Annotated in this window: 165 protein-coding genes and 8 pseudogenes (1 of these 173 running past the window's edge); 80 read left to right on the top strand and 93 right to left on the bottom strand. The window is 72.6% G+C overall.

Features of this window, described 5'->3' with window-relative positions:
* Nucleotides 1-331, bottom strand: a pseudogene (locus AB0L59_RS15855) (hypothetical protein); the annotation flags it as partial.
* Entirely contained in the window at nt 328-2,016 is a 1,689-nt protein-coding gene (locus AB0L59_RS15850) for an FUSC family protein (protein ID WP_365583289.1), read from the bottom strand. The pseudogene AB0L59_RS15855 and the gene AB0L59_RS15850, both read right to left, overlap by 4 nt.
* Nucleotides 2,017-2,191: 175 nt before the next feature.
* Between AB0L59_RS15850 and AB0L59_RS15845 the strand changes: the two genes are divergently transcribed.
* The 4 genes from AB0L59_RS15845 (at nt 2,192) to AB0L59_RS15830 (ending at nt 5,238) form a co-directional block, all read left to right on the top strand.
* Nucleotides 2,192-2,740: a DUF5134 domain-containing protein gene (locus tag AB0L59_RS15845; protein WP_365583286.1), complete on the top strand. Its 549-nt coding sequence runs from the start codon at nt 2,192-2,194 to the stop codon at nt 2,738-2,740.
* Between the two features lie 85 nt (nt 2,741-2,825).
* Entirely contained in the window at nt 2,826-3,761 is a 936-nt protein-coding gene (locus AB0L59_RS15840; RefSeq protein WP_365583283.1) for a M56 family metallopeptidase, read from the top strand.
* Between the two features lie 72 nt (nt 3,762-3,833).
* A complete protein-coding gene (locus AB0L59_RS15835) occupies nt 3,834-4,538 on the top strand; it encodes a phosphatase PAP2 family protein (protein WP_365583280.1) in 705 nt (234 codons plus the stop codon).
* 10 nt (nt 4,539-4,548) lie between these two features.
* Nucleotides 4,549-5,238, top strand: a complete 690-nt coding sequence (locus AB0L59_RS15830) for an HAD-IA family hydrolase (RefSeq protein WP_365583277.1) — start codon at nt 4,549-4,551, stop codon at nt 5,236-5,238.
* A 27-nt stretch (nt 5,239-5,265) separates the two neighbouring features.
* Here the strand turns inward: AB0L59_RS15830 and AB0L59_RS15825 are convergent, their stop codons facing one another.
* On the bottom strand, nt 5,266-5,514 hold the full coding sequence (locus tag AB0L59_RS15825; protein WP_365583274.1) for a DUF2630 family protein: 249 nt from the start codon (nt 5,512-5,514) through the stop codon (nt 5,266-5,268).
* A 262-nt stretch (nt 5,515-5,776) separates the two neighbouring features.
* On the opposite strand from AB0L59_RS15825, the gene AB0L59_RS15820 reads away from it, so the two are divergent.
* Nucleotides 5,777-6,445 (top strand): helix-turn-helix domain-containing protein, encoded by a 669-nt coding sequence (locus AB0L59_RS15820; RefSeq protein ID WP_365583271.1) that lies wholly within the window; start codon nt 5,777-5,779, stop codon nt 6,443-6,445.
* A 59-nt stretch (nt 6,446-6,504) separates the two neighbouring features.
* On the opposite strand, the gene AB0L59_RS15815 is transcribed toward AB0L59_RS15820, so the two are convergent.
* On the bottom strand, nt 6,505-7,173 hold the full coding sequence (locus AB0L59_RS15815; protein ID WP_365583574.1) for a DUF6214 family protein: 669 nt from the start codon (nt 7,171-7,173) through the stop codon (nt 6,505-6,507).
* Nucleotides 7,174-7,384: 211 nt separating this feature from the next.
* On the opposite strand from AB0L59_RS15815, the gene AB0L59_RS15810 reads away from it, so the two are divergent.
* A complete protein-coding gene (locus AB0L59_RS15810) occupies nt 7,385-8,719 on the top strand; it encodes an FAD-dependent oxidoreductase (RefSeq protein ID WP_365583267.1) in 1,335 nt (444 codons plus the stop codon).
* A gap of 143 nt (nt 8,720-8,862) precedes the next feature.
* Nucleotides 8,863-10,239: a nucleobase:cation symporter-2 family protein gene (locus tag AB0L59_RS15805; protein WP_365583264.1), complete on the top strand. Its 1,377-nt coding sequence runs from the start codon at nt 8,863-8,865 to the stop codon at nt 10,237-10,239.
* Nucleotides 10,240-10,359: 120 nt separating this feature from the next.
* Here the strand turns inward: AB0L59_RS15805 and AB0L59_RS15800 are convergent, their stop codons facing one another.
* Nucleotides 10,360-10,716: a helix-turn-helix domain-containing protein gene (locus tag AB0L59_RS15800; protein ID WP_365583261.1), complete on the bottom strand. Its 357-nt coding sequence runs from the start codon at nt 10,714-10,716 to the stop codon at nt 10,360-10,362.
* Nucleotides 10,717-10,847: 131 nt separating this feature from the next.
* On the opposite strand from AB0L59_RS15800, the gene AB0L59_RS15795 reads away from it, so the two are divergent.
* Nucleotides 10,848-11,927, top strand: coding sequence for an NADH:flavin oxidoreductase/NADH oxidase (locus AB0L59_RS15795; protein WP_365583259.1), 1,080 nt, complete (start codon nt 10,848-10,850; stop codon nt 11,925-11,927).
* Nucleotides 11,928-11,944: 17 nt separating this feature from the next.
* Here AB0L59_RS15795 and AB0L59_RS15790 read toward each other — a convergent pair whose 3' ends face one another.
* Both AB0L59_RS15790 and AB0L59_RS15785 read right to left on the bottom strand, forming a co-directional pair.
* Nucleotides 11,945-16,261 (bottom strand): cation-translocating P-type ATPase, encoded by a 4,317-nt coding sequence (locus AB0L59_RS15790; RefSeq protein WP_365583257.1) that lies wholly within the window; start codon nt 16,259-16,261, stop codon nt 11,945-11,947.
* Between the two features lie 8 nt (nt 16,262-16,269).
* Entirely contained in the window at nt 16,270-16,953 is a 684-nt protein-coding gene (locus AB0L59_RS15785; RefSeq protein WP_365583254.1) for a hypothetical protein, read from the bottom strand.
* Between the two features lie 803 nt (nt 16,954-17,756).
* Between AB0L59_RS15785 and AB0L59_RS15780 the strand changes: the two genes are divergently transcribed.
* On the top strand, nt 17,757-20,096 hold the full coding sequence (locus AB0L59_RS15780) for an SNF2-related protein (protein ID WP_365583251.1): 2,340 nt from the start codon (nt 17,757-17,759) through the stop codon (nt 20,094-20,096).
* Between the two features lie 210 nt (nt 20,097-20,306).
* Here the strand turns inward: AB0L59_RS15780 and AB0L59_RS15775 are convergent, their stop codons facing one another.
* Both AB0L59_RS15775 and AB0L59_RS15770 read right to left on the bottom strand, forming a co-directional pair.
* Nucleotides 20,307-20,717, bottom strand: a complete 411-nt coding sequence (locus AB0L59_RS15775) for a DUF6221 family protein (RefSeq protein ID WP_365583248.1) — start codon at nt 20,715-20,717, stop codon at nt 20,307-20,309.
* Nucleotides 20,714-21,472, bottom strand: coding sequence for a PaaX family transcriptional regulator C-terminal domain-containing protein (locus AB0L59_RS15770; RefSeq protein ID WP_365583245.1), 759 nt, complete (start codon nt 21,470-21,472; stop codon nt 20,714-20,716). The genes AB0L59_RS15775 and AB0L59_RS15770 overlap by 4 nt, the downstream gene beginning before the upstream one ends.
* Before the next feature lie 72 nt (nt 21,473-21,544).
* Between AB0L59_RS15770 and AB0L59_RS15765 the strand changes: the two genes are divergently transcribed.
* Together AB0L59_RS15765 and AB0L59_RS15760 are read left to right on the top strand one after the other, a co-directional pair.
* Nucleotides 21,545-23,218: a DNA alkylation response protein gene (locus AB0L59_RS15765; protein WP_365583242.1), complete on the top strand. Its 1,674-nt coding sequence runs from the start codon at nt 21,545-21,547 to the stop codon at nt 23,216-23,218.
* A 177-nt stretch (nt 23,219-23,395) separates the two neighbouring features.
* Nucleotides 23,396-25,378 carry a HEAT repeat domain-containing protein gene (locus tag AB0L59_RS15760; RefSeq protein WP_365583239.1) on the top strand — a complete coding sequence of 661 codons (1,983 nt, stop codon included), beginning with the start codon at nt 23,396-23,398 and terminating at the stop codon, nt 25,376-25,378.
* Nucleotides 25,379-25,641: 263 nt separating this feature from the next.
* On the opposite strand, the gene AB0L59_RS15755 is transcribed toward AB0L59_RS15760, so the two are convergent.
* Nucleotides 25,642-26,232 carry a hypothetical protein gene (locus tag AB0L59_RS15755; RefSeq protein WP_365583236.1) on the bottom strand — a complete coding sequence of 197 codons (591 nt, stop codon included), beginning with the start codon at nt 26,230-26,232 and terminating at the stop codon, nt 25,642-25,644.
* Between the two features lie 288 nt (nt 26,233-26,520).
* Between AB0L59_RS15755 and AB0L59_RS15750 the strand changes: the two genes are divergently transcribed.
* The 4 genes from AB0L59_RS15750 (at nt 26,521) to AB0L59_RS15735 (ending at nt 30,447) form a co-directional block, all read left to right on the top strand.
* On the top strand, nt 26,521-27,609 hold the full coding sequence (locus AB0L59_RS15750; protein WP_365583233.1) for a sialidase family protein: 1,089 nt from the start codon (nt 26,521-26,523) through the stop codon (nt 27,607-27,609).
* Between the two features lie 86 nt (nt 27,610-27,695).
* Nucleotides 27,696-28,373 (top strand): uracil-DNA glycosylase, encoded by a 678-nt coding sequence (locus AB0L59_RS15745; RefSeq protein WP_365583230.1) that lies wholly within the window; start codon nt 27,696-27,698, stop codon nt 28,371-28,373.
* Nucleotides 28,370-29,344 carry a BadF/BadG/BcrA/BcrD ATPase family protein gene (locus tag AB0L59_RS15740; RefSeq protein ID WP_365583227.1) on the top strand — a complete coding sequence of 325 codons (975 nt, stop codon included), beginning with the start codon at nt 28,370-28,372 and terminating at the stop codon, nt 29,342-29,344. Before AB0L59_RS15745 ends, AB0L59_RS15740 begins: the two co-directional genes overlap by 4 nt.
* Before the next feature lie 176 nt (nt 29,345-29,520).
* The gene (locus tag AB0L59_RS15735; RefSeq protein WP_365583224.1) at nt 29,521-30,447 is read left to right on the top strand and encodes a hypothetical protein; all 927 of its coding nucleotides are present in this window, start codon (nt 29,521-29,523) and stop codon (nt 30,445-30,447) included.
* A gap of 119 nt (nt 30,448-30,566) precedes the next feature.
* Here the strand turns inward: AB0L59_RS15735 and AB0L59_RS15730 are convergent, their stop codons facing one another.
* Entirely contained in the window at nt 30,567-31,601 is a 1,035-nt protein-coding gene (locus AB0L59_RS15730) for a lactonase family protein (RefSeq protein WP_365583222.1), read from the bottom strand.
* Between the two features lie 416 nt (nt 31,602-32,017).
* Nucleotides 32,018-33,508 carry an FUSC family protein gene (locus AB0L59_RS15725; RefSeq protein ID WP_365583220.1) on the bottom strand — a complete coding sequence of 497 codons (1,491 nt, stop codon included), beginning with the start codon at nt 33,506-33,508 and terminating at the stop codon, nt 32,018-32,020.
* Nucleotides 33,509-33,738: 230 nt separating this feature from the next.
* Here AB0L59_RS15725 and AB0L59_RS15720 point away from each other — a divergent pair, with 230 nt between their 5' ends.
* From AB0L59_RS15720 to AB0L59_RS15705, 4 genes are all read left to right on the top strand, one after another.
* Nucleotides 33,739-34,215, top strand: coding sequence for an Lrp/AsnC family transcriptional regulator (locus AB0L59_RS15720; protein ID WP_365583217.1), 477 nt, complete (start codon nt 33,739-33,741; stop codon nt 34,213-34,215).
* Between the two features lie 19 nt (nt 34,216-34,234).
* The gene (locus AB0L59_RS15715) at nt 34,235-34,930 is read left to right on the top strand and encodes an HAD family phosphatase (RefSeq protein WP_365583214.1); all 696 of its coding nucleotides are present in this window, start codon (nt 34,235-34,237) and stop codon (nt 34,928-34,930) included.
* A 536-nt stretch (nt 34,931-35,466) separates the two neighbouring features.
* On the top strand, nt 35,467-35,724 hold the full coding sequence (locus AB0L59_RS15710; RefSeq protein WP_365583213.1) for a hypothetical protein: 258 nt from the start codon (nt 35,467-35,469) through the stop codon (nt 35,722-35,724).
* Between the two features lie 70 nt (nt 35,725-35,794).
* Nucleotides 35,795-37,258 carry an MFS transporter gene (locus AB0L59_RS15705; protein ID WP_365583210.1) on the top strand — a complete coding sequence of 488 codons (1,464 nt, stop codon included), beginning with the start codon at nt 35,795-35,797 and terminating at the stop codon, nt 37,256-37,258.
* Nucleotides 37,259-37,414: 156 nt separating this feature from the next.
* Here AB0L59_RS15705 and AB0L59_RS15700 read toward each other — a convergent pair whose 3' ends face one another.
* Nucleotides 37,415-38,176 (bottom strand): LysR family substrate-binding domain-containing protein, encoded by a 762-nt coding sequence (locus AB0L59_RS15700; protein ID WP_365583209.1) that lies wholly within the window; start codon nt 38,174-38,176, stop codon nt 37,415-37,417.
* An 82-nt stretch (nt 38,177-38,258) separates the two neighbouring features.
* Between AB0L59_RS15700 and AB0L59_RS15695 the strand changes: the two genes are divergently transcribed.
* From AB0L59_RS15695 to AB0L59_RS15680, 4 genes are all read left to right on the top strand, one after another.
* Nucleotides 38,259-38,675, top strand: a complete 417-nt coding sequence (locus AB0L59_RS15695; protein WP_365583206.1) for a DUF5997 family protein — start codon at nt 38,259-38,261, stop codon at nt 38,673-38,675.
* Nucleotides 38,676-39,139: 464 nt separating this feature from the next.
* A complete protein-coding gene (locus tag AB0L59_RS15690) occupies nt 39,140-39,952 on the top strand; it encodes a LuxR C-terminal-related transcriptional regulator (RefSeq protein ID WP_365583205.1) in 813 nt (270 codons plus the stop codon).
* A 568-nt stretch (nt 39,953-40,520) separates the two neighbouring features.
* Nucleotides 40,521-40,721, top strand: coding sequence for an RHS repeat domain-containing protein (locus tag AB0L59_RS15685; protein ID WP_365583202.1), 201 nt, complete (start codon nt 40,521-40,523; stop codon nt 40,719-40,721).
* 81 nt (nt 40,722-40,802) lie between these two features.
* Complete coding sequence (locus AB0L59_RS15680) at nt 40,803-41,456, top strand: TetR/AcrR family transcriptional regulator (RefSeq protein ID WP_365583200.1); 654 nt, start codon at nt 40,803-40,805, stop codon at nt 41,454-41,456.
* 8 nt (nt 41,457-41,464) lie between these two features.
* On the opposite strand, the gene AB0L59_RS15675 is transcribed toward AB0L59_RS15680, so the two are convergent.
* The 6 genes from AB0L59_RS15675 to AB0L59_RS15650 all read right to left on the bottom strand — a co-directional run bounded on the left by AB0L59_RS15675 (nt 41,465) and on the right by AB0L59_RS15650 (nt 47,282).
* Nucleotides 41,465-42,952, bottom strand: a complete 1,488-nt coding sequence (locus AB0L59_RS15675; RefSeq protein ID WP_365583198.1) for an MFS transporter — start codon at nt 42,950-42,952, stop codon at nt 41,465-41,467.
* A 98-nt stretch (nt 42,953-43,050) separates the two neighbouring features.
* Nucleotides 43,051-43,872, bottom strand: coding sequence for an alpha/beta hydrolase (locus AB0L59_RS15670; protein ID WP_365583195.1), 822 nt, complete (start codon nt 43,870-43,872; stop codon nt 43,051-43,053).
* 564 nt (nt 43,873-44,436) lie between these two features.
* Nucleotides 44,437-44,658 carry a hypothetical protein gene (locus tag AB0L59_RS15665; protein ID WP_365583193.1) on the bottom strand — a complete coding sequence of 74 codons (222 nt, stop codon included), beginning with the start codon at nt 44,656-44,658 and terminating at the stop codon, nt 44,437-44,439.
* A 30-nt stretch (nt 44,659-44,688) separates the two neighbouring features.
* Entirely contained in the window at nt 44,689-45,492 is an 804-nt protein-coding gene (locus tag AB0L59_RS15660) for an alpha/beta hydrolase (RefSeq protein WP_365583190.1), read from the bottom strand.
* A gap of 103 nt (nt 45,493-45,595) precedes the next feature.
* Nucleotides 45,596-46,054: a cupin domain-containing protein gene (locus AB0L59_RS15655; protein WP_365583187.1), complete on the bottom strand. Its 459-nt coding sequence runs from the start codon at nt 46,052-46,054 to the stop codon at nt 45,596-45,598.
* 442 nt (nt 46,055-46,496) lie between these two features.
* Nucleotides 46,497-47,282: an SDR family oxidoreductase gene (locus tag AB0L59_RS15650; RefSeq protein WP_365583186.1), complete on the bottom strand. Its 786-nt coding sequence runs from the start codon at nt 47,280-47,282 to the stop codon at nt 46,497-46,499.
* A gap of 362 nt (nt 47,283-47,644) precedes the next feature.
* Between AB0L59_RS15650 and AB0L59_RS15645 the strand changes: the two genes are divergently transcribed.
* Complete coding sequence (locus AB0L59_RS15645; protein ID WP_365583183.1) at nt 47,645-48,430, top strand: helix-turn-helix domain-containing protein; 786 nt, start codon at nt 47,645-47,647, stop codon at nt 48,428-48,430.
* A gap of 661 nt (nt 48,431-49,091) precedes the next feature.
* Here the strand turns inward: AB0L59_RS15645 and AB0L59_RS15640 are convergent.
* Nucleotides 49,092-50,765 (bottom strand): hypothetical protein, encoded by a 1,674-nt coding sequence (locus tag AB0L59_RS15640; protein ID WP_365583182.1) that lies wholly within the window; start codon nt 50,763-50,765, stop codon nt 49,092-49,094.
* Between the two features lie 294 nt (nt 50,766-51,059).
* Here AB0L59_RS15640 and AB0L59_RS15635 point away from each other — a divergent pair, with 294 nt between their 5' ends.
* The 3 genes and pseudogenes from AB0L59_RS15635 to AB0L59_RS15625 all read left to right on the top strand — a co-directional run bounded on the left by AB0L59_RS15635 (nt 51,060) and on the right by AB0L59_RS15625 (nt 52,571).
* On the top strand, nt 51,060-51,197 hold the full coding sequence (locus tag AB0L59_RS15635; RefSeq protein ID WP_365583179.1) for a hypothetical protein: 138 nt from the start codon (nt 51,060-51,062) through the stop codon (nt 51,195-51,197).
* Nucleotides 51,198-51,734: 537 nt separating this feature from the next.
* Nucleotides 51,735-51,893, top strand: a pseudogene (locus AB0L59_RS15630) (RHS repeat domain-containing protein); the annotation flags it as partial.
* Nucleotides 51,894-51,911: 18 nt separating this feature from the next.
* Nucleotides 51,912-52,571, top strand: coding sequence for an RHS repeat-associated core domain-containing protein (locus AB0L59_RS15625; protein WP_365583571.1), 660 nt, complete (start codon nt 51,912-51,914; stop codon nt 52,569-52,571).
* Here AB0L59_RS15625 and AB0L59_RS15620 read toward each other — a convergent pair.
* Nucleotides 52,525-53,211, bottom strand: coding sequence for a DUF2848 domain-containing protein (locus AB0L59_RS15620; RefSeq protein ID WP_365583177.1), 687 nt, complete (start codon nt 53,209-53,211; stop codon nt 52,525-52,527). The two genes, AB0L59_RS15625 and AB0L59_RS15620, sit on opposite strands and share 47 nt — an antisense overlap.
* 136 nt (nt 53,212-53,347) lie before the next feature.
* Here AB0L59_RS15620 and AB0L59_RS15615 point away from each other — a divergent pair, with 136 nt between their 5' ends.
* Genes AB0L59_RS15615 through AB0L59_RS15605 form a run of 3 tightly spaced genes read left to right on the top strand, consistent with a single transcriptional unit; the run spans nt 53,348 to nt 55,895 of the window.
* A complete protein-coding gene (locus tag AB0L59_RS15615) occupies nt 53,348-54,712 on the top strand; it encodes an MFS transporter (protein ID WP_365583174.1) in 1,365 nt (454 codons plus the stop codon).
* 41 nt (nt 54,713-54,753) lie between these two features.
* A complete protein-coding gene (locus AB0L59_RS15610) occupies nt 54,754-55,545 on the top strand; it encodes a carbon-nitrogen hydrolase family protein (RefSeq protein ID WP_365583172.1) in 792 nt (263 codons plus the stop codon).
* A complete protein-coding gene (locus AB0L59_RS15605; RefSeq protein WP_365583169.1) occupies nt 55,542-55,895 on the top strand; it encodes a cupin domain-containing protein in 354 nt (117 codons plus the stop codon). The genes AB0L59_RS15610 and AB0L59_RS15605 overlap by 4 nt, the downstream gene beginning before the upstream one ends.
* A 403-nt stretch (nt 55,896-56,298) precedes the next feature.
* Here the strand turns inward: AB0L59_RS15605 and AB0L59_RS15600 are convergent, their stop codons facing one another.
* The 3 genes from AB0L59_RS15600 to AB0L59_RS15590 form a co-directional block, all read right to left on the bottom strand.
* On the bottom strand, nt 56,299-56,925 hold the full coding sequence (locus AB0L59_RS15600) for a GntR family transcriptional regulator (protein ID WP_365583167.1): 627 nt from the start codon (nt 56,923-56,925) through the stop codon (nt 56,299-56,301).
* A complete protein-coding gene (locus tag AB0L59_RS15595; protein ID WP_365583165.1) occupies nt 56,874-57,617 on the bottom strand; it encodes an EamA family transporter in 744 nt (247 codons plus the stop codon). Before AB0L59_RS15595 ends, AB0L59_RS15600 begins: the two co-directional genes overlap by 52 nt.
* 421 nt (nt 57,618-58,038) lie before the next feature.
* Nucleotides 58,039-58,461, bottom strand: a complete 423-nt coding sequence (locus AB0L59_RS15590; protein WP_365583161.1) for a YjbQ family protein — start codon at nt 58,459-58,461, stop codon at nt 58,039-58,041.
* A 1,009-nt stretch (nt 58,462-59,470) separates the two neighbouring features.
* Here AB0L59_RS15590 and AB0L59_RS15585 point away from each other — a divergent pair.
* The 3 genes from AB0L59_RS15585 to AB0L59_RS15575 all read left to right on the top strand — a co-directional run bounded on the left by AB0L59_RS15585 (nt 59,471) and on the right by AB0L59_RS15575 (nt 63,882).
* Entirely contained in the window at nt 59,471-61,801 is a 2,331-nt protein-coding gene (locus tag AB0L59_RS15585) for a molybdopterin cofactor-binding domain-containing protein (RefSeq protein WP_365583159.1), read from the top strand.
* Nucleotides 61,802-61,809: 8 nt separating this feature from the next.
* Entirely contained in the window at nt 61,810-62,286 is a 477-nt protein-coding gene (locus tag AB0L59_RS15580; RefSeq protein WP_365583157.1) for a (2Fe-2S)-binding protein, read from the top strand.
* Nucleotides 62,287-62,802: 516 nt separating this feature from the next.
* Nucleotides 62,803-63,882, top strand: a complete 1,080-nt coding sequence (locus AB0L59_RS15575; RefSeq protein ID WP_365583154.1) for an NAD(P)-binding domain-containing protein — start codon at nt 62,803-62,805, stop codon at nt 63,880-63,882.
* A gap of 12 nt (nt 63,883-63,894) precedes the next feature.
* Here the strand turns inward: AB0L59_RS15575 and mltG are convergent, their stop codons facing one another.
* Together mltG and AB0L59_RS15565 are read right to left on the bottom strand one after the other, a co-directional pair.
* Nucleotides 63,895-64,788 (bottom strand): endolytic transglycosylase MltG, encoded by an 894-nt coding sequence (gene mltG, locus AB0L59_RS15570; RefSeq protein WP_365583151.1) that lies wholly within the window; start codon nt 64,786-64,788, stop codon nt 63,895-63,897.
* Between the two features lie 63 nt (nt 64,789-64,851).
* Nucleotides 64,852-66,660: an ABC transporter ATP-binding protein gene (locus AB0L59_RS15565; RefSeq protein WP_365583149.1), complete on the bottom strand. Its 1,809-nt coding sequence runs from the start codon at nt 66,658-66,660 to the stop codon at nt 64,852-64,854.
* A 113-nt stretch (nt 66,661-66,773) separates the two neighbouring features.
* Between AB0L59_RS15565 and AB0L59_RS15560 the strand changes: the two genes are divergently transcribed.
* Entirely contained in the window at nt 66,774-67,223 is a 450-nt protein-coding gene (locus tag AB0L59_RS15560) for a MarR family transcriptional regulator (protein WP_365583146.1), read from the top strand.
* A 469-nt stretch (nt 67,224-67,692) separates the two neighbouring features.
* Here AB0L59_RS15560 and AB0L59_RS15555 read toward each other — a convergent pair.
* Together AB0L59_RS15555 and AB0L59_RS15550 are read right to left on the bottom strand one after the other, a co-directional pair.
* Nucleotides 67,693-69,303, bottom strand: a pseudogene (locus AB0L59_RS15555) (peptide-N4-asparagine amidase).
* Between the two features lie 253 nt (nt 69,304-69,556).
* Nucleotides 69,557-70,291, bottom strand: coding sequence for a L,D-transpeptidase family protein (locus tag AB0L59_RS15550; RefSeq protein WP_365583144.1), 735 nt, complete (start codon nt 70,289-70,291; stop codon nt 69,557-69,559).
* 311 nt (nt 70,292-70,602) lie between these two features.
* On the opposite strand from AB0L59_RS15550, the gene AB0L59_RS15545 reads away from it, so the two are divergent.
* The 4 genes from AB0L59_RS15545 (at nt 70,603) to AB0L59_RS15530 (ending at nt 75,569) form a co-directional block, all read left to right on the top strand.
* Nucleotides 70,603-72,408: an ABC transporter ATP-binding protein gene (locus AB0L59_RS15545; RefSeq protein WP_365583142.1), complete on the top strand. Its 1,806-nt coding sequence runs from the start codon at nt 70,603-70,605 to the stop codon at nt 72,406-72,408.
* Entirely contained in the window at nt 72,405-74,186 is a 1,782-nt protein-coding gene (locus tag AB0L59_RS15540; RefSeq protein ID WP_365583140.1) for an ABC transporter ATP-binding protein, read from the top strand. Before AB0L59_RS15545 ends, AB0L59_RS15540 begins: the two co-directional genes overlap by 4 nt.
* Nucleotides 74,187-74,792: 606 nt before the next feature.
* Entirely contained in the window at nt 74,793-75,263 is a 471-nt protein-coding gene (locus tag AB0L59_RS15535; protein WP_365583137.1) for a DUF5709 domain-containing protein, read from the top strand.
* 42 nt (nt 75,264-75,305) lie between these two features.
* Nucleotides 75,306-75,569 (top strand): type B 50S ribosomal protein L31, encoded by a 264-nt coding sequence (locus AB0L59_RS15530; protein ID WP_365583135.1) that lies wholly within the window; start codon nt 75,306-75,308, stop codon nt 75,567-75,569.
* A gap of 53 nt (nt 75,570-75,622) precedes the next feature.
* Here AB0L59_RS15530 and AB0L59_RS15525 read toward each other — a convergent pair whose 3' ends face one another.
* Nucleotides 75,623-76,417 (bottom strand): metal-dependent hydrolase, encoded by a 795-nt coding sequence (locus AB0L59_RS15525; RefSeq protein WP_365583132.1) that lies wholly within the window; start codon nt 76,415-76,417, stop codon nt 75,623-75,625.
* A 145-nt stretch (nt 76,418-76,562) separates the two neighbouring features.
* On the opposite strand from AB0L59_RS15525, the gene AB0L59_RS15520 reads away from it, so the two are divergent.
* Nucleotides 76,563-79,076 carry a DUF3516 domain-containing protein gene (locus AB0L59_RS15520; protein WP_365583130.1) on the top strand — a complete coding sequence of 838 codons (2,514 nt, stop codon included), beginning with the start codon at nt 76,563-76,565 and terminating at the stop codon, nt 79,074-79,076.
* A 61-nt stretch (nt 79,077-79,137) separates the two neighbouring features.
* On the top strand, nt 79,138-80,004 hold the full coding sequence (locus AB0L59_RS15515; RefSeq protein WP_365583127.1) for an acyl-CoA thioesterase II: 867 nt from the start codon (nt 79,138-79,140) through the stop codon (nt 80,002-80,004).
* 33 nt (nt 80,005-80,037) lie between these two features.
* Here the strand turns inward: AB0L59_RS15515 and AB0L59_RS15510 are convergent, their stop codons facing one another.
* Both AB0L59_RS15510 and AB0L59_RS15505 read right to left on the bottom strand, forming a co-directional pair.
* Nucleotides 80,038-81,231, bottom strand: a complete 1,194-nt coding sequence (locus tag AB0L59_RS15510; protein WP_365583124.1) for a DUF6397 family protein — start codon at nt 81,229-81,231, stop codon at nt 80,038-80,040.
* 126 nt (nt 81,232-81,357) lie between these two features.
* Nucleotides 81,358-81,771 carry a roadblock/LC7 domain-containing protein gene (locus tag AB0L59_RS15505; RefSeq protein WP_365583121.1) on the bottom strand — a complete coding sequence of 138 codons (414 nt, stop codon included), beginning with the start codon at nt 81,769-81,771 and terminating at the stop codon, nt 81,358-81,360.
* A gap of 91 nt (nt 81,772-81,862) precedes the next feature.
* On the opposite strand from AB0L59_RS15505, the gene AB0L59_RS15500 reads away from it, so the two are divergent.
* Nucleotides 81,863-82,291, top strand: a complete 429-nt coding sequence (locus tag AB0L59_RS15500; protein ID WP_365583118.1) for a PPOX class F420-dependent oxidoreductase — start codon at nt 81,863-81,865, stop codon at nt 82,289-82,291.
* A gap of 9 nt (nt 82,292-82,300) precedes the next feature.
* On the opposite strand, the gene AB0L59_RS15495 is transcribed toward AB0L59_RS15500, so the two are convergent.
* From AB0L59_RS15495 to AB0L59_RS15475, 5 genes are all read right to left on the bottom strand, one after another.
* Nucleotides 82,301-82,903, bottom strand: coding sequence for an ATP/GTP-binding protein (locus AB0L59_RS15495; RefSeq protein ID WP_365583115.1), 603 nt, complete (start codon nt 82,901-82,903; stop codon nt 82,301-82,303).
* 260 nt (nt 82,904-83,163) lie between these two features.
* A complete protein-coding gene (locus tag AB0L59_RS15490; protein ID WP_365583113.1) occupies nt 83,164-83,574 on the bottom strand; it encodes a DUF742 domain-containing protein in 411 nt (136 codons plus the stop codon).
* A 19-nt stretch (nt 83,575-83,593) separates the two neighbouring features.
* A complete protein-coding gene (locus AB0L59_RS15485) occupies nt 83,594-84,031 on the bottom strand; it encodes a roadblock/LC7 domain-containing protein (RefSeq protein ID WP_365583110.1) in 438 nt (145 codons plus the stop codon).
* On the bottom strand, nt 84,028-86,568 hold the full coding sequence (locus AB0L59_RS15480) for a nitrate- and nitrite sensing domain-containing protein (RefSeq protein WP_365583107.1): 2,541 nt from the start codon (nt 86,566-86,568) through the stop codon (nt 84,028-84,030). Before AB0L59_RS15480 ends, AB0L59_RS15485 begins: the two co-directional genes overlap by 4 nt.
* Before the next feature lie 47 nt (nt 86,569-86,615).
* A complete protein-coding gene (locus AB0L59_RS15475) occupies nt 86,616-87,389 on the bottom strand; it encodes an MHYT domain-containing protein (RefSeq protein WP_365583105.1) in 774 nt (257 codons plus the stop codon).
* Between the two features lie 151 nt (nt 87,390-87,540).
* On the opposite strand from AB0L59_RS15475, the gene AB0L59_RS15470 reads away from it, so the two are divergent.
* Nucleotides 87,541-88,140 carry a methyltransferase domain-containing protein gene (locus tag AB0L59_RS15470; protein ID WP_365583102.1) on the top strand — a complete coding sequence of 200 codons (600 nt, stop codon included), beginning with the start codon at nt 87,541-87,543 and terminating at the stop codon, nt 88,138-88,140.
* A 26-nt stretch (nt 88,141-88,166) separates the two neighbouring features.
* On the opposite strand, the gene AB0L59_RS15465 is transcribed toward AB0L59_RS15470, so the two are convergent.
* The gene (locus tag AB0L59_RS15465; RefSeq protein ID WP_365583099.1) at nt 88,167-88,922 is read right to left on the bottom strand and encodes an alpha/beta hydrolase; all 756 of its coding nucleotides are present in this window, start codon (nt 88,920-88,922) and stop codon (nt 88,167-88,169) included.
* A 111-nt stretch (nt 88,923-89,033) separates the two neighbouring features.
* Here AB0L59_RS15465 and AB0L59_RS15460 point away from each other — a divergent pair, with 111 nt between their 5' ends.
* From AB0L59_RS15460 to AB0L59_RS15450, 3 genes are all read left to right on the top strand, one after another.
* Nucleotides 89,034-89,567, top strand: a complete 534-nt coding sequence (locus tag AB0L59_RS15460) for a PadR family transcriptional regulator (protein ID WP_365583097.1) — start codon at nt 89,034-89,036, stop codon at nt 89,565-89,567.
* Between the two features lie 152 nt (nt 89,568-89,719).
* Nucleotides 89,720-90,025, top strand: a complete 306-nt coding sequence (locus AB0L59_RS15455) for a hypothetical protein (protein ID WP_365583094.1) — start codon at nt 89,720-89,722, stop codon at nt 90,023-90,025.
* Nucleotides 90,026-90,165: 140 nt separating this feature from the next.
* Nucleotides 90,166-91,026, top strand: coding sequence for a hypothetical protein (locus AB0L59_RS15450; protein WP_365583091.1), 861 nt, complete (start codon nt 90,166-90,168; stop codon nt 91,024-91,026).
* A 198-nt stretch (nt 91,027-91,224) separates the two neighbouring features.
* Here the strand turns inward: AB0L59_RS15450 and AB0L59_RS15445 are convergent, their stop codons facing one another.
* Both AB0L59_RS15445 and xylA read right to left on the bottom strand, forming a co-directional pair.
* Complete coding sequence (locus tag AB0L59_RS15445; RefSeq protein WP_351020031.1) at nt 91,225-91,407, bottom strand: hypothetical protein; 183 nt, start codon at nt 91,405-91,407, stop codon at nt 91,225-91,227.
* A gap of 411 nt (nt 91,408-91,818) precedes the next feature.
* Nucleotides 91,819-92,985, bottom strand: a complete 1,167-nt coding sequence (gene xylA, locus AB0L59_RS15440) for a xylose isomerase (protein WP_365583087.1) — start codon at nt 92,983-92,985, stop codon at nt 91,819-91,821.
* A 133-nt stretch (nt 92,986-93,118) separates the two neighbouring features.
* Between xylA and xylB the strand changes: the two genes are divergently transcribed.
* The 8 genes and pseudogenes from xylB (at nt 93,119) to adh (ending at nt 102,913) form a co-directional block, all read left to right on the top strand.
* Nucleotides 93,119-94,573, top strand: coding sequence for a xylulokinase (gene xylB, locus AB0L59_RS15435; protein WP_365583084.1), 1,455 nt, complete (start codon nt 93,119-93,121; stop codon nt 94,571-94,573).
* A 34-nt stretch (nt 94,574-94,607) separates the two neighbouring features.
* On the top strand, nt 94,608-95,816 hold the full coding sequence (locus tag AB0L59_RS15430; RefSeq protein ID WP_365583082.1) for an ROK family transcriptional regulator: 1,209 nt from the start codon (nt 94,608-94,610) through the stop codon (nt 95,814-95,816).
* A gap of 187 nt (nt 95,817-96,003) precedes the next feature.
* Nucleotides 96,004-96,342 (top strand): NUDIX hydrolase, encoded by a 339-nt coding sequence (locus AB0L59_RS15425; protein WP_365583079.1) that lies wholly within the window; start codon nt 96,004-96,006, stop codon nt 96,340-96,342.
* Between the two features lie 238 nt (nt 96,343-96,580).
* Entirely contained in the window at nt 96,581-98,065 is a 1,485-nt protein-coding gene (locus tag AB0L59_RS15420) for an APC family permease (protein ID WP_365583076.1), read from the top strand.
* A 142-nt stretch (nt 98,066-98,207) separates the two neighbouring features.
* Entirely contained in the window at nt 98,208-99,221 is a 1,014-nt protein-coding gene (locus AB0L59_RS15415; protein ID WP_365583074.1) for an acetamidase/formamidase family protein, read from the top strand.
* Nucleotides 99,222-99,402: 181 nt separating this feature from the next.
* Nucleotides 99,403-99,965 (top strand): annotated as a pseudogene (locus tag AB0L59_RS15410) (N-acetylmuramoyl-L-alanine amidase); the annotation flags it as partial.
* Nucleotides 99,966-100,025: 60 nt separating this feature from the next.
* Nucleotides 100,026-101,333: a GAF domain-containing protein gene (locus tag AB0L59_RS15405; protein WP_365583569.1), complete on the top strand. Its 1,308-nt coding sequence runs from the start codon at nt 100,026-100,028 to the stop codon at nt 101,331-101,333.
* Nucleotides 101,334-101,389: 56 nt separating this feature from the next.
* Nucleotides 101,390-102,913 (top strand): aldehyde dehydrogenase, encoded by a 1,524-nt coding sequence (adh, locus tag AB0L59_RS15400; RefSeq protein ID WP_365583071.1) that lies wholly within the window; start codon nt 101,390-101,392, stop codon nt 102,911-102,913.
* Nucleotides 102,914-102,996: 83 nt separating this feature from the next.
* On the opposite strand, the gene AB0L59_RS15395 is transcribed toward adh, so the two are convergent.
* Complete coding sequence (locus AB0L59_RS15395; RefSeq protein WP_365583068.1) at nt 102,997-103,860, bottom strand: LysR family transcriptional regulator; 864 nt, start codon at nt 103,858-103,860, stop codon at nt 102,997-102,999.
* A 107-nt stretch (nt 103,861-103,967) separates the two neighbouring features.
* Here AB0L59_RS15395 and AB0L59_RS15390 point away from each other — a divergent pair, with 107 nt between their 5' ends.
* On the top strand, nt 103,968-104,966 hold the full coding sequence (locus AB0L59_RS15390) for a 4,5-dihydroxyphthalate decarboxylase (protein WP_365583066.1): 999 nt from the start codon (nt 103,968-103,970) through the stop codon (nt 104,964-104,966).
* 244 nt (nt 104,967-105,210) lie between these two features.
* Here AB0L59_RS15390 and AB0L59_RS15385 read toward each other — a convergent pair whose 3' ends face one another.
* Nucleotides 105,211-105,690 carry a zinc-binding dehydrogenase gene (locus AB0L59_RS15385; protein WP_365583064.1) on the bottom strand — a complete coding sequence of 160 codons (480 nt, stop codon included), beginning with the start codon at nt 105,688-105,690 and terminating at the stop codon, nt 105,211-105,213.
* Nucleotides 105,687-106,580, bottom strand: a complete 894-nt coding sequence (locus tag AB0L59_RS15380) for a LysR family transcriptional regulator (protein ID WP_365583061.1) — start codon at nt 106,578-106,580, stop codon at nt 105,687-105,689. Before AB0L59_RS15380 ends, AB0L59_RS15385 begins: the two co-directional genes overlap by 4 nt.
* 91 nt (nt 106,581-106,671) lie before the next feature.
* Between AB0L59_RS15380 and AB0L59_RS15375 the strand changes: the two genes are divergently transcribed.
* On the top strand, nt 106,672-107,760 hold the full coding sequence (locus AB0L59_RS15375; RefSeq protein WP_365583058.1) for an alcohol dehydrogenase catalytic domain-containing protein: 1,089 nt from the start codon (nt 106,672-106,674) through the stop codon (nt 107,758-107,760).
* A 202-nt stretch (nt 107,761-107,962) separates the two neighbouring features.
* Here AB0L59_RS15375 and AB0L59_RS15370 read toward each other — a convergent pair whose 3' ends face one another.
* From AB0L59_RS15370 to AB0L59_RS15360, 3 genes are read right to left on the bottom strand one after another with little or no spacing between them, the layout of a single operon-like run.
* Nucleotides 107,963-109,540, bottom strand: a complete 1,578-nt coding sequence (locus AB0L59_RS15370) for an NAD(P)/FAD-dependent oxidoreductase (protein WP_365583055.1) — start codon at nt 109,538-109,540, stop codon at nt 107,963-107,965.
* Nucleotides 109,537-110,265 carry a methyltransferase domain-containing protein gene (locus AB0L59_RS15365; RefSeq protein ID WP_365583054.1) on the bottom strand — a complete coding sequence of 243 codons (729 nt, stop codon included), beginning with the start codon at nt 110,263-110,265 and terminating at the stop codon, nt 109,537-109,539. The genes AB0L59_RS15370 and AB0L59_RS15365 overlap by 4 nt, the downstream gene beginning before the upstream one ends.
* On the bottom strand, nt 110,262-111,545 hold the full coding sequence (locus tag AB0L59_RS15360) for a lycopene cyclase family protein (protein ID WP_365583052.1): 1,284 nt from the start codon (nt 111,543-111,545) through the stop codon (nt 110,262-110,264). Before AB0L59_RS15360 ends, AB0L59_RS15365 begins: the two co-directional genes overlap by 4 nt.
* Nucleotides 111,546-111,967: 422 nt before the next feature.
* On the opposite strand from AB0L59_RS15360, the gene AB0L59_RS15355 reads away from it, so the two are divergent.
* The 6 genes from AB0L59_RS15355 to AB0L59_RS15330 all read left to right on the top strand — a co-directional run bounded on the left by AB0L59_RS15355 (nt 111,968) and on the right by AB0L59_RS15330 (nt 120,142).
* Nucleotides 111,968-113,215 (top strand): polyprenyl synthetase family protein, encoded by a 1,248-nt coding sequence (locus AB0L59_RS15355; RefSeq protein ID WP_365583049.1) that lies wholly within the window; start codon nt 111,968-111,970, stop codon nt 113,213-113,215.
* Nucleotides 113,212-114,981 carry a phytoene desaturase family protein gene (crtI, locus tag AB0L59_RS15350; RefSeq protein ID WP_365583046.1) on the top strand — a complete coding sequence of 590 codons (1,770 nt, stop codon included), beginning with the start codon at nt 113,212-113,214 and terminating at the stop codon, nt 114,979-114,981. Before AB0L59_RS15355 ends, crtI begins: the two co-directional genes overlap by 4 nt.
* Nucleotides 114,978-116,009, top strand: coding sequence for a phytoene/squalene synthase family protein (locus tag AB0L59_RS15345; RefSeq protein WP_365583044.1), 1,032 nt, complete (start codon nt 114,978-114,980; stop codon nt 116,007-116,009). The genes crtI and AB0L59_RS15345 overlap by 4 nt, the downstream gene beginning before the upstream one ends.
* A gap of 20 nt (nt 116,010-116,029) precedes the next feature.
* Nucleotides 116,030-117,010 carry a DUF5914 domain-containing protein gene (locus AB0L59_RS15340; RefSeq protein ID WP_365583567.1) on the top strand — a complete coding sequence of 327 codons (981 nt, stop codon included), beginning with the start codon at nt 116,030-116,032 and terminating at the stop codon, nt 117,008-117,010.
* Nucleotides 117,011-117,160: 150 nt separating this feature from the next.
* Entirely contained in the window at nt 117,161-118,534 is a 1,374-nt protein-coding gene (locus AB0L59_RS15335; RefSeq protein ID WP_365583041.1) for a deoxyribodipyrimidine photo-lyase, read from the top strand.
* A 99-nt stretch (nt 118,535-118,633) separates the two neighbouring features.
* Nucleotides 118,634-120,142 carry a cryptochrome/photolyase family protein gene (locus tag AB0L59_RS15330; protein ID WP_365583038.1) on the top strand — a complete coding sequence of 503 codons (1,509 nt, stop codon included), beginning with the start codon at nt 118,634-118,636 and terminating at the stop codon, nt 120,140-120,142.
* A 129-nt stretch (nt 120,143-120,271) separates the two neighbouring features.
* On the opposite strand, the gene AB0L59_RS15325 is transcribed toward AB0L59_RS15330, so the two are convergent.
* From AB0L59_RS15325 to AB0L59_RS15315, 3 genes are all read right to left on the bottom strand, one after another.
* A complete protein-coding gene (locus AB0L59_RS15325; protein ID WP_365583035.1) occupies nt 120,272-121,279 on the bottom strand; it encodes a MerR family transcriptional regulator in 1,008 nt (335 codons plus the stop codon).
* A 5-nt stretch (nt 121,280-121,284) separates the two neighbouring features.
* Nucleotides 121,285-121,566 (bottom strand): helix-turn-helix domain-containing protein, encoded by a 282-nt coding sequence (locus tag AB0L59_RS15320; protein WP_365583033.1) that lies wholly within the window; start codon nt 121,564-121,566, stop codon nt 121,285-121,287.
* A 95-nt stretch (nt 121,567-121,661) separates the two neighbouring features.
* Nucleotides 121,662-122,252: a sigma-70 family RNA polymerase sigma factor gene (locus AB0L59_RS15315; protein WP_365583030.1), complete on the bottom strand. Its 591-nt coding sequence runs from the start codon at nt 122,250-122,252 to the stop codon at nt 121,662-121,664.
* 82 nt (nt 122,253-122,334) lie between these two features.
* On the opposite strand from AB0L59_RS15315, the pseudogene AB0L59_RS15310 reads away from it, so the two are divergent.
* Nucleotides 122,335-123,048: pseudogene (locus AB0L59_RS15310) on the top strand (NAD(P)H-binding protein); the annotation flags it as partial.
* A 677-nt stretch (nt 123,049-123,725) separates the two neighbouring features.
* Here the strand turns inward: AB0L59_RS15310 and AB0L59_RS15305 are convergent.
* From AB0L59_RS15305 to AB0L59_RS15280, 6 genes and pseudogenes are all read right to left on the bottom strand, one after another.
* A complete protein-coding gene (locus AB0L59_RS15305; RefSeq protein ID WP_365583027.1) occupies nt 123,726-124,655 on the bottom strand; it encodes an NAD(P)H-binding protein in 930 nt (309 codons plus the stop codon).
* A gap of 562 nt (nt 124,656-125,217) precedes the next feature.
* Nucleotides 125,218-126,711 carry a carboxylesterase/lipase family protein gene (locus tag AB0L59_RS15300; RefSeq protein ID WP_365583564.1) on the bottom strand — a complete coding sequence of 498 codons (1,494 nt, stop codon included), beginning with the start codon at nt 126,709-126,711 and terminating at the stop codon, nt 125,218-125,220.
* Nucleotides 126,712-126,779: 68 nt separating this feature from the next.
* Nucleotides 126,780-126,902: pseudogene (locus tag AB0L59_RS15295) on the bottom strand (hypothetical protein); the annotation flags it as partial.
* A 25-nt stretch (nt 126,903-126,927) separates the two neighbouring features.
* Nucleotides 126,928-127,167, bottom strand: a pseudogene (locus tag AB0L59_RS15290) (hypothetical protein); the annotation flags it as partial.
* A 269-nt stretch (nt 127,168-127,436) separates the two neighbouring features.
* Nucleotides 127,437-128,072 carry a TetR/AcrR family transcriptional regulator gene (locus AB0L59_RS15285; protein WP_365583024.1) on the bottom strand — a complete coding sequence of 212 codons (636 nt, stop codon included), beginning with the start codon at nt 128,070-128,072 and terminating at the stop codon, nt 127,437-127,439.
* Nucleotides 128,073-128,187: 115 nt separating this feature from the next.
* On the bottom strand, nt 128,188-132,294 hold the full coding sequence (locus tag AB0L59_RS15280; RefSeq protein WP_365583021.1) for an acyltransferase domain-containing protein: 4,107 nt from the start codon (nt 132,292-132,294) through the stop codon (nt 128,188-128,190).
* A gap of 542 nt (nt 132,295-132,836) precedes the next feature.
* Between AB0L59_RS15280 and AB0L59_RS15275 the strand changes: the two genes are divergently transcribed.
* Nucleotides 132,837-133,451, top strand: coding sequence for a helix-turn-helix transcriptional regulator (locus AB0L59_RS15275; RefSeq protein ID WP_365583019.1), 615 nt, complete (start codon nt 132,837-132,839; stop codon nt 133,449-133,451).
* Nucleotides 133,452-134,031: 580 nt separating this feature from the next.
* Here the strand turns inward: AB0L59_RS15275 and AB0L59_RS15270 are convergent.
* The 3 genes from AB0L59_RS15270 to AB0L59_RS15260 form a co-directional block, all read right to left on the bottom strand.
* Nucleotides 134,032-135,228 (bottom strand): MFS transporter, encoded by a 1,197-nt coding sequence (locus tag AB0L59_RS15270; protein ID WP_365583016.1) that lies wholly within the window; start codon nt 135,226-135,228, stop codon nt 134,032-134,034.
* A gap of 121 nt (nt 135,229-135,349) precedes the next feature.
* Nucleotides 135,350-135,937: a TetR/AcrR family transcriptional regulator gene (locus AB0L59_RS15265; protein ID WP_365583013.1), complete on the bottom strand. Its 588-nt coding sequence runs from the start codon at nt 135,935-135,937 to the stop codon at nt 135,350-135,352.
* A gap of 78 nt (nt 135,938-136,015) precedes the next feature.
* Nucleotides 136,016-136,987: a PDR/VanB family oxidoreductase gene (locus tag AB0L59_RS15260; protein WP_365583010.1), complete on the bottom strand. Its 972-nt coding sequence runs from the start codon at nt 136,985-136,987 to the stop codon at nt 136,016-136,018.
* Between the two features lie 175 nt (nt 136,988-137,162).
* On the opposite strand from AB0L59_RS15260, the gene AB0L59_RS15255 reads away from it, so the two are divergent.
* Nucleotides 137,163-138,407 carry an NAD(P)/FAD-dependent oxidoreductase gene (locus tag AB0L59_RS15255; RefSeq protein ID WP_365583007.1) on the top strand — a complete coding sequence of 415 codons (1,245 nt, stop codon included), beginning with the start codon at nt 137,163-137,165 and terminating at the stop codon, nt 138,405-138,407.
* A 203-nt stretch (nt 138,408-138,610) separates the two neighbouring features.
* On the opposite strand, the gene AB0L59_RS15250 is transcribed toward AB0L59_RS15255, so the two are convergent.
* From AB0L59_RS15250 to AB0L59_RS15165, 18 genes are all read right to left on the bottom strand, one after another.
* Nucleotides 138,611-138,865, bottom strand: coding sequence for an acyl-CoA carboxylase epsilon subunit (locus AB0L59_RS15250; protein WP_365583004.1), 255 nt, complete (start codon nt 138,863-138,865; stop codon nt 138,611-138,613).
* Nucleotides 138,865-140,376, bottom strand: a complete 1,512-nt coding sequence (locus AB0L59_RS15245) for an acyl-CoA carboxylase subunit beta (RefSeq protein ID WP_365583562.1) — start codon at nt 140,374-140,376, stop codon at nt 138,865-138,867. The genes AB0L59_RS15250 and AB0L59_RS15245 overlap by 1 nt, the downstream gene beginning before the upstream one ends.
* Before the next feature lie 95 nt (nt 140,377-140,471).
* On the bottom strand, nt 140,472-141,176 hold the full coding sequence (locus AB0L59_RS15240) for a DsbA family protein (RefSeq protein WP_365583001.1): 705 nt from the start codon (nt 141,174-141,176) through the stop codon (nt 140,472-140,474).
* A 37-nt stretch (nt 141,177-141,213) separates the two neighbouring features.
* A complete protein-coding gene (fabG, locus tag AB0L59_RS15235; protein WP_365582999.1) occupies nt 141,214-141,960 on the bottom strand; it encodes a 3-oxoacyl-[acyl-carrier-protein] reductase in 747 nt (248 codons plus the stop codon).
* A 41-nt stretch (nt 141,961-142,001) separates the two neighbouring features.
* On the bottom strand, nt 142,002-142,490 hold the full coding sequence (locus AB0L59_RS15230) for a beta-hydroxyacyl-ACP dehydratase (protein ID WP_365582996.1): 489 nt from the start codon (nt 142,488-142,490) through the stop codon (nt 142,002-142,004).
* Complete coding sequence (locus tag AB0L59_RS15225) at nt 142,487-142,879, bottom strand: hypothetical protein (protein WP_365582993.1); 393 nt, start codon at nt 142,877-142,879, stop codon at nt 142,487-142,489. The genes AB0L59_RS15230 and AB0L59_RS15225 overlap by 4 nt, the downstream gene beginning before the upstream one ends.
* Complete coding sequence (locus AB0L59_RS15220; protein WP_365582991.1) at nt 142,876-143,967, bottom strand: beta-ketoacyl synthase N-terminal-like domain-containing protein; 1,092 nt, start codon at nt 143,965-143,967, stop codon at nt 142,876-142,878. Before AB0L59_RS15220 ends, AB0L59_RS15225 begins: the two co-directional genes overlap by 4 nt.
* Nucleotides 143,964-144,350 carry a DsrE family protein gene (locus tag AB0L59_RS15215; protein ID WP_365582988.1) on the bottom strand — a complete coding sequence of 129 codons (387 nt, stop codon included), beginning with the start codon at nt 144,348-144,350 and terminating at the stop codon, nt 143,964-143,966. Before AB0L59_RS15215 ends, AB0L59_RS15220 begins: the two co-directional genes overlap by 4 nt.
* Nucleotides 144,350-144,769, bottom strand: a complete 420-nt coding sequence (locus AB0L59_RS15210; protein WP_365582986.1) for a hypothetical protein — start codon at nt 144,767-144,769, stop codon at nt 144,350-144,352. Before AB0L59_RS15210 ends, AB0L59_RS15215 begins: the two co-directional genes overlap by 1 nt.
* On the bottom strand, nt 144,769-145,110 hold the full coding sequence (locus AB0L59_RS15205) for a hypothetical protein (protein ID WP_365582983.1): 342 nt from the start codon (nt 145,108-145,110) through the stop codon (nt 144,769-144,771). The genes AB0L59_RS15210 and AB0L59_RS15205 overlap by 1 nt, the downstream gene beginning before the upstream one ends.
* 57 nt (nt 145,111-145,167) lie before the next feature.
* Entirely contained in the window at nt 145,168-146,148 is a 981-nt protein-coding gene (locus AB0L59_RS15200; RefSeq protein WP_365582980.1) for a hypothetical protein, read from the bottom strand.
* Entirely contained in the window at nt 146,145-146,969 is an 825-nt protein-coding gene (locus AB0L59_RS15195) for an alpha/beta hydrolase (protein ID WP_365582978.1), read from the bottom strand. The genes AB0L59_RS15200 and AB0L59_RS15195 overlap by 4 nt, the downstream gene beginning before the upstream one ends.
* Nucleotides 146,966-147,895, bottom strand: coding sequence for a beta-ketoacyl synthase N-terminal-like domain-containing protein (locus tag AB0L59_RS15190; protein ID WP_365582976.1), 930 nt, complete (start codon nt 147,893-147,895; stop codon nt 146,966-146,968). The genes AB0L59_RS15195 and AB0L59_RS15190 overlap by 4 nt, the downstream gene beginning before the upstream one ends.
* A 1-nt stretch (nt 147,896) precedes the next feature.
* The gene (locus tag AB0L59_RS15185; RefSeq protein ID WP_365582974.1) at nt 147,897-149,069 is read right to left on the bottom strand and encodes a beta-ketoacyl synthase N-terminal-like domain-containing protein; all 1,173 of its coding nucleotides are present in this window, start codon (nt 149,067-149,069) and stop codon (nt 147,897-147,899) included.
* A complete protein-coding gene (locus tag AB0L59_RS15180) occupies nt 149,050-150,309 on the bottom strand; it encodes a beta-ketoacyl-[acyl-carrier-protein] synthase family protein (RefSeq protein ID WP_365582972.1) in 1,260 nt (419 codons plus the stop codon). The genes AB0L59_RS15185 and AB0L59_RS15180 overlap by 20 nt, the downstream gene beginning before the upstream one ends.
* A gap of 45 nt (nt 150,310-150,354) precedes the next feature.
* A complete protein-coding gene (locus AB0L59_RS15175; protein WP_362131189.1) occupies nt 150,355-150,609 on the bottom strand; it encodes an acyl carrier protein in 255 nt (84 codons plus the stop codon).
* Nucleotides 150,610-150,788: 179 nt separating this feature from the next.
* Nucleotides 150,789-150,980, bottom strand: coding sequence for a ferredoxin (locus AB0L59_RS15170; RefSeq protein WP_365583559.1), 192 nt, complete (start codon nt 150,978-150,980; stop codon nt 150,789-150,791).
* 26 nt (nt 150,981-151,006) lie between these two features.
* On the bottom strand, nt 151,007-152,254 hold the full coding sequence (locus AB0L59_RS15165) for a cytochrome P450 (RefSeq protein ID WP_365582970.1): 1,248 nt from the start codon (nt 152,252-152,254) through the stop codon (nt 151,007-151,009).
* A 215-nt stretch (nt 152,255-152,469) separates the two neighbouring features.
* Between AB0L59_RS15165 and AB0L59_RS15160 the strand changes: the two genes are divergently transcribed.
* From AB0L59_RS15160 to AB0L59_RS15150, 3 genes are read left to right on the top strand one after another with little or no spacing between them, the layout of a single operon-like run.
* Complete coding sequence (locus AB0L59_RS15160; protein ID WP_365582968.1) at nt 152,470-153,240, top strand: SDR family oxidoreductase; 771 nt, start codon at nt 152,470-152,472, stop codon at nt 153,238-153,240.
* On the top strand, nt 153,237-154,211 hold the full coding sequence (locus tag AB0L59_RS15155) for an ACP S-malonyltransferase (RefSeq protein ID WP_365582966.1): 975 nt from the start codon (nt 153,237-153,239) through the stop codon (nt 154,209-154,211). The genes AB0L59_RS15160 and AB0L59_RS15155 overlap by 4 nt, the downstream gene beginning before the upstream one ends.
* Before the next feature lie 22 nt (nt 154,212-154,233).
* Nucleotides 154,234-154,491, top strand: a complete 258-nt coding sequence (locus AB0L59_RS15150) for an acyl carrier protein (RefSeq protein WP_365582964.1) — start codon at nt 154,234-154,236, stop codon at nt 154,489-154,491.
* A gap of 60 nt (nt 154,492-154,551) precedes the next feature.
* On the opposite strand, the gene AB0L59_RS15145 is transcribed toward AB0L59_RS15150, so the two are convergent.
* From AB0L59_RS15145 to AB0L59_RS15105, 9 genes are all read right to left on the bottom strand, one after another.
* The gene (locus tag AB0L59_RS15145; RefSeq protein ID WP_365582961.1) at nt 154,552-155,964 is read right to left on the bottom strand and encodes an MFS transporter; all 1,413 of its coding nucleotides are present in this window, start codon (nt 155,962-155,964) and stop codon (nt 154,552-154,554) included.
* Nucleotides 155,961-156,539: a TetR/AcrR family transcriptional regulator gene (locus AB0L59_RS15140; protein ID WP_365582958.1), complete on the bottom strand. Its 579-nt coding sequence runs from the start codon at nt 156,537-156,539 to the stop codon at nt 155,961-155,963. The genes AB0L59_RS15145 and AB0L59_RS15140 overlap by 4 nt, the downstream gene beginning before the upstream one ends.
* A gap of 69 nt (nt 156,540-156,608) precedes the next feature.
* Nucleotides 156,609-157,808: a serine hydrolase domain-containing protein gene (locus tag AB0L59_RS15135; RefSeq protein WP_365582955.1), complete on the bottom strand. Its 1,200-nt coding sequence runs from the start codon at nt 157,806-157,808 to the stop codon at nt 156,609-156,611.
* Nucleotides 157,809-157,873: 65 nt separating this feature from the next.
* Complete coding sequence (locus AB0L59_RS15130) at nt 157,874-159,088, bottom strand: cytochrome P450 (protein WP_365582952.1); 1,215 nt, start codon at nt 159,086-159,088, stop codon at nt 157,874-157,876.
* A 29-nt stretch (nt 159,089-159,117) separates the two neighbouring features.
* The gene (locus AB0L59_RS15125; RefSeq protein WP_365582950.1) at nt 159,118-160,398 is read right to left on the bottom strand and encodes a cytochrome P450; all 1,281 of its coding nucleotides are present in this window, start codon (nt 160,396-160,398) and stop codon (nt 159,118-159,120) included.
* Nucleotides 160,399-160,466: 68 nt separating this feature from the next.
* Nucleotides 160,467-162,071, bottom strand: a complete 1,605-nt coding sequence (locus AB0L59_RS15120) for an NAD(P)/FAD-dependent oxidoreductase (protein ID WP_365582947.1) — start codon at nt 162,069-162,071, stop codon at nt 160,467-160,469.
* Between the two features lies 1 nt (nt 162,072).
* Nucleotides 162,073-162,783 carry a hypothetical protein gene (locus tag AB0L59_RS15115; protein WP_365582944.1) on the bottom strand — a complete coding sequence of 237 codons (711 nt, stop codon included), beginning with the start codon at nt 162,781-162,783 and terminating at the stop codon, nt 162,073-162,075.
* A 100-nt stretch (nt 162,784-162,883) separates the two neighbouring features.
* Nucleotides 162,884-169,222: a type I polyketide synthase gene (locus AB0L59_RS15110; protein ID WP_365582941.1), complete on the bottom strand. Its 6,339-nt coding sequence runs from the start codon at nt 169,220-169,222 to the stop codon at nt 162,884-162,886.
* Nucleotides 169,215-170,639 carry a cytochrome P450 gene (locus tag AB0L59_RS15105; RefSeq protein ID WP_365582938.1) on the bottom strand — a complete coding sequence of 475 codons (1,425 nt, stop codon included), beginning with the start codon at nt 170,637-170,639 and terminating at the stop codon, nt 169,215-169,217. The genes AB0L59_RS15110 and AB0L59_RS15105 overlap by 8 nt, the downstream gene beginning before the upstream one ends.
* 458 nt (nt 170,640-171,097) lie before the next feature.
* Between AB0L59_RS15105 and AB0L59_RS15100 the strand changes: the two genes are divergently transcribed.
* The 5 genes from AB0L59_RS15100 (at nt 171,098) to AB0L59_RS15080 (ending at nt 175,519) form a co-directional block, all read left to right on the top strand.
* Nucleotides 171,098-172,045 (top strand): alpha/beta hydrolase, encoded by a 948-nt coding sequence (locus AB0L59_RS15100; RefSeq protein WP_365583558.1) that lies wholly within the window; start codon nt 171,098-171,100, stop codon nt 172,043-172,045.
* Between the two features lie 126 nt (nt 172,046-172,171).
* Complete coding sequence (locus AB0L59_RS15095; protein ID WP_365582936.1) at nt 172,172-172,642, top strand: MarR family transcriptional regulator; 471 nt, start codon at nt 172,172-172,174, stop codon at nt 172,640-172,642.
* The gene (locus tag AB0L59_RS15090; RefSeq protein WP_365582933.1) at nt 172,639-174,135 is read left to right on the top strand and encodes an MFS transporter; all 1,497 of its coding nucleotides are present in this window, start codon (nt 172,639-172,641) and stop codon (nt 174,133-174,135) included. Before AB0L59_RS15095 ends, AB0L59_RS15090 begins: the two co-directional genes overlap by 4 nt.
* Complete coding sequence (locus AB0L59_RS15085) at nt 174,132-174,728, top strand: cysteine hydrolase (RefSeq protein ID WP_365582930.1); 597 nt, start codon at nt 174,132-174,134, stop codon at nt 174,726-174,728. Before AB0L59_RS15090 ends, AB0L59_RS15085 begins: the two co-directional genes overlap by 4 nt.
* Nucleotides 174,729-174,895: 167 nt before the next feature.
* On the top strand, nt 174,896-175,519 hold the full coding sequence (locus AB0L59_RS15080) for a DedA family protein (RefSeq protein ID WP_365583556.1): 624 nt from the start codon (nt 174,896-174,898) through the stop codon (nt 175,517-175,519).
* A 193-nt stretch (nt 175,520-175,712) separates the two neighbouring features.
* Here the strand turns inward: AB0L59_RS15080 and AB0L59_RS15075 are convergent, their stop codons facing one another.
* On the bottom strand, nt 175,713-177,332 hold the full coding sequence (locus AB0L59_RS15075) for an amidohydrolase (protein WP_365582927.1): 1,620 nt from the start codon (nt 177,330-177,332) through the stop codon (nt 175,713-175,715).
* A 38-nt stretch (nt 177,333-177,370) separates the two neighbouring features.
* Nucleotides 177,371-178,003, bottom strand: coding sequence for a TetR family transcriptional regulator C-terminal domain-containing protein (locus AB0L59_RS15070; RefSeq protein WP_365582924.1), 633 nt, complete (start codon nt 178,001-178,003; stop codon nt 177,371-177,373).
* A gap of 91 nt (nt 178,004-178,094) precedes the next feature.
* Here AB0L59_RS15070 and AB0L59_RS15065 point away from each other — a divergent pair, with 91 nt between their 5' ends.
* Nucleotides 178,095-179,546: a cytosine permease gene (locus AB0L59_RS15065; protein WP_365582921.1), complete on the top strand. Its 1,452-nt coding sequence runs from the start codon at nt 178,095-178,097 to the stop codon at nt 179,544-179,546.
* A 365-nt stretch (nt 179,547-179,911) separates the two neighbouring features.
* Here the strand turns inward: AB0L59_RS15065 and AB0L59_RS15060 are convergent, their stop codons facing one another.
* A complete protein-coding gene (locus AB0L59_RS15060; RefSeq protein ID WP_365582918.1) occupies nt 179,912-180,409 on the bottom strand; it encodes a hypothetical protein in 498 nt (165 codons plus the stop codon).
* 78 nt (nt 180,410-180,487) lie between these two features.
* Here AB0L59_RS15060 and AB0L59_RS15055 point away from each other — a divergent pair, with 78 nt between their 5' ends.
* The 3 genes from AB0L59_RS15055 to AB0L59_RS15045 all read left to right on the top strand — a co-directional run bounded on the left by AB0L59_RS15055 (nt 180,488) and on the right by AB0L59_RS15045 (nt 182,636).
* A complete protein-coding gene (locus AB0L59_RS15055; protein ID WP_365582915.1) occupies nt 180,488-180,835 on the top strand; it encodes a VOC family protein in 348 nt (115 codons plus the stop codon).
* A 107-nt stretch (nt 180,836-180,942) separates the two neighbouring features.
* Complete coding sequence (locus AB0L59_RS15050) at nt 180,943-181,302, top strand: DUF779 domain-containing protein (protein ID WP_365582912.1); 360 nt, start codon at nt 180,943-180,945, stop codon at nt 181,300-181,302.
* A gap of 143 nt (nt 181,303-181,445) precedes the next feature.
* Nucleotides 181,446-182,636: a phosphodiester glycosidase family protein gene (locus AB0L59_RS15045; protein ID WP_365582909.1), complete on the top strand. Its 1,191-nt coding sequence runs from the start codon at nt 181,446-181,448 to the stop codon at nt 182,634-182,636.
* 2 nt (nt 182,637-182,638) lie between these two features.
* Here AB0L59_RS15045 and AB0L59_RS15040 read toward each other — a convergent pair whose 3' ends face one another.
* The 6 genes and pseudogenes from AB0L59_RS15040 to AB0L59_RS15015 form a co-directional block, all read right to left on the bottom strand.
* Nucleotides 182,639-182,833, bottom strand: a complete 195-nt coding sequence (locus tag AB0L59_RS15040; protein ID WP_365582906.1) for a hypothetical protein — start codon at nt 182,831-182,833, stop codon at nt 182,639-182,641.
* A gap of 104 nt (nt 182,834-182,937) precedes the next feature.
* A pseudogene (locus tag AB0L59_RS15035) lies at nt 182,938-183,540 on the bottom strand (hypothetical protein); the annotation flags it as partial.
* Between the two features lie 217 nt (nt 183,541-183,757).
* The gene (locus tag AB0L59_RS15030; RefSeq protein ID WP_365582903.1) at nt 183,758-184,840 is read right to left on the bottom strand and encodes an acyl-CoA dehydrogenase family protein; all 1,083 of its coding nucleotides are present in this window, start codon (nt 184,838-184,840) and stop codon (nt 183,758-183,760) included.
* Complete coding sequence (locus AB0L59_RS15025) at nt 184,837-186,018, bottom strand: acyl-CoA dehydrogenase family protein (RefSeq protein WP_365582900.1); 1,182 nt, start codon at nt 186,016-186,018, stop codon at nt 184,837-184,839. The genes AB0L59_RS15030 and AB0L59_RS15025 overlap by 4 nt, the downstream gene beginning before the upstream one ends.
* Nucleotides 186,015-186,980 carry an NADPH:quinone oxidoreductase family protein gene (locus AB0L59_RS15020; RefSeq protein WP_365582897.1) on the bottom strand — a complete coding sequence of 322 codons (966 nt, stop codon included), beginning with the start codon at nt 186,978-186,980 and terminating at the stop codon, nt 186,015-186,017. The genes AB0L59_RS15025 and AB0L59_RS15020 overlap by 4 nt, the downstream gene beginning before the upstream one ends.
* 86 nt (nt 186,981-187,066) lie before the next feature.
* Complete coding sequence (locus AB0L59_RS15015; RefSeq protein WP_365582894.1) at nt 187,067-187,639, bottom strand: XRE family transcriptional regulator; 573 nt, start codon at nt 187,637-187,639, stop codon at nt 187,067-187,069.
* Nucleotides 187,640-187,703: 64 nt separating this feature from the next.
* Here AB0L59_RS15015 and AB0L59_RS15010 point away from each other — a divergent pair, with 64 nt between their 5' ends.
* From AB0L59_RS15010 to AB0L59_RS14995, 4 genes are all read left to right on the top strand, one after another.
* A complete protein-coding gene (locus AB0L59_RS15010) occupies nt 187,704-188,660 on the top strand; it encodes an NAD(P)/FAD-dependent oxidoreductase (protein WP_365582892.1) in 957 nt (318 codons plus the stop codon).
* Between the two features lie 29 nt (nt 188,661-188,689).
* Nucleotides 188,690-190,228, top strand: coding sequence for an ATP-dependent DNA ligase (locus AB0L59_RS15005; RefSeq protein ID WP_365582889.1), 1,539 nt, complete (start codon nt 188,690-188,692; stop codon nt 190,226-190,228).
* Entirely contained in the window at nt 190,225-190,698 is a 474-nt protein-coding gene (locus AB0L59_RS15000; protein ID WP_365582886.1) for an NUDIX domain-containing protein, read from the top strand. Before AB0L59_RS15005 ends, AB0L59_RS15000 begins: the two co-directional genes overlap by 4 nt.
* Nucleotides 190,699-190,773: 75 nt before the next feature.
* Nucleotides 190,774-192,094, top strand: the 5' portion of a protein-coding gene (locus AB0L59_RS14995; protein WP_365582883.1) for an NADP-dependent succinic semialdehyde dehydrogenase. Its footprint extends 65 nt past the window's final position; the window shows 1,321 of its 1,386 coding nt (coding positions 1-1,321); its start codon is at nt 190,774-190,776; its stop codon lies beyond the right edge, outside the window.

Here is a 192,094-nt window from a genome sequence, read left to right as displayed (position 1 = left end):
GCCCGCTCGGGGATGGACCGTCGGGGAGCGACTCCGTGCCGGCCGTGGCCCCGGCGTCCACCGGCCGTGCACCGTGCGCGGGCGTCTCGCCGGTCGGGCGCGCATCGGGGTGGGGCCCGCTCGGGGATGGACCGTCGGGGAGCGACTCCGTGCCGGCCGTGGCCCCGGCGTCCACCGGCCGTGCACCGTGCGCGGGCGTCTCGCCGGTCGGCCGCGCACCGACGTGACCGCGGCCCTCCGCCGGTTCCGCGCCGGCGGGCCCGCGGTCGGCCGGCAGGCCCGCGCCGGCCGCGTCGTCCACCGACCCCGGTCCGTCGTTCGTCGCCGTCATGGCCGCCTGTCCTCCGTCGTCCTGCCCGGGCCCTGGCCCAGCTGCTGGTTCCGGCTCTGGTGCCGCGGCACGAATCCCTGCCGTCGTACCACCGCCGCGAGCGTACGGTGTCCGGACTGCTCGGCCCGCACGACCCGCTCCTCGGGCAGGGCGCGCTGCCACCACTCGCCGGCGGCGGCGTCGGCCGTGGCGCGCAGGTCGGCGAGGGCGGCGGCGAGGGCCCGGCGGGCCGACTCCAGGGCGTGGGGTGCCGGGTGCGGCTCGGCGAGCAGCCGGGCGGTGTTCTCGCGGGCGCGTTCCGCCGTGGTCAGCGCGTTTTCGAGGCGGTCGCCCGCACGCCGGTTGGTGACGGCGACGGCCGCGACGAAGCCGGCCAGCGCACCGACGAAGGTGTCCGTGACCCGCTCCGTGATCAGCTCCGCCGGGTTCTGGGCGCGGGCGAACTCGGTGATGAGCAGGGCCATCGGGGTCACACAGACGCTGCCGAGCCAGTAGTTGCGGCCGATCAGCGCCTCGGCGCCGAAGTTGAGGGCGAGGCAGCACAGCACCAGGGCGGCCGGGTGGAGGTGGGCGAGCGGGGCGACGGCGGCGAAGACCAGCACGCCCGCGAGGTTGCCGACGACGCGCTGGATGCCGCGGCTCCAGGTGAGGGTGACGTTGGCCTGGTAGAGGGAGGCCGCGGTGACCAGGGCCCAGTAGGGGCGGCCGACTCCGAGCGCGAGGGAGGCATAGCCGGCGAGGGCGCAGCCGATCGCGGTGCGGGCGGTGATCGGTGCGAGGGCGGTGAGGCGGCGCCGCAACGAGGGCCCCGGGTGGGCGAGTTCGGTGTCCACGCCGAGGAGTTCGTCGGCGGTTTCGCCGGGCTGCTCGACCCGCGGGATCCGGCCGGTGCCCCGCAGCTCGCGGGCCCAGGTGCGCAGCCGTACGGGGTCGGTGTCGGCGGGGGCGGCGAGCGCGACCTCGGAGCGGACGAGGAGCCGTTCCAGGGCGCGCCGGGTGCGGTCGGGACGGGCACCGACGGCGAGCAGCGACTGCCAGGCGGCGTGGATCGCGGCGGCGGCCGCGGCCCGGGCCCGGGCGTGACCGTCGGCGGTGCCGCGCGTCTCGGCGTACCCGGCGGCGGCGTTCAGCGCCTGGGCGGTGGCGCGGCGCTCGGGGCCGTGCGGGCGGAGCAGTCCCGGTGCCATGCCGACCAGCCAGGCCCAGACCCCGGCCGCCACGGCCAGCGCGACGTGGCCCGGCACCTGGCCGAGGGTCTGCGGCGCGAACAGCGAGGCGGAGCTGATGAAGGTCAGGACCACGTTCGCGGGCGGTCCGAGCCGGGTGGCGTCGCTCACGGTCTTCTGGACGGCCGCCATGAGGGCACCCACGGTGACGAGGACGACGGCGTCGCCCGTGAGCGACGCGGCGAGCAGGGAGACGGCGAGGCCGCCGACCATGCCGAGGACCACCCAGGCCAGAAGACGGGCCCGGGCGGCGTAGGGCCGGTTGTGGCCGTAGAGCGCGCACAGCGACCCGGCCATCGTGTACATCGCGAGGTCGAGGCGGCCGAGTCCCAGCAGGATCAGGTTGGGCGGGGCGACCGCGGCGACCACGCTCAGGGCGGGCTTGAACCAGATGTCGGAGGGCCGCCCGAGGCGGAGCACTCCAGCGAAGGGAAGTCGATGCCGGGTCGCACTGCTCATGGCATCAATTTAACATGTGTTTTACCCATAAAATTTCTGCTGGACGGCCGCATCGGCCCCGCGCTCACCTGCTGTGCTCCGCCGAGTGCTCCCCGTGTACACCCTTGCGCTCGCGTGCGCTCCGCAGGCCGCGGGCATCGCATCCCTGGACCGACCGTCTGACGGGGAGGTGCGCGTGCACGGACCGGTGTCGGCAGCGTGGCTGCTGGTCGCCCTGTGTGCGGCGACCGGGGCCTACTGCCTGCTGCGGATGCGCAGCGGCGTGAAGGAGCAGCGCAGGGCCGCGGGCGGCGAGGCGCTGATGGGCTTCGGCATGGCCGTGATGGCCGTACCGGCGGCGGTGTTCGCGCCGCCGAGGTGGGCGTGGCCGGTGTACGCGGCCGTGTTCGGCGCGGCGGCGCTGCATGCCCTGTGGGCCGCGCGCGCCACGCCGCATCATCTGCACCACCTGGTGGGCGCGTGCGCGATGGTCTACATGGCGGTGGCGATGGCCGCGGTACCGCCGGGCGCGCACCACGCGCACGGCGGCGCCGGGGTGCCGTTGCTGACCGGCGTGCTGCTCGTGTACTTCGCCGGTTACGTGCTGCTCGCCGGCGCCCGCCTGGTGCCGGCGGCCGTCACGGTGGCCGGGGCCTCCGCCGGCTGGGGCGACCGGCCGGAGCTGGCGCGGGCCTGCCGGCTGTCGATGGGCATCGGCATGGTCGCCATGCTGCTGGCCCTGTGAGCGGGCACCGAGAGGGCGTTGTCTGCGTCACTTCGGTGGCGCGGCCCGTACCGGTGAGCGGCCTGGCGCTCATAGGGTGCTGACCATGATGGTCCCCGTGGCCCTGCTGCTGCTCGGCGCCCTGACCGCCGTCGTCGCCCCGCGGCTGCTCGCCCGCGCCGACTGGCCGGACCGGGAACCGGTCCTCGCCCTCTGGGTGTGGCAGTGCGCCGTGGCGGCCGTCCTGCTGTGCTGCCTGCTGTCGATGACGCTCAGCGCGTCGGCGGCCTGGCTTGCGGTGCGCGGGCATGTGTTCGCGCAGGCCCCGCGCGCGGTCGTGGAGGCCTATGCCCTCGGCACGGCCGGCCCATGGGCGGCCCCCACCGCCGTGCTGCTCGCCTCCTGCGGCCTGTGGAGCCTGGCGATGCTGGTGCGCGAGATCGTGCGGGCGCGCACCCGGCGACGCACACGGCGGGCCGAACTCCTCGTGCGTGCACCGTTGTTGCCGGGCGAGGAGCCGACGGCCGGGCGGCTGGTGGTGCTGGAGGGCGAGCGTCCCGACGCCTGGTGGCTGGCCGGTACGGCACCCCGGCTGGTCGTCACGACGGCCGCGCTCCGCCGCCTGAAAGGGCGCCGGCTGGACGCCTTGCTCGCCCATGAGCAGGGCCACGCGCAGGCCCGGCACGACTGGCTGCTGCACTGCTCGGCTGCGCTGGCGGCGGGGTTCCCGCAGGTGCCGGTGTTCGCCGCGTTCCGCGATGAGATGCACCGGCTGGTCGAGTTGGCCGCCGACGACATGGCCTCGCGGCGCTTCGGCCGGCTGACGACCGCTCTGGCGCTCGTCGAACTCAACGAGGATCGGGGCCTGTTCGGCCCCTGCCCCACCCCGCAGGCCCATGTGCCGCAGCGGGTGCACCGGTTGCTGGCTCCCCCGGACCGGCTTCCCGCACTGCGCCGGCTGCGCCTGACGGCGGTGGCGGCGCTGGTGCCGGTGATCCCGGTGCTGGTGGCCCTGGTTCCGGGCCTGCGCGCGCTCGGCTGACGCGACACGGCACACGGCACACGGGCCGGTCGGGTGGTGGCCGGGAACCGCCCGGTCGACAAAGATCGCGGCATGCACCGCAGCCCCACCGCACCCCCGCCCCGCTCACGGACCTCGCGCACCGCGGCCCTCCTCGCAGCCGTCGTCGGCGTGTGCTGCGCGCTGCTCACGGCCCTCGTGGTGATCCGCTGGCATCCCCTGCTCACCGTGGACGGCGACGTCTCCCGCACCGCCCACCTCCGGGCGGTCCGGGATCGCACGCTCACCCATGTCCTCCGGGTGCTGACGGACTGGGTCTGGGACCCGCTGACCATGCGCCTGGTGTGTGCGGCCGCCGTGCTGTGGCTGCTGTGGCGGCACGCCGCGTGGCGGACGGCGCTGTGGCTGGCGGTCACCGTGGCCGTGGCGGCGGTCGTGCAGCAGTCGGTGAAGAGCGCCGTCGACCGACCCCGACCGGTGTGGCCGGACCCCGTCGACTCCGCCCGTTACGCGGCCTTCCCCTCCGGTCACGCCATGACGGCCACCGTGGTGTGCGGCCTGCTGCTGTGGCTGCTGCACCGCTTCGGCGTGGGCCGCGTCCGGTGGCGTGCGACCGTTGTGGCGGCCGTGGTCTCGGTGGTGGGCGTGGGCGTGACCCGGGTGTGGCTGGGCGTGCACTGGCCCTCGGACGTGCTGGGCGGCTGGCTGTTCGGGGCGCTGCTGGTCCTGCTGGCCGTGGCGGCTTACGAGTGGCCGCGGCACCGTGAGGGCGCCCCGCCGCCGGACCGGCCCCGATAGGGTCGGGCGCATGACTGCCGTGTTGTTCGACTTCTCCGGGACGCTGTTCCGTGTCGAGTCCACCGAGTCCTGGCTGCGTGCGGTACTGGCCGAGACGGGGAACGTCCTGCCCGAGCCCGAACTGAGCGCGGCCGCAAGGGCGTTGGAGACGGCGGGAGCGCTGCCGGGTGGAGCGAACCCGGTGGAGATGCCGGCGGACCTGGCCGGGGTCTGGGCGGTGCGGGACGAGAGCGCGGAGCTGCACCGGGCCGCCTACACGGGCCTGTCGCGGCGGGTGCCGCTCCCCCATCCGGGGCTGTACGACGCGCTGTACGAGCGGCACAAGACCCCGGCCGCCTGGGCCCCGTACCCGGACGCCGCCGAGGTGCTGCGCGCGCTGCGTGAGCGCGGGATCGGCGTGGGCGTGGTGAGCAACATCGGCTGGGATCTGCGCCCGGTGTTCCGCGCCCACGGACTCGACCGGTATGTGGACGCGTATGTGCTGTCGTACGAGCACGGCGTGCAGAAGCCGGACCCTCGGCTGTTCTCGGTCGCGTGTGCGGCGCTGGGTGCCGATCCGCGGCAGGTGGTGATGGTGGGCGACAGCGAGGAGGCGGACGGTGGCGCGGCCGTCCTCGGCTGCCGTGTGCACCTCGTCGACCATTTGCCGGTGACGGACCGGCCCGACGCGCTGCTGCCGGTGCTGGACCTGGTGGGCTGAGGGCCGGGGGCGCCGACCGCGTACCCGTCAGCCCTGGTAGCCCTCGACCTCGGTGGCGGGCCGGACCCGCGCCTCGTCGGGGTTCTCGCCGAACTCGGCCTTGGCGCGGCGCTGCCGCAACAGGTCCCAGCACTGGTCGAGTTCGCGCTCCAGCTCGCCCAGCCGCTGCTGCTCGGTGGAGGTGTCGATCTGCCCCGAGGCCACCGCCGCGCGCAGCCGGCGCTCGTCCTCGACCATCTCCGTGATTCTGTTCAGGATCCGCTGGTCCCGTTCCATGACCGCCCGCCTCCTCGCCTCGGCACCCGTGCCCACTCTAGGAAGTCGGCGGTCGGTGTGCGACACCGACGGCAGTCCGGCACCACGCCGCGGGGCGCCCTTGAAGCACCCCGTGGAAAAGGGCTCGCCGCCGCGCCGTCCGTCTGAGACGATCCCCCGCGTCGCCCCAGACGGACGGCAGCCCTGGGCTGGGCCCGCGCATGGCGGTGCCCCCTGCGTTGAGTATAGTTGGCTGGCAGCCAGTCAACGCAGGAGTATCAGGATGTCCCCGCGCAGCGCCTCGGTCAATGAAGAGTTGCGGCGGCGTTCCCGGGAGCGGCTGTTGCAGGCCGCGGTGGAACTGGTCGACGAGCACGGTTTCGAGGCCACCACGTTGGGGGACATCGCGGATCGGGCCGGTTCGGCGCGCGGACTGGTGTCGTACTACTTCCCCGGCAAGCGCCAGCTGGTGCAGTCCGCCGTACATCGGCTGATGCACCGCACGCTGGAGGAGGCGCTGGAGCGGGAGCCGCACACCGAGGACGGACGGGAGCGGCTGGCCCGGGCCATCGACGCGATCCTGGGCCTGGCCCGCGACCGGCCGGTGCTGATGCGGCAGCACATGGCGGGGCTGCTCCAGGCGGAGGGCTTCGTGCAGTGCCCGGAGCAGCGCAGGTTGTCGGAGCTGCTCAGCGACACCGTCACCCGGTACGGCTCCCAGGACGTCGCCGCCGACTATCCGCGGCTGCGGGCCCTGCTGATGGGGGCGGTGTACGCGGCGCTGATCCCGGGGGTTCCGATGCCCGCTCCGGCACTGCGGGCCGAGCTGTTCTCGCGGTACGGGCTCGACTGGGAGTCGGGTGTGCCACCGGAGAGCGAGACCCGCCCGGAGGCCCGGGAGAAGGACCTGTCCCGGTTCTTCGCGACGGAGGAGCGCCCGAGCACCACCTGAGCGCCGGGCGCCGCGCCGCGACTCGCCCCTGGGCGCGGCGCGCACCACCGCCATTCGCCTCAGCCCCGGCGGACATGGCGGGGTGTCAGGAATCCCGCGTCCCGCGCCTGGGCGATCAGTCGGAGCGAGCGGCGGCGGCTGCGCCCGGTCGCGGTCATCACGGCGAGCACCGGGTCGACGCCTTCCTGCTGTGCGGCGCGGTACCGCTGCGCGACAAGCCGACAGCCCTCGATGCCGCGCGGCCACCCCGGACGCCCGCGCCGGGGACCTCCGTGGAGCAGGTCGTTCCGCTCCTCGCCGCCGGCGTCCAGCCCGTGCGGGTCCACCGGGCGCTCGCCGCCGTCGGACTCGCAGGACCCACCGCCGCCGTCGGACTCGCACGGAAGGTCGCCGCCGTCGGCCTCGCACGGAAGGTCGCCGCCGCCTCCGTACAGCTCCTCACCGTCACCCTCGTACGGCTCGCCCCCGGCGGCCTCGCACGGACCGCCGGCGCCCTCGTGCGGCCTCTCCACCCCGCACGAGGCGAACAGCGGGCCCTCGATCCAGCGCGAGAGCGCCGTGAGATCGGCGAGCGACAGGGCCGGCTCGGCGCTGACGTCCTCGATGGACACGCGTCGCTCGTGTACGACGGCCAGGGCGTCGACCCGGGCGCCGTCGGGGAAGGCCAGCCTCACGTGGAACCAGGACGTGGTGTCGTCGCGCTCCCGCACCTTCCACGCGGGCCACACGGACACCACGCCGTCCTCCGCGTGCCGATCGGAAAGATGAAGAAAGGATGCTTCTGGCACACACGCAACGTAACCCCATGATCACATCCGATCACATCCCCTGGGAACGGACACGCGCCGGGATCACCCCGGCGGCCCCTGCCGTCGCGCGCCCGGGGGTGCCATGCTGGAGCTGTCCGCACACCATCTCCCTCGGCCGAGGAGCATCGCCGTGCTGCGTGTCGCCGTCGTCGGTTCGGGGCCGAGCGGGTGTTACACCGCCCAGACCCTGGTTCAGCTGGATCCCGGGGTGCAGGTGGACGTCCTGGACCGGCTGCCGTGCCCGTACGGCCTGGTCCGCTACGGCGTCGCCCCGGACCACGAGAAGATCAAGTCCCTGCAGGGCAGTCTCAGATCGGTGCTGGAGCACGAGCGGGTGCGGTTCCTCGGCGGTGTCCGGGTGGGCGGCCCCGATGGCGTGCCCGTGGAGCGGCTGCGCGAGCTGTACCACGCGGTGGTGTACTGCGTGGGCGCCGCCACCGACCGCCGGCTGGGGCTGCCGGGCGAGGAACTGCCGGGCAGCTGGTCGGCGACCGACTTCGTGGCCTGGTACAGCGCCCATCCGGACGCGGCCGACGCGGGCTTCCTGCGCGGAGTGCGCTCCGCGGTCGTCATCGGCGTGGGCAACGTGGCGGTGGACGTCGCGCGCATGCTGGTCCGGGGTGCCGCGGAGCTGCGCCCGACGGACATTCCGCAGGCGGCGCTGGACACGCTGACGGCGAGCGGGATCACCGACGTGCACATGGTGGGCCGTCGCGGCCCCGCCCAGGCCCGCTTCACCACCAAGGAGCTGCGCGAGCTGGGCGGGCTGCCCGGCACCCAAGTCACCGTCGACCCGGCCGACCTGACACTGGATCCGGTCGACCCCGCGACCCTGCCCGCCGTGCAGCGCCGCAATCTGGAGGTGCTCCGCGGCTGGGCCACCGGTCCCCGGGCCCACACGGCCCGGCACATCCGCCTGCGGTTCTTCCTGCGCCCCGTGGAACTGCTCGCAGAGGCGGGCCGGGTGGGTGCCGTGCGCTTCGAGCGGACGGTGCCGGACGGGCACGGCGGGGTGACGGGCACCGGCCGCTACGAGGTGGTTCCCGCCCAGTTGGTGCTGCGCTCGGTGGGCTATCGCGGAGTGCCGCTGGACGGGCTGCCGTTCGACGCGGCGAGCGGCACCGTGCCGCACGCGGCCGGGCGAGTCGTGCGCGACGGTGCCCCCTCCCCCGGCGAATATGTCGCCGGGTGGATCAAGCGCGGCCCGACGGGCGTCATCGGCACCAACCGGCCCTGCGCCAAGGAGACGGCGTCCTCCCTGCTCGCGGACGCTCCCGCGCTGCTGCGCAGGCAGGTGCCCGAGGATCCGGCGGCCGCGCTGCGGGCGGCCGGTGTCGAACCCGTCTCGTGGGCGGGGTGGCTGGCGATCGAGCGGGCCGAGGCCGAGCTGGGCGCGCGGCTCGGGCGGAGCGTGGTCAAGCTGGCCGACTGGGACGCGCTGCTCACGGCGGCCCGGTCGGCGTAGCGGCCCCGTGGCCGGGGGTTCCCCGGCGGCCGGGTGGGTCTGACACGCGCCGGCAACCCAGCGGAAATCAACAAACCGTTCAAGAAGCCTACGGTCTCCTCCTGTTCGGTTGTCCCTCCCCACCCGGCACCGAGGGAGTTCCCATGTCCACCACGGCAGACGTCCACCCCGTCGACGAGGTACCACCGGTACGGCAACTGGCCGCCCTCGGGCTGCAGCACGTGCTCGCGATGTACGCGGGTGCCGTCGCCGTGCCGCTGATCGTGGGCGGCGCGATGAGGCTGACACCCGCCGCTCTGGCGTATCTGATCACCGCCGACCTGCTGGTGTGCGGGGTCGCCACGCTGATCCAGTGCGTCGGCTTCTGGCGGTTCGGCGTCCGGCTGCCGATCATGCAGGGCTGTACGTTCGCGGCCGTGTCGCCGATGGTGCTCATCGGGACGACGGGCGGCGGACTGCCGGCGATCTACGGCTCGGTGATCGTGGCGGGTCTGGCGATCATGCTGCTCGCGCCGGTGTTCGGCGGGCTGTTGCGGTTCTTCCCGCCACTGGTGACCGGCACGGTGATCCTGATCATCGGGGTCTCGCTGCTGCCGGTCGCGGGGAACTGGGCGGGGGGCGGCGCCGGGGCGAAGGACTTCGGGGAGCCGAAGAACCTGGCGCTGGCGGCCTTCGTGCTGGTGGTGGTGCTGGCCGTGCAGCGGTTCGCGCCCGCCGCCCTCGGCCGGATCGCCGTCCTGATCGGCATCGTGGTGGGTGTGGCGGTGGCGGTGCCGTTCGGGTTCACGGACTTCAGCGGGGTGGCGGACGCCGACTGGGTGGGCATCAGCACGCCGTTCCACTTCGGCGCGCCGGCGTTCCGCGTCTCCGCGATCGTGTCCATGCTGGTGGTGGCGCTGGTGACGATGACCGAGACGACCGGGGACCTGATCGCCGTCGGCGAGCTGACCGGGCGGAAGGCGGAGCCGCGCCCGCTCGCCGACGGGTTGCGCGCGGACGGTCTGTCGACCGTGCTGGGCGGAGTGTTCAACACTTTCCCGTACACGGCGTACGCGCAGAACGTGGGCCTGGTCGGCATGACCCGGGTGCGCAGTCGCTGGGTGGTCGCGGCGGCCGGCGGGATCCTGGTGCTGCTCGGTCTGTTGCCCAAGCTGGGCGCGGTCGTGGCGGCGGTCCCGGCGCCGGTGCTGGGCGGCGCCGGTCTGGTCATGTTCGGCGCGGTCGCGGCCAGCGGGCTGCGGACGCTGGCCCGGGTCGACTTCAAGGGCAACAACAACCTGACGGTGGTGGCCGTCTCGGTGGCGGTCGGCATGCTGCCGGTGGGGGTGCCGACGGTCTACGAGAAGTTCCCGGACTGGTTCCGGACGGTGATGAACAGCGGCATCAGCGCGGGCTGCCTGTCCGCGATCGCGCTCAACCTGCTCTTCAACCACCTTCCGACGAGGGCGGGTTCCGAGGCCGCCACGGAGACGGGCGGACTGCCCTTCACCGACGGCGGAGAGGATGTCCGGCGACCTTGATCCCCGCGCTGCACAGCGCGGCGCACGGGAAGGCGTCCCCGGGACCTGTCCCGGATCGGACCGCGCGCGGGGCCGGACCCGCGCGACGGCCGCCGCCCCGGCTGTGCCGGGCGAGTGGCGTCAGCGGCCGTCGCCGAGGCGCAGGTGCTGCCGGTCGGCGGCGGCCAGCAGGCTGTCGAGGAGGCCCGGGAAGAGACCGTCCAGATCGTCCCGGCGCAGGCCGTTCATCTTGGCCGTGCCCCGGTAGACCTGCCGGATGACCCCACTCTCGCGCAGCACCCGGAAGTGGTGCGTGGTGGTGGACTTGGTCACCGGTAGCTCGAACTGCGAGCAGGTCAACTCGGCTTCCTCGGCGGCCAGTTCGCGCACGATCTGCAGTCGCATCGGGTCGGAGAGCGCGTGCAGCACGGCCTCCAGCCGGATCTCCCCGCGCTCCGGGTGCGGCAGGGCGCGGCCGGCGGTGGCGGTGTCGTTCATGGCGGCTGCCCTTCGGTGCGGGACTCCTCGATCGCAAGGATAGTACGAGATGCATCGTAGTTTGACATCTCTCGTAGTACGAGGGCTATCGTACGAGTCGACCAGCGGTCCCGTGACGAATGGAGTACGGCGTGAGCGCGCTCTTCGAGCCCATCACCCTGCGCGAAGTGACCATCCCGAACCGCGTGTGGATGCCCCCGATGTGCCAGTACTCGGCCGAGCCCGAGGGGCCGCTCGCCGGCACCCCGAACGACTGGCACTTCGCGCACTACGGGGCGCGCGCCACGGGCGGCACCGGCCTGATCATCGTGGAGGCCACCGCGGTCTCGCCCGAGGGCCGGATCTCCCCCTACGACCTCGGCCTGTGGAACGACACACAGGTGGAGGCCTTCCGCCGGATCACCCGCTTCCTCACCGGCCAGGGCGTGGTGCCCGGGATCCAGCTGGCGCACGGCGGACGCAAGGCCTCGACCGACCAGCCCTGGAAGGGCGGAGCCCCGGTCGACGCTCAGGCGCACGGGTGGCAGCCGGTCGCCCCGAGCGCGGTGCCCTTCGACGAACGCCACCCGGTGCCCACCGAGCTGTCGCAGGATCAGATCCTGGACGTGGTCGGCCAGTTCGCCGCCGCCGCCCGCCGGGCGCTGGCCGCCGGCTTCGAGGTCGCCGAGATCCACGGCGCCCACGGCTACCTGATCAACGAGTTCCTCTCCCCGCACTCCAATCACCGCACCGACGCCTACGGCGGCTCGTACGAGAACCGCACCCGGTTCGCCCTCGAGGTCGTGGACGCCGTACGCGAGGTGTGGCCCGAGGACAAGCCGGTGTTCTTCCGCATCTCCGCCACCGACTGGCTCCAGGACGGCGGCTGGACCACCGAGGACACCGTCCGCTTCGCCCGCGAGCTGCACGCCCACGGCGTCGACCTCCTCGACGTCTCCACCGGCGGCAACGCCTCCGGCGTGACCATTCCGACCGGGCCCGGCTACCAGGTGCCCTTCGCTGCCCGGGTGAAGGCCGAGACCCCGCTGCCCGTCGCCGCCGTGGGCCTGATCACCGAGGCCGGGCAGGCCGAGAAGATCGTGACGAACGGCGAGGCCGACGCCGTCCTGCTGGGCCGCGAGCTGCTGCGCAACCCGTCCTGGGCCCGGCACGCCGCCCGTGACCTGGGCGGCGCGGTCCGGGTGCCGGACCAGTACCACCGGTCGGTCTGAGCGCCCCGGGCCACGGCTCAGTCCGGCAGCAGCCGGCCGACCGTCTCCTCCAGGCGGGGCAGCACCCGCTGTCCCGCCAGTGCCAGGGCGATCGCCGCCAGGACCCCGGCCCAGGCGACCGGGCCGAGCGGGGTGCAGCCGACGGCGTGGCTGACGCCGGGGATCTGCACCGCCGCGACCAGCGCCGCGGCGGAACCCAGGCAGGTGACCTGCACCAGGCGGCTCTGGCGCCGGTCCAGCCACGTCTGCGCGAGCTGTGTGCCCACCACCCCGCACAGCGCCATCGTGCTGGAGCGGCGCGCGGTGCCGGGTGTGAACCGGCCGATCAGCCAGGCCGTCACCGCGCCCAGGCAGGTGGTCAGCGCCCGGTGCCTTATCTGCCGCAGCAGCGGCGCGCCGAGGACGGCGGAGGCGTCCTCCGGCGATCCGCCGCGGGCGCGCGCGGCGGGATCTTCGTCTGAGGACGGTCCGCCGCGTGGCCGCACCGTGCCGGGCTCGCCCTCCTCCTCGGTCACCGCCACCGCCATCGACGGGAACAGGTCGGTGAAGAGGTTCACCATGAGCATCTGCCGGGTGGACAGCGGTGCCCGGCCGGACAGCAGCGTGCCGAGGATGCCGAACCCGACCTCGCCCGCGTTGCCGCCGATCAGGATGGCGATGGCGTCGGCCACGCTGTGCCACAGCGCCCGGCCCTCGCCGACCGCGTCGATCAGCACCGTGAGGTCGTCGTCCGTGAGCACGATGTCGGCGGCGTTGCGCGCGGCCGCCGAGCCGCGGGCGCTGATGCCGACGCCGATGTCGGCGGCGCGAATGGCCGCGGCGTCGTTGGCGCCGTCGCCGACCATGCCGACGACCCGGCCCGCGTCCCGCAGCGCCTCCACGACCTGGAGTTTCTGCTCGGGCGCCACCCGCGCCACCACGCCCGCGTCCCGCAGCATCCGGGCCCGGGCCGCGCGGTCCGCCGCCGCCAGCTCGTCCCCGGTGACCACGACGGTGTCCTCGGGCCAGCCCAGTTCGGCGGCGATGGCCCGGGCGGTCTGCGGATGGTCCCCGGTGAGCATGACCGGCCGTACGCCCGTCCCGTTCAGCCCCTCCACGAGCGCGGTGGACGTCTCGCGCGGTACGTCGGACAGGGCGAGCAGACCGGTGAACTCCAGCTCCTGCAGCGGCTGTTCGAGGACCTCCTCCGGCTGCTCGGACGCGTCGAGCCGCCGTTCGGCCACCGCCAGCACCCTGAGGCCGTCCCCGGCCAGCGTGTGCGCCGCCTCGGTGGCCTGCGCTGGCAGCCCGGAGCACGCGGGCAGCACGGTCTCGGGGGCGCCCTTGACCACGAGCACCAGCGGACCGTCCCCGCTCCGGCCGACGGCGGCCGCGTATCCGCGAGCCGCCTCGAACGGCAGGTCCGCCGCCTCCGTCCAGTCCGGGTCGGGGCCGGCCGCCGCCAGCACCGCCTCGTCGGTGGCGTGCACCGGCCGCTCGGCACCGTCTCCGTCGGGCGGGCAGGCGTGGGCGGCGGCCCGGACCGTGCCCGCGGAGCCGGGGTCGCCCACCGCGCGTACCGTGCCGTCGGCGTCGGAGGTGCGCACCAGTCGCAGCCGGTTCTCGGTCAGGGTGCCGGTCTTGTCGAAGCAGAAGGTGTCCATGCGGCCCAGCGCCTCCAGGGTGCGCGGGGTGCGCACCAGGACACCGCCGCGGCTCAGCCGCCGGGCGGCCGCGAGCTGCGCGACCGTGGCCACCAACGGCAGCCCCTCCGGTACGGCCGCCACGGCCACCGCCACACCGCCGCTGACGGCGTCCCTGATGGGGGTGCCGCGCAGCAGTGACAGCCCGGTGACCGCGGCACCGCCCGCCAGGGTCAACGGCAGTGCCTTGCGGGTGATCTCCTGCAACTGGGCCTGTACGCCGCCGGCCGGGGGCGTACGGGCGGCGAGGTGGACGGCGCGGGCGGCCTCGGTGCGCTCGCCGGTGTCGACCACGACGGCCCGGGCCTGGCCCGCCACCACGGTCGTCCCCTCGAAGACCATGCAGCGCCGGTCGGCGACCGCGGCGTGCGGGGTCGGGTCCGTCTGCTTCTCCACCGGCAACGACTCACCGGTCAGGGCCGACTCGTCGACCTCCAGGCCGTCCTGCCACAACAGCCGGGCGTCGGCGGGCACCACGTCGTCCCCCTTGAGCTGGATCACGTCGCCCGGATGCAGCGTCCCCGCCTCCACGGTGCGGGTGCCGCCCGTCGGCGCCTCGGCCCTGGGCGGCACGAGCCGCGCCTTCTGCTGCTGGTCAGCGAGCAGTCCGGACAGCGCCCGCTCGGCGCGCAGCCGCTGGACGCCGCCGACCAGGGCGTTCAGATCCAGCGCGCCGACGACGAGCAGGGCGTCCACGACCGAGCCGAGGATCGCCGACGCCGCTGAGCCCACCGCGAGGACGGGGGTGAGCGGGTCCTGCAGTTCCCCGCGTACGGCGCGGCCGAGCCGGTAGGTCAGGCGCGCGGGCGCGGCGAGGGGATGCCCGACGACGCCGGCGGCGGCCTCCCGCACACGGCCGGTCAGCCGTCCGGACGCGGTGCTCTCGACGGCCGGTTCGTGCTCCAGCCGCTCCCGGGTCTGCTCGGGGTCCAGTTCGTGCCAGTGCACGCGCGGACGGGGGTGCGGGGGCCGGGCCACCGCCACGCCGAACGCGGCCCGGCCCCCGGAGAGCAGGGCCGACACGGCGGCGGCGTCCACCGGGGCGTGCCGCAGTCCCGGCAGGGCGGCGAGGCGTCCGCGGCCCCCGCCGGACTCGCCGACGGCCACGAGCAGCCCGGAGAGCGCGGCGCCGGAGCGGGCCAGTGTCTGGGCGTGCCGGCCTACCGTGCGGGCCGCCGGTATCGCGGTCAGCACCCGCCACACGTCGGGCAGCCCGTGCAGGGCCAGGATGTCCGCGCCCCAGACCACGGCGCCCTCGTGGTCGGTGAGGGCGAGGGCGATGTCGGCGGCCCGCAGCCCGGCCAGGACCTCGTGTTCGTCACCCCCTCGTACCCGGGCGACCGCGAGCACCGCGCCCGTGTCACCGCGCGCCTGGTACACCACGTCGTCCAGCGGCCGGCGCGCGTCCACGACCTGGTCGGCGAGACCCGTGAAGTCCTCCAGGGCAGGGTCGTCCACGAGCACCACCCTCAGCCCCGCCCGGCGGGCCGCGTCCAGCACCGGCTCGGCCCACGGATCGGCCTCTCCCTCGTCGGTGCGCAGCACACTGGGGTGCAGGACGACGGTGCCGGTCAGCTCCAGCCGACGCAGCCGGTCAGGGCCGCGGACCAGGACGCCGGTGCGGGCGAGCGCGGCGCTCAGCAGCGCGTGGAAGGCGGCGGGTCCGTAGCGGGCGGCCTTGGGCGAGCCGGCGAGGACCGCCTCGGCCGCCTCGGCGCCGTCGTGCTTGACCAGCAGGGTGGCCGCGGCGCCCAGCACACTGCCCGCGGAGGCGTGCTCGGCGTACTCCTCGGCCGGGGACTCCCGTAGCGGGGGGCGAGCAGCGCCGTCGTCCGGGATGCTGACGCGGCCGGGCGCGCACAGCTGGTCGTGCACCGCGTCGAAGGCGGCGGCACGGGCGACCGTCTCGGCCACCTGGCAGGCGCGCAGCGCACCGTCGAGCACGAGGGACGTGGGGGTCTGCCCGGCGCCGTGGGCGGCGGCGTTCGCACAGGCCAGGAGCAGGTCCATGCGGGAGTTGCCGATCCTGTCCCGCAGCCAGGCCCGAAACGGCGGATTCTCCCGCAGCAGCGTCACCACCGCGGTCACCAGGCGGGGCGAGGGCGGCAGCCGCAGCGCGTACGCGGTGACCGCGACGCCGATGCCGACGGTGTCGGCGGCGAGCGTGGCCACCGCAGCGCGCACGCCGGCCGGGTCCGCCGGATGCGTGGTCTCCTCGACGTCCCCGCAGGACAGCGTCAGTCCGTGCCGCTCGGCCAGGTCGGCGGCCTGTTCCACGATCTTGTCGGTGGCCGCCTCCTCCGTGGCGGTCACCACCAGGCGCGTGAGTCCTTCGTCCCAGTACGCGACGAGCACGTCCGGCCGCTCGGCCAGCGTCTTGGCCACCCGGCGGGCCAGCTGCGCCGTACCGCCCGCGCGCCGCACCCTCTCCCCGTCGACCGGCCGCAGCGCCAGATGGGCGCGCGCGCCGGCCCGCCAGTGGTCACCGGCGCCGGGCAGCGCGTTGCGCGCGACCCGCGCCACCCGTACGGCGGCGTCCGCGCCGCGCACTCCGGCGCGCATCGTTCCCGCGGCCGCGCCGGCGGCCGCCCCGACCGCCGGCGCCAGCAGCCGGCCCGCCGCCGAGGGCGCCGTCAGCAGTCCGAGCACCATGGCCCTCCTCAGAGCGTGGTGCGGTCAGGCCGCGCCGTGGGACCGAGCGGACCGCTCGACGGCTTGGCCGCCGAGCCCTCTTCGGCACGGGCGGTCCGGGCGCTGCCGGCGGTCTTCGGGGTTCCGGTCGAGCCGGTGCCGCCCGTTGTCCGGCTGGTCCGGGATGCACTGCCCGGCGACCCGTTCCCGCCGGCTGCCCGCCCGCTTCCGCGAGTCCTGGGGCCGCCGGACGCCCGGCTCTCTCCGGAAGCCTCGGCGGCGCCGGCGGCCTCGACTCCGGCCTCCGCGGCGCCCGCGTCCCAGGGCCCGCCGGTGGCCTCGGCCTCTGCCGCGGCGTCCGCCCCGCCCGTCCGGGTCCCGCCGTGGCCGGAGCCGAGGGCGGCGGTGCCCAGGTCATGTGCGGGACTCTGTCCGGCTCCGCCGTCCGCCGGTTGCGCGGGCCGGGGCTGGGTCAGCCACGCCACGGCCGCGCCGGTGAGGGCGACGGGCCACTCCACCAGGCCCGCGGCGCCGAGCACGCCGGCCCCGGCGTAGACCGCGATGCGCCGGCCGCGGGGCGAGACCGCGCCGACCTTGTCCAGGGTCTCCGTCGCGGCCCTGCTCACCGTTCCGGCGCCGGGCACCCTGCGCAGCACCGAGGCCGCGCCGCGCAGCGGCGCCGTGAGGGCCGACGACGACTTCTGCTCAGCCATGACTCTCCTCGGGTGAGTTCACCTTGCGTGCCCGCCGAGTGCCCGCCCTCGTGCAGCTCATCCCCGTTTCTCCCGCTGGCTCCTCTCCTCCGCGGTCTGCCACCGACTGCCTTCCTTCCAGGGAACGCCCCGCTCCACTCCCGCGCCACCGGCACCGCGCGAGCACCCCGCCCCGCGCCCGTCCCGACGGCCGCCGCGGAACAGCGCCTCGGGCTCCGCCAGGGCGGGGAGTCCGGCAGCCGCCGAGGGAGCATCCGGTGCCGAGGGGGCGCGTGCCGCCCGGCCCGAATCGATCACCGCGTCGAAGTCGACGGTGGTGCGGACCAGGCTTTCGCCCACTACCGGGAGGCCGCCCGGCAGCCTCGGACGGCCTGAGCGTGGGCGGCGCGGACCACGAGCGGAGCACGATCAGCCGGCGTGCGGCGAACAGTCCGTCGGCGACCGTGCGCTGGGCCTCGTGCGTGGCGTCGGCGGTGGTCGTCGGGCTGGTCGAGGACGGCGCCGTCCGAGGTGTGCGGGCGGCTTCGGAGGCGGTCGGAGAACGGGTCCGGCGGGCGGTCGCCGCCGTGGGTCGTGAGCCGTGCCCGTCGCTGAGCGAGTCGCCCACGACGGCCACCGCACGCGTGTGAGCGGCGCCGGTGCCTTCACACGCCGGGCAGGCGTCGCCGAAGCCGCCGACGGCCGCCCGGGTCCTGCCCCCGCACTCCCGCCGGCCGTGCGGCATCCCGCTCGTCCCGGCCACCGCATGCCGCCCGTCCGGGTCGGTTCAACGCGATGGAAGGATGTGGCGCGAGGGAGGGCGGATGGGGCGCAGGGAGCGGGACGCGGTCGCGCAGGCGGCACGGCTGCACGAGGCGGCACGGTCACTGGCCGACGACCACGGCAAGGCCGTCGAAGCGGTGCGGGCGGCGCTGAGGCCGATGCAGGACGCGGAGGTGGAGCGGGCGCTCGACGCCATACCCGTGGCAAGGCTGCAGGACGCCACGAGCGGCCGGCTGCGGCTGGGCGGTGTCGACCGGAGCGGGCTGCGCACGGTCCGGCAGGTGCTCGAAGCCGGTCCTTACCGGTTGCGGCAGATCCCCGGAGTCGGGCAGCGGACCGCGGACCAGATCGTCGCGGCCGCACGGCAGGTGTCCGAGGCCGTGCACGACAGCGTCGCCGTACACATCGACGTCGACCACCCGGAGCCGCGGACGACCGCGCTGGTCATGGCCCTGCACGTGCTGGTGGAGGCGGGGCCGGAGGCGCGGCGCGCCGTCGACACGGCCGCCGCGCTGGTGAAACGGCTCGGGGCGCTGCTCGCCGACGCCCGGCCCGCCGCGGGGCGCCTGAGCATGCTGGTGGCCGGGCGGGCGAGGAAGGCCCGCGCCCTGGAGGCGGTCGAGGAGATCCGTACGCTCGTGGCGGAGGCGACGCGGGACGGCACCCCCGAGGCGCTCGCGCAGGCGTCGGTGGACCTGCTGCGGGGGACGTCGAGCGACCTCGCGGCCTGGGTGGACTTCGAGTTGCGCTCCGCCGAGTACCACGGCCTGCTCGCCGAGATCTCCGGGCGCGCTCCGGACACGGCCGCCGCCGAGGGTTTCCTGCCCGACGGCATCGCCGAGCGGGTGCGGGGCCAGCAGCTCGACGACTCCCGGCTGCGGGTGTCGCTGCGCGGCTATCAGGCCTTCGGCGCCCGGTTCGCCCTGGCGCAGCGCCGGGTGATCCTCGGCGACGAGATGGGGCTCGGCAAGACCGTGCAGGCCATGGCCGCGCTGACCCATCTGGCCGGCGAAGGACAGAGCCACTTCGTGGTCGTCTGCCCGGCGAGCGTGCTGGTGAACTGGACGCGGGAGATCGAGGCCCGCACCTCGCTCCTCGTCACTCCCCTGCACGGGCCGGACCGGAACGACGCGTTCGCCTCCTGGAAGGGGCGGGGCGGAGTCGCCGTGACGACCTTCGACGCCCTGCGCGGGTTCCCGGTCCCCGGCGGCGGGGAGATCGGGATGCTGGTGGTCGACGAGGCGCACGCCGTGAAGAATCCCAAGGCCCTGCGCTCCCAGGCCGTCACCCGGTGGGCGGCGCACTGCGAACGCGTGCTCTTCATGACGGGCACTCCGATGGAGAACCGGGTCGCCGAGTTCCGCAATCTGGTCCGGATGCTCGACGTGGCCGTGGCGGAGGGCATCGGCGACCATGCCGGACTGCCCGGTTCCGTGGCCTTCCGCAAGGCGGTCGCCCCCGTCTATCTGCGCCGCAACCAGGTGGACGTCCTCACCGAACTGCCCGCTCTGCAGCAGACGGACGAGTGGGAGGAACCGAGCGCCTCGGACGAGGAGGCGTACCGCGAGGCGGTGGGCTCCGGCAACTTCATGGCGATGCGCAGGGCCGCGTACGCGCGCCCGGAGAAGTCCGCCAAGCTCGTCCGGCTCCGCGAGATCGTGCACGAGGCGGGCGAGAACGGGCTGAAGGTGGTGGTGTTCTCCAACTTCCGGGACGTCCTCGGCACGGTGAAGGGGGCGCTCGACGCCGGTCCACGGACCGGCGTCCACGTGGTCGGCCCGCTGACCGGGAGCGTGCCGCCCGAGCGGCGCCAGCAGCTCGTCGACGAGTTCGCGGCCGTTCCCGGTCCGGCGGTACTGGTGGCGCAGATCCAGGCAGGGGGCGTCGGACTCAATCTCCAGGCCGCCTCCGTCGTGATCATCTGCGAGCCCCAGATAAAACCGACCGTGGAGCAGCAGGCGGTGGCCCGGGCCCACCGTATGGGCCAGGTACGGCCGGTCCGGGTGCACCGACTGCTGACTCCGGGCGGGGTCGACGAACGGATGGTGGAGATGCTGAAGAGGAAGGCCGACCTGTTCGACCTCTACGCCCGGCGCAGCGCGGTGGCGGAGGCGACGCCGGACGCGGTCGACGTGTCCGACACGGAGCTGGCCCGCCGGATCGTCGCGGAGGAACAGACGCGTCTGGGCTTCGGAACCGGCGACGTCGACGGGGGTGTCGGTGCCGCCGAGGGCGAAGCCGGCGCTGTCGGCAGCACATCCGGCGGGGTCGACGCCGTAGCCGGCGGCGGCGAGCCCACGAGCGCCCGCCACGCCGACGAACCGCCCGAGCCCACGACCACCCGCCACAGGGGCGGAATCGGTGGGGCGGCGGACGGCTGATCCCCGAGGGGCCGCCACGTGCGAGGCGGCCCGCGGCGGTTCCGTACGTCCACACGGGCGGGGACACCGCGTGCAGCCACGGGTCGCGACGGACGGACGGCCTGGGTGTGCGGCCCTGGCCCTCGTACTGGATGCACCGGGCCCGGGCCCGGTGCGACGAGAGTGCGTCGTGGCGTCGCTGGGCAAGCGGGAGTTCGACGACAGAGCCTACTAGGGGCGCCAGGAGTCGTCGTACCCGGAATGGCCGGCGTACGGCACGGCGAGCAGACGCAGGGTGGTGCAGGGCGAACGGGGAGGTTCTCCCTGGCGGCAGACGCGGCAGCCGCCGTCGTCCCGCGTCCGGTGCTCCGCCAACAGCGCCTGTTTCGCGTCGAGTTCGCGCAGCACCCGGGCCGGATCGTGTCGGGCCACGTGGGTGAGCAGCTTCACCGGGTCCTCGGCACCGAACTGCGCCAGTGGCGTGTGCGTGGTCCTGCCGTCCCGGGAGGTGAGCACCTGCTCGATCTCGTCGGCCATCACGTCCCGGACCGCGCCGGGCGCGGCGGCGATCGCGTCCCGGGCCACCCGTTCCTCCTCCCGCAACCGCCTGTGCAGGAACCGTCCGAGGGCCTCGGCCGTCATGCGGCGCGCTCCCTTCGGCCCACCGATGCGGCCAACTCCCGCTGGTAGCCGGCGTATGCCGTGCGCAGGGCCTCTCCCGGCCAGGCGTCGGGGAGGAGGCCGGTCGGGAGAACGGGGTCGGTGAGCAGGTGGCGCACGGCCGCGGCGTAGGCGGTGAGGCGGTCCGCCGGGCTCCGGGCGGCCCCCGTGCGGGCGAGCAGCGTCCGCGCGACGGCCGCCCAGTCGTCCAGCGGCCAGAGCCGGGTCACCAGATCGAGCGGAGGCCCGTCGGGGCGTGCGGTGAACGTCCGGGCGACGGAGTCCAGCGTGTCCGGCAGGGTGCGGTCGAGGTTGGCCGGGCGCAGCCACACGCCCTCACGGAGTTCGGCCAGGCGCAGGGCGGCCAACCGGGCGCGCAGGTCGGCGCGTTCGGTGGGGCCCCGGCCGGTCGCGGTGATCACCACCATCTCCCAGTCGCCGTCCCACGCGCGCGTGGCGGGCCGCAGCGCAGCGTCCTGGCGCCGCTGGCGCGCCAGCAGCCGGTCGCTGAGCCGGTAGACGGCGTCGGTGCGGCGCAGGTCCCCCGCGGCCACCATCCGGCTCAGCGCGGCCCGGAGCGTGGAGCCGCCGACGCCGAACGGCTCCACGAGCCGCACCAGGTCCCTCACCGGCAGTTCCGCCGGATGCGCGCCGAGGAGCAGGCTCAGCACCACCGACCGCGCGGACAGCGGCCGCAGGTCTGCCTCCTCCGGTCCGGGCGAGACGTTCATGCGCATGGCCACGTACTGTACGTGCCCCTTCCCTGTTGCACTATTGCTACAGTCGCAGGATAAGTGCAACATGCTCTCATGGTCTCTTCTTCCGCGCAGTCGCCGTCACAGCCCCAGTCGCCGTACGCCACGCACGACGTCACCAACCAGGCCCCGCCCCTGGCCCCGTACGACGCCTCCGGCGACAACGCCCTGCTGGAGGGACTGCGCCGGGAGGGCGCCGGGTGGGCCGAGGAGGACATCCGGCGCTTGGGGGCGCGCGCCGGCAGCGCGGAGGCGCAGGAATGGGGTGAGCTGGCGAACCGGTACGAGCCGGTCCTGCGCACCCACGACCGCTACGGCCACCGCGTCGACGAGGTGGACTTCCATCCCAGCTGGCACCACCTGATGCGCACGGCGGTCGCCGAGGGCCTGGCCGGCGCACCCTGGGCGGACGAGCGGCCCGGCGCCCATGTGGCCCGCACCGCGGGCGGTCTGGTGTGGGGGCACACGGAGGCCGGGCACGGCTGCCCGATCTCGATGACCTACGCCGCGGTGCCCGCGCTGCGCGCCCAGCCCGATCTGGCCAAGGTCTACGAACCGCTGCTGACCAGCCGGGAGTACGACCCGGAACTGCGCGTGCCGACCGAGAAGCCGGGGCTGCTCGCGGGGATGGGCATGACGGAGAAGCAGGGCGGGTCGGACGTACGGACGAACACCACCGTGGCCACGCCCACAGGGGAGCCGGGCGTGTACGCGCTGCGCGGTCACAAGTGGTTCACGTCGGCGCCGATGTGCGACGTCTTCCTGGTGCTCGCTCAGGCCCCGGGGGGTCTCACGTGCTTCCTGGTGCCCCGCGTGCTGCCGGACGGCACCCGCAACACCTTCCGCATCCAGCGGCTGAAGGACAAGCTGGGCAACCGCTCCAACGCCTCCTCGGAGCCGGAGTTCGACCGGACCGTGGCCTGGCTGGTGGGACCGGAGGGGCAGGGTGTGAAGACCATCATCGAGATGGTCAACTGCACGCGCCTGGACTGCGTGATGTCCACGGCGACCCTGATGCGCAAGACGCTGGTCGAGGCGGCCCATCACGCCCGGCACCGCAGCGCGTTCGGTTCCCGGCTCGCCGACCAGCCCCTGATGCGCAACGTCCTGGCCGACCTCGCGCTGGAGTCGGAGGCGGCGACGACGCTCACGCTGCGACTGGCCGGCGCGGCCGACCGCGCGGTGCGCGGGGACGCCGGGGAGCGGGCCTTCCGTCGGATCGCCACCGCCGTCGGCAAGTACTGGGTCACCAAGCGGGGCCCGGCGTTCACCGCGGAGGCGCTCGAGTGCCTGGGCGGCAACGGCTACGTCGAGGACTCCGGCATGCCCCGGCACTACCGGGAGGCCCCGCTGCTGTCGATCTGGGAGGGCTCGGGCAACGTCAACGCGCTCGACGTGCTGCGCGCCCTCGGCCGCGAACCGGACAGCGCCGAAGCCCTGTTCGCGGAACTCGCCCTCGCACGCGGGGCCGACGCCCGGCTGGATGCGGCGGTGGCCGCGCTGAAGGACCAGTTGGCCGAAACGGACCAGGTGGGCGCCCGCAGGCTGGTCGAGCGGATGGCGCTCGCCCTGCAGGCCTCCCTGCTGGTCCGGCATGCCCCGCACCCGGTCGCGGACGCCTTCTGCGCGAGCCGGCTGGGCGGTGACTGGGGGCACGCGTTCGGCACGCTGCCCGCGGGGACCGGCCTCGGCGCGATCCTTCAGCGTGCCCTGCCCGGCCTGAACTGACCCTTCACGCCGGGCGAGTACGAGCCACTCCCGCTTGCCCTCCTGGCGTGTGCGCGTCGCTCGCGCCCTGGCCGGTGACAGCCGACGGATCGCACACAGTCAGCGGACGGTTCCGTACCGTTGTCAGTCCCGTGGTGCACACTCGCGATCAGGTGGCACTCGTCTGGGGAGGACAACGTGTTCACGGGGATCGACGAGGTCGACTGGGCCTCGCTGCGGCACGCGTACGGCAGCGCGGAGGACGTGCCCGGATGGTTACGGGCACTGGCGTCCGCGGACACCGTCGAGCGGGCGACCGCGCTCGACGGGCTGTACGACGCGCTGCACCACAAGGGATGTGTGTACGACTCGACACTGGCCTGCGTCCCGTTCCTGCTCTCGCTCGTGGCCCGCGAAGAGGTGCCGGACCGCGGCGGCATCGTGGAACTGCTGGTCGGTATAGGCACGGTATGCGCGGACGGGGACCCTCGTGCACGGGAGGCGGTGTGCGCGGGCGGCGAGGTCTTCGTGCGGCTGGCGGGTGACCCGGACCCGGCGGTCCGCCGGGCGACCGCCGGGGCCCTCGTGCACTTCCTGGATCCACCCGCGCGGGCCCTGGACCTGTTACGGCAGCGGCTGCGGGCCGAGCGGGACGACCGTGTCCTGCTCGCCCTGCCGGAGGCGCTCGGTCTGTTCGTCCGCCGGTACCCCGCGCACGCCGACGCCGCGGTGGACCTCCTGGCCGGGCACAGTGCCCCGCCCTACGCCCCGGGGCTGCGGCTCGCCGCCCTCGGCCAGTTGGCGCTCGTCGCGCCGGCCCGGCTGCCCGCCGACCTGGTTCCGACGACCGTACGGCTGGTCCGGGAGCGTTCCGCCGCTCGCGGCCCGGCCGCCGCGCCCTGCGCCGCCGACACCCTCGTCGGACGCCTGCGGCGGCTGCGCCCGTCCGACGAGGAGGGCTCCCGTCTGCTGCGCACCCTGCACACCGCGCTGGGCGACCGCGTGGACGAGCGGAGCGCGCTCCTTCGCGGGCAGTTGACCAGTCCGGACCCGGTGGACCGGTGCAACGCCGTGTGGCTGGCGGCGGCGCTGCTGCGCGGCTGGCGCGCCGACCACAGCGCGACCGTCGGCCTGCTGGGCGCCCAACTGAGCGGGCCGCAGGACCAGGTGCGGGACGCCGCCGTCGCCGTCCTGTCGGAGCTGTTCACGCTGGCCGCACCCGCGGCGGACGACCTGCACGCACTGGTGTGGGCCCGGCCGGACCTGTGGACGCACCACGTCGAGCGCCGCTCCCCCGCGCTGGGCGGTCCGCTCAAGGCGCTGGCCAGAAACGGCGATCCGCGCGCGCTCCCGGCCCTGGCCCACCTCCTGTCCGGTCCGGCCGCACCGGTCGACCTGGGCTTCGAACTGGCGCACCTGGGCAGGGCCGCGGCCCCGCTCGCGCCCGCGTTACGGCATCGGCTCGGCCGGATCCCGCCGGCCTCTCCCTCCGCCGCCCGGCTGGCCGCCCCGCTGCTGGCGGCGATCGGCGCCATAGGAGACGCGGAGGCGGTTCCGGAGGTGCTGCGGCTGCTGTCGGGCGCTCCCGACGGGCCAGGGGGACTCGACGCGCTCGCGGGACAGGTCATCGCAACGCTGGAGGCACTGGGCGCCGCCGCACAGGCGGAACCGGCCCTCCGCACACTCCTGGACACCCGCCACGCCGCCGCGGCGGCCGGTGCGCTCTGGTCGGTCCGGCAGGACGCCTCCGCCGTACTGCCCGTGCTGCTGCGGGAGTTGCACCAGGGCGATCCGGCGAGCCGGTGCCTGGCCGCCGGGCAGCTCGGCAGACTGGGACCGGCGGCGCGCGCCGCAGCTCCCGCCCTGCGCCGGACGGCCTGCTCGTGGCCGGCGCGGGAGGGGGTGACGGCCGCGTGCGCGCTGTGGAACATAGAGGCGGATCCGGAGCCGGTTCTAGCCGTGTTCCGGACGGCCTGGGCGCGGGACCCGTACACCCGCCGCCCGATCGTCCGGTGCCTCATCGCGATGGGCCCGGCCGCCGCGCCGTTGCGGCACCTGGTGGCGGACGAACTGGCCCGCCCGCGCCGCCACCTGGCGCCCGCGGGCAGGAGCGCCGGCCGGGGCATACCGGAGGACGAGAATCTGCTGAGCGGGTGCCGGGCGGTGCTGGAGGTGGTGTAGGGCCGCCGTCACGGCGGGCACACCCGCCCGGGACGACGACGTCGGGAGATGGCCGTGCACCTCGTAGACGACGGGGCCGTGCCGATTCTCCTGACTCAGGTGACCTGACGGGCGGTCGGGCCCGGAGGCGGGCCGGGCAGACGGCGAGCCGCTCGCCGCCCCGCCCACGCCCGGTCGGGGGTGCTCCCCCACGGCCCGAAGGGGCGGAAGCCCGCAGGCCTGACGGCCCGCTCCGGTGCCCGCACCCCGACCGTGGACCGTGCTCAGACCATCCGCCCCCACTGCGGTCCGAGCCGGGCCCATTCCGTGTCCCAGGCGTGCATGCGGCGGCGTTCCAGACGGCCGCGCAGGGCGAGGCCGCCGACGAAGGGGACGGCCGCCGCGCTCACGCCCACCAGACAGCCGATCAGTGCGCCACGGAAGGCGGCCGCGGAGGACGAGGTGGGGCGGCTGACGAGATGGCCCTGCGGGTCGCTCCAGACGGTGACGGGCGTACCGGCCCTGCTGCCGGGCGCCACACGGATCTGACCGGTGTGGGTGGAGCCGTCCGACACGGTCCAGCGCACCTTGGCCCAGACGCGGTCACCGGCGGACGCCTGACCGCGCACGACGGACGTTCCCGGCGCCCGTCCCACGACGCGGGCCACGACCGGACGCCACGCCGCACGCTCCCTCGCGAGTCCGTGCTCCACCGACCGGGCCGCCACGAGACCGGCCGAGACCCCCGCCAGGACGGTCAGCAGCCAGGCGCCGAGCACCACCCAGGCCTCCACCACGTCGGCCCGGCGTTTGAGCGGATTGCGCCGCCAGCGCCACAGCCACACCTTCGGACCACGGAATGCCTTCAAAGGCATCCTCCTCACGAGCGCACCGACCGGCCGGACCGCCCTCCCATACGCGGGAGATCGCTCCCTTGCTCACGACGAGCCGTCGCTCCGACGGTCGCACGAGACACCCCTCTTGCGCAGGCGCATGCCACAACGGGCCCCGGCCGATCTCCGCCCCATGCCGATGACACCGCTGTGACCTGCGGGAACGTGCAATCCAAGGGGGACTGTCAGTGCCGGGGTGCAGACTGGCCGATAACCGACGACTACCTGTCGCACGACTACCTGGACGAAGGCGTCCCGGAGGTGATCGGCATGACCGAGGTACTGCTGGCAGTGGGCACCCGCAAAGGCCTGTTCATCGGGCGGCGAAAGGGCCGCGGCACCTGGCAGTTCGACGACAGCCCGTATTTCAACGCACAGGCGGTGTACTCGGTCGCCATCGACGCCCGCGGGGACCGGCCGCGGCTGCTGGCGGGCGGTGACAGCGCGCACTGGGGCCCTTCGGTCTTCCACTCCGACGATCTGGGCCGCACCTGGACCGAGCCGTCGCAGCCGGCCGTCAAGTTCCCCAAGGACACCGGCGCTTCCCTGGAGCGGGTCTGGCAGCTGCACCCGGCCGCCGCCGAGCCGGGAGTCGTCTACGCGGGCACGGAACCGGCGGCGCTGTACCGCTCGGAGGACCGCGGCGAGAGCTTCGAGCTGGTCCGACCCCTGTGGGAGCACCCGACCCGCTCCCGGTGGGTGCCGGGCGGCGGCGGTGAGGGCCTGCACACCGTGATCACCGACGCCCGTGATCCCAAGGCGCTGACCGTGGCCGTCTCGACGGCCGGCGTGTTCCGCTCCACCGACGGCGGCGCGAGCTGGACGCCGTCCAACTCCGGTGTGTCCGCGGTGTTCCTGCCGGATCCGAACCCGGAGTTCGGCCAGTGCGTGCACAAGATCGCCAAGGACGCCGGCGACCCGGACCGGCTGTATCTGCAGAATCATTGGGGGGTGTACAGAAGCGACGACGCGGGGACGCACTGGACCGACATCGGCGCGGACCTGCCGTCCACGTTCGGCTTCGCGGTGGCCGCCCATCCGCACCGGGCCGAGACGGCGTACGTCTTCCCGATCAACGCCGACGCCGACCGGGTGCCCGCCGAGCACCGCTGCCGTGTCTTCCGCACCACGGACGCCGGCCGGACCTGGGAGCCGCTGTCCAAGGGCCTGCCGGAGGAGGATCACTACGGCACGGTCCTGCGGGACGCCCTGTGCACCGACGACGCCGACCCGGCCGGCGTGTACTTCGGCAACCGCAACGGCGAGGTGTTCGCCTCCGCCGACGACGGCGACAGCTGGCAGCAGCTGGCCGGTCATCTGCCGGACGTGCTGTGCGTGCGGGCGGCGGTGATCGGCTGAGGCGCGCGGGAGGGGGTGCGGTCGTCTCCGTCGGGCTCCGGCCATCGGTTGATCACCTGCCTGTGCACGGCAGTAGGGTGACGCCCGTGGCACCACGACCCTTGCATGAAATCGTCGAACCGGGCTGGGCGAAGGCCCTGGAACCCGTCGCCGGACGGATCGCCGAGATGGGCGACTTCCTGCGCGCGGAGATCGCCGCGGGACGCACCTACCTCCCGGCCGGACCCAACGTCCTGCGGGCCTTCCAGCAACCGTTCGACGACGTACGGGTCCTGATCGTCGGTCAGGACCCCTATCCGACCCCGGGGCACGCGGTGGGCCTGTCGTTCTCGGTCGCGCCCGAGGTACGCCCGCTGCCGCCCAGTCTGATCAACATCTTCCGCGAGCTGAACACCGACCTGGGGCTGCCCCAGCCCTCCACCGGCGACCTCACGCCGTGGACCCAGCAGGGCGTCCTGCTGCTCAACAGGGCGCTGACCACGGCACCGCGCAGCCCGGGCGCCCACCGGGGCAAGGGCTGGGAGGAGGTCACCGAGCAGGCGATCCGGGCCCTGTCGGCCCGCGGCAAACCACTGGTGTCCATCCTGTGGGGCCGGGACGCCCGCAATCTGCGTCCGCTGCTGGGCAGTCTGCCGGCGGTGGAGTCCGCGCATCCCTCGCCGATGTCGGCCGACCGCGGGTTCTTCGGTTCGCGTCCCTTCAGCCGCGCCAACGACCTGCTGCTCCAGCAGGGCGGCCAGGCGGTGGACTGGCGGCTGCCGTGACCGTCCCCGGCTATCTGGCGGTGGACTCCGGAGGCTCCGGTCTCCGGGTCGCCGTCGGTGTGCCGGGCCGGGCGCCCGCCGCACAGCGGGAGTCAGGGGAACCGGTCCGCACGGGTGCGCGGGGCATCGATCCGGGCCATCTGATGGCCCAACTCGTCCCGCTGGCGCGCGCGTCCGCCGCCGAGGCCGCGCTGGGCACGCTGGACACGGCCGTCGTAGGCGCCGCCGGGTTCGCCACCCTGGGCGACGCGCTGCGCGCCGAACTGCCGGGCGCCCTGGCCCGGGAGCTGGGTGTACGGCAGGTGGCGCTCGCCGCCGACGCCGTCACCGCCTATGTCGGCGCCCTCGGGCCACGGCCCGGCGCGGTGCTCGCCGCGGGCACCGGGCTGATCGCGGTCGGCACCGATCTGCAGGCCTGGCGACGGGCCGACGGCTGGGGTCATCTGCTCGGTGACTGCGGCGGCGGCGCCTGGATCGGACGGGCCGGCCTGGAGGCGGCACTGCGCGCCCACGACGGCCGCGAGGGCGGCTCGGCGCCGCTGCTGGCCTGCGCGGAGGAGCAGTTCGGCCCGGCGTCCGGGCTGCCCGGGCTGCTCTACCCCCGCTCCGACCGGCCCGCGGTACTGGCCTCCTTCGCGCCGCGGGTGGCCACCTGCGCCGCCCACGATCCGGTCGCGGAGGGCATCCTGAGCGCCGCGGCCCGGCACATGGCCGAGTCCGTCGCGGCCGTGTGCCCGGCGGACGGGGAGCCTCGAGTGGCGCTGACCGGCGGCCTGTTCGGTCTGGGCGACCCCCTCCTCGTGCCCCTGCTCGAGGAGCTGACGTCCAGGCTGCCGCACGCCCGGCAGGTGCCGGCCGAGGGCGATCCGCTGCACGGGTCGGTCCGGATCGCGAGCGACCTGGCGGCCGGCCGGCTCACTCTGCCGGGTGAACCGGCCATGCTCCACGTGGTGCCCACCCAAGGCGAATGAAGCCGTCACAAAAGCGGATTGTTCCGTCTTGTCATCCCTTTGTCGGCCCATGCTCCCGGCACGTGCCCGGAACACGTGTCACCGACGCGTAACTCATCAGACAAAAAGGGACGGATACCGCTCACCTGCACCCTCCCCGAACGGAGGAACCCGAGAAGCCAGTAACATGCGGCGCCATGAGCTCCCCCACTGGACCCGAGTCCGGCCTGCCAGTACGAATGCCGCGACCCCGCCAGCCCGGACGGCACCGCCGGCCGGAACCGCTGGTGGCCCCCGAGGGCGCGCCCGCGCTCGCCCTCGCGGTGCCCGGTGCGCCCAGCGCCGCCACGCGCGGCCTCGCCGAGGAGGTCGTGAGCATCGCCCGCTCCGAGCTGCCCGGCCTGGACGCCCGGCTCGGGTACCTGGACGGGGACGACGCCGAGTTCCCCACGCTCCGGTCCGTGCTCGTGCGCGCCGCAGAGGAGCGCCAGGCCCGGTACGAGCAGGCCGTCGCCGCCGGGGTCGAAGGGGTCAAGGAGCCCGACGGCCCGGTCGCCGTCGTCGTCCCGCTGCTGGCCGGTCCGGACAGCGCCCTGCTGCGGCAGATCCGCCAGTCGGTCATGGACAGCCGGGTCGCAGCCGATCTGACCGACGTTCTCGGCCCGCACCCGCTGCTCGCCGAGGCGCTGCACGTACGGCTGTCCGAGTCCGGCCTGGCCCGTGCGGACCGCGCGCGCCTGTTCACCGTGGCCACCGCCGCGGACGGCATCATCCTGGCGTCCGTGGGCGGCGAGGAGGCGGTGCAGGCGGCCGGGATCACCGGCATGCTGCTCGCCGCGCGCCTGGCCGTGCCGGTGATGGCTGCGGCCCTGGACCAGGAGGGCTCCATCGCCTCCGTCGCCGAGCAGCTGCGTTCCTCGGGTTCGCAGCAGCTGGCCCTGGCGCCGTATCTGATCGGCCCGGAGATCGACCCGGCGCTGCTGGCCGCGGCCGCCGAGGAGGCCGGCTGCGCCACGGCCGAGGCGCTCGGCGCGTACCCGGCGATCGGCAAGCTCGCCCTCGCCAAGTACACGACGGCGCTGGGCATCGCCCCGCCGCAGCCGCAGGGCATGCCGGTCCGCTGACCGCGGGGCCGGCACCACACCACGTACGACCCAGGGCCCGTTCCACACCCCGGAGCGGGCCCTTCGTCCTGCTCGGGGCCCCGCCGCGGACGGCCCGGCCGATACGGCGCTCGGGCGGTTCAGCCGAAGACGACGCAGGAGGCGGCGGCGATCCGCACCGAGCCGTGGTAGCAGGGCAGCCCCGTCGCCTCGTCCACGGCGAACCACGTCACGTCGCCGGACCGCTCATTGGCCGAGTAGAGGAAGCCGTCGTACGCGGCGAGCGCACGCGGCCAGTGCCCGCCGCAGGGCACCGTGCCGATGAGCCGGAGCGTCTCGCCCTCGACGGCGAGGACCGACAGGACGTCCTCGCCGCGGGTCGCGGTCCACACGAAACGGCCGTCGGGCGAGACCGCGATCCCGGACGGGTAGGCGTCACCGGCCGGTGCGCCGGACAGCACCGGGACCTCGGTCAGCGGCCTGAGGGAGCCGTTCTCGGGGTCCCAGCGGCACACGGTCACCGTGGGGGTGAGTTCGTTGACGACGTAGGCGAGCGCGCCGTCCGGATGGAAGGCCAGGTGGCGCGGGCCCGAGCCGGGGCGCAGGGCGAACTCGCGGTGCAGGGCCGGGGCGCCGCTCTCGAGGGTGCAGATCCGTACCGAGTCCGTGCCGAGATCGACACTGACGGCCCACCGCCCGGTGGGATCGGGCTGCACCTGGTGGGCGTGCGGGCCGCGCTGGCGCCGGTCGTGCGGGCCGGAGCCGGTGTGCTGGAGCCGCCCGGAGGGCTTGGCCGCGAGAGCGCCGTCCGGGCGCAGGGGGACGGCGGTGACGCTGCCACAGCCGTAGTTGGCGGTCAGCACGTGGCCGGCGTACAGGGCGAGATGGGTGGGTCCGCTGCCGTCCACCGGCACGGGCGGCCCGGCGAGTTCCGGGCGGTCACCGGCGAGGCGGTAGGCGGCGACGGCGCCCTCGGCCGTCTCGCTGACCGCGTAGAGCGTCTCCCCGTCCGGCGCCAGGACCAGGTAGGAGGGGTCGGGTACGTCGTTCACGGCGGCGACGAGGGTGAGGGCGCCGTCCGCAGCGAGCTCGGCGGCCACTACGCCGGGTCCGCCCGCCGCCGTGAACGAACCGATGAACGCCCGGCGCCTGCCGGGCCTGCCGTCCTGTGCCACCGCTGTCCCCTCTCGGTCGAGCCCGTCCGGGCCGACGGTAGCAGCCGATCACGGCGGTCTAGACCAACAGGGCGGGCGTGGTCGCCGGTTCTTTTTCCTCGAGCGCGCCGGGGCCCGCGTATCCGACGGTGCGAGGCCGGAGCGCCCACCGGCGCCCCCCAGCGGCTTCGCCAGGTCGACCGCGCCGCGCTCGGCGAGGCTGGGGACGCCCTCCGGGTAACACGTGTCGAACTCCCCGTACTGTCTGCGGCGGAACGCCGGACGGCTCTGACCTCAGACCCCCGTCCAGTCGCGCCCCGTCGGCAGGGTCGTGCCGACGGACCAGGCGAGCCCGGTCGGCGGCTCCGCCGAATCCCGGCCGCCCACAGCGCGCACGCCGCCCTCGCCCTGCGCGGTCGCGCCCGACCGCACGGGCCTCAGGCCCCCACCAGGCGCGACCCCGTCGGGGCCCGCAGGGGCTCGGCCAGGTCGGCGAGGGCGCGCTCCAGGCCGTGCAGATGAGCCAGGACGGGCTCGGCGGGCGGCTCGGCCGGGCTGCCGACGGGCTCCGGGCGGCCCGCGGTGAGCGCCTCGACGGCAGCCTCGACGCGCCAGCAGGCCGCGGCCAGGCGGGCGTCGTGGGAGGCCTCGGGATCGGCCGCGACCGACACCAGGCCACGGATCTCGCGGGCGCAGTCGTCGAGCAGCGCGAGGACCCGGCGGGCACGACGCTTGCGGGCCGGCATCGGGTTCAGCGGATGCACCAGCGGAGCGAGCGCTAGCCGGACCCGGCCGAGCAGCTGCTCCAGCTCGGCCACGCGGGGCGCCGGGTCTGCGGTCGCGGAGCCGGCGAGCCGGGCCGCAGCCTCGGCCGTGCAGGCGTGCACGCAGTGCAGGGCGCGCCGGATCCAGGCGTCCGTGATGGCGTGGGTGGTGACCGGCAGGACGAACAGCACGGCGAGCGCGGCACCGAGCGCCCCCACGCCGGTCTCGGCCAGGCGCAGGGCGAGCAGGCCGGGGCTGAGGACGCCGAGGAGGCCGTAGAGCGACTCGGCGAGCACGGTCACCCAGAGCATCATCCAGGTGTAGGAGACCGCGGCCGTGTAGAAGATCCCGAAGACGGCGACGGCGACGAGGACGGCCGTCGGGACCGGCGCGCCGCCCACAGGGACGGCGACGAGGAAGCCCAGGCAGATGCCGATCATGGTGCCGAGGACCCGGCGGAAGCCGCGTACCAGCGTCTCACCGCGGGAGGCGGTGTTGACGAAGATCCACCAGGTGGCGCCGACGGCCCAGTACCAGCGCTGCCCGGACACCAGCTGGCCCACGACCAGCGCGAAGCCCGCGCCCGCGGTCGCCTGCACGGCCTGCCGCGTGGTCACCCGGGCCAGGCCGCGGCCGGCGGGCGGCACGGGTAGGGCGGCGGGGGGCAGCCGGCGCTCGTAGCACCAGGCGCCGAAGCGCACCGCGGCCGCGCTGAGCACGGAGAGCAGCACGGCGGCGTACAGCTCGGGCAGCTGCGCCGGGGTGGCGTGCAGGAACTGGGCCACGAAGAAGGTCATGAAGGCGAACACGCCGAGGCTGTGCCCGCGCGGACCCCAGCGCCGCGCGTACACCCCCGCGCCGACCACGGCCAGGAAGGCGAGGTCGCGCGCGACGGGAACGTCGTGCAGTCCGGCCGCGACGGCCAGCACCGGCACGCCCACGGCGGGCAGCAGCGCGGTGGTCACCGCCTGGCCGCGCACGGTCGGGTCGGCCACGGTGAACAGGGCGAGCAGCGCGGCGAGACCGCCGGTCACCGCGCCGACGACGGAGTGACCGGCGAGGAAGCAGACGACGACCGCGAGGCCGATGCCGAGGACGGCCCGCGCGGCGAAGCGCAATCGCGCCCGTCCCGGGTCCGGAGCCACGAACATCCTCTTCAGCACTGCTGCCCTCCCCATGGAACACCGGCACGGAAAAGGCGCCGCGGGACCCGCAGCGCCATCGACGTGCCCATGAGAGCATCACCGAGGTCACTGGCTCAAGCGTCGCCCCAATCACTGAGCCATTGGCCCAGAACCGGGTGTGGACCTCCACCCGGTCGGAATGCCAACGAGCCAGGTCGAGAGGCAGATGCGGCGGCTATGGTGTTGAGCCATTGGTACAGTCGTCCATCATGGCCGTGGACGAACTCGACACCCGCATCCTGCGACTGCTTCTGGAGCAGCCGCGCACCAGTGTGCGCGAGTACGCCCGCGTCCTCGGCGTCGCCCGGGGCACGCTCCAGGCCCGGCTGGACCGTATGGAACGGGACGGTGTGATCACCGGCACCGGTCCCTCCCTCTCCCCCGCCGCCCTGGGCCATCCGGTGCTGGCGTTCGTGCACATCGAGGTCACCCAGGGCCATCTGGACGACGTGGGGGACGCGCTGGCCGCCGTGCCGGAGATCGTGGAGGCGTTCTCGATCACGGGCGGCGGGGATCTGCTCGCCCGGGTGGTGGGCAGGGACAACGCCCATCTGGAGGACGTCATCCAGAAGCTGATCAGCCTGCCGGGCGTGGTGCGTACGCGTACCGAGGTGGCTCTGCGCGAGCGCGTCCCGCACCGACTGCTCCCCCTGGTGGAGTCGATCGGCAGGGCGGCCCGGACCTGAGCCCCGCATGCTGGGCCCCATGAGCGATCTCGGTGCCCTCGCGGTCATCTTCGATCTGGACGGAACGCTGGTGGACAGCGAACCGAACTACTACGAGGCGAGCCGCCAGACCCTGGCCCGGCACGGTGTCCCGGACTTCACCTGGGAGGACAACGAGGCCTACGTCGGCATCGGCAACCAGGACGCGACGCGGCTCTGGAAGGAGCGCTACGGCCTGAGCGTTCCGGCCGAGGACCTGCTCGCCGAGCTGAACCGGCGCTACCTGGAGATTGCCCGCGTCCGTACGCCGGTGTACCCGGAGATGCGCAAGTTCGTGGAGCTCCTGGCCGCCGACGGAGTGCCGACGGCGGTCGCCTCGGGCTCCTCCCCGGAGGCGATCGAGGCGATCCTCACGGGAACGGGCCTGGGCACGTATCTGCGCACGGTGGTGTCCGCCGAGGAGGTACCGCACGGCAAGCCCGCTCCCGACGTGCTGCTGGAGGCGGCCCGGCGACTCGGGGCGGCCCCCGCCGGCTGCGTGGTCCTGGAGGACGCGGCCCCGGGTGCGGCCGCCGCCCACGCGGCCGGCATGCGCTGCATCGCGATCCCGTACGTGGCCGCCCAGGCAGACGCGCCGGAATTCGCCACCGCGACCCTGCTGCTGCGCGGCGGCCAGGCGGAGTTCACGGCGCAGTCGGCGTACGCGTGGCTCCGGGCCACGGCGCGGACCCACTGAGCACCGCCGCACCGATCAGTACCGCTGACGCCCGGGCCCCTCCTGCCGCCTCTTGCCTACTTTGTGGAAATCCGCGCGGGCACCACACCGGGCACTTCCTCACCATGCTGGCACAGGGGTAGGCGAGTACCGGCGAGGAGGTGTTCGCGGCGGAGATCCGCACCATGGCGGGCGCGCCGGCCGAGGCCCGAGTCGCTCCGGCACGGTCCGGCCGTGCTAGGGGGGACGACCGGTTCGTTCCGGCCGTCGAGCAGCCTCGCGGGTCGTACCGGTACGTCTACCTGCCCGGGACCGGATCCGCACCTGCGCCAGGCAGCCCGCGAACACGGGATCGGAGCATCGGTGCGAGCGGCCGAGCCGGGGGTCGGCGAGGTCGCCCGGGGCCGCCGGGATGAGCGTCATGGTGGTGTTCCGGGCGACGTCGTCCGAGGCGTCGCGCACGGCGGGAGACAGATAGCGGGTGGCGTCGCCGGCCGAAGTCGCGACGCGGGCCCGTCCGCGTCGTGCGCGGGCTTCACCCAGGCGGACAGCGTGTCGTGACGGCGCCGGCGCGGCTGCCGGGAGAGGCGGTCCATCCTGCTGGCGGCCTCGACTCCGGCATCGGCGATCCCTCCAGGTCCGGCGGCACCGCGCTCATCGACGCGGTGCGGGCCGGGGCACCCTTCCGGAGCAAGGGGGACACTGCTCGCGCACGTCGGGGACGCGTGGCCGCGTGGGTGGCGGAGGCAGCGCTGGAGCGGCCCGACGGCGCGGTGGTGCCGCGGACGGCGCGGGAGGCGTCGTACGTGGCCTGAGGTGCCCGGGGAGGGTGCGGCGGCGTCTTCCTGCCGTGCGCTGGGCGCGGCGGCTGCCTAGCGTGATCCCATGACCACAGACCGGGCCGGACCGGCCCAGCACGACCGACGGTGGAAAGCGCTCGCCGTCTGTCTGACCGCGGCCTTCATGACCCTGCTGGACACGTCGATCGTGAACGTGGCGCTGCCCTCGGTGGAGCGTGGACTGCACGCCAGCACGGCCGAGTTGTCGTGGGTGATGTCCGGATACGCCCTCACGCTGGGGCTGGCCCTGGTCCCGGCGGGGCGGCTCGGCGACATGCGCGGGCGGCGCCGGACCTTCCTGACCGGGCTCGCGCTGTTCACGCTCGCCTCGGCGGCGTGCGGACTGTCCACCGGCGCGGCGTGGCTGGTGCTGTTCCGGCTGGTCCAGGGAGCGTCGGCGGGGCTGATCGCGCCGCAGACCTCGGCGCTGATCCAGCAGATGTTCCAGGGCGCCGAGCGGGCCCGCGCGTTCGGCATGATGGGCAGCACCATCGGCATCTCCACCGCCGTCGGCCCCCTCGCCGGCGGCGTGCTGATCCAGGCGGCCGGCGGCCCCGACGGCTGGCGCTGGGTGTTCTACGTCAACCTGCCCATCGGCGTGGCCGTCTTCTGCGCGGCGCTGCGGCTGCTGCCCCACGCCCCCGGCGCCCCCGGCAAGCGCGAGTGCTTCGACGTGCCAGGTGTCCTGCTCCTCGGGTCTGGTGTGCTCGCCCTGATGCTGCCGCTGGTCCAGCAAAAGCAGTGGCAGGGGCAGCTGAAGTGGGCCCTGCTCCCGGTCGGCGCCGGGCTGCTGGCCGCGTTCTGGGCGTGGGAGGGGCGCCAGGGGCGGCACGGCCGGGCTCCCCTGGTCGACCTGCGGCTCTTCTCGCTCCGCTCCTTCTCGCTCGGCGCGTTGCTGAGCCTCGTGTACTTCGGTGGCTTCACGACGCTGTTCTTCGTGTACACGCTGTTCCTGCAGAACGGCATGGGCTACGGCGCGCTGGCGGCGGGACTTTCGTCCATGCCCTTCGCGGCGGGCTCGGCGATGGGTGCCGCGGCCGGCGGCCGTCTGGTGGTGCGCTTCGGACGCAAGCTGGTGATCGCCGGGCTGTGCACGGTGGCGGCGGGCATGTTCGGCGTCGTCGCGGCCGTGCACTGGGTGCCGGGGCGGGGAGTGGCCTGGGCGGCCGCGCTGCCGCTGCTCGTCGCCGGCGTCGGCTCCGGCCTGACCATCTCCCCGAACACCACGCTCACCCTGTCCCTCGTGCCGGTGCGGCGGGGCGGAGCGGCGGGAGGGGTGCTGCAGACGGCGCAGCGCATCGGCTCGGCGGCCGGTGTCGCCGTGGTGGGCTCGGTGTACTTCGCCCACCTGGCCGTCCACGGCAGCCCCGCCGGCGCACTGCAGTACGGCCTGCTCACCGCGGTGGGCATCATCCTGCTGGCCCTGTGCCTGGCCTTCGCCGACCTGCGCCAACGCCGGGCCCAGGCCCAGCCGGAGCAGCAGAGGGAGGCTGCCCGGCAGGAGGCGTAGGGGCGGTGGCCGTCGGCACCGGTGCCGACGGCACCGGCCACGCCGCGCCCGTCCCACCGCGCGGCCGTACATCACTGACCGGAGCTGCGCCGGCCGCGCCCACCGGGCGCCGTCGGCGTCCGGGGACCGGCGCCGCCGCGAGCCGCGCCCCGGGCCTCACGACCTCCGGCGAGGCTTGCCGCGCTTCGGCGTCTGCTTGGTGCCCGCCGCGCGTGCGCGTGGGTTGCGGCCCGTGGCCTTCGGCGCCGGCTGCCGGCGGGCGCCGGCCGGTTCGGAACGCTTCTTCTGCTGCTCGGCCGGAGGCTTTGTACGGCCCCGGGTGCTGTTGACGGTGCGGCCGCGGACGATGCCGATGAACTCGTCCACCAGGTCGGTGGTGGCGTCCTCCGGCCAGGACAGGGCGACGCTCGACTGGGGGGCGTCGGTCACCGGGCGGTAGGTGAGGTCCCTGCGGTGGTAGAGGCGGGCCAGGGACTGCGGGACGACCAGCAGGCCGACGTTCGCGGCCACGAGCTCGATCGCGTCCGGTGTCGTCGGGGGGCGCTCGAAGGCGGGCTCGCCGGGCGGCGCGTCCCAGTCGAAGACGTCGTCCAGGGGATGGAGGAGCACCTCGTCGGCGAGGTCGGCGAGGGTCACCTCGTCCACCGCCGTGATCAGGTGATCCTTGGGAACGACGACCACCGAGGTCTCGGTGTACAAGGGGATCGCGCTGAAGAACGTGCGGTCGACGGGGAGCCGCACGAGGCCCGCGTCGGCCTCGCCCGCGCGCAGCACCCCGGCTGCCTCCGCGGCGGGGACCTGGACCAGGGTGAGCGGGATGCCCGGCAGTCGCTCGTTCCAGATGCCCACCCATTTGGCGGGCGTCACTCCGGGTACGTACGCGAGCCGGAACGACGGTGATTCCTCCGAGCCTGTCACCAGGCCAGGTTACCGGCCGTGGCCTGGCCGCCGTCACCGGCCGTGGTCGGCGGCCCGGCGCACGGCCGATACCCTTGACCTCATGAGTTCGCAGCAGAGCACCCAGACGATGAAGCCCGCGACCGCGGCGAAGAAGCTGGGTGTGTACCTCCCCGCCACCCCCGCCTCGTTCCAGGAGGGCGTCGTCTCGCGCGCCGAGCTGAACGAGCTGCAGGCGAACCCGCCGGAGTGGCTGAGCGAGCTGCGGCGCAACGGTCCCCACCCGCGTCCGGTGGTCGCCGCGAAGCTCGGCGTGTCCATCGCCGGTCTCGCGCGCGGCGGCGTCACCGAGGCACTGACGACCGAGCAGATCGATGCGCTCAAGCAGGAGCGGCCGGAGTGGCTGGAGAAGGAGCGCGCCACCCAGGCCGAGGTCCGCAAGGAAGCCGCGCGGATCAAGCAGATGCAGAAGGAGAAGGAGCAGATGCAGAAGGAGCAGCGCGCCGCCGGGCGCGACTGATCGTCCGCCTTCTTCCAGAAGCGTTCTTCCGCAACGCCCTCCGGCCGCCGGGGGGGGGCGTTGTCATTGCCGTGCCCGACGGTTCCCCGTCAGTTGCTGAGGCCCGGTTGCGGGTGGCGGCGGAGGAGGGCTGCCGCGACGTCCTCGGTCCTCTCCCGCCGGTGGCCCGGCCGGTTTCGCCCGCCGGGGGCTTGTACCGGCCCGCTGCACCGAGGAGTTGGACCGCGTGCCGTGCGTCGCGGGCCAGGCGGGGCGCCGGGCGAGTCCCGGTGGAGTGGGGACCCGTGCAGGGACACGGCACCGGGCGGGCCGCCGTTCCCCCGTGTCGGCGGCCCGCCGGTCATGCGTCCGCGAATTCCGGCGTCGCAGGGTTGAAGTGTGCGACAGGCGGCCACCGCAGGGGTATGCGTACAAGTACGTACGGGCGCGGGGACGACGGGCCGCGAGGCGACCGGAGACAACGGGTGGGATCGGACAGGGCCTACGAACGCCTGACGGCCATCGCCGTGGCGGCGCTGCACGAACGGGAGCCCGCGCGTCTGTGGCCGTTGCTCGCCGGCGCGCTGGCCGACCTGTGCGGCGGCGAAGCGGTCATCCTGAAACTGGACGACTGGAGCGAACGCGAGGGCACGATCGGCGCGGCGCCCGACGCCGCCGCCGTCGAACTGGAGCGGCTCGGGGACGCTGACCTCGCTCTGCTCCGCGCGGGCTTTCCCTTCGCCCGGCACTATGCGGACAGCGCCGACCGGGAGCCGGTCACCGCACAACGGGCGGCGGGCCGCGGCTGGCCCGACAGCCCGACGGCGCGGCTGCTCGGCGAGGCACTCGACGTGGACCACGTGCTGGGCCTGCCCCTTCCGGAGAGCACCGCGCCGGTCACCGGTTGCCTCGTCCATCGCGCCGGTACGGATTTCACCGACGACGATCTCGCCATGGCGCAGCGCGCACAGCCGTTACTGACGGCCGTCGAGCGGCAGCGGCAGTTGCTGGAGGAGTGGCGCCGCGCGCTGGGCCGGGACAGGGCGCCGGACGAGCGGGCGGCACAGTGCGCGCTGACGTCGCGCGAGACGACCGTCCTGCTGCTGCTCGCCGACGCCCTCACCGCCGACGCCATCGGCCGGCGCCTGGGCATCTCGGTCCGCACCGCGCACAAGCACGTCGAGAACATCTACCGCAAGCTGGGCACCCGTGATCGTCTGGGCACCGTGCTGCGGGCCCAACGGCTCGGCTTGGTGCCGCCGTCCGCTCCCCCCTCACCCGAGGCCGGCCCGGCGTGATTCCTCACCGCGGAGCGGTCCGCCGGAACCGAGCACCGCGGACCGCGAAGCGCCTGACGGCTGCGGACTCTTCCTCGGGGTCCGGTCGGCCCCGGCGTACCCTCCCGGCCGAGCGAACGCTCGTCGCCGCCACATACCGTCACGTCCGCCGTGCGCGTGCTCGAGGTGCCGCACGCGCTGCCCGCGTCGCCCTCGAGGAAGCCGAGCAGGCGCCGCCCCCAGTCCGCAGCGACACGGTCGGCCGCGCTCTCCTCGTCGCCGCTCTACCGGGGCGACTCCAACTCCGCGGTCAACGAGACCAGTTCACCGTCCGCCCCCGCGCCGGGAGAGCCGGCGGCTCACCCGTCGCCGCACCCGCTTCACCGTCAGTCCGGCGACTGCGGCCGCGCGACCGACGAACGCCGCGGCCACCTGCGCCGCGAGCGACCGCCGTGAACCGGTAGGGCTTGCCCGTGGAACACCGGCGCGGGCGCCGATTCGGGGACGAAGGGTGCGGCGATCGCGCCTACCGGGGCCACGACCTCGTGCCCGCCGGCGGATCGGCCACGAGCAGGACACCGCCGGACGTGTGGTGCTCCGTCATCGGACCCGGCTCTGCCGCAAGCCGGACACGTGGTGGTACAGCCGGGAGGCGCAGGACCGGCTCGCCCAGGTCATCGTTCCGGACGGATCGGTATGGCGTTACCGGTACGACACCCTGGGCCGACGCGTCGGCAAGCAACGAACCGCCGCCAACGGCGTCGGCGATGCCGACGGCCGGCCCGAATGACCAGGTCGGTCCCGTGAGCATCCACCCTCCCGTAATGAGAGCCGACCCTCATTATCAGGGTTGACTTGCTATTCTTGACCCATGCACACGGGCGAACCGAAGACTCCGCAGGCCAGAACGGGCCGAGCGAACCAGAAGCTGCGTACGCGCAGGGCGCTTGTGCAGGCGGCGGTCGAGCTGATGCGCACCGGCCGGGACGTGACGATGCTCGAGGTCGCCACTTCCGCGCTGGTGTCTGAGGCCACGGCCTACCGCCACTTCCCCGACCTGCCGAGTCTTCTCCAGGAGGCCATGGCCGGGCAGATGCCCACCCCGGCCGAAGCGCTGGCGTCGGTCGCGGACTCCCGCGACCCGGTGGAACGCATCGCCGTCGCGACGGAACACCTGTTGCGGCTGGTTCTGACGTACCAGGGAGCGACCCGCGCGATGATCGCTGCCACCATCACCCGTCCCGAGGCGGCCGGCGCCCGCCCGGCCATGCGTTTCGGCCTGATCGACCACGCGCTCGCCCCTCTGGACGACACCCTGGGGGCCACGGACCCGGCTGCCGTGACGCGACTCAAGAACGATCTGGCCGCCGTAGTCAGCGCCGAGGCCCTGTTCTGCCTGACCGACCTGTGCCGACTGGGCCCGGAGGAGGCGATCGCCAGCGTCGTCCGCACCGCGACCACCCTGACCCGAGCCGCACTGAGCGGCGACGAACCCATCGGTGGCCGCCCCGTCGCACAGCACTGACCATGGCGTCACGCCGGTGCTCCGCCACGGGGGACGGGCGCGCCGCTCAGGGCGGGCACGGGGTCGGTCGGGAAGTGTGCGGCGACCCGCGCGGCGGTGGCGGTGGCACGGTTTGTGGTGGTGGCCAGACCTATCGAGGCGATGACCAGCCCGCCTGCGGCCAGGATCCACCAGCCCGGGTGGCCGGCGGTGGCGATTCCGGCATGGCCCGGTACCCGGGTGCGCGCGGTGACGATCGCGCCCAGGACGGCGACGCCGAGGTTGTTGCCGATCTGGCGGCCGGTGGTGGTGATCGCGGCGGAGACCCCCGCCTGGGCACGTGGCATGCCGGCCACGGCCGTGCTGGTGATCGGGGCGTTGACGAGGCCGAATCCGATGCCCAGCAGAACATAGGCAGTGAGCAGGACCGTCCACGGTGTGGTCGCGGTCAGCGTGGTCAGCGTCAGCGCCGCCGCCGCGATCAACAGTCCGGCGGCGACCAGGGGCGGGCGTGGGCCGCGCGTGGCGGTCAGGCGCCCCGACAGTGGTGAGGCGATTGCCGTGGCGGCGGCCATGGGCACGGTCAGCAGGCCGGCGTGCAGCGCGGTGCAGCCGCGTACGTCCTGCAGGTAGAGGGTGTTGAGGAACAGGAAGCCGGACAGGACGAGGAAGGCCGTGACGGCGGCGGCGAAGGAGCCGGTGAACGGGACCGAGCGGAAGAACACCGGGTCGACCAACGGCTGCTCGCGGCGTCTTTCGTAGCCGGGCAGCGCGGCGGTCGCGGCCGCGGACAGGATGAAGAGGGCGACGATGGGGGTGCTGCCGTAGCCCTGGCGGGAGCCTTCGATGATCGCGAAGATCAGCGAAATCAGGATCGTGACGACGAGCACCTGACCGACGGGGTCCGGACGTCGCGGCGCCGCGGCCCTGGACTCGGGCACGAACACCGCGGCCAGGACGAGGGCGGCCAGGCCGATCGGGATGTTGATCCAGAAGATCGAGCGCCAGCCGGCCGAGGCGACCAGCAGGCCGCCGACCACGGGGCCGGCCGCCAGGGACAGGCCGACCGTGGTGCCCCAGAGCCCGATCGCGCGGGCGCGCTCGCGTGGGTCGGGGAAGGCGTGGGTGATGATCGACAGGGCGACCGGGTTGAGCATGCTGGCACCCAGGCCCTGGGCGATACGGAAAACGATCAGCCACCCCTGGGTCGGGGCCAGGGAGCAGGCCAGCGAGCCGGCGGTGAACAGGGCCAGTCCGGTCTGGAACACCCGGCGCCGCCCGACCCGGTCGGCGGTGGAGCCGGCGAGCATCATGAAGGCGGCGACCGCCAGGGTGTACCCGTCGACGGTCCACTGCAGGCCGCTCACCGGAGCGTGCAGATCGCGGCCGACGGCAGGCAGGGCGACATTGACGGCGGTGGTGTCCAGAGCGGTGATCAGCAGGCTCAGGCAGCACACTGCCAGAACCAGACCCCCGCGCCGACGGCCGCCGTCGGCCGGGGTCGTATGCGTCGTCATGTCCATCCTCCTGGGTCGGTGGTGGTGCGGTCCTGACGTGCACCGCGCGGGTTGGGTCGCGAGCGGTGGGCAGGCACCGCTTTGTACTGGTCGCCGTGCTACTCGCCGTCGGGCCTGACCTGGGTGTCGACGAAGTCGCCGATCGCCCCGAAGACCGCCCCGGGTTGCTCGATGTGCGGGAAGTGCCCGGCCTGCGCGATGGGTTGGAAGGTGGCGCGGGGCAAGGAGCCGGCCAGGGTCCGCTCGTACTCCAGCGGGGCTATGCCGTCCTGCTCGCCGGCGATCACCAGGGCCGGGACGGTGACCCGGTGCAGGCGACCCCGCAGCTTCGGGTCGTAGCAGAACGGGTCGCCCGCGTACACGGCCAGGGTGCGCTGGTTGGCGGCCATCGTGGCCAGCTGCTCGGGGGTGAGGGTGGCCGGGTCCGGGCGCAGCCGCGGGTCGTGGAAGGCAAGTTCACCGGTCTTGGCCGGGCCGAGGTCGGCGGGGTTCGCCAGATGCAGCGGGGGCTCGGGGGCGATGCCGGTGGAAGCGAGCAGGGTCAGGCAGGAGATCCGGGCGGCGTTGTCGCGTAGCGCCATCTCGGCGGCGATCCAGCCGCCTACCGAGTTGCCGGCCACCATGACACCGCGCAGGTCGAGCGCGTCGAGCAGGTCGAGGTAGGCGATGGCCAGGTCGGCGACGGTGTCGGTGGATTCCGGGCGGGGCGTGCCGTCGAACCCGGGGTGGGTGGGCACGACCACGTAGGCGTGCTGCGCCATGGCGGCGGCGAAGCCTGCCATCGAGCGCGGTCCGGCACCACCGTGCAGCATGAGCACGCCGGTGCCCCCGGTGTTCCGGCCGAACTCCACAAGGGTGACGGCAAGGCCGCCCGGAAGGTCGACGGTGCGGGTGGTGGCGGTGGGAGCGGAGACGGTCATGATGATGGTTTTCCTCGGGCGTGGAGACAGGTCATGGCATGGCTGTGGATCTTGCGGCGGGCCGCATCGCCCTGGCGCCGTGGTCGAACGTCCAGGGGCGGCATCGATCGGGTGTGTCCGGTCGACGGGGATTTCGTCGAGCTGGACGAGGCGCCGGGGCCGCCGGGGCTGGGCGCGGGTGGCGGGGATCAAGCGATGGACGTGTTCGGTGTGGAGGCGGGTGTCACACGCGGCGGCGCCGCTGGAGACCTCGTAGCGGTAGAAGCGTCCGGGGACATCGGGCGCCTCGCAGGCGGTGAGGGTGCCGCAGCCGGGTACACGGCGGACCTCGCGGACGCGTTCCTCGCGGTGAGGAAGTCCTCTTCGCCGCTGCTACGGGTCACAGCTCCACTCTGATACCGGGTTCGACGATGCGGACGCTGGTGTCGGGGCCAGGTCGCGTGAGGCGTCCTGACAGCGCAGCGGGTTCCTGTCGCTGTGGGTGATCAGCCGGTCTCCCAGGGAGCCCTTGGTGAACGCGTGGTGGTGCGGGACGGCCGGCTCGTGCTCGAGGATGGCGGTCAGCTACGCCGTCTCGTCGGCGTTCATGACGACCTGCATGTTGTTCGCGGGCCGGATGCGCAGGCCGTTGGCGGGCAGCAGCGCGAACGAGATGTGCCCCAACCGCTCGGAGATCTGGACCAGTTCGGGGATGAGCATGGTGTCCCCGGCGAAGTACACCGCCTCGCACCCGGCGCGCGGGACGAAGGTGACCTCGTACGCGCCGTGGCATGGTCGGGTCTCCATGGGTGACGGTGGCCGGCCGCTGGTCGCCGCTCAGTGCGCGGAGGCGGAGAAGTGGGTGGCGGCGCTGTCCCGGATCGCGTGCAGCACCTGGTCCGGGGTCTCCAGTTGCGGGGCGTGGCCGGTGTCGGTCAGCAGTTGGAACCGGGCCAGGGGGATGGCTGCGGCGTAGGCGCGACCGTAGGCGACGTCCACGATCCGGTCGCTGTCACCCCACAGCACCAGGGCCGGGACCTCCAGCGTCCCCAGGCGTCCGGCCAGGGTCGGATCGGTCATCGCGGTGCCGGCGTAGGCAGCGATGGCGGCACGGTTGCCGGCCGCAACGGCCTGCGCCGCAGGGGGCAGTGTGGCGGGGTCGATGCGGAACGGTTCGGGGTTGTGGAAGCTGAGCGCGAAGACCTGATCCATGGTCAGGGAGAAGAACTCGGCCACCGGGTGGCCGGGCACCTCGATGCCGACCGCGTCGATCAGGACGATGCCGCTGACCCTAGGCGACTTCAGCAGCGCGATCTCGGCGGTGATCCACCCGCCGATCGAGTTGCCGATGACGGTGACGTCGCTCAGATCCAACTGGTCCAGCAGCGCCTGGTAGAGCGCAGCCAGGCCGGCGACAGAGTCCAGGGCCTCGGGGCGTTCGGTGCCGTCGAACCCGGGGTGGGTCGGGGCGAGCACACGCACCTGATGCGCGGCGGCGAACTTCTCGGCGAAGCCGGTCACCGACGCCGGTCCGGCCCCGCCGTGCAGCAGCAGGAACGGCTGTCCGGACCCGTACTCGGCGACCGGTACCCCGATCGAGCCGGTCCCGGGGAGGTCCACGTCGTGGGTCACGATGGTCATGCCTGTCTCCTTGGTCGTCTGGGTCGTCTTGGTCGTCGCTGGTGGCGGGCGCCGAACGGGCAGCCCGGGGTGGACTGCTGAAACACACTGCAGGTGCGTGTGGTCAGGCGAAGTCGGTGGCCGGTTCGGTGGAATACCGGCTCATCGCCTCGATCGTGGACTCGGGGGTGAGCGGCCGACCCTCGGCGATCATGTCGCGCAGATCCCGGAAGTAGTTGACGTACAGGTCCGGCGTGAACGTGTTGAGCAGGACCGTGGTGCCGTCGGTCGGGTTGGCGAAGGTGTGCGGGGCGCCGGGCGGGATCATGACCAGCGTTCCGGCGGGCGCGTCGTACACGGTCTCGCCAACGGTGAACCGGGCCGCGCCGGACACCACGTAGAAGCCCTCGTCGTGCCGTGCGTGGCGGTGTTGCGGCGGCCCGTCGGTGTGGGGGGCGAGCGTGATCTCCCCGACGCCCAGGCGGTGCCCGGTCGTGCTGCCGTCCTCCAGGATCCGCATCCGCGTCGGGCCGAGCTGGATCGACTCACCGGCGTCCGGGCCGACCACCGAGACATCTGCCATCTGAACCTCCACCAGAAAGAGGGCACCCTCACCATGAGGGTTGACTCTCATAAAGGTACGCAGCCCACTCGTCTTATGCAAGTGGTCTCTCATAACGAGGGTCAACCTTCCATGTTCTTTCACTGTGCGTGGGGGCCTCGCGCACCGACCCGCTCGGCCCTGGAAGAAAGTGCGGAACAGGCCGACCACCGCGTCGCCGACGGCCCAGTGCTCGACCAGCGGCCCGTCGCGGTAGCGGACCAGGTCCATCACCCTGAACTCGACCTGGCTGTGGTTCCGGAAGTCGGGACGGACGAGCTCGTCGATCAGACCAAGGCGGCCTTTCTCCTGCACCTGTTCGACGAAGTACCGCATGCCGGCCCCGTAGGTCTCCATGCCCCTCACGCTGCTACCGCCTCTCTGCACAAGGCCGTCAGCGGCCGTGCTCCGCCCGCGGTGACCGTCAGCTGACGGTCTTGTAGAGGTCGGCCTGACCGTCCGAGGCCGTCAGGCCGCCGTCTACGGGTATGTGCACTCCGTTGAGATACCCGGCGTCGCGGCCTGCGAGGAACGCGATGACGGCGGCGACCTCGGCCGACTCGCCCGGCCGGCCCATCGGCACGCGGTCCACGAAGCGCTCGTACAGCGACGTCCCCTCGGCGAGCGCATCGCGCACGTGCTGCCTGCTGAGCGTCGCGCCGGGGTGTACGGCGTTGACCCGGATCTCCCGGCCGTGGTCCAGCGCCATGGAGTTCGTCAGGTTGACCAGCGCGCCCTTGGTCATGTTGTAGACGGCCTGGTTCCATTCACCGCGCAGCCCGGCCACGGATCCGACGTTCACGATGCATCCCCGTACCACCCTCAGGTGGGGCAGCGCGGCTCGCGACGCGAAGAAGGCGCCCTCGACGTTGGTGCGCACCATCGTCCGGTAGCTGTCCAGGTCGATCCCGTCGACGGTGCCGGGAATCGCCACCCCCGCGTTGTTGACCAGCACGTCCAGGCGCCCGAACCGCTCGGCCGCACCGTCGATGGCCGCGGTCACGGCACCGAGGTCCGACACGTCCGCGACCCAGGGGTGCAGCTCCGCGCCCTCCGGGCCCTCCTTCGCGGTCTGCCGGAGGGTCGCTTCGGTGCGGCCCACCAGCACCACGGTGTACCCGTCCGCGGCGAACCGGTGCGCGGTCGCGGCCCCGATGCCGGTACCGGCACCCGTGATGACGGCCACGCGGGCGGACTCGTGTTGGTTCATGAGGTTCTCCTCTTGTGTATCTGCCAGGCCGAAGCGGAGGGTTGTCACTGGTACTGAAGCCTAGGAAGATCGGCACAACGCAGGCTTGAACCACAGCGCCATCCGGGCAGAACAGATGCGCCAGACAGCGCGGAGCGACGAACGCGGGGCGAGCGGTGACGAACAGCACCGGTGTGAAAGCCGACGGGTCAGGCGCGGCGCCCTCCGGGGACTTCGGACTCCCCGGTGCAGCACCAGGAGCGTTCGATGCCTTCCGCAGCGGTTGGGAGACGGAGATAGGCGACGGCTTCCCACTGCCGACCTTCAGCCCGGCCACGACCCGGGACTTCCGGGTCAGGAGCCGTGCCACCAAGGTGGGCGACGTGGCCATCACCGATCTCCACGGCGCGTCGGCCATCCGGACCGAGGGCGCTCTCAACGGCGTCGAGGATCAGGTACGGATGTACGTTGTGCAGCGCGGCTGCTGGACCCTGGGTGCCCCGCTCGCTCGCAGCGAACAGACCGTGCCGGCCGGGCAGTTCCTGCTGCGCCACATCGGACGGCCACTGCACTTCGAGACGGTTCCGGACACGACGGCGAAAGTCCTCGTCCTGCCCGCTGCCACCCTCAAACCGCTGCTCGGCGGTCGGCAGAGCGTCAGCGGGCCGCTCGCGTCCGCCGAGGTGCGCCTTCTGGTGGCCCACTCGAACATGATCTACGAAACGGCCGCGGACCTCGGGCCGGCGGGAGTGCGGGCCGCCCACGGCACGCTCATCGAATTGGCCAAGGCGGTGGCAAGAGGTCAGGTCGATGACGTGGAACCGCAGTTGGCGCCCGCACTCGCGCAGGCTGCGAAGGATCTGGTGGACAGCCACCTGGCCGACCCCGAGCTCTCCGGGACGATGCTGGCACGTGAACTCAACGTCTCCGTCCGCAACCTGCAGCGTGCATTTGCCGCAGGAGGGGAGTCGGTGACCGGTTACATCCGGCGGCGAAGGCTGGAAGAGGCACGGCTGGCCCTCACCGCGCCCTCCGGTCGGCTGAGCGTCTCGGAACTCGCCGCCCACTGGCAGTTCGCCGACAGCAGCCATTTCATCCGATCCTTCAAGAAGCACTACGGCCGGACGCCCACCGAGTACGCCCGCTCGACCGACCCGGCGGGGCACTGAACTGAGCAGCGCATCGACTCGACAGCAGCGGCGCGCCTCCATTCCTCCTGCCGGTGGCAAGGACCTGGGCGTTCGCCAGGGAACTGCCGGCGTCACAGGCCAAGACCGCCGTCCAGTCGAAGCGTGTGCTGATGTAGGCCTTCGGGTCGTGGCTGCGCGCCGAACGGGGCATCCGGGGAAAAGCGCGGTGGGTGAACGGGGCGCCGGCAGTGGTGATGAGGTGCCCGACACGGCGTGCCTGCTCGTCGGAGATCGCGCCCGTCAGTGCTCCGGTCGCCGGGTCGATCTGCCGGAAGTGGTGGGTGAACGGGATCGCACCTTGACGTGGCTGAGCATGGTCTCGTGGTCCAAGGCCAGCGCATCGCCCCGGGCGGCTCGCGTGGCATGGCGTGGCGCATGGACTCGGTCGCCCATGGACCTCTGGTTGCCGAGCCACTTGCTCCGAAGCGTGGACATCGGGCCGACGCCCTGTCGGATCGAGGGACCGCAGCCTGGATTCGCCTCGGAGGCGAACAGCGGGGCGTCCTCGTAGACGGCGGCGCTTTCCTGCTTGGATTGCGGCCCCCGACCTGCGAAGGCGTCGCGCGCGCGACGCGAGACCGCGCACATCGTGCTCACCACGGCACGGGGCGCCGCGCCAACCGCTGCGGCGCCGTCCCGCTCACAGATCGTGTTCGTCCATCAGGCGCATCAGGTTCCGCTTGCGCTTCTGGGTGGTGCGCAGGGCGGTGACGTACGCAGTGAACTCGTCCGGGGTGCCCAGGCGGCGATGGCAGTCGCGGATGCTCTGCAGCAGGCCTACCAGCTGCTCGTACACAGCGTTGCCGGTCTGCTTGGTCAGCGACTCGGCCAGGCGCAGGTAGACGCCGAGCGAGTCGGCGGGGCGGGTGGCGCGCCCCTGGTCGGCGAGGGTGAGCCACTGCCTGTCGTCGGCGCCGGTTTCGGTAGCCGTACGCCAGGCGGCGTCGACGTCCTTGTCGTCGAGCAGCACGTCGACCAGGACCTGTCCGCCGTACCAGCCCACGTGCCGCCGCCCCGCTTCGGCACGCAGCACGGCCAGCGCTCCCTCCCGCACCGTCGACCAGCAGTCGGCGGCGCGCGCGGCGGCGCGCAGTTGCTGGTACGCGAGCAGCGAGCAGCGGGCCCCGAAGTGGTCACGCCGCACGGCAACGGCATCGGACAGCCGTCCCGCCTGGGCATAGCGGTCGCAGAGGTAGTCGACAAGGGCGGTGTCGACGATGCTGAGGTCCCCGGCTTCCAGCATTCCGCGTTCCGCCCAGCGCAGGGCCTCGTCGGGGCGCCGGGCGTTGTCCAGTTCACGTGCGACGACCAGGTGCGTGTGGCCGTTGGGTGCGAGATCGGCCGCGTGCACGGCGATGATCGTGTCGATGTCGCCGCCTGCCTTGGCCAGACGTTCCATCAGGTCTTTCTCGGCCCAGCCGGTGCGATTGCACCGCCATGCCTCGATCGCCAGCTTCCGAAGGGCACTCATCCCCCGTTCACCGAGGACGTCCTCGTAGTCGAGTGGATCGACGCCGGTGAGGTCGTCGAGGTCGCCGAGCACGTGACCGACCAGCCACCGGGCGAGCCCCTCCGGGGCGGGGCGCTCCGTGCGGCAGGCGTCCAGATGGGCGTCGGCGAGGGCGGAACCGACCTGTCCGAGCCATCCGTCGGAGTCGTCGACACTCTCCACCGCCTCGGCCAGCAGCTTCATCGCACTTCGTGCCAGGGTGATCGCGTCGGCGGCCCGTCCCGAGCGGGTGAGCGCGCCGATCGCGGACACCGCCTGCCCGGCCTGGTCGGCGTAGGCGCGTGCATCGGCGTACTCGACGCACCCGCACCGCGCGAACGGGCCGATGTCGAGCAGTTCGTGGATGCGGGCCCGGACCCCGGCGAGGTCATCGCGCGCACACGCGGCCCGCAGCTCCAGACGGCGCCGCAACTGCCGGTCGTCAGCGATCTGTTCCCGCAGCAGAGCGAGCAACTCGTCCTTGGACAGGGCGGACAGCCAGGCGTCGAGGTCCTGGACGCGGTCTTGGGCCGCCTTGCGCTGTCGCGGCAGACTCTCGCGCTGGGCGAGCACGGTCAGGCCCAGGGCGACCAGGTGCTTGCAGAAGTTGCCCTCCAGGCCGTAGGGGCAGTCGCACTCGCCGGACAGCCCGCCAGGCCCGTGCAGGGTCAGCTCAACCTCGTACCGTTCCGTACCGTGGACGGTGGCCGTGACCCAGCCGTCACCGATCTCGACCCCGGACACCGCGTCGAGGTATCCGAGCCCCCGCTCGAAGGAACGGACACCGGACAGACTCTTCAGGTTCGCCTCAGTGAGACCGCCCATGGTCACTCCGTCCTGCTCTGGTCCTTCACCTGCTGTGGCGTGAGCTTAGGGGGACACGGCAGGCGGGCCGAACGCCCAGTCGTTCAGGCCGGCAGCGGCTGCCGGTGTGGCGTCGACCGCTCGCCCGAGGCCTTCCAGGAGTGCAAGGAACGCCGATCACCGTGTGCCCCCCGGCCGGCCTGACTCCTTCGGAGACTGATCCTTGCGCACTCCACGTTGTTCCCGTTCTCTTCGAACTGACCCTGGATGTTGCTGCGCTGCCCGCAAGCCACAGGGTACGGCGCGGGCTCGGCCTTGAGCGGACTGCCCCACCGCACCGATCCGGTCGACGACGTCTCCCATTACGCGTACGCCGCAGCGGACTGCCTCGTTTCGGCAACCGGCTTCGACTGGCGCACCATCAGTTACTGCTGGGGCCTGGCCAGCAGCTGACAGCCCGGACCGACGCGCTCGATCAGGTGACCCCGCGGGGGTGCCGCACACGTAGACGCTGGCCGATCCACCGAGTAGGACGCGGTCGTCGCGGGGTGGGGAGAAGCAAGACGACAAGAGGTTGTTCACACTCAGCCATCACGCTTGGGCCTCCAATGCGGTGACCCACAGGAAGGCGGAGCCCCCCATCGCGGCGGCGACCAGACGACTTCCGTCCGTCGACAAGGCCACGACCCACACCGCCGTTCCGTCGCCTTCTGGCACGCAGCGAGGCAGTCCGGTCGCCGAATCCCACAGCAGCCCGTAGTCGTCGTACCCCCGCCGGTGCCCAGGTGCCGGCCGTCGGGTGACCAGGACACCGCACCGGTCGAACCGACGTGGCCGTCCCACTCCCGCACCGTCCCCCTGGGCCGACTGGACTCGTTGAGATGAACGACGCGCAGTTCCATGGACGTGGTGGCCGCAGCCGATTGTCACCGGCCCGGTCCCAGCGCCAGGTTGCCACTTGCACCAGGTTGACACTTGCAGTCACCCGAAATGGCGCCGACCGCTGCCTGTCCGCCGTCCGCCACAGCAGCACGTCTCTGTGGTCCCGGGCGCCCACCCAGAGGCCGTCGGGGCTCCAGACGACGGCTCGCGCAGGTCATCACTCCTGACGGCACGGTGTGGCGGTACCAGTACGACGCCCTGGGCCGGCGCATCGGCAAGCAGCGCATGGCGGAGAACGGCGTCGACGTGCTGGAGCACGTGGACTTCGCCTGGGACGGCGTCTCGCTGTGCGAGCAGACGACCAGGTGGGGGGAGACGAGTGACTCGGGGACCCTGACGTGGCATCTCCATGGCGCCGAAGCGGTTGCTCAGAGCGAGCGCAGGACCATGGCCACGGCGTCGCAGGACGAGATCGACGCTCGTTTCTTCGCCATCGTTTCCGATCTTTCGGGGTCTCCCTGCGAACTGATCGACGAGTCCGGAGAAATCGCCTGGCAGGCCCAGGCCACGAACTGGGGAAAACTGTCCTGGCCGGTTCGGAGTCAGGCCTACACGCCGCTCCGTTTTCCGGGGCAGTATTTCGACTCCGAGACGGGCCTCAACTACAACTACCTCAGGCATTACGACCCCGAAGTAGGCCAGTACGTCAGCCTGGACCCCCTCGGTCTCGCCCCCGCAGCCAACCCTGTCGGGTATGTGGACCGTCCTCCCGTCTCCTGCGATCCGCTTGGGCTTGCTCCGCAGAAGTCACCCATCCCGCCGCTGGACACTCCGGTGCCCGCACTCGCCGCATCCGCAGGACAGGCCTCGTCCGCCGGCCCGCAGGCAGGCCGTCGCGTCAGCCGATGGGTGCCGGCATCGGCTGGACCACGTAATCGAGGCTGATGCTGTCCCCGGTGACGGGGTCGCCCAGTTCCACGCTCCAGCCATCAGCGAACTGGTCGACACCGGGAGCCATGGGAATGGTGCCCGAGATCAGGACCGTGCCGGGGGTGAGTGCGCCTCGTGAGCGCAGAACCTCCACCCAGTAGGCGGGTGCGAGGAGTTCGGCGAGAGTGCCGTGCTGAATCTCGGTCCTGGTGTCGCCCTGGGCGACCCAGGCGGTAAGGGTGAGTTCATCGATGCGGGACTCCACGTCGGCCAGGCGCCAGGCACGGCGTGCCAGGACGTCGGGACCGGCGTTCTTGCTCCAGGCCACGCCGTGCACCTCCAGGTCCCGGTCGGTGTGATCGCAGGCAGCCGTGAGCAGCAGCTCTCCGCCGTCCGCCACCACCAGTGCCCACTCCGCCTCGCCGGAGGTGCGCGCGTGCTGCGCCTGGACCCGGTCGGTCTGCTGGGCGAGGTAGGCAGACACGGGGTAGAGGGCCGGCGTCACGGAGGGGCCTGGGACGCCCAGCTCGGCGAGTTCCGCGACGTGCGCGGCGACATCCTTCTGGCTGCGCCCGGCATAGCCGGCGTTGAGGACCTGGATGACGTCGACCTCGCGCGTCGAGCCGTCGGGCAGCTCAAAGGTCAGCACGGCCATGAAGACACTCCTAGAGATCGGATGATGGACCACGGGGGATCTCTCCGCGGTCAAGTTCTGGCGCAGGGCTTGCGCATACGACCTGTATACAAGAAGTATGCCGGAAGGTCGATGTCCCCGAGCAAGGATGGGAACCATGCACGACACCTCGCAGGACGACGAGCAGGCGTCCGACAGGCGCGCCGACGTCGGCCGGGCCTTCGTCGCGAGCCTGACCGGCACGGCCCTGGAGTGGTACGACTTCGCCGTCTACTCCGCCGCAGCCGCCCTGGTCTTCGGCAAGCTGTTCTTCCCCTCGGAGGACCCGCTCACCGGCACGCTCCTGGCCTTCTCCACCTACGCGGTCGGCTACGTGTCGCGTCCGCTGGGCGGGATGGTCTTCGGGCGCCTCGGTGATGTGATAGGCCGCAAGAAAGTGCTGATGGCCACGCTGATCATCATCGGTACGGCCACCTTCCTGATCGGCGTCCTGCCCGCGTACTCGACGGCCGGTGTGGCCGCTCCGATCGCTCTGGTCGCGCTGCGCTTCGCCCAGGGCGTCGGTGTCGGCGGTGAGTGGGGCGGCGCCGTCCTGCTGTCCAGTGAGTTCGGGGACCCGCGCCGCCGCGGCTTCTACGCGTCCGCCGCGCAGGTCGGGCCGCCCGCCGGCAACCTGCTGGCCAATGGCGTCCTGGCCGCCCTCGGCGCGTTGCTGACCGACGCGCAGTTCGAGTCGTGGGGCTGGCGCGTCGCCTTTCTGCTCTCCGGGGTGCTCGTCGGGTTCGGGCTGTGGATCCGGGCGAAGCTCGAGGAGACCCCGGTGTTCCAGGCGATGCGGGCCGAGCACTCCCGCCCCGAGGCGCCGGTCCGCGAGGTCCTGACCACCCAGCCGCGAGCCCTGCTGGCCGCGATCCTTTGCCGCGTCGGCCCCGACGTGCTCTACGCCATGTTCACGGTGTTCGTCCTGACCTACGCCACCGAAAAGCTCGGCATGTCGCGCGGCTCTGCCCTCGCGGCCGTCCTCACCGGCTCCGCGCTCCAGGTCTTTCTCATGCCGCTCGCCGGCGCCCTCTCCGACCGGGTCGACCGCCGCCTGCTGTACGGCTGCGCCGCGGTGGCAGCCGGTGTGTGGCCCTTCGTCTTCTTCCCGATGATCCACGGGGGCACCTGGGTGCTGCTCACCACCGGCGTCGTCGTGGGACTCGTGATCCACTGCTGCCTGTACGGCCCACAGGCCGCCTTCATCGCCGAACAGTTCTCGCCCCGGCTGCGCTACACCGGCTCCTCCCTGGCCTACACACTGGCCGGGATCATCGGCGGGGCCGTCGCACCACTGCTCTTCACCAGCCTGCTCAGCGCCTACGACAGCTGGGTTCCGCTGGCCGCGTACATCGGTCTGGCCTCGGCCGTCTCCCTCACCGGGGTCTGCCTGGGACGCGGCCCCGAGGCCGCCGTCGACGAGGACACCCGCCTCGCCCAGCCGAAGGCGCCGGCCACGGCCGACGCGGCCCGGACCCGTTGACCCTGTCCAGATCTCCAATACTTCCGAGGAGGAACCGCGCCATGCGGATCGCTCTGAGCCAGCTCACCACCGGCCCCGACCCCGACAAGAACCTCCGGCTCATCGAGGAATGGACGCAGCGCGCCGCGGACTCCGGAGCCCGCGTCGTCGTCTTCCCGGAGGCGTCGATGGCCTGCTTCGGCACCCCGCTGGCACCGCTCGCCGAGCCGCTGGACGGTCCCTGGGCCGACGAGGTGCGGCGCATCGCCCGGACCACCGGCACGGTCGTCGTGGCCGGCATGTTCACCCCGGCTCCCGAGGGCAGGGTCGCCAACACACTGCTGGCCACCGGCCCCGAGGTCGAGGCGTCCTACGACAAGATCCACCTCTACGACGCGTTCGGGTACCGCGAGTCCGACACCGTCGCCGCAGGCACGGCCCCGAGGGTCATCAACGTTGACGGCGTACGGCTGGGCCTCGCCACCTGCTACGACGTCCGCTTCCCGGAAATGTTCCGGGCCCACGCCGACGCCGGAGCCGTCGCCACGCTACTGGCCGCCTCCTGGGGCGCCGGGCCCGGCAAGCTCCAGCAGTGGGAGCTGCTGGTGAGGGCCCGCGCGCTGGACGCCACTCTATGGATCGCTGCCGTCGACCAGGCCGCCCCCGGCAGCGAACCGGCCTCCGCGCCGACAGGCATCGGGCACAGCCGCGTCGCCGGGCCGGACGGAACGGTCCGGCACGCGCTGGGCGCCGAGCCCGAGCTGCTGGTGGCCGACCTGGACGTCGACGAGGTCGCCGAGGTCCGGCAGAAGACCTCCGTGCTGGCCAACCGGCGACCGGGGGTGTGGCGGTGAGCAAGCCCGAGCTGGAGTTCCACCTCCCCGACGGACCGTGGACCACCCCGGTCGGCGCCGCCCCCGGCGTGGAGGAGCGGGTCCTGGCCCATGACCCCGAGCGCGGATGCCGTACGACGCTGGTCCGCTGGGCGCCAGGCACCGACACGTCAACGCAGGGTGTGGCCCGCCACGACTTCTGGGAGGAGGTCTACCTCTTCGAGGGAGCACTGCACGACCTGACGCTCGGCCAGACCTTCACTGCCGGCATGTACGCGTGCCGCCCGCCCGGGATGCCGCACGGTCCCTGGACCTCGCAGGACGGTGTGACCATGCTGGTGATCACCTATCCCCAGCTCGGCCGGCAGTGACCGAAGCGGTCAAGGGGACAGCGCCGGCCCCGTGAGGCCAGAGGAAGGCCCATGACCCATGTCGGAGCCGCCCCGAAATGGTCCGGCCCGGCGCCACTGAGGTGGTCCTGTGGCAGGGTCGGATCCGCTTCGCACGGGGGCCGGCCGTTCCACCACATGCCGGTCGAGTGGCGAGACCTGCAAGCGTTCCGCGGCCCGCCGCAGGGGCCAGTTGTCGTCGACGACGCAGCGGGCCAGGCGCAGCCGGCCGGTCTCGGTCGGGGGTCCATCGGTGGACCACGAGGTCCTTCCTGCCGTAGGCGCGGACGTCGCATTCCACACCGCGCCAGAAGGCCCTCACCCGTTTCAAGATCCGACAGCCGAGACCCGGATCACCTGTCCACAACCTCGCCGGACAGAACACCTAGCCCGCCAGCAGTACCTTGAGTGTCGACTGCAGATGGTGATCGATGGCAGCACACGCGGCCTCCGCGTCACCGGCGGCGAGGGCGTCCAGGATGGCCTCGTGTTCCTCCAGCACGGCGTCCTGGCGTCCGTGCTGGTTGAAGAGGGCTACCACTCCGGCACGGACCTGGCGGCTTCGCAAGCCGTCGTAGTGCCGGTCCAGGAGGGCGTTGCCGACGGCGGACACCAGTGCCGCGTGGAATTGGTGATCCACGGCGATGAATTCCCGGGCGTCGGCGACTCCGGCGAGTTCGCGCTGCCGTTCGAGCAGGGACCGCAGCTGCGTCACCTGCGCTCCGTTGACAGAGACGAGCCGATGGGCGGCGTACCGCTCGACGATTCCCCGTAGCTCCATCAGCTCGCGGATCTCCCGCCCTGTCAGCGGTGCCACCCGGGCTCCCCGCTTGGGCACGAGCTCGACCAGTTCCTCGGCCGCGAGCTGTAGCAGCGCCTCCCGGATCGGCGTGCGGGAGACACCGATGCGGTCGGCGAGGTCCTGCTCCGAGAGGAAGACCCCCTGCATCTCGGGATCCGTCAGCACTGTGTCCTTGAGATACGCGTACGCCTTCTCCCGACCGGACGCCACGGTAACCCCCAGATCTCGCATACAGTTTGTATACAAAAGCTACCACGCGTACCCGTGGGTACGTTCAAGCAGGCGCTTCCCCGGCCGTGCCGACCCAAAAGGGTCAGGCCGATCAGAGCGCCGACGACCGGTTCCAGGTTGGTGAGCACGCCGACCACGCGGGGAGGGAGGCGGCGCAGGGCTTCCAGGTGGCAGGTGCCGGGCAAGACGCTGGAGAGAACCGCGACGCCTGCGGCGAGGGCCGGCGTTCCCGGTGCAAGGAGGCGGGTACCGGCCTGCACAACGCCGTACGGCAGGCTCAGCAGGGCGCCCCAGGCAACGGCCAGGGCGAGGCCTCGGCTGTCCGGGAAGCGCTCGGCCAGCCGCTTGCCCACCAGGATGTACCCGCCCCGGCAACACCCCGCGACGGCGGCACAGACGGCCCCGCCAGCGTCCAGGGCGGTGCCTGAGTGGCTGAGCAGGACGACACCGGTTGCAGCGAGGCTTGCCCACAACAGGTCGGAGGCGCGCCCTGAGCCGCACAGGGCGATGACGAAGGGGCCGAGGACCTCCAGGGGCGTGGCTGCGCCGGGCGGCAGGCGGTCGACCGCTTCGTAGTAGGCGAGGTGATGCAGCGCGAGGAGGGTGCCCGCGGCGGCGGTGCTGCCACTGCCGCCACCAACTGCGCGCCTCGGCCACCAGATCACCGCCACCGGCAACGCGCCCAACCGGTCGCAAAGACGACGCTTACCTATGCCCGGGGCCGAGCCGGCAGTCCCAGGCCCTTGCCGGCCACCTGCCCGGGCCGGCACCCGCCCTCTCCCCGGGGGGCTCAACCACCTTCACCCCAACCATCGCGGCCCCGACCTGCCACCGTCGTGGGATGAGGCGCAGCATCCGCGCCCGGGAACGACGATCACATGACCAGCCGGGGCCCGGCCGGCGCGGTCTTAGCCGGCATTCATGGCGGCAGCCGCACCACGGATGTCAAGCCAGCCCGGAGCTACGCCGGCCCCGGCGTGAGTGTCCGGCTGCGTGACGACATCGACGCACAGCCGCGGACACGGAGTCCTGGCCGGCCACGGTCGTTGGGCGGGGCCGGACCTCACCGATCCAGTCCACCGAAGCGAATCCCTAGCCGAAGAAGCTCAGCCGTACCTGACGCTCGGGGTTGTCCCTGTTCGTATCGACCAGGCACACCGACTGCCAGGTGCCCAGCTCCAGGCGGCCACCGATGACGGGGAGCGTGGCGTGGGGCGGGACGATGGCCGGCAGGACGTGGTCGCGGCCGTGGCCTGCGCTGCCGTGCCGGTGCTGCCAGCGGTCGTCGGCCGGAAGCAGGGTGTGCAGGGCGGCGAGGAGGTCGTCGTCGCTGCCGGCGCCCGTCTCGATGACGGCGATTCCGGCGGTTGCGTGCGGGACGAAGAGATTGAGCAGGCCGTCGCGGCCGTCCGCGGCCTCCCGCAGGAAGTCCTCGCAGTCGCCGGTGAGGTCGACGACGCGTTCCCGGGAGCCGGTGGAGATGTGCAGCATGCGGGTGGTGAAGGCTTCTGGCATGGCCCCATCCTGACCCATACGCCGGGTTTCACACTTCGTGGCGCGGTCGTTCACCGAGAGGCGGGGTCCACGAACCGGGACACCGTTGCCCCCGGCTCGGCCGTCTGACCAGGCTCCGCCGGGACAGCCGGCAACAGCGGTGCGCAGCCGGCGCTGTCCAAGGGATACGGGGTGCATCGGCGTCTGTTGCGTGAGGCGCCGGCGTCGTCGGTTCCGGCGTCGCGACGCGACGGCTCCTCGACGGTGGCCGGCAGGCGTCGGCAGCCACGCCGGAATAGTCATCGACGGCCGCTCACATGACCGAGGCCGTGTGCGGCGGTTGGACGGTGCCGTCCCGGTCGACGGCGGTGGTGAGCAGCCGGACCCAGATGAAGCGGCCGGCCCGTCGGTAGGCGTCACCGGAGGGCGACCGACCGGATGCCCTGTTCCGCCTTGAGCCGCCCGGCGGCGCTGGGCGCCCCAGCGTCGTGGGCCGCCGTGCGGCGCCGTGAACATCGTGGCCAAGTCATCGCGCACCACGGACCGGAGCTGGTCCCGGCCGCGCGGAGAGCTCTCGGCGTCCCCGTGCTCACCCCCGAGGATCTCACCGATGAACTCCTCCGCGAGCCGGCAGACCTCGGTCAGGGGGCGGCCGACCAGTTCGACGACCCGGTCGCCGGCCCCCGGCTGCGTGGTCGGACGCGCGGTGGAGCCCGGGGCGACTTCGGCGGCGCAGCCTCGCCTTCCCACGGCGCCTGCCTGGGGCCGTAACCCGTGGTGCACGGTGGGATCACCGGCGGCGTGTTCGCACCGAGGCCGCACCCATGGGCGTGTGCACAAGACGTGGCGGATCGAAGGACATCACGTGAGACCTGCGACCGCGTCGTCATCGGGGCGAATGAGGTGCTCCGCAGGTCTTGCCGGTGATCGCGACCAGGGAGATCCTCAAGCGGGTACAGGGACGGGAAGCACCGCAAGGGACCGCGGTCGAAGCGGTCAGTGCGCGCCGCTGGGAGGACAGTTGACGGACATGGAAATCCCCTCTGCGAGACGGGGGCAAGAACCCGCGGCGGTCGGGTTGGGGCGGCGGAGGTTCCTCGGTTATGTGCTGGCCGCCTCGACGCTGACCGTGGCCGCCGAACTCGGTGAGGCGGTGCTCGCGCCGGACGAGGCGGCGGCCGTCGTCCCGTCCGTGCCAGGTCCGGCGGAGATCTACGACCTCAACGACATGCTCACCCATGCGACGCTGCCGACGGCCAACCTGATCACGATCCGGATCGACACCGACGGCACGGCCTCCTTCGCGCTGCCCCGGGCGGAGGTCGGGCAGGGCATCACGACGTCCAGTGCCATGCTGATCGCCGAGGAGCTGGACCTGCCGCTGGACCGGATCCGGGTCACGCTCGCGGACGCGCGGCCGGAGCTGCTGTTCAACCAGCTCACCGGAGGCTCCAACACCACGATCTCGACCTTCACGCCGATCCGCGTCGCCGCCGCCGTGGCCCGTGGCCGGCTGCTGAAGGCGGCCTCCCTGGAACTCGGCGAGGCCCTGGACACCCTGACGGCGAAGGCCGGTGTCATCACCTCCTCGGCCACCGGCCGCAGCCTCACCTATGGTGAACTGGCCGAGAAGGCAGCAGCGGTGACGACTGACCGGGTCTCGGTAGGGCTCAAGGAGACGGCGGAGTTCAAGGTCATCGGCACCGCCCAGGGGCGTGTCGACGCGATCGAAGCGGTGACCGGACGCAAGAAGTACGCCATGGACCTGCACGTCCCCGACGCCCTGCCGACGATGGTGTGCCGACCGCCGACGATCAACGGCACCGTGCGCTCGGTGGAAAACCTCGCCGACGTGCGGGCCATGCCCGGCATCACGGATGTCGTGACCGTCTCCACCGGGGTCGCCGTCCGCGGCCGTACCTTCGGCCAGTGCATCGACGCCGTGCGCGCGCTGAAGGTCTCCTGGGGGCCGGGAAGTGCCGAGGGCGTCTCCGACACCACGATCCGCGACGAGCTGAGAAGGGCCGAACTGCCGCTTCCGGCGTTGGACTTGCTGACCAAGTCGGTCGACGCCCGATTCACCTTCCACTTCGCGAGCAACAGCGCGTTGGAGACCAACTGCGCCATCGCCGACGTACGGGAGGACTCGGCCGAGATCTGGGGGAGCATGAAGTCCCCGATCGTCGCCCAGGAGCAGATCGCGCTGAAGCTGGGGCTGCCCGTCTCGGCGGTGACGGTCCATGTCACCGAGGGCGGCGGCTCCTTCGGGCGGAAGCTCTTCCACGACGCCGCCGCCGAGGCCGCCGAGGTCTCGAAGGCGATGGGTAAGCCGGTCAAGCTGATGTGGCACCGCACCGACGACTTCCGGCAGGGCCGTACCCACCCGATGGCCACCTCGCGGGTGCGCGCCACCTATGCGCTCGGCCAGGTGCTCACGTACGACCAGCGGCACACCTCCGTCGCCACCGACTTCGGCCACGGCGTGGGCGAGATCATCACCTCCGAGGCCGCGCGGCTGCCGGTCGGCGATCTGACCTTCTCCGAGACGATCTTCGCCCTCAGCCAGCAGACGCCGTACAACTTCGGCGTCGTCACCCAGTTGCTCAGCGAGACCGACAAGGGCTTCAACACCGGCTCCATGCGGAACATCTACTCGCCCAACGTGCGCTGTGCGCAGGAGCTGGTCGTGGACGAGCTGGCCTCGCAGATGGGCAAGGACCCGTACCGGTTCCGCCGTGAGTTCGTGAAGGACGAACGGGTGCGGGCCGTCCTCGACAAGGTGGCCGACGTCGGGAACTGGGGCCGGAGCATGCCAGCCGGCACGGCGCAGGGCATCGCGCTGCATCCCGAGTACCACGCCTGCGTCGCCGTTCTCGCCGAGATCGACTGCCGTCCGCAGACGACCGGCCGCAAGGTCCCTGACGCCTACACCGGTCCCCGGGTCACCAAGGTCGTGTGCGCCGTCGACGTGGGCCTGGCGGTCAACCCGCAGGGTCTGCAGGCACAGATGATGGGCGGCGTCATGGACGGCATCGCGATCACCCTCAGCTCCGGCCTCCATCTCGACGACGGGCACTTCCTGGAAGGCAGTTGGGACAACTACTTCTACACCCGGCAATGGAACGCCCCGCCCGAGCTGGAGATCGTCGTCATGCCGACGACCACCGGGCAGCCCGGCGGCGCCGGGGAACTGGCCGTGGCGGCTGCGGCGGCCGCCACGGCGTGCGCCTACGGCCGCGCCACCGGCACCATGCCGACGAGCTTCCCGATCAACCACGCCGGACCGCTCGGCTTCGAGCCGCTGCCCACCACCCCGCCGATCCCCGCGTCCCCGACCGACGGACTCAACCGCGCCTTCTAGGAGTTGCCGTGCCCGAACACACCTTCATCCTCAACGGCGAGCGGGTGACCGTCGACATCGAGGACGATGTCCGGCTGCTGTGGGTGCTCAGAGACGTCCTCGGGGTCACCGGACCGAAGTACGGCTGCGGGCTGGGTGTCTGCCAGGCCTGCACCAGCCACATCAACGGCAAGGCGTTCAATCCCTGTTCGGTGCCGGTCGGCGCGGTCGGACCGGACGACGAGGTCACCACGATCGAGGGCCTGCCCGCCACCGTCGGCAAGGATCTGCACCCCATGCAGGAGGCCTGGCTGGAGCACGACGTGGCGCAGTGCGGCTACTGCCAGCCCGGTCAGATCATGACCGCCGTGGCCAAGGTCCGCCAGGCCCGCGAGGAGGGCCGGGAGATCACCGAGGCCGACCTCGACGAGATCCGCAACGTCTGCCGGTGCGGCACGTACCACCGCATCCGGGAGGCGATCGTGGCCGGCGCGAAGAAGTACTGAGGCGCCGTGCTGGAATTCGCCGCGCAGTTCACCCGGGCTCTGCGCGGCGATCGCCGACCGGCTCACCTGCAACGGCGCCGTCGTCGAGACCGGCGCCCAGCCCTGCCGCTCGCCCACACCAAGGCCCGCCAAGAGCTCAACGCCGTGCGCTGACGACCGTCGAGGGCGAACCGGCAGGCGGGTGACGCACGGGCCCGGAGCCCGAGACGCCCGTACGGCCGGTTCGCGGCCTGCCGCGAAGGACGTGAGGTGAGATCCACGGTGCGGGGCACCCCCGCTCGGCCAGACGCCGCGCCTCTTCGGTCAACGTCGCACCGGCCCCATGGCCGCTCGCTGCCTCGCCGACCACCACATCCTCGATGCGAGCACGGGCGCAGCACGAGGAAGCAGAGGGACACGCGTCTCAGTCCCTTGATCCCGTCACGGGTCATCGCCGACGGGAGAGGGACACGCGGAATGCGGGCCTGCAGCTGAACGGCCGGGAAGATCCGCAACCCGCTCCTGGTTGGTGGAAGCGTGAACGAATTGCGTGAGGTCGAGGTCGTCGTCATCGGCGCTGGTCAGGCGGGGCTGTCCAGCGCCTACCACCTGCGACGCACCGGTTTCGAGCCGGACCGCGACTTCGTGGTCCTCGACCACTCCCCCGCGCCGGGCGGCGCCTGGCAGTTCCGGTGGCCCTCGCTGACGTACGGCAAGGTGCACGGGATGCACGCGCTGCCCGGCATGGAGCTGACGGACGCCGATCCCGCGCGCCCCTCGGCGGATGTGATCGGCGAGTACTTCGACCGGTACGAGCGCACCTTCGGCCTGCGCGTGCGACGCCCCGTCGACGTGCGGACCGTTCGGGACGGGGGCGGCGGGCGGCTGCTCGTGGAGACCTCGGACGGCGACTGGTGGACACGGGCGCTGATCAACGCGACCGGCACCTGGGACCGGCCCTTCTGGCCGCGCTATCCCGGTCAGGAGACCTTCCGGGGGCGGCAGCTGCACACGGCGCAGTACGCCGGTCCCGAGGAGTTCGCCGGGCAGCGGGTCGTGGTCGTCGGAGGCGGGGCCTCGGGCACCCAGCATCTGCTGGAGCTGGCCCCGTACGCGGCAGCGACCACCTGGGTCACCCGGCGGCCTCCGGTGTTCCGCGAGGGCCCGTTCGACCAGGACGCCGGCCGGTCGGCGGTGGCGCTGGTGGAGGAGCGGGTGCGTCAGGGGCTGCCGCCGCGCAGTGTGGTCTCGGTCACCGGGCTGCCCCTCAACGACACGATTCGGCAGGGGCTCGCGAACGGGATCCTGGACCGACAGCCGATGTTCGACCGCATCACCCCGGACGGCGTGGAGTGGGACGACGGACGGCACGTCGCCGCCGATGTGATTCTCTGGGCGACCGGCTTCCGGGCGGCGCTGGACCATCTCCGTCCGCTGCGGCTGCGCGAGCCGGGAGGCGGGATCCGGGTCGAGGGCACCCGGGCGGTGGCCGATCCACGCGTCCACCTCGTCGGCTACGGTCCCTCGGCCAGCACCATCGGCGCCAACCGAGCCGGCCGCGCGGCCGTCCGTGACATCAGGCGGCTGCTGGCCGGGGAACGGCCGGTCGCCGCATGACCTCCCGCCGCCTCAGCGGAGCGAACCCCGCGGGGAGACGGACCCAGCCGGGCTCTGGCTCGGGGTCCGCCCCTGCGCCGCGCCCTCGTGCAGGGCGTTGAAGTCCGCCACATTGCGCATGTGCGTCGCGTAGTCGGAGGTGAAGCGGGTGTCTCCCGGCTTGACCGTGACGAAGTACAGCCAGTCACCCGGCGGCGGGTTGAGCGCGGCACGCATCGCGACCTCGCCGGGGCTGTCGATCGGCGTCGGCGGCAGGCCCATGCGCTGGTAGGAGTTGTAGGGGTTCTCGATACGTGTGTCGCCCTGGCTGGTGTGGAGGCTCGTGCGGTTCAGCGCGTAGTTGAGGGTCGAGTCCATCTGCAGCGGCATCCCGCGGTCCAGCCGGTTGAAGACGACCCGGGCGACCTTGCCCATGTCCTCCTTCGTCGCCGCCTCGGCCTGAACGATGCTGGCGATGGTGACGACCTGGTACCCGTCCACGGCGCTGCGTTGCGCCCCGGCCGCGCGCGGCGCCGCGCCGAACCTGTTGCTGGCGGCCTCGACCATGGAGCGCAGCAGCGACTCGGGGGTCGCTCCCCGCTGAACGGGATACGTCGCCGGGAACAGATAGCCCTCCGGGTTGCCCCTGGCGTCGGCCGGCAGCTTCAGCCCGGCCCTACGGGCGGACTGACGCGTGCTCCCGGGAGGGAGCTTGAGGGCCTTGTCGATCGCGTCGTACACCTGGCTCGCCCGCCAGCCCTCCGGGACGACCAGCGTGGCGGGCGGTGTCTCGTCGAGATCGCTGTTCAGCGTCAGCAGCGGCACCGCCATGGCGGCGCCGGCCACGACGACGCCGGCCACGACGAGGACGAACCTGCCCCGTCGTGTCAGTCGAATCCTGCTCCGTGGCGGATTGCGCGTCTGCATGCGGGAACGGTAATACGCATATCACCTCAAACCCGGCATATGTTCACTTTGTCGGTCGCAGCGTCAGCTCGTCGGTTCCAGCTGCGCGTCCCGGCGCACCAGTGCGGCGTAGCGCCCGTCCGTCTCCAACAGCTCTTCGTGACTGCCGCGCTCGGCGACCCGACCGGACTCGAGGACCACGATCTGGTCGGCGTCACGGATCGTGGACAGGCGGTGCGCGATGGTGATCGTCGTCCGGTCGGCCGACAGGGCGTCGATCGCCTCCTGGACGGCGGCCTCCGTGCGGGTGTCGAGCGCGCTGGTCGCCTCGTCGAGGATGAGGACCGGGGGATCGCGCAGGATCGTGCGGGCAATCGCGAGGCGCTGCTTCTCACCACCGGAGAAGCGGTGGCCGCGCTCGCCGACGACCGTGTCGTAGCCGTCGGGCAGCGCGGCTATGTGGTCGTGAATCTGCGCGGCCTTGGCCGCCGCGTGCAGTTCCTCGTCCGTGGCGTCCGGCTTGGCGAAGCGGAGGTTCTCGGCGACCGAGGCGTGGAAGAGGTACGTCTCCTGTGAGACGACTCCGACTGCGCGGGCGAGGGTGTCGAAGTCGAGGTCCCTGACGTCGACGCCGTCCAGGGTGACGCGTCCGCCGGTGACGTCGTAGAGGCGGGGCACCAGATAGCCGAGTGTGGACTTGCCGGCGCCGGTGGGGCCGACGACGGCGAGGCTGCCGCCCGCGGGCACGGTGACGTCGATGCCGTCGAGAACGGGACGGGTTCTGTCGTCGGTGTCGTAGCGGAACTCGACGCCCTCGAAGCGGACTTCGCCCTTGACCTGGTCGAGGTGGAGGGGGTGCTCGCGCTCGGTGATGTCGACCGGCAGGTCCAGATACTCGAAGATGCGCTGGAAGAGCGCGAGGGAGGTCTGGATCTGGACGCCGGTCGCGAGCAGGCTCACGGCCGGGCGGAACAGTCCCTGCTGGAGCGAGACGAAGGCGACGATGGTGCCGAGCGAGACCTTGGGGCCGCCGAACTGCAGGGCCAGGCCTGCCGTCCAGTAGATGACGGCGGGCATCGCGGCCATGACGATCGTGATCACCGCCATGCGCCAGCGCCCGGCCATGTTCGACCTCACCTCCAGGTCCACCAAGCGCTCGGACTCCTCGGCGAAGGATGCGGTGAGCGAGTCGGAGCGGCCCATGGTGCGACCGAGCAGGATGCCGCTGACCGAGAGCGACTCGGTGACGGTGGCCGCCATCGCGGCCATCTGCTTCTGCCGCTGCGTGGTGATCCTCTTGCGTTCGTTGCCGACGCGGCGGCTGATCCACACGAACGCCGGCAGCAGGAGCAGCGAGACGATCGTCAGCCGCCAGTCGAGAGCGATCATCGCGACGATCGTGGCCACCACGCTGGTGGCGTTGGAGACCAGGGAGGTGGCGGTGGAGGTGACGGTGGCCTGCATACCGCCGATGTCGTTGGCGATACGGGACTGCACCTCGCCGGTACGGGTGCGTGTGAAGAAGGCGAGCGACATGCGCTGCAGACGGCCGTAGACGGCGGTGCGCAGGTCGTGCATGACGCGCTGGCCGACGGTGGTGGAGATCAGCGTCTGGAGCACGCCGAAGACGCTGGAGAGGACCGCGCTGAGGATCATGCCGAGCGCGAGCAGGCTGAGCAGGCCGGTGCGGCCCCTGGGGATCGCGACGTCCAGGGTCTCCTTGAGCAGGAACGGCGTGGCCACCGAGACCAGCGAGGAGGCGCCGACCAGCAGGCCGACGATCGCGAGCCGCCCGCGATAGGGACGGAAGAGCTTCAGGATGCGGCGCACCTGCCGGGGCTGTTCCTTGGCGTCGGCAGGTGGGGTCCAGGACGTTTCACGGTCGGGATGCATGGGCTCCTACGGAGGTGAGGGGCGCCGGCCGGAGGTCGGACGACGATGACGAACGGATCATAGCTCATTGTTACCTATACTCACAATGAACGGCATCCTGATATTGTTCCCGCATGACCACCCCAGATCCCGACGGCCTGCTCGCCGAGCAGTTGCTGCGGCTGACCCGCCGGGTGCACCGCATCCAGAAACGCCATCTGGAACGGCACGACCTGGGCGTCACCCCGGCCCAGTCCCGGCTGCTGCGCACCCTCGCGCACTACACCTCGCCGCCTCGCATGGCAGACCTCGCCGAGCGCCTGGAGGTGGTGCCGCGCGCGGTGACCACGCTGGTCGACGGGCTGGAGGCGAGCGGGAAGGTACTGCGGGTGCCGGATCCGGCGAACCGGCGGGTGACCCGGATCGAGCTGACGGACGAGGGGCGCACGACCCTGCGCGAGCTGCGCGGCGCACGCCGCTCGGCGGCCGAGGAGATCCTGGCCCCGTTGACCGAGAAGGAGCGTCAGGTGCTCGGCCTGCTGCTGGACACCCTGATCGAAGGGGACGGCGACAAGCGCTGCTGACCCGGCGTCCGCAGGACCGGATCGCTCGGCGGGGTAGGGCGGGCAACGAGCCTCGGCGCGCAGCAGGGCGGCCCGGTCGGCGGATCCTGGCCCACGGCAAGGCGGGCCACGCACCGGACCCGGCTCCGCCTCCGAGCCCTGATCAGGCGCACGGAACCGTCGCCTCGCGGCTGGACGGCCGCGGCTGACCCCGGCCGGCTCGCCGACGACGATGCCGAGCACGAGGGCGCGGGCGACCTGCCCGAAGCGGCAGGTACTGCGGTATGCGTGCGACGCGTCGCGGCAGGACCGATACGGACTGCGGCACGGGCACTCGCGGGAACGTCCTGCAGAAACGAGACAGGACGCCTGCGATGCGGAAGGCGGCTTCCCCGGTGATCGCTCTGGAGATGCTGCCGATCCCCGCCGAGACGCCCGTGTCACAGCCGTGTACCTCACTCCGCGGGCGGCGCAGCCCACGTCACCGTGCTCAACAGCGCTCGCGGTCCTCCGTCAGCAGTCCCTGAACCGTGGTCAGCGAACGGTCGTAGCAGCCGTCGGAGCCGTACAGCCGATAGCGCTCGCTCGACGTGCCGACCGCATGCCGCTGGTCACGCGGGACGTTGATCGTGTACGTCGCGTCACCGCTGTAGGTGTCGTCGAGCCGCGACCAGGCGGTGCGCCGGCCGCCGCGCAGTGCCTCCGCCGACGCGCGGTCGCCGAGCGTCAGCACGGTACGCAGCCGGTTGTCGGTGCCGATGGTCGTCGCGCCGTTCATCGTGTACGTCCGGTGCGTGTGCGTGGTCCGCGCGGGTCCGACTCCCCCGACGGTGGTCGTCTGGTCGTCCGTCCAGGTCGCGTCCAGTCCGTCGGTGTTCTCGCCGTCGGTCCAGCGATGGACGGAGGTGTTGGCGAGTGTCCGGGTGACGGTGGTGGTCACGCGGCCGTGCGAGGTGTCGAGGTATCCGGACACGGTGAGCCCGTGCCCTGCCCGGGTGTCCACGCGGTTCTCCGAACCGGGTGTGAAGATGGAGGAGTTGGCGATGTCCGTCGCCTTGTCAGCCGTGAGCGCTCCGGCGACGTGGGCGCTGTGGGCGTCCTGCCAGACCAGGACGTTCACCGGCGCGCTCCAGCCCGACTGACCGGCGGGCACGCCGACGACGGAGACCTCGACGCGGTGCGGACGGCCGTCGTTGAGCAGGCCCGCGAAGGGTGTGAGGTCGTACTCGATCGGCCGGACGTCGAAGGCGCCCGGCGCCGGAAGCACGTACCACAGGAAGGGGTTGGACCAGCCGCCGGTCCAGACGTTCGGGAACGGCGCGGCGATCCCGGCGAGTTGGCCGTCGACCTTGACCTGCACCTCGCGGTAGGGGCCGTGATCGGCCTTGCAGGAGTACGACGCCGGGTCGGCCACGGTCAGATACCAGAACTCCTCGCAGCCGCCGCCCGAGCCGGTCGCGTAGACCTCGGCGACGATCCGCTCGCTGTTGCGCGGGGTGGTGAGGGTCGTGCCCCGGGGCGTGTCGGCGAGGGTGAGGACACGGTCGGGGGTCCGCTCGGCGGGACGGCCCGCGTAGAAGGTCAGCGTGACGTGCACGTCGATGACGCCGGTTTAGGTGTCGTCCACGACGTTGCCGATCAGCATCTCGACATCCCGCGCGCTGCGGAAGGTGTCGCTGTAGCGCGTGACGTCCTTCTCCACGTGCCAGGCGATGCCGTCGGGCGAGGGCTCCGGTGTCGAGGTGCGCAGGATCTCGACCCCACCGACGTGCAGATAGCCGAGGCGGTCGTACTGGCGGCCCTTCACCTTGCCGTCGAGGCGCAGGACGACCTTGCTCCAGCGGTCGCCACAGCCCCGGGGCGGGGTGTACGCGCCCCGGTACGGCGTGAAATCGCGGAACTGGGCGTCGGCGAGGGTGACCTGGCACGACTTGCTGTGCGGTCGCTCGACGGGCGGCGCCGCGGTGATCGGGTCGTGCCAGTCGGTGCCGAACTCGGCCGGCACGTCGGCGGCTTGGGCGATCGCGGCCCCGGTGCCGAAGAGCGCACTCACCAGGAGGGCCGCTCCGACAATCATGGACATGACTATCCGTCTTCTCATGGCCGGTGTTCTACGGCGAGTCGGGGCCGACCCGCAATGACGCCTCGAGGAGAACGACGCGATCGGGCCCGGGGAGCTGCGTTTGCCGGCGGCGGCGGTCGTCCCCGCGCAACTGCGGGCAGCGTCCGCCGGGAGGCAGCCCGGCGCACACCGGCCAGCGACTGCGCCCCGCGCCGACTCAGTGACGGCCACGACCCGTTGGCGGTGCCGTGGCCGGACCTGGCGGCACCGCCGGACGGCGCGCGCCGGCGCGTCAGGCGCTCAGTTCCGCCCTGTCCCCCATCACCGTCACCGGATGCCGGGTCGGGTCGAGCGTGCGCAGCAGGAACTCCATCGCCTCCTCGGGGAGGCTGACACAGGCGCTCGTGCCGTCGCCGTGATCGAGGTGCAGCCAGATGCCGCCCCCCTTGTCGTCACCTTCGGGACGCGTGGGGTCGTGCGGTGGAGTACCCGGCAGACGGTTGTAGTCGATGGCGATGACGTAGTCGAAGACGTGGTCGTACGCCGCGTCGTCGACCGTCGGCGCGTAGGCGTACCTGTTCTGGTCGTACGGCAGCATGCTGCCGGGATCATCGAGCACGCCGCCCGCGTCCGAGAGGCCGAACACGCCGATGGGGCTGCGGTTGTCACCCGAGTGATGGTCCTCGGTCCAGCCGTTCCGGCCGTTGTGGGCGGCCCAGCGCGCCACCGGCCGCCACTCCGGGCCCTCCTTGGTGTACAGCACGGCCGTGGAGTCGGCCGAATCCCGGTCCTCGCCGTAGACCGCCAGGACCTGACCGGAGTCGGCGGGGATCTGCCGGTGCAGGCGGTCGCCGATCCCGGGAAGACGGGCCGGGTCGATTTCGGGGAGGGCCGACACGGCCGGACTGCGTACGGCCGGTCCGCGAGGACCCAGCGCCCCGCCGGCACGAGCCGAACCGGACATGTCGGTGCCGCACGCCGACAGCGACGCCAGGAGAGTTCCAAGAGCCGTCACCGCGACAGTCATTCGCCGCACCCTGGGGATCTTCACATGACCATCGTTGCATCACGTTCCGGTCGATAGTGCGATCTTCTGGACATTCGGGTGACGAGACCGAGCACGCGGTCGACCGGCTGGGCGCCTGACGGGGATGAGGGCCTGCCGGGGCACTCCCGCCGGCGCCGGGCACGGCCGGCCACCGGCCGTAAGCCGGTGGACTTCGCTGCTGCACCAGGAAAACCGCTTGAAATTCACCACTCGGTGACGCGAACCTTTCACGGCCCGTCACCGCCTTTCGCCGTCTCCCCTTCCCTCCTGACACGAGCCACTGGGACGTCATGCAGATTCAAGACCTTCCGTACTCCGATCCGGGCGTCCCGGACGCACGTTCGGGCCCCCGATTCCTGTGGTGGCTCTGGCGGAACCAGCTGGATGGACAGCTGAAGTCCCTCGCCTGGGGCCTTCTGCACTTCGTCTCCGTGTCCGCCCTTCCCTTCTGCGTGGGCCTGGCCGTCCAGGCGGTCGTGGACCACTCCGGCACCCGGCTCGCCCTGACGGGTGGTCTGATGCTGCTGTGCGGCACGGGCATCGCCGTCGGCGACACCTTCCTGCACCGGGCCGCCGTCACCAACTGGATCACGGCCGCCGCCCGCGTCCAGCAACTGCTGGCACGCCAGGCCGCCCAGCTGGGATCCGCCCTGACCCGGCGGGTCGCCGCCGGTGAGGTGGTGGCGGTCTCCACCGGCGACGTCGAGAAGATCGGCTGGTTCGTCGAGGCCGTCTCCCGGTTCACCGCGGCCGCGCTCACGGTCGTCGTGGTCTGCGTCGGCCTCCTCGTCTATCAGCCCGCCCTGGGTGTCGTCGTGGCCGTCGGGCTGCCCGTCGTGGCCCTCGCGGTGCTGCCGCTGCTGCCCCGGGCCACGCGCCGCGCCGATGTGCAGCGCGAGAAGGCGGGCCGGGCCACCGAGCTGGCCTCCGACACGGTCGCCGGACTGCGTGTACTGCGCGGCATCGGCGGCGAGGAGCTGTTCCTGAACCGCTACCGCCGCGCCTCGCAGGAGGTACGGCACGCCGCGGTGCGCAGCGCCCGAATGTGGTCGCTGATCTCCGCCATCCAGGTGCTGCTGCCCGGACTGCTGCTCATCGCCGTCGTATGGCACGGCGTCCACCTGGCCCGCGCGGGCCGGATCACCGTCGGCGAACTCGTCACCGTCTACAGCGCGGTGATGATCCTCAACTACCCGCTGCGGCACTTCGAGGAGATCGCGATGGCGTACTCCTTCTCGCGCCCGTCGGCCAAACGGGCGGCCCGTGTGCTGTCGCTGGAACGGTCCACGGCCACCGAAGGCACCCGGGAGGCCGGGGTGCCGAGCGGTGACCTGTACGACCCCGGCACCGGTCTGCTGGCTCCCGCCGGGCGTCTCACCGCCGTGGTCTGCGGCGACCCCGACGCGGCGGGCAGGCTCGCGGAGCGGCTGGGCGGACATCCCACCGAACCGGGCCGCTCGGTGCTGCTCGGCGGGATCGCCCTGGACGAGCTCCCCCTGGACAGCGCCCGCACCGCGGTACTGGTCCAGGACAAGGACCCGGTGCTGCTGTCCGGCACGCTGCGCGAACTGCTCGACGTACCCGCCTCGGGGACCGTACGGGCCGCGGACGCGCTGGCCGCCGCGCAGTGCGACGACGTGCTGGACGCGCTCGTCCAGGGATCGCTGGACGCCGCCGACCCGATGGACGCCCGCATCACCGAGCGCGGACGGTCCCTGTCCGGCGGCCAGCGCCAGCGGCTCGCGCTGGCCCGGTCGCTGATCACCGACCCCGAGGTGCTGGTGCTGGACGAGCCGACCTCCGCCGTGGACTCGCACACCGAGGCGCGGATCGCGGACGGACTGCGCCGGCTGCGCTCGGGGCGCACGACCGTGGTGTTCACCTCCTCGCCGCTGCTGCTCGACCGCGCGGACCGCGTGTCCCTCGTCCATGAGGGTGAGGTCGTGGCGGTCGGGGTGCACCGCGAACTGATCGACAGCGAGCCGCGGTACCGGGCCGTGGTCACCCGGGAGACGGACGACGAACTGGCCACGGCAGACGCGGGTGCCCTCGTGGGCGCGCGCCAGGAACGGGAAGAGATCGAGGAGAGCGCATGATCGGCGTTGCACCGCCGGCGTACGACCCGGCGGCCCCGACGACCGCCACTACCCTGCCCGTCGGCGCGGCCGCGACCGTGCGCGCCTACGTCACAGAGCTGTTCCGCCGGCACCGCCGGGCGTTCCTGCTGCTCATCGGCGTCAACACGGTGGCCGTGATCGCCTCCATGGTGGGTCCGTACCTGCTCGGCGGCCTCGTCGAGCAGGTGTCCGACCGGTCGCGGGAACTTCATCTGGGCCTTGCCGCCGGGCTGTTCGTGCTCGCGCTGGCCGTGCAGGCCGTGTTCACCCGGCAGGTGCGGCTGCGGGGCGCGATGCTCGGCGAGCGGATGCTGGCCGACCTGCGCGAGGACTTCCTCGTCCGGTCGGTCGGGCTGCCGCCGGGCGTGCTGGAACGGGCCGGAACCGGCGACCTGCTCTCCCGCATCACCACCGACATCGACCGCCTGGCCAACGCGATGCGGGAGGCCGTGCCGCAACTGGCCATCGGTGTCGTGTGGGCCCTGCTGCTGCTCGGCGGGCTCGTCGTGACGGCTCCCCCGCTCGCGGCCGCCGTGCTGCTCGCGGTCCCGGTGCTGGTGGCCGGGTGCCGCTGGTACTTCAAGCGGGCACCGTCCGGCTACCGCTCCGAGGCCGCCGGCTACGCGGCCGTCGCCGCCGCGCTCGCCGAGACGGTGGACGCGGGCCACACCGTCGAGGCGCACCGGCTCGGCGCCCGCCGCGTCACCCTGTCGGAGCGGCGGATCAAGGAGTGGACGGCTTGGGAACGGTACACACTGTGGCTGCGGTCCGTGCTCTTCCCGGTCATCAACGCGGTCCACATCATCGTGCTCGGTTCGGTCCTCATGGTAGGCGGGGTGTTCGTGCTGAGCGGCTGGATCGGGGTGGGGCAGCTGACCACGGGCGCCCTCATCGCCCAGATGCTCGTCGATCCGGTGAACCTGATCCTTCGCTGGTACGACGAGGTACAGGTAGCCCAGGTGTCGCTGGCCCGTCTGGTCGGTGTGCGGGACATCGAGCCGGACGCCGGGGACGCCGCGCTGGCGCCGGACGGGCGGGACGTGCACGCCGACCGGGTGCACTTCGGCTACCGCGAGGGCGTCGACGTGCTGCGCAAGGTGTCCCTGGAGGTCGCCCCCGGGACCCGGCTGGCCCTGGTCGGTCCCTCGGGCGCGGGCAAGTCCACGCTGGGCAGGCTGCTCGCCGGTATCTACGCTCCCCGCGACGGCCGGATCACCCTCGGCGGCGCGGAGCTGTCCCGGATGTCGGCCGAACGCGTCCGCTCGCACGTCGCCCTCGTCAACCAGGAGCACCACGTCTTCGTAGGGTCCCTGCGCGACAACCTCCTGCTGGCGCGCACCGACGCCACGGACGCCGAGCTGTGGGCGGCGCTGGGCGCGGTCGACGCCGACGGCTGGGCGCGGGCACTGGACGACGGCCTCGACAGCGAGGTCGGTTCCGGCGGTCTCGCTCTCACCCCGGCGCAGGCCCAGCAGATCGCGCTGGCCCGGCTGGTGCTCGCCGATCCGCACACGCTGGTCCTGGACGAGGCGACCTCGCTGCTCGACCCGCGCGCCGCCCGCCACCTGGAACGTTCCCTGGCCCGCGTCCTGGACGGCCGCACCGTGGTCGCCATCGCCCACCGCCTGCACACCGCCCATGACGCCGACGTGATCGCCGTCGTGGAGAACGGCCGCATCAGCGAGATGGGCAGCCACGACGAGCTGGTCGCGGCGGACGGCGCGTACGCGGCGCTGTGGCGGTCCTGGCACGGGTGAGGTCCCGGCGAGCCGGCGGGCGACCAGTGCTGCGGCGCAGCGCCCGCCGACGGTGCCGGCCACCGCGGCAGCATCACCGGCACCGGCACCGGCACCGATCAGGAGCCTCGCCGAAGGGAGCCGTGGCCCCGGCTGCCGGCATTCGCCGGGAGCCGGCCCGCCGGGTGTCAGCGTGACGGCTGCCGGCCCGCGGGGCGTCCGGGCCGTGGCGGATCGGGGCGCGGTGACATGCGCGGTGAAGGCTGACGTCGGTGGGGACGGCAGGACACGCCGGCACCGGCGTGTGGTGCGGTCCGCCGACGCTGTCGGCAGCCAGGTCGCGGTGGGCCGGCGTCCAGAAGGGTCCGCTGACGCCGGACGCCGGCAGTGCGCGGCTCGGCGGCGGGCCGTGGGGTCCGCCCGGTGGCGGTTCACGTCTGTCGGCCATGACCGGCGCCCGTGCCGTTGCGCAGTCCCGAGCAGGGGTGGAAGGCTGGAGAACGGCACCGGTGCGGGGAACGCCACGGAAGCACCCGGTTCGCGGCGTGTGACATCCGTACCGCGCGTGTCGGCGGCCCGCCATCCGTTGCGGTGGCACACGGCCGTCCTCACCACCTGGAGGTACTCGTGGACAGCGACGACGGCTGGGGGGACGATGTCTACCAGCCCGATCCCTCGGAGATCCGGGAGGACTCGGGTGTCCTCGACGTCGAGGACACACTGGATTTCGACGGCGTCGAAGACCCGCTCGACCGTGGCTGGTCCCCTCCCGAGCGCCCCTGGGCGGTGGAGCACGCAGGGGTGACGGCTGCCGAACGGCAGACGGGTGAGACGCTCGACCAGCGGCTCGCCGAGGAGCAGCCCGACATGGCCCCGGTCGACGGCGACGGCCTCGGCGACTGCTCCGGAACCGACGGGGAACTCCTGGACAACGAGGTCGGCAACTCCCGCTCCGGCCGGCTGGTGGCTCCGGACGAGGGAGCGCACGAGGACGAGGAGGCCGCCCTCGTCGCCACCGACGTCGGCATCGACGGCGCCGCAGCCTCCGCCGAGGAGGCCGCGGTGCACATCGTCGACGAGGAGTCCCTGTCCGGCTGACCCGCACGACGCCTGCCCGACCGCCCCGCTCGAGGAGCCGCCATGCAGCAGGACAAGCACCCCGACTATCACCCCGTGGTCTTCCGTGACCGTGCCGCCGGCTACGCGTTCCTGACCCGGTCCACCGCGCACAGCGAGCAGACCATCGAGTGGGACGACGGGCAGACCTACCCGGTGATCGACGTGGAGATCTCCTCCGAGAGCCACCCCTTCTACACGGGCAAGGCCCGCACGGTCGACACCGAAGGCCGCATCGCCCGTTTCCAGCGCCGGTACGGCGGGGCGGATGCCGACGAGGCGACCTGAGCCCGAGGGGTGCCCCGGGTCGGGTGCCGGACCGCGCGCAGGCGAGGGCTGCCTCAGATCACGTTGAGAGCCGCCGCGCAGCCCACCCCGCCGAGCAGCATGAACACCGGCATCAGCACCTTCAGCTCCACCCAGCTTCCGGCGCGGAACCGCATCCCCTTCGGCGGCCCCAGGGGATACCAGCGCTTGCGGCCCACGGGGATCGGCCACAGGATCGGGCAGCCGGACACCGTCAGCGCGTCCCCGATGTCGTGCACCAGCGCGCCGAGCACGATCGGCAGCCCGAGCCAGAGATACTCCTGGCCGGGCGCGGTGAACAGCCAGTCGGAGCCATTGCCCGGCTTGTCCAGGACGCCCGCGAGAATCCACGCGGTGGTCGCCGCCAGCAGCCATACCAGGACATCGCTGCTGGAGCCCCGTGCCGCCCGCCACAGCAGGCCTTCGATCGCCAGCACCATGTGCACGAACAGGATCGCCAGCACCGCCCACCGGCCCCCCGCGATCGCCGCCGCCGAGCAGCCGGCCCCGATCAGGACCGCCCACAGCCAGGTGTGCGTCAGCGTGCGGTGACCTCCGGAGCGGCGTGGGTCGCCCTTCATCCTGGTCGCCTTGTAGACGGCGTACGACAGCTTGTCGACGATCTCGCAGATCCAGCGTGAGATAGGCCCGAAGGCTCGCGAGATCGTGGCCGCCTTGTGGTCGAGGTCCGGGGCGAGCGCGGCGCCGGCGCAGATCAGGGCGCCGCAAAGGAGGACCGGCCAGGGCATCGGATGCCCAGCCGCGGCGGCGGCCGCCCCGACGCCGAGCCAGGCCGCGGCCCCCGACAGTGAGTGTGCTGGTCCCATCATGGCCGCTTTCCGCCCCATTCCTCGTGTGCCGCTGTCCAGTTGACCTGGTGCGCTGACGTTCCGTCGGCGCCACAGCGTAGCGGCCGTGATCTTCGTGCCCGCAGCCGATTCCCCTCTCGGGGAGAAGGCCAGGCAAGATGGGGGCGTGACCCTCATCGATCAGCTGCCGCCGACCGCCGACCCCGACGCCCTGTACGAAGCCTTCGAGTCGTGGGCGCAGGAGCGCGGCCTCACCCTCTACCCCCACCAGGAGGAGGCGCTGATCGAGGTGGTCTCCGGGGCGAACGTGATCGTCTCGACGCCCACCGGCTCCGGCAAGAGCATGATCGCCGCGGGCGCCCACTTCGCAGCGCTGGCCCGCGACGAGGTCACCTTCTACACGGCACCGATCAAGGCGCTGGTGTCGGAGAAGTTCTTCGAGCTGTGCAAGCTGTTCGGTACCGAGAACGTCGGCATGCTCACCGGCGACGCCTCCGTGAACGCCGACGCCCCCGTGATCTGCTGCACCGCCGAGGTGCTGGCGTCGATCGCCCTGCGCGACGGCAAGAACGCGGACGTCGGCCAGGTCGTCATGGACGAGTTCCATTTCTACGCCGAGGGCGACCGCGGCTGGGCCTGGCAGATCCCGCTGCTGGAACTCCCTCAGGCGCAGTTCATCTTGATGTCGGCCACTTTGGGGGATATGTCCTTCTTCGAGAAGGACCTCAGCCGCCGCACCGGCCGTCCCACGTCGGTGGTCCGCTCGGCGACCCGCCCGGTGCCCCTCTCCTACGAGTACGAGCTCACCCCGCTGACCGAAACACTCACCGACCTGCTGGAGAGCAAGCAGGCGCCGGTGTACATCGTGCACTTCACGCAGGCGCAGGCCGTGGAGCGGGCGCAGGCGCTGATGAGTATCAACATGTGCTCCCGTGAGGAGAAGGACCAGATCGCCGAGCTGATCGGCAACTTTCGCTTCACCACCAAGTTCGGCCGCAACCTCTCGCGTTACGTGCGCCATGGCATCGGCGTCCACCACGCCGGCATGCTGCCCAAGTACCGGCGCCTGGTGGAGAAGCTCGCCCAGGCCGGTCTCCTGAAGGTCATCTGCGGCACGGACACGCTCGGCGTGGGCGTCAACGTGCCCATTCGCACGGTGCTGTTCACGGCCCTCACCAAGTACGACGGCAGCAGGGTGCGTACCTTGCGGGCTCGGGAGTTCCACCAGATCGCGGGCCGGGCCGGCCGGGCCGGTTTCGACACGGCGGGACTCGTCGTGGCGCAGGCGCCGGAGCATGTCATCGAGAACGAGAAGGCGCTGGCGAAGGCGGGCGACGACCCGAAAAAGCGGCGCAAAGTGGTGCGCAAGAAAGCGCCGGAGGGCTTCGTCGGCTGGACGGAGAACACCTTCCAGAAGCTGATCGAGTCGGAGCCGGAGCCGCTGACCTCGCGTTTCCGGGTGACGCACACAATGCTGCTGTCGGTGATCGCCCGCCCGGGCAACGCCTTCGAGGCCATGCGACACCTCCTGGAGGACAACCACGAGCCGCGCAGGCAGCAGCTCAGGCACATTCGCCGGGCGATCGCGATCTACCGCTCGCTGCTCGACGGCGGCATCGTGGAGAAGCTCGACCAACCCGACGCCGAGGGCCGTATCGTCCGGCTCACGGTCGACCTGCAGCAGGACTTCGCGCTCAACCAGCCCCTGTCCACCTTCGCGCTCGCCGCGTTCGAACTGCTCGACCCCGAGTCGCCGTCCTACGCCCTCGACATGGTGTCCGTGGTCGAGTCCACCCTGGACGATCCGCGGCAGATCCTCGTCGCCCAGCAGAACAAGGCCCGCGGCGAGGCCGTGGCCGCGATGAAGGCGGACGGCGTCGAGTACGAGGAGCGCATGGAGCGCCTCCAGGACGTCACCTATCCGAAGCCGCTGGAAGAACTGCTCTTCCACGCGTACAACACCTACCGCAAGAGTCACCCGTGGGTCGGCGATCATCCGTTGTCGCCGAAGTCCGTCATCCGGGACATGTACGAACGGGCGCTGTCCTTCACCGAGTTGGTGTCGTTCTACGAGCTGGCCCGCACCGAGGGCATCGTGCTGCGCTACCTTGCCAGCGCCTACAAGACCCTCGACCACACCATCCCGGACGACCTGAAGTCCGAGGACCTGCAGGACCTGATCGAGTGGCTCGGCGAGATGGTGCGCCAGGTGGACTCCAGCCTGCTGGACGAGTGGGAGCAGCTCGCGAACCCGGAGGAGATGACCGCCGAGGAGGCCCGGGAGAAGGCCGACGAGGTCAAGCCGGTCACGACGAACGCGCGCGCCTTCCGGGTCCTGGTCCGCAATGCCATGTTCCGCCGCGTGGAACTGGCCGCGCTCGACCAGGTCGAGGAACTCGGCGAGATGGACGCCGAGTCCGGCTGGGACGCCGACGCCTGGGGCGAGGCGATGGACAGGTACTGGGACGAGTACGAGGACCTCGGCACCGGCCCCAACGCCCGCGGCCCCAAGCTGCTGGTCATCAACGAGGAGCCGGAGAACGGCCTCTGGCGGGTCCGCCAGATCTTCGACGATCCGAACGGCGACCACGACTGGGGCATCAGCGCGGAGATCGACCTCTCGGCCTCGGATACCGAGGGCCGTGCGGTCGTCCGCGTCACCGATGTCGGCCAGCTGTGAGCCGCTGCCGAGCCTGTGCGAGTCCTCGCCGACCAGTTGTGAGCCAAGGAGAATCCCACCGATGACCAACCCGGCCGAGAGACTGGTCGACCTGCTCGACCTGGAGCAGATCGAGGTGAACATCTTCCGCGGCCGCAGCCCGCAGGAGTCCCTGCAACGGGTCTTCGGAGGCCAGGTGGCGGGCCAGGCACTGGTCGCCGCCGGTCGCACCACGGACGGCGACCGCCCGGTGCACTCGCTGCACGCGTACTTCCTGCGCCCGGGCCGTCCCGGGGTGCCGATCGTGTACCAGGTGGAGCGGGTCCGCGACGGCCGGTCGTTCACCACGCGCCGGGTCACGGCCGTGCAGCAGGGCCGCACGATCTTCAATCTGACCGCCTCCTTTCACAAGCCTGAGGAAGGACCGTTCGAGCACCAGCTGCCGCCGGCCCGCGAGGTGCCGGACCCGGAGTCGCTGCCGACGGTCGCCGAGGAGATACGCAAGCACCTGGGGGCGCTGCCGGAGCAGTTGGAGCGGATGGCACGCCGCCAGCCCTTCGACATCCGGTATGTCGACCGCCTGCGCTGGAACGCCGAGGAAACCGAGGGAGCCGAGCCGCGCAGCGCTGTGTGGATGCGCGCGGTCGGTCCGCTCGGTGACGACCCGCTCGTCCACACCTGCGCGCTCACCTACGCCAGTGACATGACTCTCCTGGACGCGGTCCGCATACCGGTCGAACCCCTGTGGGGTCCGCGGAACTACGACATGGCCTCGTTGGACCATGCCATGTGGTTCCACCGGCCGTTCCGCGCGGACGAGTGGTTCCTGTACGACCAGGAGTCGCCGATCGCCACCGGCGGGCGTGGTCTGGCCCGCGGGCGCATCTACGATCTGCAGGGCCGTCTGCTCGTCTCGGTGGTTCAGGAGGGCCTGTTCAGGTCCCTGTGACCCGCCGACGACAAGGCCCCGCAGCCTGGTGGCTCAGGCCCGCGCAGGGCGGGGGCTTCCCCGCCGCAGCCAGGCACGCAGGCCTCGCTCGGGCCGTGCGGGGCCCTGTTCGGCTCGGCGTTGACCGCTGCGGACCGACTTCGGTGCGGCCGGGCGCGCCACCGTCGTGCCGGGCCACTCGAATGCCCGCACCACGGGCTCTTCTTGCGGCCCGGGCGGCCCCGGCAGTCGTCCACCGTGCGGCCCGGACGCCCGCGTCGCCGGAGCGCGCTTCGGCTCGGGAGGTCCGAGCAGCGGCTCGGGCGCCTGCGCCAGGGCCCGCTCCGCCCCGGGCTCCGACGGTGTGGGCACGGTCGGCTCCGCAGATCGCGTGACCGTGCGGGCCATGGGCGGGATGGGCCGTGCGACCGCCCCCAAGGTGGGCGCAGCACGGCGGGCGGCCGGGCGCGGGGCCGGTGAGCAGGCGCGGGCCTCCTGGAGCACCTGGGCCAGGTCGCTGCGCAGCCACTCGATCTCGTCCGCGTCCTGCGCCGTCGCGATCCGCTCGGCCAGCTGCGCTGAGGGCCCTCCCGGAGTGGTGTGCGCAGGTGGTGCGGGCCGGAACCGGTGCAGATAGGCACGCTCATACGGATCCCTGACGACGTCGGCGATCTCGATGGGCGGGAGGAAGGCCGCCACGGCCCCGGCCCGGGCCCAGGGCTCTTCCTCGGCCCGGCGCAGCAAGAAACCGAGGTGGCGTCCTCGCCAGTTACGGGCGCGCAGGTCCACCCCGGCCGCCAACTGGCCGCGCAGGGTCTCGGGCGTACGCCCCTTGAGCAGGTGTGCGTTGGCGGTCTCCGAGGCGAAAGCCCGCAGTTCTTCGGCCAGATAGAGCCAGACCACGGCGCGATAGCGGTTCAGGTACCACTTCACCGGCACGAGCACGCCCAGGCGAGCAAGGCGGGTGAACCGGCCGGGCGGGATCTCCATGAGGGCGGCGCCCTCGGAGGTGCCCACCACCCGCACCCTTCGGCGCAGGGTTTCCGCGCAGCCCTCCCGCGCGTTCACACGGTCGATCTCCGCGCGCTCCACCCTGCGGCCTCCTCCACCGCCCTCGTCGGGCACGGTCCGGATGTGGCCGAGGTGTACGGCGAGGTCGAACTCGCCTCGCTTGAGGTCCAGTTCCCGAGCGGCCTGGCTCGGGCTGCACGTGGCGGGCCGAGGTGGACTGAAGGTGCTTGCCGACATGGTCGTACTCCCCCGCGGAGTCGTTGGCTCACGCCCTGCGCGTTCGCCGTGCACACACCGTAGCCAATGCGGCGCGGACCGTGGCGACCCTGTGGATAACTGTGCGAAGGAAGGAAAAGCCGCAGGTCAGACGTCTGTGATAGGGGTTCGCTCGGGTTGCCTGGCGTCGACGCCGAGATGTTCGCCGACTCGGTTCACGAGCAGGGTCATCTCATAGGCGATCTGCCCGATGTCGGCCTCCGCGCCGCTGAGCACGCACAGGCAGCTACCGGTACCGGCCGCAGTCACGAACAGCACGGCGTCGTCGTACTCGATCATGGTCTGGCGTACCCCGCCCGCGCCGAAGTGGCGCCCCGAACCCTTGGCGAGGCTGTGCAGCCCGGACGCCACGGCGGCCAGATGCTCGGCGTCCTCACGGCGCAGCCCCGTGCTCGCACCCGTGACGAGTCCGTCGTTCGACAGGACCAGCGCGTGCCGCACATGGTCCACCCGCTCGGTCAGATCGTCCAGGAGCCAGCCGAGTCCCTGGTTCTGCCCCATCTCCGTCTCCCCGTGTGATGTCTCCCCCTGGCTGGAGGAACTCCCCGCCAGCCTTCCCCACGACTGGCGTCCGGGCAAGCAGGATGGGCGCATGGCACAGAAGATGACCGACGAGGAATGGCGGGCGTTCGTCACGGACGGTACCCGCACCGGCAAGCTCTCCACCGTCCGCGCCGATGGGAGCCCTCATGTGGCCCCGATCTGGTTTCTGCTGGACGGCGACGACCTGGTCTTCAACACCGGTAAAGACACCGTGAAGGGGCGCAATCTCGCCCGTGACGGACGGATCGCCCTCTGTGTGGACGACGATCGGCCGCCGTTCCACTTCGTGGTGCTGAACGGTCACGCCCGGCTGTCGGAGGATCTGGATCAGGTGCGTCACTGGGCCACCCGCATCGCCGCCCGGTACATGGGCGAGGACCGCGCCGAGGAGTACGGCGCCCGCAACGGCGTTCCGGGTGAGCTGCTGGTCCGGGTCGCCATCGACCGAGTGGTGGCCGTGAAGGACCTGGCGGCCTGAACGGCGCGCTCAGCCGACCGAGTCCAGGAGCCGGGCGGTGTGCATCCGCCCGGCGTACTCGACGAGCCGGATCAGGACTTCCTTGCCGGAGTCCCGGTCGCGCGCGTCGCACAGGACCACGGGTGTGCCACGGTCGAGATCGAGGGCACGGCATACGTCGTGTGCGCCGTAAGTGCGGGCTCCGGCGAAGCAGTTGACGGCGACCACGAACGGGATGCGCCGGTGCTCGAAATAGTCGACCGCGGGGAAGCAGTCCTCCAGTCGCCTGGTGTCCGCGAGGACGACGGCACCGAGGGCCCCCTGGGACAGCTCGTCCCAGAGGAACCAGAAGCGGTCCTGTCCCGGTGTGCCGAAGAGGTACAGGGACAGGCCGGAGCGGATGGTGATGCGTCCGAAGTCCATGGCGACGGTGGTGGTGACCTTCTGGTCCACTCCGCCGGTGTCGTCCACCAACTGTCCAGCCTCGCTGAGGAGTTCCTCGGTGCGTAGCGGCCGGATCTCGCTGACGGCCCCCACCAGGGTCGTCTTGCCGACGCCGAACCCACCGGCGACCAGTATTTTCAGCGCCAGGGCGGAGGTGTCGCCGGCGGCGTCGGATTGCTCGGTGACCATGATCACTTCTCTCGAGTGGGCCGGCTGCGGTCGGCGTCCGCCTGCTGCGGGGATGAAGTCAGCATCATGACAACGGAACCGCGTTTCCGGGCGGTTGGACCGAAGTACACCTGATGTGACCGACTTGCGCCCGGTCGGAGACGCGACACGTGCGGATCGGACTGCGGCGCGTGCGCATCGGCGAGCGGCGCGTACGGATCGGCGAGCGGCGCGTACGGATCGGCAGGGGACTCGGCGTACCGCGCCTTCGGAACGTTCATCTACAGCGCTCGCAATCCCGCGATGACCTCGCGCAGAATCCGCTCGTCGGGCAGGTGCGCCGGGGGCACGGGACGGCTGATGACCACACAGCCGAGTTCCAGGAGGTCGCCGAGGAGCACCCTGACGACGCCGACGGGAAGGTCGGCGTCCGCCGCGAGTTCGGCGACGGACTGTGTCTCCGTGCGACACAGCTCGATCAGGGTGCGGTGTTCCGGGCCGAGCGGGACGTCCTCGAGCGCCGGTGCCCCGGGGTCGAGCGTGACCAGGGCGATCAGGTCGAAGCGCACCCCGGTGGGCCCCGGCTGGGTGCGCCCGCCCGTCATCGCGTAGGGGCGTACCAGCGGCCCGGCCTCGCCGTCGTACCACTGGCTCCCCGGCTCCCATGGGCCGCCGCTGTCGTACTCGGTCATCGGTGCCGCCTCTTCGGGGTCATCCGGCCGCGGGTGGCTGGGCGGCTACACGCGGCGGTGTGTAGAGGTGTTCACCGACCCGCTTGACCAGGCGCGCCATCTCGTAGGCGACCAGTCCGATGTCGGCGGTGACAGAGGTGAGGACGGCGAGGCAGGAACCGTCGCCGGCGGCGGCCACGAAGAGGAACGCCTCGTCCATCTCGACCATGGTCTGGCGCACGCCACCCGCTCCGAAGTGCCGTCCCGCACCCTTGGCGAGGCTGTTGAAGCCGGAGGCGACGGCTGCGAGGTGCTCGGCGTCCTCCCGCGCCAGATCGGTCGAGGAGCCGACGGCCAGTCCGTCATTGGAGAGCACGACGGCGTGCCGTACTTCGCTCACGCGCAACACCAGGTCGTCGAGCAACCAGTCCAGTTCGCCGGAGCGCTGGCCGGCCCTCGTGTTCGGGTCCTGGATCATGCCGGGTCTCCTTCGTTGCTGTCATAGCCCGTATCGCGTTCCGGGGCGGCGCCGTGGCCGGGCTGTCTGCCACCGCCGCGAGCCCAGCCCGCGCGGTAGGCCGCCATGCGGTCCCGTACCAGTTCGGGGGTGCGTCGTTCATCGCTGTGCCGTGCGGTCTCCGTTTCCGGAGCCGCGGGGCGCTGTTGCCGGAGCTGGGGGGCGAGGCTCGCCTGACGCACGCGGCGGGGAAGGGCGTCGGACGTCTCGGAGTCGTCCGGCGGCCGGTGCAGTCTCAGGGCGGTGACTCCGGTGGGCGGGGTGTCGTCGACGGTTCCGTGCGGGCCCGGCTCGTCCGCGGCACCATGCGAGCCGGGCGCGGTGGCCGCGAGAGCGGGCCGGTCCGACCGCGCGGCCACGGTCTCCTGGTGCCGGCTGTGGCCCGGCACACGCGCGTAGGCGCGTTCCTGCTCGTGCCGGGCTTGCTCAACCTCGTTTGAGGCGCGTTCCGGCGCGCCGCTGTGCAGCAGTGCGGTGGGCAGCAGGACGACGGCTGTGGTGCCTCCGTAGGGGGAGGTCCGCAGGTGCACCTTGACGTCGTGCCGGGAGGCGAGCCGGCTGACCACGAAGAGCCCGAGCCGGTCGCTGTCGAACAGGTCGAGAGCCTCGGACTGCTGGATGCGGCGGTTGGCCTTCGCCAGGGGCTCCGCGCCCATGCCGAGGCCCCGGTCCTCGATCTCCAGGGCGTAACCGTTGCCGACGGGTTCCCCGGTCACCCGCACGCGCGTGTGGGGCGGTGAGAACTGAGCGGCGTTCTCCACGAGTTCGGCCAGCAGGTGGGTGAGGTCGGCGACGGCGGCGCCGATGACCTGCGCCTCGGGGAGCTGGCGTACCTCCACACGCGCGTAGTCCTCGACTTCGGACACGGCTGCGCGTACCACGTTGGTCAGGGACACCGGCATGCGCCAGGCCCGGCCGGGTGCGGCGCCGGAGAGGATGATCAGGCTCTCGGCGTGCCTTCGCATGCGCGTGGTGAGGTGGTCCAGGCGGAACAGGTCGCTCAGTTCGTTGGGGTCGTCCGAGCGGCGTTCCATGCTGTCCAGGAGGCTGAGCTGACGGTGGACCAGCACCTGGCTGCGGCGGGCCAGGTTGACGAAGACGCCGGAGATGCCGCTGGCGAGTTCGGCGCGTTCCACGGCGGCGTGCAGGGCTGCGCGGTGGACCGTGGTGAGGGCCTCCGAGACCTGGGCTGTCTCGTCGTCGGCGGGTGCTCCGGCGGGCGCCTCCGCCTGGATGTCGATCTCCTCGCCTGCGCGCAGTCTGCGCATCGCTTCGGGGAGTTTGCGACGGGCGATCTCCAGGGCGTCGTTGCGCAGGCTCACGAGTTCGACCACGAGACCGCGGCCGATGCGGACGGAGATGACGAGGGACGCGGCGACGGCGGCCAGGCCGAGGAGTACGGCCGCGCCCGCGGGACTGAGCAGGCCGCGCGTGACCGGGTCGGCATGGCCTGCGACGGCCCGGCCCGTATCGGTCGCGATGCCCTCCATGCCGTCCTGCACGCGCGCGTGGGCGGCGTTCCAGGCGCCTTGCGGCGCCGCGTCGGCCGGCTTGGCGCCGGGTACGGCAGCGAGGATCTTGTCCTCGGCGGCTCCGACAGCGGTGTAGGAGTCGCTGTGGGCCAGGTCCCGCCAGGCGGCCCGCTGAGCGGTCGGCAGATCGGCGACGGCGGCCTCGGTGAGGGTTCGGCGCGCACCGACGGCGGCGCCGAACAGCCTTATGCGCTGGCCCTGCAGCTGCCCGGCGGTCCGCGCGCCGCCGAGGAGGGTGTCCTCCTGGGCCAGTGCCTCGGCGGCCCGGCTGAATTCGAGCAGCACGCGTGCGTCGGAGCCGACGTCGGCCTGCTGGATGCCGGCGAGGGCGCCGTCCACGGAGAAGGCCGTGCCGATGGTCCTCGTGTACTGCGTGTACACCGTGTTCCAGCCGGCCCTGTGGTTCAGCACGGCCGTACGCAGTGCGCGCAGACGCTCGGCACCGGTGACGAAGACGGCGAGGCGCTCGGAGACGCCGGCAGGCAGTTCCTCGCTGTCGGCGACGGTGTTGTTGCCGCCCAGCCGCAGCTTGCCCACGGCCCGGTCGGTGCGCGCGGCCAGGCTCTGCAGGTCGCTGCCGTCGCCCGTGCCCGGCGCGGTGGCATAGCGCACAGCTGCGGTGCGCTCGGCCTGGAGGGCGGTGACGGCCGCGGCCACCGGGGTGCGCAGTTCGGCGTCGACCCGCTGGGACTGCCGTAGCCGGGCGACGTCCTGGGCGGTGGTGACGGTGGCGTACGCCCACAGGGCGAGCAAGGAGACGACGGGCACCATCAGCAGGCTGACCACCTTGGCGCGCACGGTCCGGGGGCGCAGGTAACGCCGGTTGGCACGCGTGCGTGCCGTGACCGGTGGTGTGCCGAGCGGGCGCTCGGCGCGCTCGTCGGGGGGAGGTGCGGCGTGTGCGCGGCGACCGCGCGGCGGGCGCGCCGGGGTGCCGGCTTTCGGGGTCGTACGGGGTGGGCGCATGGCCTCCTCGCTCGGGACGTGGGTCGGGGCGCTCGGGCCGGCTCCCGCTAGCGGGCGATGCTCTCGACGGGCCGCTGGGCGGAGGCGGATGCCGCTCGCTCGTCGGCGGTGGGTGAGAGGGCGACGAAGGCCGAGGTGATGAACAGGTAGGACCCGAGGCCGATGGCGAGGGGGAAGATGAACTGCATCGCCGTGGCCCCGGGCAGGCTCTCGCCGGAGGGGTCCACCCGCACGCTCACCGCGAACATCCCGGTGTAGTGCATGCTGCTGACGGCCGCTCCCATGACCAGGGAGGCGACGGTGACCGCAAGAGGTGACCTGATGTTGAGGCCGGCCCACAGGGCCGCGGTCGCCGCAACGACGGCGATCAGCACCGACACCCCGACGAGGACGGGGTCGTAGCTGATGTCGCCGTGCAGCCGGACCGCCGCCATGCCCAGGTAGTGCATGCTGGCGACGCCCAGCCCGGTGGTCAGTCCGCCGAGGAGGAGCGCCCGGTTGCGGTCACGGCTGTAGCCGACGGCGAAGACGCCGGCGCACACCACGACCATGGCGACGAGGAGACTGAGGATGGTCAGCGGCACGTCGTAGCGGATGTCGGTGCCGGTGACGCGGAAGCCGAGCATGGCCACGAAGTGCATGGTCCAGATGCCCGTTCCGATGGCGGAGGCCGCGGTGATGAGCCAGTTGCGGCGTGAGCGCCCGGTGGTGCAGAGCGCGCGGACGGTGCAGCGCAGTCCGAGCGCGGCGCCTATGCAGGCCATGACGTACGACAGCGCGGGGGTCAGCCAGCCGAAGGCGGCGTGGTCCAGGTGTCCCATGGCCAAGGGACGCTAGGGGGGCACGGGCGCACAAAGGGGGCGCATTTCGAAAGCTGTTGGAATATGACACCCGGATGCGACGGAACGATCGGGTCCGGGCCGAACATGTGCGCCTACATATCCCCCGTGACGGTGAGGAATCATGCGGAACATGAGCGACGACCACACACACGTCCAGGAGTTCTTCACCGCCCGTGCGGCCGACTGGGACAGCCGGTTCCCCGACGACGGTCCCGCCTACGCGGCGGCTGTGACCGATCTGGGGCTGCGGCCGGGCGACCGGGTGCTGGACGCGGGCTGCGGCACGGGACGCGCCCTGCCACCGCTGCGGGCCGCCGTGGGCGCGTCCGGGGTGGTGCTGGGCGCCGATCTGACACCGGCGATGCTCCAGGCGGCCGTACGGGCGGGCCGGGACCGGCAGGGCCGGCTGCTGCTCGCGGACGCTGCGGCTCTGCCACTGCGGTCCGGAACCCTGGACGCGGTGTTCGCGGCCGGTCTGATCGCCCATCTTCCGCACCCCGGGCGGAATCTGCGGGAGCTGGCGCGCGTGGTTCGGCCCGGCGGCACGCTCGCGCTGTTCCATCCCATCGGCCGCGCGGCCCTGGCGGCACGTCAGGGCCGCCGGACCACCCCCGACGACCTGCGTGCGGAGGCCAACCTCGGTCCGTTGCTGGCACGTTCGGGATGGAACATGTCGTCGTACGTCGACGAGGACGGTCGATTCCTCGCCCTCGCGGCGCGCGAGGGCTGATCGCGCAGCTCTGAAGGCCGGTCGGGTCAGCCCGTTCCGGCGACGGCCGCCGCGAAGGCGTCGGGGTTGTCGAACATGACGTTGTGCCCGGCGCCGGGCACGGTCACCACCCGCACCCCGGCGGCTTCCAGGCTTTCGCGGCCCGCCAGTTCGCCGCTGAGCTCGCCCTGAAGGTAGACCCGGTCGACGGGCAGCTCTTCCAGGATCGTGCGCATCACAGGATCCGAGCCCCGGCGCAGGCCGACGGCGCTGCGGTGCAGGGCGCGCGGGTCGGCCAGCCGCATGGTGGCCGCCCAGAGGGGGCCGACGCTCTCCAGCACGCGCGCGTGGTGCTCGTCGACGAATTCGTCCTCTCCGTAGGCGGCGATTCCACTGCTGGCGGCGGTGAGCGGCGGGAACGCATCCAGGTTGGCCTCCGTGAGGACCAGCCTGGAGACGAGGTCGGGCCGCCGGTGGGCAAGGACGACGGCCACGGCGCCGCCCATGCTGTGGGCGATGAATTCGACGCCGCGGACATCGGCTTCGTCCAGCGCGGCGGCCACCGCGCCGGCATGCTCCTCGAGCGTGTACCCGAAGCTCCCGGGCCGGTCGCTGATGCCGTGTCCCGGCAGGTCGATGAACAGACTGCGACGGCCCGCGAGTTCGGTCCGGGCCGCGATGTGCGCGTGGTAGACGGCTGACATCGAGCCGAGTCCGTGCAGATACACCCGCGCCCGCTCCGCCCCCGGTACCTCGGTCCAGCGGATCCGGCTTCCCTCGTTGTCGAACACGGCCTGCTTCACGGTGCCCTCCCTGGCGTCCTGCAGCGGTCAGGACTATACATCGGTAGCGAGGTATAGCAGCAAGAGAGTATCAAGATGGCGATGTACAGCGTCCTAAGCAACAATGCGGCTGTGCTCGAACTCGCCATCCTCGGTTTCCTCTACGACGCCCCGTTGCACGGATACGTCCTGCGCCGACACATCGCCGCCCTCACCGGTCATGTGCGGCCCGTCGCCGAGAGCACGCTGTACCCGGCGATCAAACGGCTGGAGAGGGCGGGCCTGCTGGTCAGGGCCACTGAGCCCGGCGCCGTGGCGGCGCCGCGCCACGTGCTGAGGCTGACCGAGGAGGGCGGGCGCGAGCTGAAGCGCCGCCTCGCCGAGCCCGCGCAGCGCGAGATCACCGACGAGAACAACTGGTTCACGCTGCTCGCGTTCCTGCGGCATCTGCAGGACCCCGCCGCCCAGGCGGCCGTACTGCGACGCAGGCTGGCCTTCCTGGAGGAGCCAACGAGTTTCTTCTACGACGGCGACCGGCCGCTGCGGGCGGAGGAGCTGGACGACCCGTTCCGGCGCGGCGTCCTCACCATCGCGCGTGCCACCAGCCGGGCCGAACTGTCCTGGCTGCGCGACACCCTCGCATCCCTCGACCGCCCCACCCACTGAGGTGTCCCGCTGGGCCGCGTACGGCCCTGTGGCGCGACGGAGCGAGACTCGCAGCGCTTCACCGGGTCTTCCCTCTTCTGTCGCGGGAAGTCCAACTCTACGTTGGGAAAGACCAGATGAGCGGTCGGTGACGATGCCGCTCCGGAGGGAGGATGGTCCGCGTGTTCGGCCGGATACGCACGTACGCCGCCAGGCGCCGCACGTCGACACCCGCACCGCCGGTGGGCGCCCGGGAGAAACGTGCGCACAATTTGTTCGAAGCGGCAGCCACGTATGTCGTGGCCCGCGCGGAGGACGATCAGGACCGGATCGAGGAGGCTGCCGCCTGGGTGTCGCCTGAGGCGCTGTCGTTCGGGGTGAGCGAACTCGCCTGCCGTGCGGTCCTCGCGCTGGCGCGGGAGCGCGAGGAGTCACCCGCGGCAGTGGCCCGCGACCTCCTCGGGCTGCCCACGGGTTGAGGAGACCTTGCGTTCGTCGTGGTCGTTTCGCCCCCGTCCAGGTGGAAACCTGCAGGTCCGCCTGGTGTGCGGAGTCGTGACAAGCGGCTTGCGCTCGCACTAGGGTGCGCGCCGTTGGACGAACCACTGGGGAGGCAGGGATGGCCAGATCCGACGAGGAGGCCGTCGCCGCCGCGGACGATGCGCTGTACGTACTGACGGCGGTGTTGCTGACGCCGGCACAGTTTCCGAGCGTTCTGGGCGACGACTATCTGGAGGCGTGCTCGACGCTGGGACTCGCGCCCGTCGCCGACGGGTACGGCCTGGTGCTGGGCCAGGACGGCGACGGCGCCCGCTGGACGGTCGTCATCGACGACGTCTCGCTGGTCGCCGTGGCGATCGCGTCCTGGGACTGCGGCATGGAGTACGAGCTGTCGCCGGACGAGCGCGCGGTCGTGACCGCTCTGCCGGGCTGGCCGCTGGCCGTCGCCGTCGCGGCTCCGGGTGTCCCCGCCCCGCACGACCCGGCCCCCGAACTGGCGGACCGGCCTGCGCTGAGCCCGCCCGACACCAGTTCCTGGGGGCCGGCCCAGCGGCGCCTGGGTGCGGACGAGATAGCGCTGCAGTGGGCGGCCTGGCGGGAGCAGATCGACGACGAGGAATTCTCGGCGCGGGATGCGCGGGAGCGGCCGAACGGGCACGAGAAGGCCGAGGACTCGTCACCGCAGGGCGAGGAGGACGTGCCTCAGGGCCGCCACCGGGGAGTCAGGCGGGTCCTCGCGGAGGCGCGTGCCTATGTCGACACGCCGCCGCCGCTCGGCCGGGTGCGCTCGTCGTTCGCCCCGGGTGACGCCCGTACGCTGCGCGCCGACGGTCCCGGCTGGTCGATCGTGGCCCGCACCGACGACATCGCCTTTGTCCTGCTCGACGAGGAGCCCGGCGAGGTCCTGCCGGTGGGCCGGGGGCCGGAGCTGCCGGGCCTGCTGAAGGCACTCGACAACATGGCCGTACGTCCCCTCTGAACAGGGCCGTACGGCCCGTGCGAGGCCGGCCGGCGCCAGGGGCGGCTCATGGGGCCGGCCGGCGACGCACGGCCCGCGGAGCCCGGGTCGGGATCCGCCGGCCGACGACACGTGGCCCGGGGCCCGGACCGGGACCGCCGCCCGGGCCGGACGCGCCGCAACGGCCCCCGTGGCCTGCCTGTGGCATCCACTCCGCCCTCAGCGGCCGAGCTCCTTGCGAGTGACCCTGCGGAGCCTGCGCCGCTGTGCGGGGTCCAGGGCCAGATACGCGGCCACCGGGACCCCGACCACGATCAGGAACGCCACCCACCAGGGCAGCCAGATCAGCAGGATCAGCCCGACCGCCACACCCCCGACGGCGATCTTCGCGTTGTTGGACATGAGCGTCGCCTCCTTCGCGGCCACTGCCGCTCTCTGCTGTGAGAACGGCCCCCCGCGCCCCGCGGTTCCGGGCCCCACCCCTGAGACATCCCTGAGGCACGCCCCCTAATGGACCGGCGCGGCGGATTCGCCCGCGCAGCACAAGACCGTGATAGCACTCCCCACGCACCGCGAACCATGGCCACGACTCGAACAGATTGTGAAGTGGCCTGATCACGACAACGACTTCGGGATGACCCACGGCGCGCGCCTTCGACGCGCAGGGTCGAGTTGTCGTCAGAGGGGTCAGGACGACCGTCGTCCACGTCCGGCTGGCCGAGCACCTGTGACACACCTGCGGTGGGCCGTCCGGAAAGTGGGCTGACGGAGGGCCGGGAGAGCGGCGCATGCCGTGCCCGGCCCTCCTCGCGTTCAGCCCCGCGCCCCCAGCAGGTGGTCCATGGCGAGCTGGTCGAGACGCTCGAAGGCCATCCCGCGCGCGGCGGCCACCTCCACGTCGAAGTCCTCGAAGGCCGTGCGGTCGGCGAGCAGGGCCTGCAGGCCGTCGCCGACGGTGGGCTGGGCCAGCTGGTCCAGGCGCGAGGCGCGCAGGGCTTCCTGGACCTCCGGGTCGGCGCGGAAGGCCGCCGCGCGCTCCTTGAGGATGAGGTAGTTGCGCATGCAGCCCGCGGCCGACGCCCACACGCCGTCGAGGTCCTCGGTCCGCGGCGGCTTGAAGTCGAAGTGGCGGGGGCCGTCGTAGCCTGCGCTCTCGAGCAGGTCGACCAGCCAGAACGCCGCCCGCAGGTCACCGGCACCGAACCGCAGATCCTGGTCGTACTTGATGCCGGACTGGCCGTTGAGGTCGATGTGGAACAGCTTGCCCGCCCAGAGCGCCTGCGCGATGCCGTGCGGGAAGTTCAGGCCCGCCATCTGCTCGTGACCCACCTCCGGGTTCACGCCGTACAGCTCCGGGCGTTCCAGGCGCTCGATGAAGGCCAGCGCGTGGCCCACGGTGGGCAGCAGGATGTCGCCGCGCGGCTCGTTCGGCTTGGGCTCGATGGCGAAGCGGATGTCGTAGCCCTGGGCGGTGACGTACTCGCCGAGCAGGTCGAAGGCCTCCTTCATGCGGTCCAGGGCGGCCCGTACGTCCTTCGCGGCGCCGGACTCCGCGCCCTCGCGGCCGCCCCACGCGACGTACGTCCTGGCACCCAGCTCGACCGCCAGGTCGATGTTGCGGATGGTCTTGCGCAGCGCGTAGCGGCGCACGTCACGGTCGTTGGCGGTGAACGCGCCATCCTTGAAGACCGGGTGCGTGAACAGGTTGGTGGTGGCCATCGGGACGGTCATGCCGGTGGCGTCCAGGGCCTGCCGGAACCGCTTGATGTGCGACTCGCGCTCGGTGTCCGAAGAGCCGAAGGGGATGAGGTCGTCGTCGTGGAAGGTCACCCCGTGGGCGCCCAGCTCGGCCAGGCGCCGCACCGTCTCGACCGGGTCGAGGGCACGGCGGGTGGCGTCGCCGAACGGGTCCCTTCCCTGCCAGCCGACGGTCCACAGGCCGAAGGTGAACCTGTCCTCGGGGGTGGGCTGGTAGCTCATGCCGCCGCTCCTTGCGTTCGTACGACTATTTCGTCATGGCCGTTTACAAATTAGTATGCGCTCGCACCGCTGGGAAGAGACAAGATGTCTTTGTCCCGCAAAGTCGCGAAGACCGCGGAAAAGGGAGAGCCCGATGTCAGCAGCCGAGGGTCCGCTCGTCGTCGGCGTGGACACATCCACCCAGTCCACGAAGGCACTGGTCGTCGACGCGGCCACCGGCCAGGTGGTGGCGAGCGGCCAGGCGCCGCACACCGTGTCCTCCGGCGCGGGCCGCGAAAGCGATCCGCGTCAGTGGTGGAACGCGTTGTGCGAGGCGCTCGGCCAGTGCGGTGACGCGGCGCACGAGGCGGCGGCGGTGTCGATCGGCGGCCAGCAGCACGGCCTGGTCACCCTGGACGAGCGGGGCGCGCCGGTGCGTCCGGCACTGCTGTGGAACGACGTCCGCTCGGCCCCGCAGGCCCGGCGGCTGGTGGAGGAACTGGGCGGGCCGAAGGCCTGGGCGGAGCGCACCGGCAGCGTGCCCGGCGCGTCGTTCACGGTCACGAAGTGGGCGTGGCTGGCCGAGCACGAGCCGGAGTCGGTCCGCGCGACGAAGGCGGTACGGCTCCCCCACGACTACCTCACCGAGCGGCTGACCGGGCAGGGCACGACCGACCGGGGCGACGCCTCCGGCACCGGCTGGTGGGCGTCCGGGACGGAGACGTACGACGCGGAGACGCTCGTGCACGTCGGTCTCGACCCGGCGCTGCTGCCCCGGGTGGTGCGGCCCGGCGAGGTGGCCGGCACTGTGCGCGACAGCCATGACCTGCCGTTCTCCAAGGGCACGCTGGTCGCCCCCGGCACCGGCGACAACGCGGCGGCGGCCCTGGGCCTGGGCCTGCGGGCCGGCACCCCGGTGCTCAGCCTCGGCACGTCCGGCACGGTGTACGCCGTCTCCAGGCACCGCCCGGCCGATCCGACCGGCACGGTGGCGGGGTTCGCCGACGCGCACGGCGACTGGCTGCCCCTGGCCTGCACGCTGAACTGCACGCTCGCCGTCGACCGCGTCGCGGCGCTGCTCGGGCTGGACCGGGAGGCGGTGGAGTCCGGCGGTTCGGCGACCCTGCTGCCGTACCTGGACGGCGAGCGCACTCCGAACCTGCCGAACGCCTCAGGTCTGCTGCACGGCCTGCGCCACGACACCACCGCGGGCCAGTTGCTGCAGGCAGCGTACGACGGCGCCGTGCACGCCCTGCTGGGCGCGCTCGACCTGGTCCTGGACGAGGACGCGGACCGCAGCGGCCCCCTGCTGCTCATCGGCGGCGGGGCACAGGGAACGGCCTGGCAGCAGACGGTACGGCGGCTGTCGGGGCGGCCGGTCCAGGTGCCGAAGGCCAGGGAGCTGGTCGCCCTCGGGGCGGCCGCCCAGGCCGCCGGACTGCTCACCGGCGAGGACCCGGCCGCGGTGGCCCGCCGCTGGAACACGGCCGCGGGCCCGGTGCTGGAGGCCGTGGAGCGGGACCAGGAGACGCTGGATCGGATCACCGGGGTACTCTCCGACGCGGCCCCGCTGCTGGAGCGGGGGACGCAGACCACACCGCGCGCATGAGCCGGGCGGCAGACATCGAGGATCGACTTCAGGCATGACCGCACCGCTGCACGAGGTCCGCCCGCCGGGCGCCGGCCGGGCCCTGCCGGACACCCAGCAGGGCATGCGCCGGCGGAACCTGGCACGCGTGATGCACGCCGTCAGCGCGGAGGGTTCGCTGTCGCGGGCCGCGGTCGCCTCGCGCATCGGGCTGACGCGGGCCGCCGTGTCGACGCTGGTGGACGAGCTGATCCGGTGGGGTCTGCTGGAGGAGCTGGGCCCGGAACGGCCCGGCCGGGTGGGCCGGCCCGGGTCGGCGCTCGCGGTGAGCGGCCGTGGTCCGGCCGGGATCGGCGCCGAGATCGGCGTCGACCACCTCGCGGTGTGCGCGGTCGACCTGCGTGGCGTGGTCCGTGCGCGGGCCGTGCGGCACGGGGTGAACCGGGGGCGCGCGCCCGGACCGGTGGTCGAGGAACTGACGGAGCTGGTGGGCCGCGTCGTCGCGGAGGCGGAAGGGGAGGAACTGTGGCCCGCCGGGCTCGCGGTTGCCGTGCCCGGACTCGTGGCACGGGACGGCCGAACGGTCGCACGCGCTCCCAACCTCGAATGGCACGACACCGACCTCGGTGCGCTCCTGCCCGGCGACTGGCCGCTGTCCGTGGACAACGAGGCCAACTTCGGTGCGCTCGCGGAGCTGTGGCTCGGCGAGGGCGCGCCGCGTGACTTCCTGCACGTGTCGGCCGAGATCGGCATCGGCGCCGCGGTTGTCGTGGACGGCGGACTGCTGCGCGGCACCCGGGGCTTCGCCGGCGAGCTGGGCCATGTCCCCGTACGGCCGGACGGCCCGCGCTGCCCGTGCGGCGGCCGGGGCTGCCTGGAGCAGTACGCCGGGGAGGAGGCGGTGCTGCGCGCGGCGGGGCTGGAGCCGGGCGAGGATCTCGTGGGCCTGCTCGCGGATCACGCCGAGCGGGGCGACGAGGGCGTACGGGCAGCCCTGCGGGACGCCGGTACGGCACTCGGTATCGCCCTGACCGGAGCGGTGAACCTCCTCGACCCCGAGACGGTGATCCTCGGCGGCGCGCTGGCCGGCCTCTCCCCCTGGCTGCTGCCGTCTCTGGAGGGGGAGCTGACGGGCCGCACCGCGGGGCCGCCCTGCCCGGTGACGGTGTCGCGACTGGGCCCGCAGGGCCCGCTGCTCGGCGCGGCGCACTCGGTCGTGCGAGGCGTACTGGACGATCCGGCGGTGGTGGCGGAACGATCCTGACGTCCCCTGTGGATGGTGACGGGAGGCCGGGTGACGGACTGGGTGCCGCGAGCGGAATGGGTCAGGACACAGCCGCGGGCGCTGCTCGCCTCGTGCGTGCTGATGCTCGACCCGCAGGCCCGCATCCTGCTGCTGCGCTACGGGCCGGGCCACCCGAACCCGGGGGTCGTGGTGGCTGCCGGGCGGCATGCTGGACCACGGGGAGGACCCCTGGGCCGCGGCATGCCGGGAGATGCGTGAGGAGACCGGCATCGAGATCGGCCCGGAGCCGGTGCTGGTCGGCATCGACCACCGGGTGGACGTCCTCGGCACCGGGTCGGTGCTCGACTGCTTCTTCGACGGCGGCACCCTGACGGAGGACACCCCCGTGCGGCTGAGCCCGGAGCACGACCGGCACCGGCTGTTCTCGCTCGACGAGCTGGACGGAGTGCGGCTCACGGCCCGGCGGGCCACATTGACGGCGCTGCACGCGGCGGCGCGGGCCGGGAGCGTGGTGTGCCTGCGGGAGGGTCTGCCGCTCTGCTGAGCCGGGCTCGCACGGCCCGGCCACCGTCTGCGCTCACCCGATGGGCTGAGCGGGTTTTCCACAAGTGGAGGCTTCGTCCACGGAACCGGTGCGCGCTCTTCTGCCCAACCTGCCCGCGCCGTACCGTGATTCACGCGAGGCACAGCCGACGGCACGTCAAGGTCGGCACCGGCGCGGCGTTTGACGGCAATTCACACATATCGGGTGGCAGTGCGCTGACGGGTATCGGGGGACGGGCATGCACGAGGAGACGACCGGGGGGCTGCGGCGCGACGCCATCGGGTTGCGCGAGGTGCTGTTCCAGAGCGTCACGGCGATGGCGCCGGCCGCAGCCGTGGCCGCGTCGATTCCGGCCGGTGCCGCGTTCGCGGGCGGCAGCCTGCCGCTGGCGGTGCTGATCGCCCTGGTGGCGTGCCTGTTCACCGCGTCGTGCGTGGCCGAGCTGGCCCGCGAACTACCCGCGGCGGGGTCCGTGGCCACCTATGCGGCGCGCGGCCTGCATCCCGCCGTCGGCTTTCTCGTCGGCTGGGGTTACGTCTTCGTGGAGATGCTGGTCCCACCGCTGCTGCTCCTGCAGCTGGGCTTCACGGCAGCGGGCACGCTGCACGAGGAGTGGTCGTCGTATCCGGCGGATCTGTGGTGGCCGTGGTCCCTGGCGGGAGCCGGCGTCATCGCCGTCGCCGGTTACCTGGGCGTCCGTGCCTCGGCCCGCTTCGGCACCGTCCTCGGCGTCTTCGAGATCCTCGTCTTCCTGGTGTTCGCGGTCCTGCTCATCGGCAAGGCGGGCGGTGCCAACACCCTGTCCGTGTTCGGCACCTCGCACACCGCCGACGGCTACGCCGGGATCAGCGGGGTGTTCGCCGGGTCCGTGTACACGGTGCTGGCGTTCGCGGGGTTCGAGGCGGCGGCGCCGCTCGCCGAGGAGACTCGCGACCCCCGGCGCACGATGCACCGCGCGGTTCTCGGAGCGGCCCTGGGCATCGGGCTGTTCTACGTGATCACGACCTATGCGATGACCGTCTACTTCGGCCCGGACCGCTTCGCGAAGTTCGGCGCCTCGGGCGGGGCCTCCTGGGACGGTGTCGCCCGGGCCTCCTTCGGCCTCTTCTGGGTGCTGGTGTTCCTGGCGGTGATCAACTCCACGATCGCCAACGCCAACGCGTGCGCCAACGTCTCGACCCGCACGGCGTTCGCCCTGGCCCGCATCCGGGTGCTGCCCCGGCTGCTCGCCACGCTCCACCCCCGGCATCGCTCACCTGTGGCCGGCATCGTGCTGCAGACCCTCGTGGCGGTGGGGGCGGTACTGGGGCTCGGTTTCGGCTACGACCCGGTGACCGCGTTCCTGCTGCTCGCCACGGTGATCGTCACGGTCGTCGTCGGTGTCTACATCGTGGTGAACCTCGCCTGCGCCGGCTACTTCCTGCGGGCCGGACGGGCCGCCCTCAAACCGGTGCGGCATCTGCTGTTCCCGGTGCTCGGCATCGCGGCCTTCGTGCCCGCCCTGCTGACGTCCGCCGGACTCCCGGTCTTCGACTTCGTCACCGAACTGACGGCCCCGGTCTCCTACGCCGGCCCGATCGTCGGCGTCTGGATGGCGACGGGCGTGGTGGCGCTGCTCCTGCTGATACGGCGTCACCCCGAGCGCATAGCCGAGACCGCGCGAGTGCACCTCGAGGCGTACGACCCGGCCGGGCAGCGGCAGGACGGGACCGTGCCCGGCTGACCTGTCGGCACCCGCCACACCCACCCGCCGACGAGCCGACTCTCCGCAGAAGCCCACCCGCCGCAAGCGCGGCCACCCGGGCAAGCCGTTCCGGCGCAAGCCGCGTCCCACGGCCGCCCCGTCAGAAGGGACCCTTTCCGCGATGACCGACCCCCGGATCCTCACCGTGCGCCCGGAGCCGGACGAGTACGCCTGGACGTTCGGCGGAGCGCCGCCCGTGGCGCGGATCGCACCCGGCACCGTTCTCGACCTTTACACGGAGGACTGTTTCGGCGGGCGGGTGCGCTCCGAGAAGGACCTCGTCTCCGAGGTCTGCGAGTTCCCGTTCCTCAATCCGCAGACGGGCCCCTTCCACATCGAGGGCGCCGAGCCCGGCGACACCTTGGCGGTGCACTTCGTGTCGATCGAACCGGCCCGCGACTGGGCGGCGTCGACGACCGTCCCGCTCTTCGGCGCGCTCACCTCCACGCACACCACGGCCACGCTGCAGCCCCCGCTGCCGGAGCGCGTCTGGATCTGGCAGCTGGACCGCGCGCGGCGCACCGCCCTGTTCCAGGCGCGGGACAGCGACATCCAGGCGGAGCTGCCCCTGGACCCCATGCACGGCACGGTCGGCGTGGCGCCCGCGAATTTGGAGGTGCGCGCGGCTCTGGTCCCTGACGCGCACGGCGGGAACATGGACACGCCCGAGATGCGGGCCGGGGTCACCTGCTATCTGGGGGTCAACGTCGAGGGCGCCCTGCTCAGCCTCGGCGACGGGCACGCCCGGCAGGGTGAGGGCGAGACCTGCGGAGTGGCCGTGGAGTGTGCGATGAACACCGTGGTGGTCGTCGATCTCCTCAAGGACGTCGCCACGCCGTGGCCTCGGCTGGAGTCGGACACCCACATCATCTCGACAGGCTCGGCACGGCCGCTGGAGGACGCGTTCCGGATATCGCAGCTCGACCTGGTCCAATGGCTGGTGCGCGACTACGGGTTCAGTGCGCCGGACGCGTACCAATTCGCAACCCAGGCGGTCGAATCACCGTTGGCCAACGTGTGCGACACGAACTACACCTGCGTCGCCAAGCTCCGCAAGGAGTGGCTGCCGGCCCGCGAGACGTACCGCGGCGTGCACGCGCGGCTGCGGGAGACCGCACGAGCGGTGCGGGGCTGACGCCGCAGACGTCCGTGGAGACACCTCTCCCGCGTTCGGCAAACCCACCCCCCACGACTCCTGACGCCCCCCATATCCGTGAAAGGCACCCGCCGATGGACATGGACCCGGCCGGCCCGGCGCAGTCGAGAGAGCCGGCACCACCAGCGAGCCCGGCACATCCGCACCTAGCAGACGGCGGCTGCTGAAGGGCGCGGCGCTCGCCGCCGTCGCCTACGCACTGCTCCCCGCCCCTCCCGGGCCGGGGCGCGTCCCGAGGCCGTCTACTGCCCGCCGGCCGAGTGGCAGCCGGCGAGCACCTCCAACTACACCGCGTCCGACCGCCCGGGCGACTACGTCATCGAACGGGTGATCATCCACATCACGCAGGAGACGTATGCCAACATGCTGACGATCTTCGGCAACCCACAGAAGAAGGTGTCCGCGCACTCTCTGGTCCGCTCGGCGGACGGTCACGTGGCCCAGTGCGTGCACGAGGCCGACATCGCGTGGCACGCCGGCAACTGGGACTACAACACCCGCAGCATCGGCATCGAGCACGAAGGGTGGGTGGACCAGCCCGCCTACTTCCCCAACGCCCTCTACGAGCAGTCCGCGAAGCTCACGGCGGCGGTCTGCGACACGTACGGCATCCCGAAAGACTGGGAGCACATCATCGGCCACTACCAGGTGCCCGGCACCGACCACACCGACCCGGGCCCCGACTGGCACCGGGTCCGCTACCTGAGACTGGTCAACTTCGCCCAGCCGGACGACGATGGTCGCAGGACCGACGTGAGCCGTTCACCGTCCGGGGAGGCCGAGTTGACCGATCCGTGGGTGGCCCTGGAACCGGGGGCCGACCCCGCCGAGCGAGTCCGTGCACTGCGCAGGGCGCACGAGACGTTCACCACCGCGGGCACGGTGCCGCGCCCGGTGCGGTCGGTGGTCGCGGAGTCGTGGCGGCGCAGCGCGCGGGCCGGTGTGGGGCCCGACGGCACCGCGAGCGTGGAGCTGTCCGACGGCGACCTCGGCGCGTACCGGGCGGAGCACCCGCTGGCCCGGGTGATGCCGCTGTTCCGGGAGTTGATGGGCACGTTCGCCGCCGACGGCGAGCACCTGCTGGCGGTGTGCGACGCGCACGGCAGGCTGCTGTGGGTCGAGGGGCATCGGGCGACCCGGCGCCGGGCGGACGGGATGAACTTCGTGCCGGGGGCGGGCTGGTCGGAGAGCGCAGTCGGCACCAACGCGCCGGGCACCGCCGTCGCCGTGGACCGGCCGGTGCAGGTGTTCGCCGCGGAGCACTTCATACGGCGGGTCCAGCCCTGGACGTGCGCGGCGGCGCCCGTGCACGATCCGCGTACCGGCCGGGTCCTGGGCGCCGTGGACATCACCGGCGGGGACGGACTGGCGCATCCGCACAGCCTCGGCTTCGTGCGGGCGGTGGCGCGGGCCGCCGAAGCGCAGCTCGCGCTGCTCGCGCCGCCCCCGACGGCCCCGGACGCACCGCTGCTCGATGCGCTGGGCCGGGACGAAGCCGAGCTCGTCCTGAACGGCCGACGGGTCCGGCTCAGCCGCCGGCACAGCGAGATCCTCGTCCTGCTCTCCCAGCATCCCGAGGGGCTCAGCGGAGACGAGCTGCTGTGCGCGATGTACGCGGACGAGTCGGTGACCCCCGTGACGCTGCGGGCCGAACTCGCCCGGCTGCGCAGACTGTTGGGTCCCGGAGTGCTCGCCTCGCGGCCGTACCGGCTCGCTGCCGCGGTCGAGTCGGACGCCACGGTGGTGGAGCGGCGGCTTCGGGCGGGAGCGGTCACGGCGGCGGCGGAGGCGTACACCGGTCCGCTGCTGCCCGGTTCGCAGGCGCCGGCGATCGTACGGCTCCGGGAGCGCCTCGCCGACGGGCTGCGGGCGGCCTTGATCGCGCACCGGGACCCGGATCTGCTGGCGGACTGGGCGCGCGCGCCGTGGGGCGAGGACGACCTCACGGTGTGGCGGGCGCTCGCCGCGGTGCGGCCCACGGCTGCGGTGCGGGCCCGGCTCGCCGCGCTGGAGGCCGAGCTGACGGCGCCGGCCGGCCGGGCAGCGGGACGGGCCGGCGGCGCAACGTGGTTGCAACGTCCGCCCGCCTAGCCTCACGCCGGGAGCTGCCCAACGGCGGGCAGCGCTGCACCGGGAGGCAGACCAGCATGACTCGTTACGCGGCGCCGGGCACCGAAGGCGCGATCGTCTCCTACCAGGCGCGTTACGACCACTTCATCGGCGGGCAGTACGTGCCGCCGCTGCGCGGGCAGTACTTCGAGAATCCGTCGCCGGTCAACGGCCGGCCGTTCACCGAGATCGCGCGCGGCACCGCGGAGGACGTCGAGCGGGCCCTGGACGCGGCGCACGAGGCCGCGCCGGGGTGGGGCCGTACGTCGGTGGCGGAGCGCAGCGACATCCTGCTGAAGATCGCCGACCGCATGGCGGCCCATCTGGAGCCCCTGGCGGTGGCCGAGAGCTGGGAGAACGGCAAGCCGGTGCGTGAGACGCTCGCCGCCGACATCCCGCTGGCGATCGACCACTTCCGGTACTTCGCGGGGGCGATCCGGGCGCAGGAGGGGTCGCTCGGCGAGATCGACGACGACACGGTGGCGTACCACTTCCACGAGCCGCTCGGGGTGGTCGCACAGATCATCCCGTGGAACTTCCCGATCCTGATGGCGGCGTGGAAGCTCGCACCGGCGCTCGCCGCGGGCAACGCGGTCGTCCTCAAGCCGGCCGAGCAGACCCCGGCCTCCATCCACTACTGGGTCGGCCTGATCGCGGACCTGCTGCCACCCGGGGTGCTGAACATCGTCAACGGCTTCGGTGTGGAGGCGGGCAAGCCGCTGGCGTCCAGCCCGCGGGTGGCGAAGGTCGCGTTCACCGGAGAGACCACGACCGGGCGGCTGATCATGCAGTACGCCTCCGAGAACATCAAGCCCGTCACACTCGAACTCGGCGGCAAGTCGCCGAACATCTTCTTCGACGACGTGTGGGCCCAGGACGACGACTTCCGCGACAAGGCGCTCGAGGGCTTCACCATGTTCGCCCTCAACCAGGGCGAGGTCTGCACCTGCCCGTCCCGGGCGCTGGTCCAGCGCGGCCACTACGCGGAGTTCCTCGAGGCGGCGGTCGAACGCACCCGGATGATCAAGCCGGGCCACCCCCTCGACACCGACACGATGATCGGCGCCCAGGCCTCCAACGACCAGCTGGAGAAGATCCTCTCCTACCTGGACATCGGCCGACAGGAGGGTGCGAAGGTCCTGACCGGCGGCGAACGCGTCGAGTACGACGGCGAGTTGAAGGGCGGCTACTACGTCCAGCCGACCATCTTCGAGGGCGACAACCGGATGCGGATCTTCCAGGAGGAGATCTTCGGCCCGGTCGTCTCGGTGACCTCCTTCGACGACTTCGACGACGCGATCAAGATCGCCAACGACACGCTGTACGGGCTCGGTGCGGGCGTATGGACCCGGGACGCCACCACCGCCTACCGCGCGGGCCGCGCGATCCAGGCGGGCCGCGTCTGGACGAACTGTTACCACGCCTACCCGGCGCACGCGGCGTTCGGCGGCTACAAGCAGTCCGGGATCGGCCGCGAGACGCACAAGATGATGCTGGAGCACTACCAGCAGACGAAGAACCTGCTCGTGTCGTACTCGCCGAAGAAACTGGGCTTCTTCTAGAAGCCCCACACCGGGCGCCTGACCAGGGCAGATACCCGAGCGCCTCGTCGCGGAATCGGCATGATGCCGGCGGACCCCGCGGTTCAGGTATTGCAGCCGTCCTCGGCCACTTGGACGAAGCTGCGGACCAGCGGGCTCCGCCCGGTCTTCGGCCAGGCCACGACGAGGTCGCTCGGCGGTCGATCGCTGAACGGGACGGCGACCAGCCCGGCGGGCAGCGGTTGGTCGACGGGGGCGAGGGCTGATGTTCCGTTCCAGAGGGCTGCTTGCAGGCACTCCTGAATCGTTCGCATGACCGGCGTGGTGTCGTCGTGGCCGCCGCCCGTCCAGTACGCGGTCCACACGGGATCGGTGCCGTACGGCAGTCGGACCCACCTGCGGCCGGCGAGGTCGGCCGAGGAGACGGAAGCGCGATGGGCGAGCAGATCGTCGTCACGCATGACCACGCCGACGGGTACCGAGCGCAGGATGTGCGTGCTGATGCCGGTGTCGTCGAACGGAGTTCGGGTCATCGCCACGTCGACGAGCCCGACGAGCCCGGCGCGGAGCCCGGCTGTCGGGTCGCCGAGGTCCGATTCGTGGACGGTGACGTTCACGTGCGGATGTCGTGCCCGGAAGAGCGGGACCAGCCGGCCGCCGACGTGTTCCGCCGCGTCTGCCAGCGTCCCGACGGACAGGGTCGCCGCGCCCGCCGCGTCGGCCACCCGGGTGCGGATCCGTTCGGCCTGCGCCAGCAATGCCTGCGTTTCGTCGTACAGAACCGTTCCAGCGGGCGTGAGGGCGACGCCCTTGGGTGTGCGCTCGAGCAGGGCGACGCCGAGTTCGTCCTCGAGCTGCCGGATCGCACGGCTGAGCGGCGGCTGTGTCATGTGCAGCCGGTTCGCTGCCCGGCCGATGTGGCGTTCCTCGGCGACGGCGACGAAGTACCGGAGCGAGCGGAGGTCCACACCAGCACGATACCCGTGCGGTATCGGGCGTACCGAGATGGTCTTGGACAGCAGATCCCGCGTCGGCCAACGATGGGAGGCGGTGGAGCTGCCAAGGAGGGATGTTCATGACCAACCCCGCTCTCACGGTCGGGTGCTTCCGGTACGACACGACGCGGGCGCTGTTCGACGGGTCCGTCAGGGAAGACGGCATCGACGTCACGATGGAGACCGCCGCCACCCTGCCGGAGATCTTCGACCGCCTGATTCGCGGAAACGAGTTCGACGTCGCCGAACTCGGGCTCACCTTCTACCTGCGGCTGCTGGAGACCGGGCTGCCGTACGTGGCGTTGCCGATCTTCCCGAACCGCGCGTTCCGGCACTCGTGCGTTTTCGTCAACGTCCACAGCGGGATCACCGAACCGGGTGATCTTGCGGGCAAGACCATCGGCGAGTTCGGCACCTACGGTCAGGACTCCGGCGTGTGGGCCAAGGGAATCCTGATGGACGAGTACGGGTTCAAGCCCGAGAGGAGCCGTTGGGTGATCGGCGGCCTCGAACGCCCTGCGGCGCCCTTCGATTTCGTCCCTCATCCCCATCCAGCCGAAGTCGACGTGAGCGTCGCGCCCGAGGGAAGGGCGCTGGGTGCGATGCTCGACTCCGGCGAGATCGACGCCCTGTTCTCGGCGAACGTCCCGGAGTGCGTGCTCGCCGGTTCCCCGAACGTCCGCCGGCTGTTTCCCGACTTCGAACCGTTGGAACGCGACTACCACCGGCGAACGGGCATCTTCCCGATCATGCACACCATCGTCATCCGGCGGGATCTCCTGCGGGACCGGCCCCGCCTCGCGCACGGCGTCCACCGCATCTTCTCCCGGGCGAAGGACGCCGCCGCCGACCGCTACCGCCAGAACCGTCGGCTCTACCAGGTTCAGACCATGGTTCCGTGGATGAACGCCCTGATCGAACGCAACGGTGAGGAGTTCGCCGAGGACTGGTGGCCCTACGGCATCGCGGCCAACCGCGCCGCCCTCGATGCCATCCTGCGCTATCACCACGAGCAGGGTCTGACCACGCGGCGGTGGAGGATCGAGGACGTCTTCGCCGCGGAACTCCTCGACACATGAGTGTCCGCTTGCCGGGGGTGCTTGATGCCGCCGCGTCGTGCTGTCTCACCTGGCCGGCGCTACGCGGCCTCGTGCTCGATCCTCGGCATGGCGCCCCGTGCCGGACGTGGCCCGCTCATGCATGGAGCACGCCACATCCAGTCCTGCGCCCTGGACGGTGGTGATCACCTGGCGGTGGCCGGGTTCCGGACCGGGAAGCGGTCATCGGCGCGATCGGCGGATCGGCGCGGGGTGGCGATGGCGGTCATGGGAGGAGCACGACCTTTCCGTCGTGGTGGCGCTGCTCGAGCAGTTCGAACGCGCGCTGGACGTCGGCGAGGGGGAGGGTGGCCGCGATCGGGACTTCGAGGCGGCCCGAGGCGGCGAGATCGGCCAGACGGACGGGCGAGGACTTCGGAGCTGGTGCCGGCCATGCTGCCGTCGGTACGGGCGCCGGTCTCGGCGGCCTTCTCGAAGGAGACGATCGTGTTGAACCGTGACGGCAGGACGCCGAGCTGTGCCGCGAGGTCGACGCACGGCGGGCCTTAGGGGCCGACGAACGCGTCGGCGGGCTCGCGCCACGGCCGAACCCGTCCAGGCGCTCGAAGACGGCCGGCCGCGCCCCCGCGTCCTCGTCGACGGACGCGGCGCCGCCGGACCGCTCCGGAACGCCGGACAGCTCGACATCACCCCGCCGCCTCCTCTCTCCGGGTGCACAGCATCGGCGGGCTGCGGCGACGGTCACGCCGCGGAGGCGATCGCTCGGGTGACAGCCGTGACTGCCGGAGCCGGTGGGCCGGGAAGCCGAGCCATGAGCACCCGCCGGACCTCGGGGGGTGCTCCGTCCACGCGCAGCAGGCTCACGCCGGGCGGCAGCACCGTCGACATGCGGGACGGGACGGTTGTCACGCCGAAACCGCCTGCGACCAGGCGCAGCTTCGTCAGCCAGTCCCTCGTCGTGTGGACGACGCGCGGCCGCCCGGGCAGGCCCGGCCACACCCCGAGCAGAGGTTCCGCACTCGATGACGGGGCCGCGATCCATGGAGCATCGATGAGCTCGTCGACGTGGACCGCGCTCCGGCCGGCGAACAAGCCGGTGGTCTGCGCCGCTACGAGCAGTTCGGTGTCCTCTACGGCCTCGACGTGCAGCCGGGGGGACTCGCCGTCCGACGGCCGGTGCGGCGGGCGGGACGTCAGCACGGCGATGTCGATCGAGCCCGCCCGCAGCGCCCGGAGCAAGCCGGGCGTGGTGCCCTCACGCGTCGTGACCGTGATGTGCGGGGTGGCCGCCGCAAGCCGCGTGAGCACGCCGGGCAGGATCACTGCCCCGGCGCTGGGGAACAACCCCAGCCGCACCGATTCCGTCTGTGCGGCGGAGCCGGTGAGCTCGCGCTCGGCCGCGGCGACGGACTCCAGGATCGTGCGAGCGTGCCGCAGCAGGTTCAGGCCGGCGGGAGTGAGCCGCACCCCGTCGAAGCGGCGCTCGAACAGCACGGTGCCCGCGCTCCGTTCGAGGGCCGCTGCTTGGCGCGAGACCGCCGACTGGGTGTAGCCGAGCAGGGAGGCTGCCGCGGAAAAGCTCCCCGACTCGGCGACCTGCCGCAGCACCCGTAGAGACGTACTGGAGAAGTCCATGCGCACTACGCATACCACGGATGCAGATCGTCGTTTGGCGCATGCCCTCTGCACTCCTAGCCTCAAGACCGACGGCCAAGGAGGTCAGCAGATGCGAGCAGCAGTCCTGACACAGTTCGGTGCCCCGCTCACCGTGCAGGAGATACCCGACCCGGGCGAAGGCGGTGGCGAGGTGGTGGTCGAGGTCCTCGCGGCCTCTGTCCCGCCCTACGCCGACGAGGTCTTCAGCGGCCGGCGGAACTACCCGCTCGAACCCCCCGTGGTCCCCGGCCCCGGCGGCGTGGGACGCGTCGTCCACATCGGCCCCGACGCCACCCGGCTGCGCGTCGGCGACCTGGTGTGGTGCGACTGCACGGTCCGCTCACGCGACGACGCGCTGACCCCCGACATCACGCTGCAAGGGTGGAGCTCCCGCGGCGACGGTGGCGCCCGGCTCGCCCGGCACCTGCCCGACGGTTCGTTCGCGGAGCTCATGCGGGTACCCACGGAGAACGTCTACCCGCTGCCCCGGGAAGCGGAGGACGACCCGGCTCGCTGGTCCTCGCTCGGCGTGTACGTCATCCCCTACGGAGGACTGCTGGCGGGCCGGCTCCAGGCAGGCGAGACGCTGCTCGTCAGCGGGGCCACCGGCAACCTCGGGAGCGCCGCGGTCGCCGTGGCGCTCGCGATGGGGGCGGGCCGCGTGATCGCGCCCGGCCGCAACCGCGCCGCGCTCGGCCTCCTCGCCGACCGGTTCGGCCCGCGCGTGCGCCCGGTCGAACTGACCGGTGAGGAGGCCGCCGACCGAGCGGCCATGTCCGCGGCCGCGGAGGACCCGATCGACATGGTGCTCGATCTGCTCCCGCCCAGCGCGCCCAGCACGGTGTCCCGCACTGCGGCCATGACCGTCCGCGAATACGGCCGCGTCGTCCTGATGGGCGGTGTCGGCATGCTCGGCGGCGCGGATTTCGCCCTGCCCTACCCGTGGATCATGCGCAACTCGGTCACCGTTCAGGGGCAGTGGATGTACCCACGCCCGGCGAACACCGCCATGATCCGGCTCATCGCATCAGGTGCGCTCGATCTCGCACCCGAACGGATCCGCACCTTCCCCCTCGACGCCGTCAACGACGCCGTCGCCTACGCGTGCGAGCACGGCGGGCCGTTCGACCGCACCGTCCTCACCCCGACCGCCGGCTGACCGCCGTGCACCGCGTCCGCGCAGCGGTGACGTGCCGTGTGCGGGTCCCGGGTGCGGCCGCCGCCCATGGTGGCCGAGTCCTGGTCCGCTCGTTCTCATGCTCCTCATGTCCTGCCAACCGGTTTCCCCCTGGGGTCCCTTGCGGCGTCCTCGTCCCCGAAGGGGCGTGTGCGGAGCGACGGGTCCGGTTCCGCCGGGCCGTTCAGTCCGGCCGTCCCCGGGCAGCGGCCGTCCGTCCCCCTGCGGCCAGGGCCCTCAGGAGGACGCTCCGCCCGCGGTCCGGCACCGTCCACAGCGTCTGGCCCCGTACCCCCCATCGCTCGAGCAGGGCGTTGGCCGCGAGAAAGCCGCTTGTGGCCGCCCGTTCCATGAGTGCCACGGGCAGGCCGGTGCGGACCATGTCACCGGCCACGACCACTCGCGCGTGCGGGGTGCGGACGGGAGGGCGGTCGCCGTAGCCGCCCACCGGGAACAGGGGACAGTCATCGTGCCACTCGTGGCGGGCGTCGAGGACCGTGGCCGTGCTGGTCTCCGGGTAGATGCGGTGCAGTTGGTCGAGGAGGCGCTTCTGTTCGACGTCCCGGGCGGATCCAGGCGGGACGGCGTAGGCATGCAGTTCGACGACGGAACCACCGGTGCGCGCGCTCCAGCGAGCCGCCTGGTCCTCGTAGCGCTCCAGCACACTGATGTTGTCGAGGGTGCCGAAGCCGCTGGTGCCGAGGAATCCGGGCCGGTCGGGTGCGACGGGCCGGTCCAGCCACAGCCGGCTGACCAGAAAGGGCGGGGCGGTGCGCAGCCGTCCGATCCTCTCGCGCCAGGGCGCGTCGCCCAGATTTTCGCAGCGTACGACCAGCGAGCGCAGCCCTGCGCTGTCCAGGGCGAGGACGACCCCGTCGTGGTGGCGCTCGTCCCGATCGCAGGCCACCACGAGACCGGTGCTCGGGGCGGGCGCGATGTGCTCGACGGCCGTGCCGGTGCGCAACTCCACGTGGTGCCCGGCCAGGTAGCCGGCGAGCGGGTCCCACAGGGCGGCCTGGAACGGGGCACGGGGCACATCGAACAGCAGCCCTTCGGCGGAGCCGAGGAAGTAGATGTGGAACATCAGCGCCATCTCGGCCGCCGACAACTCGCGCGGATCGGCGAAGAAGCTGCGGGAGAACACCTCGAACGCCAGGTTCCGGGCGCTTTCGGGAAACCGTACGGCGTCCAGGAAGTCGTGGGCGCTGGTGCCGTCCAGACGGTCGTACACCTCCGGCACGCGCACGTCGAGCAGGGGCAGGGCCGCCAGCGGGGCCATGGCGCGCAGGTCCGCGAGCCGGAAGGAGGGGCTGAGTGCCGCGAAGCCGAGCGCGTTGAGCGGCGGCGTGCGCGGGACGTGCCGGAAACTGTCGTGCAGGCCGCCGGCGTTGAGCAGCGGGTAGTCCGGGAGGCCGGTGAGCCGCTCCAGTCCGGGGTCGGTCCGGCGCAGCAGACCGCGCAGGTTGTAGTACTGGCGGAAGAAGGCGTGGAAGCCGCGGCTCATGGTCACCGTGGTGCCGTCGCGCAGCACGGTCGGCCATCCGCCCACCCGCCCGCCGAGGTACGGCCGCCTCTCGTACACGGTGACGGCCACGCCGCGCTCGGCGAGCACGGTGGCGGCGGCCAGGCCGGCGATGCCCGCGCCGACCACCGCCACCGACGGCGGGGTTCCCTGCACGCGGGGGGCGCCGGGCCGGGCCGTCAGGATCCCGGCCCGCCGGTCGCGTCCCCGGCGCGCGGCGCCCCGGCACGTGGTCCTCATGCGTCCTCCCTGTGGTCGTACGCCCGGTGGGCGACGAAGGTGTGCGTGATGCCCGTCTGCCAGCCCGGCAGCGGCAGGGTGCGTACCTGGTCGAAGCCGGCCGCGCCGAGCCGCCGCGCGAAGCGCCCGGCGGTGTCGAACTCCACCACGCTGCGCCGCAGGTGCCGGTACAGCGGCCCGTCCCCCAGCAGGGTCGCCACGGGCTGCACGACACCCCCGCACACCAGCGTCCACACGGCGCGGTCGGCCCACCGTCCGCGGAGGGTGTACTCGTGCACGCCGAGCCGGCCGCCCGGCCGCAGCAGCCCGCGCACGGCGGTGAGGACGGCGTCGGGATCGGTGAGGTTGCGGAAGAGATAGGCCGCGAACACCGCGTCGAACGGGCCGCGCACGCCGGCCTCGAAGAGTCGCTCGGCGGGCGCGTGCACGAAGGTGACCTCACCCGCCCACGGCTTGGCCGCGGCCCGCCGAAGCATGCCTGCCGAGGCGTCCACGGCGGTGACGTCGGCGGCGGGCAGGACGGACCGCAGCGCGGCGGTGGAGGCACCGGTGCCGCAGCCGAGGTCGAGCACGCGCAGTCCCTGCCCCTGTCCGGGCAGGCCGAGCCGGCGCACCGAGCGGCGCAGGTGGGCGTGGTAGCCGGGGTTCGCGGCCACGAGCGTGTCGTAGCTTCTGGAGGCGTGGTCGAAGGCGGTGGCGAGGTGATCGTCGCGCAGCAGCGTCATGCGGTCTCCGTGGGGGGCAGAAGCGGGGCGGACGGGTCCGGCGCGGGAAGCGGCGGGAGGGCGGGAGGCGTCGGCGGACGCGGCGGCGCGGGCGGGTGGAAGGGGCGGCGGGGCACGCGGGGCAGTTCCAGGGCGGAGCGCAACATCGGCCCGAGGGGCGTGCGCAGGCCGATGGACAGGTCCTCGTGCGGGCGGGTGCCTCCGTCGAGGAAGCGCAGCAGCCGTGCCATGGGCACGCGGGCGAACAGGCGGCCGAACAGTTCCGGGCCGTCGGCCCGGCCGCTGTCCAGGGCGCGCAGCAGTACGGCGTCCATGGCGCGGGAGCGCGCCGAGTGGGCGGCGGGCGGCACCGGACGGCGCCCGCGGCGCAGGGCGTCGGCGACGGCCCTGGTCTGGCGCTGCAGTCCTGCGAAGGTGTAGCCGGTGGCGGGGCGGGTCGCTCCGCCGGCGGTGCCGATGCGGAAGGTCGAGGCTCCGGTCTGCCGGGAGATCTGCGCGTCGGTCATGGGGATGAGGCCGGTCTCGGTGGCCAGGACCTGCCGTTCGCCGAGTCGCAGCACCTCGTCCGCGTAGTGCCGGACGGCGGCTTCGTATCGGTCCGGAGTGAGGGTGCGCGGGGAGAACTCGGTGTACTCCACCAGCGCCTCGTACGGCCCCGTCGGCAGGACGTAGCCGAAGGACAGGCCGTGGTCGGGTTGCGGGGTGCGGAAGTCCATCAGCTCCACGGCGGCCGGGTCGAAGGCGGGCCGGGTGGTGCGCACGAACCAGCCGTGGAAGTGCTGCAGCAAAGTGGTGCGGGCGGCCGGGAGGCTGCCAAGGGGGCGGGAGTCGAACACCCAGCGGGCCCTCAGCACCCGCGCCCGGCCGTCGCGGTCCCTCAGGTGGACTTGAACGCCACCGGGCACGTCCTCCACCGCTTCGACGGTCGCTTCCAGGCGCCGCACGTTGGGGCTGCGGGCCAGGTCCCGGAAGACCAGGCGCTCGAAGTCGTCGGAGCGGATCATGCGGTACCTCAGAGGGGAGATGTCCCCCTCGATCGGGGCGCGGTTGCGCGGACGCACCCTCAGCCGCTGCCACTCGGCACGCACCGCCGCGTCGAACCGTCCGGGGGCCGCCGCCCAGTAGCACCAGGTCCGCGGTGGTGGTCGCAGCGGGCCGGGCGGCGCGTCCACCAGCACCACGGACGGCGTCCGCAGGCCGGGAACGCGCCCGGCGAGCCGGTGGGCCAGCGACAGCCCCGCTGCGCCCGCACCCACGACGGCCACGTCCGTCTCCGGCACGGCGTCTCCCTTCGTCGGTGTTCTTCCGGCGCGGTCTGCGTGCGACTCGCGGCGGCGGGGTGTCACGGCGGCGTCCGCGCCCCGCAGCGGCGGCTGGGGGAACACGGCGCCCGTCCTGGATGCTCCGGCCTGGTTTTCCGGATTGTGTACCCCATCGGATGCAGGGCGCCTCCCCACGGTGAGCGCCCGAGCGCCGGACACGGCACGGTGGAGGGGGCGGCCCTGGTTGTCGCCGCGACCGCGTGCGGCGTTCGCGCATCCGTACGCGCTGCCCGCGCCGAAGCGGACAGGTGACGGCAACGACGGACACGGACACGACGGAGGGAACCGGGATGCGTCCCATCCACGCTGAGGACCGCCCTGCGACCGCGCCACCGCGGCCGATCCCGGCGGCGCCCGTGGCATCACCTCCGCACCGGCCGGTGACCCACGGCGGGGAAGCCCACGACAGGGCCGAGGCGCGGCCCTCGGCGAGCGAACCGTTTCCCGCCGGGTCCGCCGAGGTGCGCGAGGTCGACGCCGACGTGCCCGGCGCCGTCGGCCGCATGCTCGACCATGTGCTGGCGGAGCGCCTGCGCCGGGCACGGCTGGCGGATCCCGTGTTCGCCGAGGAACTCGCCGAACGGGTGACGCGCTTCACTCTGCAGGGTGGCAAGCGCAGGCGCGCGCAGCTGGTGTGGTGGGCCTCGCGGGCCTGCGCCGGCCGGGACCCCGCGGCCGCGGCGGCGGCCCTGCGGATCGGCGGCGCCCTGGAACTGCTGCAGACCTGTGCGCTCGTTCACGACGACGTGATGGACAGGGCCCCGCTGCGGCGTGGCCGGCCGGCGCTGCACACGGACCTGACCGACCGGTATGCCGGCCGCGTGGGGCCCGGACAAGCCGAGCGGTTCGGGCAGTCGGCGGCGGTCCTGGCCGGGGACCTGGCGCTGGCCTGGGCCGACGACCTGATGGCGGAGATGCCGTCGGCGCCCTGGACAGGGGTGGTGGTGCGGCGGCTGTGGAGCGACCTGCGCACGGAGCTGGTGGCGGGCCAGTACCTGGACGTACAGGGCCAGATCACCGCGGCGCGGTCCCTGCCCCGCCTGCTGCGCGCCGCCTGCCTGAAGAGCGCCCTGTACTCGGTGGAGCGGCCCCTCGCTCTGGGGGCTGCCGTCGCGGGCGCGGACGATGTGACGCTGCGCCGGCTGTGCGACGCGGGACGCTGCGTCGGCATGGCCTTCCAACTGCGGGACGACCTGGACGACATCTTCGGCGACCCGCGGAAGACCGGCAAGGCATGCGGCGGCGACATACGGGAGGGCAAGCCCACCTATCTGGTCGCGGTCGCCCGGAGACGGGCCGAGGCCGCCAAAGACGCCGCCGCGCTCGCCGTGCTGGACCGGTGGCTCGGTGACGTGGCGCTCACCGAGCGCGGCCTGGAGGAGGTGCGGGACGTGCTGGTCGCGACGGGGGCGCGCGCCACCGTGGAGAACAAGATCGATCGTCTCGCCGCGCAGGGACTGCGGCACTTCGACGGCGCCGCGCTGCATGCGGAGGGTGCAGGTCCACTGCGCGGTCTGCTGCGCGCGACGGCCGGTGCGCGGCCGGACGGGGACGCCGCCGTACGTCCCGGGCCCGCGCACGGTCCGTACGCGGCCTGCACCTGCGACGAAGCGGGGAGTGGCCGGTGACCCGTATCCTGCCCGGTCCCACGGACCACGTGGTGGTCGTCGGCGCCGGACTCGCCGGGCTGTCGGCGGCGTTGCACCTGCTGGGCGCCGGACGCCAGGTCACCGTCGTGGAGCGCGAGGAGCTGCCCGGCGGCCGCGCCGGACGCCTCGACCTGGCCGGCTACCGCATCGACACCGGGCCGACCGTGCTGACCATGCCGGAGCTGGCCGACGAGGCGTTCGCCGCCGTCGGCGACAGCCTGTCCGAGCGGCTCGAGCTGATCCCCCTGCACCCGGCGTACCGAGCCTGCTTCGCCGACGGCACCAGCATCGACGTGCACACCGGCGCGGACGCGATGGCCGCGGAGGTGGAGCGGTTCGCCGGGGCGGCCGAGGCGGCGGGCTACCGGCGGCTGCGCGACTGGCTTCAGCGGCTGTACCGGGCTCAGATGGGCCGGTTCATCGACGCCAACTTCGACTCACCGCTCGGTCTGCTCAACGCCGATCTCGCCCGGCTGGCCGCCCTCGGCGGCTTCGGCCGCTTGGATGCCGGGATCGGCCGTTTCCTGAGTGACGAGCGGCTGCGCCGGGTGTTCTCCTTCCAGGCCCTGTACGCGGGTGTGCCCCCGGCGCGGGCGCTGGCCGCCTACGCGGTCATCGCCTACATGGACACCGTCGCCGGCGTGTACTTCCCCCGGGGCGGCATGCACGCCCTGCCTCGGGCGATGGCGGAGGCAGCCGCCGCGGCCGGCGCCGAGCTCCGGTTCGGGCAGCGGGTGACGCGCCTGGAGCGGTCGGGGGAACGGATCACGGCCGTCGTCACCGACGCCGGCCGCATCCCGTGCGACGCGGTCGTCCTCACCCCGGACCTGCCCGTGGCCTACCGGCTGCTCGGCCGCCGGCCGCGCAGACCGCTCGGCCTGCGCCACTCCCCCTCCGCGGTCGTCCTGCACATCGGAACGGACCGCACCTGGGCCCGGCTCGCCCACCACACGATCTCGTTCGGCGTGGCGTGGCACACCACGTTCGACGAACTCACCCGTGCCGGACGGCTGATGAGCGACCCCTCGCTGCTCGTCACCCGCCCCACCACCACCGACCCCGGGCTCGCGCCGCCGGGCCACCACCTGCACTACATCCTCGCCCCCTGTCCCAACACCGACATCGGCCCGGGGGCAGCGGCCTGGTCCGACCTCGGCCCGCGCTATCGGGACACGCTGCTGCGGGAGCTGGAGCGGCGCGGACTGGACGGCGTCGAAGCCGCCATCGAGGAGGAGTGCCTGATCACCCCGGCCGACTGGCACGCCCGGGGGCACGCCGCCGGAACCCCTTTCTCGGCTGCCCACACCTTCCCGCAGACCGGCCCGTTCCGGCCGCGCAACCTGGTGCGCGGCACGGAGAACGCGGTCCTGGCCGGCTGCGGCACGACGCCCGGTGTCGGCGTGCCGACCGTGCTGCTGTCGGGGAAGCTGGCCGCGGCCCGCGTCACGGGCGTACCCGGACGAGGGAGCAGCCGCTCGCGCCCCTTCGCGACCGCCGTCCTCCCCGAAAGAACCGGCGCCCCGGCTCCTGTGCACTCCCCGTTCCCACCCGTGTTCCGGGCCGTCAGCCGGAAGCCGCCGGCCGTCCCGCGCGCGGATGGGGCGCGGTGCACCGGGCTTGCCGCCGCGCAGGAACCACCGGCCTGCTCGCCGGACTCCCCGGCCGCCACCAGGCGGCGGTCCGGAACACCCGGACATCCCCCGGCCGACCCCACCGGCCCCGCGACCGAAGGCGGGTCAGCATGACCGATCGAGAGCTGGACGCGGCCGGGATCACCGATCGGGCGCTGCGTGCGGCCTACCGCCACTGCCGCGCCCTCAACGCCCGGCACGGCAGGACCTACTTCCTCGCCACCCGGCTGCTGCCCGTGGAGCGCCGGCCCGCCGTGCACGCGCTCTACGGTTTCGCCCGCTGGGCCGACGACATCGTCGACTCCCTCGACCCCGGCGCCGGGGTCGATCTGCGGTTGCGGGCGCTGACCCGGCTGCAGCGCGAGCTGGAGGAGGGGCTGCGGCGGGGTGGCAGCGGTGAGCCGGTGGTGCGCGCGCTCGCCGACACCGCGCGCCGCTACGCCATCGACCATGCCCATTTCCGGGACTTCATGACCTCGATGCGATCCGACCTGGTCGTGACCGCCTATCCCACCTACGCCGACCTGGGCGCGTACATGCACGGCTCGGCCGCGGTGATCGGGCTGGAGATGCTGCCGGTGCTGGGCACGGTGGTACCGCGGGAGGAGGCCGCGCCGTACGCCGCGGCGCTCGGCGTCGCCTTCCAGTTGAGCAACTTCCTGCGGGACGTCGGCGAGGACCTGGACCGCGGACGCGTCTACCTGCCCGCCGACCTGCTCGCCGGTCACGGCGTAACCCGGGAGCTGCTGGTCTGGAGCCGCGCGACGGGCCGGCCAGAGCGCCGCATCACCGCCGCGCTCAGGGAGTTCGAGGCACTGACCCGCGGCGTGTACCGGACGGCGATGCCCGGGATCGAGCTGCTCGAACCGGTGGCACGGCCCTGCATCCGCACCGCGGCCGTCCTGTACGGCGGCATCCTGGACGCCGTCGCCCGCGACGGCTACGCCGTGCTGCACCGGCGGTCGGTGGTGCGCCGGCGGCGCAGAGCGGTGGTCGCCGCCGACGGGCTGGTCCGGGTGGCGGGGGCCCGGCTGCGAGCGCGGACCGGTCCCGGACACGGTCGGCCCGCTCACGCCCGCGTTCTGCCCGAAGCCGCGCTCTCGCCGGCGACGGCCGTCCGCTCCGCCGAGGAGGTCGCGTGAACCGCCGCCTGCCGCTGTCGATGCGCCGCCACGCCGTGCCGTGGGAGCGTCAGCGGCCCACCTGGCGCGAGGCGCGGCCCGCGGTGATCGCCGAGGCGCTGAAGCGGGCGCAGGCCCGCTCGTCCGGGAACTGGTACGTCGTCGGCGCCTCCCGCGCCCTGCGGGGGGACGGCAAGCTGGCGCTGACCGTGGCGGGGCAGGAGGTCGTGGTGTGGCGAGGGCCCGGCGGGCGCCTCGTCGGCGGGCCGGGGGCCTGCCCGCACCTGGGAGCTCCGTTGCGGGACAGTCCGGTGCGTTGCGGCACGCTGGTCTGCCACTGGCACGGACTGGCCCTGGACGGCGGCCCGTACGCGGGCTGGTCGCCGCTGCCGGTGCACGACGACGGGGTGCTGGTGTGGACGCGGCTGGACGAAGTGGGCGGGGAGGACCCGCTGCTCGCACCGGTCGTCCTGCGGCGGCCCGAACCCGCGCGGGCTCTGGTCGCCGTCTACACCGGCGTGGGTGCCTGTGAGCCCGAGGACGTGGTGGCCAACCGGCTCGATCCGTGGCACGGCGCGTGGTTCCACCCCTACTCGTTCGTCGACCTGACGGTGGTGGACGCCCCCGGCGGACCGGCCGGCGCGGTGGACGACGGCCGGGACGCCCTGGTTGTCGACGTGTCCTTCAAGGTGGCGGGCCGACTGGTCGTGCCGGTCCGCGCCGTCTTCACCGCGCCCGGACCGCGCACGGTCGTCATGCGCATCACCGAGGGCGAGGGCGCGGGCTCCGTCGTGGAGACCCATGCCACGCCGCTCGGCACGGACGGGGCCGGCCGGCCACGTACCGCCGTCATCGAGGCGGTGATCGCCGCCTCGCACCGTCCCGGCTTCGCCGCCGCCCGCCGGGCGGCGCCGCTGCTGCGCCCCTTGGTGCGCGCCGCGGCCGGGCGGCTGTGGCGGGACGACCTCGCCTACGCCGAGCGGCGCTGGCAACTGCGGTCCACGGGCCGCTTCCCGGGCTGAGCGGCGAACGGGCCGCCCAGGCCGTCCTCACGCCACCACCGCGGATGCGCCGACGCCCGAACGGGGACTGCCGCCGGTCCGCCGCATCCGGCACCGGCCGAAGTGGCGAACCATCCGAGAACGACCCCACCGGAAGCGGAAGTGACCCCCATGCAGACCTCAGTCGTCGTGTTCACCTGCGATCTGCGTGTGTCGGACCACCCGCCGCTGCGGGCGGCCCTGCGCGGAGGAGGCCGGGTGGTACCGCTGTTCGTGCGTGATCCGGCGGTGGACGCAGCGGGTTTCGCCGCGCCGAACCGGCTCGCGTTCCTCGCCGACTGCCTGCGTGATCTGGACGCCCGGCTACGGGAGCGGGGCGGCCAGCTGGTGCTGCGCGAGGGCGACACGGTCACGGAAGTGTGCCGGCTGGCCGCCGAGGCGGACGCCGACGAGGTGCACATGGCGGGCGACGTGAGCGCCTTCGCGCACGCACGTGAGCAGCGGCTGCGCCCGGCGCTGGAGGGAGACGGGCGGCGCCTGTACGTGCACGACACGGTGAGCACCGCCGTGGCGCCGGGCGCGGTGACGCCGGCCTCCTCCGACCACTTCGCGGTGTTCACGCCGTACTACCGGCGCTGGTCCGAGCAGGGCCTGCGCGAGGTGCTGGACGCGCCGCGCTCGATCACCGTGCCGGAGGAGGTGGGCTCCGCCCCGCTGCCGGAGCGCGCCGGCGTGAGCGGGGTGTCGCCGGGACTGTGCGCGGGCGGCGAGACGGAGGGACGGCGCAGGCTCACCGCGTGGCTGCGCTCCGGCGTGGACGCCTACGTGGAACGGCACGACGACCTGGCGGGTGACGCCACCTCCCGGCTCTCACCCCACCTGCACTTCGGGACGTTGTCGCCGGTCGAGGTGGTGCACCGAGCGCGCAGGACCGGCGGCTCGGGCGCGGAGGCGTTCGTACGGCAGATCGCCTGGCGCGACTTCAACCGCCAGGTGCTCGCCGCACGCCCCGACGCCGCCACCCACGACTACCGCACCCGCCGCGACCGGTGGCGCGGCGGAAGGGACGCGGAGGCGGACGCCGAGGCGTGGCGCGCGGGCCGCACCGGCTACCCGGTGGTGGACGCGGCGATGAGACAGCTGCGCCACGAGGGCTGGATGCACAACCGGGGCCGGCTGCTGGCAGCGAGCTTCCTCACCAAGACGCTGTACGTCGACTGGCGAGTGGGCGCCCGGCACTTCCTGGACCTTCTGGTGGACGGCGACGTGGCGAACAACCAGCTGAACTGGCAATGGATGGCCGGCACGGGCACCGACACCCGGCCCAACCGGGTGCTCAACCCCGTCGTCCAGGGCAAGCGGTACGACCCGGACGGAGCATATGTGCGGCGCTGGGTGGAGGAACTGACGGGAGTGGAGGGGGCCGATGTGCACGAGCCGTGGAAACGTCCGGCGCGGGAGCGCGCGGGCATCGGTTACCCCGAGCCGGTGGTGTCCCTGGCTGAGGGCCTGGACCGCTTCAGACGGGCCCGGGCGCGCTCCTGAAGCCCGGCGGCAGGACATCCGCCGGGCCGCCGGACACCGCACGCAACACCTCGTTCCGGTACGCCTCACCCCCGTCGTCGCACGGAAGGTTCCCCTCCCATGACCACCCCGCACTGGCTCTTCGGCGATCAGCTCGGCCCGCACTTCCTCACGCCGGCCGGGGCGGACGGGCCCGACCGCGGGGCGCCCGTGGTGATGATCGAAGCCAGGTCGGTCTTCCGGCGGCGCCGCTTCCACCGTGCCAAGGCGCACCTGGTGCTCTCCGCGATGCGGCACCGCGCGGCGGAACTGGGCGGGCGAGTCACCTATGTACGGGCCGAGACCTACCGTGAGGGTCTGCGCCGCGCGGTGGAGGACCTGCCGGTGACGGTGTGCCACCCCTCCTCGTACGGGGCGCTCCGGCTGGTGCGCTCCCTGCCCCGGGTGCGGATGCTGCCTGCCCGGGGATTCCTGGTGACGCGCGAGGAGTTCGCCGGATGGGCCGAGGGCCGCGGTGGACGGCGGCTGCTCCAGGAGGACTTCTACCGCTGGGTGCGCCAGGAGCACGACCTGCTGATGGAGGGCGGCGGCCCGGCCGGCGGCCGGTTCAACCACGACCGGGCCAACCGCGAACCCCCGCCGAGGGGCGCCCGAGCACTCGACGTGCCGGGCCCTTACCGGCCGCGGGAGGACGACATCGACGCCGAGGTGCGCGAGGACCTCGACCGGTGGGAACGCGAGGAGGGGGTGCGATTCGTCGGCCGGGACGGACCCCGGCGCTTCCCCGCCAGCCGACGGGAGGCGCTGTCGGCCCTGCGCCGTTTCGTGGAACACCGGCTGGCGTCCTTCGGGCCGTACGAGGACGCGATGCTCACCGATGATCCGGTGATGAGCCACAGCCTGCTCTCGTCCTCGCTCAATCTCGGGCTGCTGCATCCGGCGGAGTGCGTGGAGCGAGCCGAGCGCGCCTGGCGCACGGGCGCCGTCCCGGTGAACAGCGCAGAGGGTTTTGTTCGGCAGGTCGCGGGGTGGCGGGAGTACGTCTGGCAGCTGTACTGGCATTTCGGCGAGGACCACCGGCACGGCAACGCGCTCGGGCACACGGAGAAGCTGCCCGAGTACTTCGCCGAGCTGGACGCGGACGCACTCACCGCGCGCTGCCTGGCCACCGTGCTCGCGCAGGTACGCGACACCGGGTGGACGCATCACATCCCCCGGCTGATGGTGCTGGGCAGTCACGCCCTGCAGCGCGGCTGGGACCCGGCCGCGGTGACCGACTGGTTCCATCGCTGCTTCGTCGACGGCTACGACTGGGTGATGGAGCCGAATGTGGTGGGCATGTCCCAGTACGCGGACGGCGGCCGGACGACCACCAAGCCGTACACGTCGGGCGGCGCCTACCTGCACCGCATGAGCGACCTGTGCGACGGCTGCGCCTACCGGCCCACCGAGCGCACCGGTCCGCGCGCGTGCCCCTTCACCGCCGGGTACTGGGCCTTCCTGCACCGGCACCGGCGGCTGCTGTCCGGCAACGCCCGCATGCGGCGCGCGGTGCAGGGCCTGGACCGGCTACGCGACCTCGAGGACGTGCTCCGGCAGGAGCGCCGACGCGCGTCGGAGGTGCCGTGAGGGGCGGGCGGCCGGCTTCGGGTGCCACGACATGGTGCGGCGGCCGGGGGCTGCCCTGGTCCGGCACGCGTGACCGCGTCACCTCCCGCGGACAGCCCGCGGGAAGAGGACAAGGTCCTGTCCGTCGGCTCACCCTGCGGTGCACAGCGCGCGCAGCGCCTCCACCGCCTGCGCCAGTCCGGCCGGCCTGAGCACACCTGCGGGCCGGGACCGGCTCCAGCCGGGGCCGCCCAGCAGCACCACCGGACCGCGCCGCGCCCCCTTCATGCCCCAGCGCAGCCCGGCGACGTGCCGGGCCAGGGCGGGGACCGCCCGCGCGCTGTCTTGGGCCCACAGCACGACCGCGACCGGGCCGAGCCGGCGCACCGCCGCGTCCAGCGCCTCGACGGGCACGGCGGCTCCCAGCATGCGCACCGGCAGCCCCTCACGACCGAGCGCCGCGTGCAGCGCCTCCAGGGGCAGCGTGTGCTGTTCGTCGGGCGCGCAGGCCAGCAGGACGCAGCCGGCCGCCGGGGCAGCCACCGGGAGGGCGGGCGGAGTGCTGCGGCGCAGCACGGTCGAGACATACCAGGCGAGCAGGTGCTCCACCTCCACGTACCGGTCCTCGGAAGAGGCCCAGCGGCGTCCTACGGCGTGCAGAGTGGGAACCATCACCTCCTGCCAGGCGACCGCGACGCCGTAGCGCTCGACGGCGGCGAGGAGCTGCTTCTCGAGCGCGGGGGCGTCCAGCCGTACCGCGGCGCGGGCCAGTCCACGGCACTCCTGACGCACGTCGCCCAGGGGCAGCGCACCGGCGGCCCGCGACCGCTCGGCGGGTGGTGGGAGCGCCGAAGCGGCGATGACCTCCGGTGCGGGGGACCGGCCGGCAACGGCCGCACGGGCGGCGCGGGCCGCGTCGGCCGGCGGGATGCCGGTCGTCGTCAGCCGGCACATCTCCTCGACCGTGGCCACGTCGGCCGCCGTCCAGCGACGGTGGCCGCCCTCGGTGCGTGCGGTGGGCCCGATGCCGTAGCGGCGGTCCCACGAGCGCAGCGTCATGGGCGACACCCCGAGGCGGCGGGCCAGCACACCGGTGGTCAGACCGGCGCCGCCCGGTACGGCGGGTGGCTCGGACGGAGGCGGCTCAGCAGAGTTCACGGCACTCATGTTTCCTCGCCCGTCCCGGCCCTGACGAGCCGGAGCAGACTCCGCACACTCAGCCTGCCCTCGCACGGATGGCACGCCGCGGCTTCGTGACGCACGCCGAGACGCACGCGGCGCCCGTCGGCCTCCCGGGTCAGGAAACCGGCACGCACCAGCTCGGCGATGATCCGCTGCACGGTGCGCTCGCTGGTGCCACAGACCGCGGCGAGCCCGGTGACGGAAAGAGCCGGAGTGTGAGCGAGGGCGAGGAGTACGCGCGCGTACGACGTGAGGAAGCGCACCGGTGGCCGTGTCGCCCCATCAACGGGAACCGCCTTCCGACGTCCTTCTCCACGCGGCGACCGGACCGTTCCGGCCGCGCACGGCGAACGGCTGTTCAGCGTGCTTCCTCCGTGGCCTCGGCGTGCAGGCTCCGGCTCAGCCGCAGCAGGCCGCGCCGGGCGTGGCTCTTGACCGTGCCCAGGGGCCAGCCGGTGACGTGGGCGATCTGCGTCTGCGTCAGGTCACCGTAGAAGGCCAGGCACAGTACCCGCCGCTGGGCCTCGGGAAGGCGACGCAGCTCACGGGTGACGTCCACGCGGTCCAGGACCGTGTCCTGCGTGTACGACGATTCCGGCGAGCGAATCGGCTCCCGCGCCGCCGCGGCGGCGACGTCCGTGCGCCGGGTGCGTGCGGACAGGGCGTCGGCGATCTTGTGCCGGGCGATGGCCACGAGCCAGGCGGGCAGCGGCCCACGGCCCGGACGGTAGCCGTGGCGGCCGCGCCAGGCGGCGAGGAACACCGTCTGGGTGACGTCCTCGGCCTCGGCTCCGTCGCCCAGTGACCGCCGCGCCAGGGACAGGACGAGGGGAGCCCAGCGGCGGTAGACCGCCTCCAGGCCACCCTCGTCGCCGGCCACGAAACGTAGGGCCAGATCGTCCTGCGGGTCCGCCACCGGCGGGGCTTCGGTCACAGCGAATGCGGTCATGCGGCTGCTCCTTGGGCGGGTTGGCTCGCTGCCATGCGCCACGGTCCGTCCCGCATCCCGGTAGTGGCAACTCGCATCGAGTCTGCATCGAGTTGGTTGCGGCCCGGGGCCCCCCGGAAGACGGCCCGTCAGCGGACGGCTCGTGCCCGAACTGCCGGCCGCCGGGTACCGGGGGCGCTGCCTGGCCCGCTCCCCCGGGAAGCTGCGGGACCACCCCTGGGCCGGGGAGGTGGAGGTGGTCGGCGGGGACGTCACCGACCCCGCCACGGTGAGTGCCGCTGTGCGGGAGGTCGCCGTGGCCTACTACCTGGTGCACTCGCTCGGCACCGGACGCGGTTTCGAGGACACCGACCGCGAGGGCGCCCGCGTCTTCGGCGCGCAGGCCGCCCGCGTCGGCGTGCGCCGCATCGTCTACCTCGGTGGGCTGACCCCGGCCGGGGTGCCCGACCGGGAACTGTCGCCTCGTCTGCGCTCCCGGTCCGAGGTCGGGCGCATCCTGCCGGCGAGCGGTGTGCCCACGGCGGTGCTGCGCGCCGCCATGATCATCGGGTCCGGCTCGGCGTCCTCGAGATGCTGCGCTAACTGACCGAGCGGCTGCCGGTGACGGTCACACCGAGGTGGGTGCGCACCCGGATCCAGCCGACAGCGGTCCGGGACGTGCTGCGCCTGCTGGTGGGCAGCGCCCGGATGCCCTCGGACGTGAATCGCGCCTTCGACATCGGCGGGCCCGACGTCCTGACGTTACCGGGACATGATGCTGCGCTACGCGGCGGTCGCCGGACTGCCCCGGCGCGTCTCCCCATGTCCGACCCGCGAGTCTCTGCCCTCCGACGGGGCGGTCGCGCAGCACGTACGGCAACCGCATGAGGCGGACAACCCGGCCATCCGGCGGCAGTCCTTTCCGGGTGCCCCGCGGCTGACCGGTGAGGGCCGCGGCCGGCTGGTGACAAGCCACGCGGCAGCACGGCCAGGGCGCCGTGCCGCCGCGTCGCTCCCACCACCCCACACCCGCATGCCCATCAGGAGTTGGTCTACGCACTCGCCGAACGGCTCAGGCGTTCACGGCACCAGGCGGAAGGGCGACCCTGCGCGTGTCGAGGTGGGGAAGCGGGCTTCCCGAGCGCCTCGCGGACGTCCGCTCCGCCCGGCACGGCCGCACGCCGGCTCCTGCCGGTCGTGGACATCCGGCCGAGGCGCGGGTGCGCTTGAAGCCGTGTCGGTCATGAGGCGTGGACCGGCGGCCAGGCGTCGGCCCTGGCCATGGAAGCCGGCCCAGCGGCCGGGCGCAGCACACCGCCGTACGCGGAAAGCCGCTGGTGCGTGCGGACCAGGCAGCCGATGCGGGAGCGGGGCCGCGAGCTGCTGTCCGCACCAAGGCCCCAAAGGGGGCGCCCGGCCGGACTCCCTGCGTCAGGCGCCGTCCGCTCGGTCCGCCCGGAGCGGGGCCCGGTCCGCACCGAGACGGTGCTCTTTTCAGCGTGTGAACAACCCGGGGTTCCCGCGCACGTATTCGGCTACCCCCATGGCCGGCCGCCCGGTGATCTGTGCCACGCCGTCGGCCTGGCGATCGTAGCGACCGGCCGCGTGCAGGCGGGCCATGGTGGAGATGTGCTGGAAGACGTGGGCCGGCAGCTCCAGCGCTCGGAGATCGTTGTCGAGCCATTCCTGCAGGGGAACGTCGGTGTAGCCGACCGGACGGCCCAGAGCCGCGGAGATCTCCGACGCCATGGCGTCGATGCTCTCCGACCGGGGGCCGGTCAGCTCGTAGGTCCGGCCGACGTGCCGGGCCGGATCGGCCAGGATCTCCTCCACGGCCGCCGCCACGTCCTGCGCCGCGATCGGGGAGGTTTTCGCCTGGCCGAACGGCAGCCTGACGGTGCCGTCCCGCCGGATCGAGGAAAATCCCACCTGGAAGAGCGGATTCTCCAGGAAGACGGTGGGTCTGACCTGGACCACGGGCAGCCCGGACCAGTCGAGAACCTGCTCGACCAACCACTGTTGCCGTTGCTGATGCGACTCGGACGTGCTGGTGACGTCCATCTGGGAGACGGTCAGCTGCGACATGTTGACGAACACTTCCAGCCCGCCGTGGGCGCGCGCGGCGGCAGCCGTCGTCACGGCGGCCAGCAGATACTGGTCCGACACGGCCATGCCGAAGTACGCCCGTCCGCAGCCGTCCAGGGCTTCGGCGACATCACGCGAGCGCGTCAGGTCTCCGACAACGACTTCGGCGCCGGTCGCGCGCAACGCCTGAGCACGGTCGTCATCCGAACGCACGAACGCCCGGACCTTCAGCCCCCGGCGCCGGAGGCCTTCGACCACGGTCCGTCCGATGGAGCCGACCCTGCCGGCGGCACCGGTCACCAGAACGGGGCGCCCGCTTCCTTCCGGGGTGTGATCCATGGGGGCAGCCTGCGGGCCGCCCAGGCGAGGCGCAACCCCAGTGATGCGTCCAGCGCCCCGCCGGCCGGTCCTTGAGCCCGCCGGACCTCACCGCGCACCCGCGGCCGGGGGCTCGCTGCGCCGGGTGGACGCCCCCCTTCGGCGTCGGCGAGCGCGTACGCGCCCGGAAGGTGTCCGTGCCGGGCACACCCGGCTGCCGGGCCACGTCCGGGGACACACCGCCGGCGTCGAGGTCATCCAGCCCGTCCATGCGCTGCCGGAAGCGGGGCACACTTCACGGGCGAGCGGCCTCGGCACGGCCGTGGGAGTCCGCCGCGCTCCCGGCCGACATGGACCGCGCCGTCCCCGAGGGTGCCGAGGACCGCACCACCGACACCTTCCAGCGCCGCACGGACCGGCCGCCGCACCCCGGCCGGGAGATCGCCGAACGTGGGCCCGGGCGAGGCGGACGACGCCGCGTCGGCGCCGGGTCGGGTACGCACCGTGCCCTCGCCTCGACGCCGCTTCAGCCGGTGCCGCACACGAGCCCGGCCCGATGCGCGCGGGGCAGCCCGGGGCGTGGTCAGCGCACACCCTCCCACAGGGCTCGCAGGTGTTCGCGGGGAGCGTGGGCGAGGGTGGGCGGTGCGCCGAAGCGGCGGACGGTGCGGTCGGGTTCGCGGTAGGCGGGCCAGCCGGGGTCACCGGTGGTGGCGAAGGCGACCCAGGCGGCATGCATGCTGTCGGCGAGGCGCTGCGGAGGGGCGTCGCCGAGCAAAGGCGCGAAGCCCGGATCAGCCACATGGTCGAACACGAACGGGACTTCGGCCGCATGGCAGGCGCCGAGGCCTCCGCCGTGGGCGGGGGACGGCCAGACGAACTCGTAGACGAACGCGTGGGCGCCCTGGCGGCTTCGGGCCTCGGCGAGGCGAAGCGCGGGGAGCCGGTAGAACCAGTCCGTGGCGATCTCGGCGAACAGGTCGCCCGGAGCCGCACCGGGAAAGGCCGCCCGGTAGGCGCGCACCCCCAGTGGTGGCAGGCCGTACGCCGCAGCCCTGCTCTCCAGAAGGTCGTCGGTCACCAGCGGGGCCAGCCCGGTGGGCACGGTGAACAGGCGGAACTCGTCCCGGGTGCAGCCCACCAGCACGTCGACGTCCGCGGCCGTGCCGTCCGCGATCGCCTCGATGGGTACGCGCGGCAGGGTGGCACGGTCGACCACGGGTTCGAAGGGCATCAGGTTGAGGGCCGCCTCGCCCCACAGTGCCGGGTCGGGGCGTGCGGAGATCTCCGCGCGCAGCAGCTGTTGCGCGGCCAGCAGCCGCTCCAGTGGCACGGCGGCCAGGTCGGTCCGGGTGGGCGGCACCCCGAGCACGGCGGCCAGCCGGGCCCCGACCCGGGCGGCGGAGTCGGGGGACAGGACGTGATGGGCCGCCCCGCTCTGCAGTACGGCGCGGTGGAAGAGACCCTTGGCCACCGGCATGGCGAGGAGCGCGCCGATGCTCATGGCCCCGGCCGACTGACCGAAGACGGTGACGCGGCCGGGGTCGCCGCCGAAGGAGGCGATGTTGTCGCGCACCCATTCGAGTGCGGCGATCTGGTCCAGGAGACCGAGGTTGGCGGGGGCGGTGTCCTCGGGGCCGAGGTGGAGGAAGCCGTGCGCGCCCAGGCGGTAGTTCAGTGTCACCAGCACCACGCCGTCACGGGCGAACGCGGTGCCGTCGTAACCGGGGACGGAGCCCGAGCCGTTGCTGAACGCGCCGCCGTGGACCCAGACCATGACGGGCAGCCGTGCGGCCGGATCGGGGGTCCAGACGTTGAGGTTCAGGAAGTCCTCGCCCGGGATGTCGACCTCGGGGATGAGGCGGTCCATCGGTGCGGCGTACGGGGCCTTGGGCGCGGTGGGGCCGTAGGCGTCGGCGTCGCGCGTGCCGTTCCACGGCGTCGGCGGCCGAGGCGGGGCGAAGCGCAGCGGCCCGGCCGGGGCGGCGGCGTAGGGGATGTTCTTGAAGCGGGCGATGCCGTCCGGGCCGGTGGTGCCGCGCACGGCGCCGTGCCGGGTGACGATGACCGGTCGCATGGTTGCTCCTGGGCGCGAGGGGCGGGCGGGTCGAAGGGGCAGCGGTGGGCGCCGGCCATGCGCAGGGCGAACCGCGCGTACTGTTCGGCGACTTGTTCGCGGGTGCGGTCCAGGGCGGGGCCGAACCACTGGGTGACCTGCACACCGAGGCCGCTGATCGCGGTCACCGCCGGCAGTGGGTCGTCGATCATGAACTCGCCCTGCTACCACGCCCAGTTCGAGGACACCGGCGAGCATACGACGACACTGCTCGCGGAGTTCGAGCGGGGGCTCCGCCAGTTCGGTGGGGAGGGGGTCCGGTTCGCTGTTGGTGACGACCGCGGGCAGCGGATGGCCGGTGTGGAGCAGCACATGGGCGCGGACCAGGGCGGCCAGCTGCAGGCCCGCGCTGTGGTCCCGGGTGGCGGCCGCGGCCTCGGTCAGGCGGGCCGGCGTCTCCTCGTGGCCGATGCGCACCAGCTCGGCGAGCACATGCCCTTTGGAGGTCCACCGGCACGGGGAGCGGGTCGGCGGACGCCAGCGCGTCCAGCACGGGGCTGCTTCTCCGCGGTGGGCGCGGTCGTGGGCATCCAGGAGCCGAACCTGGCGATGCGAGCCGCCTCCCAGCACTCGACGCCCGCCTGCCCGGACGGCGTTCCGGGTGGCAGCGGTCACGCCCGGCCCGTACCCGGTCCCGCCGGCGGACCGGAGCAGTACTGCCCGCCGGCGGAAGCGGTGCCGAGGAGCTACGCCGAAGCCTTGCTCTCCATGATGCCGAGCAGGAGCATCTTGAGCGCCTCCTGCAGTTCGCAGTGCAGGGAGCCGTAGCCGTCCCTGGGCGACCGCTGCGACCAGCGGTAGAGAATCCCGAGGTAGACGTCCCGCAGCACGTTCCCCACGTGCTCCGGGATCAAGTCGGCGCGGAACTCGCCCTCCCGGCAGCCGTCCTCCACGATCTCGGCGAAGATCTGGCCCACATAGGGCTCCTCCAGCAGCGGGCGCCCGGCCTTCACCCACGCCATGAGCATCGCGGCGGTCGACTCCCGCTCCTCCTCGTTGAGGCTGCCGAGTATGGCCATGCACTGCTCCAGCCGGGCGACGGCTCCGCGTCCGCGGGGTTCGGCGCGGCTGATGCTCTCCATGAGAGCCTCGCGGCGCCGGTCACCCCAGGCACGGATGAGGTCTTCCTTGCGCTGGAAGTAGTTGAAGAATGTGCCGCGGGCCACGTCGGCACGCTCGGCGATCTCCTCGATGGACGTGTGCTCGTAGCCGTTCTCCGCGAACAACTGGAGCGCGGAGGAGTACAGCCGCTCTTTGACCTTCTGCTTGTTGCGCTCACGACGCCCGAGCGGCTTGGGCGCGTCCGAAACCGGGGACTCCATGACGACTGCTCCATCCCAAAGGGTCGAGGCATCCACCCTTCACCGAACTTATACCACAGTTCAAGTACGACTGACGTACATTTTTTGAGACGGATGCAGAGGGTGACGCGCGAGGTCAGGCGGAAACGGCGCCTCCGGGGAGGCTGCCCATGATGCTCCCCAGGCTCTCCGCGCTCAGCAGGCGCCCCGCGGTCACTTCCATACCGGCCTCCGCGCGCAGGCGTTGCTGCAGCCGTACGGCCATCAGGGAGTCGAGCCCGTAGTCCCGCAGCGGCCGGCGCGGATCGAGGCCGGTGACGGGCAGGCCCAGGATCTCCGCGGCCCGCTTGGCGAGTTCCTCCTGCCCGAGCGACGGTCCCCCGCAGTGTGCGTCCGCACGGGCCGGTTCGTCGGGCAGCCGTTCGGTGCGGACGGGCTCGGCGCGCAGAGGTTCCAGGTGGAAGGGCTCCGCGACGGCCCGCGACCGCGCCGCGCCGCCGTCGTCGCCGGGGGCCTGCCGCGGCCCGCCGTCCGGGCGCCCGTACGGCTTCAGGGAGACCGCCCGGCCGATCAGGCCGGAGGCGCGCGACAGCAGGCTCCGCGCACCCTCCCGGCCGAGGTTCACGAGGGGGGTCCCGAGGTTCGCGAGGGGAGTGAGGTTCGCGAGGGGGGCGAGGGCGCTGGTCCCCGGGCCGGCCGGTCCGTACGGCTCGGCGAGTGGCTCGGACAGTGCGGTGTCGCCGTCCTCGCCGAGCCGTCGCAGCCGGATCCCGCGGAAATCGGCGAGGACCCGGCCCTCGCGGTCGAGGACCAGCGCGTCGGCGAGGACCTCGCGCGCGCCGTCGTGCGCCTCGAACCGTACGACCGTCCAGAAGTCGTCCGTCGGCTCGCTCAGCAGGCCCGCGCTCCCGAACTCGACCGGCGCGTAGGCGAGTCGGGAACCGCCGGCCCGCGCGGCCGCCTCCTGGGCGGCCGGCAGCAGGGGCTGCAGGGCCGTCTCCCAGGCGAACGCGCGGGGCGCCTCGGTGCGCCGCATGCGCGCCACCACTTCGCTGTCGGAAGTCCACAGCTGCTCGACGGCGCCGAACGCGTCGTCCAGCTCGATACCGAGGTCACGGGCCAGGTCCCGGTAGTCACGGGCGGACACGTACCGGCGACACCGGCCGAGGACGGCGTCCAGGGTCTTCTTGGCGTCGAGCTCCGCCCTCGGGCCCACGTCCCTGAGCGTGGCGTCGGCACACGCCGAACGCTCGCCGCCGCCCGGGAGTTCGGCGTCGACCGTGACCCGCCACGGCTGCCGGCTCCCGTCGACACTGACGCGCAGCACGACGTCGCGCTCCCGGGCCAGATCCACCGTCTGCTCGCCGAGCCGCAGTTCCTCGACGGTGAACGCCGCCGACGGGGCGACCCGGCGCGCGGCGTCCATGATCGCGGTGAGGCACGCGGCGGGCGGCAGGGGTGCGCGGCCGAGCAGTCGTACGTTCGCACCCCACTGCTCGGCCCCCCAGTCGTCGAGAGCGATGCGATGGACGTGCGCCGCCACTGCCCCGAGCGGTGCGAGGGAGGGCTCCTGGCGGAATTCGATCCGGTGCCAGGCGTACGAGGGCAGCGGCGCCGGCCGGTGACCCGTGCCGTACCACCGCCGCCAGTCCACCCGGCCGCCCGCGGCGAAGAACCGGCCCATGGCGCACAGCAGTTCCGTTGGCTCGTCGGCATCGCGCCGCAGCGACGGCACCGCCGCGCCCTCCAGGCCGGCGTTCGCGAGTGTCTCCTCGACCGCGGCGACGAGCAGGGGATGGGGACTGATCTCGACGAACACGGTCTCCGTCGCGTCGGCGACGTCCCGGACCGTGTGGGTGAACCGCACCGGCAGTCGCAGGTTGTCCATCCAGTACCGCGCGTCCAGTTCGGGACCCCGCACCGGGGCGCCGGAGACGGTGGAGATCATGTCCGTCACGGCGGGCACCGGCGCGAGCCCGTCCAGTTCGGCCAGCAGATCCGGCCGCAGCGCGTCCATCCGCGGGGAGTGCGAGGCGACGTCGACCCTCACCAGGCGGCACAGCACTCCCCTGGCCTCCAGATCCCGCGCCACCGTGCCCAGTGCGTCCAGGTCGCCGGCGAGCACCGTCGAGGTCGGCGCGTTCTCCGCGGCCACGCACACGTCCACGCCGTGGGCCCGCACGACGTCACGGGCCCGCCGCGCGGACAGTTCGACGACGAGCATGCCGCCGTCGCCGGCGGTACGCCTCATCAGCCGGCTGCGGCGGCACACCACGGCCGCGGCGTCCTCCAGGGACAGGACGCCGCTCACGTGCGCGGCCGCCACCTCGCCCATGCTGTGTCCGACACAGAGGTCGGGGTCCACGCCCCGTTCGCGCCAGGCGGCCGCGAGCGCCACCTGCATGGCCCACAGCGCCGGCTGCACCTTCTCCACGCCGGCCGGGAACTCCCGTGCCGGGCCGGTCAGCAACTCTTCGACCGACCAGCCGAGTTCGGCCTCGACGGCCTTGTCGCAGGCGTGCAGAGCCACCCGGAACGCCTCCGACGTGCGCAGCAGCACACGGCCCATGCCGAGCCACTGCGAGCCCTGGCCCGGGAACACGAAGGCGGTGCGCCGGCCGGGTCCGAAGCCGGCCTCGGCGACGCCCCCGCAGGCGATGGCCTCCCCGTCGGCCAACGCGCGTAGCCCCGCGGCCAGTTCGTCATGGGTGGCGCCGGTCACCCACAGGCGGTGGGGATGGGCGTCCCGGTGCAGAGCCGCGGTGGCACACAGGTCGCGCAGGGGGTGGTCACGACCGCGGCCACCGGGCGCCAGGTGGTCGGCGTACGAGCGCGCCAGCCCGCGCAGCGACTCGGGCGAGCGTGCCGTGATCACCAGCAGGTGCCCGCCGTCGGCGGCGGCGCGGTCGGCCGGTGGGCGCACCTCCTCCGGCTCCGGCACGAACTCCCCGACGACGACATGGGCGTTGGTGCCGGAGATGCCGAAGGAGCTGACACCGATCAACGCCTGCGGGCCGGCCTTCCGCAGCGGCTCGTTGGCGGCGACGACGGTCACGGGGAACGACTCGTCGCTCAGCACGGAGTTGGGGTCGTCCAGGTGAAGGGAGGCCGGGACGGTTCCGTGCCGGGCGATCAGCAGGGCCCTGATCAGTCCGGCGATGCCGGCGGCGGCCTCCGTGTGGCCGATGTTGGTCTTGATCGAGCCCGTCCGCAGCGGATTGAGGGGCGAGCGTTCCGCTCCGACGGCCTCCGCCAGGGCACGCAGTTCCACCTCGTCGCCGACACCGGTGCCGGTGCCGTGCGCCTCCACGTAGTCGAGCTGCCCCGGAGTGATGCCGGCGCTCCGACACGCCGCACGCACCATCTCGGCCTGTCCGTCCACGGACGGCTGCAGCAGCAGCCCGCTGCTCCTGCCGTCGTTGGTGACCGCACTGCCGAGGAGCAGCCCAAGGACGCTGTCGCCGTCGCGGGCCGCGTCGGACAGGCGCTTCAGCACCACCACGCCGGCGCCCTCGCTGCGCACGTACCCGTCGGCGGAGGCGTCGCCGAAGCGGCACCTGCCGCGGGGTGACAGCATTCCGCCCTGCGAGTAGGCGACGAAGTCGTACGGGGACAGGACGGCGTTGACGCCGCCGGCCAGGGCGACATCGCACTCGCCGGTGAGCAGGCTCTGGCGTGCGGTGTGCACGGCGACCAGGGACGACGAGCACGCGGTGTCGATCACGACGCTGGGACCGCGCAGATCGAGTGCGTAGGAGACCCGTCCTGAGGTGATGGCCCGGATGCGGCTGCCGGCCACGCTGCCGACGTCCGGTTCCCACACCGGTTGGGTGGTCTCCGCGTACTCGGCGGTGGCCTGCCCCATGAAGACGCCGGTGCGGGTTCCGGCCAGATCAGACGGGCGGATGTTGGCGGCTTCCAGGGCCTCCCAGACGACCTCCAGCAGGATCCGCTGCTGGGGATCCGTCTTCCTGGCCTCGACCGGCGATATTCCGAAGAACGCCGCGTCGAAGGCGAAGAGGTCGTCGAGGAAGCCACCGTCCCTTGACGCGGTCTTTCCAGGAGTGGCCGCCTCCGGGCAATAGTACTCAGCCGGATCGAAACGGTCGGCCGGCACCCGGGTGATGGCATCGATATTGCGGAATGATAAATTCCAGTATTCGTCGACCCCGTTGGCCTGCGGAAACCGACAGCCCATGCCGACGACGGCGACTATTTCACCAGGATGCTGCGCTCGCTTCATTGCATGTCCCCCTTGAATCGATGCAAAGATCGCCGATCGCCCCAGCACGGGACGGCCGGTATGGCAACGCGCGCGGCTTGCGATGCAAGTATGCATCGGCGCCCAATCTTGCCCTAGGGAGCGAATACTTGACGTTCCCCTGCCTCAAGCTTCGACAGATCTTTACGGTGCGCCCTCTTTACGTATTTTGACGAGATGATTACGTGAGGCACATCACACTAGGGGTCGAGGGCTCGCAACGCTGAACTAGGGTCTACTATTGATCTGGCATTGAAGCTTGATCTCAAGTCGATCACTTCGACCCGCTCGTTGACGCCAGTCCCCGGCACCCCTCCCCCACGTCTCGCGCGCCAAGTGCAGGCCATGTGTATTTCTCCGCGGAGAGGAATCAAATGATCGACAACCGCAGGAAGCATGCCGAAAGGGGACGGCAGTCCCCTGCGGGTGACCTCGGCGATTACCACCCTCGAGCAGAGTATTTCGAGCTGGCCGGGAACCTCTTCGATTCAGCCCGCAGGGAGGTTCTTCTTGTCAACGGCCAGATGAACGGTTTCCCGCGCCCGGAGATCGAGAGGTTTCGGAACAAGATTGCGGATTTACTGAGGCGGTCGGTCTCCGTCTGCCTGATCTGTCATCCCGACGAACTCGACGGCCACGGCCGCCAGGAGTTCCTGGAGCGGATCAGCCGGGTCCAGGGGGCCCAGGCACGGGTCAGCACCGTGAAGGTGCACGGCACCTTCATCGTCGACCGCAGGTGGGTCCTGACCTGGAACTCGCCCCAGGACCGGCACTGCCTGCTCGTGCGGTCCCCCGCCATAGTCGATCCCATGCTGCGGCTCACCGACGCCGTCTGGGAGAGCGCCTGCGACCTGGAGACCTTCGTCCACTGCCATCGCAACCGGCTGGACGAGAAGATCCCGCAGATCCTCCAACTCCTCGGCTCGGGCTGCAAGGACGAGGTCGCCGCGCGGGAGATCGGCGTCTCCGTGCGCACGTACCGCCGCTATGTCGCCACCCTCATGGAGAAACTGGACGCCGAGTCGCGGTTCGAGGCCGGCGTCAAGGCGACGGCCTTCGGCCTCGTCAAGGTCGGCGACCGCCAGCGCCGTTCTCCCGCCTGGCTGGTGCCGGCGAGCGACCTGGCCGGCTGCCGCTGACCGGGCGCCGGTGCGGTGCCGCTCGGACCCGACCCGGCCGCGGCTCGTGGTCGCGGCGCCGCACCGGGACCGCCGCCTCGACGGACCGGACCGCTGTCCGCGAGGCCCAGGAACCGGTCAGGCCCCAGGCCCAACAGCACCCGCCGGACCGGTCCTCCCGATGCCGCGCCGCACAACCGGGACAGATCGCCCCACCCGCCCGGCAAGACGGTGACACGCCCAGCCGGAACCCGCCGCAGCAGAAAGCCCGAACGGCACACGACACGGCCAACGTGCCACATCCCTTCACTCAGGGCCGGTCCACCGGAACACCCCTCGCCGGACCCGGCTGCGGCTCGTGGTCGCGGCGCCGCACCGGGACCTCCGCCTCGACGGACCGGACCGCTGTCCGCGAGGCCCAGGAACCGGTCAGGCCCCAGGCCCAACAGCACCCGCCGGACCGGTCCTCCCGATGCCGCGCCGCACAACCGGGACAGATCGCCCCACCCGCCCGGCAAGACGGTGACACGCCCAGCCGGAACCCGCCGCAGCAGAAAGCCCGAACGGCACACGACACGGCGAACGTGCCACATCCCTTCACTCAGGGCCGGTCCACCGGAACACCCCTCGCGGGACCCGTGACGCCGACTCCCGTGTCCTTCGCCGGCGCGGCGGGTGTCCACACCAGGTTGGCGACCGCGCCCAGCAGGGCCAGGACGCCGAGGATCAGCGGCAGTCCCAGGGGTGACAGCCCGCACCCGAGCAGGACACCGCCGACGGCCGAGCCGATCGCGTTGCCCAGATAGGTCGCCGAGGAGTTGAGCGACACGGCGCCGGTGCCGTCGTCGGGCCGCAGCTTCAGCATGCGGTGCTGCTGCGGCGCCACCTGGCTCCAGCCCACGGCACCCCATACGAACAGCAACAACCCCGCGCCGAGCGCCTGTTGGCCCAGGAGGGGCAGCAGCGCGAGGACCGTGCCGAGGATGCCGAGGACGGTGCTCACGAGCGCGCGGGTGTCGCGCCAGCGGTCCACCAGCTGCCCGATCGCGAAGCTGCCCAGCAGGCCACCCAGTCCCCACGCCCACAGATCAGGGGTGATCTGGGAGGTGTGCAGGGTCCGGCCCAGCAGCTGGGAAACATAGGTGTAGGTGCCGATACTGGCGATGGAGCCTGCCAGGGTGACCAGCGCGACGGCGACGACGCTGCGGTCGGCCATCGCGCCGAGCCGGGCACGGACGGACGGTGCCGCGGCGGCCTGGACGTTCGGCAGGTACAGCGCGATCCCGGCGAAGGCGAGCGCGGTGAGCGCCACGACCAGCCACATGGTGGAGCGCCATCCGGCGTGCTGCGCCAGGACCAGGCCGAGCGGCACGCCGAGCACCACACCGGTGGACATGCCGCCGGTGATCATCGCCAGGGCCCGGCCGCGGCGTTCGGGTGCGACGAGCCCCGCGGCGGCCGCGGCCGCCATCGGGGAGTACAGCCCCGCCCCGACGCCGGCCAGCGCCCGCGCCCCCAGCAGCAGCGGCAGGGACGAGGACACCGCGGTCAGTACGTTGCCGGCGGTGAAGACGAGGAGAGCCAGCAGCAGCACCGTACGCAGGGGCCGCCCCGCGGCCGCCGCGGCGCACAACGGCGCGAGCAGCGCGTAGGAGAGGGTGAAGACGGTGACCATCTGACCGACCGCGGACACCGACGCGTGCAGGTCCGCGCTGATGACGGGCAGGATTCCGGCGACGACGAAGGCGTCCAGGCCCAGGGCGGCCGACCCCAGGGTGAGCGGAACGGCTCTGCGCATGTGTGTTCCTTCTCCGGTTGCTTCGAGTGCTTCAAGTGCTTCGGTGGCATCGACGGTCGGCGGGGAAAACCCCGTCTGCGGGTATTCGGGCCGAGGATCCGGTGGACGGCGCGTCGAGCCGTCATCGGAACGCGCCGAGGACCGTGTCGACCACGTCGACCAGGCAGCGGACGTCGTTCGTGGTGCGCCCCGTCTCCCACAGCCCCTGGACGGTGACCAGCAGAGCGCGGGCCGCCGACCGGGGTCGGGGGACGCCGGTGAGGTCACCGCGGGCTAGGGCCTGTTCGAGCGCGCCGGCGAGGCGGCCCTCCACACGGCGCTGGTGGCCGGAGACGATGCTCCGCACCTCGGTGTCGGCGGGCAGGAGTTCCAGGGCCGAGTTGGCCAGCAGACAGCCGCGGCCGCCCGCCGCCTCGGCGGCCTGGCGCCGCAGATATCTGCGCAGGCCGCCGAGCGGTGCGGGCTCCGCCGCGAAGTCGGTGTCGAGCAGCGCCAGCCGGCGGTCGGCATAGCGGGTCAGGACCGTGGTGAACACACTGCGTTTGGTGCCGAACGCGGCGTAGAGGCTGCCTTTGTGCAGCCCGGTGGCGGCGAGCAGATCGGCGACCGTGGTCGCGTGGTAGCCGTGCTCGTGGAACTGCCGCTCGATGGTGTCGAGCGCGGCGTCGGTGTCGAACTGCCGCGGCCGTCCAAGGGTCTTCGCTGTCACCCCGCCGACGTTATGGTCCTTCCGGTCAAGAACACGGCAGACGTCAGCTTGCTGCCATCTCCGCAGTGGCCGGCCGGGTCAGAGGTCGAGGACGAGCCGCTCGTCCCGGGTCCGGGACACGCAGATCATCATCACCTGGCCGCCGAGGCGTTCGTCCTCCGACAGCACCGAGTCCCGGTGCTCGGGCCGGCCTTGGAGGACGGGCACCTCGCAGGTTCCGCACGTGCCCTCGGCGCACGAGGACATGACGGGGATGCCGGCGTCCTCCAGGACGTTGAGGACGCTGCGGTCCGGCGGCACGGTGAGGGTGACGCCCGAGGCCTTCAGTACGACGTCGAACGCGGTGTTCTCCGTGTTATCCGTGTTCTCCGTGTTCTCCCTGGGCTGTCCGGACCGGGGGGCGAACCGCTCGCTGTGCAGGGTGCCGACAGGCCAGTGACGGCTGCCGGCCTCCACCGCGGCCAGGAGTCCTTCGGGGCCGCAGGCGTAGACGAGGGTGTCGGGTGCCGGTTCGCCGAGCACGGAGTCGAGGTCCAGCAGGCCGGTCTCGTCCTCGGGGCGGATCGTCACCTTCGGGCCGTGGGCGGCGAGGTCGTCCGTGAACGCCATGGACGCCCGTGACCGGCCGCCGTAGAGCAGCCGCCAGTCCGCGCCGGCGGCCTCGGCGGCGGCGATCATGGGCAGGAGGGGGGTGATGCCGATGCCACCGGCGATGAACCGGTAGCGGGCGGCGGGCAGGAAGGCGAAGTGGTTGCGCGGTCCGCGGACGCCCACGGCGTCGCCCACCGCGAGTTCGTCGTGCACATGGCGCGAACCTCCTCGGGAGTCCCGCGCACGCAGTACGGCCACCCGGTAGGCGTGTGGGTCGTCGACGTCCCCGCACAGCGAGTAGGGGCGTACCAGGCCCGGGCCGAGCACCAGGTCGATGTGCGCCCCGGGCGACCAGCGCGCGAGCGGACCCGAGTCGGGAGAACGCAATGTCAGCAGCACCACTTCGTCGTTGAGCGCGGTTTTTCCGGTCACCGTCAGTTTGCCGTCGAACTCGTCCACGGAAGCTCCCTCGCAGTCGACTCAGCGCCGACCGTAGGAGTTGCCACGACGGCGTGTGCCGCGGTGACAGGTAGGTGACATTTCCCGGCCGCGGCCGAACTTCGGTGTCTCAATTGACGGAACGTCACTGTTGCGCAGGCCTGCCCGAGTTGGTGTCGTCGAGAAGGAGCGGAACGTGTACGACGTAATTGTGGTGGGCGCTCGATGTGCGGGTTCTCCCGCCGCGATGCTGCTCGCTCGGCGTGGATACCGAGTACTTGTGCTGGACAAAGCGACTTTTCCGAGTGACACCCCGTCCACGCATTTTCTGCACACCCCCGCCGTCGCCAGGCTGAAGCGCTGGGGACTGCTCGACCGGGTGCTCGCGACCGGATGCCCCCCGATCACGGAGATCGTCTGGGGCATGGACGACATCACCCTGACCGGGCCGCCGCCCGCGCACGAGGGGATCGACTTCGCCATCGGCCCGCGCCGTACGGTCCTGGACAAGATCCTGGTGGACGCCGCGGGCGAGTCCGGCGCCGAGGTGCGCGAGGGATGCACGGTCGACGAGATCCTCGTCGAGCACGGACGGGTGGTGGGTGTACGGGCGCACGACCGCGAGGGTGCCGTTTTCCAGGCCCGCGCGAAACTGGTGATCGGGGCCGACGGCATCAATTCGGTGGTGGCGCGGACCGTACGCCCGAAGGAAATCATGGGCGCCGCTCCGGCGACCGCCGTGTGGTACAGCTACTGGCGTGACACGGGAATCGACCACGAGATATTCGTGCGCGTGGCCGGCCGGGAGGTATTCATCATCCCGACGAACGACGGCGACGCGAACGTCATGGTCGGCTGGCGCCATCACGAAAGGGCGGAATTCCGTAAGGACATCGAGGGCAACTACCACGCCACCCTTGATCTTTTCCCGGGCATCGGGGACATGGTGCGCCGCGGAAAGCGGGTGGAGCGCTTCTACGCGTTCAGCGACACCCGCCAGTGGCTGCGCGTCCCGTACGGGCCCGGGTGGTGTCTGCTCGGTGACTCGTCCCACCTCAAGGATCCGATCGCGGGCATCGGCATCACCGACTCCTTCCGCTCGGCGGAGGTCCTGGTCGAGCGCATCGACGAGGTGCTCTCCGGCGCCCGTACCGAGGACGACGCCTTCGCCGACTACCGCAAGTGGCGCGACGAGACGTTCACGGAGGCCTTCGGGCAGCATCTGCGGGCCGCTCGGCTCGACCTCTACCCCGCCGAGATGCTCAAGGTCATCGAGGCGTGCCGGTACACCGACGAGCACCGCGTCGCGTTCTTCGGCCTGCTCGGCGCACTCACCCCGCTGCGCGAGTTCTTCACCCCCGAGCACTGCGCCCGCATCCTGGCCGACGCGGAAGCGGCCACGGGCCGGCCCTGGTCGCTCGAGGGCCGGCTTCCCGTGTGACGGTGCACGGGCCTGCCGTACGGACGGATGCGGGGCGGTCGACAGGACCGCCCCGCATCCGTGTGCGCGCCCGGCGGACCCGGCGCTTGCTCCGGCACCCGGCGGCCCGCTCCGGCCGGACGCGGGCCGGCACCGGACATGCCGACGAGCCCCGGTGTCCACGCGCACACCGGGGCTCGTAGGCACATCGACGTGTGTCACCGCTACGGCAGCTCCGCCGAGGCCCACGCGGCGGGGGCCCGGTACTCACCGGCGCGGTCCCAGACAGCGCGCGGGCCCCGTGCGGCCGCGTCGTTGCGCTGCGCGCTCCGCGCACCCTGCGCACCGGAGCCGGGCCGGACACGTGCCAGGAGCAGGGCCGTCAGCACGGCGACCTCGTCGGCCGTCGGCCGGCCCCGGGTGACTCGCAGGAGCGCGGTCCCGCTTCCGCCCGTCTCCGGCTCTGCCGTGCCGGCCATCAGACGGGCGGGTTTCCGTGCTTGCGGGACGGCCGGTCCGCGTGTTTGCGCCGCAGCATCTCCAGCGAGCGGATCAGCACGGCACGGGTATCGGCGGGGTCGATGACGTCGTCGACCAGCCCCCGCTCGGCCGCGTAGTACGGATGCATCAGTTCGCTGCGGTACTCCTTGATGCGCAGCGCGCGCACCTCGTCGGGGTTGTCCGACGCCGCGATCTCCCGGCGGAAGATGACGTTGGCGGCGCCCTCCGCTCCCATCACCGCGATCTCGTTCGACGGCCAGGCGAAGGACAGATCGGCGCCGATGGAACGGGAGTCCATCACGATGTACGCGCCGCCGTACGCCTTGCGAAGGATCAGCTGGATGCGCGGGACCGTCGCGTTGCAGTACGCGTACAGCAGCTTGGCCCCGTGCCGGATGATGCCGTCGTGCTCCTGGGCCACCCCCGGCAGGAAGCCCGGCACGTCGACCAGCGTGACCAGCGGGATGTTGAACGCGTCGCACAGGGTGACGAACCGGGCCGCCTTGTCGCTCGCGTGGATGTCCAGCACCCCGGCCAGCGAGGACGGCTGGTTCGCGATCACGCCCACGGGATGTCCGTCCATGCGGGCCAGGGCGCAGACCACGTTGGGCGCCCAGCCGGGCTGGATCTCGAAGTGCTCGCCGTCGTCGACGATCTCCTCGATCACCGCGCGCATGTCGTACGAGCGGGAGCTGTCGACCGGTACGAGGTCCAGGAGGGCCTCCGTGCGCCGCTCGGGCGGGTCCGCCGTGGCCACGGCGGGCGGGAGTTCCCGGTTGTTCGACGGCAGGTAGGACAGCAGGTGGCGGACGTCTTCCAGGCAGCTCGTCTCGTCGTCGTAGGCGAGCGCAGCCACGCCGGAGACCGACGCGTGCACCTCGGCCCCGCCCAGGCCGTCGAGGGTCACCTTCTCCCCCGTCACGGCCCGGACCACGTCGGGTCCGGTGATGAACATCTGCGAGGTGTCCCGGACCATGAGGACGAAGTCCGTCAGCGCCGGCGCATAGGCGGCGCCGCCGGCGCAGGGTCCGAGCATGACGCTGATCTGCGGGATGACGCCGGAGGCGTGGGCGTTGCGCTGGAAGATGCCGCCGTACCCGGCGAGCGCGGTGACGCCTTCCTGGATGCGCGCGCCGGCTCCGTCGTTGAGGCTGACCAGTGGGGCGCCGGCGCGCAGGGCCAGGTCCATCACCTTGTGGATCTTCGTGGCGTGCGCCTCGCCGAGGGCGCCGCCGAAGATGCGGAAGTCATGGGCGTAGACGAAGACCGTGCGTCCGTCGACCGTGCCCCAGCCGGTCACCACGCCGTCGGTGTGCGGCCGGCGCGCCTCCAGGCCGAAACCGGTGGCGCGGTGCCTGCGCAGGGGTTCCACCTCGTGGAAGGAGCCGGGGTCGAGCAGCAGGCCGATGCGCTCGCGCACGGTCAGTTTCCCGCTCCTGCGGTGGCGTTCCGTCGCCGCGGGGTCGCCCTGGACGACCGTCTCCTTCATCTTCCGCAGGGCATCCGTCCGGCCGCGCAGCTGGGTGTGCCGGTCGGCCGCCGCGGACGTGCCGATGTCCTCCTCGAGCCCGGTCGTACTCCCCATCAGCCGCACCCCCCGGCATGCCCGTCGTCGAACGTCGCCGGCCGGCCGGGCGTCGCCGGCGTCCGTGCCGCGGCCGGCGCGCACGCCGCACGCGTACCGCGCACGGCCGCCACGAAGTCGGGCAGCCGGTCGATGCCCCAGAACTTCTCCCGTCCGACGACGAAGAAGGGCACTCCGAACACTCCGTCCCGGTGCAGCGCGACCAGGGCCTCGGTGGCCTCCGCCCGGACGTCCGGGTCGTCGCACGCGCTCTCCGTGTCACCGCGGTCCAGACCGATTGCGGCGGCGATGTCGCCGATCGTCTCGCGCCGGGAGATGTCCTGCCCCTCCTGCCAGCGGGCCCTGGAGACGGCCGCCACGTACGCGCGGCCGAGACCGGCGCGTGCGGCGTGGAAGTAGGGCAGATGGGAGACCTCCCAGCGCGGGTCGCGGTCGAGGGGCCAGGTGACCGTCAGGTTCCGTCGCGCCGCGAGCCGGCGTACGTCCTGGAGGACGTACAGGTGCTTCGTACGGGACATGGGGGTGTACAGGAACTCGCCCCCGGCGTCGGCCAGTTCCTTCGCGCTGCGGTCGTCCGGCTCCCAGAACGGCCGCCATTCCACCTCCTCCGCCACGTCCGGGCAGGTGTTCAGCAGGTCGTACTGCGCCAGCCAGGAGTACGGGCTGCGCAGACTGAAGTAGAAGCGGGGTGCTGCTGTGGGCATGCTGGCTCCCTTGGAGAACGGCGTCGTCCCGCGCTGGTCAGAGCCCGATGGCGCCGTCGATCTGGAAGACGCCCGCGGTGATGTACGAGGCCCGCGGCGAGGCCAGGAAGGAGACGAGGTCGGCGACCTCCTGCGGGGTCCCCCAGCGCCGCAGCGGAATGCGCGCCGTCAGCTCGTTGCGCTGGGCCTCGGTCAGCGCGTCCGTCATGTCCGTCTCGATGAAGCCCGGCGCCACCGTGTTCGCCCTGAGCCCGTAGGGGCCTATCTCCTTGGCGAGGGAGCGGGTGAACCCGATGATCCCCGCCTTGGACGCGGCGTAGTTCGACTGTCCCGCGTTGCCCAGCACGCCGGCGACCGACGAGATGTTGACGATGGTGCCCCTGCGTCGTTTGAGCATCGGGAAGACGGCGGCGCGGCACAGGTTGAAGACGCCCGTGAGATTGGTGTCGATGACGCCGTGCCAGTCGTCCTCGCCCATCATCAGCAGTCCCTTGTCCCGCGTGATGCCGGCCGAGGTGACGACCAGTTCGATCGCGCCGAGGCCGTCCTCGGCGGCGGTGACGAACTCGCGCACGGCGGCACCGTCCGCGACGTCCGCGCGGAGGGCGAGGACCCGGGCGCCCCGGTCCCGCGCCGCGGCGGCGACCTCCTCGGCCGCGTCGGGACGGGAGTGGTAGCAGAAGGCCACGTCGTAGCCGTCCGCCGCGAGCTGGGTGACCACGGCCCTGCCGATGCCGCGCGAGCCACCGCTGACCACGGCGACGGGCCGTTGCTGTGCCGACATGAATGTTCCTCCTTGGGCCGGCTCCTGCCGGGTCTGCGGGGTCATCGGGGCTCGGGCTGCGGGCGCAGGGACATCGCGGGCCGCATGGCCATCAGGACCTGGCCGACCGTCATCACGGTCGTGCCGTCGACCTGTGCGTCGCCCCCGAACACGAGCGTGTCGCCGAGGGAGCGCACCAGCCGCACGTGATGTTCGACGGTGCTGCCGGGCAGCACCGGGTCGCCGAACCCGACGTCGCTCAGCGAGCCGAACAGCATCACGTCGCCGGTCAGGACGTCGGGGTTGGGCCGGTCCCAGGTGGCCAGCACGCCGGCCGCCTGGCACCAGGACTCGATCAGCAACACCTGCGGATAGGCGTACGGCGCTGCGGACGTCTTCGGCCCCGGTCCCGGCGCGTACCACGGCTCGTTGACGGTGACCGCCTTCACCGCGGTGAGGGTCTCGCCGGGGACGATGCGGGTCACCCGGTCCACGAGGAGCATGGGGTGGCGGTGCGGAAGGATCCGCTCGAGTTCCGGTACACCGATCATGCGTCGTCTCCTGGCTGTGCGTAGCGCAGTCGAATGCGGGCGATGTCCTGCGCGGCGCGCGAGATCCGGGCGTCGCACTCCCAGAAGCCGGCCTCGGGCGTGACACGGACGGTCAGGTCCAGGGTGTCGCCGGGGAAGGCAGGGCTCAGGAACCGCGTACCGCGGACCGCGGCCAGCGCCGGCTCGCACCCTCGGGCGTGCGCCGCCAGCAGCACGCTGTGGTGGGCGCACTCGATCAGGCACACCCCGGGGAAGATCGGGAAGCCGGGATAGTGACCGGCGAAGACGGGATTGGCGTGGTCGACCACGACCCTGGTCGTCACGGTGAGCGGGTCGGCGTCCTCCAGCCGGACCAACTCGACCGGCGTGGTCAGCGGTGTGGCCGTCATGCCGGCATCCTCAGGACGGCACAGCCGACGAGCCCGTCGCGGTCCACGGACGGCACCAGGGCGACCCGGCCGCGCGCCTCGGGCGCGTCCTCCGCGTGGGAGAGCACGGCGGCCACCTGCATGACGGCGGAGGCGGCGCCGGTGTCGCCGATGGTCTCCTCGACGGAGATCCGGCGCGGCGCCGGGGTGCCGAAGACGTCGTCCACCGCGGCGGCCGACACGCCGTCCGCCGTGTCCAGGCCCACGGCCCAGACGTCCTCGGCGGCGACGCCCGCCTCCGCGAGCGCCGTGCGCAGGGCGTCGGCCAGGGCGGCCCGCGGGTCCTCCAGCGCCACCCGGATGCCGACGGTGAGCAGTTCGGCGAGCACGGGACGGCCGGCCCGCCGCGCGGCCTCCGCCGACTCCACGAGCAGCAGGGCGCAGCCCTCCCCCAGCACCGGCGGCCCCTGCGACTCGGGGCGCGCGTGCCATTCCAGCCAGGCGCGCTGTGGGGAGAATTCCTCCACCGCCCCGCACAGCACGGTCTCGGCGTGCCCGCACTGGTGCAGCCGGACGGCGTAGCCGAGGGCGCTCAGGCCGCTGGCCTTCCCGCCGGCGATCGTCGTGTTGGGGCCGCGCAGGCCGTGCCAGATGGCGCACTGGCCGGCGGCACAGTTCATGACGGTGTTGGGGAAGCGGGCGGGATCGACCAGGTAGGGCTTGTCCTGCGTGAGCGAATCCCGCGTGAAGTCCATCATCGACTGCGCGCTGCCGGTGGTGGTGCCGAGCACCAGGCCGATGTCCTGTCCGTCGCCGCTGGGCTCCGCTCCCGCGATGCGCTGGTCCTCCAGCAGCATGCCGACGGTGGCCACCGCCAGGCCCGTCGCGCGGTCCATCGAGCGGGTGTTCTTGCGCCCCAGCACGGCCCGGGTCTCGAAGTCGGGGACCAGTCCGGCCTGTTTCACCGGCAGGGGCAGCGCATCGGCCGCGCCGTCGGCGCAGTCCCGGATGCCACTGTGCCCGCCGCGCAGCCCTTCGCTGAACGCGCGCGCTCCCCTGCCCAGTGGTGAGGTCGCCGACCAGCCGGTCAGCACCAGTGGGTACGTCACAGGAACCACACTCCTTCGTAATGACGCCAGTACGCGGCCAGCTCCGCGAGGCTCTTCACCTCTGCCCCGTCCATCAGCCGGTCCGGTCCGCACCCGGAACGGGCCAGGCTCACCTCGTCGACCCAGACCCGCACGCCCGACGCAAGCAGCTCCCTCAGGCTCCTGCGCGGGTCCGGCACCGTGATCTCGTACGGCCCCGCGCACAGCACCGGCACGGGCTCGGCGGCCACCGCGTAGGTGACCGCCGATCCCCGCAACAGCAGGTCAGTGGCGCCCAGTTGGGAGTGCAGGCCCTGGCTCACGTAGAGCAGATCGGAGAACTGGACCTCGGCCGCGCCGCGGTAGCCGCGCTCGATGATCGCTAGCACCGCCCGGCCGGCCATCAGGCACCTCCCACGTAGACGGTGGTGGCGCAGGCCGCGACATGGCGGGGGAACCTGCTGAACGAACGCGTCGCGACGCCGTCGATGTGCTCGGTCGCGCCCCGGTCCTCCGCGCAGAAGCGGCACACGTACCACGCGAACGCGTCCGGGTGGCTCTTCATGAGGCCGCCGATCACGGCGGCGGTGGAGGGGTGGTCGGTCCGCAGGTCGCGCAGGTCGCGCGGTTTGGCGGCGCCCAGGCTGCGCTGGGTCAGGGCCGTGGCGTAGCCGCAGGCCCACACCTGCACCCGCGCTCCGCGCCGCAGCGCGGCGTCGGCGAGCCGCAGCACCGTCGTGACGGTGTCCGAGCCGAAGGGCGGCGCGGTGAGGGTGATCAGCAGGTCCCAGGTGCCGGGGGGACCCGTGGTGGGTGCCGTCATCAGTGCCACACCACCTTGACGCCGGGCACCAGGAGCAGCCCGGCCACCTCGTCCGCGTCGACCACGCCGACGCCGTGCGCCACGTCGCTGTCGCGCACCGCGCGCTGGCGCAGTGAGAACCCGTCGACGAGGACGGTGACGCCGGCCGTCAGCGCGTGCCGGAGCCTGCGTCGCTCCACGGACGCGTCGACGGCGGCGTCCTGCATGAGGACCACCACGACCCGGCTGCCGTCCGCCGCGAGCAAGGGGGCGATCTCCAGGAGGCCGGCCGCCTCACCCCGCTCGCCGCCCTTCGTCTCGACCAGCAGATGGTCGACGCCCTGCGGGAGGCGCACCCGCATCCCGGTCTCCTCTCTCCGCGGTGTGCGGCACACGGCCGGCGTGCCGCACACCCGGTGTCAGCCGCCGAGGGCGGTCAGCATCCGCTCGTCGAAGTCGACCAGGCTCCAGTCGCGCCGGTTCTTGATGACGGCGTAGCCGTGGGTGATGCGTCCCTCGGCGGTGCGCACCAGCCGGCCCTCCCGCAGCACGTAGCAGTCCATGCGCGCGGTGTAGGTGACCCCCTTGAAGACCTCCTCCACGGTGAAGACCGTGTACAGGTCCTCCTCCATCAGCGCTTCGTCCAGCAGCGTGACCGTCGACCGGGGCACCACGGGGATCCAGTTCTGGTCGTCCAGCAGCGTCTTGATGGAGACTCCCCGGTCCGCCAGGAACAGGTCGACGACCTCCTCCATCTGCCGCAGGTAACCCGACATCTGCAGGCGCTCGGTGAAGTGGCAGTAGGGGTAGGGGATCCGCCAGCGCCAGGCGAAGGAGTTGGTGCCGCGGGTGAGTTCGGCGAGCACCGGGTCGCCTCCGGTGCCGCCCCGGCCCAGGGCGAGGGGGGTGACCACCGGCACGGGCAGGTCGGACGGCGCAGGGCGGCGGATCGCCTCGGCGGTGAACGAGCGCAGCTCCTCGGGCACCGGCTCGGCGGAGCCGCCCCGCTGGTCGGCCCGCAGCAGGACATGGACCCGGGAACCGGCGGACTTGACCGGCTTGCCGTCCCGTTCGACCGTCAGGCTCACGTCGAAGCAGAGTTCGCCGGCCTCGCCGCGGCGGGCGGGGCGTACCTCGGCGTCGACCAGGTCGTCCATGTGGAAGGCGGAGGTGATCCGGGTGTCCAGGTGGACGAACTCCACACACAGGCCGTGGCGTTCGTAGAGCTCGCGGGCCGGCACGCCGCTCTGCCGGAAGTGCTCGAGGACGGCCTCCTCGACCAGGTAGTTCACGTGCTTGAAGCCGATCCAGGTGCAGATGTTGGAGCCCTCGTAGCGCGGGCGGACCTGGACGGTCGTCGGTGTGGCGAGCAGCGGGGGCAGGGTCGTGGTGACCGTCATATCGGTGTCTCCAGGAGATCGTGGGACGCGGGGGCCGGCCGGTGGGCCGCCGCCGCGGTGGTGGCGAACGCGTTGATGGTGTCGGCGAGTTGTGCCGGGCGCTCGATCATGGGGAAGTGGCCGCATCCGGCGAGGATCGCCACGCGCGCGGCGGGCAGGGCGGCGGCGAGATCCAGCAGTCCCTGGGCGCGTGCCCCCTCGTCGTCCGCGCCGCCGATCACGAGGACCGGGGCGTCGAGCCGGGCAGGCCGGAGCAGCGGGGTGCGCAGAAAGGTGTCGAAGAAACGCAGCCAGGTGTAGGGGCCCATGAGGTCCCGCAGCCGGACCGCCATGTCCGTCCGGGTCTCCTCGCTGATGCGGTTGCCCGCCCGCAACCGCAGCCCCTCGTCGAGCATGCGGCGGAACCCGTCGGCGTACTCGGCGATGGCCGCCCAGTCGAAGGCGGCCGGGTCGGGCCGGTAGAACGGGGAGACCAGCACGGTGGGGCGGCGCCAGTCGTGGCCCGCGCGCTCGGCGAGTTCCAGGAGGACGTTGGCGGCGAAGGAATGAGCGACCACCAGGCCCATCCGGTTGCCGGCCGCGCGTTCGGCCGTGTCGACGGCGTCCGAGACCCAGCCGGTGACGTCCCGTTCGAAGGCCCAGCCGACCTCGCCGGTCGGGGACCACGGGAGCGGTACGTCCCACAGCCGAAGCCGGTCGTCGAGGAGGGGATCGAGCGGGTCCCACCCGTTGACGCCGCCGCCCATGCCGTGCAGGAGCAGCACGTCGACGGATGCGGTGCCGGCCCGGGCGGGCCGCCGCAGCCTGACGGGGACGCTCATCGGGCCGCTCCGGCCCCGTGCAGCACGAGCGTCGCGACGCCGTCCGCGGCGTGGCCGGCACTGGCGAGCACGCCGCCGTGCCCGCCGTCGCCCAGCCAGTGCGCGCCCAGCGCGCACTGCAGCACGCCCCGGGCGCCGGACGACGGGCCGACGACGGTGTCCAGATCGCAGGTCCGGACGTCCGGGCCGGCCGGCGAGGTGACCTGGCCGGCGCCGGACAGGACGAGGCCCACCGGGGTGCCGGCCAGGGCCCGCTGGACGGAGTCGGCCGTGCCGGTGCCGCGCACGTAGGCGCCCACCCGGGCCAGAGCGGGCGCCCGGCGTGCGGCGGCGGACCCGGGGTGTTCCAGCACCAGGGCGGCCGCCCCGTCGAAGACCTCTCCGGCCAGCTCGCGGACGTACGCGTTGGTGGTCTCGACCCCGACGACCAGCGCCCGCCGGGCCCGTCCCGAACCGATCAGCACCGCCGCCCAGTGGACGGCGTCCAGGCCGGAGGCCTCGCCGTTGCAGAGCATCAGGTTGGGGCCGCGCAGCCCGAACCTGATGGCGATCGAGGAGGCGACGACATTGCTGGAGGCGTTGGGCAGGTCCATCGGCGACGTGCCGGCGACGCCCTGCTCGCGGATCGTCTCCGCCGCCTGGCAGACCGTGTCGAGGTTGCCGAGGTTGGAGCTGACGACGACGGCGAAGGACTCGCTCTCGGCCACCGCGCCGGTCTCGTCGAACAGGGCGGCCCCCTCGAGCGCGTACTTCGCGGCCAGCATCGCCAGCCGGGTCGCGCCGTCCTTGTAGCGCAGCCCGCGTCCGCCCAGCAGCGCCACCGGGTCGAAACCGGGGTCCGCCGCGGGCCCGGTGCCGTTCAGGAGCTGCTCGGGCGATGCGACACCGGCGGCGGCGATGCCGGTCCCGGTCACCACGGCTGCCATGTCAGTCCGCCCTTTCCACGATGGCGACGGCGTTGACGCCGCCGAAGCCGAACGCGTCGACCTGGGCGAACCTCAGGTCGGCGCGGCGCGCCGTGCCGGTCACGAAGTCGAGCCCCTCGGCCTCCGGGACCGGGTCGTGCAGTCCGACCGTGGGGGGCACGAGGCCGGTGTCGAGGCTGGACGCGGCGACCACCAGGCTCATCAGGCCGGAGGCTCCGGAGGTGTGGCCGGTCATCGACTTCACGGCGGTGACCAGCGGGGACGAGGCACGTGCGGCGAAGGTCTTGCCGAGGGCTGTCGCCTCGGCCTCGTCGTTGAGCAGGGTGCCGGTGCCGTGGGCCATCACGAGGTCGATGTCGCCGGGGGTGACCCCGGCCACCGTGAACGCGGCGTCCATGGCGGCGGTGACACCGGCCGGGTCGGGGGCCGTGACGTGGTAGGCGTCGCAGTTGAGACCGATGCCCCGCAGCCACGCCCTGGGGGTCCGGGCGGCGCCCTGGGCCGGAGCGCGCAGGACGACCGCGGCGGCCCCGTCTCCCATCAGCACGCCCCGCCGGTTGCGGTCGAAGGGGCGCACGGAGTCGACGGGAGCCGGGTGGACCCGGTCGAGCAGTCCGAACATGCTCTCGGTGATCACGTCCACGCCGGCCACGACCACCGTGTCGACGGCACCGGTGGCGAGCAGGTCCGTGCCGAGTCCGAGCGCGTACAGCGAGGCCGAGCAGGCGTTCGTGAACGTGTAGCTGGCGGTGGTGTGGAAACGGCTGCGCACGGCGGGCCCGAAGTACAGTCCGCCGGTCTCCAGCCGTGCCCCGTCGGTCCACCACAGCTCGGCGGAGCGCAACTCGCGCAGCCCCGTGCCGATGAGCACCGGGATGCCGTGGAGGTCCTGACCGAGGCCGGCGTCGTCGACGGCCTCGGCGATGGCCCGGCACAGCAACTCGGTGGCCCGGCCGGGCCGGTCCCGCAGCCCCGGCCCGGCGGCCCGCTGCGGTTCGTCCATCTCGTAGGCGTGCTGGGCGCCGAACAGCGCCGGGTCGAAGCCGCGCAGCCGGGCGAGTCCGCTGCGGCCCGCGCACAGCGCGTCGAAGAGTCCGGGCGCGCTGTCCGCGACGCTGCAGACGGCGCCGGTTCCCGTGATGGCCCAACGGCCGTCAGGAGATGGCCTGCTCATGCCGTGCACCTCCTTCACAGCGGCCCAGGATCAGGACCGCGTTGTTGCCGCCGAAGGCGAGCGCGTTGTTCTGCACCACCCGCAGTTCGGCCTCACGTGCCTGGTTGGGTACGCAGTCCACGTCGCACTCCGGATCGGTCTCCTCGTGGTTGATCGTGGGCGGGATGAACTGGTGGCGGATGGCGAGTCCGCAGGCGATGGCGGCGAGCGCGCTGGCGGCGCCCATGGTGTGGCCGATCATCGACTTGGTGGAGATGGTGCGCGGGGGGACGTCGCCGAAGACCGTGCGGATGGCGCTGACCTCCGTGACGTCGTTGGCCTTGGTGCCGGTGCCGTGGGCCGAGATGAAGTCGATGTCGGCGGGCTGCACGCCCGCGTGCTCGTGGGCCAGCCGCATGCAGCGGGCCACGCTGTCCCGGTTGGGGGCGACGGGGTGCTCCGCGTCGCAGTTGAGGCCGTAGCCGAGGACCTCCGCGTAGATGCGGGCGCCGCGGGCGAGGGCCGAGTCCAGGCTCTCGAGCAGGAGGATGCCCGCCCCTTCGCCGGTGAGGATGCCCTTGCGGTTGCGGTCGAACGGCTGGCACCGCTCGGGGGCGATGGTCCCCAGCCGGTAGAAGCCGACGAACGTCTTGCGGCACACCGCGTCGGCGCCGCCGACCAGCGCGAACTCCGCCTCGCCGGAACGCACGACGTCGGCGCCGTAGCCGATCGCGTAGTTGCCCGCGGCGCAGGCGGTGGGCAGTGTCACCGCCTCCGTGTCGGACAGGCCGAGTTCATGGGCGATGCACACCGACAGCCGGCCCACCGGGACCCTGCGGGCCCGCACCGGGTCCATCTGCTCCGGCCCCTGCTCCACCTGGGTCTGCACGAGCTGGTCCAGGTCCCTGGACTCGCCGTCGGTGGTGCCGACGGCGACCAGGCTCCGGTTGCCGCGCAGTCGTTCCAGTGCAATGCCGGCGTCCTCCACGGCCATGCGTGCCGCCGCGATGGAGAACTGGGTGGCCCGGCCCAGCCGGTCCACGGGACAGCGCCGTATCCACGGCGCCGGGTCGAAGTCGGTGACTTCGCACCCCTGGGCGTAGGCGAATCCCGTGGTGTCGAATCCCGTCATGGGCTTGATTCCGCTGCGGCCGGCCCTCAGCGCCTCGAGAAACTGCCCGGCGCCGATTCCCACACTTGTCACCGCGCCCAGACCGGTGATGACGACACGCCGCCCGTGGTCACGTCCTGAAGACTGCACGGCTCACCTTTCTCGGCACACTTCGATGCCGGCTACGAGAACGGGCTACTTCTTGGCCGCGGCTTCCGCGACGACCTGGTAGACGTTCTCCAGGTTGACCATGCGGGCGAGTTCCGCCTGGTCGATGACGACGCCGAAGGAGCGCTCCAGGTTCGCCAGGATCTCGATCGCACGCAGCGAGTCCGCGCCGTGGTCCTCCTTGAACAGGCTCGTCTCCGTGACCTCCTCGGGCTCCAGCTCGAGGATGTCGCACACGATCTCCTTGATTTCCTGCTTACGGGATTCGATGGCAGTGGACACGGTCTTCCCCTTCGCTCGACATCTTCGATTGCCGCCCGCCGATCGCGGGCCGGTGCCGCGGCGAGTCCTGCGGAGGTCCCTCGCCGTACGAAAACGCTATGCCGAACGGTTTCCGATTCGGCCGAAGTGACAGCAAGCTGACGGTGGTTTTCCCGATCCGACGGCTGTCGTGAATTGAATTACTCGACGACGGTAATTGCGCGGGACGGACAGTACTCCGCCGCTTCACGCACCTGTTCCCGGAGCGCGTCCGGCGGAGTCGGATCCAGCAGCAGGACCAGCCCGTCCTCGCCCTGGTCGAACACTTCCGGAGCGGTCCCCACGCACTGAGCGGCGCCGCAGCACCGTTCCGGGACGAGGCTGATGCGCAGCGGCGCCCGGCCACCGGTCGGCCCTGTCATACGGTCGCCCAGAGTTCGTGGACACCGTGCACGGTCATCTCGCCCCTGAAGGGCATGTCCCGGACGTCGGTGAGCGGGCGCAGTCCGGGCAACTGCCGTACCACACCACACAGCAGCTCCTGCACTTCGAGCCGGGCCAGGGCCTGGCCGATGCACTGGTGCACCCCGAATCCGAACGCGATGTGTTTGGGCGTCGCCGGTCGGTCCACGACGAACGCGTCGGGCGTGGCGAACGCGCGCTCGTCCCGGTTGGCCGCCAGCAGCGAGACGATCACTCCTTCACCGGGTCCGATCCAGGTGTCGCCGATCCGCACCCGCTCGGTGGTCACCCGTGCCAGACCGATCTGGATGATGCTGTGGTAGCGCAGCAGTTCCTCGACGGCCGACTTCAGCTTCGCCGGATCGGTGTCGACGCCGTCGAAGGACCGCGGCTGGCGCATGTAGGTCAGCAAGGTCATCCCGAGCATGTTGGCCGTCGTCTCGTGGCCGGCCACCACCAGCAGCCGTGCCATGGCCACGAGGTCGTCGTGGCTGAGCCTGCCCGCCCTGACCTGTTCCACGACCAGCCGGCCGAGCAGGCCGTCGCCCGGCTCGCGTTCCTGGGCGGTGACGAGGTCGTCCAGCCAGGACAGCAGGTCGTGCGTGGCGGTCTCGGTCTGCTCCCGGGTGGAGTTGCGGGAGAGGTTGACGTTCGTCAGCTCCTGGAAGATCTCGTGGTCCTCGTAGGGGATGCCCAGGAGCCGGCAGACCGTCAGCGAGGGGACGGGCAGGGCCAGGGACTTGATCAGGTCCACCGGTCCGCCGCCGGCGCGGATGTCCTTGACGAGGGAGTCGACGGTGTGCCGGACGGACGGCCGCAGCGTCTCCACCTGCCGGAGCATGAAGTCACGCGTGAGCATCCGGCGCAGCCGGCTGTGCTCGGGGGGATCGGTGCGGATGAACGAGGGCGCCAGTTCGACGACGGCCCGCTGGCCCTCGTAGTAGGTCGGAAACCCGGGGCGCGTCACGTCGGAGCTGAAGCGGCGGTCCGCGAGGACCGTGCGCGCCTCTTCGTACCGCGTGACCAGCCAGGCCCGGCTGCCGTCCCACAACTCGACCGGTGCGACCGGGCCTTGGTCGCGCATGCGGGCGAACTGCGGGGGCGGGTCGAGGGGGTGTGCCCTGGGCATCGGAAACGGGCACGGCGCCTTGCTGTGTGGCAGGTCCGGCCCGCTCAAGCCGGTCTGCGTGGTCGTTTCGCTCATCGCGCTCCTTCTCGCTCGGCGAGGGCGTGCCGGTCGCCGAGGACCGTAGGCGCGCCGCGGGAGGCGGCCGCGGGTAATGGCACCAAGCTGCCGCTTCCGGGGCGGGCACAGTGACAGGTAGGTGTCAACGCGCCTGCGTCCAGCTGGGGTTCCGCGACGCTCGGCCCACGTACGCAACCGACGTCTTCGCCGGGGTGAGCCGGGTGGAGGAGACCATGGACGTGGAATCGATGCATCGGCGGGAACATGCGATCGTGGCGGGCGGGGCGAGCGGGATCGGCTCGGAGGTCGCCGGCCGGCTCCTCAAGCGCGGTGTCGCGGTCACCGTCCTGGACATCAACCCGCTGGGAGCGGCCGCGCTGGACGCGCCGCCCGGCCGGCTGGAGGTCATCGAGACCGACATCACCGACGCCGACGCGGTCGATACGGCCTTCCACACCGCCGAGGAGCGGATCGGCCCGGTGAACCGGCTGGTGGTCTCGGCGGGCGCGCACGGTCAGCTGCTGAACACCGTGCACCTCGATCTGCCCGCCTGGCAGCACCTCATGGACGTCCATGTGCGCGGGACGCTGCTGCTGGCCCAGGCGTTCGGCAGCCGTCTGCTGTCGGCCGACCGGCACCGTGCACAGGACGCGTCGATGGTCTCGATCGGCTCCACCACCGGCATCACGGCGTCGCGCAAGCAGGGCGACTACGGCCCGGCGAAGGCGGCGCTCGCGCAGCTGACCCGGGTGCTGGCGATGGAGTGGGCGGAGGCGGGCATACGCGCCAACACGGTGGCACCGGGGCAGACCCTCACACCGTTCGTGGAGAGCATGGTGGCCAACGGATACGACCTCTCGGAGACCGAACGGCGCACCCCGCTCGGCAGGCTGGCCCGGGTGGACGAGGTGGCGTCCGTCATCGAGTTCCTGCTGCTCGACGCGACCTACGTCACCGGCGTCGTGCTGCCGGTCGACGGCGGGTGGACGGCGCTGGGCCGATGACCGCCGGGACACCGGACGGCGCGCCACCCACTGCCCCGTACGCCCTCCTCTTCCCCGGGCAGGGCAGTCAGCAGCCGCACATGGGCGGACCCTGGCGCGAGACCCCGCAGTGGCGGATCGTCGACGACATCGCACGGCACAGCGGCATGGACGTGGAGCACGCCCTGCTGCGCGCCGACGCCGAGACGCTGCGCCGCACGGATCTCGCGCAGATCTCCGTCTACGCCGTGTCCATGATGGCCCTGACCGCCCTGCGCGACCGGTGGCCCGGTCTGCCGGTGGCCGCCTGCGCGGGCCACAGCCTCGGTGAGTACTCGGCCCTGGCGGCCGCCGGAGTGGTGTCCGTGGCCGACGGCGCACGACTGGTCGCGGCCCGGGGCACGGCGATGCGGGAGGCGGTCGAGTCCGGCCCAGGAACCATGGGCGCCGTGGTCGGTGGCACCGCCGAGAGCGTCCGCGAGCTGGTCGCCGCCGCCGACGCCGCGGGCACCCCGGTGTGGCTGGCGAACGAGAACGCGCCCGGGCAGACCGTCGTCTCGGGCAGTGCGGCGGGGGTGGACGCGGTCGCCGACGCGGCGCCGGAGCACGGCATGAAGGTCATCAGGCTCGCGGTCGCCGGAGCGTTCCACAGCCCACTGATGGAACCGGCCCGGGCGGTCCTGCGCCGGGCGTGCGCCACCGTCGTCTTCCGCGACGCGCACACCCCCGTCGTGGCCAACGTCGACGCCCGCGCTCACCTCGCCGGCGACGACTGGCGCGCCCTCATCGACCGGCAGATGGTCGGTCCCGTGCTGTGGGAGCGCTCCGTACGCACGATCACGGACGAACTCGGGTGCCGCTCCTTCATCGAACTGGGCCCCGGGAAGACCCTGGCGGGCATGGTGCGCCGCATCGACAAGGGCGCCCGGGTCGCCTGTGTCAACACCCCGGACGACCTTCAGCAGTCGGCCCTGGCCCCGGCTGCCGTCTGACCCTCACCTCAAGGAGGCCATCATGAGCACCACCGGACAGTCGACCCTCGACCGGGACGACCTGCGCGCCACCCTCGCCGACGTGTTCGACCTGCCCGAAGATGACCTGACGGACACCGCTCTGTTCGTCGACGACCTCGGGGTGGACTCCCTGATGTCCCTGGAAGTCCTCGTGGTCCTGGAACGCAAGTACGGCATCAGGCTCGACGAGTCCCAACTGCGCTCGCTCACCTGCCTCGAGCAGACCTACGACGTCATCCGGCACAGCCTGGGGCGGTGAAAGGTGGGCGGGGACGGCCGGCCCACGGCCGGACGGCCCCGCCCGGCACGAAGGCCGGCGTCAGCGGGCACGCGCCCTGGCGGTGCGCCGCAGGACCAGACTGATCACGATCGTCACCGCCATCGAGGCCGCACCGGCCCAGGCGGCCGCGGTGTATCCGGACTCGGCGGGGAACGTCGCCCCGGAGGCGGTGTGGGCGCCGAGCACCAGGCCCCCGAGTGCGCTGCCGACGGAGAAGCCCACGCTGCGCACCACCTGGTTGAAGCTCATCGCGCTGGAGGTCTCCTCCGCGGGCGTGACGGCGAGGATCGCGGCAGGCATCGCGGCGGAGAAGACGCCGACGCCCAGGCCCAGCAGCCCCATCACGGCGAAGGCCAGCCACAAGTGGCCCCGGGCGAGCGCGAACACCACCAGCGCCCCCAGCACCATGGCGCCTCCGGCGGCGAGCACCGTCGCGGCCTCGAGCCGCTTGCGCAGCGGTGGCGCCAGCTTGCCGCCGGCGAAGCCCAGCGCCGAGAACGGGACGAGGACCAGGCCCGCGACGAAGACGTCCACACCGAAGCCGTAGCCGACCGCCGCGGGTGTCTGCACATAGCGGGTGACCAGCGTCAGCAGCAGGTACATGCCGACGCCGCCGAGGAGCATGGTCACGTTGGCGCCGGCCACCGCGGGGTGCCGGAGCAGTGCCAGGTCCACCAGCGGGGTGGCGCACCGGCGTTCGCGCCACACCCACACCGCCAGCAGCACGACGGCGGCGGCGAGCAGGGCCGCGGCGAGCGCCGGGTGCCGCGTCCACAGGGTGGTCTGGCTGATCGCCAGCAGCAGGACCAGCAGACCCGCGCCGAGCAACGTGGCCCCGGGCACGTCGACCGCCATGGATCGGCCCGGCGGCGGCTGCGGCACCGCCCACCAGGCCGCCGCCAGCGCGATCACAGTGATCAGCAGGCCCATTCCGTACGCCGCGCGCAGCCCGGAGAGGTCCGTGAGGAGGCCGGCGAGCGGGTAGCCGACGCCGATGCCGACCGTGGACGCCACCGACAGCAACGCGATGGTCGGCCCGGAGCGCTGCTCCGGCAGATGGTCGCGGGCCACGCCCATCATCAGCGCGGTCAGGCCGAGACCGGCGCCCTGCGCCACGCGGCCGGCCAGCAGCCAGCCGAACGACGGCGGCACGGTGGTCAGCAGGCTGCCGACCACCACGGTGGCGAGAGTGGCGAGGATGACCTGGCGGCGGCGCGGCCCGGTGCCCAGGCGCCCCAGGACCGGGGTGGCGATGGCGCCGACCAGCAGCGGGGCGGTGAGCGTCCATTGCGCCGCGGCCAGCGAGACGTGGAACTTCCCGGCCACCGCGGTGATCAGTGGCGCCCCGAGGCTGCCCACCACCGCGACGACCAGGGCGATGAACATCAGCGCGGGCACCAGCGGGCGGCTGCCGACGACCTCTGGCGTGGACTCGGTTGCGGTGTCGGTCATCGGTTCGCCTCGCTCGTCAGGTGCTCGAACAGCCCTGTCCGGATACGGGTGGTGGCCTGGGCCGCCCAGTCCGCTTCGAGCTCCGCCAGCCCCAGCGCGGCGCTGGTGTTGAGCAGCATGCCGTAGGCCATGAAGGTCTTGACCTGGACGGCGTCCAGACCGGTGAGATCGCTGACGGCCTGCCAGAGCTCGCCGAAGCTCTCCCGCACGGCCGCGCGCAGCTCCGGGTCGCCGCATGCGGCGAACGCCTGCAGCTGGAGCAGGAGCAGGGTGCGGTCGGACAGACTGTCGTGGTAGCGCTGCCCCATCGCGGCCAGCGCCTGGAGGCCCTTGGCCGGGCCGGCGGCCTCGGCGAGGCCGTCGGCCATGGCGGTGAAGGCGCGGCGGACGACTTCGAGGAACAGCTGCTTCTTCGTGCCGAAGAGCCGGAACACGTAGGCGTGGGTGATGCCCGCCTTGCGGGCGATCACCTCGGCGGACACCCCGTGCAGCCCGTGTGCGGCGAACTCCTCCGCGGCGATCTTCAGCACCTGCTCGCGGCGGTCCACGCCCGCAAGCCGTCCGGCCCGCTCCATGATCGCGCCACTCCCCCCTGTGGATACTGGTAAGTCACCTGTAACTTAACAGACTGGCAAGGGAGTTGCTCATCCGCCGGCCCGGACGGCCTGCTCGACCGCCGCGACGAGACGGAGCACGGCCGGATCGGCGAAGGGCACGATCTGCGTGAACACCACGGCCGCGCCGTGGCCGTCGGTGCCGCCGTCCACCCAGTAGTAGGAGTTGGCTCCCCCGGCCCAGGCCAGCGTGCCGACCGGGCGCCCCTGCGGCGTCGGCGCCTCGTTGCGCATGCCCAGCAGCGACCATGTGACCGGCGTGCCGGGGAGCAGTTCGATGTCGTGCGACACGGCCGGGGCGGCCGAGACCATCCGACGCACCGGGCCGGACTGGCTGCGCCGCGCCTCGGCGAGGGTCTGCGCGCCGAGGATCCTCGTGCCGTGCAGGGTGCCGCCGGCCGCGATCATGCGCAGGAAGGTCAGGTAGTCGCGCGGGCTGCCGTAGAGCCCGCCGCCGGCGGAAACCAGCTCGGGCTCCTGCGAGAGCTCGAACGGCACCGGCACCAGCCCCTCGGGCGTGCGGGCGTGCAGTACGGCGAGCCGGCCCCGGTCGGCGACGCGGAAGGCGGTGTCGGTCATGCCGAGCGGGCCGCATATGTGCTCGCGCAGACGGGTCTCCAGGTCGGTGCCGGTGATCCGGGCGATGGCCAGGCCCACCCAGTCGAGTCCCATGCCGTAGCGGAAGTCGGTGCCCGGGTCCTGGACCAGCGGCGAGTCCACGAGCGTGGACAGCCGCCCCGCCCTGGTCGAGGGGAGGGCGTTGGCCTCGTGGTAGCGCGCGAGGTCCGGGCACAGGAACGGGTAGCCGAAGCCGCCGGTGTGCGACAGCAGCCGGCGCAGTGTGACCGCCGACCGGGCCGGTCGCAGCCGTGGCACGTCGCCGTCGTAGCCCTCGAGCACCTGGGGCGCGGCGAGTTCGGGCAGCACGTCCGCCAGGGGGTCGTCGAGACCGATCGCGCCCTGCTCGACCAGCTGCAGCGCGGCGACGGCCACGATCGACTTGGTCATGGAGGCGATCCAGGCGATGGTGTCCTCGCCCCAGGGCGCGACGCCGTCCCGGGTCCCGGCACCGCCGGAGTGGACGACGCCGTCGCGGTCGGCGGTCATGACGTAGACGCCCGGGGTGACGCCGCGTTCGACGGCCTCGGCCAGCAGGGTGTCCAGCCGTGTGCCGGCGAGGCGTGCCGTGTCGATGCGTGCCGTGTCGACGGCATTCGCCGGTGTGGTCACAGGAGTGCTCCGGACGGGAAGAGGGGTGGTCGGGGCGCCGGGGAGCGCCGGGGCGGGCCCAGGGCTCACCAGGCCACGGGCAGGCTGTGGAGTCCGAAGATGGTCATGCTGTGCCGGCAGTCCGGTTCCTGGGGCGACTCGTGCACCAGCCGGAGTCCGGGCAGCCGCCGCAGCACGGTGGCGAGGGCGACCTGAAGTTCCAGGCGGGCGAGCGGCTGCCCGATGCACTGGTGGACGCCGAAGCCGAAGGCGAGGTGTCCGCGCGCGTTGCGCTCGACGTCCAGCCGGTCCGGGTCCTCGTAGACCCGCGGGTCGTGGTTGGCGGCTGCGAGCGAGAGCAGTACCGCGTCCCCGGCCGGGACGGTGGTGCCCCCGATCTCGATGTCCTCGACGGCGACCCGGGGCAGGCCGTTGTGGGCGACGCTGTGCCGTCGCAGCAGTTCCTCCACGGAACCGGGGATGAGTTCGGGCCGCTCCCGCAGCAGTTCCAGCTGTCCGGGGTGGCGCAGCAGGTCGAGCACGGACAGGGCCGTCATGTTCGCGGTGGTCTCGTGGCCCGCGACGAGCAGCAGCAGGCCGGTGTTGACGACCTCCCGGCGCGTCAGACGACCCGCGGCCTCCTGGTGCGTGACCAGACGGCTGATCAGGTCGTCGGTGGGATGCTCGGCCTTCGCCGCCACGAGTCGCGCGAGGTAGTCCGTCAACTGCTCGCGGCTGCTGCGGATCTCCCCGGCCGTGGACTCCCGGTCGAACGCCACGGCACTGCACCGCTGGAAGAAGTCGTGGTCGGCGTAGGGCACACCGAGCAGCCGGCAGATGACCAGGGAGGGCAGCGGCAGCGCGAAGGCCGTGACGAAGTCGGCCGGGGAGCCGGCCTCGATCATGTCCTCCAGCAGCCGGTCCACGGTCTCCTGGACGCCCGGACGCATCGACTCCACGTGCTTGACCCTGAACTCCGGGGTGAGCATGCGGCGGTGCCGGTCGTGCTCGGGCGGATCCATGCGGATGAAGCTCCGGAGCATGTCACGGGTGGCGACCTGTCCCTCGGAGAAGAACGGATAGGAGGGGTGCCCCACGTCGGCGCTGAGCCGCGGGTCGCGCAGCGCCTGGCGCACGTCCTCGTGCCGGGTCACCAGCCAGGCGGTCCGGCCGTCCCAGAGCGTCACCCTGCTCACGGGTCGCCGCTCGCGCAGTTCACGCAGCAACGGCGGGGGGTCGAGCGGGCGGCCGGCGGCCCGGGGAATCGGGTAGGACGGGGCGGTGTCCTCGGTCTCTGCCACGGAAGGAACCTCCTGCGCGCCGGTGGGAGTCACAGGTCGAGCTTCAGATCGGGAAGCAGGTCTCCGGCGTTCGCGACGTCGGGGCCGACGCGGGGACCGGGGGTGAATCGAGCGGGCATCTTCACGTAGCCGTTGATCTGTCCGACGGTCGGATAGCGTTCGGCCGCGCCCTCGACCAGTCGGTAGTCGGGCATGCGCCGGAGCACCTCGGTGAGCACCACCTCGAAGTCCGTCTGCGCGATGTGGCGCCCGATGCACCGGTGCATGCCGATGCCGAACGCCGCGTGCTTGCGCGTGTCCCGGTCGAAGTCGATGGTCAGCGGGTCGGGGAAGACCTCGGGGTCGAGGTTGGCGGCCGCCCAGGAGATGAGGACCCGTTCGCCGCGGGAGACGGGGAAACCGCCGATCTCGTCGTCGCGCGTGACCGTACGGCCGACGCAGACCACGGGGGTGAAGTAGCGCAGGAACTCCTCGCACGCCCTGGGAACCGTCTCCGGCTCCTCGATCAGCCGGCGGCGGGCGGCGTGATCCCGGTCGAGGTGCTCGAAGGCCGAGGCGAACAGCGCGGTAGTGGTGTCCATGCCGCCGGCGATCATGGCGCTGCACACCGCGATGATGTCCGCGTCGCCGATCCTCTCTCCGTCGACCTCCATCTGGGTCAGGAAACTGATCAGGTCTTCCTTCGGGTTCGCCCGGCGCCGGGCGATCGTCTCCTGCACCTCCTTGAGGAGCATCCCGAAACCGATTTCGACCTGCTGGTACTCCGGGGTGCCGGACGGGGTGTAGGCGAGCGAGTGCACCGCCTCGGCGTACAGGCGCCAGTTGTCCGTCGGCAGTCCCACCATGTCCAGGGTGAGCAGCGCGGGGACCGCGCCGGCCAGGTCCAGGACCAGGTCCGTCTCGCCCTTCTCGATGAACTGGTCGACGCACCAGGTGGCGTAGGCCTGGATCCGGGGGCGCAGCTGCCGTGCGACCGTGGGCGAGAAGAAGCGGTTCAGGGCGCGGCGCCAGCCCAGGAACTCCGGCGGGTCCATCTCCAGCGGCAGCGCGCGGAAGGTGGTGGCCGGGATGATCGTGCCCTGGGGACGGCCGGGGGTGTTGGGCAGTTCGTGGGCGGAGGAGAACACCTCCGTCCGCCTGGCCACGTCGGCGACCTGCTCGTACCCGGTGACGACGTAGAAGCCGCCGTGGTGCGAACTGTGGGCCACCGGGCAGCGCTTGATCAGGTCGAGGTTGGCGGCCCAGGGGTCGCGCCCGTACTCCTGCGAGTGGTGGTCGAAGTCGATCTCCGGCGCTTCTCGCTGTGTCATGGTGTGCTCCTGTCAGCTCGGTGGTGACCGGGACCTGCGCGTCGCGGTCGTGGCCGGGACCTGGTGTGTCAGGCCCCGAGACGTGTCAGGGCGAAGCCCTGGTAACCGCCCGCCGCGACCTCGGCGCACGTCCGCGCATAGGCCGGGAAGCCGACGAATGGCATGAACACACGCTTCTTGCCGGGGATGTTCGCGCCGAGATACCAGGAGTCGCAGGAGGAGAACAGGGTCCGGCCGGCTACCTCGTTGACGCGGAGCCCCCACGCCTCCTCGGCCTCCCGGGTGGCCTCGATCGCGCTGATGTCGTTGTCGGCCAGGTACTTCAGGCAGTCCCCGATCCAGGTCGCGTGCTGGTGGATCGCCACCAGCATGTTCGTCAGCACCGACGGGCTGCCGGGGCCCGTCATCGTGAACAGGTTCGGGAAACCGGGAACGCCGAGGCCCAGATAGGTGCGCGGACCGGCCGCCCACATCTCCTTCAGCGGCAGTCCGTCACGCCCGCGGATGTCGATGCCGAGCAGTGCGCCCGTCATGGCGTCGAACCCGGTGGCGAAGACGATCACATCGAGCCCGTGGGTGCCGGCCGCGGTGCGCAGTGCGTCCGGGGTGATCTCCTCGATCGGAGCCGAGGCCACGTCGACGAGGTGCACGTTCGGCCGGTTGAAGGTCTCGTAGTAACCGGTGCCCACGCAGACGCGCTTGCAGCCGACGGGCTGCTTCGGCGAGAGCAGTTCCGCGACGTCGGGGTCCTGGACGATCTGGCGGATCTTCCCGCGGATGAAGTCGGCGACCAGCTCGTTGGCGGCCGCGTCGGCCATGAGGTCGCCGAAGGAGCGCAGCAGCAGTGGCCCGCCCAGTCCCCAGAAGTACTCGAAGGCGGCCTCGCGTTCGGCGGCGGAGACGAGGAAGACCGAGGACGGGTTGGTCGGGTACCGCGACAGGCCGGCCGTCGCCATCGCGTTGTTGCGCGCCCGGAATCCCGCGTAGTCGGCCTTGACGGCCGCCTGCAGCCCGGGGTCGAGCGGCTGGTCGCGGGCGGGCAGCGTGTACGCGGCCGTGCGCTGGAAGACGTGGAGCTCCTTCGCCTCCTCGGCGATGGCCGGGATCAGCTGCACGCCGGACGAGCCCGTGCCGACCACGCCGACGCGCCTGCCGGACAGTTCGACCGGCTCGTGCGGCCAGCGGGCGGTGTGCAGGATCTCGCCGGAGAACGTCTCCCTGCCGGGGATGTCCGGCAGGTTGACCGAGGACAGGCACCCCGTCGCCAGGACGACGAACCGTGCCACCGCCTCTTCCCCGGCCTCGGTGCGCACCGTCCACCGGCAGGCCGGCTCGTCGTACGTCAACGCCACGACGCGGGTGTCGTACTGGATGTCGCGGTCCAGGTCGAAGCGTTCCACGACGTGGCCGACGTAGCGCAGGATCTCGGGCTGGGAGGCGTAACGCCGGGTCCATTCCCAGTCCTTCTGCAGCTCCTCGGAGAACTGGTAGGAGTATTCGAGGCTCTCCACGTCGCAGCGGGCGCCCGGATAACGGTTCCAGTACCAGGTGCCGCCCGCCCCGCCGCCGGCTTCGAACACCCGCACCGTGAGGCCGGCTTCGCGGACCTGGTGCAGCATCTGCAGGCCCCCCAGGCCGGCGCCCACGACGACCACGTCGAAACTGTCCGTCATCTCAGAGCTCCACCGGAAGGGCCGCGGCGGGGACTTCCCGGTGCTGCCCGGCGCCGGAGCGCTCCCATCGGGTGGCCGCGACGCTGGCCAGGCAGATCCAGAGAAGGACCAGGAAGAACGGTCCGTACGTGATCAGACCGCCGGGTTCGAGGGGGCCGTCGGGGAAGACCAGCGGCACGCCGCCCAGCACCTGAAGGACCAGCGCGACCATGCCCAGCGGCTTCAGCCAGCCCGGCCAGCCCGCCGCCGGCCGCATGCTCCACGACCCCGCCGCGACCATGACCGCGGCGGGCAGGACGTTGAACATGAAGCCCAGGACGTACGCGTCCGAGAACGCCCTCAACAGGGCGTGCGTCGCGGGGTCTTCGGCCCAGACCGAGAAGATCTGGAAGAGCCCCAGGAACACGGTCGCGAAGGTGGCCCAGGCGGTGCCCGCGGCCAGCATGATGATCGGCAGCGGGCTGTGCGGCACCTCGCGGCGGAGCCGGGCGTACGCGTAGCCGAGGAACCACAGCGCCGCGAGCAGCGCCAGCCCCGCCATGAACTGGTAGACGTAGCCGCGGGTGGCGTGGGTGGCGTAGAAGGTCACGATCTCGTCCTCGGACGAACCGAAGGCGGGGATCGGCGGCAGTACCGGGATCGTGGCGAGGAGCACCAGCAGACTCACGATTCCGGTCGCCGCGTGCGGCGCGTGGGACGGTTGTTTGACCACAGGGGGATCCCTCCGGTGTGCGCTGGGATGACGACTCCCGTCGGCGGAACCGGTGAGGGGCGGTTCCGCCGACGGCAATCAGCGGGAGGCCGGCGTCGGGCTACCGGGCCGTCTCGAGGTTGAGCCGGTCGATGATGCGTGTGGCGAGGGCGGCCAGGCTGGAGTCCTGCCGCATCTGCTTGGGCGTGATGCGCACATCGAATTCCCTGCCGATGCGTGTGCTCAGCTGGAGCGCCATGAGGGAGTCGAGGCCGTAGTCGGTCAGGGACAGGTCCGGGTCCAGGCCGGCCGGGTCCACCCGGAGGATCTCGGCCGCCTGCTCGGTGAGGTGCCGCTCCAGGAAGACCTGGCGGCCGGCGGGGTCGGTGAGCCGCAGCTCGGCGAGGACGGCCTGCTGGGCGGTGTCCGCGGTGCCTTCCGCGGTGCCGCCGGCGGGGATCGCCGCGAAGAAGGGGGAGCCCATCTTCTGCGCGAACATCTTCTGCCAGGCCCCGTCGAGGATGGCCAGATAGCCCGCGCGGGCCCGGTCGTGGCGCAGCAGGGTGTCGCAGGCGTTGATGCCTTCGTCGGGGGCGATCATGGCGTGGCCGCTCTCGGCGAAGAAGGTGCCGCGTCCGACCTCTTCCCAGGCTCCCCAGTTGACGCTGAGTGCCGGGAGCCCGTGGCCGCGCCGCCAGACGGTCAGGCCGTCGAGGAGCGCGTTGGCGGCGGCGTACGAGGCCTGGCCGGGGAACCCGAGGAGGCCGGAGGCGGAGGAGAAGCCGAACCACCAGTCGAGGGGCAGGTCACGGCAGGCCTGTTCCAGCCGCAGCGCTCCTCGTGCCTTGGGCGCCCAGACGCGCTCGACCTGGTCCTTGTCGAGGCTCGTGATCGCGGCGTCGGCGATCACCGCGGCGCCGTGGACCACGCCGCGCAGCGGCAGACCGCTCGCGGTGGCGGCCCGGACGAGGTCGTCCGCGGTGCCGGGCACGGCGATGTCGCCGAGGACCACCTCGATGTCGGAGCCGGTGGCGCGCAGTTCCTGGATGACGGTCTCGGCGTCCTGGGAGGGCGCGGAACGGCCGTTGAGGACGATGCGGCCGGCGCCGGCACCGGAGAGCCAGCGGGCGAGCAGCAGGCCCAGTCCGCCGAGTCCGCCGGTCACGACGTAGGCGCCGTCGCCGCGGACGACGGGCACCTGGTCCGGCCGGACGACGGCGCGGCCCTCACCGTCCCGCGGGAGCGCAAGGACGATCTTGCCGATGTGGTCGCCGGCGGCGAGTGTGCGGAAGGCCGTGGCGGCTTCGTCGAGCGGGTGGACGGTGTGCGGCGGGGCTTGGAGCGCGCCCGTGGCGAGGAGGTCGTGGACCTCCCTGAGGACGCCGCCGAGGTAGTCGTGGTCGAGCACCCCGAGGTCGATGCTGTGCAGTGAGATGTTGCGGCGGAAGGGGTAGAGCCCGATGCGCGCGTCGGCGTAGATGTCCTTCTTGCCGAGTTCGACGAAGCGGCCGCCGATGCGCAGCAGATCCAGTCCGGCCCGCTGGGCGGCGCCGGTGAGCGAGTTGAGCACCACGTCGACGCCCTCGCCGCCGGTGAGTTCGCGGATCTCGTCGGCGAAGCGGGTGGATCGGGAGTCGAAGACGTGCTTGATGCCGAGGTCGCGCAGATACCGTCGCTTGGCCTCGGTTCCGGCGGTGGCGAAGATCTCGGCCCCGAAGTGCCGGGCGACGGAGATCGCGGCGAGCCCCACGCCACCGGTCGCTGAGTGGATCAGTATCCGTTCCCCGGCGCCGAGCCGGCACAGCCGGTGCAGGGCGTACCAGGTGGTGGCGTACACGCTGGGGCGTGCGGCCGCCTCCTCGAAGGTGACGTCGCCGGGGATCGCCACCGCCTTGACTGCGGGCACGACCGCGAAGGAGTGGAACGCACCGGGGTGCAGCGCCGCGACCCGGTCGCCGACCCGGTGCGAGGTGACGTCGTCGCCGACGGCGGTCACGGTGCCGGCGCAGTCGAACCCGAAGGGCATGGGCTCGCCGTCGATGGTCTTGTACAGGCCCATCGCGTTGAGCACGTCGGCATAGTTCAGGCCGAACGCCTCGGCCTTGATCTCGATCTCCCCCGGGCCGGGCCGGCGCCGTCCCGCGTCGACGAGTTCGAAGCTGCCCAGATCGCCCGCGTGCCGTACCGCCAGCGCGTAGCCGTCGTGTCCGTGGCGGATCCGCCGTGTCTTGCGGTCGTCCTCGTGGAGCGGCGCCACCTTGAGCCGTGCGACGTACAGGTCGCCGTGGCGCAGGGCGATCTCGTCGGCGTCCGTGCCGGCGCACAGCGTGGCGGCCAGCTGTCCGGCCGTGGTGTCGGTGTCGACGTCGACGCTGACCACGTCGAGTTCGGGGTGCTCGTGCCCGATCACTCGGCACAGACCGCGCAGGGGCGTCTGTTCCAGGTTCGTTCCGTCGCCGTCGTGGACGGGTTGGGCGTCGCGGGTGACCACCCACAGGCGGGGTGTGCTGGTCTCGGTGCGCTCGGCCAGCAGGCTCACGAGCTGCACCAGCCGGTTGACGCGGCGTTCGGCCCGGTCGACGGCGGCCTCGTCGGCCACGCCGGTCGCGGGCGGGCACAGCAGCACCAGGCCGTGCAGCGGCTCTCCGGCCGGCCGGTCGTCGAGCGCGGCGGCGAGGTCCCGGTCCGTCCCGGGGCTCGCTCCGACGGCCAGGTGGGCGCAGCCGGTGTTGGTGGCGAGGGTCGCGGTGAGTTCGCGGAGGAATGCCTCGGGACCCGCGTCGTCCTCGGTCACGACCAGCCACCGCCCGGCGGGCTGCTGCGAAGCGGGCTGGACCCGTTCCCAGTCGAGGGCCAGCAGCCGTTCGGCGAGCCGGCGGTCCTGGGTGGCCAGGCGCACCCGCTCGATCTCGGCGAGCACATGGCCGTCCTCGTCGAGGAGCGTCACATCGCCCACGGCGAGGTGCTCGTCGAGGTGGCGCAGCCGGGCCAGGCAGTAGCGCCCGTGGTGCGGATCGCCGTACACGCGCACGGAGCCCGCCCCGACCGGGAACGCGTCGCGGAGCAGCGCCGGATGAGCGGCCAGGGCCTGCAGCAGGCCGTCGATCAGCACCGGGTGCATGCCGTAGGAGTTCAGGTGCGCGCGCACCCCGGCGGGAATCCGGATCTCGGCGAGGACCGACTGCTCGACACCGGCGTCCTCGGACAGGTGCAGCGCGGTGAGGGCGGCGAACAGCTCGTCGTGTTCGACGCCCGCCGCCTGGAACTTGGCGTAGGCGTCACGCGGGTCGAGGGTCCCGGGGTGGCGTTCGAGGAGTTCGGCCGGGTCGCGGCGGTCCGGCCGGGTCAGGGTGGCACGGCGCAGCGAACCGGTGGCGAGGCTGGTCGGTTCATCGCCGTCGCGGCGGGTCAGGGCCTCGAACCGGACCAGGCCCTCGGCGACGGGGCGTACCCGGGTGGACACCACGGTGTCCTCGTCCAGGGGCAGCATCTCGTGGAGGGTCAGGTCGGTCACCTCGACCGTGTCCGCGCCCTCCGGCTCCGTGCCGAAGACGGTGCGGGCGGCGCTCAGGGCCATCTCGCAGTACGCGGCGCCCGGCATGACCGGCCGGCCGTGGACGCGGTGGTCGCCCAGCCAGCGCAGCTCGCGGCCGCCGACGCGCACCTGCCAGTGGTGCTCGTCGTCGCTGTCCACGGGCCGCAGGTGCGCGCCGAGCAGCGGATGGACGGCCGCGTTCGACGAGCCAGGCCGCTGTACGGCCGTGGCGAGGACCCCGAGGTCACGCCCCGCCCACACCGGGAGGGGGACGTCGGCCAGGTCTCCGGTGGGGTATTCGCGTTCCCAGTCGACGGGAACACCGGTGCAGTGCAGGCCGGCCAGCTGGGGCAGCAGCCCGTGCCGGGCGTCCTGGTCACGGCGGAGGGTGGGTACGGTGATCGCGTCCCGGCCGATGGCGTGGGCGGTCTCGGTGACCGCGTGGGTGAGCAGCGGGTGCGGGGAGACCTCGACGAACACCCGGTGTCCGTCGACCACGGCCGCGTTGACGGCGTCGGCGAACCGCACGGGCCGGCGCAGGTTGCTCACCCAGTAGCCGGCGTCGAACGCGGCCGGTTCCTTCGGGTCCAGTACGGTGCCGTAGAACGGGACGGTCGGCTCCACGGGGGTCAGGTCGCCCAGGCGCGCGCCCAGGTCCGCAAGGATCGGATCGACGTGCGGGGAGTGTGAGGCGTAGTCCACGGCGATCTGACGGGTGTGCAGGTCACGGGCCTCCCAGCCGGCGATCAGCAGGCGGATCCGCTCGGGGTCGCCCGCGACGACCGTGGAGCCGGCGGAGGCCACCACCGCGACGCCGACGTCCTCGACGCCCTCGGCGGCCAGCTCGGCCTCGACCTGTTCGTGGGGGAGTTCGACGGTGGCCATGGCACCACCGCCGGCGATGCGGGTGAGCAGCGAGGACCGGCGGCAGATCACCTTGGCCCCGTCGTCGTAGGACAGTGCGCCGGCGACGACCGCCGCGGCCACTTCGCCCAGGGAGTGCCCGATCACGGCGGCGGGTTCGACACCGCGCGCCCGCCAGGCCGCGGCGAGCGCCACCTGCATCGCGAAGATGGTGGGCTGGACCCGCTCGATCCCGGTTACGGTGGTTTCGCCGACCAGTTCGGCGCGCACGGAGAAGCCCGCCTCCCGGGCGATGAGCGGCTCGAGTTCGTCGATCGCCGCGGCGAACGCGGGTTCGCTGTCCAGCAGCGCCCGGCCCATGCCCGCCCACTGGGAGCCCTGTCCGGAGAACAGCCAGACCGTGCCGCCGCCGTGGGTGCCGACGGAGCCCGCCACGATGCCCTCGCCGGCCTGGGACGTGGCGGCCAGTTTGAGCCGGTCGACGAGCTCGTCCCGGGTGGAGGCCAGGACGACGAGGCGTTCCTTGCGGTGGTCGCGGCCACGGGCCAGCGTGTAGCCCACATCGCTCAACGGCACCGACGCACCGTCGCCGGACAGCCACTGATCCACCCGTTCGGCGGTTTCCGCGAGGGCCTCCGGCGTGCTCGCCGACAGCACGTACGGCCGTACCCGCTCTTCGTCCGGGGGCACGGTCCCGGTCTCGGTCGCCGCCGCCGCGGGCCGCGCGGCGGCCGTGGAGGGGCTCGCGGTGTCGGGGGCCTGCTCGACGACGACGTGGACGTTGGTACCGCTGAAACCGTAGGAGGAGACCGCGGCCAGTCGCGGTACGCCGCTCACCGGCCACTCCTCGAGGGCGGTCGGCACGAACAGCCGTGTCCCGTCGGGGGAGATGTCCGGGTTCCACTCGTTGAAGTGCAGGTTCGCCGGTACGTGGCCGTGGCGCAGCGCCATCACCGTCTTGATGAGGCCGGCCACCCCGGAGACCGACTCGGTGTGACCGATGTTCGTCTTCACGGAGCCGACCGCGCACGGCTGGTCACCGGCGCCGTAGACGGCGGCGAGCGCCTTGAACTCCACCGGGTCGCCGGTCGGTGTGCCGGGGCCGTGCGCCTCCACCAGCCCCACCCGGGCGGGGTCCACGCCGGCCGTGCGCAGTGCGCGCCGCTGCACGGCTTCCTGCGCCGTCGCCGAGGGGACGACGATGTTGTCGGAGCGTCCGTCCTGGTTGGCCGCCGAGCCTCGGATGACGGCGAGGACCCGGTGGCCGTCGCGTATCGCGTCGTCCAGCCGCTGCAGCGCGACGACCGCGCAGCCCTCGCTGCGCACGAACCCGTCGGCGGCGGCGTCGAACGCGGCGCACCTGCCCTGGGGCGACAGCATGGACCACTGGGAGAACAGCACGCCGACCTCGGGCCCGATCATCAGCATCGCCGCACCGGCCAGGGCCAGGTCGGACTCACCGGTGCGCAGGCTCTGGCAGGCGAGGTGGACGGACAGGAGACCGGAGGAGCACGCGGTGTCCACGGCCACGGAGGGGCCGTGGACACCCAGCAGGTACGACACCCGGCCCGCGCCGACGGAGTGCGCGTTGCCCGTCATCACGTACGGGTTCTCGATCAGCGCGTCGTCCATCGTCCGCAGCAGGTAGTCGTGGTGGGCGAGGCCCAGGAAGACGCCCGTCTGCGAGCCCGCCAGGGACGCCGGCGGAATCCCGGCGTGCTCCAGCGCCTCCCAGGACATCTCGACCAGCAGGCGGTGCTGCGGGTCCATCGCCTCGGCCTCGTACGGCGTGATGCCGAAGCTGCCCGTGTCGAAGCCGCCGATCCGGTCGAGGAAGCCGCCCCAGCGGGACACCGACTTGCCCTGCACCCCGGGCTGCGGATCGTAGAACTCGTCGGCGTTCCACCTCTCCGGCGGGACCTCCCGGACCGCGTTGCCGCCGCGTTCGAGCAGGCGCCACAGCGCGTCGGGGGAGTCGACTCCGCCGGCGAACCGGCACCCTATGCCGACGATCGCGATCGGGTCGGCGGCGGGCAGTTGCTGGGTGGCTCGGCTAGACATGGGAAAGACCGCCTCCCTGGTTGGCGACCGCGGTGACGGTCATCGGCAGACTGTTGGGGCGCGGCATGGCCGCCGCCACGCGGCGCACGGAGTGGCCGGGAACCGGGGCGAGCCGCCAGCGGCCGAGGATGGTCGCCAGTGCGATCACCGCCTCGGCCTGGGCGTACCCCTCGCCGATGCAGCGGCGGTTGCCGGCGCCGAAGGGGATGAAGGCGTCTCGCGGGGGCAGGCTCTCCCGGTCCGCCAGCCACCGCTCGGGTTCGAACCGGTCCGGCTCCGGGAACGGGCGGTCGTCACGGTGGAGGTCCAGCTGGCTGAACATCACGTCGGCACCCGCGGGGAGCTGTACTCCGCCGAGGACGACCGGCTGGGTCGCGCGCCGGAACAGCATCAGCAGCGAATACCGCCGCAACGCCTCGTTCACCACGGCACGGGTGTAGGCGAGGGCGGGGAGGTCGCCGTACGCGGCCGGCCGGCCGTCGAGGACGTCGTGCAGCTCGGCCCTCAGCCGCTGTTCGACGGCAGGGTTCCGGGCGAGTTCGTGGCACGTCCACGCCATGGTCGCGGCCGTCGTCTCGGTTCCGGCCATCATGATCGAGACGAGTTCGTCCCGGATGAGCTCGTCGCTCATCCCCTCCCCCGTCTCCGGGTCACGTGCCGCGCGCAGGTGGGACAGCAGGTTGCCGCCCTCCACGCCATCGGGGTGATCGCTCTGCACGACCGCGTCGACGGCCGAGCGGAGCCGCCCCGCCGCGTCCAGGAAACGCCTGTCGAAACCGCTGACCCGGCACAGCCAGGCCGGGAGCACCGTCCTGGCGACCATGCCGCGGGTGAAGATCGGCAGCGAGTGGAGGATGTCCGTCACCACGGACCGGGGCAGCCGACCGGAGAACATCGACCGGACCAGCGTCGTCAGCGTCAGCTCGACCATGGCCTCGTCGACGGCGACGCGCTGACCGGGGCGCCAGGAATCAGCCAGTTTCCGAGCCTCGCCGCTCATCGTTTCCGCGTAGGCCCTGATCATGTCCTTGTGGAACAGGGGCTGGATGATGCGCCGCTGACGACGATGCAACTCGCGTCCTGACGCCAGCAGTCCGTTTCCGCTCAACGGGTGGACGGCCTCGTACACCATTCCCTTGTCGAAGTAGCGCGCATTCTCCACCAGGACGCTGTGGGCGAGCCGAGCCGTGGTGAGAACGTAGATCGGGCGCCGGCCAATATGGATGAGGACGATGTCACCGCGACGGCGAAGTGACTCGAAGAACGTGAACGGATCCCGCATGAGTGGCCACACATGCCCGACCATGGGCAGGCGACCCGGTGCGAGCGGGGCGGCCCGTGGGGGGCTTTCCTGCTCTTGCCCGCTCCCGCTGACAGGACACGTCGGCGCCGGCTTCGCCGGCCATTCGTTGCTCATTCGTACCCCTCCGGCCGGATCAGGGCCTTCGTTAGCCGTGACGCCGGTCCAGGTCGGTTCGGAGAACTGGACGTCGCCTTGCTGACTTTCAGGGCTCTCGAGAGTGTCGCCGCGCGCCGTCGCGCATACGACGGCGACTGGTGCGCTTCGTGCGTCACGTCCGGACTCACCGTGATCACGCCCCGGCAAAAGCCGAATCAGCTCAACGCCGGCAGCACCAATGCGTCATTGAGCGCGTTTTCCGGTCAATGCCGATGTGCCGTCGGCCTCATTCATGAAATCTCCCTCGGGCCGCCTCGGTTCTACCGTAGGAACTCCCACGACGGGGATTGCGGGGGTGACAGCTAGATGCCATCCCACCGGCGGCCACGGCGGCGATGAGGGACTCCGCCGTAAATCCCGGACGGCGGCTTCCCAAGATCACATCACGTACGCTCGGGGACATGGTTGAGCATCGAATGGTTGATGTGAACGGTATTCGGCTGCACATCGCCGAACAGGGCAACGGCCCCCTCGTGGTACTCCTGCACGGTTTCCCGGAGTCCTGGCACTCCTGGCACCGCCAGCTCGGCCCGCTGGCAGAGGCGGGCTTCCGCGTGGTCGCACCCGACCAGCGGGGATACGGGCGCAGCGCCCGTCCCGAGGCCGTCGACGCGTACACCATCCTCCACCTGGTCGGCGACGTCGTGGGGCTGATCCGGGCGCTGGGTGAGGAGAAGGCGTACGTCGTCGGGCACGACTGGGGCGCACCGGTCGCCTGGCACACCGCCCTGCTGCGGCCGGACATGGTGCTCGGGGTGGCCGGCCTGAGCGTGCCGCCGCCGTTCCGGGGGAACCAGCCCCCGCTGGCCGCCATGGACAAGATGTTCGGCGGCCGCTTCTACTGGAACTACTTCAACCGCCCCGGTGTCGCCGACACCGAGTTCGCTCGGGACACGCGCACCACTCTGCGGAAGTTCCTCTTCTGGGGTTCCGGCGACGCCCCCCACGCCGGCGACGGCACGCAGCCACTGGTCGACCCCGACCGCGGCTGGCTCGCGGACATGGCGGACCCCGACGTACTGCCGGAGTGGTTCACCGAGGACGACCTCGACGCGCTCACCGAGAGCTTCTCCGGGGGCTTCACCGGGGCGCTCAACTGGTACCGCAACCTCGACCGCAACTGGGAACTGACCGCGGCGTGGCACGGCACCGTCGTCAGCCGGCCCGCGCTGTACGTCTACGGCGACCGCGATGTCGTGCCCGCCTTCCCCGGCACGCCCGAACTCATCGCGAAGCTCCCGGACCTGATGCCCAGTCTGGTGCGCGAGCCCCTCAGGCTGTCCGGCTGCGGGCACTGGACCCAGCAGGAGCGCCCGGAGGAGGTGAACGCGGCCCTCCTCGACTTCCTGAGGGCCTGCCACTGAGCCCGGCCCGGCACCCGCGGCGCACGGGCCGGGCTCTGACCTGGGCCGACGGTCCGGCCGCACTCTTCCCCGAGAAATTCGACAAGCAACTTGGCAAAGTTCCTTGTCGAGTTTTACGCTGGGGTCATGAACACGAACCCCAGGCCGCAGCAGAGCACTGCGACCGCGCAGCGTCTCAACGACGCGATGAAGCGGCTGCGCGCACGCCTGCGCGCGGAGTCGGGGCAGCATGCGACCGGCCTGACCCCCACCCAGCTCGGGGTGCTGGCGAGCGTGGTGCGTGAGGGTCCGGTCACCGCGGCACGGCTGGCCGCTCTGGAGCACGTCAGCCCGCAGTCCATCGCGCAGAGCCTCGCGGTGCTCAAGGCCGCCGGGCTGGTCCACGGCGAGCCCGATCCGCAGGACGGCCGCCGGAAGCTGATGAGCGCCGATCCGGCCGCCACCGACCTGGTCGCCAGGCTGCTCGAGGGCCGCGCGTCCTTCCTGGCGCGCGCCATCGACCAGGTCGTCGCCCCGGACGAGCGCAAGGACGTGGAGAAGGCCATCGAGCTGCTGGAACGTTTCGCCGCAGCGGACCTGAGTGACGGCTCCATATGAAAACCGGCGCTCCCCGGACCCAGTCACCGGCCCGCGAACTCCCCCGCAAGCCCTTCGCCTGGACGTTCACCGTCCCGCTCTACGTGGGCGCCGGCCTCAACCCGGTCAACAGCTCCGTCATCGCGACCGCCCTGGTGCCCATCGCCGACGACCTGCACGTCCCGGTGGGCAGCACGGCCGTGCTGGTCTCCTCGCTCTACCTGGCCAGCGCCGTCGCCCAGCCCACCGCCGGCAAACTGGCGGAGGTCCTCGGCGCACGTCGGGTCTTCCTCACCGGCATCGTGCTGGTGCTGCTCGGTGGCCTGGTCGGCGGTCTCGGCCAGAACCTGGCGATGCTGGCCGTCGCCCGGGTGCTGATCGGCATCGGCACCTCGGCCGCCTTCCCCTGCGCGATGGTGCTGATCCGGCGCCGTGCCGAGTGGGCGGGTCTGCAGGCTCCGCCGGGCGGGGTGCTCGGCGGCATTGCCGTCGCCGGCATGGCGACCGTCGCCGTCGGCCCGCCGATCGGCGGGCTGCTGGTGGGTGCCGCGGGCTGGCGCTCGGCCTTCCTCATCAACGTCCCGGTCACCGCGATCGCGATGGCGATGGCCATGCGCTGGCTGCCCAGGGACCCCGCGCTCGACCGCCGGGACAGCGGTCCGCGCCGGATCGCCGACCGGATCGACCTGCCCGGCATCCTCGGCTTCGCGGTGTCGATGAGCGCCCTGGTCATCTTCCTGATGGGGCTGCCGCGGGCCGAGTGGATCGCGCTCGCCGTCTTCGTCCTGGTGGCCGTCCCCACGATCGTATGGGAACTGCGCAGGAGCGCGCCCTTCTTCGACTTCCGCGGTCTCGCCGCCAACGGCGCCCTCGCCCGCACCTATCTGCGCCAGGCGCTCACCCTGCTCGGCGTCTACTCCGTGATGTACGGGATGACCCAGTGGATGGAGGCCGCCCACGGGATGTCCACCGTGACGGCGGGCCTTCTGCTGCTGCCGATGGGCGCCGTCTCCGCGCTCCTCTCCCAGCCGCTCGCCAGCCGCAACCTGGTGCGCGGGCCGCTGATCGTCTCGGCGGTGACCATGCTGCTCGGCGCGGCCGGCATCATGCTGCTCACCTCGCACAGCCCGGCGATCGCGATCGTGCTGGTCACCCTGGTCTTCGGCGTCACCTCGGCCGCCACCACCGTCGGCAACCAGACCGCCCTCTACCTCGCCGCGCCGGCCGACCAGATCGGCACCGCCTCCGGACTGTTCCGCACCTTCGGATACCTCGGCACCATCACCTCGGCCGTGATCGGCGGCATCGTCTTCCACGACGGCGCCACTGACCACGGCCTGCACATCCTCGGCCTCGTGCTGAGCGCGGCGGGCATCGCCGCCCTCCTGCTGACCGCCCTGGACCGACGCCTGATGCGCCGCGAGCCGGGCGGGCGGAGCGACACGGCCGGATCCCCCGACCCTCGCGACAGCCGCGAGAACCCCCACCAACCCGACCAGGAGAACCCCTCGTGAGCACGACCCCCCTCCCCGCCATCGACCCGAAGCGCACCGCCCTGCTGGTCATGGACTTCCAGAACGGGATCGTCCCGCTGGCCCCCGACGCCGACGCGCTCGTCGAGCGGGTCAAGGGCGCCATCGCCGACCTCCGCACCGCGGGCGGCACCATCGGCTACGTCCGCGTCGCCTTCACCGAGGACGACTGGTCCGCGGTTCCCGAGACCAACAAGTCCTTCAGCGCCGTGGCCGCGGCGAAGATGCTCCACCACGAGGACCCCGCCACGCAGATCGACCCGCGGATCGCGCCCGAGGACGGCGACATCGTCGTACGCAAGATCCGCTACGGCTCGGCCTCCACCACCGACCTCCACCAGCAGCTGGGCGACCGCGGCATCGACACCCTGGTGCTCGCCGGAATCAGCACCAGCGGCGTCGTCCTGTCCACCCTCATCGACGCCGCCGACCGCGACTACCGCGTCCTCGTCCTCTCCGACGGCGTCGCCGACCCGGACCCCGAGACCCACCAGGTGCTGCTCGGCAAGGTGTTCCCCTCCCGGGCCCACGTCGTCGACACCGCCGAGCTGCGCGAACTGCTCCGCTCGGCCTGACCCCCGCCCGGCCCCGGTGACCCCGGCCACCGGGGCCTTCGGGTCGCCGCCCACGGCGTGGCGGCCGGCCGTGGAGAGCGGAACCGTCCCGAGCCGGGCGGTTTCCGGGTACGCGGGTGATGCTGGTGAGCGAGTATCCCTGCGAGCAGCCCAGGAGGCTCGGCCAGGTGACAGCCGTCAACCCGATGAACAGCGCCTCTGTGCTGGCCGCCTTCGGCGCGATCGGCGTCCTGGTGGTGATCTTCGCCGAGTCGGGCCTGCTGGTCGTCGGGTTCTTCCTGCCCGGTGACACCCTTCTCTTCCCGGCCGGGGTGCTGTGCGCGGGCAGCGCGCACCAGCCGCCCCGGCTGGCGTTGTGGCAGGTGCTGCTGTGTGCGGCCGTCGGGGCGGTGGCCGGCGGACAGGTCGGCTATCTGATCGGCCGGCACGGCGGACGGGCGCTGCTGGCCCGCACCTCCCGCCAACGGCTGAAGGCGGCGGCCGCCCGGGCCGAGCAGCTGCTCGCGCGGTACGGCTATCGAAAGGCGCTGGTCATCGGCCGGTTCGTGCCCTTGCTGCGGACGGTCCTGCACCCCGTGGCCGGCGCGCTCGGAGTGCCGGCGCCGATCTTCACGCTCTGGCAGACCGTGGGCGGGATCCTGTGGACGCAGGCGCTCGTCCTCGCCGGCTACACCCTGGGGGCCTCCGTCCCGGCGGTGGACGACTATCTGCTGTCCCTGGTCGCCGCGGTCGTCGTCCTGTCGATGCTGCCCCTGCTGATCGAGGCCCGACGCGAACGGCGGCGGCGCTAGGCCCTCTCGTCGAACTCCCGTCGTCCGCCCGGAAGGCGGGCCTCGCGGCGCCAGGTGCGTGCTCTCGGCGTGCCGGGCCCTGGCCCCCGTACCGGACGACAGAGCCCGGCTGTGCGGTACCTGGAGTCACCACACGCCGTCGGGGGGCGTCGTCGTGACCGGTCGCGCCTTCCCCGCGCCCTTGCGCGGCGCCTCAGACCTCCGCTCCCCGATGGGTGACCCGGCCCCCGACCACCGTGAGCAGCACCGGCAGCCCGGCAAGCTCCGTGTCGGGCACGGCCAGCGGATCCTCGGCCAGCACCGTGAGGTCGGCCCGGCAGCCGACGGCCAGCCGGCCCGCCCGGTCCTCCTCCCCCGCCGCCCAGGCGGCGTTGACGGTCATGCCCTGCAGCGCCCGCAGGGCGCTCAGGGCCTGGTCCGGGCCGTGCGGCGGCAGGGAGAGGTCGGCGGGACGGCGGTGCCGGGCCCCGGCCATCACCTGCAGCGGCGGGTACGGCGCGACGGGCCAGTCCGAGCCGAGCACGACCCGTGCCCCGGCCTCCCACAGGTCACGGCAGCGGAACGCCCGCCCGGCCCGCTCCTCGCCCAGGCGCCGCGACCAGTTGTCGGTGTGGTCGGCGCGGGTGAACTCGCAGCAGTGCGTGGGCTGCATGGAGGCGGCGACCCCGAGCGGCGCGAACCGCCCTACGGTGTCGTCCGGGACGGTCTCGATGTGCTCGACACGGTGGGTCACGACGCCGGCGGCCTCGGCCCGGGCCTTCTCGACGGAGTCGAGCACATGCCGTACCGCCGCGTCGCCGATCGCGTGGGTGGCCGTGGGCACGCCGGCCCGGTGGAGGGCTCCGACGACCTGGGTGTAGCGCTGCGGGTCGGACCAGTAGGCGTGCGCCGACTCGCCGTGACAGTCGGGGGTCTCCAGCCAGGCGGTGCCGTTGTCGATGGTGCCGTCCATGAACAGCTTCACGCCCGCCACCCGCCACAGCACACCGCCGGTGCCCTGGAGCCGGATGAGTTCGGCCACGGCGTCGTCGTCCGCCTCGGGCCGGCACCACGGGGCGATCCGCAGCCGCAGGGGCAGCTCGTCCCCGGCCTCCAGCGCGGCGTAGACGGCGAGGCTGTCGCCGTTCGCGTCCATGGCGTGACCGCCGGTGAGGCCGGCGGCGGCCATGCCGCGCAGCACCTCGGTGGTCCGGGCCCGTACCTCGGCCTCGGTGGGCCGGGGGGCGACGGCCTCGACGAGTGCGCAGGCGGCGTCCTCCAGCAGCAGGCCGGTGGGCCGTCCGCCGGCGTCACAGACGATCTCGGATCCCTGCCCGAACCGGCGCGGCCCGTCGATGCCCGCCGACTCCAGCGCCCGCTCGCTGGCCAGCGCCGAGTGCGCGTCGAAGAGGTCGATCAAGGCGGGTACACCCTCGAGGACCGCGCCGAGGGCCGCGTTGCCGACGGGGGCGGTGCCGAAGGCGTTGGGATCCAGGCCCCAGCCGCGCAGCCAGGCGCCCGGCCGCAGCTCCCGTGCCGCCGCGGCGAGCGCGGTCCGTACGGCGTCCAGGTCCCGGCAGCCGGACAGGTCGACGCCCATGGTGCGTTCGGCGCCGGACACCGGGTGCAGATGCCCGTCGGTGAGTCCCGCGGTCACCACGGCTCCGCGCAGTTCCACGACCGTGCTGCCCGGTCCGGCGAGGGCGCGGGCGTCCCGGTCGTCGCCGAGGAAGCTGATCCGCCCGTCCCGCGCGGCCAGCGCGGTGTGCGGGAGCAGCGTGCCCGAGCCGGGGTCGAGCAGCCGGGCGGAGAGCAGGACGAGATCGGCGGGCACGGGGGTTCCTTTTCGGCAGAGGGGTGGGACGGGGCAGGTCAGGCGTTCGGATCCAGGGCGCCGGGCGGCAGGCCCAGTTCCCGCTCGGCCGTGGTGACGGGCATGCGCAGCACCGCGGCCGGGCGCTCGGGGGTCACGGTGTTGGCGTGGGCGCCCAGACCGTCGAGGACGACGAGGATCCGGATGGTCGCGGCCAGGGGGTCGTCCGTGTGGAACTCACCGGCGGCCACCCCGTCCCGGATCAGGCCTGCCAGCCGTCCGCGCCAACCGGCCTCCTGCTCGGCGACCCGGTCGCGCAGGACGGGCCGGTAACGGCTGAGGTGGCGGGCGTTGATCCACAGCCGGCTGACGGCGTCGTACGCCTCGCCCGAGGTGCGGGCGAGGAAGCCGGCGAGGTGGCCGGTGGGGCTGCCCTGGGCGCGCTCGGCGGGGAGCAGGCGGTCGAGTTCGGCGGTCGCGGCGCTGCCGAAGGCCTCGGCGACGAGGTCCTCCGCCGAGGGGAAGTAGTGGCTGATCAGGCCCGGGCGGACCGCGAGTTCCTCGCCGATCCGGCGCAGGGTGATGCATTCCAGGCCCTCGGTCAGGGCGATGGCGGCGGCCGCGTCGACGATCTCCGCCCGCCGGGCGGCCGGGTCCTTGCGAATCCGTTTGCGCTGAACGCTTGACGACATACCGGCGATGCTATTGAGTAACCGACCAATAAGCAACTGGTCAGGCGCCCAATAAGCGCCCGGGCCGGTCCCACCGCTCCCGGAGGGCCTCATGGCGTCCACGCTCCCCGACCCGATCCCCGACGCGCACCCCATGGCCGCGAGCGGGAACACCTCCGGTATGTCCGCTCCCGAGCGGGCCGGCGGCATCGAGGCCCACGGCATCGACCACATCCCCGACACCGAGCGTCGCGGGCGTCCCCGCGAGCTGTTCTCGGTGTGGGCGGCCGCCAACGTGAACTACCTCAGCCTGGTGGTCGGCGGCGCGCTGGTGCTGATGGGCCTGAGCCTGTGGCAGGCGATGACGGTGATCGTCGTCGGCAACCTGTTCTGGGTGCTCACCGGGCTGCTGGCCGTCCCCGGACCGTCGGCGGGCGCACCGAGCGAGGTCGTCACCCGGGCCATGTACGGGGTGCTCGGGAACCGGGTCAACAACGCGGTCACCGGCTGGACGATCTCGGTCTGCTACTTCGCGCTGAACCTGGCCGCCGCGGCGACCGCCGCCTTCTCCCTGGTCGCCCGTACCGGTCTGCCGGTGAACTCCACGGTGAAGGCCCTCGTCGTGGTGCTCATCGCCGCGGTCACCCTCACCATCAGTGTCTGGGGCCACTCCGCGATCATCCGGCTGTACGTGCCGATCACCCTCGCCCTGACCGCCGTGTTCGCCGTGCTGGGCGCCGTCGTGGTGCGGCACACCGACTTCGGTTACGTGCCCGACCGGCCGCTGACCGGCAGTGCCCTGTGGGCAGCCCTGCTGGCCGGTGTCTCCCTCATCGCCTCGGGCCCGCTGTCGTACACCACCAGCGCGGACTTCTCCCGCTATCTGCCGCGCACGGCCTCTCCCTGGGCGGTGGCCGGCTGGACGGCGTTCGGCGGTTTCCTGTCCAGCGTCCTGGTCTGCGGCATCGGCGCGTTCGCCGCGACCGCCGTCGACATGAACGACCCGGAGTCCTCGCTGCAGCGGCTGCTGCCCGGCTGGTTCCGCCCGCTGTTCCTGCTCGCGCTGGTCCTCGGCACCGTCGCCCTCAACGCGCTGACCGCCTACAGCGCCGGTCTCGCCCTCCAGGCCGTCGGCATCCGCATCCGGCGCTCGTTGAGCGTCCTCGTCGACGGCACCGTCTCCGTCTCCCTCACCCTGTACGCCCTGCTCGTCTCGGACTTCCTCGACACCGTCGGCGACGTGCTGCAGCTGACCGTGGTCCTGCTGGGCCCGAGCACGGCCGTGTACGCGACCGACATCCTGCTGCGCCGCAACCGCTACGACGGCCTCGCTCTCGGCGACGAGTCCCGCAACGGGCCCTTCTGGTACACGGGCGGGTTCAACCGGGCCGGGGTGCTGGCCCTCGGGGCGGGCGTGGCCGCGTCCGCGGTGTGCGTCGACACCGCGTACACCGGGCCCCTGGCCGCCGCCCTGGGCGGCATCGACCTCGCCCTGCCGGCGGGGCTGGTCGTGTCCTCGGCGGTGTACGCGCCGCTGATGCGCCGGATCCGCGTCACCGGCTGAGCCACCCACCGGCTCACACCGCGCCGAGGGGGCCGGGGCCGGCCGTACCGAGCCGCCGCGCGAAGCCGGCGGCTGCTCCGGGGATTGCCGCAGCGGTACGGCCCGCCCACGTGTCGTAGCGAAACCCTCAGGGCCCGCACGTCTCCAGCCGGCCGGACAGCGGCCACCACCAGGCGGCGCAGAACACCCCGCCGGGCACCTCCGTGTACGAGGTCAGACCATCCGCCGGACGCCGTGCAGCACCGGCCCGCCGCGGTGCGGGGTCGGTGCCCGAGGGCCGACTGCGCGGTGACCTGAGCCGCAGCAGACACCGGCGGCCCTCGTCCGGCTCGGGGGAGAACCGGGCGGCTCCGGATCCGGGCGGGTCAGCGCGGCCTGCCGTCCTTGCGGCGCTTGCGGTTCGGGCGGCGGGGGCGGTGGACCGTGTCCATCTCCCCTATCGCGGCGCGGACATGGGCCGGATCGCCCGGCCGGGAGCCGCCGGCACACCACCAGGACGGGCGTCCGGGGTCCTCGGTCACGTGCATCCCGAGCCCGTGCAGGGTGCACACGGGCCAGGCCTGCCACAGGCGCTCGGAAACCGTTTCCTGGGCAGCCTCGGCGACGGCCCGGAGGGCTCCGGCGGCGGACGCGGTCGGCCACAGGGAGTTGCCGTGCGAGTATCCGTCCGCGAAAGCGACGTGGACCCGCTCGGGACCGTCGTCCTCCTCGAAGCCCGGGTACGCGACGAGGCACAGCGGCTGCCGCTCGGGCAGGGTCACCGCCAGGTCCCGGTTGACCGCGGTCAGCGCCTCGTCCCAGAGCGGGTGTTCACCGGCGGTCACGAAGCGCGGTTCGGGCGGGTGGAAGGGCGAACGGTGCATGATCCCATCCTCGCAGGCGTCCGACCGGCTACGCTGACCGACCGTCCACCGCAGCCGACCGACCACCGGAGCCGTGAGATGCATGTACGCCGGGTCGTGCCCAACGTCCAGTCGACCGCGCTGCCGCAGAGCGCCGAGTTCTACGGAGTGCTGGGGTTCGAGGAGGTCATGAACCACGGCTGGATCATGACGCTGGCCTCCGCCGGGAACCCGGCCGTCCAGCTGAGTCTGATGACCGAGGACCGCACCGCCCCCGTCGCCCCGGACCTGAGCATCGAGGTCGAGGACGTCGACGCGGCGTACGCGGCGATGCGGGAGCGCGGCGCGGAGATCGTGCACCCGCTGACGGACGAGGAGTGGGGGGTGCGGCGGTTCTTCGTGCGGGATCCCAACGGCCGGGTGGTGAACGTCCTCGGCCATCGCTGAACCGGTCCCCCGGCGGAGAGAACGACGCGTTCTGGACGGGCCGGTGACGACCCGTGAGACTGGTCGGACCAGACGCTCCGCGCGCCAGCCCTTCAGGACGGTGACCCATGGTCGAGGAAATCCCGCGCGTCGAACTCACCCCCGAGGCCGCGGACCTGGTGCGGCGGCTGCACGCCGTGCACGGTCCGCTGATGTTCCACCAGTCCGGCGGCTGCTGCGACGGCAGCGCGCCCATGTGCTATCCGGACGGCGAGTTCCGTACCGGCGGCTCGGACGTGCTGCTGGCGGAGCTCTCGGTGGACGGGGTGGCCGAGCCCGTCACCTTCTGGATGTCCCGGAGCCAGTACGAGGCGTGGAGCCACACCCGGCTGATCGTGGACGTGGTACCCGGACGGGGCAGCGGCTTTTCGCTGGAGGCACCCGAGGGGGTGCGTTTTCTCACTCGTTCTCGCGTAGTCGACGCCTAGTCGGCCCGGCGGTCGCCGCACTCTGGTCCACTGCCCCTTAGAACCGTACGACAGCCCGTACGACAGGGACAGTTGACGAGACATCAGGGGGCACGGTGACCAGACGTCACAGGCGTTCGGCAGCGGGCAGAACGATTCTCACGGTGGTCACGGCATTCGGGGTGCTGGCCGGTGCGGCCCTGGCGGGGGCGGCACCGGCCGGTGCCGTACCGGCGGGCCGACGGATCTCGCCGGGTGTCACGTACCGGCAGTTCGACGTCGAGGCGGCCGCGGGCCCGGCGCACGTCCATCTCCTCACGGTCGACCTGGCCGATCCGCACGTACGCGTGGACCTGCTGTACCCGGGGGTGGTGGCGGCCCGGGCCACCGTGGCCGGGATGGCGGACGCGGCCGGGGCGCTCGCGGGGGTCAACGGTGACTTCTTCAACATCACCGAGACCCAGCATCCGGGCGTGGAGGCCACCGGCGCGAGCGTCGGGCCCGCGATCGCGGACGGACAGGTGCTCAAGGCGGCGGTGCCGGGGGGCCAGCGGTTCGGGCCGTCGCTGCCGCCCGGGACCAGCACGCGGGACGTCTTCGGGGTGGGCACCGACCGGCGGGCCCGGCTGGACCGCCTCTCTCTCGCCGGCACCGTGCACACGCCGGAGGGCACGTTCCCGCTGAAGGGTCTCAACCAGTACGCGCTCGCGGAGAACTCGATCGGCGCCTTCACCTCGCGGTGGGGCAGCGCCTCCCGGATGCGGGCCGTGTGCGGTACCGACACCCAGCGCTCGGCGCCGTGCAGCACCGACACCTACGCGGTGAAGGTCCGGGGCGGCCGGGTGGTCTCCGCCTCCCATGCTCCCGGCAGCGGCGCGATCCCGGCGGGCACCACGGTACTGGTGGGCCGCGAGGAGGGCGCGCGGCAGCTGCGCAAGCTCTCCGTCGGGGACGCGGTGAGCGTGACGCACCGCCTGGTGGCGGCCTCGTCCGGGGTGCCGTACGCGTTCGCCATCGGCGGCTTCCCGGTCCTCAGGGACGGCGAGGAGCTGTCCGGCCTCGACGACGCCACCTCGGCGGTGCGCACGGCGGTGGGATTCAACGGCGGCGGACGCCGGCTGCTGATCATGGCGCTCGACGGGGCCGCCGCGTACCGGACCGGCATGACGGTCAAGGAGGAGGCCGACACCATGCGCTCGCTGGGCGCGTCCAACGCGTTCAACCTCGACGGCGGCGGCTCGACAGAGCTGGTCACCCGCGACGACGGCGCGGGTGCCGTGACCGTCCGCAACCATCCGAGCGGCGGCGCCGAGCGCCCGGTCGCGAACGGCATCGGAGTGTTCCCGGCCGGCTGATCTCACGGGCGCATCGTGCTCACCAGGTCCGCGGTCGCGACGAGCCCGCTGTGAATGGTGGGCGCCATGCTCGTGCCGGCCAGGAAGAAGCCCAGCAGCACGCAGACCAGGGCATGGGAGATCTTCAGCGCGCAGTTACGGATGAAGATCACGGTCAGGACCAGGAGCAACAGCACCGCAGAGATGGGAATGACCACCGGAAAGCCTCCTCCGCCACGCCCCCTTGAGTGGCGTTCGGCCGCAAGTGTGGCGCAGCGGAGGGCTGGTCCGGGCCGCTGACGTGTCCCCCAAACGTGTGGTGTTACGCGGTGGGGTGGGCGTCGAGGAAGGCCTCCAGGCAGGCCGGGTCGTCGGTGTTGGGGAAGTCGACGCCGGGGCGAGGAGTTCCGTCCACAGGGCGTCGCGGGCCGGCCCCGCGGCGTCCGGGGTGGCCCAGAACCACACCTGCTGCCCGCGTGCGTGCGCCGCGGCGGTGATGCTCCTCGGCTTCCGCCGCTCGGTGTCGGGGAACGCGCCCTCACCCGTCAACGTGACGTTCTGTGTCCAGTTTTCGCCGATGAGCGAGATGAAGGTGGCGGGTGCGGCGCCGCCGAGGTCGGTGAGCCGGCCGTCGTGGACGGCGCGGCGCTCGTCCTGTGCCGCCATGGGGATGCGGGCAGCGCGGTCGCCGAAGACGACGGCGGTGACGGCCCCCGGGTGCACCCGGCCGTGCGCGTACCGGCTGACAGGTGCGGGTGGCGGCGCAGATGGCGGTCGAGTTCGAGGTACGTCGACGAGCCCTCGGTCTTGATGTCGATCAGGAGTTGCAGCGGGCGGCGCCAACCCCGTTGGAAGACCGGCGGTTGGCCCCCACCTGGGCGGCGAGGGGCTCCAGGTAGAGCGATTCGAGGGTGCGGGTCGGGTCGCGCGCCGAAGAGGGGGCGCGGGCGGGGAGGGCTCCGCGACGGGAGGTGAGGGCCATGTTCTGCCCCCTCGAGGTGCCGGATGGGGCCGAAGGGAGTGTGCGTGCCCCTACCACCGAAGAGGCCTTTTCCCGCAGGGAGCTGGCGCGCTGTTCACTTCTCCGGCGCGGGTTCACGGGAAAGCCCGCCCCGGCTGGGGCGGGCTTCACGCCGACCGGGTCAGGGCGCCTGGAGGTCGACCAGTGCGGCGAGGGCCTCCCGGTGGGCGCCCGCCGTGCCGTAGGCGATCGAGTCGGCCTTGGCCCGCTTCAGGTACAGGTGGATCGGATGCTCCCAGGTCATGCCGATCCCGCCGTGCAGCTGCAGCGCCTCCTCGGTGGCATGGACGGCGACGGGAGCGGCATAGGCCTGGGCCACGGCCACGCTCACGTCGGTGTCCTCGCCGGAGGCCAGCGCGTCCGCCGCGGCGCGGGCCGTGGCCCGCAGGTTCACGACCTCCAGCCACAGCTGGGCGAGGCGGTGCTTGAGCGCCTGGAATCCGCCGACGGGCCGGTTGAACTGCTTGCGCTCCTTCAGGTAGCGGACCGTCTCGGTCAACGCCCATTCGGCGACGCCGAGTTGCTCGGAGGCGAGCAGGCCGGCGGCGGCGCGCAGAGCGCGCCGTACGGCGGGTTCGGCCTCGCCGACGCGGCGGCCGGAAGCGCCCTCCAGCCGGACCGTCGCCAGGGGGCGGGTCAGGTCGAGGGAGGTCTGCGGGGTGACCGTCACGGCGTCGGCGGGGACGGCGTAGAGGCCGCCGTCGTCGGCCGGGACGAGCAGGACGTCGGCCACGGCCGCGTCGGCGATGCCACGCAACTCCCCGTGCAGGGTGCCGTTGTCGACGCGTACGGTCTGCAGGGCGGCGCCCGGAGCCGCGTGCAGGCCGACCGCGAGGGCGCCGATGGTGCGCCCGGAGGCCAGCCGTCCCAGCAGCTCGTCGTCACCGCAGGCCAGCAGGGCCTCGGTGGCCACGACCGCGCTGGTGAGATACGGCACGGGAGCGACCGCGCGACCCAATTCCTCAAGGACCACGGCGACTTCGCGATGCGAGGCGCCCTGACCGCCCTGTTCCTCGGGCACCAGGAGGCCGGCCAGTCCCATGCCCTCGGCGTGCAGCTTCCACAGGGCGAGGTCGTGCGGGGCGGCCGACTCGGTGCGGGCGATGACGTCGGCCGGAGCGCAGTGGTCGGTGAGCAGGTCGCGTACGGCGGCCCGCAGCGCCTCTTCCTCCTCGGAGTAGAGAAGATCCCGCTGTGTGCTCATCGGGCCAGGTCCTTCCATGCGACGTCCTTGTCGGTGCGCGGCTCGGCGGGCAGGCCGAGGACGCGCTCGGCGACGATGTTCAGCAGGACCTCGCTGGTCCCGCCCTCGATGCTGTTGCCCTTGGCGCGCAGATAGCGGTAGCCGGCGTCGCGGCCGGTGAAGTCCACCAGCTCGGGTCGGCGCATGGTCCAGTCGTCGTACGCGAGCCCCTCCTCGCCCCGGAGTTCCACCTCCAGGCCGCTGATCTCCTGGTTGAGGCGGGCGAAGGCGAGCTTCATGCCGGCGCCCTCGGGGCCGGGCTGGCCGGCGACGAGCTGCTGGCGCAGGCGCTCGGCGGTGAGGCGGGAGACCTCGGCCTCGACCCACAGCTTCAGCAGCCGCTGGTGCAGGTCGTGCGTGCGCAGTTCGGGGCGTTCCCGCCAGGTCGTCGCGACCGGGCCGATCATGCCGCCCTCGCGGGGCAGCCGCATGCCGCCGATGGCGACACGTTCGTTGTTGAGGGTGGTCTGCGCGACCCGCCAGCCGTCGCCGACCTGCCCGAGGCGGCGGGCGTCGGGGATGCGGACGTCGGTGAGGAAGACCTCGTTGAACTCGGCCTCGCCGGTGATCTGGCGCAGTGGCCGGACTTCGACACCCGGGTCGGTCATGTCGCAGAGGAAGTAGGTGATGCCGGCGTGCTTGGGCACGTCCGGGTCGGTGCGGGCGATGAGGATGGCCCAGCGGGCGTTGTGCGCGCCGGACGTCCACACCTTCTGCCCGTTGACGACCCAGTCCTCGCCCTCCCGCACGGCCCGGGTGCCGAGCGCGGCCAGGTCGGAGCCGGCGCCGGGCTCGCTGAACAGCTGGCACCAGATCTCCTCCCCGGTCCACAGCGGCCGCAGATAGCGCTGCTTCTGCTCCTCCGTGCCGTACTTGAGGATGGTCGGGGCGGCCATGCCGAGCCCGATGCCGTTGCGGCGTGCGTCGTTGTCGGGGGCGCCCGCGGCCTCGAGTTCGGCGTCCACGGCGGCCTGGAGGTGGCGGGGCGCCCCCAGTCCGCCGAGGCCCTCCGGGTAGTGCACCCAGGCGAGGCCCGCGTCGAAGCGGGCGCGCAGGAACTCCAGGCGGTCGGTGCTCGCGACCGGGTACCGGTCCAGCAACTCCCGTGTGCGGCGGCGCAGTTCGTCGGCGTCGGTCATGCTGCTTCCTCCATCACCACGGCGATCCGGCCGGTGGACCGGCCGTCCGCCACCTTCTGCACGGCCACGGCGGCCTCGCTCAGCGGCACCCGCTCGCTCACCAGGGGCTTGATCGCGCCGCGGGCTGCCAGGTCGGTCAGCTCCTCGTGGCAGCGCAGGATGAGCTTCGGGTTCTTCGTGGCGTACAGGCCCCAGTGCAGGCCGAGGATCGAGTAGTTCTTCACCAGCGCGTGGTTGAGGGCCGGGCTGGGGATGGTGCCGCTCGCGAAGCCGACGACGACGATCCGGCCCTCGAAGGCGACGAGCTTGGCGGACTGCGCGTAGGCGTCGCCGCCGACCGGGTCGTAGATCACGTCCGCACCGCGTCCGCCGGTGGCGTCCTTCACGGCCGCGATCACGTCCTCGCCACGGCGGTCGACCACCACGTCACAGCCCAGCTCGCGGGCCACGGCGGCCTTGTCCGCGCCGCCGACGACTCCGATCACGGTGGCACCGGCCGCCTTGCCGAGCTGGACGGCGGCGCTGCCGACCCCGCCGGCTGCGGCGTGCACGAGCAGGGTCTCCCCCGCCTCCAGGTGGGCCCGGCGGTGCAGGCCGAACCAGCCGGTCTGGTAGCCGATGTGCAGCGCGGCGGCCTCGGCGTCGTCCAGGGAGTCGGGCGCGGGCAGCAGGACTCGGGCGTCGGCGAGGGCGTACTCGGCGAAGCCGCCGTACGGCAGCGCGGGGTTGGCGATCACGCGGCGGCCGTCCTCGGTCTCGCCGCAGATCTCCACGCCGGGCGTGAACGGCAGCGGCGGCCGCACCTGGTACTGGCCCCGGCACAGCAGCGCGTCCGGGAAGTTGATGTTGGCGGCGCGCACCCGCAGCAGCACCTGGCCGTCGCCGGGCGTGGGCCGCTCCACCTCCGCGAGGCGCATCACCTCGCTCGGCTCGCCGTTCTCGTGCACTTGCCATGCCTGCATGCGGGGCCTCCACGGGACTGCTTCGTCTGACCGGGTCCGACGGCATACTAAGCGGTCGCTTGCCCATCAGGGAACAGTCATCCGCGTCACGACTGCCGGGGCCGCGCCCGTACGTGCATCCGCTCCCCCTGCGGCCCGAACAGACTGAGGAACTCCACCGGCCCCTCCCCCGTCGACCCGAACCAGTGCGGCACGCGCGTGTCGAACTCGGCGGCCTCTCCCGCGGCCAGCACCACGTCGTGCTCGCCGAGGACCAGCCGCAGTCGGCCCGAGAGCACGTACAGCCACTCGTAGCCCTCGTGGGTGCGCGGCTCCGGCTCCTGCCTGCGCTTCGGTTCCAGCACCTTGAAGGCCTGCAGACCGCCGGGCTGACGGGTCAGCGGCCAGTGGGTGCGCCCGCCCCGCACGATCGGCTTGGAGCGCACCCGGGGGTCCCCGACCGGCGGCGCCCCGACCAGCTCGTCCAGCGGCACCTGATGGGCCTGGGCGATCGGCAGCAGCAGTTCGAGGCTGGGCTTGCGCAGGCCCGACTCCAGCCGGGAGAGGGTGCTCACCGAGATCCCCGTCGCCTCGGACAGCGCGGCCAGGGTCACCTCGCGCTCCTTGCGGATGCGCCGCAGCCGCGGGCCCACTTCCGCCAGTACGTCGTCCGTGCTCATGCCTCTATTGCAGAATCGGCAAATGCTTTTGTCAATCCGGCGGGTTTCGCGTGACCGTCGGGACATGACCGAGAACAACACGTACGAAGTCGTCGTCGTCGGTGGCGGAGCCGCCGGGCTGTCCGCCGCACTGGTCCTCGGCCGGGCCCGGCGCCGGACGCTGGTGGTGGACGCGGGCGAGCCGCGCAACACGCCGTCCGCCCACATGCACGGGTATCTGTCCCGGGACGGCATGTCGCCGGCCGGGTTCCTGGCCGTCGGGCGCCAGGAGATCGCCCGGTACGGCGTGGAGCTGGTCCGGGACCGGGCCGTGGACGCGGGCAGGGACGGTTCCGGTTTCGCCGTGGCCCTGGCGGGCGGTGGGGCGGTGCGGGCCCGGCAGCTGGTGATCGCCACGGGACTGAAGGACGAGCTGCCGCCGGTGCCGGGGCTGGCCGAGCGGTTCGGCCGGGACGTGGTGCACTGCCCGTACTGTCACGGCTGGGAGGCCCGCGACCTGCCGACCGGGGTGCTCGCGATCTCCCCGCTGGGCGTGCACCAGGCGTTGATGGTCACCCAGTGGTCGAAGGACGTGCGGTTGTTCCTGCACGAGGTGAGCGAGTCGGAGCTGACCGACGACGATCGGCGCCGGCTCGCCGCCGCCGGAGTCACCGTCGTGCCCGGGAAGGTGGCGGAACTCGTCGTGGCCGACGACCGGCTCAGGGGGGTGCGGCTGGCTGGGGATGCCCCCTCCGGGGGAGGCACGCCGCACGCCTGCGAGGTGCTGTACGCCGCCCCGCGCGCCGTACCGAACAACGACCTGCTGCTCAGGCTGGGCGCCGACATGCGCGAGACGCCGTTCGGCACCTACCCGGTGATCGACGAACGGGGCCTGACGAGCGTGCCCGGGCTGTGGGCGGCGGGCAACGCGAGCGGCTTCGCCGAACAGGTGATCAACGCGGCGAGCCGGGGCTACCGGGCGGGGGCGGCGATCAACGGGGAGCTGCTGATGGCCGACCTCGACGCGGGCGTCCGGGTGTAGACCCCCTTTCCCCGGTGCACCCTGATGGCATGCTGCTGATCCGGCTGGCCCAGGTGTCCCGGGAGGTCGCCGCGACGGCGGCCCGGTCCCGCAAGACGGCGCTGCTCGCGGAGCTGTTCCGGGAGGCGGAGGCGGACGACGTGCCGATCGTCATCCCGTATCTGGCCGGACGGCTGCCGCAGGGCCGGCTCGGCGTCGGCTGGAAGGTGCTGGGCCGCCCGGTGCCGCCGGCCGGCGAGCCCACGCTGACCGTCCGCGAGGTCGACGCCGTGCTCGGTGAGCTGGGCAAGGTGTCCGGGCCGGGCTCGCAGGCGGAGCGGGCCCGGCTCGTCGGTGAACTGATGGGCGCGGCCACGGAGGACGAGCAGCGTTTCCTGCTCGGGCTGCTCACCGGCGAGGTGCGGCAGGGCGCGCTGGACGCGGTCGCCGTGGAGGGCCTCGCGCAGGCGACAGGCGCCGACCCGGCCGCCGTACGCCGGGCGGTGATGCTCGCCGGGTCGCTGCAGACGGTCGCCCAGGCCCTGCTCGCCGAGGGACCCGGGGCACTCGACCGGTTCCGGCTCACCGTGGGCCGCCCGGTGCTGCCGATGCTGGCCCACAGCGCGTCCTCGGTCGCGGAGGCGGTGGAGAAGCTGGGCGCGTGCGCGGTGGAGGAGAAGCTGGACGGCATCCGGGTTCAGGTCCACCGGGACGGCGACCTGGTCCGGGTGCACACCCGTACCCTGGACGACATCACCGACCGGCTGCCCGAAGTGGCGGGCGCTGCACGGGAGTTGCTGGGCGAGCGGTTCATCCTGGACGGCGAGGTGATCTCCTTCGACGCGGCCGGGCGGCCCCGGTCCTTCCAGGAGACGGCGGGCCGGGTCGGCTCGCGGACCGACGTGGCGAAGGCGGCAGAGGAGGTCCCGGTCTCCCCCGTCTTCTTCGACGCCCTGTCGGTCGACGGCACCGATCTGCTCGACCTGCCCTTCGCCGAGCGGCACGCGGAGCTGGCCCGGCTGGTGCCCGAGCCGATGCGGGTGCGCCGCACGGTCGCCTCCGGGCCTGAGGACATCGCGGAGGCGGAACGGTTCCTCGCCGAGACACTGGCCCGCGGCCACGAGGGCGTGGTGGTCAAGGCGCTGGACGCGCCGTACAGCGCGGGCCGGCGCGGGGCCTCCTGGCTGAAGGTCAAGCCCGTCCACACCCTCGACCTGGTGGTGCTGGCCGCCGAGTGGGGCCACGGCCGCCGTACCGGCAAGCTCTCCAACCTCCACCTCGGCGCCCGTAACCCCGACGGCACCTTCGCCATGCTCGGCAAGACCTTCAAGGGCATGACCGACGCGATGCTCGCCTGGCAGACCGAGCGGCTGCGGCAGCTGGCTGTGGAGGACACCGGCTGGGTGGTCCGGGTCCGTCCCGAACTCGTCGTGGAGATCGCCTACGACGGCCTCCAGCGCTCCTCCCGCTACCCGGCCGGCGTCACCCTCCGCTTCGCCCGCGTGGTCCGCTACCGCGAGGACAAACGCCCCGAGGAGGCCGATACGGTGGAGGCCCTGCTGGCGGCCCACCCGGAGGTCACACCGTGACGGTGCGTGCGACGAAGCACAGCGCGGGACTGCTGTTGTTCCGGCACACCGATGAGGGACTTGAGGTCCTGCTCGGCCATATGGGTGGTCCCCTGTGGGCGAAGAAGGACGCCGGGGCGTGGACCGTGCCCAAGGGCGAGTACGAGCCCGACGAGCCCGCCTGGGACGCCGCCCGGCGCGAGTTCCAGGAGGAACTGGGGCTGGTGCCGCCCGGCGGGAAGGCCGTACCGCTGGGCGAGGTCACGCAGAGGAACGGCAAGATCGTCACGGCGTGGGCCGTGGAGGCGGATCCGGACCTGAGCGGTTTCAGCCCCGGAACCTTCGCCATGGAGTGGCCGCCGCGGACCGGGCGGGTGCAGGAGTTCCCGGAGCTGGACCGGGTGGAGTGGCTGGGTCTCGACCGGGCTCGCGAACTGATCATCACGGCACAGGCCGCGTTTCTCGACCGGCTGGCGGAGCACTCGGGCTGAAGCGGACCCCACGCGTTGCGGACGGCCGTACCGCGCGCGAAGGTCGAAGCAAGCCCGCTCCCAGGGAGGTCAGCCATGCCCATCGCGACGGTGAACCCGGCGAACGGCGAGACGCTCAAGACGTACGAGGCCATGGGCGAGGAAGAGCTCGAACGCCGGCTCCAGCTCGCCGAGGCCACGTTCCGCACCTACCGGACGACCACGTTCGCCGACCGCGGCCGCCTGCTGAACAAGGCCGCCGACCTGCTGGACGAGGACCGGCAGGAGATCGCCAGGGTGATGACCACCGAGATGGGCAAGCCGATCAAGCAGGCCCGCGCGGAGGCCGCGAAGTGCGCGAAGGCGATGCGCTGGTACGCCGAACGCGCCGAGGGGCTGCTGGCCGACGAGGAGCCCGCCGAGTCGGACGTGAAGGACTCCGGCGCGTCCCGGGTCCGGGTGCGGTACCGGCCGCTGGGGCCCGTCCTCGCGGTGATGCCGTGGAACTTCCCGCTGTGGCAGGTGATCCGGTTCGCCGCGCCCGCGCTGATGGCGGGCAACGTGGGCCTGCTCAAGCACGCCTCCAACGTCCCCCAGACGGCCCTGTACCTGGAGGACCTGTTCCACCGGGCGGGCTTCACGGAGGGCTGTTTCCAGACGCTGCTGATCGGGTCGGCGGCGGTGGACGACATCCTGCGCGACGAACGGGTCAAGGCAGCCACCCTGACGGGCAGCGAGCCGGCGGGCCGCGCGGTCGCCTCCACCGCCGGAGAAATGATCAAGAAGACGGTGCTGGAGCTGGGCGGCAGCGACCCGTACATCGTGATGCCCTCCGCCGACCTGGACCGGGCGGCGGACACCGCGGTGACCGCGCGGGTGCAGAACAACGGGCAGTCGTGCATCGCCGCCAAGCGGTTCATCGTGCACTCCGACGTCTACGACGCCTTCGCCGGGAAGTTCGTCGCGGGCATGGAGGCGCTCAGGACCGGCGACCCGCTGGAGGAGGACACGGACATCGGGCCGCTCGCCAGCGAGCGCGGGCGGGCGGACCTGGAGGAGCTGGTCGACGACGCCAGGCGCGCGGGTGCCGAGGTGCTGTGCGGCGGCCGGCGCCCCGACGGGCCGGGCTGGTTCTATCCGCCGACCGTGCTGGCCGGGATCGCCCGGGAGATGCGCATCCACCGGGAGGAGGCGTTCGGGCCGGTGGCCACGCTGTACCGGGCCGACGACGTGGACGAGGCGCTGCTCATCGCCAACGACTCGCCGTTCGGTCTGAGTTCGAACGTGTGGACGCGGGACGAGGGCGAGGTGGAGCGGTTCGCCCGCGACCTGGAGGCCGGGTCCGTGTACGTCAACGGGATGACGGCCTCCCATCCGGCGTTCCCGTTCGGCGGCGTGAAGCGGTCCGGATACGGGC

This window comes from Streptomyces sp. NPDC052109 (assembly GCF_040680195.1).
Classification (GTDB): Bacteria; Actinomycetota; Actinomycetes; order Streptomycetales; family Streptomycetaceae; genus Streptomyces.
Note: the sequence above shows the minus strand (reverse complement) of the source record. Positions and strands in the feature narration are given on the sequence as shown.

Coding starts and splice junctions, on each gene's coding strand:
- AB0L59_RS15850 (WP_365583289.1), bottom strand. CDS start 2,016: ATGAGCAGTGCGACCCGGCATCGACTTCCCTTCGCTGGAGTGCTCCGC.
- AB0L59_RS15840 (WP_365583283.1), top strand. CDS start 2,826: ATGATGGTCCCCGTGGCCCTGCTGCTGCTCGGCGCCCTGACCGCCGTC.
- AB0L59_RS15835 (WP_365583280.1), top strand. CDS start 3,834: ATGCACCGCAGCCCCACCGCACCCCCGCCCCGCTCACGGACCTCGCGC.
- AB0L59_RS15830 (WP_365583277.1), top strand. CDS start 4,549: ATGACTGCCGTGTTGTTCGACTTCTCCGGGACGCTGTTCCGTGTCGAG.
- AB0L59_RS15825 (WP_365583274.1), bottom strand. CDS start 5,514: ATGGAACGGGACCAGCGGATCCTGAACAGAATCACGGAGATGGTCGAG.
- AB0L59_RS15820 (WP_365583271.1), top strand. CDS start 5,777: ATGTCCCCGCGCAGCGCCTCGGTCAATGAAGAGTTGCGGCGGCGTTCC.
- AB0L59_RS15805 (WP_365583264.1), top strand. CDS start 8,863: ATGTCCACCACGGCAGACGTCCACCCCGTCGACGAGGTACCACCGGTA.
- AB0L59_RS15800 (WP_365583261.1), bottom strand. CDS start 10,716: ATGAACGACACCGCCACCGCCGGCCGCGCCCTGCCGCACCCGGAGCGC.
- AB0L59_RS15790 (WP_365583257.1), bottom strand. CDS start 16,261: ATGGTGCTCGGACTGCTGACGGCGCCCTCGGCGGCGGGCCGGCTGCTG.
- AB0L59_RS15785 (WP_365583254.1), bottom strand. CDS start 16,953: ATGGCTGAGCAGAAGTCGTCGTCGGCCCTCACGGCGCCGCTGCGCGGC.
- AB0L59_RS15780 (WP_365583251.1), top strand. CDS start 17,757: ATGGGGCGCAGGGAGCGGGACGCGGTCGCGCAGGCGGCACGGCTGCAC.
- AB0L59_RS15775 (WP_365583248.1), bottom strand. CDS start 20,717: ATGACGGCCGAGGCCCTCGGACGGTTCCTGCACAGGCGGTTGCGGGAG.
- AB0L59_RS15770 (WP_365583245.1), bottom strand. CDS start 21,472: ATGCGCATGAACGTCTCGCCCGGACCGGAGGAGGCAGACCTGCGGCCG.
- AB0L59_RS15765 (WP_365583242.1), top strand. CDS start 21,545: ATGGTCTCTTCTTCCGCGCAGTCGCCGTCACAGCCCCAGTCGCCGTAC.
- AB0L59_RS15755 (WP_365583236.1), bottom strand. CDS start 26,232: ATGCCTTTGAAGGCATTCCGTGGTCCGAAGGTGTGGCTGTGGCGCTGG.
- AB0L59_RS15750 (WP_365583233.1), top strand. CDS start 26,521: ATGACCGAGGTACTGCTGGCAGTGGGCACCCGCAAAGGCCTGTTCATC.
- AB0L59_RS15735 (WP_365583224.1), top strand. CDS start 29,521: ATGAGCTCCCCCACTGGACCCGAGTCCGGCCTGCCAGTACGAATGCCG.
- AB0L59_RS15720 (WP_365583217.1), top strand. CDS start 33,739: ATGGCCGTGGACGAACTCGACACCCGCATCCTGCGACTGCTTCTGGAG.
- AB0L59_RS15715 (WP_365583214.1), top strand. CDS start 34,235: ATGAGCGATCTCGGTGCCCTCGCGGTCATCTTCGATCTGGACGGAACG.
- AB0L59_RS15705 (WP_365583210.1), top strand. CDS start 35,795: ATGACCACAGACCGGGCCGGACCGGCCCAGCACGACCGACGGTGGAAA.
- AB0L59_RS15695 (WP_365583206.1), top strand. CDS start 38,259: ATGAGTTCGCAGCAGAGCACCCAGACGATGAAGCCCGCGACCGCGGCG.
- AB0L59_RS15680 (WP_365583200.1), top strand. CDS start 40,803: ATGCACACGGGCGAACCGAAGACTCCGCAGGCCAGAACGGGCCGAGCG.
- AB0L59_RS15675 (WP_365583198.1), bottom strand. CDS start 42,952: ATGACGACGCATACGACCCCGGCCGACGGCGGCCGTCGGCGCGGGGGT.
- AB0L59_RS15670 (WP_365583195.1), bottom strand. CDS start 43,872: ATGACCGTCTCCGCTCCCACCGCCACCACCCGCACCGTCGACCTTCCG.
- AB0L59_RS15665 (WP_365583193.1), bottom strand. CDS start 44,658: ATGGAGACCCGACCATGCCACGGCGCGTACGAGGTCACCTTCGTCCCG.
- AB0L59_RS15660 (WP_365583190.1), bottom strand. CDS start 45,492: ATGACCATCGTGACCCACGACGTGGACCTCCCCGGGACCGGCTCGATC.
- AB0L59_RS15655 (WP_365583187.1), bottom strand. CDS start 46,054: ATGGCAGATGTCTCGGTGGTCGGCCCGGACGCCGGTGAGTCGATCCAG.
- AB0L59_RS15650 (WP_365583186.1), bottom strand. CDS start 47,282: ATGAACCAACACGAGTCCGCCCGCGTGGCCGTCATCACGGGTGCCGGT.
- AB0L59_RS15640 (WP_365583182.1), bottom strand. CDS start 50,765: ATGGGCGGTCTCACTGAGGCGAACCTGAAGAGTCTGTCCGGTGTCCGT.
- AB0L59_RS15625 (WP_365583571.1), top strand. CDS start 51,912: ATGGCGGAGAACGGCGTCGACGTGCTGGAGCACGTGGACTTCGCCTGG.
- AB0L59_RS15620 (WP_365583177.1), bottom strand. CDS start 53,211: ATGGCCGTGCTGACCTTTGAGCTGCCCGACGGCTCGACGCGCGAGGTC.
- AB0L59_RS15615 (WP_365583174.1), top strand. CDS start 53,348: ATGCACGACACCTCGCAGGACGACGAGCAGGCGTCCGACAGGCGCGCC.
- AB0L59_RS15610 (WP_365583172.1), top strand. CDS start 54,754: ATGCGGATCGCTCTGAGCCAGCTCACCACCGGCCCCGACCCCGACAAG.
- AB0L59_RS15590 (WP_365583161.1), bottom strand. CDS start 58,461: ATGCCAGAAGCCTTCACCACCCGCATGCTGCACATCTCCACCGGCTCC.
- AB0L59_RS15585 (WP_365583159.1), top strand. CDS start 59,471: ATGGAAATCCCCTCTGCGAGACGGGGGCAAGAACCCGCGGCGGTCGGG.
- mltG (WP_365583151.1), bottom strand. CDS start 64,788: ATGCAGACGCGCAATCCGCCACGGAGCAGGATTCGACTGACACGACGG.
- AB0L59_RS15565 (WP_365583149.1), bottom strand. CDS start 66,660: ATGCATCCCGACCGTGAAACGTCCTGGACCCCACCTGCCGACGCCAAG.
- AB0L59_RS15560 (WP_365583146.1), top strand. CDS start 66,774: ATGACCACCCCAGATCCCGACGGCCTGCTCGCCGAGCAGTTGCTGCGG.
- AB0L59_RS15550 (WP_365583144.1), bottom strand. CDS start 70,291: ATGACTGTCGCGGTGACGGCTCTTGGAACTCTCCTGGCGTCGCTGTCG.
- AB0L59_RS15545 (WP_365583142.1), top strand. CDS start 70,603: ATGCAGATTCAAGACCTTCCGTACTCCGATCCGGGCGTCCCGGACGCA.
- AB0L59_RS15540 (WP_365583140.1), top strand. CDS start 72,405: ATGATCGGCGTTGCACCGCCGGCGTACGACCCGGCGGCCCCGACGACC.
- AB0L59_RS15530 (WP_365583135.1), top strand. CDS start 75,306: ATGCAGCAGGACAAGCACCCCGACTATCACCCCGTGGTCTTCCGTGAC.
- AB0L59_RS15525 (WP_365583132.1), bottom strand. CDS start 76,417: ATGATGGGACCAGCACACTCACTGTCGGGGGCCGCGGCCTGGCTCGGC.
- AB0L59_RS15515 (WP_365583127.1), top strand. CDS start 79,138: ATGACCAACCCGGCCGAGAGACTGGTCGACCTGCTCGACCTGGAGCAG.
- AB0L59_RS15510 (WP_365583124.1), bottom strand. CDS start 81,231: ATGTCGGCAAGCACCTTCAGTCCACCTCGGCCCGCCACGTGCAGCCCG.
- AB0L59_RS15505 (WP_365583121.1), bottom strand. CDS start 81,771: ATGGGGCAGAACCAGGGACTCGGCTGGCTCCTGGACGATCTGACCGAG.
- AB0L59_RS15500 (WP_365583118.1), top strand. CDS start 81,863: ATGGCACAGAAGATGACCGACGAGGAATGGCGGGCGTTCGTCACGGAC.
- AB0L59_RS15495 (WP_365583115.1), bottom strand. CDS start 82,903: ATGGTCACCGAGCAATCCGACGCCGCCGGCGACACCTCCGCCCTGGCG.
- AB0L59_RS15490 (WP_365583113.1), bottom strand. CDS start 83,574: ATGACCGAGTACGACAGCGGCGGCCCATGGGAGCCGGGGAGCCAGTGG.
- AB0L59_RS15485 (WP_365583110.1), bottom strand. CDS start 84,031: ATGATCCAGGACCCGAACACGAGGGCCGGCCAGCGCTCCGGCGAACTG.
- AB0L59_RS15480 (WP_365583107.1), bottom strand. CDS start 86,568: ATGCGCCCACCCCGTACGACCCCGAAAGCCGGCACCCCGGCGCGCCCG.
- AB0L59_RS15475 (WP_365583105.1), bottom strand. CDS start 87,389: ATGGGACACCTGGACCACGCCGCCTTCGGCTGGCTGACCCCCGCGCTG.
- AB0L59_RS15470 (WP_365583102.1), top strand. CDS start 87,541: ATGAGCGACGACCACACACACGTCCAGGAGTTCTTCACCGCCCGTGCG.
- AB0L59_RS15455 (WP_365583094.1), top strand. CDS start 89,720: ATGGTCCGCGTGTTCGGCCGGATACGCACGTACGCCGCCAGGCGCCGC.
- AB0L59_RS15450 (WP_365583091.1), top strand. CDS start 90,166: ATGGCCAGATCCGACGAGGAGGCCGTCGCCGCCGCGGACGATGCGCTG.
- AB0L59_RS15445 (WP_351020031.1), bottom strand. CDS start 91,407: ATGTCCAACAACGCGAAGATCGCCGTCGGGGGTGTGGCGGTCGGGCTG.
- xylA (WP_365583087.1), bottom strand. CDS start 92,985: ATGAGCTACCAGCCCACCCCCGAGGACAGGTTCACCTTCGGCCTGTGG.
- xylB (WP_365583084.1), top strand. CDS start 93,119: ATGTCAGCAGCCGAGGGTCCGCTCGTCGTCGGCGTGGACACATCCACC.
- AB0L59_RS15430 (WP_365583082.1), top strand. CDS start 94,608: ATGACCGCACCGCTGCACGAGGTCCGCCCGCCGGGCGCCGGCCGGGCC.
- AB0L59_RS15425 (WP_365583079.1), top strand. CDS start 96,004: ATGCTGGACCACGGGGAGGACCCCTGGGCCGCGGCATGCCGGGAGATG.
- AB0L59_RS15420 (WP_365583076.1), top strand. CDS start 96,581: ATGCACGAGGAGACGACCGGGGGGCTGCGGCGCGACGCCATCGGGTTG.
- AB0L59_RS15415 (WP_365583074.1), top strand. CDS start 98,208: ATGACCGACCCCCGGATCCTCACCGTGCGCCCGGAGCCGGACGAGTAC.
- adh (WP_365583071.1), top strand. CDS start 101,390: ATGACTCGTTACGCGGCGCCGGGCACCGAAGGCGCGATCGTCTCCTAC.
- AB0L59_RS15390 (WP_365583066.1), top strand. CDS start 103,968: ATGACCAACCCCGCTCTCACGGTCGGGTGCTTCCGGTACGACACGACG.
- AB0L59_RS15380 (WP_365583061.1), bottom strand. CDS start 106,580: ATGGACTTCTCCAGTACGTCTCTACGGGTGCTGCGGCAGGTCGCCGAG.
- AB0L59_RS15375 (WP_365583058.1), top strand. CDS start 106,672: ATGCGAGCAGCAGTCCTGACACAGTTCGGTGCCCCGCTCACCGTGCAG.
- AB0L59_RS15370 (WP_365583055.1), bottom strand. CDS start 109,540: ATGAGGACCACGTGCCGGGGCGCCGCGCGCCGGGGACGCGACCGGCGG.
- AB0L59_RS15365 (WP_365583054.1), bottom strand. CDS start 110,265: ATGACGCTGCTGCGCGACGATCACCTCGCCACCGCCTTCGACCACGCC.
- AB0L59_RS15345 (WP_365583044.1), top strand. CDS start 114,978: ATGACCGATCGAGAGCTGGACGCGGCCGGGATCACCGATCGGGCGCTG.
- AB0L59_RS15340 (WP_365583567.1), top strand. CDS start 116,030: ATGCGCCGCCACGCCGTGCCGTGGGAGCGTCAGCGGCCCACCTGGCGC.
- AB0L59_RS15335 (WP_365583041.1), top strand. CDS start 117,161: ATGCAGACCTCAGTCGTCGTGTTCACCTGCGATCTGCGTGTGTCGGAC.
- AB0L59_RS15330 (WP_365583038.1), top strand. CDS start 118,634: ATGACCACCCCGCACTGGCTCTTCGGCGATCAGCTCGGCCCGCACTTC.
- AB0L59_RS15315 (WP_365583030.1), bottom strand. CDS start 122,252: ATGACCGCATTCGCTGTGACCGAAGCCCCGCCGGTGGCGGACCCGCAG.
- AB0L59_RS15305 (WP_365583027.1), bottom strand. CDS start 124,655: ATGGATCACACCCCGGAAGGAAGCGGGCGCCCCGTTCTGGTGACCGGT.
- AB0L59_RS15300 (WP_365583564.1), bottom strand. CDS start 126,711: ATGCGACCGGTCATCGTCACCCGGCACGGCGCCGTGCGCGGCACCACC.
- AB0L59_RS15285 (WP_365583024.1), bottom strand. CDS start 128,072: ATGGAGTCCCCGGTTTCGGACGCGCCCAAGCCGCTCGGGCGTCGTGAG.
- AB0L59_RS15280 (WP_365583021.1), bottom strand. CDS start 132,294: ATGAAGCGAGCGCAGCATCCTGGTGAAATAGTCGCCGTCGTCGGCATG.
- AB0L59_RS15275 (WP_365583019.1), top strand. CDS start 132,837: ATGAACGGTTTCCCGCGCCCGGAGATCGAGAGGTTTCGGAACAAGATT.
- AB0L59_RS15270 (WP_365583016.1), bottom strand. CDS start 135,228: ATGCGCAGAGCCGTTCCGCTCACCCTGGGGTCGGCCGCCCTGGGCCTG.
- AB0L59_RS15250 (WP_365583004.1), bottom strand. CDS start 138,865: ATGGCCGGCACGGCAGAGCCGGAGACGGGCGGAAGCGGGACCGCGCTC.
- AB0L59_RS15245 (WP_365583562.1), bottom strand. CDS start 140,376: ATGAAGGAGACGGTCGTCCAGGGCGACCCCGCGGCGACGGAACGCCAC.
- AB0L59_RS15240 (WP_365583001.1), bottom strand. CDS start 141,176: ATGCCCACAGCAGCACCCCGCTTCTACTTCAGTCTGCGCAGCCCGTAC.
- fabG (WP_365582999.1), bottom strand. CDS start 141,960: ATGTCGGCACAGCAACGGCCCGTCGCCGTGGTCAGCGGTGGCTCGCGC.
- AB0L59_RS15230 (WP_365582996.1), bottom strand. CDS start 142,490: ATGATCGGTGTACCGGAACTCGAGCGGATCCTTCCGCACCGCCACCCC.
- AB0L59_RS15225 (WP_365582993.1), bottom strand. CDS start 142,879: ATGACGGCCACACCGCTGACCACGCCGGTCGAGTTGGTCCGGCTGGAG.
- AB0L59_RS15215 (WP_365582988.1), bottom strand. CDS start 144,350: ATGGCCGGCCGGGCGGTGCTAGCGATCATCGAGCGCGGCTACCGCGGC.
- AB0L59_RS15210 (WP_365582986.1), bottom strand. CDS start 144,769: ATGACGGCACCCACCACGGGTCCCCCCGGCACCTGGGACCTGCTGATC.
- AB0L59_RS15205 (WP_365582983.1), bottom strand. CDS start 145,110: ATGCGGGTGCGCCTCCCGCAGGGCGTCGACCATCTGCTGGTCGAGACG.
- AB0L59_RS15200 (WP_365582980.1), bottom strand. CDS start 146,148: ATGACGGTCACCACGACCCTGCCCCCGCTGCTCGCCACACCGACGACC.
- AB0L59_RS15195 (WP_365582978.1), bottom strand. CDS start 146,969: ATGAGCGTCCCCGTCAGGCTGCGGCGGCCCGCCCGGGCCGGCACCGCA.
- AB0L59_RS15190 (WP_365582976.1), bottom strand. CDS start 147,895: ATGGCAGCCGTGGTGACCGGGACCGGCATCGCCGCCGCCGGTGTCGCA.
- AB0L59_RS15185 (WP_365582974.1), bottom strand. CDS start 149,069: ATGAGCAGGCCATCTCCTGACGGCCGTTGGGCCATCACGGGAACCGGC.
- AB0L59_RS15165 (WP_365582970.1), bottom strand. CDS start 152,254: ATGAGCGAAACGACCACGCAGACCGGCTTGAGCGGGCCGGACCTGCCA.
- AB0L59_RS15160 (WP_365582968.1), top strand. CDS start 152,470: ATGGACGTGGAATCGATGCATCGGCGGGAACATGCGATCGTGGCGGGC.
- AB0L59_RS15155 (WP_365582966.1), top strand. CDS start 153,237: ATGACCGCCGGGACACCGGACGGCGCGCCACCCACTGCCCCGTACGCC.
- AB0L59_RS15150 (WP_365582964.1), top strand. CDS start 154,234: ATGAGCACCACCGGACAGTCGACCCTCGACCGGGACGACCTGCGCGCC.
- AB0L59_RS15145 (WP_365582961.1), bottom strand. CDS start 155,964: ATGACCGACACCGCAACCGAGTCCACGCCAGAGGTCGTCGGCAGCCGC.
- AB0L59_RS15140 (WP_365582958.1), bottom strand. CDS start 156,539: ATGGAGCGGGCCGGACGGCTTGCGGGCGTGGACCGCCGCGAGCAGGTG.
- AB0L59_RS15125 (WP_365582950.1), bottom strand. CDS start 160,398: ATGACACAGCGAGAAGCGCCGGAGATCGACTTCGACCACCACTCGCAG.
- AB0L59_RS15120 (WP_365582947.1), bottom strand. CDS start 162,071: ATGACGGACAGTTTCGACGTGGTCGTCGTGGGCGCCGGCCTGGGGGGC.
- AB0L59_RS15110 (WP_365582941.1), bottom strand. CDS start 169,222: ATGTCTAGCCGAGCCACCCAGCAACTGCCCGCCGCCGACCCGATCGCG.
- AB0L59_RS15105 (WP_365582938.1), bottom strand. CDS start 170,639: ATGAGCAACGAATGGCCGGCGAAGCCGGCGCCGACGTGTCCTGTCAGC.
- AB0L59_RS15100 (WP_365583558.1), top strand. CDS start 171,098: ATGGTTGATGTGAACGGTATTCGGCTGCACATCGCCGAACAGGGCAAC.
- AB0L59_RS15095 (WP_365582936.1), top strand. CDS start 172,172: ATGAACACGAACCCCAGGCCGCAGCAGAGCACTGCGACCGCGCAGCGT.
- AB0L59_RS15090 (WP_365582933.1), top strand. CDS start 172,639: ATGAAAACCGGCGCTCCCCGGACCCAGTCACCGGCCCGCGAACTCCCC.
- AB0L59_RS15070 (WP_365582924.1), bottom strand. CDS start 178,003: ATGTCGTCAAGCGTTCAGCGCAAACGGATTCGCAAGGACCCGGCCGCC.
- AB0L59_RS15065 (WP_365582921.1), top strand. CDS start 178,095: ATGGCGTCCACGCTCCCCGACCCGATCCCCGACGCGCACCCCATGGCC.
- AB0L59_RS15060 (WP_365582918.1), bottom strand. CDS start 180,409: ATGCACCGTTCGCCCTTCCACCCGCCCGAACCGCGCTTCGTGACCGCC.
- AB0L59_RS15055 (WP_365582915.1), top strand. CDS start 180,488: ATGCATGTACGCCGGGTCGTGCCCAACGTCCAGTCGACCGCGCTGCCG.
- AB0L59_RS15050 (WP_365582912.1), top strand. CDS start 180,943: ATGGTCGAGGAAATCCCGCGCGTCGAACTCACCCCCGAGGCCGCGGAC.
- AB0L59_RS15030 (WP_365582903.1), bottom strand. CDS start 184,840: ATGAGCACACAGCGGGATCTTCTCTACTCCGAGGAGGAAGAGGCGCTG.
- AB0L59_RS15025 (WP_365582900.1), bottom strand. CDS start 186,018: ATGACCGACGCCGACGAACTGCGCCGCCGCACACGGGAGTTGCTGGAC.
- AB0L59_RS15020 (WP_365582897.1), bottom strand. CDS start 186,980: ATGCAGGCATGGCAAGTGCACGAGAACGGCGAGCCGAGCGAGGTGATG.
- AB0L59_RS15015 (WP_365582894.1), bottom strand. CDS start 187,639: ATGAGCACGGACGACGTACTGGCGGAAGTGGGCCCGCGGCTGCGGCGC.
- AB0L59_RS15010 (WP_365582892.1), top strand. CDS start 187,704: ATGACCGAGAACAACACGTACGAAGTCGTCGTCGTCGGTGGCGGAGCC.
- AB0L59_RS15005 (WP_365582889.1), top strand. CDS start 188,690: ATGCTGCTGATCCGGCTGGCCCAGGTGTCCCGGGAGGTCGCCGCGACG.